The sequence below is a fragment of the Microbacterium sp. RG1 genome, assembly GCF_005347485.1.
Classification (GTDB): Bacteria; Actinomycetota; Actinomycetes; order Actinomycetales; family Microbacteriaceae; genus Microbacterium; species Microbacterium binotii_A.
Map to the genome: position 1 here is coordinate 1,192,382 of NZ_CP034121.1, position 223,871 is coordinate 1,416,252.

General features: G+C 69.9%; 227 protein-coding genes, 3 tRNA genes, 1 other RNA gene and 2 riboswitches (2 of these 233 running past the window's edge). Of the genes, 102 read left to right on the forward strand and 129 right to left on the reverse strand.

Features of this window, described 5'->3' with window-relative positions; all coding sequences use genetic code 11:
* A protein-coding gene (locus EHF32_RS05725; RefSeq protein ID WP_137417253.1) for an MFS transporter crosses the window boundary here: on the reverse strand, positions 1-790 show its 5' portion. 758 nt of this gene lie to the left of the window's left edge; the window shows 790 of its 1,548 coding nt (coding positions 1-790); its start codon is at positions 788-790; its stop codon lies beyond the left edge, outside the window.
* Between the two features lie 68 nt (positions 791-858).
* Here EHF32_RS05725 and EHF32_RS05730 point away from each other — a divergent pair, with 68 nt between their 5' ends.
* The gene (locus EHF32_RS05730) at positions 859-1,404 is read left to right on the forward strand and encodes a TetR/AcrR family transcriptional regulator (RefSeq protein ID WP_137417254.1); all 546 of its coding nucleotides are present in this window, start codon (positions 859-861) and stop codon (positions 1,402-1,404) included.
* A 261-nt stretch (positions 1,405-1,665) separates the two neighbouring features.
* Here the strand turns inward: EHF32_RS05730 and serA are convergent, their stop codons facing one another.
* From serA to EHF32_RS05780, 10 genes are all read right to left on the reverse strand, one after another.
* Positions 1,666-3,270, reverse strand: a complete 1,605-nt coding sequence (gene serA, locus EHF32_RS05735) for a phosphoglycerate dehydrogenase (protein ID WP_137417256.1) — start codon at positions 3,268-3,270, stop codon at positions 1,666-1,668.
* Between the two features lie 156 nt (positions 3,271-3,426).
* Positions 3,427-3,771, reverse strand: coding sequence for a bacitracin resistance protein (locus tag EHF32_RS05740; RefSeq protein WP_137417258.1), 345 nt, complete (start codon positions 3,769-3,771; stop codon positions 3,427-3,429).
* Entirely contained in the window at positions 3,768-4,247 is a 480-nt protein-coding gene (locus EHF32_RS05745) for a DNA polymerase III subunit gamma/tau (protein WP_137417259.1), read from the reverse strand. The genes EHF32_RS05740 and EHF32_RS05745 overlap by 4 nt, the downstream gene beginning before the upstream one ends.
* A gap of 77 nt (positions 4,248-4,324) precedes the next feature.
* Entirely contained in the window at positions 4,325-7,015 is a 2,691-nt protein-coding gene (gene adhE, locus EHF32_RS05750; RefSeq protein WP_137417261.1) for a bifunctional acetaldehyde-CoA/alcohol dehydrogenase, read from the reverse strand.
* 191 nt (positions 7,016-7,206) lie between these two features.
* The gene (ilvC, locus tag EHF32_RS05755) at positions 7,207-8,232 is read right to left on the reverse strand and encodes a ketol-acid reductoisomerase (RefSeq protein ID WP_137417264.1); all 1,026 of its coding nucleotides are present in this window, start codon (positions 8,230-8,232) and stop codon (positions 7,207-7,209) included.
* 88 nt (positions 8,233-8,320) lie between these two features.
* Positions 8,321-8,830: an acetolactate synthase small subunit gene (ilvN, locus tag EHF32_RS05760; protein WP_137417266.1), complete on the reverse strand. Its 510-nt coding sequence runs from the start codon at positions 8,828-8,830 to the stop codon at positions 8,321-8,323.
* A gap of 1 nt (position 8,831) precedes the next feature.
* Entirely contained in the window at positions 8,832-10,634 is a 1,803-nt protein-coding gene (locus tag EHF32_RS05765) for an acetolactate synthase large subunit (RefSeq protein WP_137417268.1), read from the reverse strand.
* Between the two features lie 43 nt (positions 10,635-10,677).
* Positions 10,678-12,384 (reverse strand): dihydroxy-acid dehydratase, encoded by a 1,707-nt coding sequence (ilvD, locus tag EHF32_RS05770; RefSeq protein WP_137417270.1) that lies wholly within the window; start codon positions 12,382-12,384, stop codon positions 10,678-10,680.
* Positions 12,385-12,430: 46 nt separating this feature from the next.
* Positions 12,431-13,195, reverse strand: a complete 765-nt coding sequence (otsB, locus tag EHF32_RS05775; RefSeq protein WP_137417272.1) for a trehalose-phosphatase — start codon at positions 13,193-13,195, stop codon at positions 12,431-12,433.
* Complete coding sequence (locus EHF32_RS05780) at positions 13,192-14,598, reverse strand: alpha,alpha-trehalose-phosphate synthase (UDP-forming) (protein ID WP_137417274.1); 1,407 nt, start codon at positions 14,596-14,598, stop codon at positions 13,192-13,194. The genes otsB and EHF32_RS05780 overlap by 4 nt, the downstream gene beginning before the upstream one ends.
* A gap of 114 nt (positions 14,599-14,712) precedes the next feature.
* On the opposite strand from EHF32_RS05780, the gene EHF32_RS05785 reads away from it, so the two are divergent.
* On the forward strand, positions 14,713-14,970 hold the full coding sequence (locus EHF32_RS05785; RefSeq protein ID WP_137417275.1) for a hypothetical protein: 258 nt from the start codon (positions 14,713-14,715) through the stop codon (positions 14,968-14,970).
* Between the two features lie 20 nt (positions 14,971-14,990).
* On the opposite strand, the gene EHF32_RS05790 is transcribed toward EHF32_RS05785, so the two are convergent.
* Positions 14,991-16,175: an acetyl-CoA C-acetyltransferase gene (locus tag EHF32_RS05790; protein WP_137417277.1), complete on the reverse strand. Its 1,185-nt coding sequence runs from the start codon at positions 16,173-16,175 to the stop codon at positions 14,991-14,993.
* 83 nt (positions 16,176-16,258) lie between these two features.
* Between EHF32_RS05790 and EHF32_RS05795 the strand changes: the two genes are divergently transcribed.
* Complete coding sequence (locus EHF32_RS05795) at positions 16,259-16,693, forward strand: MarR family winged helix-turn-helix transcriptional regulator (protein ID WP_137417278.1); 435 nt, start codon at positions 16,259-16,261, stop codon at positions 16,691-16,693.
* On the forward strand, positions 16,690-17,913 hold the full coding sequence (locus EHF32_RS05800) for an MFS transporter (RefSeq protein ID WP_137417280.1): 1,224 nt from the start codon (positions 16,690-16,692) through the stop codon (positions 17,911-17,913). Before EHF32_RS05795 ends, EHF32_RS05800 begins: the two co-directional genes overlap by 4 nt.
* Positions 17,914-17,979: 66 nt before the next feature.
* Here EHF32_RS05800 and EHF32_RS05805 read toward each other — a convergent pair whose 3' ends face one another.
* Positions 17,980-20,427, reverse strand: coding sequence for an MMPL family transporter (locus EHF32_RS05805; RefSeq protein ID WP_137417282.1), 2,448 nt, complete (start codon positions 20,425-20,427; stop codon positions 17,980-17,982).
* A gap of 146 nt (positions 20,428-20,573) precedes the next feature.
* On the opposite strand from EHF32_RS05805, the gene EHF32_RS05810 reads away from it, so the two are divergent.
* The gene (locus EHF32_RS05810; RefSeq protein ID WP_238343804.1) at positions 20,574-21,128 is read left to right on the forward strand and encodes a TetR/AcrR family transcriptional regulator; all 555 of its coding nucleotides are present in this window, start codon (positions 20,574-20,576) and stop codon (positions 21,126-21,128) included.
* Positions 21,129-21,175: 47 nt separating this feature from the next.
* Here EHF32_RS05810 and EHF32_RS05815 read toward each other — a convergent pair whose 3' ends face one another.
* The 3 genes from EHF32_RS05815 to EHF32_RS05825 all read right to left on the reverse strand — a co-directional run bounded on the left by EHF32_RS05815 (position 21,176) and on the right by EHF32_RS05825 (position 22,355).
* Positions 21,176-21,766 (reverse strand): hypothetical protein, encoded by a 591-nt coding sequence (locus EHF32_RS05815; protein ID WP_137417286.1) that lies wholly within the window; start codon positions 21,764-21,766, stop codon positions 21,176-21,178.
* 38 nt (positions 21,767-21,804) lie between these two features.
* Positions 21,805-22,212, reverse strand: coding sequence for a DUF1622 domain-containing protein (locus tag EHF32_RS05820; RefSeq protein WP_137417288.1), 408 nt, complete (start codon positions 22,210-22,212; stop codon positions 21,805-21,807).
* 70 nt (positions 22,213-22,282) lie between these two features.
* Positions 22,283-22,355: transfer RNA gene (locus tag EHF32_RS05825), tRNA-Lys, on the reverse strand.
* A gap of 104 nt (positions 22,356-22,459) precedes the next feature.
* Here EHF32_RS05825 and EHF32_RS05830 point away from each other — a divergent pair.
* The 4 genes from EHF32_RS05830 (at position 22,460) to EHF32_RS05845 (ending at position 25,307) form a co-directional block, all read left to right on the forward strand.
* Entirely contained in the window at positions 22,460-23,293 is an 834-nt protein-coding gene (locus tag EHF32_RS05830) for an inositol monophosphatase family protein (protein WP_137417289.1), read from the forward strand.
* Positions 23,290-23,859 carry a hypothetical protein gene (locus EHF32_RS05835; protein WP_137417291.1) on the forward strand — a complete coding sequence of 190 codons (570 nt, stop codon included), beginning with the start codon at positions 23,290-23,292 and terminating at the stop codon, positions 23,857-23,859. Before EHF32_RS05830 ends, EHF32_RS05835 begins: the two co-directional genes overlap by 4 nt.
* Before the next feature lie 89 nt (positions 23,860-23,948).
* Complete coding sequence (locus tag EHF32_RS05840; RefSeq protein WP_137417292.1) at positions 23,949-24,395, forward strand: Cpe/LpqF family protein; 447 nt, start codon at positions 23,949-23,951, stop codon at positions 24,393-24,395.
* A gap of 24 nt (positions 24,396-24,419) precedes the next feature.
* Positions 24,420-25,307, forward strand: coding sequence for a serine hydrolase (locus EHF32_RS05845; RefSeq protein ID WP_137417294.1), 888 nt, complete (start codon positions 24,420-24,422; stop codon positions 25,305-25,307).
* Here the strand turns inward: EHF32_RS05845 and EHF32_RS05850 are convergent.
* The 5 genes from EHF32_RS05850 to EHF32_RS15715 form a co-directional block, all read right to left on the reverse strand.
* A complete protein-coding gene (locus tag EHF32_RS05850; protein WP_137417296.1) occupies positions 25,298-25,558 on the reverse strand; it encodes a hypothetical protein in 261 nt (86 codons plus the stop codon). The genes EHF32_RS05845 and EHF32_RS05850 overlap by 10 nt on opposite strands.
* Positions 25,559-25,617: 59 nt before the next feature.
* Positions 25,618-25,890, reverse strand: coding sequence for a DUF7882 family protein (locus EHF32_RS05855; protein ID WP_137417298.1), 273 nt, complete (start codon positions 25,888-25,890; stop codon positions 25,618-25,620).
* A gap of 177 nt (positions 25,891-26,067) precedes the next feature.
* Entirely contained in the window at positions 26,068-26,949 is an 882-nt protein-coding gene (locus EHF32_RS05860) for an SDR family oxidoreductase (RefSeq protein ID WP_137417300.1), read from the reverse strand.
* Between the two features lie 186 nt (positions 26,950-27,135).
* Complete coding sequence (locus EHF32_RS05865; protein ID WP_137417301.1) at positions 27,136-27,486, reverse strand: DUF7882 family protein; 351 nt, start codon at positions 27,484-27,486, stop codon at positions 27,136-27,138.
* Positions 27,487-27,512: 26 nt separating this feature from the next.
* Positions 27,513-27,680, reverse strand: a complete 168-nt coding sequence (locus tag EHF32_RS15715; protein WP_161594063.1) for a hypothetical protein — start codon at positions 27,678-27,680, stop codon at positions 27,513-27,515.
* A 204-nt stretch (positions 27,681-27,884) separates the two neighbouring features.
* Between EHF32_RS15715 and EHF32_RS05870 the strand changes: the two genes are divergently transcribed.
* On the forward strand, positions 27,885-28,328 hold the full coding sequence (locus EHF32_RS05870; RefSeq protein ID WP_238343805.1) for a MarR family winged helix-turn-helix transcriptional regulator: 444 nt from the start codon (positions 27,885-27,887) through the stop codon (positions 28,326-28,328).
* Position 28,329: 1 nt separating this feature from the next.
* Here EHF32_RS05870 and EHF32_RS05875 read toward each other — a convergent pair whose 3' ends face one another.
* Positions 28,330-28,674 carry a hypothetical protein gene (locus EHF32_RS05875; RefSeq protein ID WP_137417305.1) on the reverse strand — a complete coding sequence of 115 codons (345 nt, stop codon included), beginning with the start codon at positions 28,672-28,674 and terminating at the stop codon, positions 28,330-28,332.
* Between the two features lie 143 nt (positions 28,675-28,817).
* Positions 28,818-29,021: a cold-shock protein gene (locus EHF32_RS05880; RefSeq protein WP_137417306.1), complete on the reverse strand. Its 204-nt coding sequence runs from the start codon at positions 29,019-29,021 to the stop codon at positions 28,818-28,820.
* 72 nt (positions 29,022-29,093) lie between these two features.
* Here EHF32_RS05880 and EHF32_RS05885 point away from each other — a divergent pair, with 72 nt between their 5' ends.
* A complete protein-coding gene (locus tag EHF32_RS05885; RefSeq protein ID WP_137417308.1) occupies positions 29,094-29,453 on the forward strand; it encodes a hypothetical protein in 360 nt (119 codons plus the stop codon).
* A 207-nt stretch (positions 29,454-29,660) separates the two neighbouring features.
* Positions 29,661-30,770, forward strand: a complete 1,110-nt coding sequence (locus tag EHF32_RS05890) for a fatty acid desaturase family protein (protein WP_443189866.1) — start codon at positions 29,661-29,663, stop codon at positions 30,768-30,770.
* A gap of 27 nt (positions 30,771-30,797) precedes the next feature.
* Here the strand turns inward: EHF32_RS05890 and EHF32_RS05895 are convergent, their stop codons facing one another.
* The 3 genes from EHF32_RS05895 to ssrA all read right to left on the reverse strand — a co-directional run bounded on the left by EHF32_RS05895 (position 30,798) and on the right by ssrA (position 32,828).
* Positions 30,798-31,760, reverse strand: coding sequence for an LLM class flavin-dependent oxidoreductase (locus EHF32_RS05895; RefSeq protein WP_137417312.1), 963 nt, complete (start codon positions 31,758-31,760; stop codon positions 30,798-30,800).
* Between the two features lie 143 nt (positions 31,761-31,903).
* Positions 31,904-32,263: a hypothetical protein gene (locus EHF32_RS05900; RefSeq protein ID WP_137417314.1), complete on the reverse strand. Its 360-nt coding sequence runs from the start codon at positions 32,261-32,263 to the stop codon at positions 31,904-31,906.
* Positions 32,264-32,458: 195 nt separating this feature from the next.
* Positions 32,459-32,828, reverse strand: a transfer-messenger RNA (tmRNA) gene (ssrA, locus tag EHF32_RS05905).
* Positions 32,829-32,976: 148 nt separating this feature from the next.
* On the opposite strand from ssrA, the gene EHF32_RS05910 reads away from it, so the two are divergent.
* Together EHF32_RS05910 and EHF32_RS05915 are read left to right on the forward strand one after the other, a co-directional pair.
* Positions 32,977-33,792 (forward strand): siderophore-interacting protein, encoded by an 816-nt coding sequence (locus tag EHF32_RS05910; protein ID WP_238343806.1) that lies wholly within the window; start codon positions 32,977-32,979, stop codon positions 33,790-33,792.
* Between the two features lie 20 nt (positions 33,793-33,812).
* Positions 33,813-34,460: an SIMPL domain-containing protein gene (locus tag EHF32_RS05915; RefSeq protein WP_137417316.1), complete on the forward strand. Its 648-nt coding sequence runs from the start codon at positions 33,813-33,815 to the stop codon at positions 34,458-34,460.
* On the opposite strand, the gene EHF32_RS05920 is transcribed toward EHF32_RS05915, so the two are convergent.
* From EHF32_RS05920 to prfB, 5 genes are all read right to left on the reverse strand, one after another.
* The gene (locus tag EHF32_RS05920) at positions 34,447-36,387 is read right to left on the reverse strand and encodes a sensor histidine kinase (protein ID WP_161594064.1); all 1,941 of its coding nucleotides are present in this window, start codon (positions 36,385-36,387) and stop codon (positions 34,447-34,449) included. The two genes, EHF32_RS05915 and EHF32_RS05920, sit on opposite strands and share 14 nt — an antisense overlap.
* Positions 36,388-36,495: 108 nt before the next feature.
* Entirely contained in the window at positions 36,496-36,972 is a 477-nt protein-coding gene (smpB, locus tag EHF32_RS05925; protein ID WP_137417319.1) for an SsrA-binding protein SmpB, read from the reverse strand.
* 69 nt (positions 36,973-37,041) lie between these two features.
* Complete coding sequence (gene ftsX, locus EHF32_RS05930) at positions 37,042-37,956, reverse strand: permease-like cell division protein FtsX (protein ID WP_137417320.1); 915 nt, start codon at positions 37,954-37,956, stop codon at positions 37,042-37,044.
* The gene (gene ftsE, locus EHF32_RS05935; protein WP_137417321.1) at positions 37,953-38,972 is read right to left on the reverse strand and encodes a cell division ATP-binding protein FtsE; all 1,020 of its coding nucleotides are present in this window, start codon (positions 38,970-38,972) and stop codon (positions 37,953-37,955) included. The genes ftsX and ftsE overlap by 4 nt, the downstream gene beginning before the upstream one ends.
* A 60-nt stretch (positions 38,973-39,032) precedes the next feature.
* A complete protein-coding gene (prfB, locus tag EHF32_RS05940; protein ID WP_137417322.1) occupies positions 39,033-40,142 on the reverse strand; it encodes a peptide chain release factor 2 in 1,110 nt (369 codons plus the stop codon).
* A gap of 20 nt (positions 40,143-40,162) precedes the next feature.
* Between prfB and EHF32_RS05945 the strand changes: the two genes are divergently transcribed.
* The 3 genes from EHF32_RS05945 (at position 40,163) to EHF32_RS05955 (ending at position 43,599) form a co-directional block, all read left to right on the forward strand.
* A complete protein-coding gene (locus tag EHF32_RS05945) occupies positions 40,163-41,434 on the forward strand; it encodes an MFS transporter (protein WP_137417323.1) in 1,272 nt (423 codons plus the stop codon).
* Positions 41,434-42,675 (forward strand): FAD-binding protein, encoded by a 1,242-nt coding sequence (locus EHF32_RS05950; protein ID WP_137417324.1) that lies wholly within the window; start codon positions 41,434-41,436, stop codon positions 42,673-42,675. The genes EHF32_RS05945 and EHF32_RS05950 overlap by 1 nt, the downstream gene beginning before the upstream one ends.
* A 99-nt stretch (positions 42,676-42,774) precedes the next feature.
* A complete protein-coding gene (locus tag EHF32_RS05955; RefSeq protein ID WP_137417325.1) occupies positions 42,775-43,599 on the forward strand; it encodes a formate/nitrite transporter family protein in 825 nt (274 codons plus the stop codon).
* Positions 43,600-43,612: 13 nt separating this feature from the next.
* On the opposite strand, the gene EHF32_RS05960 is transcribed toward EHF32_RS05955, so the two are convergent.
* On the reverse strand, positions 43,613-44,203 hold the full coding sequence (locus tag EHF32_RS05960; RefSeq protein ID WP_137417326.1) for a helix-turn-helix domain-containing protein: 591 nt from the start codon (positions 44,201-44,203) through the stop codon (positions 43,613-43,615).
* Positions 44,204-44,231: 28 nt separating this feature from the next.
* On the opposite strand from EHF32_RS05960, the gene EHF32_RS05965 reads away from it, so the two are divergent.
* A complete protein-coding gene (locus EHF32_RS05965; protein WP_137417327.1) occupies positions 44,232-45,761 on the forward strand; it encodes an FAD-dependent oxidoreductase in 1,530 nt (509 codons plus the stop codon).
* Positions 45,762-45,831: 70 nt separating this feature from the next.
* Here EHF32_RS05965 and EHF32_RS05970 read toward each other — a convergent pair whose 3' ends face one another.
* Together EHF32_RS05970 and EHF32_RS05975 are read right to left on the reverse strand one after the other, a co-directional pair.
* A complete protein-coding gene (locus EHF32_RS05970) occupies positions 45,832-46,575 on the reverse strand; it encodes a MerR family transcriptional regulator (protein ID WP_137417328.1) in 744 nt (247 codons plus the stop codon).
* A 6-nt stretch (positions 46,576-46,581) separates the two neighbouring features.
* Entirely contained in the window at positions 46,582-47,799 is a 1,218-nt protein-coding gene (locus tag EHF32_RS05975) for an MFS transporter (protein WP_137417329.1), read from the reverse strand.
* Positions 47,800-47,897: 98 nt separating this feature from the next.
* On the opposite strand from EHF32_RS05975, the gene EHF32_RS05980 reads away from it, so the two are divergent.
* From EHF32_RS05980 to EHF32_RS06020, 9 genes are all read left to right on the forward strand, one after another.
* Positions 47,898-48,338 carry a hypothetical protein gene (locus EHF32_RS05980; protein ID WP_137417330.1) on the forward strand — a complete coding sequence of 147 codons (441 nt, stop codon included), beginning with the start codon at positions 47,898-47,900 and terminating at the stop codon, positions 48,336-48,338.
* A 163-nt stretch (positions 48,339-48,501) separates the two neighbouring features.
* On the forward strand, positions 48,502-48,990 hold the full coding sequence (locus EHF32_RS05985) for a flavin reductase family protein (RefSeq protein ID WP_161594065.1): 489 nt from the start codon (positions 48,502-48,504) through the stop codon (positions 48,988-48,990).
* The gene (locus tag EHF32_RS05990) at positions 48,987-49,817 is read left to right on the forward strand and encodes an ABC transporter ATP-binding protein (RefSeq protein ID WP_137417332.1); all 831 of its coding nucleotides are present in this window, start codon (positions 48,987-48,989) and stop codon (positions 49,815-49,817) included. Before EHF32_RS05985 ends, EHF32_RS05990 begins: the two co-directional genes overlap by 4 nt.
* A 9-nt stretch (positions 49,818-49,826) precedes the next feature.
* Positions 49,827-50,690 carry an ABC transporter permease gene (locus EHF32_RS05995; protein ID WP_202876837.1) on the forward strand — a complete coding sequence of 288 codons (864 nt, stop codon included), beginning with the start codon at positions 49,827-49,829 and terminating at the stop codon, positions 50,688-50,690.
* Positions 50,691-50,822: 132 nt separating this feature from the next.
* Positions 50,823-51,911 carry an ABC transporter substrate-binding protein gene (locus tag EHF32_RS06000; protein ID WP_137417333.1) on the forward strand — a complete coding sequence of 363 codons (1,089 nt, stop codon included), beginning with the start codon at positions 50,823-50,825 and terminating at the stop codon, positions 51,909-51,911.
* Between the two features lie 29 nt (positions 51,912-51,940).
* Positions 51,941-53,008, forward strand: a complete 1,068-nt coding sequence (locus EHF32_RS06005) for an LLM class flavin-dependent oxidoreductase (RefSeq protein WP_137417334.1) — start codon at positions 51,941-51,943, stop codon at positions 53,006-53,008.
* Positions 53,005-53,673 (forward strand): cysteine hydrolase family protein, encoded by a 669-nt coding sequence (locus EHF32_RS06010; protein ID WP_137417335.1) that lies wholly within the window; start codon positions 53,005-53,007, stop codon positions 53,671-53,673. The genes EHF32_RS06005 and EHF32_RS06010 overlap by 4 nt, the downstream gene beginning before the upstream one ends.
* Positions 53,670-55,004, forward strand: coding sequence for an NtaA/DmoA family FMN-dependent monooxygenase (locus EHF32_RS06015; RefSeq protein WP_137417336.1), 1,335 nt, complete (start codon positions 53,670-53,672; stop codon positions 55,002-55,004). The genes EHF32_RS06010 and EHF32_RS06015 overlap by 4 nt, the downstream gene beginning before the upstream one ends.
* The gene (locus EHF32_RS06020; RefSeq protein ID WP_137417337.1) at positions 55,001-56,395 is read left to right on the forward strand and encodes an MFS transporter; all 1,395 of its coding nucleotides are present in this window, start codon (positions 55,001-55,003) and stop codon (positions 56,393-56,395) included. Before EHF32_RS06015 ends, EHF32_RS06020 begins: the two co-directional genes overlap by 4 nt.
* A gap of 6 nt (positions 56,396-56,401) precedes the next feature.
* Here EHF32_RS06020 and EHF32_RS06025 read toward each other — a convergent pair whose 3' ends face one another.
* Together EHF32_RS06025 and EHF32_RS06030 are read right to left on the reverse strand one after the other, a co-directional pair.
* Positions 56,402-57,367 (reverse strand): hypothetical protein, encoded by a 966-nt coding sequence (locus tag EHF32_RS06025; protein ID WP_137417338.1) that lies wholly within the window; start codon positions 57,365-57,367, stop codon positions 56,402-56,404.
* Positions 57,364-57,711 carry a GntR family transcriptional regulator gene (locus EHF32_RS06030; RefSeq protein ID WP_137417339.1) on the reverse strand — a complete coding sequence of 116 codons (348 nt, stop codon included), beginning with the start codon at positions 57,709-57,711 and terminating at the stop codon, positions 57,364-57,366. The genes EHF32_RS06025 and EHF32_RS06030 overlap by 4 nt, the downstream gene beginning before the upstream one ends.
* Positions 57,712-57,750: 39 nt before the next feature.
* Here EHF32_RS06030 and EHF32_RS06035 point away from each other — a divergent pair, with 39 nt between their 5' ends.
* The 3 genes from EHF32_RS06035 (at position 57,751) to EHF32_RS06045 (ending at position 59,072) form a co-directional block, all read left to right on the forward strand.
* The gene (locus tag EHF32_RS06035; protein WP_137417340.1) at positions 57,751-58,092 is read left to right on the forward strand and encodes an SdpI family protein; all 342 of its coding nucleotides are present in this window, start codon (positions 57,751-57,753) and stop codon (positions 58,090-58,092) included.
* Positions 58,089-58,610 (forward strand): cupin domain-containing protein, encoded by a 522-nt coding sequence (locus EHF32_RS06040; RefSeq protein WP_161594066.1) that lies wholly within the window; start codon positions 58,089-58,091, stop codon positions 58,608-58,610. Before EHF32_RS06035 ends, EHF32_RS06040 begins: the two co-directional genes overlap by 4 nt.
* 69 nt (positions 58,611-58,679) lie before the next feature.
* Positions 58,680-59,072 carry a hypothetical protein gene (locus tag EHF32_RS06045; protein WP_137417342.1) on the forward strand — a complete coding sequence of 131 codons (393 nt, stop codon included), beginning with the start codon at positions 58,680-58,682 and terminating at the stop codon, positions 59,070-59,072.
* A gap of 19 nt (positions 59,073-59,091) precedes the next feature.
* On the opposite strand, the gene EHF32_RS06050 is transcribed toward EHF32_RS06045, so the two are convergent.
* The 9 genes from EHF32_RS06050 to EHF32_RS06090 all read right to left on the reverse strand — a co-directional run bounded on the left by EHF32_RS06050 (position 59,092) and on the right by EHF32_RS06090 (position 68,728).
* A complete protein-coding gene (locus EHF32_RS06050) occupies positions 59,092-59,505 on the reverse strand; it encodes a pilus assembly protein TadG-related protein (protein ID WP_137417343.1) in 414 nt (137 codons plus the stop codon).
* Positions 59,502-59,948 (reverse strand): TadE family protein, encoded by a 447-nt coding sequence (locus EHF32_RS06055; RefSeq protein WP_337678155.1) that lies wholly within the window; start codon positions 59,946-59,948, stop codon positions 59,502-59,504. The genes EHF32_RS06050 and EHF32_RS06055 overlap by 4 nt, the downstream gene beginning before the upstream one ends.
* Positions 59,949-59,952: 4 nt before the next feature.
* Entirely contained in the window at positions 59,953-60,348 is a 396-nt protein-coding gene (locus EHF32_RS06060) for a TadE family protein (RefSeq protein WP_137417345.1), read from the reverse strand.
* Positions 60,349-60,351: 3 nt separating this feature from the next.
* Positions 60,352-60,546 (reverse strand): hypothetical protein, encoded by a 195-nt coding sequence (locus EHF32_RS06065; RefSeq protein ID WP_137417346.1) that lies wholly within the window; start codon positions 60,544-60,546, stop codon positions 60,352-60,354.
* A gap of 38 nt (positions 60,547-60,584) precedes the next feature.
* Entirely contained in the window at positions 60,585-61,505 is a 921-nt protein-coding gene (locus tag EHF32_RS06070) for a type II secretion system F family protein (RefSeq protein ID WP_137417347.1), read from the reverse strand.
* A complete protein-coding gene (locus EHF32_RS06075; RefSeq protein ID WP_137417348.1) occupies positions 61,502-62,362 on the reverse strand; it encodes a type II secretion system F family protein in 861 nt (286 codons plus the stop codon). Before EHF32_RS06075 ends, EHF32_RS06070 begins: the two co-directional genes overlap by 4 nt.
* Entirely contained in the window at positions 62,362-63,522 is a 1,161-nt protein-coding gene (locus EHF32_RS06080) for a CpaF family protein (protein ID WP_137417349.1), read from the reverse strand. The genes EHF32_RS06075 and EHF32_RS06080 overlap by 1 nt, the downstream gene beginning before the upstream one ends.
* A 91-nt stretch (positions 63,523-63,613) precedes the next feature.
* Positions 63,614-64,219 carry a DUF4304 domain-containing protein gene (locus tag EHF32_RS06085; RefSeq protein ID WP_137417350.1) on the reverse strand — a complete coding sequence of 202 codons (606 nt, stop codon included), beginning with the start codon at positions 64,217-64,219 and terminating at the stop codon, positions 63,614-63,616.
* Positions 64,220-64,363: 144 nt separating this feature from the next.
* A complete protein-coding gene (locus EHF32_RS06090) occupies positions 64,364-68,728 on the reverse strand; it encodes a family 43 glycosylhydrolase (RefSeq protein WP_238343807.1) in 4,365 nt (1,454 codons plus the stop codon).
* 222 nt (positions 68,729-68,950) lie between these two features.
* Here EHF32_RS06090 and EHF32_RS06095 point away from each other — a divergent pair, with 222 nt between their 5' ends.
* The 3 genes from EHF32_RS06095 (at position 68,951) to EHF32_RS06105 (ending at position 70,583) form a co-directional block, all read left to right on the forward strand.
* Positions 68,951-69,673 carry an alpha/beta hydrolase gene (locus EHF32_RS06095; RefSeq protein ID WP_137417351.1) on the forward strand — a complete coding sequence of 241 codons (723 nt, stop codon included), beginning with the start codon at positions 68,951-68,953 and terminating at the stop codon, positions 69,671-69,673.
* 76 nt (positions 69,674-69,749) lie between these two features.
* Positions 69,750-69,831 (forward strand) — tRNA-Leu (locus tag EHF32_RS06100).
* 59 nt (positions 69,832-69,890) lie between these two features.
* Positions 69,891-70,583 carry a DedA family protein gene (locus tag EHF32_RS06105; protein WP_137417352.1) on the forward strand — a complete coding sequence of 231 codons (693 nt, stop codon included), beginning with the start codon at positions 69,891-69,893 and terminating at the stop codon, positions 70,581-70,583.
* A gap of 15 nt (positions 70,584-70,598) precedes the next feature.
* Here the strand turns inward: EHF32_RS06105 and ku are convergent, their stop codons facing one another.
* Positions 70,599-71,462, reverse strand: a complete 864-nt coding sequence (ku, locus tag EHF32_RS06110) for a non-homologous end joining protein Ku (protein WP_137417353.1) — start codon at positions 71,460-71,462, stop codon at positions 70,599-70,601.
* Between the two features lie 115 nt (positions 71,463-71,577).
* Here ku and EHF32_RS06115 point away from each other — a divergent pair, with 115 nt between their 5' ends.
* On the forward strand, positions 71,578-73,953 hold the full coding sequence (locus tag EHF32_RS06115; RefSeq protein WP_137417354.1) for an ATP-dependent DNA ligase: 2,376 nt from the start codon (positions 71,578-71,580) through the stop codon (positions 73,951-73,953).
* Here EHF32_RS06115 and EHF32_RS06120 read toward each other — a convergent pair whose 3' ends face one another.
* The 4 genes from EHF32_RS06120 to murI form a co-directional block, all read right to left on the reverse strand.
* A complete protein-coding gene (locus EHF32_RS06120) occupies positions 73,954-74,868 on the reverse strand; it encodes a cation diffusion facilitator family transporter (protein WP_137417355.1) in 915 nt (304 codons plus the stop codon).
* Positions 74,869-74,947: 79 nt separating this feature from the next.
* Positions 74,948-75,544, reverse strand: a complete 597-nt coding sequence (gene rdgB, locus EHF32_RS06125) for an RdgB/HAM1 family non-canonical purine NTP pyrophosphatase (RefSeq protein WP_238343808.1) — start codon at positions 75,542-75,544, stop codon at positions 74,948-74,950.
* Positions 75,541-76,287: a ribonuclease PH gene (rph, locus tag EHF32_RS06130; protein WP_137417357.1), complete on the reverse strand. Its 747-nt coding sequence runs from the start codon at positions 76,285-76,287 to the stop codon at positions 75,541-75,543. Before rph ends, rdgB begins: the two co-directional genes overlap by 4 nt.
* 44 nt (positions 76,288-76,331) lie before the next feature.
* Complete coding sequence (murI, locus tag EHF32_RS06135) at positions 76,332-77,162, reverse strand: glutamate racemase (RefSeq protein WP_137419143.1); 831 nt, start codon at positions 77,160-77,162, stop codon at positions 76,332-76,334.
* 41 nt (positions 77,163-77,203) lie between these two features.
* Between murI and EHF32_RS06140 the strand changes: the two genes are divergently transcribed.
* Complete coding sequence (locus EHF32_RS06140) at positions 77,204-78,508, forward strand: nicotinate phosphoribosyltransferase (RefSeq protein WP_137417358.1); 1,305 nt, start codon at positions 77,204-77,206, stop codon at positions 78,506-78,508.
* A gap of 10 nt (positions 78,509-78,518) precedes the next feature.
* On the opposite strand, the gene EHF32_RS06145 is transcribed toward EHF32_RS06140, so the two are convergent.
* Genes EHF32_RS06145 through EHF32_RS06155 form a run of 3 tightly spaced genes read right to left on the reverse strand, consistent with a single transcriptional unit; the run spans position 78,519 to position 81,590 of the window.
* Positions 78,519-78,785: a DUF3039 domain-containing protein gene (locus EHF32_RS06145; protein ID WP_137417359.1), complete on the reverse strand. Its 267-nt coding sequence runs from the start codon at positions 78,783-78,785 to the stop codon at positions 78,519-78,521.
* Positions 78,786-78,825: 40 nt separating this feature from the next.
* Entirely contained in the window at positions 78,826-80,397 is a 1,572-nt protein-coding gene (locus tag EHF32_RS06150) for a hypothetical protein (RefSeq protein ID WP_137417360.1), read from the reverse strand.
* The gene (locus EHF32_RS06155) at positions 80,373-81,590 is read right to left on the reverse strand and encodes an ABC transporter ATP-binding protein (RefSeq protein WP_137417361.1); all 1,218 of its coding nucleotides are present in this window, start codon (positions 81,588-81,590) and stop codon (positions 80,373-80,375) included. Before EHF32_RS06155 ends, EHF32_RS06150 begins: the two co-directional genes overlap by 25 nt.
* Between EHF32_RS06155 and EHF32_RS06160 the strand changes: the two genes are divergently transcribed.
* From EHF32_RS06160 to EHF32_RS06170, 3 genes are read left to right on the forward strand one after another with little or no spacing between them, the layout of a single operon-like run.
* Positions 81,550-82,251 (forward strand): hypothetical protein, encoded by a 702-nt coding sequence (locus tag EHF32_RS06160; protein ID WP_137417362.1) that lies wholly within the window; start codon positions 81,550-81,552, stop codon positions 82,249-82,251. The two genes, EHF32_RS06155 and EHF32_RS06160, sit on opposite strands and share 41 nt — an antisense overlap.
* Positions 82,252-82,289: 38 nt before the next feature.
* Entirely contained in the window at positions 82,290-82,982 is a 693-nt protein-coding gene (locus EHF32_RS06165; RefSeq protein WP_137417363.1) for a phosphocholine cytidylyltransferase family protein, read from the forward strand.
* Between the two features lie 47 nt (positions 82,983-83,029).
* Positions 83,030-83,983 (forward strand): hypothetical protein, encoded by a 954-nt coding sequence (locus EHF32_RS06170; protein WP_137417364.1) that lies wholly within the window; start codon positions 83,030-83,032, stop codon positions 83,981-83,983.
* 15 nt (positions 83,984-83,998) lie between these two features.
* Here the strand turns inward: EHF32_RS06170 and EHF32_RS06175 are convergent, their stop codons facing one another.
* A complete protein-coding gene (locus tag EHF32_RS06175) occupies positions 83,999-85,282 on the reverse strand; it encodes a CDP-glycerol glycerophosphotransferase family protein (protein ID WP_137417365.1) in 1,284 nt (427 codons plus the stop codon).
* 40 nt (positions 85,283-85,322) lie between these two features.
* Between EHF32_RS06175 and EHF32_RS06180 the strand changes: the two genes are divergently transcribed.
* Complete coding sequence (locus EHF32_RS06180) at positions 85,323-86,417, forward strand: glycosyltransferase family 2 protein (RefSeq protein WP_137417366.1); 1,095 nt, start codon at positions 85,323-85,325, stop codon at positions 86,415-86,417.
* Position 86,418: 1 nt separating this feature from the next.
* Here the strand turns inward: EHF32_RS06180 and EHF32_RS06185 are convergent, their stop codons facing one another.
* The 3 genes from EHF32_RS06185 to EHF32_RS06195 are packed head-to-tail and all read right to left on the reverse strand — an operon-like array spanning position 86,419 to position 90,670.
* Positions 86,419-87,867: a CDP-glycerol glycerophosphotransferase family protein gene (locus EHF32_RS06185; RefSeq protein WP_137417367.1), complete on the reverse strand. Its 1,449-nt coding sequence runs from the start codon at positions 87,865-87,867 to the stop codon at positions 86,419-86,421.
* Positions 87,864-89,120, reverse strand: a complete 1,257-nt coding sequence (locus tag EHF32_RS06190) for a CDP-glycerol glycerophosphotransferase family protein (RefSeq protein ID WP_137417368.1) — start codon at positions 89,118-89,120, stop codon at positions 87,864-87,866. Before EHF32_RS06190 ends, EHF32_RS06185 begins: the two co-directional genes overlap by 4 nt.
* Positions 89,121-89,170: 50 nt before the next feature.
* A complete protein-coding gene (locus EHF32_RS06195) occupies positions 89,171-90,670 on the reverse strand; it encodes a S1C family serine protease (RefSeq protein ID WP_137417369.1) in 1,500 nt (499 codons plus the stop codon).
* A 98-nt stretch (positions 90,671-90,768) separates the two neighbouring features.
* Between EHF32_RS06195 and EHF32_RS06200 the strand changes: the two genes are divergently transcribed.
* Complete coding sequence (locus EHF32_RS06200) at positions 90,769-91,968, forward strand: aminotransferase class I/II-fold pyridoxal phosphate-dependent enzyme (protein WP_137417370.1); 1,200 nt, start codon at positions 90,769-90,771, stop codon at positions 91,966-91,968.
* A 1-nt stretch (position 91,969) separates the two neighbouring features.
* On the opposite strand, the gene EHF32_RS06205 is transcribed toward EHF32_RS06200, so the two are convergent.
* Positions 91,970-92,773 (reverse strand): carbon-nitrogen hydrolase family protein, encoded by an 804-nt coding sequence (locus EHF32_RS06205; protein WP_238343809.1) that lies wholly within the window; start codon positions 92,771-92,773, stop codon positions 91,970-91,972.
* Positions 92,774-92,859: 86 nt separating this feature from the next.
* Here EHF32_RS06205 and EHF32_RS06210 point away from each other — a divergent pair.
* Positions 92,860-92,933: transfer RNA gene (locus EHF32_RS06210), tRNA-Met, on the forward strand.
* 79 nt (positions 92,934-93,012) lie between these two features.
* On the opposite strand, the gene EHF32_RS06215 is transcribed toward EHF32_RS06210, so the two are convergent.
* The gene (locus tag EHF32_RS06215; protein WP_137417372.1) at positions 93,013-93,495 is read right to left on the reverse strand and encodes a MarR family winged helix-turn-helix transcriptional regulator; all 483 of its coding nucleotides are present in this window, start codon (positions 93,493-93,495) and stop codon (positions 93,013-93,015) included.
* A gap of 71 nt (positions 93,496-93,566) precedes the next feature.
* Between EHF32_RS06215 and idi the strand changes: the two genes are divergently transcribed.
* From idi to EHF32_RS06250, 7 genes are read left to right on the forward strand one after another with little or no spacing between them, the layout of a single operon-like run.
* Positions 93,567-94,121 carry an isopentenyl-diphosphate Delta-isomerase gene (gene idi, locus EHF32_RS06220; protein ID WP_137417373.1) on the forward strand — a complete coding sequence of 185 codons (555 nt, stop codon included), beginning with the start codon at positions 93,567-93,569 and terminating at the stop codon, positions 94,119-94,121.
* Complete coding sequence (locus tag EHF32_RS06225; RefSeq protein ID WP_137417374.1) at positions 94,118-95,176, forward strand: polyprenyl synthetase family protein; 1,059 nt, start codon at positions 94,118-94,120, stop codon at positions 95,174-95,176. Before idi ends, EHF32_RS06225 begins: the two co-directional genes overlap by 4 nt.
* Positions 95,173-96,045 (forward strand): phytoene/squalene synthase family protein, encoded by an 873-nt coding sequence (locus tag EHF32_RS06230; RefSeq protein WP_137417375.1) that lies wholly within the window; start codon positions 95,173-95,175, stop codon positions 96,043-96,045. Before EHF32_RS06225 ends, EHF32_RS06230 begins: the two co-directional genes overlap by 4 nt.
* On the forward strand, positions 96,042-97,595 hold the full coding sequence (gene crtI, locus EHF32_RS06235) for a phytoene desaturase family protein (RefSeq protein WP_137417376.1): 1,554 nt from the start codon (positions 96,042-96,044) through the stop codon (positions 97,593-97,595). The genes EHF32_RS06230 and crtI overlap by 4 nt, the downstream gene beginning before the upstream one ends.
* Positions 97,595-97,921, forward strand: coding sequence for a lycopene cyclase domain-containing protein (locus tag EHF32_RS06240; protein ID WP_137417377.1), 327 nt, complete (start codon positions 97,595-97,597; stop codon positions 97,919-97,921). Before crtI ends, EHF32_RS06240 begins: the two co-directional genes overlap by 1 nt.
* The gene (locus EHF32_RS06245) at positions 97,918-98,223 is read left to right on the forward strand and encodes a lycopene cyclase domain-containing protein (protein ID WP_137417378.1); all 306 of its coding nucleotides are present in this window, start codon (positions 97,918-97,920) and stop codon (positions 98,221-98,223) included. Before EHF32_RS06240 ends, EHF32_RS06245 begins: the two co-directional genes overlap by 4 nt.
* Positions 98,220-99,104 carry a prenyltransferase gene (locus EHF32_RS06250; RefSeq protein WP_137417379.1) on the forward strand — a complete coding sequence of 295 codons (885 nt, stop codon included), beginning with the start codon at positions 98,220-98,222 and terminating at the stop codon, positions 99,102-99,104. The genes EHF32_RS06245 and EHF32_RS06250 overlap by 4 nt, the downstream gene beginning before the upstream one ends.
* Positions 99,105-99,225: 121 nt before the next feature.
* On the opposite strand, the gene EHF32_RS06255 is transcribed toward EHF32_RS06250, so the two are convergent.
* Together EHF32_RS06255 and EHF32_RS06260 are read right to left on the reverse strand one after the other, a co-directional pair.
* Positions 99,226-102,126, reverse strand: coding sequence for a UPF0182 family membrane protein (locus EHF32_RS06255; RefSeq protein ID WP_137417380.1), 2,901 nt, complete (start codon positions 102,124-102,126; stop codon positions 99,226-99,228).
* Positions 102,127-102,189: 63 nt separating this feature from the next.
* A complete protein-coding gene (locus tag EHF32_RS06260; protein ID WP_443189859.1) occupies positions 102,190-103,311 on the reverse strand; it encodes a YlbL family protein in 1,122 nt (373 codons plus the stop codon).
* A gap of 123 nt (positions 103,312-103,434) precedes the next feature.
* On the opposite strand from EHF32_RS06260, the gene EHF32_RS06265 reads away from it, so the two are divergent.
* Entirely contained in the window at positions 103,435-104,790 is a 1,356-nt protein-coding gene (locus EHF32_RS06265) for a zinc-dependent metalloprotease (RefSeq protein WP_137417382.1), read from the forward strand.
* 720 nt (positions 104,791-105,510) lie between these two features.
* On the opposite strand, the gene EHF32_RS06270 is transcribed toward EHF32_RS06265, so the two are convergent.
* Both EHF32_RS06270 and nudC read right to left on the reverse strand, forming a co-directional pair.
* Positions 105,511-107,271, reverse strand: coding sequence for an ATP-dependent helicase (locus EHF32_RS06270; protein ID WP_137417383.1), 1,761 nt, complete (start codon positions 107,269-107,271; stop codon positions 105,511-105,513).
* Entirely contained in the window at positions 107,268-108,158 is an 891-nt protein-coding gene (nudC, locus tag EHF32_RS06275) for an NAD(+) diphosphatase (RefSeq protein ID WP_137417384.1), read from the reverse strand. Before nudC ends, EHF32_RS06270 begins: the two co-directional genes overlap by 4 nt.
* A gap of 63 nt (positions 108,159-108,221) precedes the next feature.
* On the opposite strand from nudC, the gene EHF32_RS06280 reads away from it, so the two are divergent.
* Positions 108,222-109,472: a phosphotransferase gene (locus EHF32_RS06280; protein WP_137417385.1), complete on the forward strand. Its 1,251-nt coding sequence runs from the start codon at positions 108,222-108,224 to the stop codon at positions 109,470-109,472.
* Between the two features lie 18 nt (positions 109,473-109,490).
* Here EHF32_RS06280 and EHF32_RS06285 read toward each other — a convergent pair whose 3' ends face one another.
* Together EHF32_RS06285 and EHF32_RS06290 are read right to left on the reverse strand one after the other, a co-directional pair.
* A complete protein-coding gene (locus EHF32_RS06285; protein WP_137417386.1) occupies positions 109,491-112,757 on the reverse strand; it encodes an ATP-dependent DNA helicase in 3,267 nt (1,088 codons plus the stop codon).
* Positions 112,754-115,885, reverse strand: a complete 3,132-nt coding sequence (locus EHF32_RS06290) for an ATP-dependent DNA helicase (RefSeq protein WP_137417387.1) — start codon at positions 115,883-115,885, stop codon at positions 112,754-112,756. The genes EHF32_RS06285 and EHF32_RS06290 overlap by 4 nt, the downstream gene beginning before the upstream one ends.
* Positions 115,886-116,034: 149 nt before the next feature.
* Here EHF32_RS06290 and EHF32_RS06295 point away from each other — a divergent pair, with 149 nt between their 5' ends.
* The 3 genes from EHF32_RS06295 to EHF32_RS06305 are packed head-to-tail and all read left to right on the forward strand — an operon-like array spanning position 116,035 to position 116,968.
* The gene (locus tag EHF32_RS06295; protein WP_137417388.1) at positions 116,035-116,259 is read left to right on the forward strand and encodes a DUF3107 domain-containing protein; all 225 of its coding nucleotides are present in this window, start codon (positions 116,035-116,037) and stop codon (positions 116,257-116,259) included.
* A 3-nt stretch (positions 116,260-116,262) separates the two neighbouring features.
* Complete coding sequence (locus tag EHF32_RS06300) at positions 116,263-116,553, forward strand: hypothetical protein (RefSeq protein ID WP_137417389.1); 291 nt, start codon at positions 116,263-116,265, stop codon at positions 116,551-116,553.
* A 4-nt stretch (positions 116,554-116,557) separates the two neighbouring features.
* The gene (locus EHF32_RS06305; RefSeq protein ID WP_137417390.1) at positions 116,558-116,968 is read left to right on the forward strand and encodes a RidA family protein; all 411 of its coding nucleotides are present in this window, start codon (positions 116,558-116,560) and stop codon (positions 116,966-116,968) included.
* 18 nt (positions 116,969-116,986) lie between these two features.
* On the opposite strand, the gene EHF32_RS06310 is transcribed toward EHF32_RS06305, so the two are convergent.
* Positions 116,987-117,703, reverse strand: coding sequence for a ferritin-like fold-containing protein (locus EHF32_RS06310; RefSeq protein WP_137417391.1), 717 nt, complete (start codon positions 117,701-117,703; stop codon positions 116,987-116,989).
* A 172-nt stretch (positions 117,704-117,875) separates the two neighbouring features.
* Between EHF32_RS06310 and EHF32_RS06315 the strand changes: the two genes are divergently transcribed.
* On the forward strand, positions 117,876-119,324 hold the full coding sequence (locus EHF32_RS06315; protein ID WP_137417392.1) for a DEAD/DEAH box helicase: 1,449 nt from the start codon (positions 117,876-117,878) through the stop codon (positions 119,322-119,324).
* 24 nt (positions 119,325-119,348) lie between these two features.
* Here EHF32_RS06315 and EHF32_RS06320 read toward each other — a convergent pair whose 3' ends face one another.
* The gene (locus EHF32_RS06320) at positions 119,349-120,218 is read right to left on the reverse strand and encodes a PHP domain-containing protein (protein WP_137417393.1); all 870 of its coding nucleotides are present in this window, start codon (positions 120,216-120,218) and stop codon (positions 119,349-119,351) included.
* 77 nt (positions 120,219-120,295) lie between these two features.
* Between EHF32_RS06320 and EHF32_RS06325 the strand changes: the two genes are divergently transcribed.
* Positions 120,296-121,306 (forward strand): endonuclease/exonuclease/phosphatase family protein, encoded by a 1,011-nt coding sequence (locus EHF32_RS06325; protein WP_137417394.1) that lies wholly within the window; start codon positions 120,296-120,298, stop codon positions 121,304-121,306.
* A gap of 33 nt (positions 121,307-121,339) precedes the next feature.
* Positions 121,340-122,749 (forward strand): aminopeptidase P family protein, encoded by a 1,410-nt coding sequence (locus EHF32_RS06330; protein ID WP_137417395.1) that lies wholly within the window; start codon positions 121,340-121,342, stop codon positions 122,747-122,749.
* 30 nt (positions 122,750-122,779) lie between these two features.
* On the opposite strand, the gene EHF32_RS06335 is transcribed toward EHF32_RS06330, so the two are convergent.
* Positions 122,780-123,406, reverse strand: a complete 627-nt coding sequence (locus EHF32_RS06335) for a general stress protein (RefSeq protein ID WP_137417396.1) — start codon at positions 123,404-123,406, stop codon at positions 122,780-122,782.
* 70 nt (positions 123,407-123,476) lie between these two features.
* Here EHF32_RS06335 and EHF32_RS06340 point away from each other — a divergent pair, with 70 nt between their 5' ends.
* The 3 genes from EHF32_RS06340 to EHF32_RS06350 are packed head-to-tail and all read left to right on the forward strand — an operon-like array spanning position 123,477 to position 126,467.
* Positions 123,477-124,727: a magnesium transporter MgtE N-terminal domain-containing protein gene (locus EHF32_RS06340; protein WP_137417397.1), complete on the forward strand. Its 1,251-nt coding sequence runs from the start codon at positions 123,477-123,479 to the stop codon at positions 124,725-124,727.
* Positions 124,727-125,326 carry a DUF1003 domain-containing protein gene (locus EHF32_RS06345; protein ID WP_137419144.1) on the forward strand — a complete coding sequence of 200 codons (600 nt, stop codon included), beginning with the start codon at positions 124,727-124,729 and terminating at the stop codon, positions 125,324-125,326. The genes EHF32_RS06340 and EHF32_RS06345 overlap by 1 nt, the downstream gene beginning before the upstream one ends.
* Positions 125,316-126,467: an Mrp/NBP35 family ATP-binding protein gene (locus EHF32_RS06350; protein ID WP_238343810.1), complete on the forward strand. Its 1,152-nt coding sequence runs from the start codon at positions 125,316-125,318 to the stop codon at positions 126,465-126,467. The genes EHF32_RS06345 and EHF32_RS06350 overlap by 11 nt, the downstream gene beginning before the upstream one ends.
* A 12-nt stretch (positions 126,468-126,479) precedes the next feature.
* Here EHF32_RS06350 and EHF32_RS06355 read toward each other — a convergent pair whose 3' ends face one another.
* A complete protein-coding gene (locus tag EHF32_RS06355) occupies positions 126,480-126,860 on the reverse strand; it encodes a Sec-independent protein translocase TatB (RefSeq protein ID WP_137417398.1) in 381 nt (126 codons plus the stop codon).
* Positions 126,861-126,931: 71 nt separating this feature from the next.
* Here EHF32_RS06355 and EHF32_RS06360 point away from each other — a divergent pair, with 71 nt between their 5' ends.
* Positions 126,932-127,570 (forward strand): O-methyltransferase, encoded by a 639-nt coding sequence (locus tag EHF32_RS06360; RefSeq protein ID WP_137417399.1) that lies wholly within the window; start codon positions 126,932-126,934, stop codon positions 127,568-127,570.
* 57 nt (positions 127,571-127,627) lie between these two features.
* On the opposite strand, the gene EHF32_RS06365 is transcribed toward EHF32_RS06360, so the two are convergent.
* The 3 genes from EHF32_RS06365 to dapE form a co-directional block, all read right to left on the reverse strand.
* Entirely contained in the window at positions 127,628-127,798 is a 171-nt protein-coding gene (locus tag EHF32_RS06365) for a DUF3117 domain-containing protein (protein WP_137417400.1), read from the reverse strand.
* Between the two features lie 392 nt (positions 127,799-128,190).
* On the reverse strand, positions 128,191-129,396 hold the full coding sequence (locus tag EHF32_RS06370) for a hypothetical protein (protein WP_137417401.1): 1,206 nt from the start codon (positions 129,394-129,396) through the stop codon (positions 128,191-128,193).
* On the reverse strand, positions 129,381-130,454 hold the full coding sequence (gene dapE / locus EHF32_RS06375; RefSeq protein WP_137417402.1) for a succinyl-diaminopimelate desuccinylase: 1,074 nt from the start codon (positions 130,452-130,454) through the stop codon (positions 129,381-129,383). The genes EHF32_RS06370 and dapE overlap by 16 nt, the downstream gene beginning before the upstream one ends.
* 43 nt (positions 130,455-130,497) lie before the next feature.
* On the opposite strand from dapE, the gene dapD reads away from it, so the two are divergent.
* Together dapD and ppk2 are read left to right on the forward strand one after the other, a co-directional pair.
* Complete coding sequence (dapD, locus tag EHF32_RS06380) at positions 130,498-131,436, forward strand: 2,3,4,5-tetrahydropyridine-2,6-dicarboxylate N-succinyltransferase (RefSeq protein ID WP_137417403.1); 939 nt, start codon at positions 130,498-130,500, stop codon at positions 131,434-131,436.
* Positions 131,433-132,233 (forward strand): polyphosphate kinase 2, encoded by an 801-nt coding sequence (ppk2, locus tag EHF32_RS06385; RefSeq protein ID WP_137417404.1) that lies wholly within the window; start codon positions 131,433-131,435, stop codon positions 132,231-132,233. Before dapD ends, ppk2 begins: the two co-directional genes overlap by 4 nt.
* A 5-nt stretch (positions 132,234-132,238) precedes the next feature.
* Here ppk2 and ddaH read toward each other — a convergent pair whose 3' ends face one another.
* The 7 genes from ddaH to EHF32_RS06420 all read right to left on the reverse strand — a co-directional run bounded on the left by ddaH (position 132,239) and on the right by EHF32_RS06420 (position 137,342).
* Entirely contained in the window at positions 132,239-133,000 is a 762-nt protein-coding gene (ddaH, locus tag EHF32_RS06390; RefSeq protein ID WP_137417405.1) for a dimethylargininase, read from the reverse strand.
* A gap of 2 nt (positions 133,001-133,002) precedes the next feature.
* The gene (locus EHF32_RS06395) at positions 133,003-134,301 is read right to left on the reverse strand and encodes a citrate synthase (RefSeq protein WP_137417406.1); all 1,299 of its coding nucleotides are present in this window, start codon (positions 134,299-134,301) and stop codon (positions 133,003-133,005) included.
* Positions 134,302-134,469: 168 nt separating this feature from the next.
* Entirely contained in the window at positions 134,470-135,582 is a 1,113-nt protein-coding gene (dapC, locus tag EHF32_RS06400; RefSeq protein ID WP_137417407.1) for a succinyldiaminopimelate transaminase, read from the reverse strand.
* A gap of 8 nt (positions 135,583-135,590) precedes the next feature.
* Positions 135,591-135,911 (reverse strand): ferredoxin, encoded by a 321-nt coding sequence (gene fdxA, locus EHF32_RS06405; protein WP_137417408.1) that lies wholly within the window; start codon positions 135,909-135,911, stop codon positions 135,591-135,593.
* A 9-nt stretch (positions 135,912-135,920) separates the two neighbouring features.
* Entirely contained in the window at positions 135,921-136,298 is a 378-nt protein-coding gene (locus EHF32_RS06410; protein ID WP_137417409.1) for a DUF6113 family protein, read from the reverse strand.
* A 34-nt stretch (positions 136,299-136,332) separates the two neighbouring features.
* A complete protein-coding gene (locus EHF32_RS06415; RefSeq protein ID WP_137417410.1) occupies positions 136,333-136,647 on the reverse strand; it encodes an AzlD domain-containing protein in 315 nt (104 codons plus the stop codon).
* On the reverse strand, positions 136,644-137,342 hold the full coding sequence (locus tag EHF32_RS06420) for an AzlC family ABC transporter permease (protein WP_137417411.1): 699 nt from the start codon (positions 137,340-137,342) through the stop codon (positions 136,644-136,646). The genes EHF32_RS06415 and EHF32_RS06420 overlap by 4 nt, the downstream gene beginning before the upstream one ends.
* 125 nt (positions 137,343-137,467) lie before the next feature.
* On the opposite strand from EHF32_RS06420, the gene EHF32_RS06425 reads away from it, so the two are divergent.
* Positions 137,468-137,956, forward strand: coding sequence for a helix-turn-helix domain-containing protein (locus EHF32_RS06425; RefSeq protein WP_443189860.1), 489 nt, complete (start codon positions 137,468-137,470; stop codon positions 137,954-137,956).
* 7 nt (positions 137,957-137,963) lie between these two features.
* Here EHF32_RS06425 and typA read toward each other — a convergent pair whose 3' ends face one another.
* The 7 genes from typA to EHF32_RS06460 form a co-directional block, all read right to left on the reverse strand.
* On the reverse strand, positions 137,964-139,877 hold the full coding sequence (typA, locus tag EHF32_RS06430; protein WP_137417413.1) for a translational GTPase TypA: 1,914 nt from the start codon (positions 139,875-139,877) through the stop codon (positions 137,964-137,966).
* Between the two features lie 76 nt (positions 139,878-139,953).
* Positions 139,954-140,394 (reverse strand): PH domain-containing protein, encoded by a 441-nt coding sequence (locus EHF32_RS06435; RefSeq protein ID WP_161594067.1) that lies wholly within the window; start codon positions 140,392-140,394, stop codon positions 139,954-139,956.
* A gap of 101 nt (positions 140,395-140,495) precedes the next feature.
* Positions 140,496-142,166 carry a dipeptide ABC transporter ATP-binding protein gene (locus tag EHF32_RS06440; protein ID WP_137417415.1) on the reverse strand — a complete coding sequence of 557 codons (1,671 nt, stop codon included), beginning with the start codon at positions 142,164-142,166 and terminating at the stop codon, positions 140,496-140,498.
* On the reverse strand, positions 142,163-143,113 hold the full coding sequence (locus EHF32_RS06445) for an ABC transporter permease (protein WP_137417416.1): 951 nt from the start codon (positions 143,111-143,113) through the stop codon (positions 142,163-142,165). Before EHF32_RS06445 ends, EHF32_RS06440 begins: the two co-directional genes overlap by 4 nt.
* Positions 143,103-144,032, reverse strand: a complete 930-nt coding sequence (locus EHF32_RS06450; protein WP_137417417.1) for an ABC transporter permease — start codon at positions 144,030-144,032, stop codon at positions 143,103-143,105. Before EHF32_RS06450 ends, EHF32_RS06445 begins: the two co-directional genes overlap by 11 nt.
* 171 nt (positions 144,033-144,203) lie before the next feature.
* Positions 144,204-145,826: a peptide ABC transporter substrate-binding protein gene (locus EHF32_RS06455; protein WP_137417418.1), complete on the reverse strand. Its 1,623-nt coding sequence runs from the start codon at positions 145,824-145,826 to the stop codon at positions 144,204-144,206.
* Positions 145,827-146,021: 195 nt separating this feature from the next.
* Positions 146,022-147,767 (reverse strand): ABC transporter substrate-binding protein, encoded by a 1,746-nt coding sequence (locus EHF32_RS06460; protein ID WP_137417419.1) that lies wholly within the window; start codon positions 147,765-147,767, stop codon positions 146,022-146,024.
* Between the two features lie 131 nt (positions 147,768-147,898).
* On the opposite strand from EHF32_RS06460, the gene EHF32_RS06465 reads away from it, so the two are divergent.
* A complete protein-coding gene (locus EHF32_RS06465) occupies positions 147,899-148,729 on the forward strand; it encodes a CPBP family intramembrane glutamic endopeptidase (RefSeq protein ID WP_137417420.1) in 831 nt (276 codons plus the stop codon).
* A gap of 106 nt (positions 148,730-148,835) precedes the next feature.
* Entirely contained in the window at positions 148,836-149,804 is a 969-nt protein-coding gene (locus tag EHF32_RS06470) for a hypothetical protein (protein WP_137417421.1), read from the forward strand.
* Between the two features lie 91 nt (positions 149,805-149,895).
* Here EHF32_RS06470 and gcvP read toward each other — a convergent pair whose 3' ends face one another.
* From gcvP to EHF32_RS06490, 4 genes are all read right to left on the reverse strand, one after another.
* Complete coding sequence (gcvP, locus tag EHF32_RS06475) at positions 149,896-152,709, reverse strand: aminomethyl-transferring glycine dehydrogenase (protein WP_238343835.1); 2,814 nt, start codon at positions 152,707-152,709, stop codon at positions 149,896-149,898.
* A 53-nt stretch (positions 152,710-152,762) separates the two neighbouring features.
* Positions 152,763-153,143: a glycine cleavage system protein GcvH gene (gene gcvH / locus EHF32_RS06480; protein WP_137417423.1), complete on the reverse strand. Its 381-nt coding sequence runs from the start codon at positions 153,141-153,143 to the stop codon at positions 152,763-152,765.
* On the reverse strand, positions 153,140-154,336 hold the full coding sequence (locus EHF32_RS06485) for an aminomethyltransferase family protein (RefSeq protein WP_137417424.1): 1,197 nt from the start codon (positions 154,334-154,336) through the stop codon (positions 153,140-153,142). Before EHF32_RS06485 ends, gcvH begins: the two co-directional genes overlap by 4 nt.
* Before the next feature lie 39 nt (positions 154,337-154,375).
* Positions 154,376-154,469: riboswitch (glycine riboswitch) on the reverse strand.
* A riboswitch (glycine riboswitch) is annotated at positions 154,470-154,564 on the reverse strand.
* A 55-nt stretch (positions 154,565-154,619) separates the two neighbouring features.
* Positions 154,620-155,804 carry a MarP family serine protease gene (locus EHF32_RS06490; RefSeq protein WP_137417425.1) on the reverse strand — a complete coding sequence of 395 codons (1,185 nt, stop codon included), beginning with the start codon at positions 155,802-155,804 and terminating at the stop codon, positions 154,620-154,622.
* A 110-nt stretch (positions 155,805-155,914) separates the two neighbouring features.
* On the opposite strand from EHF32_RS06490, the gene EHF32_RS06495 reads away from it, so the two are divergent.
* From EHF32_RS06495 to EHF32_RS06520, 6 genes are read left to right on the forward strand one after another with little or no spacing between them, the layout of a single operon-like run.
* Entirely contained in the window at positions 155,915-156,673 is a 759-nt protein-coding gene (locus EHF32_RS06495; RefSeq protein WP_137417426.1) for an NUDIX hydrolase, read from the forward strand.
* On the forward strand, positions 156,670-157,995 hold the full coding sequence (nadA, locus tag EHF32_RS06500) for a quinolinate synthase NadA (protein WP_137417427.1): 1,326 nt from the start codon (positions 156,670-156,672) through the stop codon (positions 157,993-157,995). Before EHF32_RS06495 ends, nadA begins: the two co-directional genes overlap by 4 nt.
* On the forward strand, positions 157,992-159,506 hold the full coding sequence (gene nadB / locus EHF32_RS06505) for an L-aspartate oxidase (protein WP_137417428.1): 1,515 nt from the start codon (positions 157,992-157,994) through the stop codon (positions 159,504-159,506). The genes nadA and nadB overlap by 4 nt, the downstream gene beginning before the upstream one ends.
* Positions 159,500-160,366 (forward strand): carboxylating nicotinate-nucleotide diphosphorylase, encoded by an 867-nt coding sequence (nadC, locus tag EHF32_RS06510; protein WP_137417429.1) that lies wholly within the window; start codon positions 159,500-159,502, stop codon positions 160,364-160,366. The genes nadB and nadC overlap by 7 nt, the downstream gene beginning before the upstream one ends.
* Positions 160,367-160,374: 8 nt before the next feature.
* Positions 160,375-161,511, forward strand: a complete 1,137-nt coding sequence (locus tag EHF32_RS06515; RefSeq protein WP_137417430.1) for a cysteine desulfurase family protein — start codon at positions 160,375-160,377, stop codon at positions 161,509-161,511.
* The gene (locus EHF32_RS06520; RefSeq protein WP_137417431.1) at positions 161,508-162,473 is read left to right on the forward strand and encodes a glycosyltransferase family 2 protein; all 966 of its coding nucleotides are present in this window, start codon (positions 161,508-161,510) and stop codon (positions 162,471-162,473) included. Before EHF32_RS06515 ends, EHF32_RS06520 begins: the two co-directional genes overlap by 4 nt.
* A 7-nt stretch (positions 162,474-162,480) precedes the next feature.
* Here the strand turns inward: EHF32_RS06520 and EHF32_RS06525 are convergent, their stop codons facing one another.
* Positions 162,481-164,343 (reverse strand): ABC transporter ATP-binding protein, encoded by a 1,863-nt coding sequence (locus EHF32_RS06525; protein WP_238343811.1) that lies wholly within the window; start codon positions 164,341-164,343, stop codon positions 162,481-162,483.
* Positions 164,344-164,545: 202 nt separating this feature from the next.
* Here EHF32_RS06525 and EHF32_RS06530 point away from each other — a divergent pair, with 202 nt between their 5' ends.
* Complete coding sequence (locus tag EHF32_RS06530) at positions 164,546-166,045, forward strand: MDR family MFS transporter (RefSeq protein ID WP_137417432.1); 1,500 nt, start codon at positions 164,546-164,548, stop codon at positions 166,043-166,045.
* A gap of 20 nt (positions 166,046-166,065) precedes the next feature.
* Here the strand turns inward: EHF32_RS06530 and EHF32_RS16135 are convergent, their stop codons facing one another.
* Positions 166,066-166,188 (reverse strand): hypothetical protein, encoded by a 123-nt coding sequence (locus tag EHF32_RS16135; protein WP_267955138.1) that lies wholly within the window; start codon positions 166,186-166,188, stop codon positions 166,066-166,068.
* Positions 166,189-166,608: 420 nt separating this feature from the next.
* On the opposite strand from EHF32_RS16135, the gene EHF32_RS06540 reads away from it, so the two are divergent.
* The gene (locus EHF32_RS06540) at positions 166,609-167,142 is read left to right on the forward strand and encodes a gluconokinase (RefSeq protein ID WP_137417433.1); all 534 of its coding nucleotides are present in this window, start codon (positions 166,609-166,611) and stop codon (positions 167,140-167,142) included.
* Here EHF32_RS06540 and EHF32_RS06545 read toward each other — a convergent pair.
* The 4 genes from EHF32_RS06545 to EHF32_RS06560 form a co-directional block, all read right to left on the reverse strand.
* The gene (locus tag EHF32_RS06545) at positions 167,118-167,909 is read right to left on the reverse strand and encodes an SDR family NAD(P)-dependent oxidoreductase (protein ID WP_137419147.1); all 792 of its coding nucleotides are present in this window, start codon (positions 167,907-167,909) and stop codon (positions 167,118-167,120) included. The two genes, EHF32_RS06540 and EHF32_RS06545, sit on opposite strands and share 25 nt — an antisense overlap.
* A 119-nt stretch (positions 167,910-168,028) precedes the next feature.
* On the reverse strand, positions 168,029-168,328 hold the full coding sequence (locus tag EHF32_RS06550; RefSeq protein WP_137417434.1) for a DUF6510 family protein: 300 nt from the start codon (positions 168,326-168,328) through the stop codon (positions 168,029-168,031).
* A complete protein-coding gene (locus tag EHF32_RS06555; RefSeq protein ID WP_238343812.1) occupies positions 168,328-169,050 on the reverse strand; it encodes an FAD-binding oxidoreductase in 723 nt (240 codons plus the stop codon). The genes EHF32_RS06550 and EHF32_RS06555 overlap by 1 nt, the downstream gene beginning before the upstream one ends.
* Positions 169,047-169,640 (reverse strand): sulfite oxidase-like oxidoreductase, encoded by a 594-nt coding sequence (locus EHF32_RS06560; protein ID WP_137417436.1) that lies wholly within the window; start codon positions 169,638-169,640, stop codon positions 169,047-169,049. The genes EHF32_RS06555 and EHF32_RS06560 overlap by 4 nt, the downstream gene beginning before the upstream one ends.
* A gap of 208 nt (positions 169,641-169,848) precedes the next feature.
* Between EHF32_RS06560 and EHF32_RS06565 the strand changes: the two genes are divergently transcribed.
* On the forward strand, positions 169,849-171,063 hold the full coding sequence (locus tag EHF32_RS06565; protein ID WP_137417437.1) for an MFS transporter: 1,215 nt from the start codon (positions 169,849-169,851) through the stop codon (positions 171,061-171,063).
* Entirely contained in the window at positions 171,060-171,410 is a 351-nt protein-coding gene (locus tag EHF32_RS06570) for a UBP-type zinc finger domain-containing protein (RefSeq protein WP_137417438.1), read from the forward strand. The genes EHF32_RS06565 and EHF32_RS06570 overlap by 4 nt, the downstream gene beginning before the upstream one ends.
* An 18-nt stretch (positions 171,411-171,428) precedes the next feature.
* Here EHF32_RS06570 and EHF32_RS06575 read toward each other — a convergent pair whose 3' ends face one another.
* The 3 genes from EHF32_RS06575 to EHF32_RS06585 form a co-directional block, all read right to left on the reverse strand.
* Complete coding sequence (locus tag EHF32_RS06575) at positions 171,429-172,040, reverse strand: alpha/beta fold hydrolase (protein WP_238343813.1); 612 nt, start codon at positions 172,038-172,040, stop codon at positions 171,429-171,431.
* Between the two features lie 237 nt (positions 172,041-172,277).
* A complete protein-coding gene (locus EHF32_RS06580) occupies positions 172,278-173,438 on the reverse strand; it encodes a helix-turn-helix domain-containing protein (protein ID WP_137417439.1) in 1,161 nt (386 codons plus the stop codon).
* 81 nt (positions 173,439-173,519) lie between these two features.
* The gene (locus tag EHF32_RS06585) at positions 173,520-174,374 is read right to left on the reverse strand and encodes a helix-turn-helix transcriptional regulator (protein WP_137417440.1); all 855 of its coding nucleotides are present in this window, start codon (positions 174,372-174,374) and stop codon (positions 173,520-173,522) included.
* Positions 174,375-174,564: 190 nt separating this feature from the next.
* On the opposite strand from EHF32_RS06585, the gene EHF32_RS06590 reads away from it, so the two are divergent.
* Together EHF32_RS06590 and EHF32_RS06595 are read left to right on the forward strand one after the other, a co-directional pair.
* Positions 174,565-175,614, forward strand: coding sequence for a Dyp-type peroxidase (locus EHF32_RS06590; RefSeq protein ID WP_137417441.1), 1,050 nt, complete (start codon positions 174,565-174,567; stop codon positions 175,612-175,614).
* 17 nt (positions 175,615-175,631) lie between these two features.
* A complete protein-coding gene (locus EHF32_RS06595; RefSeq protein ID WP_137417442.1) occupies positions 175,632-176,432 on the forward strand; it encodes a family 1 encapsulin nanocompartment shell protein in 801 nt (266 codons plus the stop codon).
* Between the two features lie 5 nt (positions 176,433-176,437).
* Here EHF32_RS06595 and EHF32_RS06600 read toward each other — a convergent pair whose 3' ends face one another.
* The 3 genes from EHF32_RS06600 to EHF32_RS06610 are packed head-to-tail and all read right to left on the reverse strand — an operon-like array spanning position 176,438 to position 179,316.
* Positions 176,438-177,025: a TetR/AcrR family transcriptional regulator gene (locus EHF32_RS06600; RefSeq protein WP_137417443.1), complete on the reverse strand. Its 588-nt coding sequence runs from the start codon at positions 177,023-177,025 to the stop codon at positions 176,438-176,440.
* Between the two features lie 36 nt (positions 177,026-177,061).
* Positions 177,062-178,729 (reverse strand): ABC1 kinase family protein, encoded by a 1,668-nt coding sequence (locus tag EHF32_RS06605; RefSeq protein ID WP_238343814.1) that lies wholly within the window; start codon positions 178,727-178,729, stop codon positions 177,062-177,064.
* Positions 178,730-178,770: 41 nt separating this feature from the next.
* Positions 178,771-179,316 carry a PadR family transcriptional regulator gene (locus EHF32_RS06610; RefSeq protein ID WP_137417445.1) on the reverse strand — a complete coding sequence of 182 codons (546 nt, stop codon included), beginning with the start codon at positions 179,314-179,316 and terminating at the stop codon, positions 178,771-178,773.
* A gap of 140 nt (positions 179,317-179,456) precedes the next feature.
* Here EHF32_RS06610 and EHF32_RS06615 point away from each other — a divergent pair, with 140 nt between their 5' ends.
* A complete protein-coding gene (locus tag EHF32_RS06615) occupies positions 179,457-180,098 on the forward strand; it encodes a hypothetical protein (RefSeq protein ID WP_137417446.1) in 642 nt (213 codons plus the stop codon).
* A gap of 19 nt (positions 180,099-180,117) precedes the next feature.
* Here the strand turns inward: EHF32_RS06615 and EHF32_RS06620 are convergent, their stop codons facing one another.
* A complete protein-coding gene (locus tag EHF32_RS06620; RefSeq protein ID WP_137417447.1) occupies positions 180,118-181,506 on the reverse strand; it encodes an HNH endonuclease signature motif containing protein in 1,389 nt (462 codons plus the stop codon).
* Positions 181,507-181,546: 40 nt separating this feature from the next.
* Positions 181,547-182,383 carry a helix-turn-helix transcriptional regulator gene (locus EHF32_RS06625; RefSeq protein ID WP_137417448.1) on the reverse strand — a complete coding sequence of 279 codons (837 nt, stop codon included), beginning with the start codon at positions 182,381-182,383 and terminating at the stop codon, positions 181,547-181,549.
* 140 nt (positions 182,384-182,523) lie between these two features.
* Here EHF32_RS06625 and EHF32_RS06630 point away from each other — a divergent pair, with 140 nt between their 5' ends.
* A complete protein-coding gene (locus tag EHF32_RS06630; RefSeq protein ID WP_137417449.1) occupies positions 182,524-183,468 on the forward strand; it encodes an SDR family oxidoreductase in 945 nt (314 codons plus the stop codon).
* Here the strand turns inward: EHF32_RS06630 and EHF32_RS06635 are convergent.
* Positions 183,465-183,869: a VOC family protein gene (locus EHF32_RS06635; protein WP_137417450.1), complete on the reverse strand. Its 405-nt coding sequence runs from the start codon at positions 183,867-183,869 to the stop codon at positions 183,465-183,467. The two genes, EHF32_RS06630 and EHF32_RS06635, sit on opposite strands and share 4 nt — an antisense overlap.
* Before the next feature lie 81 nt (positions 183,870-183,950).
* Here EHF32_RS06635 and EHF32_RS06640 point away from each other — a divergent pair, with 81 nt between their 5' ends.
* The gene (locus EHF32_RS06640; protein WP_137417451.1) at positions 183,951-184,295 is read left to right on the forward strand and encodes a helix-turn-helix domain-containing protein; all 345 of its coding nucleotides are present in this window, start codon (positions 183,951-183,953) and stop codon (positions 184,293-184,295) included.
* Positions 184,296-184,327: 32 nt separating this feature from the next.
* Entirely contained in the window at positions 184,328-184,876 is a 549-nt protein-coding gene (locus EHF32_RS06645) for a dihydrofolate reductase family protein (protein WP_137417452.1), read from the forward strand.
* On the opposite strand, the gene abc-f is transcribed toward EHF32_RS06645, so the two are convergent.
* The 11 genes from abc-f to EHF32_RS06700 all read right to left on the reverse strand — a co-directional run bounded on the left by abc-f (position 184,863) and on the right by EHF32_RS06700 (position 193,920).
* The gene (abc-f, locus tag EHF32_RS06650) at positions 184,863-186,503 is read right to left on the reverse strand and encodes a ribosomal protection-like ABC-F family protein (protein WP_137417453.1); all 1,641 of its coding nucleotides are present in this window, start codon (positions 186,501-186,503) and stop codon (positions 184,863-184,865) included. The genes EHF32_RS06645 and abc-f overlap by 14 nt on opposite strands.
* A 25-nt stretch (positions 186,504-186,528) precedes the next feature.
* Entirely contained in the window at positions 186,529-187,377 is an 849-nt protein-coding gene (locus EHF32_RS06655) for a transposase (RefSeq protein WP_137417454.1), read from the reverse strand.
* Positions 187,378-187,438: 61 nt separating this feature from the next.
* Entirely contained in the window at positions 187,439-188,023 is a 585-nt protein-coding gene (locus EHF32_RS06660) for a TetR/AcrR family transcriptional regulator (protein ID WP_137417455.1), read from the reverse strand.
* Positions 188,020-188,760 carry an SDR family oxidoreductase gene (locus EHF32_RS06665; protein ID WP_137417456.1) on the reverse strand — a complete coding sequence of 247 codons (741 nt, stop codon included), beginning with the start codon at positions 188,758-188,760 and terminating at the stop codon, positions 188,020-188,022. Before EHF32_RS06665 ends, EHF32_RS06660 begins: the two co-directional genes overlap by 4 nt.
* Positions 188,761-188,985: 225 nt before the next feature.
* Positions 188,986-189,651 carry an alpha/beta fold hydrolase gene (locus EHF32_RS06670; RefSeq protein ID WP_137417457.1) on the reverse strand — a complete coding sequence of 222 codons (666 nt, stop codon included), beginning with the start codon at positions 189,649-189,651 and terminating at the stop codon, positions 188,986-188,988.
* A gap of 111 nt (positions 189,652-189,762) precedes the next feature.
* Positions 189,763-190,224, reverse strand: coding sequence for an aromatic ring-opening dioxygenase LigA (locus tag EHF32_RS06675; RefSeq protein ID WP_137417458.1), 462 nt, complete (start codon positions 190,222-190,224; stop codon positions 189,763-189,765).
* A gap of 98 nt (positions 190,225-190,322) precedes the next feature.
* Positions 190,323-191,399: a hypothetical protein gene (locus EHF32_RS06680; protein WP_137417459.1), complete on the reverse strand. Its 1,077-nt coding sequence runs from the start codon at positions 191,397-191,399 to the stop codon at positions 190,323-190,325.
* Between the two features lie 24 nt (positions 191,400-191,423).
* The gene (locus tag EHF32_RS06685; protein ID WP_137417460.1) at positions 191,424-191,789 is read right to left on the reverse strand and encodes a cupin domain-containing protein; all 366 of its coding nucleotides are present in this window, start codon (positions 191,787-191,789) and stop codon (positions 191,424-191,426) included.
* Positions 191,786-192,241 (reverse strand): GNAT family N-acetyltransferase, encoded by a 456-nt coding sequence (locus EHF32_RS06690; protein ID WP_137417461.1) that lies wholly within the window; start codon positions 192,239-192,241, stop codon positions 191,786-191,788. Before EHF32_RS06690 ends, EHF32_RS06685 begins: the two co-directional genes overlap by 4 nt.
* A gap of 3 nt (positions 192,242-192,244) precedes the next feature.
* Positions 192,245-192,688, reverse strand: coding sequence for a DUF6389 family protein (locus EHF32_RS06695; protein ID WP_137417462.1), 444 nt, complete (start codon positions 192,686-192,688; stop codon positions 192,245-192,247).
* Positions 192,685-193,920, reverse strand: a complete 1,236-nt coding sequence (locus EHF32_RS06700; protein WP_137417463.1) for an FAD-dependent oxidoreductase — start codon at positions 193,918-193,920, stop codon at positions 192,685-192,687. The genes EHF32_RS06695 and EHF32_RS06700 overlap by 4 nt, the downstream gene beginning before the upstream one ends.
* Before the next feature lie 66 nt (positions 193,921-193,986).
* On the opposite strand from EHF32_RS06700, the gene EHF32_RS06705 reads away from it, so the two are divergent.
* From EHF32_RS06705 to EHF32_RS06740, 8 genes are all read left to right on the forward strand, one after another.
* Positions 193,987-194,481 (forward strand): hypothetical protein, encoded by a 495-nt coding sequence (locus EHF32_RS06705; RefSeq protein ID WP_137417464.1) that lies wholly within the window; start codon positions 193,987-193,989, stop codon positions 194,479-194,481.
* A gap of 39 nt (positions 194,482-194,520) precedes the next feature.
* A complete protein-coding gene (locus EHF32_RS06710) occupies positions 194,521-195,081 on the forward strand; it encodes a GrpB family protein (RefSeq protein WP_137417465.1) in 561 nt (186 codons plus the stop codon).
* 43 nt (positions 195,082-195,124) lie between these two features.
* Positions 195,125-195,766, forward strand: coding sequence for a response regulator (locus EHF32_RS06715; RefSeq protein ID WP_137417466.1), 642 nt, complete (start codon positions 195,125-195,127; stop codon positions 195,764-195,766).
* Between the two features lie 47 nt (positions 195,767-195,813).
* Positions 195,814-197,466 carry a hypothetical protein gene (locus tag EHF32_RS06720; protein WP_137417467.1) on the forward strand — a complete coding sequence of 551 codons (1,653 nt, stop codon included), beginning with the start codon at positions 195,814-195,816 and terminating at the stop codon, positions 197,464-197,466.
* 42 nt (positions 197,467-197,508) lie between these two features.
* Positions 197,509-198,192, forward strand: coding sequence for a GAP family protein (locus tag EHF32_RS06725; RefSeq protein ID WP_137417468.1), 684 nt, complete (start codon positions 197,509-197,511; stop codon positions 198,190-198,192).
* 17 nt (positions 198,193-198,209) lie between these two features.
* Positions 198,210-199,781, forward strand: coding sequence for a carboxylesterase/lipase family protein (locus EHF32_RS06730; protein ID WP_137417469.1), 1,572 nt, complete (start codon positions 198,210-198,212; stop codon positions 199,779-199,781).
* Between the two features lie 83 nt (positions 199,782-199,864).
* The gene (locus EHF32_RS06735; RefSeq protein WP_238343815.1) at positions 199,865-200,560 is read left to right on the forward strand and encodes an isocitrate lyase/PEP mutase family protein; all 696 of its coding nucleotides are present in this window, start codon (positions 199,865-199,867) and stop codon (positions 200,558-200,560) included.
* 234 nt (positions 200,561-200,794) lie between these two features.
* On the forward strand, positions 200,795-201,127 hold the full coding sequence (locus EHF32_RS06740; protein WP_137417470.1) for a hypothetical protein: 333 nt from the start codon (positions 200,795-200,797) through the stop codon (positions 201,125-201,127).
* A gap of 74 nt (positions 201,128-201,201) precedes the next feature.
* Here the strand turns inward: EHF32_RS06740 and EHF32_RS06745 are convergent, their stop codons facing one another.
* Positions 201,202-201,618 (reverse strand): hypothetical protein, encoded by a 417-nt coding sequence (locus tag EHF32_RS06745; protein WP_137417471.1) that lies wholly within the window; start codon positions 201,616-201,618, stop codon positions 201,202-201,204.
* Positions 201,619-201,701: 83 nt separating this feature from the next.
* Between EHF32_RS06745 and EHF32_RS06750 the strand changes: the two genes are divergently transcribed.
* Positions 201,702-202,058, forward strand: coding sequence for a hypothetical protein (locus EHF32_RS06750; RefSeq protein WP_137417472.1), 357 nt, complete (start codon positions 201,702-201,704; stop codon positions 202,056-202,058).
* Positions 202,059-202,061: 3 nt separating this feature from the next.
* Here EHF32_RS06750 and EHF32_RS06755 read toward each other — a convergent pair whose 3' ends face one another.
* The 3 genes from EHF32_RS06755 to ychF form a co-directional block, all read right to left on the reverse strand.
* Positions 202,062-202,940, reverse strand: a complete 879-nt coding sequence (locus EHF32_RS06755) for an AraC family transcriptional regulator (protein ID WP_137417473.1) — start codon at positions 202,938-202,940, stop codon at positions 202,062-202,064.
* 121 nt (positions 202,941-203,061) lie between these two features.
* Positions 203,062-203,604: a hypothetical protein gene (locus tag EHF32_RS06760; protein WP_137417474.1), complete on the reverse strand. Its 543-nt coding sequence runs from the start codon at positions 203,602-203,604 to the stop codon at positions 203,062-203,064.
* Between the two features lie 67 nt (positions 203,605-203,671).
* Complete coding sequence (ychF, locus tag EHF32_RS06765) at positions 203,672-204,745, reverse strand: redox-regulated ATPase YchF (RefSeq protein ID WP_137417475.1); 1,074 nt, start codon at positions 204,743-204,745, stop codon at positions 203,672-203,674.
* A 681-nt stretch (positions 204,746-205,426) separates the two neighbouring features.
* Between ychF and EHF32_RS06770 the strand changes: the two genes are divergently transcribed.
* From EHF32_RS06770 to EHF32_RS06780, 3 genes are all read left to right on the forward strand, one after another.
* Positions 205,427-206,014, forward strand: a complete 588-nt coding sequence (locus tag EHF32_RS06770) for an exonuclease domain-containing protein (RefSeq protein ID WP_137417476.1) — start codon at positions 205,427-205,429, stop codon at positions 206,012-206,014.
* Between the two features lie 35 nt (positions 206,015-206,049).
* Positions 206,050-207,339: a DNA recombination protein RmuC gene (locus tag EHF32_RS06775; protein WP_137417477.1), complete on the forward strand. Its 1,290-nt coding sequence runs from the start codon at positions 206,050-206,052 to the stop codon at positions 207,337-207,339.
* A 63-nt stretch (positions 207,340-207,402) separates the two neighbouring features.
* Positions 207,403-208,374 carry an oxidoreductase gene (locus EHF32_RS06780; RefSeq protein ID WP_137417478.1) on the forward strand — a complete coding sequence of 324 codons (972 nt, stop codon included), beginning with the start codon at positions 207,403-207,405 and terminating at the stop codon, positions 208,372-208,374.
* A gap of 1 nt (position 208,375) precedes the next feature.
* On the opposite strand, the gene EHF32_RS06785 is transcribed toward EHF32_RS06780, so the two are convergent.
* The 3 genes from EHF32_RS06785 to glpX form a co-directional block, all read right to left on the reverse strand.
* Positions 208,376-208,600 (reverse strand): UDP-N-acetylmuramyl pentapeptide phosphotransferase, encoded by a 225-nt coding sequence (locus EHF32_RS06785; RefSeq protein ID WP_137417479.1) that lies wholly within the window; start codon positions 208,598-208,600, stop codon positions 208,376-208,378.
* 427 nt (positions 208,601-209,027) lie between these two features.
* Positions 209,028-209,708 carry a hypothetical protein gene (locus tag EHF32_RS06790; protein ID WP_137417480.1) on the reverse strand — a complete coding sequence of 227 codons (681 nt, stop codon included), beginning with the start codon at positions 209,706-209,708 and terminating at the stop codon, positions 209,028-209,030.
* A gap of 232 nt (positions 209,709-209,940) precedes the next feature.
* Positions 209,941-210,930: a class II fructose-bisphosphatase gene (glpX, locus tag EHF32_RS06795; RefSeq protein WP_137417481.1), complete on the reverse strand. Its 990-nt coding sequence runs from the start codon at positions 210,928-210,930 to the stop codon at positions 209,941-209,943.
* 193 nt (positions 210,931-211,123) lie between these two features.
* On the opposite strand from glpX, the gene fbaA reads away from it, so the two are divergent.
* Positions 211,124-212,155 (forward strand): class II fructose-bisphosphate aldolase, encoded by a 1,032-nt coding sequence (fbaA, locus tag EHF32_RS06800; protein WP_137417482.1) that lies wholly within the window; start codon positions 211,124-211,126, stop codon positions 212,153-212,155.
* Positions 212,156-212,206: 51 nt separating this feature from the next.
* Here fbaA and EHF32_RS06805 read toward each other — a convergent pair whose 3' ends face one another.
* Positions 212,207-212,791, reverse strand: coding sequence for a TetR/AcrR family transcriptional regulator (locus tag EHF32_RS06805; protein WP_137417483.1), 585 nt, complete (start codon positions 212,789-212,791; stop codon positions 212,207-212,209).
* 92 nt (positions 212,792-212,883) lie between these two features.
* On the opposite strand from EHF32_RS06805, the gene EHF32_RS06810 reads away from it, so the two are divergent.
* Positions 212,884-213,237: a hypothetical protein gene (locus tag EHF32_RS06810; RefSeq protein WP_238343816.1), complete on the forward strand. Its 354-nt coding sequence runs from the start codon at positions 212,884-212,886 to the stop codon at positions 213,235-213,237.
* Here EHF32_RS06810 and EHF32_RS06815 read toward each other — a convergent pair.
* Genes EHF32_RS06815 through EHF32_RS06825 form a run of 3 tightly spaced genes read right to left on the reverse strand, consistent with a single transcriptional unit; the run spans position 213,138 to position 215,262 of the window.
* Positions 213,138-213,680, reverse strand: a complete 543-nt coding sequence (locus EHF32_RS06815; protein WP_137417484.1) for an MOSC domain-containing protein — start codon at positions 213,678-213,680, stop codon at positions 213,138-213,140. The two genes, EHF32_RS06810 and EHF32_RS06815, sit on opposite strands and share 100 nt — an antisense overlap.
* Positions 213,677-214,240 carry a DUF6264 family protein gene (locus EHF32_RS06820; protein WP_137417485.1) on the reverse strand — a complete coding sequence of 188 codons (564 nt, stop codon included), beginning with the start codon at positions 214,238-214,240 and terminating at the stop codon, positions 213,677-213,679. The genes EHF32_RS06815 and EHF32_RS06820 overlap by 4 nt, the downstream gene beginning before the upstream one ends.
* Positions 214,237-215,262, reverse strand: coding sequence for a 4-hydroxy-3-methylbut-2-enyl diphosphate reductase (locus EHF32_RS06825; RefSeq protein ID WP_137419148.1), 1,026 nt, complete (start codon positions 215,260-215,262; stop codon positions 214,237-214,239). The genes EHF32_RS06820 and EHF32_RS06825 overlap by 4 nt, the downstream gene beginning before the upstream one ends.
* 88 nt (positions 215,263-215,350) lie before the next feature.
* On the opposite strand from EHF32_RS06825, the gene xseA reads away from it, so the two are divergent.
* The 7 genes from xseA to EHF32_RS06860 are packed head-to-tail and all read left to right on the forward strand — an operon-like array spanning position 215,351 to position 221,737.
* Positions 215,351-216,643 carry an exodeoxyribonuclease VII large subunit gene (gene xseA / locus EHF32_RS06830; protein WP_137417486.1) on the forward strand — a complete coding sequence of 431 codons (1,293 nt, stop codon included), beginning with the start codon at positions 215,351-215,353 and terminating at the stop codon, positions 216,641-216,643.
* A 10-nt stretch (positions 216,644-216,653) separates the two neighbouring features.
* Positions 216,654-216,884, forward strand: coding sequence for an exodeoxyribonuclease VII small subunit (locus tag EHF32_RS06835; protein WP_373459535.1), 231 nt, complete (start codon positions 216,654-216,656; stop codon positions 216,882-216,884).
* Positions 216,884-217,522 carry a DUF4245 domain-containing protein gene (locus EHF32_RS06840; RefSeq protein WP_137417488.1) on the forward strand — a complete coding sequence of 213 codons (639 nt, stop codon included), beginning with the start codon at positions 216,884-216,886 and terminating at the stop codon, positions 217,520-217,522. The genes EHF32_RS06835 and EHF32_RS06840 overlap by 1 nt, the downstream gene beginning before the upstream one ends.
* A 38-nt stretch (positions 217,523-217,560) precedes the next feature.
* The gene (locus EHF32_RS06845; protein ID WP_137419149.1) at positions 217,561-218,169 is read left to right on the forward strand and encodes a carbonic anhydrase; all 609 of its coding nucleotides are present in this window, start codon (positions 217,561-217,563) and stop codon (positions 218,167-218,169) included.
* Positions 218,170-218,205: 36 nt separating this feature from the next.
* On the forward strand, positions 218,206-219,600 hold the full coding sequence (locus EHF32_RS06850; protein ID WP_137417489.1) for a class II fumarate hydratase: 1,395 nt from the start codon (positions 218,206-218,208) through the stop codon (positions 219,598-219,600).
* Between the two features lie 38 nt (positions 219,601-219,638).
* A complete protein-coding gene (locus EHF32_RS15900) occupies positions 219,639-221,084 on the forward strand; it encodes a sensor histidine kinase (protein WP_238343818.1) in 1,446 nt (481 codons plus the stop codon).
* The gene (locus EHF32_RS06860) at positions 221,081-221,737 is read left to right on the forward strand and encodes a response regulator transcription factor (protein WP_137417490.1); all 657 of its coding nucleotides are present in this window, start codon (positions 221,081-221,083) and stop codon (positions 221,735-221,737) included. Before EHF32_RS15900 ends, EHF32_RS06860 begins: the two co-directional genes overlap by 4 nt.
* A 301-nt stretch (positions 221,738-222,038) precedes the next feature.
* Here EHF32_RS06860 and EHF32_RS06865 read toward each other — a convergent pair whose 3' ends face one another.
* Together EHF32_RS06865 and EHF32_RS06870 are read right to left on the reverse strand one after the other, a co-directional pair.
* On the reverse strand, positions 222,039-223,394 hold the full coding sequence (locus EHF32_RS06865) for a PhoH family protein (RefSeq protein ID WP_137417491.1): 1,356 nt from the start codon (positions 223,392-223,394) through the stop codon (positions 222,039-222,041).
* A 188-nt stretch (positions 223,395-223,582) separates the two neighbouring features.
* On the reverse strand, positions 223,583-223,871 hold the 3' portion of the coding sequence (locus tag EHF32_RS06870) for an isoprenyl transferase (RefSeq protein ID WP_137417492.1). It continues 497 nt past the right edge of the window; the window shows 289 of its 786 coding nt (coding positions 498-786); its start codon lies beyond the right edge, outside the window; its stop codon occupies positions 223,583-223,585.

The window sequence follows — 223,871 nt, forward strand, 5'->3', positions numbered from 1 at the left end:
CGGAGCGACGCTGGCGGCGCACGAACAGCACACCGAACCCGACGCCGGCCACGAGCAGCGCGGCGACGAGCGGGCTGGGGCCGTGTGCCGCGGCTTCCTTGATCGCGTAGACGATCGGCACCATGGTCGCCATGGAGAGCACGATGCTCACCGGGTCCACGCGACCGGGGTTCGGATCACGACTCTCCGGCACCAAGATCGGTGCGAGTACCAGCAGCGGGATGAGCACGGGCACGGCCATCAGGAACACGGAGCCCCAGGCGAAGTGCTCGAGGAGGAACCCGCCCACGACAGGACCGAGCGCCGCACCCGCCGAGAACATGGCCGCCCAGACGGCGATCGCCAGCCGGCGCTGGTTGCGGTCGGTGAAGATGCTCCGCAGCAGCGACAGCGTCGAGGGCATCAGCATCGCGCCGAAGACACCCATCACGGCACGAGCGGCGATCAGCAGCTCGGCGTTGGGGGCGAAAGCGCCGAGGGCGGAGACGGCGGCGAAGCCCGTGGCACCGATCAGCAGCATCCGCCGACGTCCGAAGCGGTCGCCGAGCGTGCCCATGGTCACGAGGGAGCCCGCCAGCACGAGCGGATACACGTCGATGATCCAGAGCTGCTGCGTGCTGGTGGGCTGCAGCTGCAGGGCGATCTCCGGGAGCGCGAAGCTCAGCACGGTGTTGTCGACCGCGACCAGCAGCACGGGGAGCATGAGGACGACGAGCGCCGCCCAGCCGCGCCATCCGACGCGGCGGCCCTCGGCCTCGGCGATGGCGATGTCTTGAGTGAGTGTGTTCATGTGTTTCTATACCGTCCGGCTGGTATAGTAACAGAGATGAGACGCCCTTCGTCAGTACGATCGAGACCATGAGTCGACCCCCGCGCGCCCGTGAGCTGGTGCTCGACGCCTTCGAGAGACTCCTCGTGACCGAGGGCGAACGCTCGGCGACGATGGATGCGACGGCCCGAGCCGCCGGGGTTTCCAAAGGCGGACTGCTCTACCACTTCGGGTCGAAGGACGCCTTGGAGACCGGTCTGCTCGAACGCCTCCACGTGCTCGTCGAAGAAGACCTGGATCGCATGTCGGCGTCGGCGGAAGGTCCCGTCGCCTACTTCGTGCGCACGTCCGCGATGAGCGATGACGAGCTCGATCGGGCGCTCGTCGCCGTCTCGCGGCTCGCCCAGGGCGGGCACGCCGCCGCGGGTGCGGCATTGCGCACCATCCGTGACCGCTGGGCCGATGCGCTGCGGGCGCACGTGGCGAGCGAGGCGGCCCTGGATCTCGTGATGCTCGTGAGCGACGGTCTGTACTTCAACAACGCCCTCGAAGGCGACGGTGTCGCAGGGCCCACCCCCACGGGTGCCGCGATGGACGCCCTGGTCGAGATCGTCACCCGCGCCGCGCGCGGCTGACCCGCCCGCCGCGGCATCCGCATCCCGCCGCGGCATCCGCATCCCGCATCCGCAATTCAGGAAACATCCCTCCCACAGGATGATCCGCGCCGAATCATCCTGCTCGGTGGCGATGCCCTGCGGAAGGGATGCGGGCGCCGCGATCCCGCCGAACGAGCATCCATTCATCGAGCGAGCATCCGATCTGATGCTCATTCGGCGAAGGGATGCTCGCTCGGCGTCGAGGCTCGGGTCAGGACGGGGTGCCGCGGCGCCGCGGCGTCAGGACTCGGTGATCTCGATCTGGCGGAACAGGTCGGCCTGGATGGCGGAACCGACCTCGGCGAGCAGCTCGTCGGGCACGGGCGAATCGACCGTCAGCACGGACAGGGCCTGTCCCCCGGCCGCGCGGCGGGCGATCTGCATGCCGGCGATGTTGATGCCGGCTTCGCCGAAGCGCTGACCGTAGACGGCGACGATTCCGGGGCGATCGGTGTACTGCATCACGATGTGGTGCTTCTCGATCGGCAGCTCGAGGGCGTGGCCGTTGATGGCGACGATCTTCTCGATCTGCTTCGTGCCGGTCAGCGTGCCCGACACCGAGAGCTGCGAGCCGTCGGACAGGGCGCCCGCGACGGTGATGACGTTGCGGTACTCCTCGCTCACGCCGTCGACGATGAGCCGCACCTCGATGCCGCGCTGGTCGGCCAGGAGCGGCGCGTTGACGTAGGACACCGACTCGCTGACGATGTTCGTGAACACACCCTTGAGGGCTGCGAGCTTCAGCACGCTGACGTCGTAGTCCTTGAGCTCGCCGTGCACCTCGACGTCGATGCTCGTGACGGGCGACACCGCGAGAGCGGAGAAGATCTGGCCGAGCTTCTCGACGAGCGCGATGCCCGGGCGGACGTAGGGGTCGATGACGCCGCCCGCGACGTTGACCGCATCCGGGACGAGCTCGCCCGACAGCGCCAGCCGCACGGACTTGGCGACAGAGACGCCGGCCTTCTCCTGCGCCTCGTCGGTCGATGCGCCGAGGTGGGGGGTGACGACCACGTTCGGCAGCGACAGCAGGCGGGCGGCGTCGCTGTCGGCGGCGGGCGGCTCGCTCGAGAACACGTCGAGCCCCGCACCGGCGATCTCGCCCGAGATCAGGGCGTCGGCGAGAGCTGCCTCGTCGATCAGTCCGCCGCGGGCGACGTTCACCACGAACGCGGTCGGCTTCATGCGGCGCAGCTGCTCGGTGCTGATCATGCCCGTGGTCTCGGGCGTCTTGGGCATGTGGATGGTGATGAAGTCGCTCTGCTCGAGAAGTTCGTCGAGCGTGAGGAGCTCGACGCCCAGCTGCTGGGCACGGGCGCTCGTGACGTAGGGGTCGTAGGCGACGATACGCATGTCGAACGCCTGCAGGCGGGCGGCGATCAGCGCGCCGATGCGGCCGAGGCCGATGATGCCCACGGTCTTCTCGAAGAGCTCGGTGCCGGTGAACGAGCTCCGCTTCCAGGCGCCGGCCGAGAGGGACGCGTGCGCGGCGGGGATGCGTCGCGCCAGGCTCAGGATGTGTCCGACGGTCAGCTCCGCTGCGGAGATGATGTTCGAGGTCGGGGCGTTGACGACCATGACACCGGCGGTCGTCGCGGCCTTGATGTCGACGTTGTCGAGTCCGACACCGGCGCGGGCGATGACCTTCAGTGCCGGCGCGGCGGCGATGGCCTCCGCATCCATCCGCGTCGCCGAGCGCACGAGCACCGCGTGCGCGTCCGCGAGGGCGGGCAGCAGCGCGGCGCGGTCTGCTCCGTCGACGTGGCGCACGTCGAAATCGGGCCCGAGGGCATCGATCGTGGCGGGAGAGAGCTCTTCAGCGATGAGGACGACGGGCTTGGTCACAGCGGATGTCCTTTGACACATGCGGGACCGCGTGCAGAGCACGACGGCGCGAGGCGGGTGGAAGCGCGTCGCGGGCGGGCCGGCCGCGCACTTGTCAGCCTACTGCCCCGGCCGCGGTGCCCCCGACCGTGTGACGGGACGTTGGACCTTCGGATCTCAGGCGTTGTAGAGCGCGGGGGTGACCGACGCGTAGGCGAAGATGTCGAGCCAGAAGACGGCGACCAGGCACAGGCCGAGCAGAAGCAGGAGTGCGAACGGCCCCGCCTTGCGTCGCCAGCCCAGGGCGAAGCAGCCGGCGAACACGAGGATCGGGAACAGCACGGGCAGCAGCAGCACGAACCAGCCATACCCGGTGAGGCCGGCGTCTCCCCCGGCCTGCTGGAACAGGAACCCGAGCGCCGTCCAGAGCGCGAACGCGAAGAAGAGCGCGGCGAAGCCCGCGATCGTGGCGATGAGCCAGACCGGCAGCGCGACGCGACGCGCGGGCGTCGTGGCGCTCATGCTCCCACCCCTGTCATGAGGAACGGCCAGGGCAGCAGCACCACCGCACCGACGACCAGGGCCACGATCCGCAGCCACATGGGCCGGGAGCGTGTCAGCACCATCGTGGTCGCGAACCAGACGGCCGGCGCCGCGATCGCCAGGATCCACGCCGCAGTGTGAGCGGCGGGATTGATGAACAGCTGCGCGACGAACTGCAGGCGCGACCCGCCGATGAACCATCCGACGGCGAGCAGCAGATAGATCCCCCCGAACACGCCGAGCGTCACGAGCGCCACGTTGCTCATCGCCGCAGGCTCGGCGTCGCCGTCGTCGGAGACGGATGCGGGAGCCGCCTTCGTCTCGGCGTCCAGGCGCTTCGCTGGCGTTGCACCCACCTCCGCGGCGGATGCGCTCCTGCGGGGCGCCACCTGCGGGGCGAGCGTCGGGTCGTCGTCACCGTCCCAGCTGAGAGCGTCGTCGTCGCGCGAAACCATGCCTCGACCCTACCTCCTGGCACGGCGAAGGCCCCGGGATCACGAGGATCCCGGGGCCCGGACGCCCAGAAGGGGATTCAGGCGTCCTGCGTCGGACGGGCGGGCTCAGTCGCCGCATCCGCCGCAGCTTCGGCGTGCGCACGAGCAGCGCGCACTTCGTCGAACGAGGTGCCGTAGTAGGCGGCCTCCATGAGGGTGCGCATGTCCGCGAGCAGCGGCAGACGCGGGTTGGCCGGAGCGCACTGGTCGCCGTAGGCGGCCATGGCCAGCTCGTCGAGACGGCCGATGAAGTCGCCCTCCGCAACACCCTGCGCCTGGAACGAGCGCTCGATGCCGACGGCGTCGCGCAGCTTCTCGACGGCGCGGGCGTAGCTCTCGACGCCCTGCTCCGGGGTGTCCGCCTTCAGCCCCAGGTGCTTGGCGATCTCCTGGTAGCGCTCCGGTGCGATGTAGCGCTCGTACTTCGGCCAGCTCGTGACCTTGCTGGGAACGCGGCCGTTGTAGCGGATCGCGTGCGGCAGGTAGATCGCGTTGGTGCGGCCGTGCACGAGGTGGAACTTCGAACCGGTGACGTGGGCCATGGCGTGCACGATCCCGAGGAACGCGTTGCCGAACGCCATGCCGGCGATGGATGCGGCGTTGTGCATCTTCTCGCGGGCCTGCAGGTCTGCGGCGTCCTTCGACCCCGCGGGCGCCTGCGTGGAGCGCACGATGTTCTCGAAGATCAGCTTGATCGCGTGCAGCGCGAGACCGTCGGTGTAGTCGTTCGCGTAGACGGACACGTACGCCTCGGTCGCGTGGGTGAGGGCGTCGAAGCCCGCATCCGCCACGAGGAAGGCCGGCAGCGCCGCGGTCAGCGTCGGGTCGATGATGGCGACCGACGGGGTGAGCGCGTAGTCCGCGAGCGGGTACTTCATGCCCGTGGTCTCATCGGTGATCACCGCGAACGGCGTCATCTCGCTTCCGGTTCCCGAGGTGGTCGGCACGCAGACGAGCTTCGCCTTGGCACCGAGCTCGGGGAACTTGAAGGCGCGCTTGCGCACATCGAAGAACTTCTCCCGCATGTCGGAGAACTGCACGTCGGGGTTCTCGTACAGCAGCCACATGACCTTGGCCGCGTCCATGGGCGAACCGCCGCCGAGCGCGATGATCGTGTCGGGCTGGAACTCGCGCATCTGCGCGGCTCCGGCCTGCACGCTCGCCACGGTGGGCTCGGGCAGCACGCGGTCGATGATCTGCAGGTGCACGGGCGTCGCCCGACGGTGCAGGATGTCGACGACCCGGTCGACGAAGCCCATCTTGGTCATCGTGGCATCGGTGACGATCGTGACCCGGTCGATGTGCTTCATGTCGATCAGGTAGCGCAGCGCGTTCGGCTCGAAGTAGGTCTTCGCCGGGATCTTGAACCACTGCAGGTTGTTGTTGCGCCGACCGACGCGCTTGATGTTCAACAGATTCACCGCCGAGACGTTGTTCGAGACCGAGTTGTGACCGTAGGAGCCGCAGCCGAGGGTCAGCGACGGCATGAACGCGTTGTAGATGTCGCCGATGCCGCCGAGGGCCGACGGGGCGTTCTCGATGATGCGCACGGCCTTCACGCGGTCGGCGAAGTCGGCGATCACCGCGGGGTCGTTGCTGTGGATCGCGCCGGAGTGGCCGAGACCGTCGAAGGCGACCATCTGCTCCGCGAGGTCGATGCCCTCCTGCGGGTTGCGGGCGTGGAGCACGGCCAGCACGGGCGCGAGCTTCTCGCGCGTCAGGGGCTCGTGCGGCCCGACGCCGGAGACCTCGGCGAGGATGATCGACGTGTCCGCGGGAACCTCGAAGCCGGCCTGCTGAGCGATCCACGCGGGCGACTGCCCGACGACGGATGCGTTGAGCTTCGCGTCGGCGCAGTTGGCGCTGTCGGCGGCCACACCGAAGATGAACTCCTCCAGCAGGCGCTTCTCGGCCGGCGTCGCCATGTACGCGTGAAGCCGTGCGAACTCCGCGAGGGCCTCCTTCGCGATCGGGGCATCGAGGATGACGGCCTGCTCCGAGGCGCAGACCATGCCGTTGTCGAACGACTTCGAGATCACGATGTCGTTGACCGCGCGACCGACCTTCGCCGTGCGCTCGATGAAGGCGGGCACGTTGCCGGCGCCGACGCCGAGGGCGGGCTTGCCGCAGGAGTACGCCGCACGCACCATGGCGTTGCCGCCGGTGGCGAGGATGAGCGCGACGCCGGGGTGGTTCATGAGCTCACCCGAGGCCTCCATCGACGGCTCCTCGATCCACTGGATGCAGTCGGCGGGCGCACCCGCGGCGACGGCCGCATCGCGCACGACCGTCGCAGCGGCCACGGACGAGCGCTGGGCGGACGGATGGAATCCGAACACGATGGGATTGCGCGTCTTCAGCGCGATGAGCGACTTGAAGATCGTCGTGGACGTCGGGTTCGTCACCGGCGTGAGGGCGCACACGACGCCGACCGGGTCGGCGATCTCGGTGATACCGGTGAGCTCGTCGGTAGAGATCACACCGACCGTGCGCTGGTTGATGATCGAGTTCGTGACGTGTTCGCACGCGAACATGTTCTTCACGGCCTTGTCCTCGAACGTGCCTCGACGCGTCTCTTCGACGGCGAGCACGGCGAGGTCGGCGTGGTGGCTGAGGGCAGCGACCGACGCCTTGCGGACGATCTGGTCGATCTGCTCCTGGGTGAAGGATGCGTACGCGGCCAGAGCTTCTTGGGCCCGGTCGACGAGGGCATCGATGACGACAGACATCGGAACACTCCCACTCTGCGCGGTCATTCGCCGCGCGTCATGGGACCAGATTATGAATTGGTCAGACCACTACCCAGGGCCCAAGGTCCCACGGAAAAGACCCGGCCACCGCATCCTGTGTTCGGGATGCGATGGCCGGGCCAGGTCCGCCGCGTGGTGCACGGCGAGGTGTTCAGGCGCTCAGGCGCGGATCAACGAGCGGCAGAGCCCTCGGTGTAGTCCGAGTCCTGCTGCTGCCACGAGAAGAGCGAGCGCAGCTTCTTGCCGGTCGCCTCGATCGGGTGGCCCTGCTCCTTCTCGCGCAGCGCGAGGAACTCGGGCGCACCGGCATCCTGGTCGTCGATGAAGCGCTTGGCGAACGCGCCGGACTGGATGTCGGCGAGGACGGCCTGCATGTGCTCCTTGACCGAGGGGTCGATGACGCGCGGACCGGAGACGTAGTCGCCGTACTCGGCCGTGTCGGAGATCGACCAGCGCTGCTTGGCGATGCCGCCCTCCCACATGAGGTCGACGATGAGCTTCAGCTCGTGCAGAACCTCGAAGTAGGCGATCTCGGGCTGGTAGCCGGCCTCGGTCAGCGTCTCGAACCCGTACTGCACGAGGTGGCTCATGCCTCCGCAGAGAACGGCCTGCTCGCCGAAGAGGTCGGTCTCGGTCTCCTCGGTGAAGGTCGTCTTGATGACGCCGGCGCGCGTGCCGCCGATGGCCTTGGCGTACGAGAGCGCCGTGGCCCACGCGGTGCCGGTCTCGTCGCGCTCGACGGCGATGATGTCCGGGATGCCGCGGCCCGCGACGAACTCGCGGCGCACGGTGTGGCCGGGCGCCTTGGGGGCGACGAGGATCACGTCGACGCCCTCGGGGGTCTCGATGTAGCCGAAGCGGATGTTGAAGCCGTGCGCGAAGGCGAGGGTCTTGCCCGCGGTCAGCTTGTCCTTGATGCTGTCGGCGTAGATGGAGCGCTGATGCTGGTCGGGCGCGAGGATCATGATCAGATCCGCCCACTCGGCGGCATCGGCGACCGACTTGACCTCGAAGCCGTCCTCCTGCGCCTTGGCGGCCGACTTGGAGCCGTCCTTGAGCGCGATGACGACCTCGACGCCGGAGTCGCGCAGGTTCTGCGCGTGGGCGTGACCCTGCGAGCCGTAGCCCACGATCGCGACCTTCTTGCTCTGGATGATCGAGAGGTCGGCGTCGGCGTCGTAGAAGATCTCAGCCATGGTGTGTGTTTTCTCCTTCGTGTGTCGGTCGTTGCGTTTCGACTCGCTGCGCTCGCTCAACGACCGGTGAACGGCTTGCGAAAAGGGGTTATCCGCGCAGGACGCGCTCGGTGATGCTCTTGCCGCCGCGACCGATCGCGAGCAGCCCGGACTGCGCCATCTCCTTGACGCCGAAGGGCTCGAGAGCGCGCAGGAACGCGTCCACCTTGCCCTTGTCGCCGGTGATCTCGACCACGAGCGCGTCCGGCGCGTAGTCGACGACGGAACCGCGGAACAGGTTCACGACCTCGAGCACGTTGGAGCGGCTCGCGTTGTCGGCGCGCACCTTCACCAGCACGTGCTGGCGCTGCACGGAGGCGGCCGCATCCAGCTCGACGATCTTGATGACGTTGATCAGCTTGTTCAGCTGCTTGGTCACCTGCTCGAGCGGGAGCTGGTCGACGTCGACGACCACCGTGATGCGCGAGAGTCCGGGGATCTCGGTCACGCCGACGGCGAGCGACTCGATGTTGAAGCCGCGGCGGGCGAACAGGCCCGCCACGCGGGTCAGCAGACCCGGCTTGTCCTCGACGAGGAGGCTCAGCACGTGTGAAGTCATGTCAGTCCTCCTTGTCGAACTCGGGTGCGTGGTCGCGGGCGTACTGCACGAAGCTGTTGCTCACGCCCTGCGGGACCATGGGCCACACCATCGCGTCGGCCGACACGACGAAGTCGATCACGACGGGGCGATCGTTCGTCTCGAGGGCAAGCTGGATGGCGGCGTCGATCTCGTCCTCGCGCTCGACGCGGATCGCCAGGCAGCCGTAGGCGTCCGCGAGCTTCACGAAGTCCGGGATGCGGGCGGTGCCGTGTCCGGTGTTGAGATCGGTGTTCGAGTGGCGGCCGTCGAAGAACAGCGTCTGCCACTGGCGCACCATGCCCAGCGACGAGTTGTTGATGATCGCGACCTTGATCGGGATCTCGTTGATGACGCAAGTGGCGAGCTCCTGATTGGTCATCTGGAAGCAGCCGTCACCGTCGATCGCCCACACCACGCGGTCGGGTTCTGCGACCTTCGCACCCATCGCGGCAGGGACCCCGTAGCCCATGGTTCCGGCGCCGCCGGAGTTGAGCCAGGAGTTGGGACGCTCGTACTTGATGAACTGCGCGGCCCACATCTGGTGCTGTCCAACGCCGGCGGCGTAGATCGCCTCGGGACCGCTCAGCTCGCCGATGCGAGAGATGACCTGCTGCGGCGACAGCAGACCGTCGGTCGTGGGCGCGTAGCCCAGAGGGAACTCGTCGCGGAGGCCGTCGAGGTAGCTCCACCATTCGGTGATGTCCGGCTTCTGGTCGCCGATGGCCTGGCGGAAGGCGCCGTCCAGGTCGACGAGCACCTCCTTCAGATCGCCGACGATCGGCACATCGGCGAAGCGGATCTTCGAGATCTCGGCGGGGTCGATGTCGACGTGCACGACCTTCGCGCCCGGGGCGAACAGCGAGGCCTTGCCCGTGACGCGGTCGTCGAAGCGGGCTCCGAGCGCCACGATGAGGTCGGCCTCCTGCAGCGCGAGCACCGCGGGCACCGTGCCGTGCATGCCGGGCATGCCGAGGTTCTGCGGGTGCGAGTCCGGGAACGCGCCTCGCGCCATGAGCGTCGTCACGACCGGAGCTCCCGTCGCCTCGGCCAGCACGCGCAGTTCGTCGGACGAGTGCGAGCGGATCACGCCGCCACCGACGTACAGCACGGGCTTGCGGGCCTCGGACAGCAGCTGGGCCGCGGCCTGGATCTGCTTGCCGTGGGCCTTCGTCACCGGACGGTAGCCGGGCAGCTCGACCTTGGGCGGCCAGATGAAGGGTGCCGTCGCCTGCTGGGCGTCTTTCGTGATGTCCACGAGCACCGGGCCGGGGCGCCCTGTGCTCGCGATCTCGAAAGCGGCCGCGATCGCGCCGGGGATCTCTTCGGCCGTCTTCACCAGGAACGAGTGCTTCGTGATCGGCATCGTGATGCCCACGATGTCGGCTTCCTGGAACGCGTCCGTGCCCATCAGCGTCGAGAAGACCTGACCGGTGATGCACACGAGCGGGACGGAGTCCATGTAGGCGTCCGCGATGGCGGTGACGAGGTTCGTCGCGCCCGGACCGGACGTCGCGATGGCGACACCGGTGCGTCCGGATGCGGCGGCGTAGCCCTCGGCCGCGTGACCGGCGCCCTGCTCGTGGCGAACGAGGATGTGGCGCACGGCCTCATCGTCCATGAGCGGGTCGTAGACGGGCATGATCGCGCCGCCCGGCAGCCCGAACACGTCGGTGACGCCGACGAGTTCGAGCGAGCGGACGACGGCCTCCGCTCCCGTGATCACGGGTGCGGACTGCGCACGGGCGGGCGGCCGGGGAATGGCCGCAGAGATGTCTGAGGACATGGGAACTACCTCGGGTGGGGATGACGGGATGTCGGAGGCGAAGTCACCCGGTGACGGCGCCTTCGGCAGCCGAACGCACGAGCTTCGAGTACTTGGCCAGGACGCCACGGGTATAGCGCGGGGGAAGCGGCTCCCAGCCAGAGCGGCGGGAGCTCAGCTCGGCCTCATCGACGAGTAGGTCGAGAGAGCGAGCCGCGATATCGACCCGTATCAGATCACCATCGCGCACGAAAGCGATAGGACCTGCGTCCACCGCTTCCGGTGCTACGTGGCCGATGCACAGGCCGGTTGTGCCGCCCGAGAATCGTCCGTCCGTCAAGAGTAGTACATCTTTTCCGAGGCCGGCGCCCTTGATGGCGGCGGTCACCGCGAGCATCTCGCGCATGCCCGGGCCGCCCTTCGGGCCCTCGTACCGGATGACCACGACGTCGCCGGCGTGGATCTCCCCCGCCTCCAGCGCGTCCATCGCGGCGCGCTCGCGCTCGAACACGCGCGCGGGGCCCTCGAACACGGCGGCGTCGAAGCCGGCCGTCTTGACCACGGCACCCTCGGGCGCCAGTGAGCCGTGCAGGATCGTGATTCCGCCGGTGGCGTGGATCGGGTTGTCGAAGGTGTGGATCACGGTGCCGTCGATGGGGTCCGGATCGAGCTCGCGCAGGTTCTCGGCGAGCGTCTTGCCGGTGACGGTGAGGGCGTCGCCGTGAAGCAGCCCTTCGTCCAGCATCGCCTTCATGATGACCGGAATGCCGCCGTGGCGGTCGACGTCGTTCATGACGTACTGGCCGAACGGCTTCATGTCGGCCACGTGCGGCACCTTGTCGCCGATGCGGTTGAAGTCGTGGAGCGAGAGCTCGACATCGGCCTCGCGGGCGATGGCGAGCAGGTGCAGCACGACGTTCGTCGAGCCGCCGAGCGCCATGGCGAGGGCGATCGCGTTCTCGAACGCCTCCTTGGTGAGGATGTCGCGCGTCGTGATGCCGAGCTTGAGCAGGTTGACGACGGCCTCACCCGAGCGGTGCGCGAAGTAGTCGCGGCGGCGGTCGGCGGAGGGCGGCGCCGCGCTGCCGGGGAGGCTCAGACCGAGAGCCTCGGCGACGGAGGCCATGGTGTTGGCGGTGTACATGCCGCCGCAGGCTCCCTCGCCCGGCGCGATCGCGCACTCGATGCGCTTGAGGTCGGCCTCGCTCATCTTGCCCGCGAGGCACGCACCGACCGCCTCGAAGGAGTCGATGATGGTCACGTCCTTCTCGGTGCCGTCGCTGAGCTTGACCCAGCCGGGCGCGATCGAACCCGCGTAGAGGAAGACGCTCGAGAGGTCCAGACGCGCCGAGGCCATCAGCATGCCCGGGATGGACTTGTCGCAGCCGGCCAGCAGGACGCTGCCGTCGAGGCGCTCGGCCATCATGACGGTCTCGACGGAGTCGGCGATGACCTCGCGGCTGACGAGCGAGAAGTGCATGCCCTCGTGCCCCATCGAGATGCCGTCGGAGACGGAGATCGTGCCGAACTGCAGCGGGTATCCCCCGCCGGCGTGCACGCCCTCCTTGGCACCCTGCGCGAGCCGGTCGAGGCTGAGGTTGCAGGGGGTGATCTCGTTCCAGCTGGAGGCGATGCCGATCTGGGGCTTGTCCCAGTCCTCGTCTCCCATGCCGACGGCACGCAGCATGCCGCGGGAGGTGGTGGCTTCAATGCCGTCCGTCACAGCTCGGCTGCGCGGCTTGATGTCGATCGCTTCGTCGGGGTGGCTCACCCGTGCAGTCTATTGCGGCCGGGCGCTCGTCACGGTCGCCGAGCCGTCAACGCTGAGCGCGCAGCCCGGCCAGCCGGTCCAGGAGCGCGGCCAGCGCCGCGGGGTCTTCGACGGATACGGATGCGGCGCTGTCGCCTGCCCCGACGTGCACGCCCAGATCGCCGTCTCCGAGCGAACGCAGCGCATCCTCGTCGGTCACGTCGTCGCCGGCGAACAGCACGGCCGTCGCACCGAGACGCTCGCGCAACGCCGCGACCGCCTGGTCCTTGCCCTCGTGCCGGAACGCGAACTCGAGGATGTCGCGGCCGGTGCGCCGCCGCCAGCCCGGGGCCCGCTCGGCCATGAGGGCGTCGATCTCGCGCTGAGCCTTCAGCGCCTCGTCCGACTGGGCGAGGCGCGTGTGCAGGCCGAGCCCGAACGCCTTCGGCTCCACCCACGCCCCGTCGACGTGTGCGACGATCCGCTCGGCCTCCGGCACCAGCTCGGCCAGAAGCGCACGATCCGCGGGCTCGTCGGCGTCGCCCTCCCCCGCCCGAGCACCGGGATGCCAGGTCTCGGCGCCGTGGGAGCCCGCGAGGTGGAAGAGCGAGTCGTCGGTGTGCTCGCTGATCACACGCAGATCGGCCAGCGACCGCCCCGACACCAGCGCCACGTGGGTGCCGGGCAGCGCGGCCAGGGCGTCGAGCGCGCGACGCGCCGCAGGGATCATCCGCGCCGACATCGGCTCGTCCACGAGCGGCGAGAGCGTGCCGTCGAAGTCGAGTCCGACCAGAAGCCGCGGGGTGCGTGCGAGGTGCTCGAGATCGCTCACGCCGTGCCGCTTCCCCGGATCCCCGCGAGGGCGGCGAGGAACTCCCGCGACCAGTCCTCGACGTCGTGCTCGCGCACGCGGCGGCGCAGCGCCCGCATCCGACGCCCCTGCTCACCCGGTGTCATCTCGATCGCGCGGACGATCGTGTCCTTGAGACCCTGGATGTCGTGGGGGTTCACGAGCAGTGAGCTGCCGAGTTCATCGGCCGCTCCGGCGAACTCGCTCAGCACGAGCGCGCCGCGGTTGTCGATGCGGCTCGCGACGTACTCCTTGGCGACGAGATTCATACCGTCGCGGAGCGCCGTGACGAGCATGACGTCGGCGGCCAGGTACAGGGCCACCATCTCCTCCTTGGGGAAGGCCTGGTGGAGGTAGCGGATCGCGGTGTGGCCCATGGTGTCGTAGTCGCCGTTGATGCGTCCCACGGTGAGCTCGATCTCGTCGCGCAGCTGCTGGTAGGTCTCCACGCGCTCGCGACTCGGGCTCGCGACCTGGACGAGGGTGACGTCCTCGACGGAGAGCCGCTCGTCCTGCAGCAGTTCCCCGAAGGCCTTCATCCGGTGGCGGATGCCCTTCGTGTAATCGAGACGGTCGACACCCAGCAGAATGTGGCGCGGGTTGCCGAGCTCTTCGCGGATCTCGGCGGCGCGCGCCTGGATCTCCGGCCGCTCGGCCAGCTCGACGTAGGAGGCCACGTCGATCGAGATCGGGAACGCCTTGGCGAGCGCCATGCGCACGGAGCCGTCGGCCTGCGGGACCTTGATCCCCGTCGACTTCGTCTCGTAGCGCAGCTGGCGACGCACCGCGCGGGCGAAGTTGCCCGCATCCGCCACCCGCTGGAAGCCGATGACGTCGGCGCCGAGCAGCCCTTCAAGCACCTGACGACGCCACGGCAGCTGGGAGAACAGGCCGTATGCGGGGAACGGAATGTGATGGAAGTAACCGATCGTGAGATCGGGTCGCTGCTCCCGGAGGAACTGCGGCACGAGCTGCAGCTGGTAGTCCTGCACCCACACCGTGCCGCCCTCGGCAGCGACCTCCGCGGCCGCCTCGGCGAACCGGCGGTTGACGGCGACATACGCGTTCCACCACTCGCGGCGGTACCGGGGAGCGGCGATCACGTCGTGGTAGAGCGGCCAGATCGTGTCGTTCGAGAATCCCTCGTAGTACAGCTCGACCTCTTCGGCGCTGAGCGTGATCGGCACGAGGTGGGTGCCGTCGGCGTCGAACGGCTCGAGCTCGAGGTCGGGCTTTCCGGCCCACCCGACCCACGCGCCGTCGCTCTTTCGCATCACCGGCTCGAGCGCGGTGACCAGCCCGCCGGGGCTGCGACGCCATCCGCCGTCGGCGTCACGGTCGACGGGAAGGCGGTTGGCGACGACGACGAACTCTGCTTGCGGCACGCGAGCACTCCTGGTCTCTCGGGATGCCACTCAGGCTAACAGCGGCCTGCAGGGCCTCCAGGGGTTCGCGCAAGCCCCGAGCGACGGGGTATCCTCCCGCGATAGCGTGGCCCTATGCGCTCCTACCTCTTCGGTTCCGGTCTGTTCAGCGCCCTGCTCGGGGGCGCGACCCTCTTTCGAGGGCTGCGCAACAACGAGGAGCCCTTCACCTGGCGGACGGCGCTGGCATGGGTCAGCTGGGGCATCACGCTCGCCCTCGCGATCGGTGCGATCGTCGACACCTTCCGCGCCAAGCGCGGGCATGTGGCCGCCGGTGACTCCCCGGTCTCGGGCGACGAGACGAAGCTGCTGCGCAAGCGCCTTCGCCGCTGACGTCCCCGGCCGCGCGATCGTCAGCGCACGAGGATGAGCGCGTCGCCCTGACCGCCGCCGCCGCACAGCGCGACCGCTGCGGTGCCGGAACCGCGCCGCACGAGTTCGTGCACGGCGTGGACGACCAGGCGGTTGCCCGAGGCTCCGATCGGGTGCCCCAGTGCGATGCCGCCGCCCTGCGGGTTCACGACCTCGTCCGACACCCCGAGCTCGCGCTGAGAGCGCACGACGACCGCGGCGAAGGCTTCGTTGATCTCCACGAGATCCAGATCGGATGCAGCGAGTCCCTGCCGGTCGAGTGCGCGGGCGATGGCCCGCGCCGGCTGCGCGTGCAGCGAATTGTCGGGCCCGGCGACCTGGCCGCTCGCGCCGAGCGCCGCCAGGACCTTCCAGCCCTGCGCGTCGGCGTGGCTGCGCGTCGTGAGCACGACGGCCGATGCGCCGTCGGAGATCTGCGACGAGTTGCCGGCGGTGATGGTCCCACCCTCGGCGAAGGCCGGACGCAGCTTCGCGAGCACCTCTTCGGAGGTGTCGGCGCGGATCCCCTCGTCACGGGTGATCACGACGGGTTCCCCCCGGCGCTGTGGCACCTCGACGGGAACGATCTCGGCGTCGAAGAGGCCGGCGGCCGCCGCGTCGGCCGCGCGCCGGTGCGAACGTGCGGCGACCGCATCCTGCTCCTCGCGGGTGACCTCGTAGTCGGCGTTGCGACGCTCGGTCGACTCACCCATGCTCACGCGGTCGAATGCGTCGGTGAGTCCGTCGTAGGCCATGTGGTCGAGCACTTCGACGCTGCCGTAGGCGTACCCGTCGCGCGAACCGGTCAGCAGGTGCGGGGCACGGCTCATCGACTCCATGCCGGCGGCGACGACGACCGCGGCATCGCCGACGCGGATCATCCGGGCCGCGTCGATGACGGCGGTGAGCCCGGACAGACAGACCTTGTTCACGCCCGCCGCGTGCACGTCCCATCCGAGCCCTGCGGCGATCGCCGCCTGTCGGGCGGGATTCTGCCCGGTACCTGCCGGCAGCACCTGCCCGACGAGCACGGCATCGACGGCGGATGCGGGGATCCCGCCCTGCACCAGGGCGCCGCGGATGGCGATCCCGCCCAGCTGAGGGGCCGGGATCGATGCCAGCTGCCCCTTCAGCCTTCCCTGCGGCGTGCGGGCAGCGGCAACGATCACGATGTCGTCGGGAGTCATCCCCCCAGCCTACGGCGGTCCGGTGCCGGCGATTCGTGCCTGTTCCGCATCCACCTTACATACCTGCGGTATATACTTTGGATATGCGAAAAGCCGAAGCCATCGAGAGGATCGTCGTCGCCGCGCACGCACTCACCCGCGTCGCCGCCGTCACGACACAGAACGATGCGCCCGCCGCCCAGTGGCGCGCGCTCAGCATCCTGCAGAAGGAGGGTCCCCAGCGCGTGGGCGACCTGGCGCGGCTGAGCCGCACCACCCAGCCCGGCATGACCCGTCTGGTCGGCCAGCTCGCGGACCTCCATCTCGTGGCGCGCGAACGTGACGAAGAGGACTCCCGAGTGACGCTCGTCTCGATCACGCCCGCCGGATCGGAAGCGATGGATGCATGGCGCACGCAGCTCGGCGAGACGCTCGAGCCGCTGTTCACCGACCTCGACGACGCCGAGTGGGCGGCGCTGGACCACGCTTCCCGCATCCTGATGTCGCGCACGGACGCTTTTGCAGGAGCGGCACGATGAGCGGGGCGACGACGTCCGTCTGGCGTCAGCCCGCGCAGGTGTGGGCCGTCGCGTTCGCCTGCGTGGTGGCGTTCATGGGCATCGGCCTCGTCGATCCGATCCTCCCGGCCATCGCCGAGTCTCTCGAGGCCACCCCCGTCGAGACCGAACTCCTCTTCACGAGCTATCTGCTCGTCACGGGCCTCGCGATGCTGGTCACGAGCTGGATCTCGAGTCGCATCGGCGCGAAGGCCACGCTGCTCGCGGGCCTCGCTCTGATCGTCGTCTTCTCGCTCTTCAGCGCGCTGTCGGGCAGTGTCGACGCCATCATCGGCTTCCGCGCCGGATGGGGTCTGGGCAACGCCCTGTTCATCTCCACCGCTCTCGCCACGATCGTGGGGGCGGCCAGCGGGGGCAGTTCCGCGGCGATCGTGCTGTACGAGGCCGCCCTGGGCGTCGGCATCGCCGTCGGTCCGCTGCTGGGCGGCCTGCTCGGCGAGGTGAGCTGGCGCGGCCCCTTCTTCGGCGTCGTCGCGCTGATGGCGATCGCGTTCATCGCCGTCGCCGTGCTCCTGCGCGGCCCGAAGGAGAAGCGCTCACCCGTGCCACTGTCGGCCCCGTTCCGAGCACTCGGCAAGCCCGCCCTCGCCGTGCTGGCGGTTGCGGCTCTGTTCTACAACATCGGCTTCTTCACCCTGTTGGCCTTCTCACCCTTCCCGCTCGGATTCGGGGCGATGGGCATCGGCTTCACCTTCTTCGGGTGGGGCGTCGCCCTTGCGATCACGAGCGTGTGGGTCGCGCCGCTCCTGCTGCGCCGCTTCACCCGCTCGGGCGTCATGCTTGTCGTGCTGCCGCTGCTCGCCATCGATCTCGTCGTCGGCGGCCTCCTCGTGGCGAGCTCCGCCGCGCTGGTGACCTGCATCGTCGTGGGCGGCCTGCTTCTCGGCGTGATGAACACGGTGCTCACCGAGGCGGTCATGGAGGCCACGGATCTCCCCCGCGCGGTCGCATCGTCGGCCTACTCTGCGGTCCGCTTCCTCGGCGGGGCGGCCGCTCCCCCGCTCGCCGCGTGGCTGTGGCACACCTCGAATGCGACCGTTCCGTACCTCGTGGCCGCCGCATCGATCGTGATCGCGGCGCTGACGATCGCGCTCGGCCGCCGTGCCCTGCGTCGCATCGATGAGCGCCCGGCGGATGCGGCCGAAGAGGGGGTCGCGGTCCTCGTCGGCGACGCGGCCTGATACGAGCACACGGAAGAGGGGGTGCCCACCGGACGGTCGGCACCCCCTCTTCCGTGTCGCGACAGGTCAGTGTTGCACGGGGTGAGCGCGTTCCAGGGCCGCGCCCTCGACGTCCACATCGGGCAGGATGCGGTCGAGCCAGCGTGGCAGCCACCATGCCGCACGCCCGAACAGGTGCATGAGCGCCGGGACGATCACCATCCGCACGACGAACGCGTCGAAGAGCACACCGATCGCCATCCCGAAGCCGATCGGCCGCACCATGGCAAGGTGGCTGAAGATGAAGCCGCCGAAGACGGAGATCATGATGATCGCGGCAGCCGTCACGACCGCGCGACCTCCGCGCAGGCCGGCAACGACCGCGGCGCGTGCAGGCGCACCGTGGACGTACGCCTCGCGCATGCCCGAGACGAGGAACAACTGGTAGTCCATCGCGAGGCCGAAGAGCACACCCATGAGGATGATCGGCCCGAAGCTCAGCACCGGGCCGGGATCGTGGACGCCGAACACGTCGCTCAGCCAGCCCCACTGGTAGATGGCCGTGACCGCGCCGAGCGCCGCGAACAGCGACAGCACGTAGCCGGCGGTCGCGATGATGGGCACCAGGATCGACCGGAACACGAGCACCATGATGATCAGCGACAGACCGACCACGACGGCGAGGTAGACGGGCAACGCGTCGGCGAGCTTCTGCGATACGTCGATGTTGGCCGACGCCTGGCCCGCGACGCCGAGGTCGATGTCGCCGTCGAGCGGCGATAGGGCCCGCAGATCGTGCACGAGGGTCTCGGTCGTCTCGCTGGCGGGACCGTCCTGCGGAACCACCTGGAACGCGAAGGTTCTGCCGTCGTCCGAGACCGCGATCGGAGCGACCGCATCCACGTCGTCCTGCGCCATGAGTGTGCGGACGACGGCGGCCTGTGTCGTGACGCGGTCGGCCTCGTCCACCGCCTGCGGCGTCTCCGCCACGACGAGGAGCGGCCCGTTGATGCCAGCGCCGAAGGCCTCGGTCGCCGCCGTGTAGGCCCGGTACTGGGTCGTGTCGGTGGCCTCCGAAGATCCATCGGGAAGGCCGAGGCGCATCGAGAGGGCGGGGATCGCGATGACGAGGAGGGCGATGATCGCGACCGCCCCCGCGGCGACCACACGGCCGGTGCGCATGGGGCGAAGCCGGGCCGGTGCGTGGTCGGGATGCCCGACCTTCGCGCGCAGCCCGCGACGCAGCACGCGAAGCTTCATGAGCCCGAGCAGCGCGGGCGTGACCGTGATCGCGACGAGAACGGCCACGAACACGCACGCCGCTCCCACCACGCCCATGACGCCGAGGAATGGGACGCCGGTGACGAGAAGGGCGACGAGGGCGATGATGACGGTCGTGCCGGCGAAGACGACGGCGTTGCCGGCGGTGCCGTTGGCGAGACCGATCGACTCCCCGATCTCCATGCCCGCGAGCACCTGCTTGCGGTGGCGGTTGACGATGAACAGCGAGTAGTCGATGCCCACGGCGAGGCCGAGCATGACACCGAGGATCGGCGTCACGGAGGCCATGTCCACCACGTCGGAGAACGCGAGGGATCCGGCGAGACCGACGCCGACACCGATGAGCGAGCCGATGAGGGGCGTGATGGCGGGAAGCAGAGCCCGCATCATGATCGCCAGCACGAGCGCCGCGATGAGCACGCCGACCAGCTCGCCCACGCCGATGAGGCCGTCGGTCGACTGGGCGATCGTCGAGGAGTAGTCGATGCTGACCCCGGGGATGTCGGCGCTCTTGAGACGATCGGCGACCGCGGTCTTCGTCTCCTGCGGCAGCGAGAACATGTCCTCGGTGAAGGCCACGTTGCCGATCGCCGTCGCGCCGTCGGTCGACACGGTGCGGATCCCGGATGCGGCATCGAGCAGTTCCTGGCCCGCCTCGAGCTGCGGCTTCTGCGCCTCGAGCTGAGCGCGTGACGCGTCGAGCTGCTCCTGCCCCGCCGCGATCTGCGCCTGCTGAGCCGCGAACTGTGCCTCGGCCTGGGCGTAGACGCCCGCCGCCTGCGCCTGTGCGATGGCGGCGTCCAACTGCGCCTTGCCCGCGTCGAGCTGCTGCTGCGCCGCATCCAACTGCGTCTCGCCCTGCGCGAGCTGAGCGGCGCCGGATTCCAGCTGCGCGGCCTGGTCGGCGCGCTGCGCCTGGGTCTGGAACGGGTCGACCGTGGCCGCGACGCCATCGAGCTCGCCGACGTCCTTCAAGAGCGAGGAGATGTCGGCCTTCTGTTCGTCGGTGAACGACTGGCCGTCGGTCTGGAAGACGACGGGCGCGCTGGCCCCGGTGAGGTCGGGCAGAGCGTCGGCGAGGCGGTCGTTGACGCGCTCCGTCTCGGTGCCGGGAATGCTGAAGGAGGTGGCGAGCGTGCCGCCGAAGGCGACGAACGAGCCGGCGGCGACGCCCAGCGCGATCACCCAGGCGAGGAGGACGATCCAGGCGCGGCGCGCCGAGAAGCGCCCCAGCCGGTAGAGGAGTTGGGCCACGACGTGCCTTTCCGAAGGGGTGGTGGGATGCGGCGCGCCATCGAGCCTCGACGACAATATCCGACACGTGTTGCAAAACCATCACGTGTGGGAGAACTCCCAGCAGCGGACCGTCGCTCTGCCAAGATGGCGGGATGGATCCCCGCGTGGCGCGCACGAGAGCGAGTCTGCAGAACGCACTGCTCGCGCTCGCCCGTGAGCGTCCGCTCGATGCCATCACGGTCGCCGACATCGCCGCCGAGGCAGGGGTGAATCGCAGCAGCTTCTACCAGCACTACGCCGACAAGGATCAGCTTCTCGCCGATGCGCTGGAGGCGGCCGTCGATGACGTGTCGAGCCGGGTCATCCGTTCTGCAGACCCGCGCGACATCAGCCAGCCGCCCGCCGAGCTGACCACCTACCTGCGGCACATCGCCGACAACGCCGACCTCTACCGACTCGTGCTCGGCGAGCACGGGTCCCTCGCCGTCGCGGCGCAGTTGCGCGCGCGCGTGCAGGGCATCGTGGGCGACGCGGTGCGCCAGGGGGCACCGTCGGTGTTCGACGGGCTTCCGGTGGACGTCGTCGCGGCAAGCGTGACCGGTAGCGCCCTCGGCGTGATCACCGCCTGGCTCGCTCGCGACCCGTTGCCCCCGATCGAGACCGCGACACAGTGGCTCTGGCAAGCCCTGTTCGGCCCTCTCGAACGCCCCTCGACATGAGCCTCTCGGCTCAACGCGCAGGCCGCCGTCACGCCTGCCGCCGGCCCTCAGCCGTGGATGACGACGTAAACGTCCGGGTCGTCCTGTTGGGCGAGCCAGTCGTTCACGACGGCGGTCATCTCCTCTCGTGAACGCGAGACCCCGTCCGGCGCGGGGCCGGCCCCGTTGACCATCCAGAACGTCGTCGGCGTCTCGGCCTCGGCAGTCTCGTATGCGGTCATCTTGAAGATGAGGATGGGGCGCTTGCCCGTACCCCACGATGCGTCCGCGACGACCTTCTCCCGGGCGCGCAACGACGCCGACGTCGCGGCCGCCTGCGCGTCACTGCCCCATTCGTCGGAGAACGCGACAGCCTTCGCGTCGATATCCGCCTGTACCGCCTCCGGCAGTGGCTCTCCCCGGTCGACGACGATGAAGCTGCCGTCGGCCATGGGATACGCGCGCTGGGTGCCGCGCGTGCCGATCTCCTGCGCGGTCGTCGCATCGATGACGCTGCCCGCACCCAACGTCGGCTCGGCGGGAGCCGTCGAGGTCAGGGAGGGCGTTGCCACGGTGCTCGACGCGGGCGCCGAGCAGGCCGTCAGGCCGAACGCGACCACGAGTACCGCCGCGGCGGCGAGGCGAGAGGAGAAGCGCATGACCCGACACTATCGATCGGACGTCGCCCTCTCCGACGTCATCGGGCCGATGCGACCCGATCGCGCGCGACGGCCTCGCCGATCAGTTGACCGCCGCTGGTCAACAGCGCCCGTCGCCACGGAAGCACCCCGTCGATCTCGATCTGGATCGACATCGACAGCACCGTTCGGATGAGAACGATGAGGCCGAGGATGAGCGCATCCTCCAGGGAGGGCTTGGACGTGATCGTGCGGATGAGATCGGCGGCGACGAGCACCTCGAGACCGAGGAGGATCGCGGAGCCGAGCGTCGTGCGCAGCACCATGAATGCCGCCCGCCCGCCCTCCCGGCGCCCGAGGGAGCGTGCCGCGAGGACGACGGCGATCACCGCCCCCACGACCATCGCCGTCGCTCCGACGACTTCGAGACCCACGGCGACCGCGGTGAAAACCGGCTCGAGCTGCACGCCGCCAGCCTAGCGCCGCCCTGAAAAGCAGAAAGCCCCGGCAGATGGCGAGATCTGTCGAGGCAACCCGTGCACCCCCTGGGACTTGAACCCAGAACCCACTGATTAAGAGTCAGTTGCTCTGCCGATTGAGCTAGAGGTGCGTGATCCGGGGCGAGAAACTCACTTTCCGAACCGAGGGACAACGCTATCACCCGACGAACCGGAGCGCCAATCGGGCCGGTACCGGCCCGGTAGGCTGACGGTCATGTCCCCCACTTCGTCTTCCGGCGCGCTCGCGGGCAGCTTCTCCGACGACCTCGCGCTCGCCCTCAGAATGGCGGATGCGGCGGACGCCGTCGCCATGTCTCGCTTCGACGCCGCCGACCTCAGCATCGAGGTCAAGCCCGACGCGTCCTATGTGACCGAGGCGGACATCGCCACCGAGAAGGCGATCCGCGACATCCTCTCCGCGGAACGACCGGACGACGCGGTGCTGGGCGAGGAGTTCGGATCGGTCGGCGACAGCGCCCGCCAGTGGATCATCGATCCGATCGACGGCACGCACAACTACCTGAAGGGCATCCCGATCTGGGCGACGCTCATCGCCCTCGCGGTCGACGGCGTGCCCCGCGTCGGCGTCGTCAGCCAGCCCTCGATCGGACGCCGGTGGTGGGCGGCCGAGGGCGAGGGCGCCTGGACGAACGGCGGCGCCCGGCCGCGCCGGCTCGCTGTGTCGGACGTGGACAGCCTCGACCGCTCGAGCGTGAGCTTCCAGAGCATCGCGCAGTGGGATGACGCGGGTCATCTGGACGGCCTCATCCGGCTCTCGCGTACCGTCTGGCGCGACCGCGGGTACGGCGACGCGTGGCCGTACATGCTCCTCGCCGAGGGTCGACTCGAGATGGTCGCCGAGTTCGACGTCAAGGAGTACGACATCGCCGCTCTCGGTCCGATCATCACGGAAGCCGGCGGGCGGATGACGGCGTTCGACGGCACCGACTCCCTCTCCACCCGCTCGGTGCTGGCCACAAACGGCGCGCTCCATCAGTCCTTCCTCGACTTCTTCGCCCCTGCTACCGACTCGGAGGCCTCGGCATGACACGCCGCATCCGCTCCTCGCTCGGCGCCGCCCTGCTCGTCGCCGGCGCCCTCTCGCTCGCCGCGTGCTCGAGCCCGGCCGCTCCGGAGCCCGCCGCATCCACTCCCGCGTCGGAGCCCGATGCGTCCACGCCGACCCCCGTCGCCACCAGTGAGCCCACAGCCGGGACGATCGACGCCGCCACCTGCGAGTCACTGCTTCCGGACGACGTGATCGCGGACTTCGCGAAGGCGAAGTGGACGGCGAAGGAGGATGTGTTCCGCGTCGGCAGCCTGACTTTCCCGGAAGGCATTCAGTGCGTCTGGGGAGACTACTCGGTCGCCAGCGATCACGTGCAGGTGTTCGGTTGGGCGCCCGTGAGCGACACCGAGGCCCAGACCGCCCGGAGCGAACTTCTCGCGAGCGGCTGGACGAGCGTCGGCGACGAGTACATCACCGAGAACAAGGCCAACGTCCTCAACCCGGATTCGGACGGCTACGGCATGACGTACCAGTTCGGCGACGGATGGATGACGCTCGCCGACACCAAGCAGGGCCTGCTCCTGATCGAGCGTCCCGGTTCCTGACGAGCACTCGAGAACTCCCCCGCCAGGCGGAGGCGCTCGAGCGACACCGTGCATAGCGTGGATGGGATCCCCCACGAAAGGACCCCGCCATGCCCCGCCGGCTGAGCCCGCACTCGTCCCTCGCTCTCGTCGCCGCCGCGGCGCTCGCCCTGACGGCGTGCGCGCCCGCCGCAGAGGCGCCCAACTCTGCGTCGACGACACCCTCGTCCGTGAAGATCGCCGACACCCCCGTGGGCGCGAAGACCTCATGGATCGTCGACGTGCTCGGCGCCGACGAGGACACCACGGCCGCCGAGTGGGAGCCTCACCTCGACGCCGCCTTCACGGCCGAGGTGTCCGCAGCCGAGGTCGCCGACCTGCTCAACACGCAGATCCGGCCCGCCGCCCCCTTCATCGTCACGGCCTACCGGGGAGACGAACGCTCCGCCGTGACGACGATCAAAGGCACGATCGGTGAAGCGTTCGACATGACCGTCGCCCTCAACGACGATGACAAGATCGTCGCCTTCCTCCTCGGCCCGGCGTCCGAGCCATGAAGAGCATCAACCTCGCTCGACGAGGTGGCAGATCGCCTCGATCAGTTGCCGGGCGAGGTCGGGGTCCTGATCACTCGCGGCGACGAGGAGCTCGTCGAACGCCGCGCGGAGGATGCCGCTCCTCTCGGTTCCGTGTTCAAGCTGTTCGTGCTCCTCGCGACCACCGAGGCGGTCCGTTCGTCAGAGCTGGCGTGGGACGAGACGCTCGTGCTGACCGACCCGGATCGGAGCCTGCCGTCCGGACGCCTTCAGGATGAGCCCACCGGCTCCGAGATCTCCGTCCGCGAAGCAGCCCAGGAGATGATCGCGATCAGCGACAACACCGCGACCGATCTGCTCATCCGGCGACTCGGACGCGAGCGTGTCGAGGCCGCATTCGCCAGCGTCGGGGGCGCGGGCAACGCGCCATGGCTGACGACGAAGGGCTTCTTCACTCTCGGCTGGGGCGATGCGGCACTGGCGACCCAGTGGCGTGACGCCGATGAGGCGGGGCGTCGACGACTTCTCGACGGCATCGACGACGCTCCGCTGTCGGTGGATGCGGCGAGCGTGACCAACCCGGTCTGGAACACCGGCATCGACTGGTTCGCGAGCCCCGCGACCGTGGCAGCAGTGCATGAGGCGCTGCTCGACACGAACGACGACACCGTACGCGCCATCCTGTCGAAGAACACAGGACTCGGAGCGGATCTCGATCGCACGATTCTGCCCTATCTGGGGTTCAAGGGCGGTTCTGCGCCGGGGGTGCTCGCCGCATCGTGGTCGGGCGAGACGGCGAAGGGCGAGCGGGTCACCGTGGTGATCCAGCTACGAGGCGACGACCCCGCGGCGATCGCCGGCGTGCAGCGCGAGGTGTTCGGCCTCGGTGCGGATGCGTTGCGTCTCGCGGCGGAGAACGGCGGTCAGCGGTAGGGATTCGCTGTCTGGTCGCTCTGCGCGGCGTGCCCGGCGGCGAAGCCCTCATCCCAGGCGTCGCCGCGCCCTTCTCGCTCGCGCGACAGGGCGTCGACCTCGAGGATCCGCTGCGCGAGACGCACCCAGTGGCCCCAGTTCGCCTCGGGGGCGCCTTCGTCGCTACTTGTGAGCCGCCAGCGCTCGGGAGCCTCTGCGGTCTGCAGCGTCAGTGCTCCCGTACCGAGAGGGCGGCGGCGCGGATCGGGCATGGCGAGCTCCTTCGGGTCTGCGACGTCGACATGCTCTCACGGGGCTGGTCAGCGGGCATCTACGACGGGGTGTGTCTTGTCATCAGATCCTGCACATCCAACCCGTCGGGGCTGTTGGCATCGTCCATCAGCGCTTCGACGAGTTCACGCCTGATCTGCACGGTGCCCCGTCGAGAGTATGTGAACGAGAGCGGCACCGCCGGAGACATCCACAGGCTCCGTCGACCGCCGGTGCCGTCGGCGGTGGGCACGGTAAGCATGAAGGCTTCGCCACGACGAAGCTTGTTCATCGTCACGACGCGCAGGTGCGCGATCAGATCGTCCTCGACCACGAAGTACTCCTCGCGCCCGTACCAGAGTCGTCCCATACTGCTTCCGTACTCCCACCCGTGGCCGCCCGGTCGCGACCCTGCTTCGATGATCGGTCGCCCGAACGCACCTGTGCCGGTCGTCGTCCGCGATGCGCATGCAAGGCTCCGCAGACGAACGACCGGCACCGGTCTCGAAGTTCAGAGCGGTTTGCCGCCCGTGACCGGCAGAACGGCGGCGCTGACGTAGCGCGCCGCATCCGAGGCGAGGTACACGTAGGCTCCGGCGAGTTCGGCGGGCTGCCCGGCGCGACCCAACGGCGTATCCGTGCCGAAGGTCTCGATGCGCTCTTCGTCCCAGCCGGTGCCGGGGATCAAGGGTGTCCACACCGGCCCTGGTGCGACCGCGTTGACCCGGATCCCGCGGGGTCCGAGTTCCTCGGCCAGGGCCTTCATGAAGGCGACCTGCGCCGCCTTCGTCATGGCGTAGTCGATCAGCGACGGCGAGGGTGAGAACGCCTGCACCGAGCTCGTGACGATGATCGACGCACCCTCCTCCAGAAGGGGCACCGCAGCACGCGCTCCGGCGATCAGACCGACGAGGTTGGTGTCGAAGACCCGCTTGACGTCGTCGAGCGGGATCGTCTCGATGCTCTCGCGATCGCGCTGGTATCCGGCGTTGAGCACCAGGAGGTCGAGACCACCCAGCTGCTCGTGCGCCTGCTCCACCATCTGCGTGGCTGCGTCCGTGTGGCGGATGTCGGCGGCGAGGGCGACGCCGCGCCGTCCGGCCTCCTCGATCCATCGCACCGTCTCGGCGGCGTCGTCGGCTTCCTCCGGCAGATGGCCGATCGCGACGTCGGCGCCCTCACGGGCGAACGCGATCGCCACTGCCCGACCGATGCCGGAGTCGCCACCGGTGATGAGCGCGCGACGTCCGGTCAGCCGGCCGGTCCCGCGGTAGCTCTGCTCGCCGTGATCCGGCTGCGGATCCATGGGCGCGGTCTTTCCGGGTTGCGACTGCTCCTGCCCGGGAAATCCCTCGGATCCTTCACCCTCGCGCGGGTCGGCGGTCGTGTTCATGATCGTCCTCTCGTCGTGGTCGGATGCCTGCGGGCCATGCTGCGCGAGATGCGCGGCGACACCGAGGGCCTTGACATCCGACGGGGTGATCGCCGAGGGTCGCGCACTCTCGTCAGCGGCGACCGGCCAGAACGGCGAAGCCCCGAACCGCAGCGACGGCGGTCCGGGGCTTCGCGAGACGTAGGATCAGGCGACTGAGGCGAGCTTGCGCTCGGTGGCGCCCTTCTGGATGCCGAAGTCGTCTTTCGTGAGGTCGACGTGCATGCCCGCGCTCGACGCGGCCTGGTCAGCGAGCGTGCGCAGCGTCGCCGGGTCGAGCTGTTCGGGCTCGACGGAGTCGAAGACGAACCGCATCGGAATCGAGGGCTGCAGCCAGAGCGTCGAGCGACCCACGGGCTCACCCGGCGCGTGCACCCAGGAGAAGGTGAATGACTCGTTGCGACGCAGCTTGGTGGCCGCGACCACTTTGATGTGGCTCAACAGGCGGTCGGGAATGACGACGGCCTCCGTGTCAGCCCCGTAGTACAGCTTTCCCATGGTGTCCCTTCCCCTGAGTCGGTATGTCAGACGAGCGCGAGCGCGCCGAGCGCGACGGATGCGGAGGCGGCGACCACGCAGGACGCGACGAACGCCACCTGCGACGCCGAACGCAACCCCCGGCGCTGAAGCGGCACGAAAGTTGAGCGCCGGCGTGAGACATCGGAAGCCCACGCGGATGATGCAACAGCCATGTCTCCCCCTTGCCGATACCTGCGACGATCCGGACTTTCGTCCGCCCTCGGCCTCCATGTCGTTCTGCAGATGACGCTATCAGGTAGTTCGCGATTTTAGCTACACAGATGAGATATCCCTCATTTTAGTTACATAGCTAAATAAACGTCCAAGCCTGGCTAAGCTGTCCAGCGGTACTACCCGACCGACGGAGGACTATGCGGATGTCCAGCGAAGCCGCCTCGACCTCGAAACTCTCGCGCGCCCTGAACGCCTACTCGGCTGCCCGGAACGATGCGCTCGTCGCCGCGCGCAAAGAGCTGCGCATCAGTGAAGTCGACGCACGCGCACTTCTCTTCGTGGTCGACAATCCCGGCGTGCGCCCCTCCGCTCTTCGGGACTATCTGGGCATCACTTCCGCCGGTGTCACATCTCTCGTCGATCGTCTGGTCGAGCGCGGACTTGCACGTCGCGAGTCGGATGCCGAAGACCGTCGCGGTAACCACATCACTGCGACGGTGGATCTGACGTCCGAGCCGTGGTCGGCCCTGACCGAGTTCGACCGTCGCTTCGAACAGGCGGTGGAGACGAACCTCGCCGAACGCTCTGACGAACTCGCCGCACTGCTGAGTCGCCTCACTGAGGAGAGCGTCGCGCGGGGCGCGTGAGTCAAACGGCGACGTTGGCCATGTACGCCTTCGACTTCGTCTGCAGGAAGGTGCACAGGGCTGAGACCATGGCGAGTTCCATGGACAGACGGAATGCGCCTGCCGCATCCAACTGGAGGTCAGTGTCCCGCGCCTCGAACGTCACGACCCAGGTCGTCGAGCCCGGCTCGGCGGGCTGGATGTACGTCACGGTCTGGGCGTTCATCAGGCGTACACCCACCAGTCCGGTGTCACTGCCGAACTCGCTGTCCTGCGGGATCACCTTCACCGTTCCGGCGATCGGGTATCCGAGCTCGCGGAACTCGACGAGCCAGGACTCGAGCATCTCGAGGCTTCGAAACGGCATGGCATTCCTCCCGCGCATTCTCATGCACATCGTGCGTCATCGGGCGGACCCCGAAGCACATGCTCTCACGGATCCGAGCCGGCCGAGTGCAAGACGAAGGCCCCCGCAGCCGTGCTGCGGGGGCCTTCTGAGACGACGAATCGTCAGAGCGCGCGGATGTTCGCGGCCTGCATGCCCTTGGGGCCCTGCTCGGCGTCGAACTCGACCTTCTGGTCTTCGCGGAGCTCCTTGAAGCCGTTGCCAGCGATCGCGCTGAAGTGTGCGAAGAGATCGGCGGAGCCGTCATCGGGAGCGATGAAGCCGTAGCCCTTCTCGGAGTTGAACCATTTCACGGTGCCAGTGGCCATCGTGTCTTTCCTTCTGTTGTTTTGGCCGCCGGGGCGACCGGGTGTGCCGTTCCTATGTCTACGGAACGGACGATGTGGGACGCGGAACTTGTCCGCGTGTTCGCGAGCGTATGCGGAAAACGTCCGTGCCGCTACTACGGCGACGAAAGCGTCCTCTTGCTCCGCGAAGACACCGACGCACTCGCCGAGCGCGCTGTGCGCGACATGGACGTCGTCGATGGACTCCACGAAACCCGCGTACTCGCCGGCGATGGTCGCCACGAAGACGGCGTCGTCGGCTTGGCGCCACACAGGCGCCGTCGCGATCTCAGGACCGGTGGGGATGGGGTTAAACACAAGAACTTTCAGGACTCGCGGACACTGCACACGAGAAGGATCAGAGGCACCCGAGGTGCGGTTGCTTCGGCGGAGAAGAACATCGCTCTTCCATGAGCCGACATCTGTTACTCACCTGCTGCCCCGGTTGCGGGGTTGCTTCAGTCTAGCATCCGCCCCGGTTATGCGCATCGGCAGACGATGCACCGGCTACATACAGCTGGCGGCATGTGGCCACGGTTAGCGTGGGCCGCAGGCTTCGGCACTCGTCGGAGACTCGCACCGACGGCCGAAGCCGGCCGCCATACAGGACGGGCATCTCTTATCTCCGCCACGCTTGCATCCCCCCACGCAACACTCGGACCGATCCGCCAGACCTACGCCCGAAAAGAAGATTTCCCCCCGATCGGCCGCGCGTACAGCCAGGTCTCGGAGGTGGTGCGAGAGACAGGACTTCTGCGACGCGCCGCCTGGTTCTACACCCTCGTCGGCGTCGCACTCACCCTGTCCTTCGGTGGCGCCGTCACCGGCTTCATCCTCCTCGGCGACAGCTGGCTCCAGTTGCTGATCGCGGCGGCCCTCGGCGTGATCTTCACTCAGGTGGCTTTCCTCGGCCACGAAGCGGCACACCGTCAGATCCTCGCGACCGGTCCCGCCAACGACCGGCTCGCCCGTGTCCTCATCGGGCTCGTCGGCACCAGCTACTCGTGGTGGGACTCCAAGCACAGCCGTCACCACGCCAACCCGAACCGGGTCGGCAAAGACCCCGACATCGAGGTCGACACGATCTCGTTCCTTGACGAGGATGCGGCCGCAGCGCGCGGTCTCCGACGCCTCATCACACGCAAGCAGGGGTGGTTCTTCTTCCCGCTACTGACGCTCGAGGGGCTGAACCTGCACTTCCTGAGCGTGAAGCACCTGCTGTCGCGTGGACCGATCAAGGGTCGCGGCACCGAGCTCGCCCTGATCGGTGGACGTTTCGCGATCATCTTCGCCGCCGTCTTCCTGGCGCTCCCCGTGGGTATGGCGTTCGCCTTCCTCGGCGTCATGTTCGCCGTCTTCGGCGTGTACATGGGCGCCTCCTTCGCTCCCAACCACAAGGGCATGCCCGTGATCGCTCCCGACGCGAAGCTCGACTTCTTCTCGAAGCAGGTGCGCACTTCGCGCAACATCCGCGGCGGATGGTGGGCCACCGCCCTCATGGGCGGGCTCAACTACCAGGTCGAGCACCACCTCTTCCCGAGCATGGCGCGCCCGTACCTGGCGAAGACGCGCGAGATCGTGCGGGACTTCTGCCGTGCGAACGACGTGCCCTACACGGAGACCTCGCTCGTGCGTTCGTACGCGATCGTCATCGAGTACCTCAACCGTGTGGGCCTCGCGGCCAGCGATCCTTTCGACTGCCCTGTGACGGCGCAGTACCGACGGGTCTGAGTTCCGCCGAGCAAGAGCACCGCCCTGTCAGCGTCGATCCGGAAGAGCTTCAGCGAGGGCATGGATCGCCGCGCTCGGGTTCTCCCCCACCGGGATGAACACGACCGTGGTCGCGCCGGCGTCATGACGCCGCTGGATGCCGGCGCGCACCTCGTCGACCGTGCCCGACAGTGTCAGCTCGGCCACCCACTCCGAGGGCAGCGTCTGGGTGAACGTGTCGACGGGAAGCTCCGCCGCGCGCTGCAGTAGCTCCTCCGCGTACGGCAGAGGCAGAAGGTGGGGTCGCCAGTCGGTCTCGGCCAGGACGGCCAGAGCCGGTCGGAGGATCGCCTGCGCCGCATCCGCAGTGCCTGCCACGACCGCCAGATCGTAGGTGATCACGCGGGTCTCGACGTCGCCGATCTGCGCCAGGGCGTGAGCGATGTACTCGGGCGCGGCGGGTTCTGCGAGCACCACCCCGTCCGCGATCTCGCCGACCGCAGCGAGCGACTTCGGTCCGCGGACGCCGAGCACGAGCGGAGGAACAATCTCGGGGACCTCGCTCAGACGCAGTCCTTCCACATCGACGTACGTGCCGCGCTTCGGCCCCTCGGCACCCTCCAGGAGCGCTCGGAGGGCGACGACGTACTCGCGGAGGAACGTCAGCGGCTTCTGGGGCCACGCACCGACCGACGTCAGCCAGCCGGGCATGCCGTGACCGATACCGACGACGAGGCGCCCCGGGTACAGTTGCGCGAGCGTCGCGATCTCCATGGCCGCGAAGGCGACGTTCCGCACCGCGGCGGGCAGGATCCCCACGCCGACCGTCACACGGGAGGTCACCGCGAGCACCGATGCCGCCTGCGCAATCCCCCCTCGGTAGCCGAGGTCCTCGACCACCCAGAGCTCGTCGAAGCCTGCTTCCTCGGCGCTCCGCGCGAAGCCCAGGATCTCCGAGACGGGCAGGTCGCGAGGCAGCATGATTCCGACGTTCTTCGTCGCTGACGGCATGAATCTCTCCAGTCAGACCGCCATCACCCCAGCGGCGCGGTCCCCTCCACCCTAGGACACCGCTCAGCCGAGCATCCCGAGCTCGGAGAGGCGGCGGGCGGTCTGCGCGACCGTTTCGAATGCGCCCCAGCAAGACGTAGGGGCTACGCGCGCGAGTGATCTTTCAGCCTGAGTGCGGAGACGGTGATCGCCGTCGCCCCCATCAGCGTCGGGTACGCGCTGGCGGCGGCGAACGCGATCGCGTTGAACGGATCGAGTGCCGAACCGGTCGAAACCCATGCCAGACGTGACCAGATCGCCACCGCCACGAGGGCGAGCACGGCCGATCCGGCGGCCAGGCCCACGATCGGCCATCGCCAAGCAAGCACCGTGACGGCGACGCCGACCACTGCGAGAGAGACGAGCGACATCGGGTGGATGGAGTATCCACCGCCCCAGACCACATTCGCTGCCAGGGATGTCGCGTAAAGGATCAGCAAGGCTGCTGCGATCCCCAGGAGCACACCGCTGATGACTCTTAGCCAACGAAGTCCCTGTCGACGGGAAGGATCAATGCCCGTTGCCACCAAGGAGACACCTCCCTTACACGTGACCGCCGTGTTCGTCTTCCCGGCACAGTAGCGCTCTGCAGCATCCCCGTCGAGTGGAAGAGGCCGCCCCGAAGGACGGCCTCTCGCACTCGCGTGAGCGACAACGGTTGGTGGAGATGGGGGGAATCGAACCCCCGTCCATCGCTGTGATACGGCGGCTTCTCCGGGCGCAGTCTGTGGAGACGTTCTGCTCGGCTCCGACTTTTAGCACAGACACATAAGTCGACGAGCCCAGCCTGGGAAGAGTCCCACGCACCGTCCAGACGCCGGTACGTAGCAAGATCCCTAGATGACGCCAGGGTCCGTGGCGGGATCACACACGGTCTGACGGACTATCGGGCTCGCTTAGGCAGCGAGGGCGAAGTCAGTGCGCTTGGATTCGGCACTTATTGGTTTACAGGGAGCGTTTACGAGATAACCCTGCATCCTCGGCCCGCTTCTCGGCGATTCGCAGGCGATGTCGAAACCGATCATCCCCGTGAACCCTTCGGTGGAAGGAACCATTGTCGCTCTGTGGAGTTGTCACCTCACGGGCGGAACCCGCGAGCATTACAGACTACAACGGATGCGGCTCCCTCGCCATTCCCGCGGGCCTTCGGGCGCATCGCCCTGGATAGCATCGAAGCGTGACCCCTCCTCGCCGCCCTCCCCGTCCGCAGGTGACACTCGAGGTCGTCCGCACCACGTTGCTCACTCCCGGGATGGTGCGTGTGACCCTCGGCGGAAGCGGCTTCGATGCGTTCATGGACCGCGACGAGACCGACAAGTACGTGAAGCTCCACATCCCCCCAGCCGGCAGCGACCTCACGCCGCCGTTCGACATGGCGGAGCTGCGTGAACGCCTCCCCTTCGATCGCCTGCCGAGCGTACGCACCTACACGGTGCGCAGCGTGGATCACGTGGCGCGCACACTCGACATCGACATCGTCACCCACGGCGACACGGGCGTCGCAGGTCGCTGGGCGGCCTCGGCGCGGCCCGGGGACCTGCTCACCTTCGCGGGCCCCGGCGGCGGATTCCGTCCTGACCCCGCGGCCGACCACGTGTTTCTCGTCGGCGACGAGTCGGCCCTCCCCGCGATCGCCGCCGCGGTGGAAGCCCTGCCAGAAGGGGCGCACGCCACGGCCATCGTCGAGACGCGGTCGGGTACGCACCGCATCCCACTGCCCGGAACCGTCGACGTCACCTGGGTCGACGAAGATCACGACTCCCCCGGTTCGCTTCTGGTCGACGCCGTCCTGAGCACGACGTGGCCTTCGGGTCGCGTCCAGGTCTTCGCGCACGGCGAACGGGAGGCGATGAAGAGGCTGCGCGCGGTCTTCGCGGAACGCGGCGTCGCGCGTCACGACCTTTCACTGTCCGCCTATTGGGCGGCCGGTCGCAGCGAGGACACCTTCCAGGCCGAGAAGCGACTCCCCGTCGGGCAGATCTTTCCCGACTGAACCTCCGTAGGCTGTCCCGCATGAGCGAGGACGTCACGATCACGGTCCGCGGATCCCATGAGGAACGCATCTCCCCCGAAGAGGGCGTCGCCCGTATCGGGGTGCGCGTCGAGCACATCGACCGTGCTGAGGCGATGGCCCGGCTCGCGGCATCCGGCCAGCGGGTGCGCGATGACCTCGAACGGCGTGCGGCCTCCGACGACCTCGTGTCGTGGACCAGTTCACGCGCTCAGGTCTTCACCGATCGCCCGTGGGGACCCGACGGGTCCCGCCTGGACCCCGTCCACCACGCCTCGCTCGAGTTCCGGGCCGTGTTCGACGATGCGGATGCCCTGTCAGCGTGGATCGACGCCGCCACCACCGATCCCGCCGTCCAGTTGGACGGCATCGATTGGCGACTGACAGAAGCGACCGCGCTGGATGCACGCGACCGGGTCGCGCGTGCCGCGGTGGAGGATGCGGTCGCTCGCGCGCGCTCGTACGCCGCATCGCTCGGCCTGCACCACGTGACCGCGATCGAGGTCGCGGACGCGGGGCTCCTGTCATCCGAATCCGCGGCGGCGGGACCGATGATGATGAAATCCGTGGCCGCGGACAGCGGGATCGTGGTCCGCCCGGACGAGGTCGTCGTCGCGGTCGGGATAGAGGCCCGGTTCAGCGCTCGCTGAGAGGCTCTTCCGACAGCGGGAGTCGCAGAGTGGCGAGCGTTCCGCCTCTCTCCCCCTCCGACAGCACGATCGCGCCGCCCATTGCTCCCGCCAGCGCCTGTGCTACGGACAGACCTATCCCCGAGCCCGGTACGCCATCGCTCACCGCCTGCGGACTGCGGTAGAACCGTTCGAAGACGCGGGCCCTGTCCTGTTCGCTGATGCCGGGGCCGTGGTCTTCGATCTCGACGAGCGCGGCGTGACCGATGGGCCCCGCGGTCACGCGGATCGAGCCCTGCTCGGGCGAGAACTTGATCGCGTTGGTGAGCAGGTTCGTGACGATCTGTCCAAGCTCGGCCTCGTTGGCTCGCACCGGCAGCGACCCCTGGACGTCGCTGTCTACGCGGAGAAGGCGCTCGTCGATCCGGTAGCGCAGGTCTTCGAGGGAGTCCGTGACGATCCGCGCCAGATCCACGACGCGCGTGCCGTGCACCCCGACCGGGGGCTGCGTGATGGTCGCGGCCCGAAGGGAGTTGGACACCAGTGTCGCCAGCCGATCGGCGTTGCGGCTGATGACCTCGACGTACGCCTTCTGGTCCGGATCCGTGACGCTGTCCTCGAGCTCCTCCGCGTACCCCACGATCGCCGTGATGGGTGTGCGCAGCTCGTGGGAGACGCTGGCGACGAACGCGTCCTGCTTGTGGTTGAGCTCGCGCAGCGCCTCGCTGACATGCCGCTCACGGTCCAGCTGGCTCGCCATCGCCTGCTCGACAGCGCGCACCGGGCGCAGGTCCTCGATCGTGACGAGCAGGATGCGACCGAGCTCGGGCCGCATGATCGGATCGACCCAGAATCGTGCCGGCACCGCATCCTGACCCAGCTCGTCGCTCTCGTGCGAGCGCTCCTGATCGCCGGCGTCCCCCAGGATGCGGCGAAGGGGGGTGTCGTCGAGAACCCGCCACGCGCCGTCCGCATGCACCAGCTGCCCGTTGAAGAGTTCCGCGGCCACATCGTTCGCCTCCAGGACCCGGAGCCTGCGCGACTCCCGCACCTGTGTGACGAGGAATCCGGTGCGGGAGCGCGCGAACGCATCGCGCAGCAGCCGCAGCACAGCATCCTGCCGGTCCTCGAGTTCTCTGCGTTCCGCGCGCTGCGTCGCGATCACCAGGCAGGTGATGGCGATGGCCACCGCGTAGACCTGCAGCAGAGTGCTGGTCGGCAGCAGGCCTTCGGCGTTGGCGAACGGCCCGAATCCGGCCAGCGTCAGGCCGCTCGCCAGCGACACCGCCAGCAGCACCTGCCCGATCGCCACGAACATCGTCTGCGAGAACGCCGCCCACGCGAGCAGAGGGACCGGCAGGAACGACAGGGGCGCCGAGGCGAAAGGTCCGAACGCGACAGCGACGAGGAGGGCGATCGCCGCAGTGAGCGTGACGGCGTGCCACCACGGCCCCGGGCGCTGGCTCGAACGGTCGATGAGCACGAGCGGCACGATGAGCAGGAGCGCGGAGAGGTGGGAGGCCCCGGTTCCCACGAACCGCGCCGCGAAGTCGCCGCCGGCCGCTGCCGCCGCGCCCGCGACGACGAGCGCGAGCGCCGCCGCGGCAGCGACCGCGGTCAGGATGAAACGGCCGACGTCCCGCGTCGTCGACAACCGTGGGGCCGCACCCTTCGGGGTGAGCCCCGCCACCATGACGGCGATCTCGGCGGCGGTGCCGACCAAGCTCGCCGTGACGACGAGAGGCGGACGCCCTGCGAGAGCGGATGCGGTCGCGGTGAGCAGCGAGGCGACGAGGATGACCAGGGGCACGTAGCGTGGAGCGGCGCTCAGGGCTGCGGCGGCACCGGCGCCCGCGGCCGGCCACCACCACGACGTCGGCTGCTCCCCCGCCTGGCCGAGCGCGAACGCCGACGCGAGCACGAAGCCGAGCAGCAGAATCGCTGCCACCACGGTGCTCCGCCGCCAAGGAGGAAGCGCTGTGATGTGGAAGAGGAGGTTCGGACGGGTCATCGGGCGATGCCGCCTACGTGCGTGCGGCGCGGACCCATCGTTCGATCACTCCCCGACACGGTTGCGGAGGCGCATCGCGCGCTCGGCTTCGCGGGTGTCCTGCCGTTCTCGCAGGGTCTGGCGCTTGTCGTACTCCCGCTTGCCCTTCGCGACACCGAGTTCGACCTTCGCACGCCCATCGGAGAAGTAGAGGCGAAGGGGTACGAGCGTGTAGCCGCCGGCGGAGACCGCGTGCGACAGCTTCACGATCTCCTCCTTGTGCAGGAGGAGCTTGCGCGTGCGCTTGGCCGAATGGTTCGTCCAGTGCCCCTGGGAGTACTCGGGGATGTGGACGGCGTCGAGGAACGCCTCGCCGCCCTGGATGTAGGCGTAGCCGTCGGTCAGGTTGGCGCGCCCCTGACGCAACGACTTCACCTCGGTGCCGGTGAGCACGAGGCCGGCCTCGTACGTCTTCTCGACGGTGTAGTCGTGGCGCGCGCGGCGGTTGGTCGCGACGACCTTCTCTCCGCGTTCCCTGGGCATGCTCTCTCCTTCGTGCGACCGCACGGCGCGCGGCAGCCCATCAGTCTAGCAAGCGCAGCGCCTCACGTATCAGGCTCGCAACCACCGGCGTATGGCGAATCCGGCTGACAGCGCGGCCAACAAGACGCCGATCACGACGATGACCGGGATGACGAGGGCGAGATCGGCGTACCCCACCCACGTGGTGACGAACCCGATGCGTTGACGCAGGTACCCGTTGATACCGAACTCCACCGTCGCCCAGACGCCGACGCTCGCAAGAGCCGAACCGATCAGCGCGGCGAAGACGCCCTCGAGGATGAACGGCGTCTGGATGAACCTGTTCGAGGCGCCCACGAGGCGCATGATGCCGAGCTCCTTGCGTCGCGCGAACGCGGACAGCCGGATGGTGGTCGCGATCAGCAGCACGGCGGCCACCAGCATCAGACCCGCGATCCCGACCGCGACGTAGGTCGCGATCGTGAGGGCCGAGAACAGCGGCTCGAGGTACTGCATCTGGTCTTTGACCTCTTCGACGCCCTTGCTGCCACCGAACGCCTCCGCGATCACATCCGACTGCGACTGATCGACGAGGTTGATCGAGAACGTCGCGTTGAACTGGTCGGGCGTGACGATGTTCTCGTACTCCGAGCCCAGCTGCTGGATCGCCTTCTCGTACACCTGCTCGTTCGTCTCGAACGTGAACTCCTTGATGAGCGGCGACAGAGCGGGCCCGTTGAGTTCCGCCGTGACCTGGTCGATCTCCGCCTGGGTGGCGACGCCGTCAGAGCAGGTGCCGGCCGTGGACACGCTGGTGCACATGTAGACCGCGACCTGGGCACGATCGACCCAGAAGTCCTTCATCTTGCCGATCTGCATCTGCATGAGCACCGCCGCGCCCACGAAGGTCAGCGACACGAAGGTCACGAGCACGACGGAGATCACCATCGATGCGTTGCGACGGAGGCCGCTGAGGGCCTCCCCCATGATCAGTCCGAATCTCATCGCGTGGGTCCCACCTCGTCGTCGGACGTACCGAGGCCCAGGCGGTCGGCGAGTCCCAGTTCTGCGGGCAGGTCGGCATCGGGGCGCTTCGCACGCTCCTCCTCGGCCAGACGAGCCGCCAGTGCTTCCGCGGCCTTCGCCTCCGCCACCGCCGCCGCGTGTACCGATTCGGCACGCGCTGCCTGCTCGGTGGCGGCGACGGCCGCATCCAGCGTCACGGGCGCGATCTGACCGGTCTCTGAGATCTCGCGATGCACGTCGAGAACGGCCGTGAGGGCGGCGACAGCTGCCGCGCCCTTCTCGACCTCGGGCGCAAGGCGCGGGATGGCGGAGGTGTCGCCGTACCCGCCGTGGCGCTCGTCGCGAACGATCTCGCCGCCACGCAGTTCGATGACGCGGCGCTGCATCTGATCGACGAAGCCGGCCTCGTGCGTCGCCATGACGACCGTTGTCCCTCCGGCGTTGATGCGCGCGAGCAACTGCATGATGTCGACCGAGGTCGCGGGGTCGAGGTTTCCGGTGGGCTCGTCGGCCAGGAGGATCTGCGGCCGATTGACCAGCGCGCGCGCGATCGCGACGCGCTGCTGCTCACCACCGGACAGCTCGTGCGGCAGACGCTTCTCCTTGCCGTCGAGGCCGACGAGCGCGAGCGCCTCAGGCACCGCTTGCTGGATGAACCCGCGGGAGGACCCGATCACCTGCAGCGTGAAGGCCACGTTCTGGAAGACCGTCTTGGTCGGCAGGAGCCGGAAGTCCTGGAAGACGGCGCCGATCTGACGGCGGAAGTACGGGACCTTGCGGTTGGGCACCGAGCGCAGGTCGCGACCGAGCACGACCACACGGCCCTCGCTGGGCGAGTCTTCGCGCAGGATCAGGCGCAGACAGGACGACTTGCCGGAGCCGGACGCCCCCACAAGAAAGACGAACTCTCCGCGTTGCACCTCGAAGTCCACGCTCTGCAGCGCAGGTCGGGAGGTGCCGCGATACCGCTTGGTGACGTTCTCGAACCGGATCATGGCTGTGACAGCCTAAGCGCGCTTCTCACGGATGCCGGCCACGACACCCGGCGCGCCGGATCAGTCCTCGTCTTTGCGCTTGCGCCAGCGGATGCCGGCCGCGATGAAGCCGTCGAGGTCGCCGTCGAAGACCGTGGCGGGGTTGCCCACCTCGTGCCCGGTGCGCAGGTCCTTGACCAACTGCTGGCCGTAAAGGAAGTAGGAGCGCATCTGGTCGCCCCAGCTCGCGGTGATGGTGCCGGCGAGCTCCTTCTTCTTCGCGGCCTCCTCCTCGCGCTGCAGCAGCATGAGGCGCGTCTGCAGCACGCGCATGGCGGCGGCGCGGTTCTGGATCTGGGACTTCTCGTTCTGCATCGAGACGACGATGCCGGTGGGGATGTGGGTGATGCGCACCGCCGAGTCGGTCGTGTTGACCGACTGACCGCCCGGCCCCGACGAGCGGAAGACGTCGACGCGGATGTCGTTCTCGGGGACCTCGACCTCCTGCGCCTCCTCCATGACGGGGATGACCTCGACGGCGGCGAAGCTCGTCTGCCGCTTGTCGGCGGAGCCGAACGGGCTGATGCGGGCGAGGCGGTGCGTGCCGGCCTCGACCGACAGCGTTCCGTAGGCGTAAGGGGCGTCGACCTCGAAGGTTGCGGACTTGATGCCGGCGCCCTCGGCATAGGAGGTGTCCATGACCTTGACGGGGTACTTGTGACGCTCGGCCCAGCGCAGGTACATGCGCATGAGCATCTCGGCGAAGTCGGTGGCGTCGTCGCCGCCCGCACCGGAGCGGATGGTCACGACCGCCGAACGGGAGTCGTACTCGCCGTCGAGGAGGGTCTGCACCTCGAGCTGGCCGACGACGTCCTCGAGCTCGGCGATCTCGCGACGCGCCTCCTCCGCGGAGTCCTCGTCGTCCATCTCGTTGGCGAGCTCGACGAGCACATCGAGGTCGTCGAGGCGCTGCTCGACCTCGGTGACGCGCTTGAGCTCGGCCTGGCGGTGGCTGAGGGCGCTGGTGACCTTCTGCGCCTTCTCGACGTCGTCCCAGAGGTCGGGCGCGCCGGCCTCGTCGGAGAGCCGATCGATCTCCGCCCGGAGGGCGTCGACGTCGACGACGGCTTTGATGTCGCTGAAGGTGGAGCGGAGGGCCTGGATGTCGGCAGACGGATCGAATTCGAGCATGGCACTCCAGAGTATCGTGGATGCACGTGTCCGACCGCGTCAGCTCTCTGCTCTGGCGGTTCGCGCCGATGATCTACGGCCCGACGATCCTCTTCGCCCTCGGCGAAGGGGCGGTGATCCCCCTCATCCCGATCCTCGCGGCCGAGCGCGGAGCGGATGTCGCGGAGGCCGCGTTCATCGCCTCCTTTCTCGTCGTGGGGCAGCTCTGCGGCAACATCCCGGCGGGCTGGTCGGTGGCACGACTCGGTGAGCGCCTCACGATGGCGATCGGCGGCGTACTCGCCATCGCCGGTTCCGTGACGATGCTGCTCTCGCCGAATACGGCCGTCCTGGCCGTCGCCGTGTTCGTGATCGGGTTCTGCGCGGCCGCGTTCGGCCTCGCCCGCCACTCGTTCATGACGACGCGGGTTCCGATCGCGTTCCGGGCACGCGCCCTCTCGCTGCTTGGCGGCTCGTTCCGGTTCGGCACATTCGTCGGCCCGTTCATCGCGGCGGGCCTCCTGTTCGCCGTCGGTGACGAGCTGTCGGCGGTCTGGTTCTTCATCGTCTGCCTCGTCGCCACCGTTCTCCTTGTGCTGCTGGGACCCGACCCGGAGAAGACCGCCGAGGCTCCCGACCGGGCGCCCGCCTCCGAGGACGACAGCGGCGAGCCCGTCACCGGCTCGATCCCGGTCGACGAGCGGGCGGGCGTCTTCCGCACGATGTGGCAGCACCGGCGGGTGCTCTCCCGCCTCGGTGTCGCCGCGGCATCCCTCTCGGCCGTCCGGTCCGCGCGTCAGGTCGTGCTGCCTCTGTGGGGGCTATCTCTGGGTCTCGACGCCCCCACCATCGCCCTCGTGGTCGGCGTCTCCGGTGCGATCGACTTCGCGCTCTTCTATGCCAGCGGCCAGGTCATGGATCGGTTCGGCCGGCTCTGGGCGGCTCTACCCGCCATGATCCTCATGGGCACCGGCTTCCTCGCGCTGTCGCTCACGCATGACCTGAGCTCGGCGAACATGTGGTTCGCGATGTTCGCGGCCGTGCTCGGCGTCGGAAACGGTCTCTCCAGCGGCATCCTGCTCACGCTCGGGGCGGACGTCGCGCCGAAGAGCGAGCCCGCCGCCTTCCTCGGCTCCTGGCGCACCCTCACGGATGCGGGCGGTGCCGTCGCTCCGCTCCTGCTCACCGCCCTCACCGCCCTCACGTCGCTGTCGGTGGCGACGGGGGCGATGGGCGTGGTGGGATTGCTGGGCGCGGGGGCCTTCATCCGATGGGTGCCGCGTTTCGTACCGCGACGACGCGAGGAGAGCTGATGTCGCTGCACAACTGGGCCGGCAACCTGGCGTACGCGGGCGAGCTCGTCTCACCGACCACCCGCGAGGATGCGGTGCGCGCGGTGCGCGATGCGGATGCGGTGCGCGCGCTCGGCACCCGACACTCGTTCTCGGCGATCGCCGACACTTCCGGCATCCTGCTGTCCACGGCGTCGCTCCCTGCACGGGTGGAGATCGATCCGGCTGCCCGCATCGCGCGGGTGTCCGGCGGTCTGCGCTACGGCGATGTCGCCGAGCGTCTGCAGGCCGCGGGCTGGGCGCTCGGAAACCTCGCATCGCTGCCGCACATCTCGGTCGCCGGCGCCATCGCGACGGGCACACACGGGTCCGGTGACCGCAATCGGTCGCTCGCCGGATCCGTCGCGGGCGTTGAGCTGCTGCTCGCCGACGGCACCGTGCGGTGGTTCCGTCGCGGCGACCCCGAGTTCCCGGGTGTCGTGGTGTCGCTGGGGGCGTTCGGCGTGGTGCTGGACGTCGAGCTCGACATCCAGCCGACCTACGACCTCGCCCAGACCGTCTACGAGCGGGTGCCATGGGATGCCGCACTGGCCGATCTTGCGGCGGTGACCTCGCTCGGTCACAGCGTGAGCCTGTTCAGCACCTGGACGGATCCCGACGTGGCCGATCAGCTCTGGCTGAAGGCTCGCGTGGGAGAGGCTCCCGCACCCGCGTCCGTGTTGGGGGCCGCCCCCGCGTCCGAAGCCCGTCATCCGCTGCCGGGCGTCTCCGCAGAGAACTGCACCGTCCAGGGCGGAACGGCGGGTCCATGGCTCGAGCGTCTGCCGCACTTCCGTCTCGGCTTCACGCCGTCGCAGGGGGACGAGCTGCAGAGCGAGTACTTCGTCGACCGCCGTGACGCCCCCGCTGCCATCCGCGCGCTGCGGGAGCTGTCCCCGCGGTTTCTCCCGCTGCTCCTCGTGAACGAGGTGCGCACCATCGCCGCCGACGACCTGTGGCTCAGCGGCGCGTACGGTCGCGACTCGGTCGGCCTGCACTTCACCTGGCGGCGTGAGGAAGACGCCGTGCGCGCGGTACTCCCCCGCATCGAAGACGCTCTGGCCCCGTACGCCGCACGCCCGCACTGGGGCAAGGTGTTCACGATGGCGCCCGCCGACATCCGGGCGCGCTACCCGCGGTTCGAGGACGCGGTCGCGCTGCGGGAGCGGCTGGATCCGCGCGGCACCTTCCGCAACACGTACCTCACCGCGCTCGGATTCTGATCCGGTTTATCCACGGCTGACCGGGCGCGGCTGCCACCCGCATCCGGAGGACGATCGACGCAGGAGGCGGACGCGCCCACCATTCGCGTCCGATCGGACATGCTGACTATCGAACGCGCGCTCGTCGACGTGCAGGCACCGGTGGCGGAGCACAAAGTGCACGGCCTGCGGCATCCCGGACGCTTCCTCGCGTCGGGGATGATGGCCGGTGCGTACATCGGCGTGGGTGTGGTGCTCATGGTCAGCGCCGCGGGTCCGCTCACGGCCGCCGGAAGCGGATGGGGCAAGTTCGTCAGCGGGCTCGTTTTCGGCGTGGCGCTGACGCTGGTCGTGTTCGCGGGCGGAGAACTCGTGACCTCGTCGATGATGACACTCGCGCAGGGCACGTATCTGCGCGCCATACGCCCGGGGCCGGCCATCGGCGCACTGTTCGCCACCTTCGGCGCCAACCTCGTGGGCTCGGTCGTCTTCGGTGTGCTCGTGGCGACCTCGGGTGTGCTGCACAGCAACGCCGCCGCCGGCACGATGCTCGCCGACATGCTCACCGCGAAGGCGCACGAGGGGCCCGTGGAACTCTTCGTCCGCGGCGCGCTGTGCAATCTGCTCGTCTGCCTGGCCATCTGGATGTGCGCCCGGCTCAGCTCCGACGGCGTGAAGATCGCCGTCATCTTCTGCGCGATCCTCGCGTTCATCACCTCGGGCTTCGAACACGTCGTCGCGAACATGACGACCTACACGATCGGTCTTGCCACCGGCATGCCGGGTGCCACGTGGGGGCATTTCGGCACGAACCTGCTGTGGGTCGGGCTCGGCAACCTGTTCGGCGGCGCCGTGCTCGTGGGCCTCGTGTACTGGTTCATCGGCGGATCCCCCCGGCTCGCCGAAGCCGCAGTTCCTCAGGAGTCCGCGCTCAGCGAGCACTGAACGCGCGGCCGGGTCACACGGACTCGGAGTGCGTGTGGATGCGGTCGCCGTCGCCGTGGAAGATGCTGATCACCTGCACGGGTCTGCCGCCCGCAGCGGACATGGCATGCGGGGTGCGGGTATCGAACTCGGCCGCTTCGCCACGCACGAGCACGAGATCCTGCTCCCCCAGACGCAGTCGCAGGCGCCCGGAGAGCACGTAGAACCAGGCGAACCCGTCGTGCACGCGTTGCTCGGGCTCGGGGCCGGGGAGATACGTGATCTTGTAGGCGTTGGTCGGCGACCCCTCCGGTGCAAGCGGGAGCACGAGGTGACCCTCGCGATGGATGAGGGTGCGCCGCACCCGGGGGTCCTGGTCACGCGGCTGCAGAAGATCGTCGATGCGGATGCCGAGCTCGCGCACGAGCGGCAGCAGCAGTTCGAGGCTCGCCTGGCGCTTGCCCGACTCGAGCCGTGAGAGCGTGCTCGAGGAGAGTCCGGCGCGCGCGGCGAGGTCGTCGAGCGTCCAGCCCTTGGCGCGTCGGACGGTGCGCAGCCGCATCCCGAGCTCGTCGAGTTCGGCACGGATGGACGGGGTTGCCGTTTCTGCAAGATCGCTTGCCATAGTCGCAGAGTAGCCGTGTGATGGGCTCATGCAGAACTCCACGGATGTCCTCGTCGTCGGCGCCGGCCCCGCCGGTCTCTCCGCGGCCCTCATGCTCGTGCGCGCCCGTCGTGCCGTCACGGTCGTCGATGCCGGGTCGGGCCGCAACCGCTTCGCCGAGCACATGCACGGGGTGCTCGGCCACGAGGGGCTGGCGCCGGGCGAGCTGCGCGCGCGCGGCCGCGCCGAGGTGGAGGGATACGGAGGCCGGTTCGTCGACGGGTCGGTGTCGCACCTCGACGCCGACCAGGACGGCGTCACCGTCACGCTCGCCGACGGCACCACACACCGCGCTCGCGCGCTCATCGTGGCCACGGGACTGAGCGACGAGCTTCCCGATATCCCCGGTCTCGCCGAGCGGTGGGGCCGGACGGTGCTTCACTGCCCCTACTGCCACGGTTGGGAGGTGCGCGACCAGACGATCGGCGTGCTGACGACCTCGCCGCTCGGTGCACACCAGGCGCAACTGCTCACGCAGTGGAGCGACGACGTCGTGGTCTTCACCGCGGGCCTCGGCGAGCTCGATCCCGAGCTCCGCCACCGCTTGCTCGCCCGCGGAGTGCGGCTGGTGAGCTCGCCGGTGATCGACGTGCGAGGCGACGGTGACCGGATCGACGCGGTGCGCACCGCCGACGGGCGTGAGGTCGCCGTGTCGGCGATTTTCACCGCTGGCCGCCCCGTTCCGAATGACGGCTTCCTCGACGGCCTCGACCTCGTGCGCACGGAAGGTCCGCTGGGTGCCATGATCCAGGTCGACCGTCTCGGGCGCACAAGCCACCCTCGCATCTGGGCCGTCGGCAACGTCGTCGACCCGAGCGCCAACGTGCCGCTGTCGATGGGAACCGCATCCTTCGTCGGCGCCGGCGTGAATGCCGCACTCGTCGAAGAGGATCTCGACCGCGTGGCCGCGCCGGCCGCCTACTGGGAACATCGATACACGGGAGATGAGCGGATGTGGTCGGGCCGCGTCAATCGCGCGGTCGCCGACGTGGCGGCATCCCTGCCGTCGGGCACGGCGCTCGATCTCGGATGCGGCGAGGGAGGCGACGCCCTGTGGCTCGCAGAGCAGGGCTGGGAGGTCACGGGAGTGGACATCAGCGTCACGGCGATCGCTCGGGCCACCACGGCGGCGGCGAGCGCCGACCTCGGCGAGCGCGCGCGCTTCGTGCGGGCGGAGCTTCCCGACGGGATGCCGGAGGGCTCCTTCGATCTCGTGACGGCATCGTTCCTGCACTCCCCCGTGGCGCTGGATCGCATCGCCATCCTGCGTGCCGCCGCATCCCGCGTCGCGGTGGGCGGCCACCTGCTCGTGGTGTCGCACGCATCCGTCCCGCCGTGGTCGCACGCCGATGCGCAGCACACGGTCTTCCCCGACCTGCACGAGGAGCTCGCCGAGCTCACACGGGATAAGTCCGCGTGGGAGACCGTCATCGCCGAGACCCGCCCGCGCCCCGTCACAGCGCCCGACGGCACCGACTCCACGATCGACGACGGCGTGCTCCTTCTGCGGCGGCGGTGAGCCCGGGCGTGGCCGCTCGGGGGCCCTCCCCTTCCCTTTCCCCCATCCGCTCCCCGCGAGAGGCTCCGCGTCAGGACAGGCGGCGTTCGATCTCGCGCAGGACGCGCCGCTGCGCGGGCGTGAACTGGATGCGGACGAGGTCGTCGACCAGATCCGCCCCCGGCCCCAGGTCGACGGCGCCGCCCGCATCCGTGACCTCGGCGACGACCGGACCGAACGCCGCGACCACCGTTTCGACGAACCCGTCGATCTCGGTGGCCGGCGTGTCCGCGCCGATCTCGCTGAAGCGTGCCGAGATCTCGGCGATGAGGGGACCGAGTGCGGGGGCACTGAGGATCTCGTAGAGGCGCGTGAGGCGCGGCATCCCCTCTTCCCCGGCGAGGTGAGCGAGCAGCACGGACTGATCGCGATCCATGCTCGCCAGGCCGGCGGGGCCACCGGCCGCGGCGAGCACGGCGAGATGAGGAGCAAGTTCGGGCGGAACGTCGGGCGCCGCGTCGGTGGCGCGCAGCCGCGCGATGAGCGAGCGCTGCGCTCTGAGCCGATCGATCTGCGCCGCGAGCTCCGCGTCGAGGGTGTCGAGGAGGGCGCCCGGATCCGCCGCCTCGCCGTCGAGCAGAGCGGCCATCTCGTCGAGCGGGATGCCCACTGCCGCCAGCCGACGGATGCGGAGCACCCGCACCAGGTCGCTCACACGGTACTCGCGGTAGCCGTTGCTCCCGCGTTCGGGCTCGGGCAGGACGCCTTCCTGGTGGTAGTGCCGGAGGGCACGCACCGTGACGCCGGCGAGGCGGGCGAGTTCACCGCTGCGCACGGAGTCTCACCCCGCATCCGTGTCGGTCACGGCATCCAGGCTACGCAGTGATCTCGCGGTGAGCCCGATGACGAGCGCGATGAGCCACACGCTCGCGAGCAGCGCGGCAGCCATTTCGACGCCCGCATATTCGGTGAGCACGGCGGCGAGCACGATCCCCACGGGCGGCGCCGCCGTCAGCACCGCGTTCTGCGTACCGAGGATGCGGCCGCGCAGGGCATCTGGGATTCGCTCGATCATGAGCACGCCGATCAGGCTGTTGAACACGCCCGCGGCAAGACCCACCACCGCGGCGCCCGTGAGCACGACCCAGACCGACGGCAGGGCGCCGATCAGCGCAAACCCTGCCCCGCTCCCCAGGAGTCCCGTGAGGAACCACCCCCGACGAGACCCGCGCCGACCGACGACGGCGTACATGGCCCCGCCGACCAGCATGCCGGCGGCGAGCGCGGAGAGCACGAGGCCGAGGAGACCTGGCTCTCCCTCCAGGGTGAAGTACACCGGGAGAACGAGTGCCTGCATCGAGGCGAGCACGAAGACCGAGAGCAGGCTGAGCGAGGTCGTCGCGACGAGGAACCGACTGCCCGCGAGCACGCGCCACCCCTCTCGCACCTGCGCCCATCCGTTCCCGTGCGACGCCACTCTGTCTGAGATCGCACCGACATTCCGCGGCAGCAGCAGGGTCATGGTCGCGGCGGCGAAGGAAGTGGCCGCCGTCACCCACAGCACGCTGCTCCCGTCGAGCATCACCAGCAGCACGCCGGCGAGTGCGGGACCGAGCATGATCGCGATCGCTCCGAGCGCTTCCCGCGCGCCGATGAGCCGTTCGGCGCCCCACCGGCCGTGGCGGACGATCGCCGGAAGGAGCGTCTCGCGTGAGGTCATGCCGGGAACATCGCCGAGGGCACCGACGATCCCGAGGATCACGAACCACCCCAGGTTCAGCCCCCAGAGGAGGTCGACGACGGGGAGGGCCGCGACGGCGAGCGCCGAGATCACATCTGCGGCGATCGAGGCGGTGCGCCGGTTGACGCGGTCGATGATCACGCCTGCGAACAGTCCGGCGAGGATGGCGGGAACCGCCGTGGCTGCGGCGACGGCACCCGCGCCGAGGGCGCTGCCCGTCACCTGCAGAACGATGAGCGGCAGGGCGACGGCGGCGATCGAGTTCCCGAGCAGGGAGAGGAAAGCGGAGGCCAGGTAAGCAAGCGGAATGACGGTCATGCATCCAGTCACGACTATGACGTTGCGGCGGGGTCAAGCCGCCTGACCGCCGGTGCGCGCGTAACACGCGCGTCATCCGGACTGCCTACAGTGACCGCGTGAACGAGCGCGGACCGGCGGCACCACGCAACGAGTGGGGTCGGTTCGAGGCGGGCAGCGTCGAGCGGGCGGCTCTGGTTGCGCTCGGCGGGCGCTTCGGCGTGGAGGTGCGTCCGCGTCACCTCCGGCTCTCGGACGGCAGCCGCACCGAGATCGAGGGGGCGTCGGAGGACGGCTCGCTCGTCGTTCAGCTGGTGATCCGCACCGGCGATTTCACCTCGCAGCACCGCAACAAGCTCATGGCCGACATGTTCAAGCTCACCTGGGTGCGCACCTGTCTGACGCCGGGAGCGCGCGCCGTGCTGTGCATCGGCACCGGCGCCCTCCCGGCGTTCCGAACGGGATCCTGGCTCCGCCGGGCAGCGGCGGATGTCGGACTCGAGGTGCTCCTGTGGGATGCGGGCGAACTGCACGCATTGCCGGATGCGGCGACGCTCTGACCCGGAGCGCTGTTCACACAGCTGAAACAGGACCGTCGCCCTGCGTGAAACACCCGCCCCGTAACGTCATCGTCAGATGGACCTCCGCCGGATCGACCACTGATCGTCCACCCGGCACGCTCTCCATGATCATCGTCTGCGATTGATTCCCATGGGAGGTCTCATGTTCCGTTCCGCACCCGCGCCCGAGGTGACCGGTTCTCTGCGCGCGGCCCTCGGCCGGATGGCCACATCCGTCACCGTCGCCACGACCCGCCACGACAGCGTGGACTACGGGTTCACGGCGAACAGCTTCACGTCGGTGTCCGCCGATCCCGCGCTCGTCGCGGTCTTCCTGGCCGATACCGCTGACTCCTACGACGCGTTCCAGGCCTCCGAGGCCGTGGCGATCAACATCCTCGCGGACGGTCACGGCGATCTGGCACGCCGCTTCGCGACGAAGGGCGTCGACAAGTTCTCGACCTTCTCCGCCCACCCCGACTACCCGCACCTTCCGGTGCTCGCCGACGCGATGGCCTCACTCATCACGCGCGTCGACAGCCGCGTCACGATGGGAGACCACCTCATGCTGCTTCTCGCCGTCGAGGAGGTGTGCGTCAGCGAGCGCGCACCTCTCGTCTACCAGGACCGCACCTTCCGGAGCATCGCATGAGCGGCGTCGCGGGCATCCGCATCGACGCGGTCAACAAGACGTACGGCACGGGAGCAGGCGCACTGGTCGCGCTGGGGGACGTGAACCTGGAGATCCCCGCCGGACGCTTCGTGAGCGTGATCGGGCCGAGCGGATGCGGCAAGTCGACGCTGTTGCGCGCGATCGCAGGTCTCGAGCAGCCGAATGCCGGCACGGTGAGCGTCTTCGGCGTCTCGCCCGACGCCGCGTGCGAGGCGAAGATGGTGGGTCTCGTTCCGCAGGCGCCGGCCCTGCTGCCGTGGAAGTCGGTGCTGCAGAACGTCACGCTCCCCCAACGCGTCAACCGGGGCGGCTCGCGACGCCGCCCCGCGACCGCCGGCACGACGACGACCGCGAGCACCGAGGAGCTCACGCACATGCTGCGCGAGGTGGGTCTGGGAGATGCCCTCGACAAGCTGCCCGCACAGCTCTCCGGCGGCATGCAGCAGCGGGTGGCCATCGTGCGCGCGTTCGGCCTTCGTCCCGACGTGCTGCTGATGGATGAGCCCTTCTCGGCGCTCGACGAGTTCACCCGTGAGTCCCTGCAGGAGCACCTGCTGGATCTGTGGGACGAGTACAAGACGACGGTCGTGTTCGTGACGCACTCGGTCACCGAGGCCGTACGTCTCTCGGACACGGTGGTCGTGATGGCGCCACGCCCGGGACGCATCGTCGACGTCATCGACATCGATCTGTCCCGACCGCGTCCGGCTGCGCAGATCAACACCCCCGCGTTCCACCACTACGAAGACCTCATCCGCCGCCGGCTGCAGGACGCCTGGCGCACACCGTCGACTTCGGCAGCCTGAGGAGGAGCCATGACCGCTATGCCCTCGACCGACGCCCGCGGCGTCGAGGTCGCCGCCACGCCGGCCGCATCCCCCCGTCCGGTGCGCCGCTCGATCAAACGCGCCTGGTATCGCCCCGCCGTCTGGGCCCCCTTGACACTCATGATCGTGGCGCTGGCGCTGCTGTGGTGGTGGGGATCGGCCGAGATGCCGTTCCTGCTCCCCCCGCTCGGCGACGTCGTGACGGCGATCGTCTCCAACCCGATGTTCTACGTCACGAACGCGTGGGTGACCTTGCAGGAGTCGCTCATCGGTCTGGCCATCGCCTTCGTCGCGTCCTTCATCCTCGCCATCGCGGTCAGCGAAGTGCCCGTGCTTCGTCGCGCGATCATGCCGATCGCCGTCGTGCTGAACGTGACGCCCCTCGTGGCGATCGCCCCGGCGCTCGTGGTCGCGTTCGGATTCGGCCCGGAGCCGAAGCTCGTCGTGACCGCCCTCATCTGCTTCTTCCCCATCCTCATCAACGTGTCGATCGGGCTGCGCTCGGTGCCGGCTCCCGTGATGCAGTTCTACGAGACCATCCGGGCCTCGCGACTGGAGATGCTGTGGTTCGTGCGCATCCCCAGCTCCCTTCCCTTCCTGTTCGCGGCGCTGAAGATCGTCTTCCCACTGTCGGTCGTCGGCGCCGTGGTCGCCGAGATGTTCGCCCCCGGCGCGGCGGAAGGCCTCGGAACCGCGATCAAGCTCGCCAGCGCCAACAACAAGCTCGCGGTCGTCTACGCGTCGATCTTCGTGCTGGCTCTCATGGGTTCCGCACTGCTCGCCGTGGTCACCGCCGCGGAGCGACGCGCTCTGCACTGGCACGAATCACACGCGCCCGGCCGTAAAGGCTGACGCAAACCTCCACGCCCCTCCTGCGCCACCAGCGCCAGGGGGCTCCGCCGGCGTGCCCGAAACCGCACCACCCTGGCACCACCCGCACCATCCGACCCGCACCATCCACCGCTTATCCGGGAGAACACCGCCATGACCCGACGCCCCCTGCTGTTCGCTGCACCGCTCGCGCTCGCAGCCCTCGCCCTCGCCGGTTGCGCCGGCCCCACCGACACCGCGCCCGCAGCAGATGCCGGTTCGGCCGTCTCCGCCGAACGCTGCTCGCTCAACAAGGATGCGGGTGAGATCACGTACCTCAGCGGATACCAGTGGCAGGCGTCCGCGTCGATCCTCGAGGTGGTCGCCGCAAAGGAACTCGGCTACTTCGACGATCTGTGCCTGAACGTGTCGCTCGAGCCCGGTTCGGGCGAGACGAGCCAGAACACCCAGCTCCTGGCGGCGGGCACGGTGCAGTTCACCCCGCTCAGCCTGCAGAACCTCATCCAGGCGCAGGATGCGGGCGTCGATGTGCTCGGCATCTCGTCGTACTCCAACGAGGGCCTCGAAGTGCTGCTGACGATGCCCGACATCACCAAGCTGACCCAGCTCGAGGGGACGATCCTCGGCCACAAGGGTCAGTTGCCCCCGACGGTCGCGGCGATGCTCGACGAGGAGGGCGTCGACATGTCGACGATCGAGCAGGTGCAGGTCGGCTACGACCCCTCCGTGCTCCCCCGCGGGCAGGTCACCTCACTCACCGGCTTCATCTCCAACGAGCCGAACCTGCTCGAAGCGGCCGGGGACGAGGTCACCGTCTGGAGCCCGTACGACTACGGTGTGCCTTCCTCGCTCGGCGCGATGGCGGTGAACCCCGCGTTCGCGAGCGAGCATCCGACCGCCGTCGAGGACTTCCTCCGCGCGATCCTGCACGCCTACGCGTACTGCGCCGACAACGCCGAGGAATGCGTCGGCTACACCGCCGAGCTGAGCGGCGACGGCTACGACGCGGCGCACAACCAGCGCATCTGGGAGACGGAGGTCGCCACGGTCGCCGACACCCTTCCCGACGGTTGGGCTCTCGGCGCCATCGACACCGACAACTACGCGGCGCTCGGGAAGATGCTCGTCGACTACGACCTGCTCGAGAACCCTGCGACCGCAGACGACGCATCCTCGTACATCGACACCTCGTTCATCGAGGCGATCTACGACGGCGACGCACTCGTCTGGCCCGCGCCCTGACACCTCTCCCCGAACGACAGGAACATCCCATGAGCACGACCGAGTACGGCGTCTTCCTCCCCAACGCCGCCGGCGGCTGGCTGATCTCCGGCACCGCCCCCTATCCGCCCGCCGATTACGACTACAACAAGCAGGTCGCCGTGCTCGGCGAGCAGATCGGCCTCGATTTCGTCATGGCGATGGCCAAGTGGCGCGGATTCGGCGGCGCCACCGACCACTGGGGCGAGACGATCGAGTCGATCACGATGATGGCCGGCATCGCCGAGGCCACGAGCCGTGTGAAGATCTGGGCCACCATCCACGCGAACATGCAGAACCCCGCGTTCGCCGCCAAAGTGTTCACGACGCTGCAGCAGATCAGCCACGGTCGCGCGGGGATGAACATCGTCAACGGCTCGTACGCTGACGAGTTCGAGCAGATGGGCATCTGGGACGCCGACATGTCGCACGCCGACCGCTACCGGATGACCGAGGAGTGGACCCAGCTCGTGCTGCGGCTGTGGAGCGAGGAGTCCGTCACCCACGCGGGCGATTTCTTCACTCTTACCGATTGCCAGTCGCGGCCGCATCCGGCGACCAGGCCCGCCATCATCAGCGCGGGGCGATCCGAGAGCGGGCGCGCCTTCCAGGCGAAGTACGCCGACGGGGCGTTCCTGGGCTCGGAGAGCCTCGACGAGATGCGGGAGTTCTCCCGCGACGTGCATGCCCGCGCAGCGGAGCACGGACGTGAGGCACGGACGTACTCGATGCTGACCATCGTGCAGGACGAGACGGATGCGGCGGCCGAGGCTCGGGCGCGGCACTACGGCGAAGGACTGGACCGGGAGGCGCTGGCGAACATGCGGCGCTCGTGGGGATGGGATCCGAACCGCGCACTGTCGTGGGCCGAGGGGGCTCAGGGCACGGAGGCGTTCCAGACGCCCTACGTGACCGGATCGGCCCAGACGCTGGTGGAGCGCATCCTCCGTGTCGTCGAGACGGCGGAGCTGGACGGGCTCATGCTCATCTTCCCCGACTACCTCACCGACATGGCCGCTTTCGGCGAGTCGGTGCTGCCGGAGCTGCGCGCGCACGCGGGCACGGCGGCGACCGTATGAGCGCCTTGCGCGAGCGGCAGCTCGCGGTGCTCACCGCTGCCGAGGCCCGCCCGGCCCTGCTCGTCGTGGATGTGCAGCGCTCGTTCGGCGACCCCGAGCACCTCGCGGCGTTCGGTCTGGACGAGGCCGCGCTCGCCGGCGTCGCCGCGGCGGTGGAACGCGCCGCGACCCTCGTCGAGCACGCCCGCGCGACCGGTGTGCCGGTGGTGTGGGTCGAACTCGAGAGCGCCCCCGATGCCGTATGGCACGCGAGCTCGTGGCTGCACACCGGCGAGCCGGAGGCGCAGATCCCCGATGCGCCGTGCATCACCGGAACTCCCGGCGCCGAGTGGTATCGGGTATCGCCCGCCCCCGGGGAGGCGCGCGTCGTCAAGCGAGGCTACAGCGGCTTCGTGGCCACGGAGCTGGAGGCCGTCCTGCGCGACGCGGGCATCACCTGGGTCACGATCGCGGGGCTCACCACCGAATGCTGCGTGGCGGCGACAGCGTTCGACGCCGTCCAGCGCGACTGGCCGGTCGTCATCGCGGCCGATGCAACGGCGGCGTATGACGTCCGTCTGCATGACGCGGCGCTCGAGTCCCTCGCCCTGAACGTGGGGCTGCTCATGCCGATCGCCGAGATCGCGGGGCTGTGGACCGCGTCGCGTGAGGAGGTCACGGCATGAGCGGCATCCACACGGCCTTCGATCTGTCGTTCACGCACACGGAGGGCCGTTGGGCGCGGCCCGGGTCGTGGGTGGGCTACGACTTCCCCGATGTGCGCATGTTCCAGGAGATCGCCGTGACGGCGGAGCGCGCCGGGGTCGACCTGCTGTTCTTCGGCGACGGCAGCGGTATCCCCGACACCTGGCGCGGATCGATCGCTCCCGCCGTCGAGTGGGGCGTGCAGTGGCCCCGGCACGACATGAGCCCGATCGTCGCGGCCATGTCGACGGTGACGGACCATATCGGCTTCGGCCTGACGTACTCGTCGACCTTCATGCATCCCTTCTATGTGGCTCGGCTGCTGAACTCGCTGGATCACGTGACCGGCGGACGCATCGCATTCAACGTTGTCGCCTCCACGCGCAGTGCGGATGCGGCCAACTACGGCTTCGACGAACTCATGGAGCACGCGAAGCGGTACGAGCGCATGGACGAGTTCATCGCGGTCTGCAAGGGCCTGTGGGACTCGGTCGCACCGGACGCGATCGTGCGCGATCGCACGACGGGCCGGTTCGCCGACCCCGACAAGGTGCGCGCGATCGACCACCGCGGCGCGTTCTTCCAGGTCAAGGGTCCGCTGAGCGCGGTGCCGAGTCCGCAGGTGCATCCGGTGCTGGTGCAGGCGGGCAACTCGCCGCGCGGCATCGCCACCTCGGCCGGCTTCGCCGACGTGGTGTTCGGCTACGGCGGCTCGCTCGCAGGGCAGCAGCGGCACCGCGCCGCGCTGGATGCGGCGTTGGCGGATGCGGGTCGCGACCCCGCATCCGTCGGCATCCTCTGGGCGACGCAGGTGATCGTCGGCCGCACGCGGGCCGAAGCGGAGGAGCGGCGTCGAGAGGTGCTGTCGTTCTGGGACGAAGAGGCGGTGGGCACACACCTCTCCCACAACGCGGGCTACGACTTCTCGACGCTGCCCGCACACTTCCGTCTGGGCGATCTCGCCGAGAAGATCCGTGCCGCCCAGGCCACGCCGGGCGGACTCGTGGGCGCTCTGATGGACGAGCACGGCGAGGACCACCGGATGAGCCGGGCTGACTTCTTCGCGGCCGGCTGGCACCATGCGACGGGGATGGACCACACGCTGTGCGGATCTGCCGCCGAGATCGCGGACGCTCTGCAGGAGAACTTCGCGGCAACCGGCGAGCGCGGCGGCTACATGTTCAGCTCACCGCTGGCCGCTCCCTCGGGATACGCCGACATCGCGGAGCTGCTGCTGCCCGAGTTGCGCGCTCGGGGTGCGCTCGCGCCGCGCTACCCCGGCACGACGCTGCGGGAGAACCTCGCCTCGTGACCGCTCCCGTCGCCGTATCCGCGGCTCCGCCTCGCCCTGCGCGCACGCGTTCGCCGTGGCTGACGCTCGTGGCCATGTGTCTCGGGTTCTTCCTGATGCTCCTCGACTCGACGATCGTCGCGGTGGCCGTGCCCTCGATCGCGGCCGACTTCGAGGTGACGGATGCGGCGACGGTCTGGGTCAACAGCGGCTACCTGTTCGCCTACGCGGTGCCGCTGCTGTGCAGCGGGCGGTGGGGAGATCGTTTCGGCCCCCGACGCGTGTACATCGTCGGGTTGGGCGTGTTCGTGGCGGCATCACTGGCGTGCGGACTGGCACCGACCCTGGAGGTGCTGGTCACGGCGCGGATCGCGCAGGGCGCCGGGGCGGCGCTGATGACGCCGCAATCCCTCGCCATGATCCGTCGGGTGTTCCCCGCCGCATCCCTGCCGACCGCGCTCGGCGTCTGGAGCGCGGTCGGCGGTGTCGCGGCCGCGAGCGGTCCGCTTCTGGGCGGCGTGCTGATCGCCTGGGCGGGCTGGCCCGCGATCTTCCTCGTCAACGTTCCGCTCGGCGTCGTCGCGCTGGCGATGGTGGTGTGGTGGGCACCGCGCCTGCCCGCGGCCGGCGGCACCGTGCCGGTGGTGACGGCGGCGGCGAGCGCCCTGGGCGTCTTCGCCCTGGTGTTCGCGGTGCATGAGGCCCCACAGACAGCGGGATGGCTGACGATCGTCGTCGCAGCGGCGGGCATCGTCCTGACCGCGCTCGCGTTCGTGTTCCAGCCGCGCGACCCGCGGCGTGCACTGGTTCCTGGGCTGCTCGTGCGCAGCCGCGGGTTCGTCGCGGCGGTGTCGTCGGCGACGAGCGCGAGCTTCATCGTGGGCGCGGCGCTCATCCCCGTCATGCTCCATCTGCAGAACGAGCGCGGATTGGATGTGGGCACGGCGACCCTCGTCGTGCTCCCCCTCGGCGTGGTGTCGGCCGTGACGGCGCCGCTCGCCGGCCTCTGTGTGCGCCGGTGGGGTGCGCGACCCGTGGCCGTCACGGGGTCGGCGGCGATGGTCGTGTCCGTCTGCGCCTGTGCCGTCGCGGCTGATACCGGCGCTCCGATCAGCGTGCTCGTGCTCGCACTCGGACTCTTCGGCTTCGCGAACTCGTTCGTCTGGTCGCCGCTCGCGACCGCCGCGATGACCTCGGTGCCCGTGGAGTTCGCGGGGGCCGCATCCGGCACGTACAACGCGACCCGCCAAGTGGGCGCCGTGCTCGGCAGCGCCGTCACCGCGATGCTGCTCGCCGTCTCCGGTCCGGTCGTGGCGCTCGGCGTACTGGGCCTCTCGGGGTTCGTGGCGGTCGCCGGCGCCGCCGTCCTGCCGAAGGGTGTCGCTGCGGCGCGGGCGAGGCCCAGCGCCTGACCCGGATCACACTGAGTCCGCTCCGACCTCCTGCCCGCGCAGCGTATTCAGCAGCCTGGCGGGGTTGTCGGCATCCGCGAGACTGATCGCGAACTGCGTGCCGTCCACGCTCGTGATGACAAGCCCTGGACCGCTGCGCAGCACGAGCGCGGAGCGCCCCGGCATGATGCGGTAGCCCCATCCTCCCCACTCGCCGGGGTTCAGCTGTGCGGCTTCGGCGCGACGGATACGGTCCAGCGGGACGCGCTTGAGCGGAATGCGCAGCAGAAGCGATACGACGCGCAGGCCGCGCCAGTCCGCGCTCACGCGGATGCGGATGAAGGAGGCGAGCACCACGGTCGCGACGAGCAGGATGACCGGCGCGAGCCAGGCGGAGCCGAGCGATCCCGAGGCCGCGAGCGGGACGATGACGACGACGGCGATGGCCGCGACGACGATCGTGGCGTAGACGAAGATGTTCGCCGTGAAGGTGTGGCTCCATGCGCCGACCTCGCTCGGCGCGAGAGGCATCGTCTGCGCGCCCGGCTCCTCGGTCGCTCCTGGCCGCGGCGCCAGGGCGTAGGGAACGACCCCGTACAGGATGCAGAGCAGCAGCGGGATGATCCAGACACCGAGCACGGCGTCCTCAGCCGATCCCGCGTGCAGTGTCAGCCACGCGGGCACGAGCCAGCACGCCGCCGCGAGAGCGGCGGGCACGCCGAGCCAGAACATGCTCGCCCGCGTGGTGCGTGCGGTCAGCCGGGAAGCGGTGACGAGCACCGTTCCCGTGATCGCCGCCGCCGCAGCGACCCCGAGGACGATGACCAACACGGCGATGGTGGGGGCAGCGCCGTCGGCCGCCCCGAGATCGGACCAGTGCGTGGCGATGCGCTCGGGAAGCACCTCGCGCCACAGGAGCGCCGTGCCGGCGATCGCCAGCGCGGGCAGCGCGAGCGCGGTCAGCGCCGGCGTCCAACGAAGCCGCGCCCTCACGATGACTCCACGAGCCGCAGGATCTCCTGCGGGCTCAGTCCGATCTTGCGCGCCTCGGCGGCCAGTTGCCCGGCGAGCTCGGTGATCCGCACGAGCGTCGGGTTGGCCTCCGGACGCACCCACGCGCCGCGGCCCTGACGCATCTCGATGATGCCTTCGTCGCGCAGCCGCGCGTAGGCACGGAGGACCGTGTGCATGTTCACGCGCAGCGCGGTCGCCAGGTCGCGAGCGGCCGGAAGGCGATCCCCCGGCGCCAGCGCACCCGACACGATGCCGGCCCGCACCTGCAAGGCGATCTGGTCGGAGAGCGACAGCGAAGAAGCGTGATCGACGCGGAACAACATGTTTGCAATGTTAGTAGAACAATTGGCTAGGCTGAGGGCATGACAGGCGTGATCGTGTTCCCCGCTCTGCTCCTCGTCTCGGCCGTGCTCACCCAGCTCGCCGCGAGTGGCGTCCTGGGTAAGAACAGCCTCGCCGGCATCCGCACCCGGTCCACGCTGCGATCGCCGGCCGCCTGGACCGCTGCGCACCGCGCGGCGGCGCAGTGGGCATGGGCCGGCTTCGCCGCGAGCGCCGCGGCGGGCGCGGGCGCGCTCCTGCTCAGCGGCGTGGCAGCCGTCGTTCTCGCCGTCATCGTGGTGGTCGTGTTCATCGCGACCATCGTCGTGTCGCTGGCGGCGGCGATCCGTGCCGCTCGGGCATCTGCCATCCTCGAGGGATGACGCCCGACGCCCCCTCCCGCGCCGAGTACTGGCGACGCACGCTGCAGCTCGAGCCACTCCCCGTCGAGTCCGGGTGGTGGGCGCCGCGCTCCCGTTCCGAGCTGCCGGTCACCGAGGGTAAGGACACGCTGGCCGCGCACAACTCGATCTACTACCTGCTCGACGCCGAGCGTCCGGTCAACTACTGGCACCGGCTCGCATCCGACGACATCCACGTGCTCATCGAGGGCGGACCGGTCGAGTACCTACTCGCCACGGACGCGGGAACCATCGAACGGCACGTGCTCGGCACGAATGTAGATGCGGGTGAGCAGCCGATGGTGGTGTGCCCCGCCGGCACGACGAAGGCGCTCCGGCTCATCGATCCGCAGGGCTATGCGCTGATCGGCAGTGTCGTGACCCCGGGGTGGGCTCCGGATCGCGTCAGCTTTGTGGCGCCGGTCATCCCGGACGACCGGCACCCGTCATGGCTCGAGCCCGGCACGATCGCCGCGCTCACCTCGCCCGACGCGGTCTGAGATACCGGCGGTGTCCTCGCCGGAAGCAGAGTGCTTCGGATGTCGGATCGGACAACTAGCATCGGCTCCATGGGGATCGTGATGGCATGGCTGTTCGCGTGCGCGCCGCTCATAACAGCGATCGCAAGCCTGAAGCCGAATCGGCGTCTCTCGCTGAAGTGGGGACACTTTCGGACTGTGACATTCCTGTCGTGGTCAGCCGTCGCGCTCGGGACGGTCTCTCTTCTCATCGCCGTCGTCCGTCTGCTCCTCGGCCCCGAGTCGGCGGACTATTGGTTCTGGGGCGCCGTGTCAGTGATAGCGATCGCGGTGTTTCGACTCGCAGTCGATGTGTCGATCGCCGCACTCATGGTCAAGCCCATGCCGCGAGGTCCGGAATCACGTTCGCTGACACTCAAGACCATCGGCAAGGAAGTCGCGACGGCTTTCGGCGCCTTCTTCGGTCTCGCACCTTGGCTGTAGCGGAGCCAGCTCGGAGCATTCACCGAAGCGCCGTCCTGCTGGTGGCGGTCGCCTCGAGCGCGACGCCCTCGGGGACGAACATCGACACGAGCGGCGGATGCCAGACACCCGCCACCGTCACCTGCGCCGAGACGCCGTCGGGCGTCGTCGCCGACACCAGCGTCGCGTCACCCGAGAACGCCACCAGAGCCTCCGCCTGCTCGCGTACGCCGTCCCCGCTCAGCTCGGCCCGCGGAGCGCCGTCGACGATCGACAGCGTGAAGCCGTCCGCTCCTGCGAGGGCCGCCGCATCCGCCACCCCGTCCAGGCGCTTCTGCGCGAGATACAGGCTCGTCGCCGACACGCAGACGAAGATCGCGGCGAGCGCGAGCACGGCGTAGCCGACCACGAGAGGCAGGATGCTGCCCTCGTCGTCGTGCATGGCGCGCTTCATGGCGTCGTCCCCCAGAGGCGCGACACCTTCTGTACAGCGCTCGCCTCCACCGGAACGGATGCGAGCTGGTCGAGGCCGAGCACCGGGGGCACCAAGGGAAGGGGGACGTCCGTGCTGACGCTCAGGAGCAGCGTCGCCCCCGCGGAGGGGCACTCGACGCCGGCGGGCGCGCACTCCCAGCGCAACACGACCGCATCCGGATCGATGCCGTATTCCTCCGCCACGGCTGCCAGCACCAGGTCGGCACGGGCGGCCGCATCCTCCGCATTCGCCGCAGTGGACACCGCCCGGGCGACGTGGCGAGCCGCCGCCTCCACGCCGAGCGCCTGCGACTGGATCGCTCCGAGCGCGACGATCAGGTAAACGAGCGGTGCGAGGAGGATGAGGCCCGCCACGATGAACTCGAGCGACGCGTTGCCCTCGTCGTCGGCGAGCACCGACACAGGCTCAGTCGAAGCTCTCGTCCGGCGCATGAGCGGTCACCTCCAACGCCTCCGGCACGCCCCACAGGCCCGCGACCGGCAACGTGGCCCGCACCGTGATCTCCGTCGCGGGATAGCCGAAGCGCTGGGTCTCCGCCGCCTGGACGTCGACGGGATAGGCATCCCCCACGACCCGAGAGACGACATCTTCGGTGCGCGCGACCCCATCTGCGAGGCTCGTATCGGCGAGCGCGGCGTGATACGCGCCCTCTACCGCGGCATCGTGCACGACGTTGCGGATGTAGATGGCGAAGCCCAACTGGAGCACGGCAAGGGTCAGGAAGGTCAGGACGGCACCGACCAGCACGAACTCGACGGGGGCTGCCCCTTCGTCGTCGAGCAGCGGATGCCGGTCGGCCATCGTTCAGAACCCGCTGACGCGATCGATCGCCTGGGTGAACAGATCCGCGAGCGCGGGGCCCGCGAGCGCCCAGATCACGACGACCAGGCCCGCGGTCATCAACGTGATCAAGACCCAGCCAGGAACGTCGCCGCGTTCGTCGGCGAGGAGGTTCCCCCAGGCGGTTCTCAGGCGACGTATCGGTGATCGGTCGAACATGGTGCCCTCCTTCATGAGCACGAGTGGCCGGGCGGGGATCATGACAACCCCAGCCGCAGCAGGACGATGCCGGGGAACACAGCGATGAGCACGCTGAGCGGCAGGATGAGGAACACGAGCGGCAGCAGCATGTAGATTTCTTTGCGACCGGCCTTCTCGATGAGCACGCGCTTGGCGTCCTCGCGCGCATCGGCCGCCTGAGCCTGCAGCACCTGCGCGAGCGGTGCCCCGCGGTCGATGGCCGCGACGATCTGGTCGATGCTGCGGGAGACGGCGGGAGTGTCGATCGCCCGCCCGACGGAGGCGAGCGCGTCACTCAACGACGATCCCGTTCCGACATCCAGCACGGCACGGCGCAACTCCGTCACGATCTCGCCGGAGCCGACCGACGAGACGCGTCGGATCGCGTCGAACGCGCTCTCTCCGGCGGCGAGGCACAGCGCGAGAAACTCCAGAATGGTGGGCAGTTCCTCCGCCGCGCGCGCCGCGCGCGCCCGGACGGCCGCACCGAGACGCAGGTCGTAGCCGATCGCCCCCGCCGCGGCTCCGAGCAGAGGAAGGACGCCGACCGCGGGGGCGAAGGAGCCGGCGACGACAAGGGCGACGACCAGGACCGCCCCGGTGACGAGTCCGACGACGGCCCAGCTCAGCTGGCGCGCACGGAAGGCCGCCGCATCCATCGCCCATCCGGCACGTCGGAGCCGTACCTCGAGATCGGCCGCACCGCCCACGCGAGCACCCAGCCGGCGCACCAGCTTCTCCTCCGCGTCGCGCACGGGTGCGTGCAGCGGCGTCAGTCCGCGCGGGTCGGCGACGTCGCGCAGGTACGGTGCGATGCGGCGCCCGAGCGACACCGCACGCCACCGCGGCGTCGCCCAGAGGATCAGTGAGATCCCCGCACCCAGCGCCCCGCCGAGGAGCACCGCGAGAGCGACCTGGGTGACGCCGGCAGGGGTCATCCGAACCACCTCCGCGGCTCGGGGAGTCGGCCGACCGCCAGCATCATGCGGAATGCGAGGGCTGAGACGAGTGCGCCGACGACGATCAGCACGACTCCTTCCGGGCTCGAGTAAGCGGCGGAGCCTTCCGGTCGAAGCGCGAGCAACACGAGGATCACCCACGGTGCGACGAGCCCCAGTACCGCAGCGCCTCGCACCCACGACTGCCGAGCGTCCACTTCGGCGCGCACCGCCGCATCCGCCCGTACCGCGCTCGAGAGCGACCGCAGCACAGGCACCAGCTCGGTTCCGCCCACCTGGCGCGCCATCCGCAAGGTCTCCAGGATGCGGTCCGCCACAGGGTCAGACAGCGCCACCTTCACGCGATCGAGACTGGTCTCGAAGTGACCGGATGCGGCGAGGTCCCTTGCGAAACCCGCGAAGGCGGGTCGCAGGGGTGTGGGTGCGGAGGTCTGCAGCGAGGCGAGCGCGTCCGGCAACGCAAAGCCGGCTCGCACGGATGCGATGAGAAGGTCGCAGACGTCGGGCCAGAGTCCCCGCCGGATCTTGAGGAGCCGACGCGCTCGGCCGCGGAGCCACAGCACGGGTGCCGCCGCCCCCGCGAGCGCGGCGAGCAGGGCGAACGCCGGCACCTGTGTCAGCAGCCACGCGATCGCGGCGGCAAGGACAGTTGCTGCGGCACACGCGAGGATCAGCACACTGAGGGGCAGGTGCGCGAAACCCGCTTCCGCCAGGAGTACCGCGCCCCGAGATCTCCGCGGCGCGGGGCGGTCCGTCTTCGCACTCGCGGGCCACAGGCGAGGCGCGAGCATGAGGAGGATTCCGGCGCCGAGGAGCGCACCGAGCAAGATCGTCATCAGACCGCCTCGAACACGGGGACGACCTCGACCACACCATCGATGACATCGCCGGTCGTCTGCATCACCTCGACGACGTGCCGTGCGCCACGAGTGTCTTGGGCGCAGTGCACCACGAGGTCGATGCTGGACGCGATGGCTGGCACGACGAAGTCCCGATCGATGTTGCGTCCCGCCAGCAACGGAAGGGATGCGAGCTTGACGAGCGCGTCGCGCGCCGAGTTCGCATGGATGGTGGCGGCACCGGGCACACCGGTGTTGAGCGCGAGAAGCAGATCGAGCGCCTCCGCGTCGCGCACCTCCCCGATGATGAGGCGATCGGGCCGCATCCGGAGCGCTTCTTTCACGAGCCGTCGCAGCGTCACCTCGCCCGTTCCTTCGAGGCTCGGCTGGCGACCCTGGAGCGCCACGATGTCGTGCGCGTCGACCGCGAGCTCGAACGTCTCCTCGACCGTGATGATGCGCTGGTGCGGAGCGCACTCGGCGATCAGGGCCGCGAGCATCGTGGTCTTGCCCGCGTGGGTTGCACCGGAGACGAGGATGCTGTCGCCGTGGCGCATCGCGCGGCTCAGCCGTTCGGCCACGTGCGGCGGCAGCGTGCCCGTGGCGACGAGCTGCGCCAGCCGACGGTAGCGCGGCAGGAACTTGCGGATGTTGACCGCCCAGTGCCTGCGGGTGATGCCGCCGATCACGACGTGCAGACGACTCCCGTCGGGAAGCGACGCATCGACGAACGGCTGACTCAGATCGACACGTCGCCCCGTCGCGTGCAGCATCCGCTCGACGAGTTCACGCACCTGCGCCTCGGTGAGCACCACGCCGGTCCGCTCGGAGCGACCCTCGCGAGCCACGAACACCCGGTCGGGGGCGTTGATCCAGACCTCCTCGACCTCCGGATCGTCGAGCAGGGGCTGGAGATGCCCGTAACCGGCGACGGTCGCGAGCACACCGCGGACGGATGCGTCTTCGTCGTCGAGCGTTGCCGCGCCCCGCGCGAGAGCCGCATCGTTGTGCCGGCGTACCTCGGCCCGAGCCAGCCGCTCTCCCGCCTCGGGATCCCGCGTCGGGTCGATGCCATCCGCACGCAGACGCGCCCGCACCCGTTCGGCGAGCGTTGCCTCAGCGGGCATCGCATCGCGGAGAGCGGACGACGGTGACATGCGCAGCATCCTGAACGGGACGCGTCCCCGCGCGCTGGAGTTATCCACAGCCACCGCACAGGAACGCCCGGCGGAAGGCTGGAGCGTCGAGTCAGTCAGGCAGACTCAGCCCGTGCCGAGTCGCGACAGTCGCGAACTGCGCGCGAAGGCGAGGCCACCTCTCTTCCTCGCCGAACGTCGCCAACGCCTGCCGGTACTGTGCGGTGCGCTCAGCCTCGTTCGCGGTCACGCACCACCAGGCGAACAGGTCGACGTCGAGCCCGGCGCTCACAGCGAGCTTCGCCGCCGCAAGCGCGTCCGCGGAGCGGATGGCATCAAGGTGATCTGAGAGGATCTCCATCGCCTCGCGCAGCCGCCGCACCAGCTCATCCTGCGACCACGCTTCGAGATCGATCCACTGCGACGGCCAGTCGACGACGTCCTCGAAACGCTGACGGTACTGCGCCGTGCCCGCCGCCATCGAGGCCGGTACCGACCGGCCGATCGCCTCATCGAACGCGGGAACGTACGCCGCCACCTCGATGTAGATGCGCAGATGATCCCTACCATTGCCGTGGCTGCGTTGCAGGGCGATCTCGTGCGCCGCATCCGGCGTCTCACGCATCCAGGTGAGACGTCTCTTGCGATAGCCGCGCGGCTTGAGCACAGGCACGACCGCCTCGGCCACCAGCGCCCCCAAGCGAGCTTCCAGGTCCATGCTCTCGACACTCCCCACATGTGTTGCCCTGGCCGCAGCGTATCGCTCAGGATGGCGGTCTGCCGTGGCCGAGGGGAGACACCGGGACCGACACGATATGCCCCGAAAGGCATACCGTGTCGGCCCCGTCTATTCAGCGAGCGATCAGGCCGCCCGGCGACGCGGACGGCGCAGGAACCACGCCATTCCGCCGGCCACGATCAGCAGCGACCCCAGGAGCGCGACACCCAGGGGTCCCTGCGCTCCCGTCGCCGCGAGCTGCCCCGCCGGAACGACGGTGATCAGCTGACGAGCGATCTCCGATCCATCAGCACCGAAGACCACGATCGTGTGGATTCCGGCGGGCAGATCAGCGGGGATCTGCACGTCGAACACCACGGTGCCGGTCGAGTCGGCCGCGGGGATGCCCGCGATCCGGATGGGATCGCTGCGCAGCTCCGCCGTGACCTGCTCACCGGGAGCAAGACCCGTCACGGTCACCTTCACGATGCCGCCACGCTCGACGGTCGACGTCGAGACCGACGCACGAGGAGCAATAGGCTCCTGAGTCGGCTGCGGCGAAGCAGAACCGCTCGGCTGCGGCGACGGCGAGCCACTCGGCTCCGGCGACGGCGAGCTGCTGGGGTCGGGCGAAGCCGAGCCGCTGGGCTCGGGCGACGGCGACGGCGACTCACTCGGCTCCGGGTCGGGACCGGTGCCCGGTACCGTCCGCGGCTCCACACCGGTGAGGGTTGGAACCACCGGCTGGAACAGTCCGTCGGAGCCGATCTGGATGCGGTCGATCGTCGTCTCACGGTGCGTGCCGTCACCACCCGGGATCGCGAACCGGTGGTACGCGATGTACCACTCGTCGGTGCCCGGGACATTGATGATCGAACTGTGCCCCGTGCCGAGGATCCCCTGCGTGGTGTCCTTCTGCAGCAGGATGCCGCGGTAGGTCCACGGTCCGTCGACACTCGCCGAGGTGGCGTAGCCCACGCGATAGTTCGGTGAACCCGTGTCGTCGATCGAGTACGTCAGGTGGTACAGCCCGTCGCGGTAGTTCATGAACAGCCCCTCACGGAAGTCGGTCAGACCCGAGATCCGCTTGGTCGTGCCGGGCACGATGCTGGTCATGTCGTCCGACAGCTCGCCGTACAGCGGGCTGCCGTTGCCCCAGAACAAGTAGTACTTACCCGAGACCGGGTCGTGGAACGCGGCCGGGTCGATGGCCTGCCCGCTCGTGACGCTCTCGTCGTTGCGGATCATCGGCAGATCCTGGGCCGTGAACGGACCCTCGGGGCTGTCGGCGACCGCGACGCCGATCATCTTGCGGTTGGCGTTCGGCTCGTGACCACTGAAGTAGAAGTAGTACTTGCCGCCCTTCTCGATGATCGTCGGCGCCCACGCGTTGCCCGTCGCCCACGGCACGTTTCCGTTCGCGCCGTCGAGCGTCAGGAAGGGCTCGGTCGACCGCGTCCAGTCCACGAGGTTGGTGGACTTCCAGACGTAGAACGTGTTGCCGCCCCATCCGGGAACGCCGTCGCTCGTCGCGTAGATGTAGTACGTGTCGCCGAACACCGCGATGTTCGGGTCGGCGTACAGACCCGGCAGCACGGGGGTCTTCACCTCGACCGCCTTGAGCGTCCACACGACGTTCTCCGCACCATCCCGCGACAGCGTCACGGTCACCGGAGCGGTGAGGTTGCGCACCGAGCCGGATGCGGGCGAGGTGGTCACACCCTCCGCCGTCGCGTAGACGGGGCGGAGCTTCGTGAGGTCCGTGCCGCGGTTGACCGGGAAGGTCACCGTGCGGTTGGCCACATCCACGATCGGCGCCATCTTCAGCACCGACGGGTCAGCGAGGCTCACGCCGCCGAGCACCTCGGTGTTACCCGAACGCTCCACGACCTCGCCCGGCGAGAGCGCCCGGTTGTAGAGCACGAAGTCGCTCACCTGGCCGCGGAAGAGGTTGTCGTCGTTGTAGACCGACTTGCCAATGTAGTTGGCGAGCGTACGGCCTCCCCCGATGTCACCGGGGTCCACGGCCACGTCGTCGTTCTGGGCGACCTGCACACCGTTGAGATACAGCCGGGCGGTGTTGCCACTCAGCGTGTACACGAGGTGCACCCACTCCCCGCGCGGCAAAGCGGATGCGGATGTGGCGTTGCGCTCACCCGTCCAGTTACCCGTGGTGATGGCCCCGCGGTAGGTGTCGTTGCCGGTGGAGAACAGGTAGCCGTTGCCCTTGCCGTCGCCGCCGGTGTTGCCGAAGGAGTACAGGAAGTACGGGTTGCGCTGCGCCGCGTCGATCTTCACGCGGGTCTCGACCGTCACATCCGTGAGGCCCGCCAGCAGGTTGTCAGGCAGATCGACGTAGTCGTTCGAGCCGTCGAAGGTCAGTGCACCGTTCGAGAACGTGGCACCGCCCTGGATGGTGGCGTCGCGCCCGGCACCCGAGCGGTCGTGCAGCGTGGTGCCCGACCCGTCGGTGAAGTCGTAACGCACGACCTCGCCGTCCTCGTTCGCCGAGATCGGCTGCGGCAGGTTGGCGCGCAAAGCGGTGAGCTCCGCAGCCGTCACCGGCACCACCGTGCCGTGGCGGGGGCTGGCGGGCAGACGGTAGTTCGCCGGCACCTGCCAGTCCGGGGCGGCGATGTCGTCGGTGGCGAGCGGGATGTAACCGCGGCCGCCGTACTCGTCGACGAAGAGGTAGTACTTCTCGCCGTTCACGTCGCCCGGGTTCGCCTTGAACACCGACGGCCCCTCGACCGCACCGGTTCCGGCGTCGCGGCCGATGCACGAGTCCTCCATCGTCCAGCCCGACAGCGGCGCGCGCAGGTCGGTCGAACGCTCCTGGATGATGTCGCTGCAGCCCGTGCCGCCGGCGCCCTCATCCTTCGTGAAGCGGTGGTAGACACCATCCGCCTTGATGACCGTCGAGTCGATGCGCGACAGGCCGTCGTCCTGCCAGATCTTGGTGTCGCTGAAGGTGACGAAGTCGCGCGTGGTGGCGTACAGCATCCGGTTGTAGGTGTTGCCGGTGTGATTGACGTCGTCTTCGGCATAGAGCTTGGAGGCCCAGAAGACGACGTACTCGCCGATCGACTCGTCGTAGTAGGCCTCGGGGGCCCACGTGTTGCCGGCGGTGTCGGGCGAGACCTTCACGTGGCGCTGCTCGCTCCAGGTGATGAGGTCGTGCGACTCCCACACCTCGATGTACTTCGAGCCGGTGCGCTGCGAGCGGTCCCAGTTGCCGTCGCGGCCGATCGAGAGGTCGGTCGCGATCAAGTAGAACGTGTCGCCCTCCGGAGAGCGGATGAGGAACGGGTCGCGCAGACCCTTCTCGCCGTAGTTCGAGGCGAGCGTGTAGTTGCCGTTGTTCAGCTCGGTCCACGACAGCGCGTTGTTGCCGTTGCTGGCCGCGAAGTAGATGTTCTCGCCCTCTACAGAGTTGCCGGTGAAGTAGGCGAACGTGTACCCCTCGAACGGCGCCAGCTCGACCGCGGCGCGCACCGTCAGCGCGATGTCGCGCGTGCGGGTGGTGTTGCCCTTGGTGACGCTGGCGGTGACGGTCACCGCCTGATCGCTCGAGCCGCGGGTGACGACGCCGTCCGTCTCGACGACGCCCGGGTTCGATGACGACCACGAGACGTCGAGGCCCTTCGACGAGCCGGGGAGCGTGATGTTGCCGCGCACGTCGTCGGCGTTCGGCACGGACAGGGCGGCGAGCGCCGCATCCACGGCCTCCGACTCTCCTGGCACGGGCGGGACGTAGACCAGGTCGCCCACCTCGTTCGCGCTCAGTGCGCGGTCGTACAGCCGGAAGTCACGGACACTGCCCGCGAGCAGGCGGTCGGCGTTGTACGCGGAGCGGCCGATGTAGTTGGCCGTCGTCGTTCCCTGACCGATGTCACCCGGCTTCGTCGTCGTCTGCGTGTTGACGGCGACCTGCACGCCGTCGAGGTAGATGCGCGACGTGTCGGTCGCATCGTCCAGCGTGTAGGTGAGGGTCTTCCAGACGTCACGGGGCACATTGCTCCCGCTGTTGGGCCCCTGCTCCGTGCTCCAGTTGCCGATGCCGACGGCGGCACGGTACGGCGTCGAGGTGGCGAACAGGTAGCCGTCGCCGATGCCGTTCGTCGTGTTGCCGAAGTTCCAGAGGAAGTGGTTGCCCGTCTGCTCCGCGCGTACCAGCACCTGGGCGCTGACCGTCACCGAAGACAGCCCCCGCAGCAGGTCGTTGGGCAGCTTCACGTAGTCGTCGGAACCGTCCAGACGCACACCCTCCGCGCCGGTCAGCGTCGGTGAGCCCACATAGGCCGCGTTGCGCGCATTGCCCGACGAGTCGACCGCAACGGTGCCGCTCGTCTCATCGAGCGCGTAGTGCGCGACGAGGCCGGTCGGGGTGTCGGCGTGGGCGATCAACGGACTGACGAGTGGCGCGGCGACCAGTGCCGCGAGGACGGGGACGGCGAGCGTCCGGGATGTTCGGCGGCGCAAGGGGGCCGCCCGGTGCAACGTGGGCACGGGCTACGGTCCTTTCGGGGGCATCTTCGCTGTGACCGACGACGACGTCGGTTCTCCGAATGTTAGCGCTCACTCCGACCGTGTGTCAGCTTCGATTTCCGGGAGCGCTCCCGCCGGGTGCCGAGTTTGTCGAACGGCATTGCTCGCGGGCGAGCAAGACGGGGCGGGTGTCGCGCCGTAGCGTCGGCCGCACCATCCATCCCCGAAGCAAGGAGTTGTCCCGTGGCCACACCCACCATCGTCCTGGTGCACGGCGCGTTCGCCGACGCCGCCAGCTGGGCGCCCGTCACCCGTGAGCTGCTCGACCGCGGCTACGACGTGCGCGTTCCCCCCGTCTACAACCGCAGCCTCGGCGAGGATGCCGCATCCATCAAGGCGTTCGTCGAGACCATCGACGGCGACGTCGTGCTGGCGGGTCACTCCTACGGCGGAGCGGTCATCACCGTCGCCGGCGAGGCCGCGAACGTCGTCGCCCTCGTCTACGTCTCGGGCTACGTGCTCGAGGTCGGCGAGAGTCTCGGCCAGCTGCAGGGCGGTTTCCCCGACTCCGAGCTCGCCGCCAACCTGGTCTACACGCCGTACCCGGTGCCCGGCAGTGACGAGCCCGGCACCGACGTATCGGTCGCGATCGCCGCGTTCCCCGAGGTCTTCGCCGCCGGCGTGGACCTCGCGCGCACCCAGGTACTCGCCGTCTCGCAGCGACCGCTGTCGGCGGCGGCGTTCTCCGAGCCCGCGACCTTCGCCGCTTGGAAGACCAAGCCGGCGTGGGGCATCGTCTCCAGCGAGGACCACACGATCAATCCCGAGGTCGAGCGCTTCGGCTACACGCGTGCCGGCCTTCGCGGCATCGTGGAGCTTCCCGCCCCCCACCTCGCGATGCAGAGCCACCCGACCGAGGTGGCGGATCTCATCGAGACGGCGGTCAGCGAGGTCACCGCGTCCTGACGCGACCTGTGCGTCGCCGCCGACCCGCGGCGACGCACAGGTGATCCGAAGCGCGCTGGATAGACTGTCCCCACCCGCGGGAGTGGTGAAATTGGCAGACACGCAGGATTTAGGTTCCTGTGCTTTCGAGCGTGTGGGTTCAAGTCCCACCTTCCGCACGGGGACGGGGGCGTGCGACCCGCGCCCCGCATCCTGACATCCGATCGACGGGACGCCCGTGCACTCCATCGCCCTCATCCCCTGGCTCTCCCCCGAGACGATCATCGCGGCGGCCGGCCCCTGGGCTCTCGCCGTGGTCTGCTTCATCGTGTTCGCGGAGACAGGACTGCTCATCGGCTTCCTGCTGCCCGGCGACACGCTGCTCATCATCTCCGGATTGCTCTCGCACTCCTCGGATGTGGCACCCAATGGTGTCTTCGGCGTGAACGTCTGGGTCGTGGCCCTGCTGATCGGCCTCGCTGCCTTCGTCGGTGGCGAGGTGGGCTACCTCATCGGCCACAAGGGCGGCCCGGCAATCTTCGAGCGCAAAGAGTCGGGACTGTTCAGCAAGAAGAACGTCGAGCGCACGAACGCGTTCTTCGAACGCTTCGGCGGGCTGACCGTCATCTTCGCCCGGTTCGTGCCGATCGTGCGCACCTTCGCGCCCGTCGCCGCCGGTGTCGGCCACATGCCGTGGCGCAAGTACAGCCTGTACAACCTCATCGGCGCCATCCTCTGGGGCTTCGGGCTCACGATGATCGGATTCCTGGTCGGCTACATCCCCTGGGTCGCGCACATCGTCACCGAGTACATCGACATCATCCTCATCGGCGTCGTGGCGATCACCGCAGCCGTCACTCTCTGGCACTACTTCCGCGAGCGCGCCAAGGTCAAGAAGGAGCAGCGCGACGAGGCCGTCTCGGGCGAGTAAGCCCGCCGCATCCGGTCACGACGCCTTCGAGCTCTTCTTCCGCTTCGCCGCGGGCTTGTCGTCGCTCTTGGATGACGCGTCCTTCTTGGACGCCCGACTGCGCTCGACGCTGGCTCGCAGCGCCGCCATGAGGTCGATGACCTCGCCGCCGTCCTTCCCCTCGTCGCCCTCCTCGCCGAAGGTGGCCGAGGTGTCGACGCTCTCGCCCTTCTCGAGCTTCGCCTCGATCAGCGTGCGCAACTGCTCCTGATACTCGTCGCGGAACTCGGTGGGATCGAAGTCGGACGAGAAGCTGTCGACGAGCGCCGCCGAGAGCTCGAGCTCCTTGGCGGAGATCTTCACGTCCTCGTCGAGCGACGGGAAGGATGCCTCTCGCACCTCGTCGGCCCAGAGCAGCGTCTGCAGCACGAGCACGTCACCGCGTACGCGCAGCGCGGCCAGCCGCGTCTTCTGGCGCAGGGAGAACTGGACGATCGCGGTGCGGTCCGTCTGCTCGAGCGTGCGCCGCAGCAGCACGTACGCCTTCGGCGACGACGAGTCCGGCTCGAGGTAGTACGCCTTGTCGAGGGTGAGCAGATCGACCTGATCGCTCGGCACGAACTCGACCACCGAGATCTCGCGCGATTTCTCCGCCGGCAGCGACTCCAGGTCCTCCTTCGTGAGCACCACCGTGCGGTCGCCGTCGTCGTATGCGCGGTCGATGTCGGCGTACGGCACCACCTCGCCGTCGAGCTCACAGACACGCTGATACCGGATGCGGCCGCCGTCCGCCGCGTGCACCTGGTGCAGCGAGACGTCGTGGTCCTCGGTCGCCGAGTACACCTTCACCGGCACGTTCACGAGCCCGAACGCGACCGCGCCCTTCCATATCGACCTCATAGGCCTAGTAGACATCCGCGCAGCGCACCGCGGCTAGGGGTTGCGGGCCTGTTGCATCCGATGTGCGAGGGCGCAACGGGTGCGCGCCGGACGCACCGGACGGCAGGATGGGCGCATGTCCGCACGTGAGCAGACCGTCGACGTGGAGGGTCGCCGCATCCGCGTCAGCCATCTCGACAAGGTGCTCTATCCCGCCACCGGCACCACCAAGGCCGAGGTCATCGACTACTACGCGCGCATCGCCCCGGCGCTGCTCCCCCACCTCGATGGCCGCCCCGTGACCCGCAAACGCTGGCCGGACGGCGTGGACGCCGAGTCCTTCTTCGCGAAGAACCTCGAGCGCGGCGCGCCCGAATGGCTACGCCGTCAGAGCATCGAACACTCCACCGGCACGAAGGAGTACGTGCTCGTCGACGACGTTGCGACCCTGGTGTGGCTCGCGCAGACAGCGAGCCTCGAGTTGCACACCCCGCAGTGGCGCTTCGACGCGGACGGACTCCCCTCGCACCCCGACCGGCTCGTCCTCGACCTGGACCCCGGCGACGACATCGACCTGCCCACGGTGGCCGAGGTCGCGCGATGGGCGCGCGAGATCCTCACGGATGCGGGCCTCACGCCCTTCCCGGTCACGAGCGGCAGCAAGGGCATCCACCTGTACTGTGCGCTCCCGGCCGGCCAGACGAGCGAGGCGGCGTCCGCGCTGGCGAAGGAGCTCGCGCGGTCGCTCGAAGCGGATCACCCCGACCTCGTCGTCAGCAGCATGTCGAGGGCCCTGCGTCCAGGGAAGGTCTTCGTCGACTGGTCGCAGAACAACGGCAAGAAGACGACCATCGCGCCGTACTCCCTGCGCGGGCGGGCGCGGCCGACGGTGGCGGCGCCGCGCACCTGGGAGGAGCTGGACGACCCCGGCCTCGCGCAGCTCGATCTGACACAGGTGCTCACACGCGCCGAGACGGACGGCGATCTCCTCGCGCCGCTGCGCCCCCGACGCGGTGCCGCCGACCCGCTGCGCACCTACATCTCCAAGCGATCCGCAGACCGCACGCCCGAGCCGGTTCCCTCAGACCCCGCCGCCGACGCGGCATCCGGGGGCGCGCTCCGCTTCGTCATCCAGGAGCACCACGCCCGGCGCCTGCACTACGACCTCCGGCTCGAGCACGACGGCGTCTACGTGAGCTGGGCCGTGCCCAAGGGTGTGCCGGAGACGACGAAGCGCAATCACCTCGCGGTCATGACCGAAGACCACCCGCTCTCGTACGGCACCTTCGAGGGCAAGATCCCCGCAGGGGAATACGGCGCGGGCGAGGTGACGATCTGGGACACCGGCACCTACGAGGCGGAGAAGTGGCGACCGGACGAGGTCATCTTCACCGTCACGGGGCGGGAGGGCGGCCCCCTGGGTACCGTCCGGCTCGCTCTCATCCGCACCGACGGCGAGGGTGAGAGATCGACCTGGCTCCTGCACCGGATGAAGGACGAGGCGGTGGCGGCCGCATCCGCTGCGCCATGGCCGGACGAGCTCTCGCCGTCTCGCCTGCGCCCGATGCTCGCCGAGAACTCCACATCCGGCCTGGCGGCAGCCGCTACCCGACGATGGGGCGAGCCGTGGGCGGAGATGAAGTGGGACGGCGTGCGCGCCCTCGCGTTCTGGGACGGCGAGCGGATGCTGCTGCGCGCCCGCAGCGGAACCGACATCACCGACCGATACCCCGAACTCACCGCGGACCCCGGCCTCGGGCGCGCCGCCTGCATCCTCGACGGGGAGATCGTCGCCCTGGATGAGCGCGGACGGCCCAGCTTCCCGGTGCTGCAGTCCCGCATGCACCTCACGAAGGCGGGGGAGATCCGGCGCGAGGCGGAACGCGTCCCCGTGCACCTGCACGTGTTCGACGTGCTCGCGCTCGACGGAGAGGACCTCACCGCCCTCCCGCTGCGCGAGCGCCGCACGCACCTCGATGGCCTGGCCCGTGATCTGAATCCCCCGTGGATCGTGCCACCGGTGTTCGACGACCTGGATGCGGCGCTGGAGGCCAGCACCGCGTTCTCCCTCGAGGGCGTCATGGTGAAGAACCCGGCGTCCGTGTACCGGCCGGGGCGGCGCAGCGACCAGTGGCTGAAGATCAAGCACGTCGCCGCGCAGGAGGTGGTGATCGGCGCGATCCGGCCCGGTCGCCACGGCCGCGGCGGCATCGGGTCGCTGCTGATGGGCGTGCCTTCGCCCGAGGGGCTGCGCTATGTGGGCCGAGTGGGAACGGGCTTCAGCGAGCGGGAGCTGCGCCGACTCGACGAGGTGCTGCAGCCGTTGCGGACCGACGCTTCCCCGTTCCTCGACGTGCCGCGTGCCGACGCCTCGGACGCCCTGTGGGTGCGCCCGGAGGTCGTCGCCGAGGTCGGCTACGCCGAGGTCACGCCCGACGGCAGGCTGCGCCAGGCGCGCTGGCGTGGTCTCCGTCCCGACAAGGGCCCCGACGAGGTGCGCGACGAGGCGTGATCAGGCGTGCGCCTCGTGCTCGACGTGATCGGCGGGCTCGAGCTGGAAGGTCGAGTGCTCGACGTCGAAGTGCTTCGCGAGGCAGCCCTGCAGATCGCTGAGGATGCGGGCGGCGCCGCCCGTGGCGTACGCCTCTTCGTCCACCACGACGTGCGCCGTGAACACGGGCGCACCGCGGGTGAGCTGCCACACGTGCAGGTCGTGGACGGCGACGACACCCGGCGTGCCGAGGATGTGGGCGCGGATCGTGTCGACCTCGACCCCCTTCGGCGTCGCCTCGCTCAGCACCGAGACGACCTCGCGCAGCAGTCCGATGGCGCGCGGCACGATCATCGCCGCGATGAGCAGCGACGCGATCGCGTCGGCCGGCAGCCAGCCGGTCAGCAGGATGACGACGGCGGCGACGATCACCGCGACCGAGCCGAGCAGGTCGCCGAGCACTTCGAGATACGCACCGCGCACGTTGATGCTCGTGCGCTGCGCTGCGCCCAGCAGCCACATCGCGACGGCATTCGCGATCAGGCCGACGGCGGCGACGCCGAGCATGAGTCCGCCGGCGACCTCCGCCTCGGCCGGGTTGATGAGCCGCGTGATGGCTTCGACGCCGACCCACAGCGAGAGCCCGAGCAGGATCACGCCGTTGGCGAGAGCACCGAACACCTCGGCGCGCTGATAGCCGAACGTGCGGCGGTCGTTGGCAGGGCGCGCCGCCACGGCGCTGGCGATCAGCGCGATGACCAGGGCTGCCGCATCCGTCAGCATGTGTGCGGCGTCCGCGAGCAGCGCCAGCGACCCGGACAGGATCGCGCCGACGACCTGCACGACGAACACCGTCGAGGTGATCCCGAGCGAGATCGCGAGCAGGCGGCGGTTGCTGCCGCCGCGGACTCCGGATGCGGGCGCGTGATCGTGCATGGCACCAGGCTAGGCGCCGCGTCACGCCCTCAGCCGGTTTGCGCGCAATCGGGAACGAGAGTGATTCTCGCTCCCGCGGTCAGAGCTCGCTCAGCAGCGGTCCGAGCTCGGCGAAGGCGCGTGCGCGGTGCGACGCGGCGTTCTTCTCGGCGGCCGAGAACTGACCGACCGTGCGCTCCGTGCCGGACTGGCCGTCGGGGATGAAGATCGGGTCGTAGCCGAATCCGCCGGAGCCGTCCGCGGCGAGCGCGAGCCGGCCCGGCCAGACGCCCTCGACGACGTGCTCGGCACCGCCGGGCATGACGAGGGCGATCGTGGAGACGAACTGCGCGGTGCGGTGGGGGTCGGCGATGTCAGAGAGCTGATCGAGCAGCAGCTCGAGGTTGGCTGCGGCATCCTTGCGGTGCCCGGCCCAGTAGGCCGAGAACACGCCCGGCGCTCCCCCGAGCACGTCGGCGCAGATACCCGAGTCGTCGGCCAGCGCGGGAAGCCCGGTGTAGGCGGCTGCCGCGCGGGCCTTGATCAGCGCGTTGGCCGCGAAGGTCACGCCGTCCTCGACGGGTTCCGGCCCGTCGTAGCCGATGACGGTGAGGTCGGGGCGGGTCGCCTGCACGATGGCGCGGAACTCCTCGACCTTGTGCGGGTTGTGCGTGGCGAGCACCACGCGGTCGGTCACGCCTCGTCTCCCGCTGAGAGCGCCGCGGTCTGCGCCTGAGCGAGCTCGCCGCATCCGGCGACCGCCAGCTCCAGCAGAGCGTCGAGCTCCCGCTTGTCGAACGGCGCCCCCTCGGCGGTTCCCTGCACCTCGACGAAGAGCCCACGACCGGTCACGACGACGTTCATGTCGGTCTCGGCGCGCACGTCCTCGACGTACGCGAGGTCGAGCATCGGCTCACCGTCGATGATGCCGACGGAGACGGCGGAGACGGAGTCGAAGAGCACCTGCGCCTTCTGCCCGATGAACTTCTTGCGGCGTCCCCACTCGATCGCGTCGGCGAGGGCGACGTAGGCGCCGGTGATCGCCGCGGTGCGCGTGCCGCCGTCGGCCTGCAGCACGTCGCAGTCGATGACGATCGTGTTCTCGCCCAGCGCCTTCGTGTCGACGACCGCGCGAAGCGCCCGGCCGATCAGGCGCGAGATCTCGTGCGTGCGCCCGCCGATCTTGCCCTTGACGCTCTCGCGGTCGTTGCGATCGTTCGTGGCGCGCGGCAGCATCGCGTACTCAGCGGTGATCCAGCCCTTGCCCTTGCCGGTGAGCCAGCGCGGCACGCCGTTCGTGAACGACGCCGTGCACAGCACCTTGGTGTTGCCGAACGAGATGAGCGCGGACCCTTCGGCCTGGCTCGACCAGCCCCGCTCGATCGTCACGGGACGCAGCTGCGAGACGGTGCGCCCATCGGCGCGGGTGATGTCGGTCATCGTTCTCCTCGGGTAGGGCGGATGCGGGAAATCGGGGTGAGGCGTCAGGACGCCGTGGTGCGGGGCAGATCGATCGTGCCGGTCTGCACGAGCTGCACCTGGCGCACCTCGCGTCCCATGAGGCGGTGGGCGAGCTGGATGAAGTCGTCGGCCGACGAGCCCGTCGCCTCGTACACGTGCTGCGCCACGGCGTCGGTGCCTGCCAGCAGATCACGGGAGACGAGCTGACGGTAGACGTCCTTCGCCGTCTCGGTGTCGCTCGAGACGAGACTGGTGCCCTCACCCATGACGTAGCTGATAGCGCCCTCGAGGAACGGATAGTGCGTGCAGCCGAGCACGAGCGTGTCGACGCCCGCGTGGCGCAGGGGCGCAAGGTAGTCCTCGGCCACCCGGAGCACCTCGGCCGAGCCGGTGACGCCCGCCTCGACGAAGTCGACGAACCGCGGGCAGGCTTGCGCGAACACGGTGACGTTCGGGTTCACCTCGAGCATGTCCTGGTACGCGCCGGAACCGATCGTGCCGGTCGTGCCGATGACGCCGATGCGGCTGTTGCGGGTCGTCGCGAGCGCTGTGCGCACGGCGGGCCCGATGACCTCGACCACGGGCACGTCGTAGCGCTCGCGCGCATCCCGGAGCACCGCGGCCGACGCCGTGTTGCAGGCGATGACGAGCATCTTCACACCCTGCTCGACCAGCGTGTCGAGGATCTCGAGCGAGTACCGCCGCACATCCGCGATGGGCTTCGGACCGTAGGGCGAGCGCGCCGTGTCTCCGATGTAGAGCAATGATTCACGCGGCAGCAGCTGCGAGATCGCGCGAGCGACGGTCAGACCACCCACTCCGGAGTCGAAGATCCCGATCGGCGCGTCGTCCACCACGATCACCCAGCCTACCCGCGCTCGATAGAGTGACCGCCATGCCCGAGACGACCTCGCTGCTCACCGACCGCTACGAGCTGACCATGATCGAGGCGGCGCTGCGCGACGGCACCGCCGCCAGGCGCACGGTCTTCGAGCTGTTCGCCCGGCGCCTTGCGGGAGGGCGCCGCTTCGGCGTGGTCGCAGGAACCGGTCGCCTGCTGTCCCTGCTGCGCGATTTCCGGTTCGGCGACGACGAGCTGCGCTATCTCCGCGACCACGGCGTGGTGGATGCGGACACGATCGCGACCCTCGCGGATTTCCGCTTCACGGGGTCGATCACCGGCTACCGCGAGGGCGAGCTGTACTTCCCCGGCTCCCCGGTGCTGACCGTCGAGGGCAGCTTCCTCGAGGCGGTGATCCTCGAGACCCTGGCCCTGAGTGTGCTCAACCACGACTCCGCCGTCGCCACGGCGGCCGCGCGGATGTCGCTGGCCGCCGGCGACCGGCCTCTCGCCGAGATGGGCTCGCGGCGAGCCGGAGAGCGCTCGGCCGTCGCCGCCGCGCGAGCCGCCTACGTCGCGGGCTTCGGCGCCACGAGCAACCTGGAGGCGGGCCGCACCTGGGGCATCCCCACGATGGGCACCGCCGCCCACGCCTGGACACTGCTCCACGACCGCGAGGAGGATGCCTTCCGCGCACAGATCGCCGCCCAGGGACTCGGCACGACGCTGCTGGTCGACACCTACGACATCGAGCGGGGCGTCGAGACCGCGATACGCGTGGCGGGAACCGGGCTCGGCGGCGTGCGCATCGACTCGGGCGACCTGCCCGTGGTCGCGGCGCGCGTGCGGGCGCAGCTCGACGCGCTCGGCGCCACGGACACGCGCATCACCGTCACGAGCGACCTGGATGAGTACGCGCTGGCGGCGCTGGCCGCATCCCCCGTCGACGCCTACGGCGTCGGCACGTCCGTCGTGACGGGTTCGGGTACGCCGACCGCGGGGATGGTCTACAAGCTGGTCGCGCGTCAGGATCCCGACGGAACATGGGTGAGTGTCGCGAAGGCGTCCGCCGAGAAGACCTCGACGGGCGGCCGGAAGACGGCCTTCCGGGGGCTGCGCGGCGGAGTCGCCGAGGCGGAGCTCATCCGCATCGACGCGGCCGACTCATCCGCCGACCTCGCAGAGGCCCGGCCGTTGCAGGTACCGCTCGTCGAGCACGGCGAGATCGACGCCTCTCACGAAGGCCCTGAGGGTGTGCAGGGCGCACGGGCGCACCATCTGATGGTGCGCCGCGAACTCCCCCTCGCGGCGCACGGTCTGAGCCGGTCGGATCCGGCGATTCCCACCCGCTACCTGTGAGCGGCGCGCATCACTGCTGCAGCGACTCGTAGATCTCCTTGCACGACGGGCAGACCGGGAACTTCTCCGGATCGCGACCGGGCGTCCACTTCTTGCCGCACAGCGCGCGCACGGGCTTGCCCGTGATGGCCGATTCGAGGATCTTCTCCTTCTTCACGTAGTGCGAGAAGCGCTCGTGATCGCCGGGCTCGATGGTCTCTTCGCGGATGAGCTCTTCGAGCTCGCGGTCGAGGGTGGCGAGGCCGCCCTGGTCGGGGCTGTCGGCAGGGGTGCTCATGGTCAGCAAGTGTAGCCGCGAGGGGTGCGCGCGGCTCGGGTCACGAACTCGTGGCAGCGAACTCCATGAGCTCGCTCTCACGCCGCTCGAACACCTGTGCGCCGATGGCGAGTCCCACTCCGAGCACGACGACCCCCGTCGTCGCCCCGCCCACGAGGGCCGCGAGGCCGAAGGACTGATCGTCCGAGAGCGCCTGCCACGCCCACCAGAGCGTCGGCACGCTCACAGCCAGCGCCCCCAGCATCACGAGCGCCTGCGAGAGAATGCCGGCGGATCCCGTGCGCTGCGGCTGCTGGAAGGGGCTGTCGCCCGGACGCGATACCGCATACGGCGCCGCCGCCGAGGCGATGGAGGAGAGTCCCAGGCCGGACAGGAAGAGACTGATCGTCACGCCCGCGAGTGCCGGCAGGTGCGCCCACCGTCCATGAATGGCGACCGCGACAGGCACGGCGACGGCGAACGTCGGCACCGCGATGAGCAGGATGGGCACGAGGCGACCGACGCGGTCGGAGATGCCGCGCACGCCGGAGGCGACGTGCATCCACACCGCAGTGGAGTCGTAGGCGACGTCGTTGTGGGGCAACCAGCCGAAGAAGAGCGCGATGATGGGCACCGGCACCAGCGCCACATACTCGGCAGGCACGCCCGCGACCAGCAGCGGGATGGTGGTCAGCAGCGCCGCGACCGGAACGACGAGCACGTTCACGCCGTAGCGACGATCGCGCAGCCAGTAAGTGAGGCTGCGGGCGGCGATGGCGCCCCCGGCGGTGCTGGGCAGCACCGCGAACCATCCCATGCCGCCGCGCTCACGCGCAGCGAGCGGGCGCTCGATCGTCGTGAGCGCGCGGCGCACGATCGCGAACCACGCCCATCCGAGCAGCGCGATCGTGACGATCGCGACGATCGCGGCGAGCCAGAGCCCGCCGACATCGCCGATCGCGGCGAGGCCCGGCAACGCCCAGGCGGCACCGATCGGCGTGAACGCGAGCACGTGCGCCGCCGCATCGAGCTGACTCGGAACGGCGTCACCCCAGTCGAGCGAGGCGAAGAACACCCCGACCGGCACGAAGACGACCAAAAGGGCGAGGATGAACAGTCCGGTGAGTTCGCGCGACCGGCGCGGAAGCGTCCACATCGAGGCGAGTCCCGCAGCGACCCGGGTGAGCAGCACCGCCGTCACCACGCCCAGCAGAGGTCCGATCGCAGCCAGCGCTCCGGCGTCCTGCGAGAACCACATCACGGCGGTCGCCACGGCAACCGCCGCCAACGCCAGGACAGGTACGCTGACGACGCTCGCGAGCAGGATCGAGCCCGCGAGAGATCTTGGGTCCAGTCCGAAGGTCTGGAACCGGCGCGGGTCGAGCTGGTCCGGGCTTCCGGAGATCGGAGGCGCAAGCGCGTAACCGACCGCGACCGCGCTGCCTCCGAGAACCGTCACCACGAAGGCGGATTGCGCGGTGACCGCCTGCAGTGCGATCTGGGCGATGCAGGCGGCGACCACGCCGCCCACGACGAGAACGCTCGCGATGATCGCGCGCCAGCGCTCCGCGGCATCGCCGCGCAGTGCGCCGATCAGGAGGGCGGCCCTCAGTCGGAGAACGTGTGCAGCCATTCGAGGCCCTCCACCTCGTTCGAGCCGCCGACGAGTTCGAGGAAACGAGCCTCGAGCGTCTGCTCGCCGCGGACCTCGGCCACCGTGCCGTCCACCAGTACCTGACCGGAAACGATCACCGCCACACGATCGCACACGCGCTCGACCAGGTCCATTCCGTGGCTGGAGAGCAGAACGGTTCCGCCGTGCGACACATATGTGCCCAGGATGTCGAGAATCACCGAGCTCGAGACGGGGTCGACGGCCTCGAAGGGCTCATCGAGCACGAGCAGCCGGGGTGAGTGGATGAGGGCTGCGGCGAGCATGATCTTCTTCGTCATGCCCGCGGAGTAGTCCGAAACGGACCGGCCCAGCGCCGAGGTCAGGTCGAAGGCACGGCCCAGGTCGGAGGCGCGGCGCTCCACGGTGTTCGCATCGAGACCGCGCAGCAGCCCCGCGTACGACAGCAGCTGGCGACCGGTCAGGCGATCGAAGGTGCGAAATCGGTCCGGCAGCACGCCGATCAGCCTCTTGGCCTCACGCGACCGGGTGCGCGCGTCGACGCCCGCGACACGGATGGTGCCCGCATCCGGCTTCAGGAGCCCGGCGATCATCGAGAGCGTGGTGGTCTTGCCAGCGCCGTTCGGTCCGACGAGACCGTAGAAGGTACCGGCGGGGACGGCGAGGTCGATGCCCGCGACCGCGACCGTCGAGCCGTAGGACTTCGCGAGGCCACTCACCTCGAGCGCCAGCGGGGGCTCATCCGCCGAGGCCGCCCTCTCGGCGACATCGGCGAACAACCGTTCGGACGCCTCATCCTCCGTTGTCTCGACCACCACGGCCGCCGATGCCGGCGCCACCGCGTCGTCGGGGGTCTCGTCGTCCGCCTCTGGCACCTCTTCCACGACCTCGACGGTTGCCTCCACCTCGACGATCTCCACCGGCGCCGCGTCAGCGGGCTCGGGAGCGCGCTGCTCGGTCGCGGCGCCCGTCGCCGTGACGACGGGCACCTCGTCGAGCACCTCGGGCGATGCGGCCTCGACCGGCGCCTCATCGGGGACGATCACCTCGTCGGAAACGAGCACCTCGTCGGAAACCTGCACCTCGTCGACCGCGGTGGACCGGTCCGCATCCTGCGGGGTCGCACGCGGCGGCAGGGGCGGTTTGGGCGGGATGACGAAGTCCACCGGAACCGGCGCATCGATCGGGGCCACGGGCGGTGTCTTCGCGGCGGCCGCGCGCGGCTTCTTCGCTGCCGACGGCGCCGACTTCGCTCGGGGCGACGCGGTGCGCGGCTTGGTTGCGGTCTCGCCGGTGCGGGCGGTCGTGGTCCGCGCTGCGGGCTTCCTGGGCGCCGCCGGCTTCTTCGGCGCGGCGGGCTTCTTCGCTGCGGCGGGCTTCTTCGCCGCCGCCGGCGCCGCCGCATCCTCCGTGGTCGAGTCCGCAGGACGCGTGGCCGCCGTCGGCCGCTTCGCCGCGGGCTTCTTCGGAGCTGCGGGCGCGGCGGGTTCGTTCTCGTCGGCCGCGGCTGCTGCTGCGGCCGAGGGCGCCGGCTTCTTCGCAGCGGGCTTGCGCGCCGCTGCCGGACGGGCGGTCGTGGACCGCGGAGTACGCGGCGTCGCAGGGCGCGTGGACGCCGGTTTCTTCGCAGCCGCGGAGGCCTCCTCAGCCGAGCCGTCGTCGGGCGTGGGCGCGTCGGAACCGAAAGGAGTGGAGGTCACTTCCCCAACGTATCAATCGCCCCTGACCATCCCGTCGGTGGGATGCGGCCCTGTCATCGATTGTCACGAATCCACAACGGCGGTGGGGAGATCTGCGGGCTTCCAGGTGGCCCGGATACCATGGGCCCGGCACAAAGGAGTGTTTCGTCGGTGAACCGACCGTGAACTTCGACTCCAGGAGCGATGAATCTTATGAGACTTCAGACTGTGATCCTTGCCGCAGGCATGGGCTCGCGCCTCGGCCGCAGCCTCCCCAAGCCGCTGACCCAGCTGAGCGACGGGCGCAGCATCATGCGCCAGCAGCACGACAACATCCGTGCAGCCTTCGGCACGGACGCCAAGATCACGACGGTCGTCGGCTACCGCGCCGAGACCATCGTGGAGGCCTTCCCGGACGCGGACTACGTCTACAACGAGCGCTACGACCAGACCAACACCTCGAAGAGCCTGCTGCGCGCGCTGTCCGCGACCGGCAAGGCGGGTGTGCTCTGGATGAACGGCGACGTCGTCTTCGACCCCCGCGTGCTGGGCCGGGCCGTGGCGCTCATCGAGCGCGAGCAGTCTTTCGTCACCGTCAACACCGCGAAGGTGAGCGACGAAGAGGTCAAGTACACCGTCACGAGCGAGGGCTTCATCAAGGAGCTGTCCAAGACCGTCCGCGGCGGAATCGGCGAGGCCGTGGGAATCAACTACATCTCGCGCGCCGACAAGCGCTCCTTCATGCACCACCTTGCGCGCGTCGACGATCAGGACTACTTCGAGCGCGGTCTCGAGCTCGCCATCCAGCACGACGGCCTCCTGCTCGAGCCGATGGACATCTCCGACCTGTACGCCGTCGAGGTCGACTTCGCCGAAGACCTCGAACGCGCGAACCAGTTCGTCTGATCCGCAATCCCCCGGCACTGTTCAGCCGAGCCGCCTAGCATCGCAGGATGCCGGAGAAGGTCCACCGCATCCACAGCCTGCCGGACGAGTCGCCGTGGCAGGGAGGCATCCCGCCCGTCGGGTCGAGCGAGCACCCGTTCACGGTGCGCGCCCTCGATCGCGTGCTCGCCGTCCAGCGCCCCGTGGTGCTCGCGCACCTGCGCAGTATCCGAGTGCGCCACCCGCGCGCCACGACGCTCGAGATCGTGCGGATGCTGGAGCGCCGGTACCTCGCGGCGGTGACCACCGGCGGAGCCGCCGTCGGCGCGACGGCGGTCGTGCCCGGCATCGGCACCGGCGTCACGCTGGCGCTGAGCGGCGTGGAGACTCTCGGCTTCCTGGAGACGACGACGTTGTTCGCGCAGTCGGTGGCCGAAGTGCACGGGCTCCCGGTCGAGAACCCCGACCGGGCCCGCGCGCTCGTTCTGACGCTGCTGCTCGGCCAGGAGGGGATCGACCTCGTCACCCAGCTCGCCCGGCAGGCCGGCGGCAAGGGCCCGTCGCGCAGCACCTACTGGGGAGAGTTGATCACCACGACGCTGCCTCGCGCGGCGCTCGGTCCGCTGGTCGACCGTCTGAAGACCTCGTTCCTGCACCGTTTCGCCGCCCGCGGCGGCGCCTCGTTCGTCGGCAAGGCGCTGCCCTTCGGCGTGGGAGCTGCGGTCGGCGGCGCCGGCAACCATCTGCTCGGGCGACGTGTGATCACCACGTCTCGACGCGCGTTCGGGATGCCGCCCCTCGATCTGCCCGCGGAGCTCGAGCCTCGCCCGGGCGCCGCACCGATCGAACGGCTCGCCGGGCGGGGCCTCGCGCGCGCCGGCGGTCTCGTCGCGCAGGCCGCGGGGTCCGCGACCCGACGCACGCGCGACGCCACGAAGGCGCTCGGCTCCGTTCGCCGCAAGCAGCGGCCGTCCGACTCCCCCGTCGATCCCTCGGCCAGCGAGGACCTACCGGGTCGCTGAGCGGACGTTGCGTTCTCAGGAAGCTTCTTCGCGGCCGGCGTGAGAGTCGAGCTCGGCCTGCGCCGCGGCGTCGTCCGCGTCGCCGCCCGCTCGCGCGTGCCACTGGTCCCATTCGTCCATGAGTCGGCCGATCGCCGCGTGGAAGCGTGCCGTCGGAGCCCCCGGCGAGGTGTCGCCAAAGTACTGGTCGACCCAGTGCGCGAGGCGAGCGACCGCCTCCGGATCGCCGACCAGGCGATCGACCTCGGCCAGGATGCGGGGGGCATCGGCCGCATCCAGCCACTCGCACGCGGAGAGGTAGCCGCTCGTGTCGACCGCGGCACGCTCATCGACGGGCCGCGTGATCAGCAACGGCTTGTCGGCGGCGAGGCGGTCGTAGACCATGGCGGAGATGTCGACCACCGCGACGTCGGAGGTCGCCAGCTGCCAGCCGAGTTCCGGGCCGTCGTCGTAGACGTGCTGAGCAGCGGGGTCGGCGGCGTTCGCCGCGGCGATCGCGGCGACGATGCGTCGATGCGCGGCCAGGTACTCGTGGTCGACCACGCCGCTGCGGGGGTGCGGTCGGTAGATGAGGCGGTGGCGTGCAGAGCCGAGGACGGCTGAGGCCAGTGCCTCTCCGTGACTGACGATGGATCCGTAGAACGCGGAGGGTCGATCGCCCTCCCAGGTCGGTGCGTAGAGCACGACCGTGCGATCGTCCGGAGTGTAGGGCAGCGCCCCGGAGTAGTGGTCCGCCTGCGGTCGACCGATCGCGATCGTGCGGGCGTCGAGGTCGTAGTTCCACAGCACGCGTCCCAGACGCTCGCGAGCCGCATCCCCCGCGATCAGGGCGTAGTCATACGCCTTGAATTGATTCGTGGTCATGTACATCTTGTCGGACTCGCCGTGGTTGATGAACACGTGCCAGCGATGCCCGTAGCGGAACATCTGGAAGTTGCGCGTGTTCTGATTCACGTACAGCACGACGCGCAGTCCCTGCGCCGCCACGACCCTCTCGAGGTCGCGCACGGTCGGTACGAACGCGACGGGCAGCTCGCTCTCGGTCATGATCGCCGCCGCCGAGGTGGCGTTCCGGCTGAGCACCAGGACGGGCCAGGTCTCGGCGAGCTTCTGGAGCGGCTTGTACCACTGACGCATCTGGTAGAGGTTCACGGCGCCGTCGGCGAAGTAGACACCGACCCGGAAGCGACCGACCGGCAGCGGGGTGCGCATCGCGCGCACCTGGCGCACGGCGGAGCGGTTGTCGAGGACCTTCCGGAGAAGTCCCCGCGCCTTGCGGATGTCTGATGCCAGGCCCATCCTTCCAGCCTAACCAGCGCACGCATGGGATGATCGTCGGATGCACGTCGACGCGGGGGGCCATCGTGACGCCCCGGTTCCCAGCGCCGCGGCAGGGGTGTCCTTCGTCATGCCGGTGCTGAACGAGGCGCGATATCTGGAGCGCGCCGTGGAGAGCGTGCTCGCGCAGCAGACCCCCGGCCCCATGGAGCTCGTGCTGGCGCTGGGCCCCTCCTCGGACAGCACCGACGAGATCGCCGAGCGCCTCGCCGATGGCGATGACCGCATCCTGCTCGTGCGCAATCCGGACGCCGACATCCCGACGGGATTGAACCTGGCGATCGCCCGCAGCACGCTGGCGACCATCGTGCGCGTCGACGCCCACTCGGAGCTCGCCCCGGGCTACACGCTGAGGGCACTCGAGACGCTGGCGCGCGTCCGCGCCGCGAACGTCGGCGGGGTGATGCAGGCCGACGGCCGCACACCGTTCCAGCGCGCCGTCGCCCGCGCGTACAACTCTCCGTTCGGTCTGGGCGGCGGGGCGTATCACGGCGGACGGCGCGAGAGCGCGGCCGAGTCCGCTTACCTCGGGGTCATGCGCCGCGTCGTCGTCGACGAGGTCGGCGGATTCGACGAGTCCCTGCGCCGCGGCGAGGACTGGGAGCTGAATCTCCGCATCCGCCGGGCGGGCTACCGCGTCTGGTTCGATCCCGCACTGCGTGTGACGTACTGGCCGCGCGAGAGCTGGCAGCGACTCGTGCGGCAGTTCCGTGCCACCGGTGCGTGGCGCGGCGAGCTGGTGCGACGCTACGGCCGTCGCAACTCACTGCGCTTCTTCGCCCCGCCCCTCCTCGTGGCCAGTGTGGCCCTCGCCGCCGTGACCGGTGCACTGCAGCTCACCGGTGTCCTCTCCGGCATCGCCGCTGTCATCGCGAACGCGGTCTACCTGCCCGTGGTCGCTTACACGGTTCTCATCGTCGGCGTCGCCCTGGGGTCCGGCGGCGGAAGAGGATGGCGCGACAAGCTCTGGACGGCGGGAGTCCTCCCCTCGATGCATCTCGCCTGGGGCGCCGGGTTCATCCAGGGACTCGTGCGCGGCGCGCGCGACACCGTCGACACCTCGCGGCTCGGAACCCGCAACACGCCGCTGCCGTGAGTCAGCCGCCGATCAGACCCTGATCGAGGATGCGGGCGACGACACGCTCCGCCGCGTGGCCGTCGTCGCGCGCGTTGAAGGCGCGCTGCCATGCGTGGTACCGGTCGGCGTAGGCGGCGGTGTCCTGCGCCAGGGCCCGGGTCAACTCCTCCTGCGTGCGCACGAGCGGCCCGGGCGCGCGTTCGGTGAGATCGAAGTAGAACCCGCGCAGGCGTCCGCGGTAGTCCTCGAGGTCGGGCACGAAGAAGTACACCGGCTTCCCCGTGACGGTGAAGTCGAACATCACCGACGAATAGTCGGTCACGAGCGCGTCGGCGGCCAGCAGCAGCTGGGCGGTGTCCGGAAAGCCTGTCACATCGATGACGCGCGCACCCTCGGCGTCCCTGCCCGGCAGCAGCGTGCGGGAGTGACCACGCACCAGCACGACCGCGCCGGTGTCGGCCGCGAGCCTCTCGGCATCCAGGAAGTCCACGATCTGCTCGCGATCATCGCGCCAGGTCGGCGCGTAGAGGATGACGCGTTCGTCCCCGCCGATGCCGAGACGCGCGCGCACCGCCGCCGCATCCCCCGTACGAAGCACGTCGTTGCGCGGGTATCCCTCGACCCAGATCGGTCGGCGACCGAACGCATAGGCCCGCCGCAGGATCGATGCCGCGTACGGGCTCTGCGCCAGCAGGACGTTCCAGCGGAGCGATTCGCGCACGACTGCGACCGCACGTCGAGGATCGAAGCCGGGGCGATGAAGCGCCAGTCTCTTGAGGGGCGTGCCGTGCCAGGTCTGGACCACGTGCTGTCCCGGCCGGCGGACGTAGCGCCGACGCATCCAGTCGTTGACCACCAGCAGGCGCGAGACGGCGCGGGCCCGCCACCAGTCCGGACTCCCCTCGACGACGGGGATCGCCCCCTCGGGGACATCGACGGAGAGGTCGACGACGCTCCAGTACCGCACGAGGCCGGGCAGCCGCTCGCTGAGCACCCGGTCGATCGCGAGCGGATTGCAGCTGGCATTGCGCCCGTAGAAGCTCTCGAAGAAGACCGCCTCCTCCAGCGGCTCGTGCCCGGTCGCATAGCGGCGCTCGAGGGCGCCCTGCGCCTCGCCGGCGTCGTACGCCGGGTCGACGGGCGGTCCGATCTCGAGCTCCCACCCCGTCAGCGTCGCGCGCACCGGTCCGAGTTGCGCGAGCGCGAGGGGCTCGGGGGCGTCAGGAGCCTCCGCGGAGGCGGCAGGGTCGACGTGCACCCGGTACCGCCCGCTCGGCAGCGGGAGAACCGGCCCTCCCCAGCGCGAGGCCGCGAGCGTCAAGGTCGCGGTCCAGGTCTTGCCCCGGCCGGTCAGCGTCGCGGCCACCCGCGCACGGGCACCGATCAGCTCGACGCGTTCGGGACGCGCCCCGGCTCCCCGCAGGACGAGCGCCGGAGCGCTTCCCGTGCTCCACTCCGCCGTGGTCATGCGGTCTCCTCCCGAGGGTCGCCGCCGGTGGCAGCCATGATGGCCCGATAGACCCGTTCCGCGTTGCGGCCGTCGCGGTGCGCGTGCACCGCCGCGTCCAGACGTCTGGCACGCTCCCGTCGCACCTCGCGCGCCTCGTCGTCCGAGAGCACGGCCGCGATCTGTGCCAGGGCCCCCTCCCAGTCCACGGCGACATCCCGGCCGGCGACGTCCGCGTAGGTGCCGTAGAAGCCGCGGCGGCGGGCGTAAGCGTCGACGTCCGGCGCGAAATACACGACCGGCAGCGGCACCAGCGAAGAGTCGTACGCCAGCGACGAGTAATCGGTGACGAGCAGATCCAGACCCGGCAGCACCGGCGTGACATCGGCCAGGCGGTCGCTGCCGAGCAGGTGCACACGGCGGGAGTCCCCGGGCGGTGCGTACTCCCCCGCGCCCAACGGATGCGGGCGCACGATCAGCCGCGCACCGTGCTCGTCGAGCAGCTCGGTGATCCGTGCCCAGTCGCCGGCCGTGGGGATCGCAGGGTCGTCGTCGCCGTCGCGCCACGTCGGGGCGTACAGCACCAGCCGGTCGTCGCCGAGCGGACCCAGCGTCGCCTCGAGCTGACGGCGCGCGCTCTCTCGCCGTTCGGTCTCACTCCCCCTCGACAGCACGTCCACGCGCGGCTCCCCGACGACCGGTACGCGCGAGTCGTCGAGCGAGAACGCCGACTCGAGGCGACCGCGTACGAGGTGGGATGCGGCCGGCAGAAGACGGATACGGCGTGTGGCACTGCGGTACATGAACGCGAGCAGACGACGCACGAGACGAGAGGACGGCAGGAGAGAACTACGCAGGGTCTCCGGCGAGTCGATGCCGATGCGCTTGAGCGGGATGCCGTGCCACAGCTGCACGAGGTACGACCCCGACACGGCGTAACGGTTGACGTCGCCGAAGCCGTGCGTGACGACGACGACCTCGGCGCGCGCCGTCAGCCAGAGTCCGCGCAGCGAATCGGCGCGGACGTGCGGGATGCCGCGCGATGCCGCAGCCCGCGCCTGCGCATCGGTGCGGACCAGCCAGACGGCACGGTGACCGCGTGCCGCCACCTCGTTCCACAGCGCGAGGGCGCCGTCGGCGATTCCCGCCGCCGAGCCGAAGACCCACCTTCCGCGCGCCCGCGGCACGAGCAAGGTGAGAGCCCGCCCTGCCGCATAGAACGGAATGGCGAGGAGCTTCTTCGCATTGCCGTCGCCGAACGAGAAGGACGCCACCTCGCGAGCCTATCGCGAGGTGGCGTCCGAACCGTCGGAGCGGTGTGGGGTTACTGCAGCGTGCCCAGTGTGAGCTTCGCCGTCTCGGTCTTACCGTCGCGGACGTAGCTCAGCGTCGCGTCGGAGCCGCCCGCGGCCGCACGCACCTGGGCGGTGAGGTCGATCGCGTTGGTGACGGGAACGCCGTTGAACTCCGTGACGATGTCGCCGGAGCGAAGCCCCGCACCGGCGGCCGCGCCGCCCGAGGACACGTCCTGGATGTACGCGCCCTGGATGGTGGCGTTCTTCTGCGAAGCCGCGTCGGCGACGGTCGCACCGAGCAGTCCGTGCGTCGCGCTGCCGGACTCGATGATCTCGTTCGCGACGCGCTGAGCGATGTTGGCCGGGATGGAGAAGCCCACGCCGATGTTGCCCGACTGACCGCTCGACGAGCTGCCGCCGGAGGAGGCGATGGCGACGTTGATGCCGATCAGGTTGCCGTCGGAATCCACGAGGGCTCCACCGGAGTTACCGGGGTTGATCGCCGCATCCGTCTGGATCACGGCGATCTTGATCGTCGTGCTCGAGGACGTGGACTGCTGCTGCCCCTGGCCGAAGTCGAACTGGAACGGGCTCTCCTGCTGCCCCTGGCCGCTGTCGCCCTCGGTGGATGAATCCTCCGGGGCCGCCGAGGAGGCGATCTCGATCGAACGGTTCAAAGCGCTGACGATGCCGGTCGTGACCGTGTTGTCCAGTCCGAGCGGCGCTCCGAGTGCGATCGCCTGGTCGCCCACGTTGAGCTTGCTCGAGTCGGCGAACTCCACGGGCGTGAGGCCCGACGCATCCGTCAGCTTGATGACCGCGAGATCGTAGGTCGGGTCGGTGCCGACGACGGTCGCCTTGTAGACCTTGCCGTCGGATGTCGTCACCGAGAGCGTGGGGTCGGCCGTTGCGCCGTCCAGCGTGACGACGTGGGTGTTGGTCAGCACGTAGCCGTCCGCGGAGAGGATCACACCACTGCCCGTGCCGCCGCTGCTGCCCGCGGTGGCCGAGATCGTGACCACACTGGGCAGAACCTTGGCGGCCACGGCGGTGACGTTGTTGACCTTCTGGGTGTCGTTGACGGTCACGACGGTGGGGCTGCCGGCAGCCGTCGTCTGGGTCTGACCCCACATGCTGATGCCGGCGTAGGTTCCACCCACACCCGCGGCGCCTCCGACGAGGGCAGCGGCCACGAGGAGCCCCACGGTGCGACCGGCGGTCGACTTCTTGCGCACCGGGGCGGACGGCGTCGGGCCGCTCAGCGGAAGCGTCGGCGCGGTCTGAGCGCCGGGGCCGAACGCCTGGCCCGTCGCGGCGGTGCCGGCTGCGGGGGCGTAACCCGCGGGCGCCTTCGGGTAGGAGGCGGGGTAGGGCGGGCGCGGCGGCATGGCGGGAGCCTCGGGGGCGGCCGCGGCCGGCGGAGTCGTCGGCACGTCGGACGCGGGGGCCGGCTGCGGCGATGCGGCGGGCGCGGCGGATTCGGACACAGAGTCTTCGGATTCGGGGCGGGAGCCCTGGTTGTCACTCATGGTTGCTCCTTCTGACAGGCGATCTTCACTGTGACCGTCATCTCTGTGCTTTTCCTATGCCAGTCGTGGGACAGCCCTATGGGACTAACGTGTGCTGAATGCGAAACCAGAACGCGCCCTGGCAGCGGGTGGCCGCGGGCGCCGGACTCCTCGCCGAGGACGGCACCCCCGCCCCTACGATCTTCGCAGAGATGAGCGCACTGGCGGCCGAGACGGGCGCCATAAACCTGGGCCAGGGCTTCCCCGATGAGGATGGCCCCGCCGAACTGCTCGACATCGCCCGTGAGGCGATCGCGACGGGCGTCAACCAATACTCGCCCGGTCGCGGTACAGCGGACCTTCGCCGCGCGATCGCCGAGCACCAGGCGCGGTTCTACGGGCTGCGGGTCGATCCCGATCGCGAGGTCCTCGTCACCGCGGGGGCGACGGAGGCGCTCGCGGCGACGCTCCTCGCGCTCGTGGGCCCCGGCGACGAGGTCGTCGTCTTCGAGCCCCATTACGACGCGTACGCCGCGGATGTGGCGCTGGCCGGCGCCGCACTCGTGACCGTGCCCCTGCGCTGGCCCGACTTCCAGCCCGACCTCGATCGGCTCGCTGCCGCTGTCACGGACCGCACCCGCGTCATCCTGCTCAACGATCCCCACAATCCCACGGGTGTCGTGTTCGCCGACGATGTGCGTGCCGAGATCGTGCGGCTCGCACATCGCCACAATGCGATCATCGTGACCGACGAGGTGTACGAGCACCTGGTCTTCGATGGCCGCCGCCACGTGCCGATCGCGACGCTACCGGGCGCCGCCGAACGCACGATCTCGATCTCGTCCGCGGGCAAGACGTTCTCTGTGACGGGCTGGAAGATCGGATGGGCGACGGGGCCCGCATCCCTCATCGACGCCGTGCTGACGGTCAAACAATTCCTCACGTACGTCAACGGTGCACCGTTCCAGCCGGCTGTCGCCGCGGGGCTGCGCCTGGACGACGCCTTCTTCGCGGGCGTCGGTGCGGCGCTGCAGCGCAAGCGCGACACACTGCGCGACGGGCTCAGCGCTGCCGGGTTCGCCCCGTTCCGCGCCGGGGGGTCCTACTTCACGGTGGCGGATGCAGCGCCGCTCGGCGTGAGCGACGCCCATGAGTTCTGCCGCCGCCTCCCGGAGGCGGCCGGGGTGGTCGCGATCCCGCTGACGGCGTTCGCCGCGCGGGAGCGGCGGCGCGACTACGCGAGCCTCGTCCGCTTCGCGGCCTGCAAGCGCCCGGAGGTCATCGCGGAGGCCATGCACCGCCTGATAGCTCTGGCCTGACTCAGCGAGGGACCACGCGGTAGCGACGCAGCTGCAACGCCGGATTGACGACGCGGATGCGGGCCAGCTCGTCAAGATCGATGGGGGCGACCGCGAGCCCCTCCCCTGTGGCGAGACCGGCGAGCACGACGCCCTGCGGGTCGAGGATGACGGAGTGGCCGACGCCGATGGGTGCGGGGTGGTCCGCCGCCGCGACGAACGCCGTGCTCTCGATCGCCCGCGCCGCCAGCAGGGTCTGCCACTGTTGCTCCTTCAGGGGGCCGCGCACCCATTCCGCCGGCACGAGGATGACGTGCGCGCCGGCGTCCACGATGCGGCGCGCGGCCTCGGGGAAGCGCAGGTCGTAGCAGGTCATGATGCCGAAGACGACGCCGTCGACGGTGAAGGTCTGCGGCTCATCGAGCTCTCCGGGAGCGACCCAGTCCGACTCCTGCTGCCCGAAGGCGTCGTAGAGGTGCTGCTTGCGGTAGCTGGCGACGACACCCGAGGCGTCGACCGCGACGACGGTGTTGTGGACGCGGTCCGCATCCGCCGCCTCGACCAGACCCGCCACGAGGGTGAGGTCTTCCCGCACAGCGATCTCGCGCAGGCCCAGTACGAACGTTCCGTCGGGCCCGTGCTCCGCGTTCTCGCGCAGCGACGCGTCGAAGGGGTCGACGAAGAAGCTGCTGTACTCCGGAAGCACCAGCACGCGGGCTCCGCGAGAAGCGGCCTGCGCGGCGAGGAGACGGATCCGCTCCAGGTTGGCGGAGCGGTCGGCGATCGGCGCGAATTGCGCGACGGCGAGGGAGAGAACGGCGGGCACTCCCCCATCCTCCCAGCCCGGAGAGACCTCGGCAACCGCCTCGATTCGCGCACTGCCCGAACGCGTGCTAGTGTTATCTCTTGTGCCGCGGGGTGGAGCAGTTCGGTAGCTCGCTGGGCTCATAACCCAGAGGTCGCAGGTTCAAATCCTGTCCCCGCAACAAAAAGAAGGCCCGGATCCTCGGATCCGGGCCTTCTGCTTTACTCGGAAAGCCCCGGTCAAACCGGCTTCTGTCCTCCTCAGGCGTCGGGGTCGATGCCGACCGACATCCGTTCGAGGAAGTCGGCGATCACCGCCAGCTCCGTCGGCGAATAGTCGAACGCGACACCCCGCATCGCGTCGATGCTGTCGCGGAAGTGGTGCGTGAAGTCGGTGCGCGACTTGTCGGTCAACGAGATGAGCCTCGCCCGACGATCGACGGGATGCGGCTTGCGCACGACATGGCCCGAATCGGCGAGACGGTCCACCAGCTTCGTCGTCGAGGCGGTGGAGATCCGCAGGTGCCGTGCGATGTCGTGCGGGCTGACATCCTGTCCCCGCTGCTCGCGGATGATGAGCATGCGCAGGGCGGCGAGGTCGGTGGCGTTCATGTCCATGTCACCCTTCATGCCGCTGTACATGCGGTCCATGGCGTCGCTGAAGGCGCGCACGGCCGACAGGACGCGCCATACTGCGCGATCCTTATCACGCGACGTATCGTCGGAGTCATCGGGACTCGCCATGTGGACACCCCCTCAGGCCGTCTGTATGCTCGATCGAACTCGCTAGTAAAGCTAGCAAAATGGAAGGGCGCATGGACGAGATCGAACAGGTCATTCTTGTGGATGACGAAGGCAATCAGATCGGGACTGCGCCCAAGAGCAGTGTCCACGGTACAGACACCGCGCTGCACCTCGCCTTCTCCTGTCACGTTCTGGATGACGAAGGCCGCGTCCTCGTCACCCGTCGAGCCCTGCACAAGCGCACGTGGCCCGGGGTGTGGACGAACTCGTTCTGCGGACATCCTCGACCGGCCGAGCCTCTCCTGAACGCCGTCAAGCGACATGCCGACTCCGAGCTCGGACTGCGCCTGACGGACATCGAGCTCGCCCTTCCCCTCTTCCGATACCGCGCCACCGACGCGAGCGGGATCGTCGAGAACGAGATCTGCCCGGTCTACATCGCACGCGCCGAGAACCTGCCGCGACCCAACCCCCTCGAGGTGCTCGAGACGCAGTGGGTGCACCCGGCCGACCTCGTGACGGCTCTGGATGCCGCCGAGTGGGCGTTCAGTCCTTGGCTCGTGCTGCAGGCCCGTCAACTCGATCTGTTCGTCGCCCAGCGGCGGATACAGGCAGGGGCCCGATGATCTCCTGGTTGAGCGCGGACAACCGCGCCGGGATCGACGCGGCCGTCGATGCGGCTCTCGCCCGCATCCGTCGCCGCGCGACCGACGGCGCAGAGGCGTACGCCGCGCTCACCGCCGCCGTCACGCGCGCGGCAACCGGCGGCAAGCGCTTCCGGCCGGCGAACGTCGTGGGCGCATACCTCGCGTTCGACGGCGCGGACGAGGCGCTGCCTGCCGTCTACGAGGTCGCTGCCGCCTTCGAGCTGCTGCACGCGGCCTTCGTCGTGCACGACGACGTGATCGACCATGACGTCCAGCGTCGCGGCGTCCTGAACATCTCCGGCGAGTTCCGCACGCGCGCCACCGCCGCCGGCGCGTCCGCCGCGGGCGCCGACGACCTCGGCGACGCGGCGGCGATCCTCGGCGGCGACCTGTTGCTGTACGAAGCTACCCGCATCCTCGCGCTCATCGACGTGCCGGCGGCGACGCGGACGGCGCTCGTGGAACTGTTCGACGACGCCGTGTCGGTCTCCGCCGCCGGCGAGCTCGCCGACGTCGAGAACGCGCTCGGACTGCACGCGGCGGAGGCGGCCGCCGTGCTCACCACGGCACACGACAAGACCGCCGTCTACTCCTTCGACGCGCCGCTGCGTGCGGGCGCGTTGCTCGCCGGCGCGAGCGAACCCGAGCTCGAGGCGCTCCGCCGGGCCGGCGGCGCTCTGGGACTGGCCTTCCAGCTCGTCGACGATCTGATCGGCGCCTTCGGCACAGCCGACCAGGCCGGTCGCGATGTGGGCAGCGATCTCCGCGAGGCCAAGCGCACTCCCCTCGTCGTCCTGGCGCAGCAGGGAGCCGGCCGCGACGCGGTCGCGGAGGCTCTCGCGGTCGCACACACGGGTCCGGTGGCCGTGCTCGCCGCACAGCGCGCGCTGGATGCGACCGGCGCCCGCGAGCGCCTCGCGGTCCTCATCGACGAGACGCTCCGTTCCGCTCGAGCCGACGCCGCGACACTGTCGCCGGCGGCTCTCGGGCTCGTCGACGAGCTCGCGACCCGCATCGCGGAGAGGATGCCGTGAGCACGCGAGACCAGCCGAGCGGACTCTCCCTCTACGACCGGACGGCGGTGGCCGCCGCCGCATCCGTCATCCGCGCGTACTCCACCTCGTTCGCCCTCGCGACGGGTCTGCTCAGTCCGCGCACCCGCCCCCACATCCGCAACGTCTACGCGCTCGTCCGCGTCGCCGACGAGATCGTGGACGGGCCGGCCGGAGAGGCCGGCCTGGACCGCGATCAGCAGGAAGAGGTCCTCGACGCCTTCGAGAGGGAGACCCGCGCAGCCGTCGAGCGCGGCTTCAGCGCGAACCTCGTCGTGCACGCGTTCGCCCTGACCGCCCGCGAGTGCGGGATCGGCGAAGACCTGACGGCCCCGTTCTTCGCATCGATGCGCACGGACCTCGGCGTGCGCGAACACGACGACGTCTCTCACGACAGCTACGTCTACGGATCGGCGGAGGTGGTGGGGCTCATGTGTCTCGCTGTCTTCGAGAACGCGGGGCGCCGTTCCCCCTCCGCTCCCCCGGCCGACCTCGTCGCCGGGGCACGCGCTCTCGGACGCGCCTTCCAGGACGTCAACTTCCTTCGCGACCTGGAGCACGACGCGGGCGCCCTGGGACGTGATTACCTCGCCGTCGACGGCGTCCAGCGCACACGGGACGACGTACTCGACCGGATCGACGCCGACCTCGCCACGGCAGCCGCCACCATCCCCCTCCTGCCCGCGGACTGCCGCAGGGCCGTCACCGCCGCCCACGATCTCTTCGCCGCACTCTCCGCGCGCCTGCGCGGGGCGAGTGCCGAGGGCCGGGTGCGCGTGCCCACGTCGCAGAAGGCCGTTCTCGCCGCCCGCGCCTGGCTCGGCGCCGCACCCCTGAAGGAACGCTCATGAGTCGTACCGTCGTCATCGGAGGCGGCATCGCGGGGCTCGCCACGGCCGCGCTGCTCGCGACAGACGGGCACGACGTCACCCTGCTGGAGCGGCGCGACGAGGTAGGCGGCCGGGCGGGCTCGTGGGAGCGCGACGGCTTCCGCTTCGACACCGGCCCCAGCTGGTACCTCATGCCGGAGGTGTTCGACCACTTCTTCCGCCTGCTGGGCACGACGACCGCGGAGCAGCTCGATCTCGTCGATCTCGTCCCCGCCTACCGCGTCTACGCCGAATCCCACCTGGACGAGACGCCCGTCGACGTCGTATCGGGTCGCGAGGAGGCGACCGCGCTGTTCGAGTCGATCGAACCGGGAGCCGGTGCGCGTCTGGACGCGTACCTGGACTCGGCCGGCGAGGCGTACGACCTCGCGGTCGACCGCTTCCTGTACGACACGTACGAGTCACTCGGAAACCTGACCGACCCCGCGATCCTGCGCCGACTCGGTCACCTGACGCGGCTGCTCACTAGGCCGCTGCAGTCCCGGATCGACAAACGCTTCACCGACACCCGACTCCGCCAGATCCTGGGCTACGCCGGCGTCTTCCTGGGCGGCTCGCCCTATCAGCTGCCGAGCCTGTACCACCTCATGAGCCACCTGGATCTCGACGATCGGGTGCGCTACCCGCAGGGCGGCTTCACCGCGCTGATCGACGCCATCGCGCGCCTCGCCACCGAACGCGGTGTCGTGATCGAGACCGGTGCCGGCGTCGAGCGGATCCTCGTCGCCGACGGCGTCGCTCGCGGCGTCGTGACGGCCGACGGCCGCCGCTTCGACGCCGACGTCGTGGTCTCCAGCGCCGATCTGCATCACACCGAGACCCGCCTCGTCCCGGAGCGCTATCGCACCTACCCGGAGTCGTGGTGGACGTCGAAGACGCCCAGCTACGGCGCGCTGCTCGTGCTCCTCGGCGTGAAGGGCGAGCTTCCCGAGCTCACCCACCACACACTCCTGTTCACCGAGGACTGGCGTACGAACTTCGCCGCCATCTTCGGCGATGCGACCCGCATCCCTGACCCGGCGTCTCTCTACGTCTGCCGCCCCAGCGCCACCGACCCCTCCGTCGCGCCGGCGGGCCACGAGAACCTCTTCGTCCTGGTGCCGATCCCGGCTGACCCCGGCCTTGGGCACGGCGGCGTCGACGGGGCCGGTGACGTCGTGATCGAGCGCGCGGCGGATGCGGCCATCGACCAGATCGCCGCCTGGTGCGGCGTGCCCGACCTGCGTGAGCGCATCGTCGTGCGCCGCACGATCGCCCCCGGCGACTTCGAGACCGACCTGCACGCCTGGCGGGGCAACGCCCTCGGTCTCGCGCATCCGCTCATGCAGAGCGCGTTGTTCCGCCCCCGCAACGCCTCGGCGAAGGTGGACGGACTTTATTACGCCGGCGCTTCCGTGCTGCCGGGTATCGGCCTTCCGATGTGTCTGATCTCGGCCGAACTCGTCGTGAAGCGCCTGCGCGGCGATCGCTCCGCGGGCCCGCTCCCCGAGCCGGCGGTCGAGGCGGTGTGATGCCCGGTCTCTACCTGCTGGCGCTGCTCATCAGCATCGCCGGGGTGGGTGCCCTCGACGCGCGGTTCCGGCTGGCGCTCTGGGCGCGTCCGGGACGCACCGCGGCGGCCGTCGGCATCGGCACGGCCTTCTTCTTGCTCTGGGACGCCGTCGGCATCGTCACCGGCGTCTTCGTCAAAGGCGGCAGTCCTCTGCTCGTCGGCATCGATCTCGCGCCGCACCTCCCGGTCGAGGAGCCGGTGTTCCTCGCGTTCCTGTGCTATCTCGCGCTCGTCGTGCACTCCGCGTCCCTGCGGGTCACCAAGCGCCGGCGGGACGCGGCATGACCTACGCGCTGATCGTGCTGCCCTTCGTCCTGGTGACCGCCGTCGTGACCGCGATCAGTGCACGCCGGCCCGGCTTCGGGCGAAGGATGCGGGCCAGCGTCGTCGCCGCCATCGCGCTGTTCGCACTGACCGCGGTCTTCGATAACGTGATGATCGCCCTCGACCTGTTCACCTATCCCGCCGAGCATCTCAGCGGCATCCGGATCGGACTCGCCCCGATCGAGGACTTCTCCTACCCGCTGTGCGCAGCGTTCGGCGTTCCCGCCGTGCTCTCGCTGCTCCCGACTCGGAAGACCGAATGACAGACCTCCGCCCCGCCGGTGTGCTTCGTACGCTGTTCGTCTCGTCGCGCCCCGTGAGCTGGATCAACACGGCGTTCCCGTTCGCGGCGGCCGTGGTGATGACCACGCGTACGGTGGATCTGACGCTCATCCTCGGCACGCTGTTCTTCCTCGTCCCGTACAACCTCGCGATGTACGGCGTGAACGACGTCTTCGACTACGAGTCGGACCTGCGCAATCCACGCAAGGGCGGCGCGCACGGGGCGGTCCTCGATCGCCGGATGCACCGGATCACGCTGTGGGCGGCAGCGCTGTCGTGCCTGCCGTTCGTGGCCTACCTCGTCGCAGTCGGCTCGCCCGCATCCTGGGTCGTGCTCGCCATCAGCCTGTTCTTCGTGGTGTTCTACTCGGCGCCGCCGCTCCGTCTCAAAGAGGTGCCGTTCGCCGATTCGCTGACGAGCAGCATCCACTTCTTCTCACCCGCGGTGTACGGGCTCGTGCTCGCGGGTGCGACCTTCACTCCGGGACTCATCGCCGTCCTCGTCGCCTTCGCACTGTGGGGCGTCGCCTCCCACGCGTTCGGTGCCGTGCAGGACGTCACCGCTGACCGCGAGGCCGGCATCTCCTCGATCGCGACCGTGCGCGGCGCGCGGTGGACCGTGTGGTTCGCGCTCGGGTGCTATCTCGCGGCAGGCCTCGTGATGCTCGCGTCGGCGTGGCCGGGACCGCTCGGCGGCCTGCTCGTCATCCCGTACCTGCTCGCCCTGTGGCCCTACCGCTCGATCACCGATGAGACGTGCGAGCGCGCCACGGTCGGGTGGGGGCGGTTCCTGTGGCTCAACCAACTGGGCGGCTTCGGCACGACCCTGCTGCTCATCTGGTACGCCCTGCTCACGGCCTGACGCGCACCCCGCATCCGTTCGCCGGATCCCCCGCCCGCGGGCTCCCTCCTCCAACCCGCGAGAAGACGAGCGCGCCGGCCCCGCGGAACGCGGGACCGGCGCGCGGTCGAGCGGATGCGGGTCAGCCGCCGAGCTGGATCAGCTTGTCGACCGCGGCGGTGAGCCGGCTGTCCGCCTCGCCGTACTTGGTCCAGTCGCCGGCCTTGAGAGCGGCATCGCGGTCGAGCAGCGCCTGTCGGGCATCCTGCAGCGCAGCCTGGTAGTCCGGGCTTCCCGTGCTGCCGCCGGTCGTCCCGTCGCTGCCACCGGTCTGCTCGGGCGAGGGCGTCGTCCCCGGATCGGGCGCGACGTCCTGGTCCCCCGCGTTGGCGCCGGAGTCGCCGCCGAACAGCGCGTTGAGCGCCTCGTTCAGAGTGTCCTCGAACGCGACCTCCGTGCCGAATGCGACCAGCACCTTCTGCAACTGCGGCAGCTGTGTACCGCTGGAGGCCTGCACGAACACCGGCTGCACGTACAGCAGTCCACCGCCGACGGGCAGGGTCAGCAGGTTGCCGTTGATGACGTTCGACTGGCCCTGCTTCAGGATGTTGATCTGCGCGGAGATCCCGGGATCCGAGTTGAAGGTGTTCTGCACCTGGCCGGGACCGGGGATCGTGGCGCCGGCCGTGATCTCCAGGAGCCTCAGCTTGCCGTAGTCGGGGCTCTTCACGCCCGCCTGGCTGCCGGCATCCGAGTCCACCGAGAGGTAGCCCATCAGGACGTTGCGCGACTCCGTGCCCGTCGACTGCGGGATGAAGCTCGTGAACATCGAGTAGCTCGGCTCGTCCTGACCCGGCATCTTCATACTCAGGTAGTACGGCGGCTGGTTGACGTCGGGGTTCTGCGGGTCTGCCGGCGTGGACCAGGCGTTGTCGCGCTCGTAGAGCGACTGAGCCGTGTCGACGTGGTACTCGCCGAGCATCGCGCGCTGAACCTTGAACAGGTCGGTCGGGTAACGCACGTGACTCATGAGGTCGGCGGACATGTCCGAGACCGGCTTGATCGTCGTCGGGAAGACGTTCTGCCACGCCTGCAGCAGCGGATCGGTGTCGTCCCAGGCGTAGAGGGTGACTTTCCCGTCGTAGGCGTCGACGGTCGCCTTCACCGAGTTGCGGATGTAGTTGACGTTGTCGAGTGCGACGCGCGGAGTCGGGTTGTTCGCATCCTCGATCGCCTGCGACATGCTCGTCGCCGTCGAGTACGGGTACTGGTCGCTCGTCGTGTAGCCGTCGACGATCCACACCACGCGGCCGTCCACGACGCTCGGGTACGGGTCGGAGTCGAGCGTGAGGTACGGCGCCGCCTTCTGCACGCGCACAGCGGGGTCGCGGTCGTACAGGATCTGCGACTTCTCGTTGATCGAGTCGGAGAAGACGATCTGCTCCGACTGGAACTTCAGTGCGTAGATCAGGCGGTTGAACATGTTGCCGATGGACGGTCCGCCGTCGCCGTCGAAGGTCGTGCGGGTGTCGTTGCCGCCGTCGCTCGCCGACGGATAGTCCAGCTCGATCGGGGTCGTACCCTCGGGCGCGCCCACGATGGAGTACGCCGGAGAGTTCTCGCCGAAGTAGATCCGCGGCTCGTACTTCTCGTCGGTCAGGAACCCGGATGCGGGGATGCTGCCCTCGATGAAGACGGGGTCGCCGTCGGTCGTGCGCTCGTTACCCTTGGCGACCACGAGGCCGTAACCGTGCGTGTAGACGAGGGTGGAGTTCTGCCAGGACCCGGCGTCGCCGAGACCCGCGGTGTTCACCTCACGGACCGAGACGACGGTGTCCTGCGTCTGACCGTCGATCCTGTAGCGGTCCACGTCCAGCGGGTCCTCGAAGCGGTAGTACGGACGGTACTGCTGCAGCTGGCGCACGGTCGGCTGGATGATCGCCGGGTCCATGATGCGGATGGATGCGGTCGTCTCGGCGTCGGAGCGCAGCTGACCGGGCTCGGCGTCGGTCTTCGCGTCGTACGACGTCGTGTCGAGACCCTCGATGTTGAACGCCGTCTTGGTCGCGTCGAGGTTCCGCTCGAAGTACGGCATCTCGAGCGTGCGCTGGTTGGGCCGCACCTGGACCGTGTTGAGGATCCACGGGTACGCGACCCCCACGACGAGCGAGGTGACCACCAGCAGCGCTGTCGCGATCAGCGGATAGCGCCAACGTCCGATGATGGCCGTGACGAAGAAGAGAACGGCGACGAAGGCGGCGACGATCGAGAGGATCGTGAGGCCGGGGATCGTCGCGTTGACCGTCGTGTAGCTCGCACCCGTGATCCGGTCGCCCGCCTGCGTCAAGGTGCCGAAGCGGTCGAGGAACAGGCTCACACCCTGCAGCAGCAGGTAGAGACCCGCGATGATGGCGAGCTGGATGCGGGCGGGCTTGGAGATGCGAAGCTCGCGCTGGCCGATGCGCACCGAGCCGTAGAGGTAGGACACGAGCGCAGTGACCAGAAGTGCCACCAGCACGACGGCGGAGGCGAAACCGACCGCACCCTGGTAGAACGGCAGCGCGAAGAGGTAGAAGCCGGTGTCCATGCCGAACTGCGGGTCGGCGGTGTCGGTGTGCACGCCGCCGAGCCACAGCGCCGCGGTCTCCCACTGCGCCGAGGTCGCGAATCCTGCGAAGAATCCGAAGAAGACCGGGATTCCCCACATGGCGAGACGCCGCAGCGGCTCGACGACCTCCTGGTAGCGGTCGAGCTGGGAGCTCAGACGCACGTAGACGGGACGCAGCCGGTAGGCGAGCTGGATCGCGATCCAGATCGGGATGGCCATCCCGAGGAAACCCACCACGAACATCGCGGCGCGCCAGAGCCACTGCGTGGTCAGAACCGTCGAGTAGCCGAGCTGGTCGTACCAGAGCCAGTCGGCGTAGAGGCTCGCGAAGAGGAAGAACCCCACCGCGAGCGCCGCGATGACGGCAAGCGAGATCGCGATCACCCGCCGGGATCTGTTGACAGGGACGGGCGTCGGCGCTGCGGTCGAAGTCACCCCTTCATCCTACGAGGGGCGCACCCGGGCGGTCGCCGTGAGCCCGCTATGCACGGCGATCGGTCAGCTGCAGGTGGGAAGCGCGTCCAGGTCGGCGTCGGAGGAGATCGCGTCCAGCACGTCGACGGCGTCGTCGAGAGTCGACACCGAGAAGACGCGGAGACCGTCGGGAACATGGCCGACGACCTCGTCGCAGTTGCTCCCGGGTGCCAGGAAGTACTGGGCGCCCGCGTCGTGCGCGCCCCAGAGCTTCTGGCGGATGCCGCCGATGGGTCCCACCTCGCCGTCCGCGCTGATGGTGCCGGTGCCGGCGACCTGCGCGCCTCCGTTGAGCTCGCCCGGGGTGAGCTGATCGATCATTCCGAGCGCGAACATCATGCCCGCCGACGGCCCGCCGACGTTGTTGAGCTGCACCTGGACGTCGAAGGGGAACGTGTAGGAGACCGTGAGGGTGATGCCGATCTGCCACACGCCGGCGGCGTCGCCCGTCCCCTCCTGCGGTGTGACGGTGACGCTCTGCTGAGCGCCGCCGCGGTCGATGAGGATCTGGATGGGGGCCCCCGCACCGTCGTTGATGATGCGGCGCAGACCCTCGGCGGTCGTGACGGCCGTGCCGTTCGCCTGGAGGACGCGGTCGCCAGCCTGCAGCTGGCCGCTCGCGGGCGATCCGTCGGCGACCGCGGTGACCTGCAGCTGCGGGTTCACGTCGTAGCCGAGATGCGTGAGCGCGGCGGCGGTGGCATCCGCCTGCGAGTCCACCATCATCGCGGTGTTCTGCTCCGACCGCTGCTCGCTCGTCTGTCCGGTCGGGAAGATCTGCTCCATCGGGACGACGGCCTTGGTGGGGTCGAACCAGGCGACGGCCGCATCCAGCCAGGACAGCCGCTGCTCGGGAGAGCCGATGACCTGCACGGTCAGCAGGTCCAGCGATCCTCCCGTCGGATAGGTCTCGGCGCCGTCGATGGCGATCAAAGGCACGTCCTTGCCATCGGCGTCGGTGACCTCGCCGAGCGTGTTGTAGACGGGCCCGGGGCGCTCGATCACGTAGGGGCTCGGCAGGAAGGACATCGCCAGCAGCGCCAGCAGGGCGACGACCAACGCCCAGATGCCGACCACCACTGACCGCGGCATGGGTCGACGCGGCGGCTCGGGCGCGAGAGAGCCCGGGGTCTCGAACAATGTCACTGTGCCTCTTTCGTCGGCCGTTCGCGGCCGGCGTACGGCGAAGTCGTGCTCGCCCGGCTGTGCGATGTATCCCTGCGACTAGCGTAGAACGGGACGTTATCCCCCGGCTGAAAGGCGCCTGACGTGGCAGACGAGGACGACCGGAGCCCCGAAGACCAGTTCCAGGAGCTGCTGCGCCAGCTGTTCGGAGCCGATGGTCTCGACCCGGAGCAGCTGCGACAGCTCCAGCAGATGGGCATCGACCCCGCGATGATGCAGCAGATGATGGGCCAGATGCAGCGCGCGTTCACGAGCTCGGACGGCTCGATCGCGTGGGATGCGGCCGAACGTCAGGCTCTGCACATCGCGAACCAGAGCGACCTCGGCGTGGCCGCAGGATCCCGGAGCGACCTGGACCAGGCGTTCTCGCTCGCCACCCTGTGGCTGGGTGAGGCCACCACCATCTCCGAGCTCGCCGAGGCGCCGCGCGCTCTCACCCACGGCGCCTGGGTGGAGGCGACGATGCCGGTCTGGCGCGAGCTCGCAGAGCCGGTCGCCACGAGCATCGCCGACGCCCTCACGGCCACGCTGGCCGAGCAGGCCCCCGAGGAGATGCAGGCCATGCTCCAGGGCGCGGGACGCATGATGCGCTCGATCGGCGGCTCGCTGTTCGCGACGCAGCTGGGCCAGGTCGTCGGGCGACTGTCCATGGAGGTCGTCAGCGGCGGCGACGTGGGGCTTCCCGTCATGCCCGCCGGCGCCGCGGCGATCCTGCCGCAGAACTTCGCCGATTTCGGCCAGGGTCTGGAGATCCCCGAGGACCAGCTCGCGCTGTACGTGGCGACACGGGAGCTCGCCCACGCACGCCTCTTCCGCCATGCCCGCTGGCTTCGTCTGGACGTCATCGCACAGGTGACCGAGTTCGCCCGCGGCATCCACGTCGACACGAGTCGGCTCGAAGAGCTCGCGGAGCGATTCGATCCCAGCCAGCCCGAGGAGCTGCGTCAGGCACTCGAGAGCGGCGCCCTGCTTCCCGAGCGCACCGAGCAGCAGGATCTCGCCCTCACCCGTCTGGAGACACTCCTCGCGCTCATCGAGGGCTGGGTCGACATCGTGACGGCCGACGCCACCCACCGGTTGCCGAGCGCCGACCGCATCGCGGAGGTCGTCCGCCGCAGGCGCGCCGTCGGCGGACCCGCGGAGAAGGCGCTGGGATCGCTCGTCGGCCTCGAGCTGCGCCCGCGACGGATGCGGGAGGCCGCGGCGATGTGGCGACAGGTCACCGACGCCGTCGGTGTCGCCGGACGTGACGCCCTCTGGGACTATCCGGACCTGCTTCCGGGCGCGACCGACATCGACGACCCGACCGCGCTGATCGAGCGACTCTCCGCACGCGCGCGGGGCGAGGCTCCCGAGCGGGATGCGATGGACGAGGCGCTCGAGCAGTTGCTCGCCGAAGAGGAGGGCGGCGAGGGGCCGGAGGGTCCCCGCCCCGTCTGATCTCTCCTCCCCAGCCAGCTCCCGCGCGGGTCCGGCGATGTGGACAACGGCGGACCCGGCGCCGGCGGGAACAGAATCAGGACATGCTCCGACTCGATCCCGCCTACCCGCCGGTCTGGCGCGACGAGCGCACACTGCAGTTCGGAGACGCGGCGCGTGTCGTGATCGCCGGGGCGGAGCCGTGGCACGAGTGGCTCGTGCATGCGCTTCGCGCAGGTGTCAGCGCCAACGACGCGATGACCCTCGCCGGCTCGCTGGGGGCCGACCGAGCGGCCGTCGCGGAGATGCTGGAGCAGCTCGCGCCGGTCCTGTGCTCGGACTCCCCCCGCACCCGCGTGGGCTTCGAGGTCTCCGACGCCATCGACGGCGCCGTCGCTGTCGCGGTGATCCGACTGCTCGACACCTCAGTGGAGCTCGTCACCGATCCCGACGAGCGCTGCACCGTGGTCATGCTGGAGTCGTTCGTCGCCGACCCGGCACGCTATCGCGGACATCTCCGGGACGAGCGGCCGCATCTGCCGATCACCCTCGCGGGCGATCAGGTGCACGTGGGGCCGCTCGTCACCCCCGGCGACGGCCCCTGCCTGGCGTGCGATGCCGCGCATCGTCGCGACGAGGATGCCGCGTGGCCGGGCATCGCGGCGCAGCTCATGTCCCAGCCCGCGCCGCCCGTGGCGGCGGCGCTCGTCGGGGAGGCCGTCGCCTACGCCGCGCGTCTGCTCACCGGTCAGCTCCCGGCGTCGGCCGCCCGGCGCCGGATGACGTTCGCTGCTTCCTCGCCCCACCGGAGGTCGGTCTGGCCGGTCGCTCATCCAGCGTGCGCGTGCCGATCTCTTGCAGAAAGCGAGACGGCTGCCGTGACTGCCGCGCCGACTGCGATGCCCACGACAGCGACAGCGTACGCGCGGCCCGCGTGATACCGACGTACGCCAGCCGCCGCTCCTCGTCGATCTGCTCGAATCCCTGCGCGTAGGAGATCGGCAGCAGTCCCTCAGACAGCCCCACGAGGTGCACGTGGTCCCACTCGAGCCCCTTCGCCGCGTGCAGCGTCGCGAGCGTCACCGTCGCCAGCGAGGGCTCGTGCTGGTCTCTCGCCCTGGCCATCAGGTCGTCCGTGAACGCGCGCAGCGTGGTGTCCTCGGGCTGCTCTTCGGCGAGTGCCAGCAGCGCGGCGCGCGCTTCCCACGCGTCGCGCAGAGCCCCGCCGACGGCCGGCGGCTCGTCGGTGTAGCCGCATCCGCGGAGCACGTCGCGAACCGTGTCGCGGAATCCTCCCTGCATCGGGGCCACCGTGGCGGCGCGCAGCGCCATGACCGCCTGGCGCACCTCCGGCAGGTCGAAGAAGCGCTTGCCACCCATGACGCTGGTGGGAACGCCCGCATCCGCGAGTGCCGTCACGAGCTCCGCCGACTGCGCATGGGCCCGGTACAGGACGGCGATCTGGCGCGGATCCACGCCGTCGTCGAGCTGCGCGCGGATGCGGGCGGCCACACCCGCAGCCTCGTGGGCGTCGTCGTCGAAACGGGTCACCGTGGGCACGGGAGAATCTGCGCCCCGGTCGGTGACCAGCTGCAGCGCGCCGGGACGGCCGCGCATGAGCGCGTTGGCCACCCGAAGCACGGGCTGGTCGCTGCGGTAGTTGTGCTCGAGGGTGAAGCTGCGCGCGTCGGGGTGGTGCCGGGGGAAGTCCAGGAGGTAGTCGGCGCGGGCGCCGGCGAAGGAGTAGATGGTCTGGCTCGCATCGCCCACGACGCACAGGTCGCGCCGCTCGCCGAGCCACAGCTCGAGGAGTCGGTTCTGTAGCGGCGACACGTCCTGGAACTCGTCCACCGTGAAGTGGCGGTACTGCTCACGCACCGACTGGGCGACGCGCGGCTCCGCTTCGATCATGCCCGCGCAGGCGAGCAGCACGTCCTCGAAGTCGAGCTGGTGACGCTCGTCCTTCAGCTTCTCGTAGGCGGCGTGCAGATCGCGGATCTGCCCGGTGTCGAGCGTGCCGATCGTGACGGGGCGCGTGCTGCCGATCTCGTCGATCCGGCGCATGGCGACCTTCCGCTGCTCGATGTGGGCGGCGACGTCACGCAGGGTCGCGGTGTCGAGGTGCAGGCGCTGCTGCTCCGCCGCCTGCGCGAGAAGGCGCACCTTGTTGTCGATGATGCGCGGGGCAGGCGTGCCCGCCACCTGCGGCCAGAAGTAGTTCAGCTGGGAGAGGGCGGCGGCGTGGAAGGTGCGCGCGGCGACGCCCACGATCCCGAGCGCGCGCAGGCGCCCGCGCATCTCGCCCGCCGCCTTCGCCGTGAAGGTCAGAGCCATCACCCGGCCCGGTGAGTACGTTCCACTGTCGACGCCGTAGGCGATGCGCCGCGTGATGACGCGGGTCTTGCCCGTGCCCGCTCCGGCCAGCACCCGCACCGGGCCCCGCACCGCCATCACCGCGGCGTGCTGCTGCTCGTCGAGCCCGGCCAGGATGTCGACGCTCATGCGCGCTCCTCGTACCAGTCGCGGATCAGCCGCCAGGAGATGGACGCGGAACCGGGCAGCACGACCTCTCCCCTGCCCTCGAGCGCCGCGCCGATCTCCTCTCGCGTGAACCAGCGCACCTCGACGATCTCGTCGCCGTCGGGGCGCGCCGCGGCGGCGACTCGCGCCGCGGCGTGGAAGCCGAGCATCAACGACCGCGGGTATGGCCAGGCCTGGGATCCGCGATACCGCACTCCGACGAGCTCCACCCCCGCCTCCTCCGCGACCTCGCGGGCCACCGCGTCCTCCAGCGACTCACCCGCTTCGGCGAATCCGGCGAAGCAGGAGTACCTTCCCGCAGGCCAGGCGGCGTTGCTGCCCAGAAGCAAGCGATCCGGGTCGTCGGCGTCGTGCACCGCCACGATGATCGCGGGGTCCGTACGCGGGAAATGCTCTCGCCCGCAGTGCGGGCAGTGTCGGGCCCAGCCCGCCTGCCGCAGTTCGGTGCGTGTACCGCAGAACGGGCAGTACCCCTGTTCGCGCAGCCAGCTGCCCAGCGCGACGACGGTCGTCGCCGCATCCGATTCCGCTTCCGGGAGCAGGCCGCCGATCTCCCGCAACCGGGCGAACGGCTCGGCTACGGTCTCGGTCACCGCCGCGAGAACGCCGCGTCCGTCGACGGTGCGCCCGAGGAAGGCCCACTCGGATGCGGTGACGCCGGCCGCCGGGACCAGGCGCAGACGAGGGTGCTCGGCGCTGCCGGAGATCGACACGAGGTCGCCCGCCACGGCCACGGCGAAGGTCGTCGGATCGGCACGCAGTCTGTCGACCAGCTCCGGATCGTGCCGCTCGTCCGCGGCGCGCCGGAGCGGGAACACAGCCTGTGCACCGGTGTCGGAAACGCTCACCGATACCTCCTCGACGGGCGTGGCGACCGGCTCGGGCCGGGGGTGGACGCCTACCCTGAGTGCATGCCACGCTCACCTCTCACTCTAGCCGCGTCGGTGACGGCGGCTCTCCCGGAGGCCGTCGTCGTGAGCGCGGGGCGACTGGGCAGCACGGACGAGGCAGGCACCGCCGCGGCGCTGGTGGATCTCGCCGACGGCCGGCGCGTCGTGGTACGCGTGGCGGGCGACGACGAAGCGGGGCGCACGGCCCGCGCCGATGCCCGCGTCCTGTCGTCGCTGAGCGCCGGGGTGCGCAGTCTGCTTCCGTTCCAGGCACCCACGGTGCTCGGCGAGACCTCGATGGGACCGGACCAGGTCATCGTCACGGACTACCTGGCCGGCTACCGCGTCGACGCCGCGGACCTGCCGCCGGGGCCGGGGTTCACCGGACTCGTCGGCCGAGCGATCGCGGCCGTGCACGATCTCCCGATCACGGTGATCCGCGCCGAGGGCTACCCGGTGCGCTCCGCGCAGCAGGTGCGCGCCGACGCACGGCGTCTCGTCGAGCGTGCGGACGACACGGGTCGCCTCGTACCCGAGCTCCGCGAGCGCTGGCTGAGCCTCCTCGACGACGACGCCGCGTGGCGCTACGAGCCCACGGTCGTGCTGGACGGGCTCGACGTCTCGTCCTTCGTCTTCGACGACGTCGACGGCACACCCGAGGTCGTCGCCCTTCTGGACTGGCAGGGCCTGTCGATCGGGGATCCCGCCGTGGATCTGAGGTGGCTGGGATCCGCGCCGGAATCGGTCGAGGGCGTCCACGAGGGGTACACAGCGGCCTCGCATCGTTCGCCGGATCCCGCTCTGAAGACACGGGCGCGGTTGTTCGCCGAGCTCGAGTTCGCGAAGTGGCTGGTGCACGGCGTGGACCAGGGCGACGAGTTCGTCGTCGAGGACGCCACGAAGCTGCTGACATCGCTCGCCGACGCGACGGCGGGCACCGAACTCGTCCGGACCGGTTCCGCCGATGTCGACGACGCCATCGCGCTTCTCGGGCGGGTGCCGGAGACCGAGCCCGCCGGCGGACAGACCTCGATGCAGACCGACGCCTATGACCCGGTCGAGTTGGGCGCGTACCTCGCCGAGGAGGACGATCGCTCGAGCCCGGCCTCCGCGGAGGGCATGCCGACGCTTCCGGTGGACCTGTCCGAATGGACGGCCAGACCGCAGCCGGCGCACGAGGAGACGGCCGACACCGCGGACGACGACGAGGAGAGCCGCGAAGAGACCGCGCGGGCGTCCCGGGAGGCACTGCGCCGCTGGACCGAGGGCTGAGCAGGCCGGGAGGCCGGCTCAGTCGCGGATGACGAGGTCGTCTGCGACGTAGTAGAGCGCGACGTCGATCTGCTCGACCGGCACGCCGTGCCTGGCGTGATAGGCCTGGCGGTACAGCTCGAGCTGTACGAGACGCTCCCGGCGCTCGGACTCCGAGCGCGGAGCACGACCTGTCTTCCAGTCGACGATCTCGATGCGATCGCCCCTGCGGTACACGGCGTCCAGCTTGCACACCACGACATGGGGCCGGTCGTCGATGCCGATGTAGCGGAAGTCGATCTCCGTCTCGACCTCGATCGGCTGCAGCGTCGCCCATTCGCTCGCCTCGAAGATCTCGACGAGACGCTCGAAGTCCGCGTCGTCGCCGCTCTGCTCGACATCGGCCGACCACAGCGGGTCGTCGAGTGAGACGGAGGCACTCACTCCGGAACGACGCTCCACCCACGCGTGGAACCGCGTTCCGAGCGAGGTCTGTCGATAAGGCCGCTCCGGCATGGGGCGCTCGAGCGCCGCGACGGCGGCGTCGTAATCGGTGACGAAGTCCTTGTACGCGGATGCCGGGATGCGCACCGGGGCGCCGGACCGGGCCGGCCGCAGACGTTCGGTGCGCTCGGCGAGCAGCAGGGCGAGCTCGTCGTCCGCATCGCCGGGATCCGCGCGCGCGGCCTCCACTGCGGCGGCGGCGTCCGTGACCCGCGACCTGCGCGACCCCAGGGCGTCGAGCGGCCAGTGCAGCGTGCGAGCCGCATCCGCCAGCGGGTTCTCTCCCGGATCGATGCGGGGATCGTCCTGCTCGAGGGCCTGCGCGATCTCGATCGTGAACCGGCTCAGCTCCCGTGGCTTCGTCGTTCCCGCCCAAGGCGATCCGCTCAGCAGCAGGTGGTCGCGGGCACGCGTGACGGCCACGTACGCGAGACGCCGATCCTCTTCGAGTGCGCGGTCCCGGTGGGCGTCGACGAACGCCGTGCGGCGATCGCGCAGCTGCTGCTGACTCTCGGCGCCCTGCCACGGATACTGCGGCAGCCACGCGGAGTCCCCCCGGAAGACGTAGGGCAGGACCCCCGCGCCGAGCCAGCCCCGCGTCTCCTTCGGCGTGGAGGGCAGCTCGCCCTCGACGAGCCGGACGACGGCGACCGCGTCCCACTCCAGCCCCTTCGAGCCGTGGATGGTCAGCAGCTGCACCACGTCCGACTCCGGTGGATCGGTCCTCGGCGCCAGGTCGTCGCTGCGCTCAGCGTGCTCGAGCCAGGCCAGCAGGCTCGTCAGAGAGCCGTGTTCGTCGGCTGCGAGGAATGCGTTGACCTCGTCGACGAACGCCCGCACCTGGGCGGCAGCCGTGCGCGCCGGCCCGCGGCTTTCGTTGGCGGCGAGTTCGATGTCCAGCCGCAGCTCCACCTCGATCGCCCGCACAAGCTCCGTCAGGGGCAGGGTCGCCGCCACCTGCCGGAGCCCGGCGAACACCGCCGCCGCCTCCCGCAGTCGATCCCGCGCGGCAGGGGTGAACGTCTGGAACCAGGCGTGGTCCGGGCGGAGTCTCGTGAACAGATCGAGGGCGTCGATGAGCGACCCGGTCTCGCTGCGTGCGCTCTGACGCAGCCGCGCCAGCAGGTCCGGCTCGCTCTCGCCGCCGGCCTGCGCACGCACCTGGCGCCGGGCGAGATCGTTCAGCGCGGCCAGATCGGCCAGCCCGATCGCCCATCGCGGACCGCTCAGCAGACGAATGAGGGCGGAGCCCTGCGTCGGATCGCTGACGACGCGCAGGACGCTGACGATGTCGACGATCTCGGGCGTGCTCAGCAGTCCGCCGAGGCCGAGAACGCGATGCGGGATGCCGTGACGTGCCAGCGCCTCGGCGAATCGCGGCATGTGCTTCTTGGCACGGAAGAGCACGGCGCCCGTCGTCGAGCGCCCCTCGGCACCGCGCGCGCGGATGACCTCGGCGAACCAGCGCGCGACCGCATCCGCCTCGCTCTCGAGGTCGGGCTCCGTCACGATCTCGACCCGCCCGTCGTCGGCGGCGGGTCTCGCGCGCAGGGTGCCCACTGCAACGGCGCTGCGTTCGGCGAGCGGAGCCAGCACGGCGGTGGCCGCGCGGAGCACTGCCGGAGCGTTTCGCCAGCTCGTGAGCAGGTCGAATCGAGCGCACGTGTCGCGGGCCGAGAACGCCGCGGCGAAACCCGCCAGGTTGCCGGCGCTCGCACCGCGCCATCCGTAGATCGCCTGGTGAGGGTCTCCGACCGCCATCACCGCAGAATCCGCGAACAGGGTCGAGAGCAGCAGACTCTGCACCACCGAGGTGTCCTGATACTCGTCCAACAGCACGACGCGGTACTGGTCGCGCAGCTCTTCGACCAGTCGCGGATCGCCTCGCACGATCTCGTAGGCCCCGGCCACCTGATCCGCGAAGTCGATCACCCCGGTCCGGCGCTTGTTCTGGTCGTACTCACGGGCGAGGCGTGCGTACAGCGAGAGCTTGCCGACCGCGGCGACGTCGTCCAGCACGTCCTTGTAGACCGTGGTGCGCGCGTTCTCCGACGGGATGTCGACGACGCGCGCGAACGTCTCGGGGAATCGCTCGAGGTGGTCGAGATCGACGAGGTTGTCGACGGCGTCGCGCGCGATGCGCAGCGCACGATCGACGAGGGTCCGCAGCGACTCCTCCGTCGCCTCGAGCTCCGGGTCGTCCGAGGCGAGCACCGTGCGGCGCATCAGCAGCCAGGCGGCGGAGTCGGACAGCACGACGGCTTCCGCGTCGCGCCCGATGCGGGCCGCGTGTTCGCGGACGATGCCGTCGGCGAAGCTGTTGTACGTCGAGACCGTGGGCCGGTCGAGCAGATCGTCGGCGCCGTCGGCGGGCACCGCGTCGACGACGCGCTCCTCGGCGAGACGGTCCAGAAGTCTGCGTCGATCGTCGTCGGATCCGCCCGAACGCTCGATCTCACCGAAACCCGCCAACTCGCCGCGACGGTGGAGATCCTCGAGGCTGCCGAGAAGTCCGCGCCGCTCGAACTCCGCGAGACGCGCCAGGCGACGCTGAATGCGCTCAGCGAGCTCTCCCGCCGCTTTGCGCGTGAAAGTGAGCCCCAGGATCTGGTCGCGGCGGACGAGACCGTTCGCCACGAGCCACACGACGCGGCCGGCCATCGTCTCGGTCTTGCCGCTGCCGGCTCCCGCGACCACGAGCGCCGGTTCCAGATCGGACTCGATCACCGCCGCCTGCTCGGCCGTGGGCGGGAACTGCCCGAGCGCGGCGGCGATCGCCGCCGCGCTGATGAGCCCGGTCACGGAGCACTCACCGGTGCGACCGTGTGGATGCGGCACACGCCGTGCGAGAAGTCGTCGCGGCAGTGCGTCTCATAGTGCGCCTCGAAGGAGCGCGCACCCATCACGGTCGCCGCCGCGTTCAGTCGGCCGAGGAAGGCGGCACGCGCCGCATCGTCGAGGGGAGGCTGCGTGGGCGTCGCGAAGATCGCGCGGGACGACGTGGGCTGCAGAACCAGCAGCTTCGCTCCCGCACTGTCGCGCCCCTGCGCGTCGGGCACCATGCCCGCATCCACCGCGACCTGGTAGGCCGCCAGCTGCGCATTCTCGGCCACTTTCGCGTCCGTGCTCGCAACGGATCGCCCGGTCTTGAGATCGACGATCTCCACGCGCCCGTCGGGCAGGAGCTCGACGCGGTCGATGGTTCCCGACAGCACCATGGGCTGCGCCTCGTCACCCGCCGGATGCGGCAGCGACACCTCGAACCTCGACTCGGCTCCCAGCAGTCTCCCGCCGCGCGCCTCGAAGTCCCGGAGGTAGGCCGAGAGCCGCCGGACCAGGTCGCGCGCGCGGTCTCGCTCGACGCGCTCGCGCCACGGCGCATCGAACTCCAGCTCGTCCCAGCGCTCTTCGACCGCTCGCCAGAGAGAGTCCTCGTCCGGTCCTGCGGTCTCCATCGCGTAGTGCAGGAGCGTCCCGAGACCGGCCGTCGTCTCGGTGCGCGCACCGCCGAGGTCCGCGATGACCCAGTCCAGCTGACAGGTCTCCAGCGCTTCGAGTCGAGAGGGCGAGAGTCGCACGGATGTCTCGACGGCGTCGTGCAGCGGCCCGTGGGACGTGGCGGGAGCCATGCCGTACCACTGCGCGGGGGCGGCGCCTGCGACACGCGCATCGGCCAGATGAACGAGCTGCCCGGCCGCGTGCGAGCGCGCCGCGGGCGCGGTCGTCGTGGTCAGGGTCCGCCGGTGGGCTGCCACGAGCCCTCGGAGCGAGAGCGGATGCCGGGTGGGCGCCGGCTGGGCGTCGGGCAGCAGTTCCAGGAGCGGGCTCGGCACGGATGCGTCGTCCGAGACCGCGGTCACCACCACACGGCTGCGTGCGCGGGACAGCGCCCGGGCGAACAGACGCAACTCGTCGTGCAGCACCTCTCGGCGCCGATCACGGGTGCTCGGCGCGTCCGCGCCGTTGCGCGCCTCCGCCAGCCGCCATGCCTGCAGAAGGGTGCCGCGCAGACGCGTGTTGGGCCAGACGCCCTCCTGCATGCCGGCGATCACGACCGTGTCGAACTCGGCACCCAGCGCCGCCGCAGGGGTGAGCACCTGCACCCGATCCCTGCGACTCGGCGGGGCGAAGAGGTCTTCGGCCACGTCGCTGTCGAGGACACCCCGCACGAACACCATCGGGTCACGGGGACCGCCCTCCTCGGCACGCTCGCCGAAGCGTTTGGCGGCTTGGAAGAGCGCCACGACCGCATCCAGGTCACGGTCGGCCTGCTCGGCCAGCGGACCCGATCCGCGGGCGAGCGTCGACCACGCGGCTTCCAGTCCGCTGCGCGACCACGCGGTCCACAGCAGCTCGTGCGCGGTGGCACCGCGCCCGAGACCGTCCCGCAGCTGCGCGAGCGTCGCGGCGATCGTCGCGGCACGCGATCCCTCCCGTGTGCCGAGCGCCTCCAGACGCGCGGGCTCTCGCAGCGCCTCGGCGAGCAGGTGCGCGACAGGCCTCGTGCCTGCCACGAGCACCTCGGCCCGACGCAGCGCCGCTCGGAGTCTGCGGAGGTCGACGGGGTCGAATCCCGCGGACAGGAGCGTCTCGGCCGGATCGACCTCCTCGGCCGCCGCGCGGACGACCGTGAGCAGACGCCTGACGCTCCCCCGGGTCCCCAACGGCTCGACGAGACCAGGCGCGCGGGCAGGCACCTCCCGCGCCCCGAGCTCTGCCTCGAGCGCGGCGACCTGCCGCGAGTCGTGGGCGATCACGGCGCAGTCGGCCCACGCCACCCCGTCGCGCAGATGCCTTTCCCGCAGTACACGAGCGATGAGGTCGTGCTCCTCGGGTGCGGAGCGCGCGAGATACACCCGGAGGCTCTCATCGGCGGGAGCCCCTTGCGGCGCCCGCCGGTGGGCGACGACGCCCGCGGCGCCGATCCTGCTCGTGACCCGCCGCACGGCATCCGTCTGCAGAGCGGTGCCGCGATGGGTTCGCTCCAGGACCACGGTGCGTCCGAGGGATGCGGCCAGACGCGCGAAGTGCTCGGGACGCGCACCGCGGAAGGCGCCGGAACCGATGTCGGGATCGCCGAAGGCGGTGACCGCGATCCCTCGAGCGTTCAGCGCCGCCAGCAGCGCGACGGCACCCGGGGTGAGTTCCTGCGCGTCGTCGACCAGCACGGCGCGCAGGCGCCGCACCACAGCAAGCGCCGGATCCGCCGCCTCGAGCCGGCCGAGCAGCGACACGGCCTCGGCGACGAGCCCCGCCGCATCACGGTGCGAGGAGCGCAGATGGCCGCGGGCGTCGTCGTACTCGACGAGGAACGAACTGAGCGCCCCCCAGACCGGCACGCCTTCGGATGCGGCCAGCGCGGCGAGCTCCGGCGCCTCGATGCCCCACGTCGTGCATTCGGCGAGGAACGCCCGCAGCTCACTGCGGAAGGCGCGCGATGAGCGCACCGCGGCGCCGAAACCGTCCGGCCAGCGGGATGCGGCCCCGTCTTGTTCGTCGAGCTCATCGCCGCGCAGCAGATCGTGCACGATCTGGTCATCGTCCGCTCCCGTGAGAAGACGCGGCGCCGGGCGGTCGCGGCGCACCTCGTGCGCGCGCACGATCTCGAACGCGAGAGAGGCGACCGATCGGGCGGGCGCGCCCGATCGCGCACCCGTCATCGCCAGCGAGAGGCGGTCGCGCAGTGCGGTGGCGCTCTGGCGCGTCGAAGTGAGGACCAACACCTCGTCAGGGTCGAGCCCTCGGGCCGTGAGCTGCGCCACACGCGCGATCAGCAGGGTGGTCTTGCCTGATCCCGGTGCCCCGACGACCACGAGCGACCGGTCCGGGTCCGCGTCCAGCACCGCCCGCTGCGAGGCATCCCAATCGGGCGCCTCGAACACCGGCTCGGCGTCGGCCGCGGCGCTCGCGGAAGCGGAGAGAAGAGGCATCGGCAAAACGGTAACGCGCCCCGGCGACACGAGCCCGAAGCGACGCGTTCGCCCACAGCGTGCACCGCCGGCTGCCGCGCCGGGCGTCGGCATTCTGCGGTGCCGTAGAGTCGGAACGTCCCCGAAGACAGACGAGAGAGGCGACATCCGTGGAGATCCGCATCGGCATCGCGAACACCGGCCGCGAGCTCAACTTCGAGACCGACCAGGCCGCCGACGACGTGAAGAAGTCGCTCGCCGACGCGCTCGGCTCGGGCGCTCCGTTCGTGTCGTTCGCCGACACCAAGGGCAACTCCTACATCGTCCCTGCCGCGAGCCTGGCCTACGTCGAGCTCGGCACCGAAGAGGCCCGTCGGGTCGGCTTCGTCGCCTGAGCGATGGAGATCCTGCTCGCGCTGATCTACGGCGCAGCCGTGGGTACCGCGGCGCATTTCGCCCTCCGCGGTCGTGAGCTGCGCGGCGTCGCGCTCGCACCGATGGTCGGCGCCTTCGTCAGCGGCGCCGCATGGCTCGCGCTGACGTGGGCCGGCTCGACCACGGCCGAGCCGTGGCTGTGGCTGGCTGCGCTCGTGGCCGCACCGGTCGTCGTCGTCCCCGTTCTCGTGGTCATGAACCGCACCCGTTCGGCGCACGACGCGCGAGAGCGCCAGCGCCTGCACATCGGCTGAACCGATGGGCGCTTCCGCCGTCCGTTTGATCCGCGCGGAGCAGCTGAGCGACGTGGCCGAGTACGCCTACGCGGCCACCGCTCCCGCCGGCACCCGCTTCATCTTCCTGGCGGGAGCATGCCCGCTCGCCGACGACGGTTCCACCGTCGCGATCGGCGATTACGCCGGGCAGGCGTCTCGATGCGTCGAGACGCTCACCGAGGCCCTCGCGGCCGCCGGTGCCGGACTGCGCGACGTCGTCAGCACCCGGGTGCTGGTCGCTTCCGCACGCCAGAGCGACCTCGTCGCGGCGTGGGAGGTCGTCCGTGACGCGTTCGGGGATCACGATGCGCCCAGCACCCTGATGGGCGTGACGGTTCTCGGCTACGACGACCAGCTCGTCGAGATCGAGGCGATCGCCGCCGTCGCGGACTGAGATCGGCCGCGTCGCCCCTCAGGACGACAGGCCGAGCGACTCCATCCGGCGCGCGTGCGCCGCCATGAGCTCGGTGAACACCGGCTCGACCGTCTCCTGCATCGCCGTCGGGTTCTCGGTGCCCTTCAGTGCCGCGCGCGCGATCAGCAGCGTGTCGCCCACGAGCCGGCGTCCCCACAGCGCGAGCAGCGACGGCCACTCCTCGCTCTCGCCGAGGGTGTCGAGCAGGATGTCGACGAGTGCGCTGCGGGCATCGTCCGCCTCCAGCGCGCGGGCGACCCGCAGCCCCGTCTCGCCGTAACTCGCAGAGAGGGCGAGGTAGAAGTCGTCGAGCATGCCCGCGGTCAGATGCACCGAGAGCATCGTTTCCGGCCACCGCACGCCGTGCACCTCGGCACGGAACGCGTCGAGCGGCTCACGGAAGGGCAGCATGAGCGCGGTCGGGTCTTCATCGCGATCCCGGATGACGGCGACGAGCTCCTCGTGCTTCCGCAGTGCGGCGCCCGCTGCGCGCGAGATCGCCTCTTTGCGGGCGAGCTCGGGCGTCAGCGCGATGAGCTCGGTGAGCGTCTCGAAGAAGCCGAGCTGCAGGTAAGCGGCCTGTCCGAGGAAGGTGTCGATGTCGGGGGCGAGCTCGGCGAAGTCGACACGGGTGATGCCGTCGTACTCCCCCCGCGAGCGCAGGCGCAGCGTGCGACCCGCAGGCCTCGGACGACGTCGGAACCAATCCCACACACGACCAGCCTAGAAGGTTCCTCGCCCGCGCGCCGGAGCGCCCGGCGGAGGCGAGGGCGTGCTCCGGTATCCTGGTGGGGTCCCGGCATCGGATCGGGACCTGCGCGCCTGGGGCTGACAAGGGCGCGGACATCCGGCGCTCCCCGCGCCCACAACCAGACAGGTGCATATTGTGACGACCTTCGCCGAGCTCGGCGTCGACCAGGACATCGTCGACGTTCTCGCCGCCCGCGGCATCGCCGACGCGTTCCCCATCCAGGAGCAGACCATTCCGCTCTCCCTGCCCGGGCAGGACATCATCGGCCAGGCCAAGACCGGTACCGGCAAGACCTTCGGCTTCGGCATCCCCGTCGTGCAGCGCCTCGGCGCCTCGCCGGAGCCCGGCGTGAAGGCTCTCATCGTCGTCCCCACCCGCGAACTCGCGGTGCAGGTCTACGAAGACATGGATCTGCTGACCTCGGGCCGCAGCACCAGTGTCGTCGCCATCTACGGCGGCAAGGCCTACGAAGGTCAGATCGACCAGCTGAAGGCCGGCGCGCAGATCGTCGTCGGCACGCCGGGCCGACTCATCGACCTCGCGAACCAGCGCCTGCTCGATCTCTCCCACGCGACCGAGGTCGTGCTGGACGAGGCCGACAAGATGCTCGATCTCGGCTTCCTGCCCGACATCGACAAGATCTTCTCCAAGGTGCCCGCGGTGCGCCACACGCAGTTGTTCTCCGCCACCATGCCGGGGCCGATCGTCGCGCTCGCGCGACGCTTCATGTCCAACCCGATCCACATCCGCGCCAATGATCCCGATGAGGGTCTGACGCAGGCGAACATCCGCCACCTGGTGTACCGCGCCCACAGCCTGGACAAGGACGAGATCATCGCCCGCATCCTGCAGGCCGAAGGCCGCGGCAAGACCGTCGTGTTCACGCGCACCAAGCGCGCGGCGCAGCGCCTGGTCGACGAGCTCAACGACCGCGGCTTCAACGCCGGCGCGGTCCACGGCGACATGAGCCAGGAGTCGCGCGAGCGGTCCATGGCGGCCTTCAAGGCGGGCAAGAAGGATGTCCTCATCGCGACGGATGTGGCCGCGCGCGGCATCGACGTCGACGACGTCACGCACGTGATCAACCACACGATCCCCGACGACGAGAAGACCTACCTCCACCGTGCGGGTCGCACCGGCCGCGCCGGCCGCACCGGCATCGCGGTGACTTTCGTCGACTGGGAGGACCTGCACAAGTGGGCCCTCATCAACCGCGCACTCGAGTTCGGACAGCCCGAGCCCGTCGAGACCTATTCGTCGAGCCCGCACCTGTTCGCGGACCTCGACATCCCCGAGGGGACCAAGGGGCGCCTGCGCAAGGCCCCCGCCACGGCCACCGTCACGACCGTGTCCGGTGACGCGCCCGCCGCAGACGGTGCGCCGCGCACGCGCCGCCGCCGTCGCACGGGAGCGAACCCGGACGCATCCGCCGCGCCCGCCGCATCCGGATCCGAGGCACCGCGCACGGATGGCGGAGGCACTCACGACGGCGGCGGCGCCGAGCACCACGACGGGAAGCCCGCGGCACGACGTCGCCGGCGTCGGCGCGGTCCTCGCCCCGACGCATCGACCCCCTCGGCCTGAGACCTCGCGGCGCGCCGGTTCCCCTCAGGGGCGGATCGGCGCGCTGCCGCGTGCGCGCGCGATGATGCGGGCGAGCATCTCGGCCGACGTGGTGTTCTCGCCCGGCCGGTTCGGCTTGCCCGCGCCGTGATAATCGCTCGAACCGGTGACGATGAGGCCGTTCTCCGCCGCGACCCGGCGCAGGACGGCCTTGCCGTCCGCCGTGTTCTCCCGGTGCTCGATCTCGAAGCCGCCCAGTCCGTGGGCGATGAGCTCGTCGATGACGGGCATCGGCAGCATCCGGTCGCGACCATGAGGCGTCGGGTGGGCGATGATCGGCACGCCGCCCGCGGCGACCACGAGATCGACGGCGGTGAGCGGATCGGGCGCGTAGTGCGGTTCGTAGTAACCCTCGCGCGGGTGGAGCACGCCGTCGAACGCGGCACCGCGGTCGGCGACGATGCCACGCGCGACGAGAGCATCCGCAATATGCGGGCGCCCCACCGTCGCGTCGGCACCGGTCTGGGCGAGCACGTCCGCCCAGGTGAGGTCGTAGTCGCGCGCGAGGCTGGCGACGATGCGCTCCGCGCGGCCGACGCGGTCGTCCCGGATGCGGGCGAGCTCGGCCGTCAGGGCCGTGTCCGTGGGGTCGAACAGGTAGGCGAGGACGTGGACGCTGCGCCAACCCTGACGCGCGCTCATCTCCATCCCCGGCAGGAACGTCATGCCCAGGCGCACGGCTTCGTCGGCCGCCTCGTCCCAGCCCGCGGTCGTGTCGTGATCGGTGAGCGACACCGTGGCCAGTCCCGCCGCACGCGCCTGTCGCATGACCTCGGCGGGAGACTCCGTGCCGTCCGAGCGGGTGGAGTGCAGATGCAGGTCGGCGGGCGTCGATACGCGGCCGTCAGCACTCATCCCCCGAGCGTACCGCGCACCCGGACGGCGCCTGCTGCGTGCGGCCGACGCTCAGGTCGGCTGCCTAGGCTCGGAGGGTGTCACGTCTGCTGGGAATCCTGCTGAGCCTGCTCTGCGCGATCGCGGCCGCCGTGCTCACCTGGCCGGAGTTCTTCCGCCTCTCGCGGACCTTTCCGCTGACGCAGATCGTATCGTTCCGCTCGCTCGTCGCGCTGGCGTTCGCCGCTCTCGCCGTCGTCGCACTGCTGCTGTCGGTCGCACGCCCGGTGCGTCGCGTCGCACTGCCGATCGCTCTCGTCGCGATCCTCGCCGTCGGAGCCAACGCGACGATCATCGTCTCGCGCGGCACGGGCACCACGGCGCTGCCCGCGAAGACCGAGAACAGCATCCGGGTCATGACCTGGAACACCGCCGGCGATGCCACCTCGCCGCAGACGATCGCGCAGACCGCCATCGCCATGGGCGCTGACATCGTGAGCCTTCCCGAGACCACGATCGAGACCGGCGCCGAGGTCGCGGTCGCGATGCGGGATCTCGGCAGTCCCATGTGGGCGCACCACACCGAGTACGGCACCGACGGGTGGGCGGCGGATTCGACGACGCTGCTCATCAGCCCGTCGCTCGGAACCTACTCGGTCATCGCCTCCTCTCAAGAGGGCACCAGCACGGTGCCCAGCGCCGTCGCGATGCCGACCGACGGCGACGGTCCCACGGTCGTCGCCGCCCACGCGGTCGCGCCCCGCGAGGACCAGATGGAGCAGTGGCGCCACGATCTGCAGTGGCTCGCCGACCAGTGTGCGGGCGGGGACGTCATCATGGCGGGCGACTTCAACGCCACCCTCGATCACATGGCCGGCCTCGGGACCGATGGCGGAACACTCGGCGCCTGCCGGGATGCGGCGTCGCAGACGGGCAACGGCTCGGTCGGCACGTGGCCGACCGATCTCCCCGCCCTGGCGGGCGCACCGATCGACCACGTGCTCGCCACGCCGCAGTGGACCCCCACCGGCTCTGTCGTGCTGAGCGGGATGGACGACGCGGGCAGCGACCATCGCCCGCTCGTCGTGCAGTACGAGCGCACCGACTGAGCGAGCCGCCGAGGAGGGTGGGAGACTGGAGCCATGTCGGAATCCACGGACACCTCACCCGCGACCACTGAAGAGCCGGTCGTCTCGAACCGCAAGCAGCCCTTCCCCCAGGGATTCCTGTCGACGATCTCGACCGGCTGGGCGGAGCGGGCGGAGACGATCGCTCCGCCGCGCGTCGAAGCGGCTTATGCCGCCGCACGCCGCGTCGCCCTGTCCGCACTGTTCCCGGGCTCGCGCCTCGTGGTCCCCGCCGGCGAGCTGAAGCAGCGCAGCAACGACACCGACTACCCGTTCCGTGCGCACTCCGCCTTCGCCCACCTGACCGGATGGGGCGCGGACAGCGAGCCGGGCTCCGTGCTCGTCTTCGAACCCCGCGGCGACGACGGCCACGACGTCATGCTCTACTTCCGCGAGCGCGCCGACCGCACCACGAGCGAGTTCTACGCCGATGCGAGTGTCGGGGAGTTCTGGATCGGGCCGCGCCCCTCGCTGGCGCAGGTCGCGGCGGATCTCGCCATCGCGACGGCTCATCTCGACGCGTTCGTGGCGAGCGACGCGGACCGCGTGGTGGACGAGGACGCCGAGCTCAGCCGCATCGTGTCGGAGCTGCGCCTCATCAAGGACGAGCACGAGATCGCCCAGCTGCAGCTGGCGGTGGACGTCACCGGTGCAGGCTTCGACGACATCGTCCGAGAGCTCCCCCGCATCGTCACGCATCCTCGCGGCGAGCGCGTCGTGGAGGGTGTCTTCCATCAGCGGGCTCGCAGCGACGGCAACTGGGAGGGCTACGACACGATCGCGGCGTCCGGCGCCCACGCCTGCTACCTGCACTGGACCCGCAACGACGGCCGCGTCCTCCCGGGAGATCTCATCCTGATCGACGCGGGTGTCGAGGTGGACAGCCTCTACACCGCCGACATCACCCGCACGCTGCCGGTCAACGGGCACTTCACCGAGGTCCAGCGCCGTGTGTACGAAACGGTGCGCGAGGCGGCCGACGTCGCCTTCGCCGCTGCTCGTCCCGGCGTGAAGTTCCGTGAGATCCACGAGGCGGCCATGTCGGTCATCGCCGCGCGCGTCGCAGAATGGGGCCTCATCCCGGTCACGGCGCAGGAGGCGCTGGACGCCGATCGGGGCGGGCAGCACCGGCGATACATGGTGCACGGCACGAGCCACCACCTGGGCCTCGACGTGCACGACTGCGCGCAGGCACGCCGTGACATGTACTACGAGGGAGAACTGGCTCCCGGAATGGTGTTCACGATCGAGCCGGGCCTGTACTTTCAGGCCGACGATCTCACCGTCCCCGAGGAGCTGCGCGGCATCGGCGTGCGCATCGAGGACGACATCCTCATGACGGCCGAGGGTCCCGTCAACCTGTCCGCGGGCATCCCCCGCACCGCGGACGAGATCGAGGCGTGGATCGCGCGCCTGTCGAGCTGAGGGACGCGGGCGGGGCCGGATGCGTCGCGCTCAGGCGCGTTCCTCGTCCTGCCCCGGCTGCGGCTCTGCCGGCGCGGGCCGCTCCGCCGGGGCAGCCTGCGGCGGCTGCGCGCCCGGCGCGATCCGCTCGCCGTAGCGAGGCGGGGTGTCGAGTCGCTGCGGAGCCGCAGCCGGCCGCGTCGCGGTCGGGGCGGTGCCGAGCGCGACACGAGCCTTGTGCACGCTGGCCGGCGCGACCTTGACCTCGTAGTGGTCCGCGACGACCTGCATGACGGAGGCGTAATCGCGTCGGCGGCGCACGATCGAGAACATCAGGATGTTCAGCAACATCCCGAGCGCGATGCCGACCAGCAGCACGCCGACGAAAGCCTGGATCGGAGCGGCGGGCGAGCCGAGCACGAAGATGAACGAGAAGAGCACACCCAGCATGAGGCCGTTGATCGCACCCGACCTGGCGGCGGTCGCGTAGCCCAGTCGGCCCGTGATGCGCTCGATGGAGCGTAGGCCTGCGCCCACGATCGCGATCTCCTTGGCCGGCACCTCGGCCGCGATGAGAGCGGACACGGCCTTCTGCGCCCCCTCGTACTGCGTGAACGAGGCGACGGTCTCGCCCGTCTCGGCGGAGCCTTGCGAGAACGGTGCACCCTGGTTGCTCATCGCCCCATCTTCCCACGCCGTGCCGCAACGCTCCCGGCTCGCTCGTCGAGGCCGGGGCTAGGCTGGTCGAGTGAGCACACAGCGGGTTTTCGTCGCGCGTCTGGCCGGATGCGCGGTCTTCGATCCCGCCGGCGACCGCCTCGGACGCGTGCGCGACGTCGTCGTGATCTACCGCCCCGACGATGCTCCCCGCGTCATCGGACTGGTCATCGAGATCCCCGGCAGGCGCCATGTGTTCGTCTCGATCGGCCGCGTCACCTCGATCGACACCGGCCAGGTGATCACGACCGGTCTCATCAACGTGCGCCGTTTCCAGCAGCGCGGCGGCGAGGTGCGAGTTCTGGCGGAGCTCGTGGGTCGCAAGGTGTCGCTGCGCGACGGCTCCGGCCAGGCCGTCATCGAGGACGTCGCGATCGAGCGCAACCGCCTCGGCGAATGGGACGTGTCGCAGCTCTTCCTGCGCAAGCCCAAGACGAGCCCGTCGCCCTTCGCGAAGGGTGCCACGACCTTCGCCTCGTGGCACGACGTCAACGACGGTCAGACGCGCGGCGAAGCGCAGTCCGCCGAGCGGTTGGTCGCCAGTTACGCAGAACTCAAGGCCGCCGACCTGGCCAACACCCTGCTGGATCTTCCCGAGGACCGTCTCCTCGAGGTCGCGGAGGAGCTTCCCGACGACCGTCTCGCCGACGCTCTGGAAGAGATGCCGGAAGAGGAGCAGGTGCACATCCTCGAGGCCCTGGGCGACGAGCGCGCCGCCGACATCCTCGATGCGATGGAACCCGACGACGCCGCCGACGTGCTCGCTCAACTGCCGGCCGAGCAGCGCGAGGAGCTGCTCGAGCTCATGGAGCCCGATGAGGCGGAGGACGTGCGCGCCCTCCTGCAGTACGGGCCCGACACCGCGGGTGGACTGATGACACCCGAGCCGATCGTGCTGTCGGCCGACAACACGATCGCAGAGGCGCTCGCACTCATCCGCCGCCACGAGACCCACCCGGCCCTCGCCGCCGCCGTCTTCGTGACGCTGCCCCCCTACGAGACCCCGACGGGTCGGCTGCTCGGCACGGTGCACTTCCAGCGGATGCTGCGCTATCCCCCGCATGAGCGCCTCGGCGCGCTGCTCGATGATTCGCTCGAGCCCGTGCCCGCCACTGCCTCCGCAGCCGTCGTCGCCCGTCTGCTGGCGACGTACAACCTCGTCTCGGTACCCGTCGTCGACTCCGCTCAACGTCTCGTCGGCGCCGTGAGCGTCGACGACGTGCTCGACTACCTGCTTCCGGAGGACTGGCGCACGGGAGACTCGGAAGGACGGCCGCAATGATGGCTCGGTCCCCTCGCAAAGGGGCGCTGGACGCACCTCGCGGCCGGGGCGGCATGCTGTCGCGCTCACCGCAGCCCTCTCGTGATCGCTTCGGCCGCTTCACCGAGGTCATCGCCCGCGGCATGGGGACGCCGTGGTTCCTGGTGGGCCTGAGTGCGTTCTGTGCCGCCTGGCTCGCCTGGAACACCATCCTGCCGCCGGAGCTGCGTTTCGACTCATCGGACAACGGATTCACGGCGCTGACGCTCGTGCTGTCGCTGCAGGCGTCCTATGCGGCCCCGCTGATCCTGCTCGCACAGAACCGGCAGGACGACCGCGACCGGGTGCAGATCGAGCAGGACCGCCAGCGCGCGGAGCGCAACCTCGCCGACACCGAGTACCTCGCTCGCGAGATCGTCGCGCTGCGGATGGCGCTGACGGACGTCTCGAGCGAGTCGGTCACGCGTGAGGTGTTGCGCGACGAACTGCGGGCGCTTCTGGAGGATCTGCAGGCACACGGCGCCGGCGAGGAGCCGGAGCAGGTGCGGGCCGAGCGCGAGGAGAAGCGCCGTCGGGCCGAACGCCGCGAGAAAGCGGAGCGCGAAGCCCGTGAACTCTGAGACCGACCGCGTCGCCCGGGTGCGGGAAGCGGTCGGCGCCGTCACCGATCCCGAACTGAGACGCAGCCTCGCCGACCTCGACATGCTCCGCGAGGTGACGGATGCCGCCGACGGCGGTGTGCGCGTCGCGGTAGCGCTCACGATCGTCGGCTGCCCCGCATCCGATCGCATCGAACGCGACGTGCGCGCAGCCGCCGCGCGCGTCGTCGGAGACGCGCCGGTCGAGGTCGCCCTGGGTGTCATGAGCCCGGAGGAGCGGGAGGCGCTCACGACGCGCCTGCGCGGCGGTCGCCAACGAGGCAATCCCTTCACAGCCGAGTCTCTGACGCGGGTGGTCGCGGTCACGAGCGGCAAGGGCGGCGTCGGCAAGTCGACGATCACCGCCAACCTCGCCGTCGCGCTGGCGGAACGCGGGCGACGGGTGGGCATCGTGGATGCCGACGTGCACGGCTTCTCGATACCGGCCCTGCTCGGACTCGTCGACGCCGACGGCGCGAGTGTGCGACCGACCCGGATCGACGACCTCATCGTCCCGCCGGTCGCCTTCGACGTGAAGGTCGTCTCGATCGGGATGTTCCTGCCCGAAGGCGCCGCCCGCAGCGCCGTCGCGTGGCGCGGTCCCATGCTTCACCGCACGATCCAGCAGTTCCTCACCGAGGTGTACTTCGGCGACCTGGACGTTCTGCTCATCGACATGCCCCCCGGCACGGGCGACATCGCCATCTCGATAGGACAGCTGCTCCCGCACGCCGACGTCCTCGTCGTCACGACACCGCAGGCGGCGGCCTCCGACGTGGCGGCGCGCAGCGCGCTCGTGGCGAGACAGACTGGTCAGAGCGTCCTGGGAGTCGTCGAGAACATGACCGCGATGACGCTGCCCGACGGCACGACGTTCGATCTGTTCGGGTCCGGCGGCGGTGATCACATCGCACAGGAGCTGAGCACCGATGCCGAGACGGTCGAGGTCATCGCCCGCGTGCCGCTGAGCCCGGCGCTGCGCCGCGGCGGGGATACCGGCGAGCCGGTCGTGCGAAGCGCCCCGGAGGATGCGGCTTCGCTCGCGATCCAGCAGATCGCCGCCCGCGTCCTCCGATCGGGACGATCGCTCTCCGGTAGACCGCTGCCCGTCACCCCGCGCTGAGCGCGAGAAGCGTCAGGTCGCCTCGTCGTCGAACGGGGGCCGCTCCCCCGACTCCAGATCGAAGCTCTCCGCCGCGCGGGTCGTCGACACGGTCATGGCCGCCGCGGCGCCGGCCGCACGCACGGTCGCCGTCGGCGGATCGTCGAGCAGCGCCTCGCGGATGATGCGTCGCGGGTCGTACTGACGCGGGTCGAGCTTGCGCCAGTCCACCTCGTCGAACTCGGGACCCATCTCGTCCTTCACGCGACTGCGCGCACCGCGCAGGAACTCGCGGGAGCGGTTCGTGAACCGCGCGAGGGCCTCGGCGTAGCGGGGCAGACGTTCGGGCCCGATGAGGAAGGCGGCGATCACGGCGATCACCAGCAGCTTCTCGATCGTGAGCCCGAACACCATGCCTTCAGATTACCGCCGCGCCTGACCGCCGCCGCCCACCGGCGCCCGTAGGCTTGCCGAGGAGGAACACCATGGCCGGACACGACGCGAGCGACCGCTTCGCTCGCGAGGCGACCGTCGAACCCGACGCGATCGCCCGCGCACGCACGCACGCCCTCGAACTGGGTGCGGATCCGGTGAGCCCCCCGATCGGTGCGCAGCTCGCACTGCTCGCCCAGGTCTCACGCGCCCTCAACATCGTCGAGATCGGCACGGGTGCGGGCGTGTCAGGGCTGTGGCTCATGCACGGGGCACCGCGGGCCATCCTCACGACCATCGACAAAGAGCCCGAGCACCTGCAGGCCGCCCGTCGAGCGTTCTCAGACGCGCGTATCGCGCCGGCTCGCGCCCGATTCATCACCGGCCGCGCCTCCGACGTCCTGCCGCGGATGAACGAAGCCTCTTACGACATCGTGCTCGTCGACGCGGATGCGGACGGCGTGATCGAATACGTGGAACACGGCCTGCGTCTCGTGCGTCCGGGCGGGCTCGTGCTCGTGCCCCGCATCCTCGCCGGCGGCGCCGTCGCCGACCCCGTGCGTCGCGATCCCGTGACGACCGCCTACCGGTCGCTCATCCAGGAGACGCAGTCCTCGCCCGCGGTCATCGGCGCGTTGTCGATCGTCGGCGAGGGTCTCCTCCAGCTCACGACGATCGACGAGAACCACTGATACGCCACTGCGGTCGGTCCCGAAGGACCGACCGCAGTGAAGCAGGAAGTGAACAGCTCAGGCGCCGACGACCCCCGCGAGCACGTCGTGCAGTTCCTTGGCCTCGGCGTCGTTGACCGACACCACAAGACGCCCGCCGCCCTCGAGCGGAACACGAACGATGATCAGGCGCCCCTCCTTCACAGCCTCCATCGGCCCGTCTCCGGTTCTCGGCTTCATGGCTGCCATCGTGGCTCCTCTTCGTCAATGGTGAGTTCCCAGTTTATCGTGCGTGAGAGCGCGCCCGACGCTTGTCCTCAGGGGATCTGCCAGAGCGTGTTCTCTGCAACACGGAGCGCGATGTGCCCCGCCACCGCTCTCACCGCTGTCCCCTATCGAGATTCGCGGAGTCTATGGATAGCCGCGTAGGTGCACACTCCCCCACCCAGCAGGCTACCGACAAGACCGGGCACCGCCGACCAGTAGAGCTCGCCGGCAACGAAGAACGTGACCAGGGCGGCCACCCCGCACAGAACGGCCATCAGCCCGACGCAGAGGACGACGGTCCATAGTGCCCTGCGGGGCACGGGCTTGCGCGTCTCACTCATGTCGCCGAGCATAACGAGCCGTCGCCCGCTCACTCAGGGGATCTGCCAGAGCGTGTTCCCGAGCGCGTACATGTTGTAGATCCACCACCACTGCCCGGCCAGCCCGGCGACCAGCACGCCGATGCGCCAGGCCGGACGGCGCCCGACCGCGACGGCGCCCCACAGGGGCGAGAGCGGGACGAGCAGCCGGAAGGTGCTCGACTGCGGGAAGAAGACGGCGAGCAGGTAGAGCAGGTAGCTCGCTGACCACAACCGCATCTCCATCCCGAGCCGGCGCACTCCCGGCGCGAACAGCAGGACGGCGCCCACCGCCAGCACGATCACCGCCAGCAGCGCGAACCCGAGCCACAGCGGCCACCCCCACAGCCGCGCCCAGAAGGCGGTTCCCGCGAGGAAGCCGTCGAACGGGAAGAAGTGCGCGGCCGCATCCGGGATCCAGTTGCGTCGCCACGCGAGCTCCGTCGCCAGGTAGGCGCCCGGGTCGCCCGTGGCGACCGCCGCGATCACCTGCCACGAGAAACCCACGACGCTCGCCAGGGCGGCGAGGGCGACCAGGTGCACGACCTCGCGCGCGGGAAGCGGATCCGCGCGCCTGCGCAGCCAGCGCCAGACACCGACGAGCCCGAGCGTGAGAGCGAAGGCGAGGACGCCGGGGCGCGTGAACCCCATGAGAGGGATGAGCAGGTACAGCCAGACGTAACGGCGCCGGAGCAGGGCGTCCAGCGCCAGCATCAGCCACAGGAGGAACAGCGCTTCCGCGTACGCGATCTGGAAGAGCGCGGCCAGCGGCCCCGCCACGAAGAAGACGACCGCCCAGGTCGACGTCGAGCGGTCCAGCCGACGGCGCATCAGGCGATAGAACGCGAGCGCCGCGAAGTAGCCGGCGATGAGCGCGACGAGAGGACCCGCTACGGGCCATCCGCCGACGAAGAGACCCACACCCTGCGACAGCCACGGGTACAGCGGCAGGAAGGCCCACGCGTTCTCGGCGACCTGGCCCGCCTCGGTCAACGGCAGCGGCGAGGGGTACCCGTTGGCGGCGACGACCCAGTACCACTGCGCGTCCCAGCCCATGAGCAGCTTGCCGATGCCGGGATCGACGCCGAACCGGGATGCCGGGGTCGACAAGGCGGAGGCGAGGGCGAAGAAGCCCAGCGTCACCAGACGGGCGGCGACGTAGATCAGACCGATCCGCGCGGCGACCGGCCAGCGGCCGACGCGCGTCAGGTGCTCAGCCACGTGCGCAGTCCGCGCTCGACGTCCTCGATCTGCGCGATCGGCACGCGCTCCTGGTCGTGGTGGGCCAGACTCGGGTTCCCCGGGCCGTAGTTCACCGCGGGCACACCCAGCGCCGAGAAGCGCGCCACATCCGTCCATCCGTACTTCGGATGCGGTTGGGCACCGACCGCGCGCACGAACTCCTGGGCGAGGGGAGCGTCCAGACCGGGCCGGGCGCCCGCGGACGAGTCCGTCAGCTCGACCTCGAAGCCCGCGAGCACGTCGCGCACGTGGGCCTCCGCCTCGGCCACCGACCTGCTCGGCGCGAAGCGGTAGTTGATCTCGACCTCGCAGAGATCGGGGATGACGTTACCTGCCACGCCACCCGTCACGCGCACGGCGTTGAGACCCTCGCGGTAGGCGAGTCCCTCCACGTCGATCGTCGCCGGCTCGTAAGCGGCGAGGCGGGTGAGGATCGGAGCAGCGGCGTGGATCGCGTTCTCCCCCACCCAGGCGCGAGCGCTGTGGGCCCGGACGCCGTGCGTGCGCGCCACGACGCGCAGCGTCCCGTTGCAGCCTCCCTCGACCTGGCCGTTCGAGGGCTCGCCCAGAATCGCGAAGTCGGCCTCGAAGAGGTCCGGGCGCAGGCTCGCCACACGGCCGAGCCCGTTGAGGGAGGCCTCCACCTCTTCGTGGTCGTACCACATCCAGGTGATGTCGACGCGGGGATCGGTGAGCTCGGCGGCGAGCTTCAGCTGAACCGCGACGCCCGCCTTCATGTCGACTGTGCCGCGCCCCCAGAGGGTCGGTTCGCCCTCGTCGTCGATCAGGCGGGTCGGGAGATTGTCGTTCAGCGGAACCGTGTCGATGTGCCCGGCGATCACGACACGCTGCGGTCTGCCGAGACGGGTACGGGCGATGATGGTGTCGCCGTCGCGGAAGACCTCGAGGTGCGGCAGGGGCGCGAGGGCGGCGGCGATGGAGTCCGCCAGCGTCGCCTCATCGCCGGAGACGCTCGGGATGTCGCAGATCGCCTGCGTGAGCTCGACGGCGGACGCGGACAGATCCAGCACGGGCATGAGCTCAGTCTATCGAGGCTCCTCGGGCCGATAACCTGAGGAGATGAGCATGAAGCGCACGGTGTGGGGCACGGGTCTGTCGACGACGAGTGAGGACGGCACCGTTCTCGACGCGTGGTTCCCGACAGTGGCGGCCGAGGCGCAGGCCGGCTCGACCGCCGAGTTCGCGGAGTTCGCCGGCGCAGACGCCCGCCGTCAGGTCACGGTCGCTCCCGTCGAGCTGACGATCGATGTGGATGCGGCTCCCGCATCCACGGTCGACGCCTATCTGCGTCTGCATGCCCTCTCCCACCGTGTGGTGGCGCCGAACGAGATCAACCTCGAGGGCATCTTCGGGCACCTGCCGATCGTCGCGTGGACGACCGCGGGGCCGATGCTTCCCGCCGACGCGGAGCGCCTGCGCCCGGCGCTGACCCGCGCCGGCATCCAGGTGCACAGCCTCGACAAGTTCCCGCGGCTTCTCGACTACGTCACCCCGCCCGGGGTGCGCATCGCCGATGCCTCGCGCGTGCGCCTCGGCGCCTACCTCTCCCCCGGCACCACGGTCATGCACGAAGGATTCGTCAACTTCAACGCCGGCACCCTGGGCGCCTCCATGGTCGAGGGTCGCATCTCCCAGGGCGTCGTCGTCGGTGACGGCAGCGACATCGGAGGCGGGGCGTCGATCATGGGCACCCTCTCGGGCGGTGGCACCCACCGGGTCTCCATCGGGTCTCGCACGCTCCTCGGCGCGAACGCGGGCATCGGCATCTCCCTCGGCGACGACTGCGTCGTGGAGGCCGGCCTCTACGTCACCGCCGGATCGAAGATCGTCCTCGCCGACGAGCAGCCGCGCGCCGACGGCACACGGCCCGTCGTGAAGGGCGCGGAGTTGTCCGGACGCGACGGCATCCTGTTCCGCAGGAACTCGGTGACCGGGGCGATCGAGGCCGTGCGACGCGCGGGCGTGGGAGTCACCCTCAACGAGGCGCTGCACGCATGAGCGCGGCGCGGCTGCCGAAGAAGCTCTACGAGCGCGAGCTCGCTCGTCTGCAGGCTCAGCTCGTCGACATGCAGGCATGGGTGCAGGCGACCGGGGCGCGCGTCGTGGTGATCTTCGAGGGCCGCGACGCTGCGGGCAAGGGCTCGACGATCAAGCGGGTGTCGGAGTACCTGAACCCCCGCGTCAGTCGCATCGTGGCTCTGCCGACGCCCACGGATCGCGAGAAGTCGCAGTGGTACTTCCAGCGCTATGTCCCCCACCTGCCTGCGGCGGGCGAGATCGTGCTGATGGACCGCTCCTGGTACAACCGGGCCGGCGTCGAGCGGGTCATGGGCTACTGCACGGATGCGGAGTACCAGAGGTTCCTGCGCCAGGCGCCGCTGTTCGAACGGATGCTGGTCGAAGACGGCATCCTGCTGCTCAAGTATTGGTTCAGCGTGTCCGACGTCGAGCAGGAGGCGCGTTTCCGCTCGCGGGCGAGCGACCCGATGAGGCGCTGGAAGCTGAGCCCGAACGACGTGTTGTCCATCACCAAGTGGGAGGACTACTCCCGGGCGAAGGACGCGATGCTCGTGCACACCGACATCCCCGAGGCGCGCTGGTACGAGGTGGACAACGAGGACAAACGTCGTGGTCGGATCAACATGATCCATCACCTGCTCGAGCAGATCCCCTGGCAGCCGATCCCGCACGAAACCGTGGAGATCCCGGAGCGACCCGCCTCACGCGGATACGAGCGTCCGCCGCGCAGCCTGGACGCGATGGTCCCCGACTACGCCGCCACGTTGGAGCGCTGACGGCGTCAGTCGCGCAGCCGCACCGACAGACAGGTGACGCAGCCCTCGAGCTTCTCGAACTCGGTCACCGGGGTCGTGATGACCTCCAGGCCCCTCTCCCGGAAGAGGGCAGCGGATGCCGGGGCGTCCGCCGACATGAGCACGGTGTTCTCGTCGAGCACCACCACAGCCGTGCCGTGCTCCTCGGGAACCGCGAGGAACGCCGGGAACGCGTCGGGGTCATCCACCAGCGGCGGGTAGCCGATGACGGTGCCGTCCGGAAGCGCGGTCACTGCCGACTTCAGGTGCAGGACCCGCGTCACGGGAACACCCTGCACGTCCCACCCTCGAGGTGCGAGCAGTGCGCGCAGCTGCACCACGGCGTCCTCGGTCGTGCGCGCCGACAGGCCCACGTACGCGGTGCGGCCGATCTTCAGAACATCGCCGCCGTCGAGTGTCGCCGGGGCGACGATCTCCGCCGTCGGCAGTCCGGTCCGCGCGGTCGCGGCTTCGATCGTCGGGCGCTCACCCCGGCGCGAGTCGGCTCCGGCGCGGCAGAGGACGGCCAGATCGCCGAACACGACCACGGCATCCTCGACGAACACGCCGTCCGCCTGCTCGTCCGCCTCGGCGACCGGCACGATCTCCCAGCCGCGAGCGCGGAACACGTCCACGTACGCCTCCCACTGCTCGCGCGCGAGCGTGGGATCCACCGGGACTCGCTCGAGGTGCGTGAGCTCCCCCTCGGCCAGCCGCGAAGACGGCGGCCGCACGAGAAGCCGCGGCATCGTCAGCCCACGCCCGGGTAGTTGCGCTCGGGGGCCCCCACGTACAGCTGCTGGGGGCGGCCGATCTTGGTCTGCGGGTCCTGGTTCATCTCGCGCCAGTGCGCGAGCCACCCCGGAAGGCGACCGATCGCGAACAGCACGGTGAACATCCGGGTCGGGAAGCCCATGGCCTTGTAGATGACGCCGGTGTAGAAGTCGACGTTCGGGTATAGCCGGCGGGAGATGAAGTAGTCGTCGCGCAGGGCGATCTCCTCCAGCTCCTTCGCGAGATCCAGCAGCGGGTCACTGACGCCGAGCTCGGCGAGCACCTCGTCGGCGGACTCCTTGACGAGCTTCGCGCGCGGGTCGTAGTTCTTGTACACGCGGTGTCCGAAGCCCATGAGCTTCACGCCGTCTTCCTTGTTCTTGACCCGCTCGACGAAGCGCTGCACGCTCTCGCCGGAGTCACGGATGCGGCCCAGCATGTCGAGCACGGCCTCGTTCGCACCGCCGTGAAGCGGCCCGGAGAGGGCGTTGATACCCGCCGAGACCGAGGAGAAGATGTTCGCCCCGGTGGATCCCACCAGACGCACCGTCGACGTCGAGGCGTTCTGCTCGTGGTCCTCGTGCAGGATCAGCAGGCGCTCGAGCGCCCGCGACATCACGGGGCTGATCTGGTACTGCTCGCTGAGCACGCCGAAGTTGAGCTTCAGGAAGTTGTCGACGAAGCTGAGCGAGTTGTCGGGATACAGGAAGGCCTGGCCGACGCTCTTCTTGTGCGCGTAAGCCGCGATCACAGGAAGCTTCGCGAGCATCCGGATGGTGTTGAGCTCGACGAACTCGGGGTTGTGCGGATCCGACTGGTTCTCGTAGTAGGTCGAGAGCGCCGCCGTGGCGGCCGACAGCACGGACATGGGATGCGCGGTGTGCGGCAGCGCCGAGAAGAAGCGCTTCAGATCCTCGTGCAGCAGCGTGTGACGCCGGATGCGGTTGTCGAAGTCCTCGAGCTCGCTCGCGCTGGGCAGCTCGCCGTAGATGAGGAGCCAGGCGACCTCGAGGTACGTCGAGTTCTTCGCGAGCTGCTCGATCGGGTACCCGCGGTAGCGGAGGATGCCCTCGTCGCCGTCGATGAAGGTGACCGCGGACTTGGTCGCCGCGGTGTTCACGAACCCGTAGTCGAGGGTCGTGTGTCCGGTCTGACGCGTCAGCGACGACACATCGATGCTGGGCGCACCGTCCGTGCCCGTCAGCACAGGCAGCTCCGCGGTGTGCTCTGCGACGGTCAGACGTGCGGTCTTCTGCTGCGAGCCGGCTTCGGTCACGGCGCCTCCTTGCGATGGATCGTCGGCGAAAGGTGGGGATCCTCGGTCGCCCGGTGGCGACCCGCCCGGGCACGCTACGTGTCGGCGCGCCCCTGCGATTACAGCCTAGCCGTGGCAGCGGCCTACGGTGACTGGCGCCAAAGGAACGTGCGATCCGTAGGAGAAAAGCTACGAACTTGCGGCGTGCAGGCGCGCCGCCGCCGCCGCGATCCGCTCATCCGTCGCCGTGAGGGACAGTCGGATGTGGTGCGGATGGTGCGGTCCGTAGAAGTGTCCGGGGCCGGCCAGGATGCCGAGACCCGCGAGGGCGGCCATGCTCTCCCACGCATCCTCGCCGCGCGTCGCCCAGAGATAGAGTCCGGCTTCGCTGCGGTCGACGCGGAAACCTGCGGCCTCCACGGCCGGCTTGAGCACCGCCCGCCGGGCACCGTAGCGCTCCTTCTGCGCGACGACATGGGCGTCGTCACCGAGCGCGGCCACCATCGCGGCCTGCACGGGGGCCGGCAGCATGAGCCCCAGGTGCTTGCGCGCCGTCAGCAGCCGTGCGACCAGGGCGGGATCCCCCGCGAGGAAGGCGGCACGATAGCCGGCGAGATTGGACTGCTTGCTCAGCGAGTAGACCGACAGCACGCCGGACAGATCGCCGGCGACCACGGCGGGATCCAGGACCGAGGGCACGGGGGCATCCGCCCACGGCGCTTCCCATCCCAGCTCGGCGTAGCACTCGTCCGACACGAGCACCGCGCCGAGCTCTCGGGCCCGCTCGCGGGCCCGACGCAGCTCGACGACGCTCCACACCCGTCCGTCCGGGTTGCCGGGAGAGTTGATCCAGACGAGCTTCGTGCCCTCCGGCCACGAGGCCGGGTCGTCTGCGGCCACCGCCGTCGCCCCGACCAGGCGTGCTCCGACCTCGTAGGTCGGATACGCGGCGACCGGATGCACGACGGTGTCTCCCACGCCGAGCCCGAGCAGCAGCGGAAGCAGGGCCACCAGCTCTTTCGAACCGACGGTCGGCAGCACGTGCGAGATGGTGAGATCCGCGACGCCGCGGCGGCGCGCGTACCAGTCGACGATCGCCTCGCGCAGCGGGGGCGTACCCACCGTCTGCGGATAGGCATGCGCGTCGGTCGCGGCCGCGAGGGCGGCCTCGACGACCGCCGGGGTGCGGTCGACAGGAGAGCCGATCGAGAGATCGACGATGCCGTCGGGATGACGGCGCGCGGCCTCGGCGTACGGCGCGACGGCGTCCCAGGGATAGTCGGCGAGGTCGGCGACGCTCATCTAGGCGTTCACTCGCCCTGGGGCGGCAGCTCGGCGATGACCGGGTGGTCCTTGTGGATCACGCCGACCTTGGCGGCACCACCGGGCGAGCCGATGTCGTCGAAGAACTCGACATTCGCCTTGTAGTAGTCCTGCCACTCTTCCGGCAGGTCGTCCTCGTAGTAGATGGCTTCCACGGGGCAGGCCGGCTCGCAGGCGCCGCAGTCCACGCACTCGTCGGGGTGGATGTAGAGCGAGCGATCGCCCTCATAGATGCAGTCGACGGGGCATTCGTCGATGCAGGCACGATCCTTGACATCGACGCACGGAAGGGCGATCACATACGTCACGGGACCAGTCTAGTTCGCCTCGACTGCCCGTCGGGGCGCGCGCGGCCACGCCACGACGACCGCTGCCACCAGCGGGACGGCGCCCATCCAGATCAGCGCGAGCGTCTCGTGCGCCACGGTGAACAACACCGACCCGCCCGTCGACGGCTGGGCGAACACGTACGTGATGACCATGACGCCCAGCGCTGCCGCGAGGGTCGCCCACCTGTCCCCCGTCAGCAGCCGCACGGCGATCAGCAGCGCACCGGCCCCGATCACCCCGAGCAGGAGTCCGATCGGCGCCGGTCCGATGAATGCCGCATGCGCGAAGGATCCGGCGGCGCCGTAGACGACCCCGACGACGAGTGCGATCGCCCAGGCGGCGATACGAGATGCAAGCGAGCCCACCCCGGGATCCTAGTCGTCGGGGATGGGAGTCGTCTCAGGCCGCCCAGCCAACCAGACGAAGCAGCGCCGCGACGGCGGCGGCCGCGACCACGACGACGAGGAACGGGGCGCGGAGCGCGAGGAGGCCGGCGGCGACCAGGAGCGCGGGCAGGCGAGCATCGAGCACGATCGCCTGTCCCGCTCCGAGTGCCTGCACGGCGACCAGCGCACCCAGCAGGGCGACGGTCAGCAGATCCGCGATACGGGCGGGCCTCGGTGCTTCGACGAAGCGCGTCGGGATGGCGTATCCCACGGCCTTGAGGGCGAGGCAGATCACCGCGGCGAGAACGACCGCGTTCCACAACGTCACGACGCCGCCTTCGCCCCGGAGCGATCGCCCCACCCGACGACGACCGCCACGAGGGCGGCGATCAGCACGGGAACACCCGGCATGAGCGCGGGCGTGAGGACCGTCGCGACCACGGCCGCGGCGATGCCGACGGCGATGGCCTGTCTGCCCACCAGGCGCGGCCACAGCAGCGCGAGGAAGGCCGCGGCGGCCGCGGCATCCAGTCCGTACGCGCGCGGGTCCCCCAGGACGTCGCCCAGGAGCGCACCCGCCAGCGTCGAGATGTTCCAGCCGACGTAGATGCCGACGCCCGTGACCCAGAATCCGAGAGCGCGGGCACGCGCATCCGTCTGCGCGAGCGAGACGGCGGTCGATTCATCGATCGTGAACCCGGCAGCGGCCATCTTGCGCCACATTCCGTCGAACTGCGGCGACAGCCGCATGCCGTACGCGACGTTACGCACCCCGAGGAGCGCCGCGGAGGCGATCGCCGCGGGCGCGGCAGCGATCCCTCCGGCGGCGATGACACCGACGAAGGCGAACTGCGATCCGCCGGTGAACATGAGCAGGCTCAGGACGCACGTCTGCCAGACATCGAGGCCGGCAGCGACCGAGAGGGCGCCGAAGGAGATGCCGTACGCACTCGTCGCCAGGGCGACCGCAAGACCCTGGCGCACCGCGCGGCGGCCGGGGTCGGGCAGGCTCTCCACATCCATCACCACATGATGTCCGTCGGGGAGAACGTTCGTCAAACCGAACGCTCGTACGTCATACTGAACAAATGGAGAGCATCGGTCCACGCATCGCACGGTCGCTCCGCCGCGAACGGGAACGCGCGGGGATGAGTATCTCCGAACTGGCCCGCCGGGCCGAAGTGGGAAAGGCCACGATCTCGCAACTCGAGTCAGGCGCCGGCAACCCCAGCGTGGAGACGCTCTGGGCGATCGCGACGGCTCTGGGCGTGCCGTTCGCGGTCTTCGTCGAAGAGCCCGACGACGGACTGCGCCTCATCCGTGCGGGGGCGGGCGACGGCATCCGCGCGGCGGACTCGCCCTACAGCGCCCTGTTGCTCGCGGCGGGCTCGCCGAACTCGCGCAGCGACCTCTACCTGCTTCGCGCGGAGCCGGGCGAACCGCGTCGGTCGCGGCCGCACACGCTCGGCACCGTCGAGCACGTCGTGCTGATCACCGGACGCGCGGCCGCAGGGCCGGCGGACTCCCCCGTCGAACTCTCGCCGGGCGACTACCTCCGGTATCGCGGGGATGCGCCTCACGTCTTCGAGGCGCTCACCCGCGATACCAGTGCGGTTCTCGTCTCCGAGGTCCGCTGAGTCCGACTCAGGCGTTTGCGTCCTGGCGCTTCAGACGGGATGCGGCACGGCCGCGCTCGGTCGCGTCGAGCACGACCTTGCGGATGCGCACCTTCTCGGGGGTGACCTCGACGCATTCGTCGTCGCGGGCGAACTCGAGCGACTCCTCGAGGGTCAGCACACGCGGCGGCGTCATCGACTCGAAGGAGTCGGAGGTCGACGAACGCATGTTCGTGAGCTTCTTCTCCTTGGTGATGTTGACGTCCATGTCGTCGGCGCGCGAGTTCTCGCCGATGACCATGCCCTCGTAGACCTCCTCGGTCGGCTGGACGAAGAAGCTCATCCGCTCCTGCAGCGCGATCATGGCGAACGGGGTGACGACACCCTGGCGGTCGGCGACGATCGAGCCGTTCTGACGCGTCGTGATGGAGCCGGCCCAGTCGTCGTAGCCGTGGGAGATCGCGTTCGCGATACCCGTGCCGCGCGTGATGGTCAGGAACTCGCTGCGGAAGCCGATGAGGCCGCGCGAGGGGACGACGAACTCCATGCGGACCCATCCGGTGCCGTGGTTCGTCATGTTGTCCATGCGGCCCTTGCGAGCTGCCATGAGCTGCGTGATCGCGCCGAGGTGCTCCTCGGGAGCGTCGATCGTGAGGTGCTCGAACGGCTCCTTCAGTTTGCCGTCCTCGCCGCGCTTCGTGACGACCTGGGGCTTGCCGACGGTGAGCTCGAAGCCCTCACGACGCATGTTCTCGACGAGGATCGCCAGCGCCAGCTCACCGCGGCCCTGGACCTCCCAGGCGTCGGGGCGGCCGATGTCGACGACCTTGAGCGAGACGTTACCGATGAGCTCCCGGTCGAGGCGGTCCTTCACCATGCGCGCCGTGAGCTTGTGGCCCTTGACCTTGCCCATGAGCGGCGAGGTGTTCGTACCGATCGTCATCGAGATCGCCGGGTCGTCGACCGTGATGGCCGGCAGCGGGCGGACATCCTCGGGGTCGGCGATCGTCTCACCGATCGTGATGTCCTCGAATCCGGCGATGGCGACGATGTCACCGGGGCCGGCGGACTCGGCCGGGAAGCGCTCGAGCGCCTTGGTCTTGAGCAGCTCCGTCACGCGCGCGTTGGAGTGCGAACCGTCGTGGCGGACCCACGCGACGGTCTGACCCTTCTTGAGGGTGCCGTTGAAGACGCGCAGGAGAGCCAGGCGGCCGAGGAACGGGCTGGAGTCGAGGTTGGTCACCCACGCCTGCAGCGGTGCCTCGTCGTCGTAGGACGGCGCCGGCACGTGTTCGAGGATCGCCTCGAACAGCGGCTCGAGGTCTTCGTTGTCGGGCAGCGACCCGTTCTCGGGGCGCGTGCGCGACGCGGCGCCGGCGCGGCCGGAGGCGTAGACCACGGGAACGTCCAGCAGCGCGTCGACGTCGAGGTCGGGAACGTCGTCCTGGAGATCGGAGGCCAGACCCAGCAGGAGGTCGTGAGCCTCCTCCTCGACCTCGGCGATGCGTGCGTCGGGGCGGTCGGTCTTGTTCACGAGCAGGATGACCGGCAGCTTCGCCTCGAGCGCCTTGCGCAGCACGAAGCGAGTCTGGGGAAGCGGCCCCTCGGAGGCGTCGACGAGCAGCACGACACCGTCCACCATCGACAGGCCGCGCTCCACCTCGCCGCCGAAGTCGGCGTGACCCGGGGTGTCGATCACGTTGATCGTGATCGGGCTGTCGGTGTGGATGCCGTTGTACGTGATCGCCGTGTTCTTGGCGAGGATCGTGATGCCCTTCTCACGCTCCAGGTCGTTGGAGTCCATCGCGCGCTCTTCGACGTGCGCGTGTTCACCGAACGAGCCCGTCTGACGGAGCATGGCATCGACGAGAGTCGTCTTGCCGTGGTCGACGTGGGCGACGATCGCGACGTTACGCAGATCGGAGCGGAGGGCGCGCGCCATACAGGTTTCCTTGCAGTGAGGGAGGGTGACCCGGGACTCCGGGCCCTTCAGTCTACCGCAGGCGACTGTGAGACGGTCAGCCGGCCCCGACGACCGCGACGGCGATGCCCGCCCAGACCACCAGCGCGATGAGCGCCACGAGCGCCGGGAGGTCCCACATCCGCCGTACCGGGGCGGGCACGGCGGTGGGCTCGAGGGCCGAATGCCAGTCGTCGATGATGCGCTCGGCGTCTTGCGAGCCGGCCGCGGGCCGGTCGTCGCTCGGAGAACGGCGCGCGCCGCTGCGGGCGGAGACCGGTCCCCCGTAGCAGGTGAGCGTGCGCCCCTCGGTCGTCTCGATGACGAGCTGGTAGCGCATGCGGATGTCGGCGATCGCGGAGAAGGGGATGCGGGTGATGCGCAGGAAGTTCTGCACGCGCAGACCGTCGGCGGAGCTGGTCACGCTGGACGCGAAGACGCCGACGTAGATCCCCCACAGCGCAAGCAGGATCCACGGGGCGAGCAGCAGCGCGCTCACGAGCCCGGCGCGGATCAGCGCGTCGCCGAGGAGGAAGGCGGCGGCGACCGCCGAGATGATGATCCCGACGGTCGCCGACGTCGACCGGTAGACGGTGCGGTTCAGTTGCCGCCTCCGAGGGGAATGGTCGCGCCGGGGATGGCATCCAGCAGGCGGCGGGTGTACTCCTCGGCCGGGTTGGCGAAGATCTCGTCGACCGTGCCCTGCTCCACGATGCGCCCCTTCTCCATCACCGCGACCATGTCGGCGGCCACACGCACGACGGCGAGGTCGTGGGTGATGAAGAGGTAGGTCAGCTCGAGCTCGGACTGCAGCTCGGCGAGCAGCTGCAAGATCTGATCCTGCACCAGCACGTCGAGGGCCGAGACCGCCTCATCCAGCACGACGATGTCGGGCTTGAGTGCGAGCGCGCGGGCGATGGCCACGCGCTGACGCTGACCACCGGAGAGCTCGTTCGGGTAACGGGTCGCCAGCTCCTGCGGGAGCGAGACCTGGTCGAGCAGCTCACGCACGCGCTCACGACGGGAGGCGCCGTCGCCGACCTTGTGGATCTCCATCGGCTCCGCGATCGTGTTGCCGATGTTGCGGAGCGGATCGAGCGAGCCGTACGGGTCCTGGAACACCGGCTGCATCCGACGACGAAGCGCGAAGGCCTGCCGATTGGAGAGGCTCGCGATGTTGGTGCCGTCGATCTCGATGGACCCCGCGGTGGGATCCTCGAGCTTCAGCACCATCTTCGCGACCGTGGACTTGCCCGATCCGGACTCGCCGACCAGGGCCAGCGTCTTGCCGCGCGGGATCTCGAACGAGACACCGTCGACAGCACGGAAGGCTTCGCTGCGGAAGCCGCCCTGGCGGATCTTGTACTCCTTGGTCAGGTCGGTCACGCGGATCGCGGGAGCGAGACCCTCGATGTCGTCGGTCGTCTCGATGCCCCGACTCTCCGCACGCGCCTGGATGCGCTGCGAGGCGAGCGAGGGAGCCGCCGCCACGAGGCGCTGCGTGTAGGGATGCAACGGGTTCTGGAGGATCTCACGGCTCGGGCCGGACTCGACGATCTCACCGTTCTGCATGACGATGATCTTTTCGGCGCGCTCGGCCGCAAGACCCAGGTCGTGCGTGATCAGCAGCACCGAGGTGCCCTTCTCCCGCGTGAGCTTCGCCATGTGGTCGAGGATGACGCGCTGGACCGTGACGTCCAGTGCGGACGTCGGCTCGTCGGCGATCAGCAGCTTCGGGTCGGCCGCGAGGCCGATGCCGATGAGCGCGCGCTGGCGCATACCGCCCGAGAACTGGTGGGGGTACTGGTGCAGGCGCTTGGCCGCATCAGCGAGTCCGGCCTGCTGCAGCACCTCGATCGCCCGCTGGGTGACCTCCTTGCGGCCGGTGGCGATACCGTTCGCACGGATCGCCTCCTTGACCTGGAAGCCGATCGACCACACCGGGTTGAGGTTCGACATCGGGTCCTGCGGCACGTAGCCGATCTCCCGACCGCGCAGGCGCTCCATCTGGGTGCGGCTGAGGCCGGTCAACTCACGCCCGTCGAGCGTGATGCTGCCCTGCGTGACGTGTCCGGTTCCGGGGAGCAGGTTGACGACCGCGGAGGCGGTGGTGGACTTGCCCGAACCGGACTCGCCGACGATCGCGACCGTCTCGCCGGGGAACACGTCGAGGTTCACACCGTGGAGCACCTCTCGGCTGCCCGACTGGGTGTCGAAGGCGACGCGGAGGTTGCGGATGCTGAGCAACGGGGTTGCGGCGCTCTCGCTCATCGGCGGGCCCTCGCTCTCGGGTCGAGGGCGTCGCGGATCAGCTCGCCCAGGAGGATGAACGCGAGGACGGTGAGCGTCAGCGCGATCGACGGGTAGATGAGCGCCATCGGAGCGATGCGCAACGACTGCTGCGCCTCGGAGATGTCACGGCCCCACGACATGACGTCGGAGCCGAGGCCGACACCCAGGAACGCCAGCGTCGCCTCGGCGACGATGGCCGCCGCCAGGCTGAGGGTCGAGATGACCAGCAGCGGCGCGATCGCGTTGGGTACGACGTGCGAGAGCATCGTGCGGAATCGCGACTGCCCGAGAGCCCGCGATGCGGTCACGAAGTCCGCCTGCCTGACGCGCAACACCTCGGCGCGCACGACGCGGGCGGTCGAAGCCCACGAGAATCCACCGATCGCGATGGCGAGGGTGAACACGTTGCGGAAGTCGGAGAACACGCTCATCACGACGACGGCGGCCAGGATGTAGGGGATCGAGAAGAAGATGTCGCCGACGCGGGAGAGCAGCGAGTCGAGCCATCCGCCGTAGAAGCCGGCCAGCGCGCCCATGATCAGACCGATCGAGGATCCGATGAGGGTCGACAGCAGACCGACCGAGAGCGACGTGCGGGATCCCCACACGATGCGCGCATAGATGTCGCACCCCTGGAACGTGAACCCCAGCGGGTGACCCGCGGCCGGGCCGCCGTTGCTGTTGGACAGCTGGCAGTCGTCATTGGGCGGCGTCTGGGTGAACAGCGTCGGCCACACGGCCATCAAGAGGATGAAGGCGACGACGGCGAGCGAGATCCAGAAGGTGGGGCGCTTGCGCAGGTCGCGCCACGCATCCCGCCAGAGGCTGGAGGGCTTCTCGTCGGCGATGCGGACGGCGTCGACCGTCAGCGACGCGTCCTTGACCTCGGCGACGTAATGCGTCGGCAGTTCGGAGTTACTTGACATAGCGGATCCTCGGGTCGAGCAGACCGTAGAGCAGGTCGATCACCAGGTTGACGAGAACGTAGATGATCACGAAGACGGTGACGAACGACACGATCGTCGGACCCTCGTGGCGCAACGTCGCCTGGAAGAGCGTGTTGCCGACGCCGGGGACGTTGAAGATCGCCTCGGTGACGGTGGCACCCACCAGCAGGACACCGAAGTTGGTGGCCGAGTTGGTGATGACCGGGATGAGCGAGTTGCGCAGCACGTGCACGGGGATGACGCGTCGACGCGGCAGGCCCTTGCTGTACGCCGTACGCACCCAGTCCTGGTTCAGCGTGTCGATGACCGAGCCGCGCATGAGTCGCATGCTCGTGGCGTAGAGGCTGAACCCCAGCACCAGTGCCGGCAGCCACAGGTCGCCCCAGTTGTTGTTCCCACCGACCGTCGGCTTGAACCAGCCGAACTGCAGGGCGAGGAAGTACTGCGCGAGGAAGGCGAGGACGAAGATCGGCATCGCGACGAACAGCAGCGAGATGACGAGTGCGACGTTGTCGAAGATCTTGCCCTTACGCAGGGCCGACACCGTGCCGATGATGATGGCGAGCGAGAACTCGATGCCGATGGCCATCACCGCGAGACGACCGGTCACCGGCAGCGTTCGGGCGAGGACGTCATTGACCGATTGGCCCGAGAACGTGTTGCCCAGGTCTCCCTGGAAGATGCCGGTGATGTAGTAGAAGTACTGCACGATGAACGGTTCGTTCAGGTGGTACTGCGCCTCGAGTGCGTCGATGACCGACTGGCTCGGCGTCTTGTCGCCGAACAGAGCCAGGATCGGGTTTCCCGGCATCGCGAAGACGAGGAAATAGATGAGCAGTGTGGATCCCAGGAACACCGGGATCACCTGCAGGATGCGTCTGAGGATGTAAGCGAGCATCCTCTCTCCCTCCGAGAAAGTGGCCGAGGAGTATCCTCGCACGATCGGTGCAAGAACCCCCCGCCCGACGAGAGACCGGCGCCCGCGTGGTGACGCGGACGCAGGTCTCTGGACAGGCCGCGAGGCGGTGACGGGATCGTCACCGCCTCGCGGTCGCGATCAGAAGAGCTATCAGCCCTTCGTGATCTGGTAGTACAGCGGAACCGAGTTCCAGCCGAACACGACGTTCTGAACCGTGTCAGCGTACCCGCCGTTCACGTTCGAGTACCACAGCGGGATGGCGGGGAGGTCCTTGAGCAGGATCTCCTGAGCCTTCTCGTAGTCGGCCGTGGCCGCGTCGACGCTGTCAGCAGCCGCGCCGGAGGCGAGCAGCTTGTCGAACTCGGGGTTCGAGTAGTCACCGTCGTTCGAGGATGCGCCCGTGCCGTACAGCGGAGCGAGGAAGTTGTACAGACCCGGGTAGTCGGCCTGCCAACCGGTGCGGAACGCGGTGGTGATCGTGCGGTTGGTCACCTCGGTGCGCAGCGAAGCGAAGTCGACGAACGGAGCGCCGGACGCATCGATGCCGAGCGTGTTCTTGATCGAGTTCGTGGTCGCGTCGACCCAGGCCTGGTGGCCGCCGTCGGAGTTGTACGCGATCTGGAACGTGCCGCTCCAGGGCGAGATCTTGTCGGCCTCGGCCCACAGCTCCTTCGCCTTGTCCTGGTTGTACTTGAGGACGTCGGCGCCCTCGAGCGAGTCGGACCATCCACCGATGACCGGCGACGAGAAGTCGCTGGCCGGCGTACGCGTGCCGTTGAAGATGGTCTTCGTGATCGCGTCGCGGTCGATCGCGAGCGAGAGCGCCTCACGACGCAGCTGACCCTCTTCGCCCGAGAAGTGCGCGAGGCTCTCCGGGATCGTGAACGACTGGAAGATCGCGGCGGGCTGGTTGACCGCGCGCTCGCCCAGGTCGGACTCGAAGGTCGCCTGTGCGCTGGTGGGGATCGCGTCGAGGACGTCGAGGTTGCCCGACTGGAGGTCGGCGTAGGCGCCGTCCAGGTTGGCGTAGAAGACGATGTCCAGGCCACCGTTCTTGGCCTCGCGGCCACCGGTGTAGGCGTCGTTCTTCACGAGGTTGATCTCGACGTCGTGCTGCCACGCGCCCTCGCTGGCCAGCTTGTAGGGGCCGTTGCCGATCGGGTTCTCACCGAAGGCGGTCGGGTCCTCGAAGGCGACCTCGGGAAGCGGGTAGTACGCCGAGTAGCCCAGGCGCTGCACGAAGTCGGCGGCGACGGGGTTGGAGAGCTTGATCGTGAAGGTCGTGTCGTCGACCTTGGTCAGACCGGTGAGCTCGGAGTCGGTCTCCTCGCTGTAGCCCTCGATGTCGGAGAACCAGGAAGCGTTCTTCTGGGCGTTCGACTTCAGAGCGCCGTAGTTCCAGGCCTTGATGAAGCTGTCGGCGGTGACGGCCTCGTCGTTGCTGAACTTCTGGCCCTCCTTGAGCTTCACCGTGATGGTGTTGGCGTCGTCGACGGTGATCGAGTCGGCGACATCGTTGACGATGTTGCCTTCGCCGTCGTAGTAGGCCAGGCCTGCGTAGATCGAGTCGACGATCTTGCCGCCGCCGGTCTCGTTCGTGTTGGCCGGGAAGAGCGGGTTCTCCGGCTCCGAACCGTTGACCTTGATGATGGCACCGGCGTCGCCACCGGTAGAGGTCGGCTCGTCCGAGCCGCCACTCGCGCAGCCGGCCAGGGCGAGAGCCCCGATACCGGCCAGCGCCACGCTCGCGAGAGCGATCTTGCTGCGCTTCACTGTTCCTCCTGGAAAAGGGATGATGCAGGCACGACGAGCTGTGAAAGCATCGTGCCGCGGATACCGAAACACTAAGCACGACCCACTGCTTGGTCAAAACGACCGCGCGAATAGTTACACACCCTTAACGAACCCCCTCGTGAACCGAGCAGATTGCTCAAGCCCGCCCACGACAGCAGGCCGCGCGGGCCGGAACTATTCCCCGCTCGACCTCGGGGCATCGGCCGAGGGCTGCCACGTCGCGAAGAAGGAGAGGATGCGGTCGCTCGGCGCCTCGGCCGGAGGCCCCGCGAGCGCGTCGGACCACACCGTGAGCTGCGGTACGGCGAACAGCGGTAGCGCCCACGCCTCATCGGACACGGCCTCGTCCAGTCGGGACAGAAGCGCGTCGCGCTGCGTTCGGTCCAGGGCGGAGGACGCGTCGACGACCAGCGCGTCGATCTCCTCGTCGCTCCAGCCGTACACGTTCTGCGCCGCCGCTGTGTGGAACACCGTCGCCTGCGCGACGATTGCCGCGGGGTCGGGACTCCAGGCGAACAGGGCGGCGTCGTATGCGTCCGGCTGGTCCCTCAGCACACGCATCCAGTCGGACGAGGCGACATCGACGAGGGTGACGCCCGCCTGGGATGCGGACTCGGACATGAGGGCGAACTCCGCGGCCCGGCGCGCATCGCCCGCCGGGTAGAGCACACGAACGGTCAGTCCGGCCGCATCCGTCGATTGCGGGGCCGCACCTTCGGGTGTCGACGAGGGCGACGCGGAGAGCCGTGGCCCCGTCGCCTCGACCATGCCCTGGCGCAGGGGCTCATCGGCGAGCAGGGGGTGGACGAGGTCGTCCAGCATCTGCTCTCGCGGAACCGTGGTCAGGAACGCGGTGCGGGCGCGGTGCGCGCGATCCGCATCCCCGCCGTAGGACGCGGGGTCGAACACTCCCCCGCCCGCCGTCTGCAGATCCAGGTGGTCGAAGGCATCCCCCGCTGACACGCGGGAGCCTCCTGCAGCGGCCGCCGCGTCGACGAGGTCCTCGTCCGCCGCCGCCGCGGCCAGATCGGCCTCGCCGCCGGCAACGGCGGCGACGCGTTCGGCCGGGTCCTGGATCGCGCGCACCCGCACCCGCTCGACGCGCGCGGCGCTGGGACGATCGGCTGCGGTGAGATCGATCGACCGGCCGTCGTCGGCGATGCGCGCGATGTCGTAGGCACCGGCCGTGATGTGCGCCCCGTCCGGGACGTCGCCGTCGAGACGGAAGTCCTCACGGAACGCGCGCGACACGGGTGCGAGCCAGTCCAGATCGCCGGTGTCGACGGCATCCGTGAACGCGGCCTTCGCCGCCGCCGCATCCGCGTAACGCCCCGGGTAGGCGAGATCCACCAGCACGTGAGCGGCGACGGGCGGCGCGTCGAAGGCGATCTGCCAGTCCGAGTAGGGCGTGTCGTAGACGAGGGTCAGGCTGCGCCCGTCGTCACCGATCTCGGGCACCTGCGACACGAGGTCGAGGCCCTGGCCGGCTCCGGCGCCCGCATCCCAGCGTGTCTCGCCCGCGGCGTCCGTGCGGTGCGTCGTACGAGCCGCCCACGTGAGCAACAGGTCCGCGGCATCGACCGGCGCGCCGTCGGACCAGGTGGCCGAGCCGCCCATCGTGTACCGGATGGTGAGCGGATCGCGCGTGAGAACACGGACGGTGCCGAAGCTCTCGTTCGGCGAGCGGGTGCCGTCGGCCTCCCGTTGCCAGAAGCTGCCCGACGTCAGCGCTGAGAGGTCGCGGTCGGCAGCGGTGTCCTGCCCCAGCACGAACGGGTTGAGAGAGGTGACGGGCGCGGCCGTGGCAACGGTCAGGGACGAGCCCGGCAGGACGCGGTTCTCCTCTGCCGAGCAACCGACCACCGTGCCCGCCAGCAGTCCGAGCAGAGCCAGGGTGGTCACAAGCGCACGACGCCGCATCGGTCCTCCTTCTCCGCGGCGGCCGGGATGCCGCGCGCGGTCGTGTGCGTAAGCCGCACACACCCTATGCGCGCAATCTGAGCGCTTTCGAAAGCGGGACCGGCCCGCATCCGCTATGCCAAGCTGAACGGATGACGACCCTGCCCGCGCGCGAACCGTTCTGGCGCACCGTGAGGGTCTTCGATCCGCCGCGCGCGACGGGGTCCGCCCGCTCACGCGTGCGGTGGGAGATCTGGCTCGTGCTGGCCGTGACCGTCGGCAAGTCCGCGCTGTACTCGGTGCTCTCCTTCATCCGCACCCTGCAGCGCTCGCTGCAGGAGAACCAGGCCATCTCGTCGCAGCAGACCCAGCTCAACCCGGCGCGCGACGCCGAAGCGCTGTGGGACGCGCTGTACCAGCTGCTCGACATCTTCTTCTCGCTCGCGCTGGTCGCGCTCGTCGTCTACCTCCTCTGGGAACCGGGCACCAACGCGCTGCGACGGATCGGCCTCGACTTCCGCCGGTTCGGCGGCGATCTCGGACTCGGTGTCGCGTTGATCGCGATCATCGGCATCCCCGGGATCGCGCTCTACGTGGCCGGGCGCCTCGCGGGCATCACCGTCGGCGTCGTCGCCTCCCCCCTGGATGCGGCCTGGTACACCGTGCCGCTCTTGCTGCTCTCGGCTGCGCGCGCCGGGCTCACCGAGGAGGTCATCTTCCTCGGCTACCTCTTCGATCGCCTGCGCCGTCTCGGATGGGGCTGGTGGTCCATCATCCTGGCGACAGCGGCGTTGCGCGGGGCCTACCACGCCTACCAGGGCATGGGTTCGGTGGTCGGCAACTTCGCGATGGGCGTCGTGTTCGGCTGGTGCTACCGGCGCTGGGGCCGGGTGATGCCCCTCGTCATCGCGCACACCCTCATCGATGTGTTCGCCTTCGTGGGGTACCCCCTCGTGGCGTCCCTCTGGCCCGGGATCTTCTAGCGGTTGCACCGGGACCGGGCCTGCACAACCGCTCGAGGCCGGGGTGTTGCACACGGATGCGGGACCCGGCGCACGCGGTAACGACCGCCGCGCGCAGCGTGGAGCGATGACCCAGCCCATTCCCCTACGCACCGGCGCCCAGCTGCTCCCCTCTCCCGCGCCGTTGCTGCGCGCGCACGACATGCATCGCCCCGACCTCGCGCTCCGCCGCGGCGACATCGTGCGCGTGCACCGCGGGGTGTACGCCCCGACGCTCGCGTGGAGCGCGCTCGCTCCCTGGGGTCGCTATCTCGCCCGCGTGCACGCCGTGGCGCTGCAGATGCCGGATGCGGTCTTCGCACTCGAGTCGGCGGCGGCGCTGCGCGGTATCCCGCTCGTCGGTGAGGCGGCCGACGTGCACATCCTTCGTCCCGCGGACGGTACATCACGGCAAGCGGAGCGGGTCCGCATCCACACGCGCCGGGGCGGCGTCGAGATCACGGACGAGGGCGGCATCCTCACGACGGGTCCCATCGAGACCGTCGTCGCGTTCGCACGGGTTCGCAATCCCGCGCTCGCCCTCAACGTCGCCGATGCCACGCTGCGCGCACATCCGGACCTGACGCCGGAGGTCCTCGTGGCTCATAACGAGCTCGCATCCTCCAGCCGTGGCCGTCGACTGGCCCGATGGGCGCTGCATCGCGCGGATCCGCGCGCCGAGACGACGCTCGAGTCGCTGAGCCGGGCAGCCATCGAGTGGCTGGGCTTCGCGGCACCCGAACTGCAGTGGCTGGTGCACGGTGGTGGTGGCGTCGCCGACCGCGCCGACTTCGCCTGGCCGGACATCGGAGCCGTCGGAGAAGCCGACGGCCTCCTCAAGTACGACGAACGCTTCGGCGACCCGGTGCGCGCGCTGCACGACGAGAAGCGGCGAGAGAACCGCATCCGTCGCCGGGTCCGCGGCTTCGCGCGGTGGGGATGGGCCGATGTCCGCGAGCCCGAACGTCTCGGTGCGATCCTGGATGCGGCCGGCGTCCGCCGCGAGCGCACACCCGACGCGCTCGCCCTGCATGCCCTCGCCCGCACCCTGCGCTGAGCGCAACGCCCCCTCGCCGCTGTGCCCCTCCGTGCCCTGCCCACCCCTCCGCGAGGAGGAAGGGCACCCGGGTCGGGCGAGGGCACCCGGGTCAGGCGAAAGCCTCCGGGGGCGGGCAGGCGCACACGAGGTTGCGGTCGCCGTAGGCGTTGTCGATACGACGCACGGGCGGCCAGTACTTCGTGCGAACGAGCGAGGGAACGGGGTACACCGCCTCCTCACGCGAGTACGGATGTGTCCACTCGCCGCCGATGACCGACTGCGCGGTGTGCGGGGCGCCCACGAGCGGGTTGTCCGCTGCCGGCCAGCGCCCGGCGCCGACCTGCTCCGCCTCGGCGGCGATCTGGATCATCGCCTCGATGAAGCGCTCGATCTCCGCGAGGTCCTCCGACTCGGTGGGCTCGACCATGAGCGTGCCCGCGACGGGGAACGACATCGTCGGCGCGTGGAAGCCGTAGTCGATGAGCCGCTTCGCGACGTCGTCGACCGTGATCCCCGTGCGCTCGCGGAGGGGACGGAGATCCAGGATGCACTCGTGGGCGACCAGCCCGGCCTCGCCGGCGTACAGCACCGGGAAGTGCGCCTTCAGGCGGTGGGCGATGTAGTTCGCCGACAGCACGGCGGCACCGGTCGCCTCGCCCAGACCCGCGGCTCCCATCATCCGCACGTAGGCCCACGAGATCGGCAGGATGGATGCGGAACCGTACGGCGCGGCCGACACGGGACCGCCCTCGAACACGAAGCCGCCCGCGTGGTCGGCGCGCTGGGCGAGCGGGTGCGACGGGAGATAGGGGGCGAGGTGCGCCTTGGCGGCGACGGGTCCGACGCCCGGGCCTCCTCCGCCGTGCGGGATCGCGAACGTCTTGTGCAGGTTGAGGTGCGACACATCGCCGCCCAGGTCGCCAAAACGGGCGAAACCGAGGAGCGCGTTGAGGTTCGCGCCGTCGATGTACACCTGTCCGCCCGCGTCGTGCACGGCCTGCGTGATGGCGAGCACCTCGTGCTCATACACGCCGTGCGTGGATGGATAGGTGATCATGAGCGCGCCCAGTTCGTCCGCGTGCTGCGCGATCTTGGTGTGCAGGTCGTCGAGGTCGACGTTGCCTGCCTCGTCGCACGCGACCACGACGACCCGCATCCCCGCGAGCACGGCGGATGCGGCGTTCGTGCCGTGCGCGGACGACGGGATGAGGCACACGGTGCGCTCCGCGTCGTCGTTCGCGAGGTGGTAGCCGCGGATCGCGAGCAGCCCCGCGAGCTCCCCCTGGGAGCCGGCGTTGGGCTGCAGCGACACCGCGTCGTAGCCGGTGACCTCGGCGAGCCAGGTCTCCAGCTGCTCGATCAGCGCGAGCGTCCCCCGCACGTCGGCCTCCGGCGCGAAGGGATGCACGCGCGAGAACTCGGGCCACGACACCGCCGCCATCTCGGTGGCGGCGTTCAGCTTCATGGTGCACGAGCCCAGCGGGATCATGCCGCGATCGAGCGCGTAGTCGCGGTCGGCCAGCGTCTTCAGGTAGCGCATCATCGCGGTCTCCGAGCGGTGCGCGTGGAAGACCGGATGCGTGAGGAACTCGTCCCGGCGGTGGAGGTCGGGCACGACGCCGGCCAGGGGCACCGCCCCCTCGACGTCGATGACGGTCTCGTCGGGCAGCCCGAACGCGGCCGCCACCGCGGCGAGGTCGGCGGCCGTGGTCGTCTCGTCGACCGAGATCCCCACCGTCGCCTCGTCCGCGAAGAAGAGTTGGTACCCGCGGCGACGGGCCCGCTCGATGACGCGCTGAGCCGTGCCGGGGACGACGACGCGGAGTGTGTCGAAGAATGCGTCGTGCACGACCTCGAGGCCGCCTGCGCGCAGCGTCTCGGCGAGTGCCTGCGTTTTCCGGGCCACGTCGGTCGCGATCGCGCGCAGCCCCTCGGGGCCGTGGTAGACGGCGTACATCGCAGCCATCACGGCCAGCAGCACCTGCGCGGTGCAGATGTTGGATGTGGCCTTCTCCCGTCGGATGTGCTGCTCACGCGTCTGCAGCGCGAGGCGGTAGGCGGGGTGGCCCGCCGCATCCTGCGAGACGCCGACGAGGCGTCCGGGAAGCTGACGCTCGAGTCCCGCGCGCACGGCGAGGTACCCGGCGTGCGGTCCGCCGAAGCCGAGCGGGACGCCGAAACGCTGGGTGGTCCCCGCGGCGATGTCGGCGCCGAACGAGCCCGGCGAACGCAGGAGTGTGAGCGCGAGAAGGTCGGCCGCGACCACCACGAGACCGCCCTGCGCCTGGACGGAGGCGACGAGCTCGGTCGGATCCCACACGCGACCGCCGGCTCCCGGGTACTGCACGAAGGCGCCGAACACGGCGTCGGATGCGGCGGCCGGCTCCCAGGTGCGGGTGTCGATCTCGCGGATCTCGATGCCGACGGCGGCGGCGCGGTGATGCAGCAGCGCCTTGGTCTGCGGAAGCGCATCCGCGTCGACCAGGAAGACGTCAGACGCGGACTTCGAGGCGCGGCGCGCGACCAGCATCCCCTCCACGACCGCGGTCGCCTCATCCAGCATTGACGCGCCGGCGGTGGCGAGGCCGGTGAGGTCGGTCACCATCGTCTGGAAGTTGATCAGCGCTTCGAGCCGGCCCTGCGAGATCTCCGGCTGGTAGGGCGTGTACGCGGTGTACCAGGACGGATTCTCGAAGACGTTGCGAGCGATGACCGCCGGCGTGAACGTGTCGTAGTAGCCGAGGCCGATCATCGCGCGTGCCGGCCGGTTCGCATCGGCGAGCGCGCGGAGCTCGGCCAGCGCCTGCGCCTCCGTGGCCGCGTCCGGGATGCTGCTGCCGGCGCGCGGGACCGCGTGGACGGATGCGGGAACCGCCGTCTTCACCAGCGCGTCGACGCTGGCGAAACCCAGCGCGTCGAGCATGTGCCGCTGCGCGCCAGCATCCGTGCCGATGTGGCGTGCGGTGAAGGGAACGCTCACGCGGCGCCCTCGATGAGCGCCTCGTATCCGGCGCGGTCGAGCAGGGGTGCGCTCTCGCCGTCGAGCTCGATGCGCACGAGCCACGCCCCGTAGGGATCCGCGTTGACGAGCGAGGGGTCGGAGTCGACCTCGCCGTTGACCTGGATGACGCGTCCACTGAGAGGGGCGTAGAGCTCTCCGACCGACTTCGTCGACTCGATCTCGCCGCAGACCTGCCCGGCGACCACGGGCGCGTCGATCGCGGGAAGGTCGACGAAGACGACGTCGCCGAGCTGTTCGGCGGCGTAGTCGGTGATGCCGAAGGTGGCGACGCCGCCTTCGATCAGCACCCACTCGTGCTCTGCGGTGTAGGACAGCGTGGTGGGATCGACGGTCATTTCTTCCTCCGGTAGAAGGGCGGTTCGGTCACGGTCGCGGGGATTCGCGTGCCGCGTACATCGATGAACAGGTCTGTGCCGATGAGGCTCCGGTCGCCGTCGACGTAGGCGAGCGCGATCGGGTGTCCGAGGGTGGGGCTGAGCGCGCCGCTCGTGATCTCGCCGACCACGCCGCCTTCGGCATCGAGGACCCGATAGCCCGCGCGCCCCGCGCGCTTTCCCTCGGAGACGAGGGCGACCAGAACACGCGCGTCGGGTGCGGGCTCAGTGGCCCCCTTGCCGATGAAGGCGTCCTTGTCGGCGGCGACGACGCGACCGAGGCCCGCCTGGGCGGGCCGCACATCGCGGCTCAGTTCGTGCCCGTACAGCGGCATCCCCGCTTCGAGGCGGAGGGTGTCGCGCGCGGCGAGGCCCGCGGGAAGCAGGCCGAACGGCTCACCCGCTTGCAGAAGGGCGTCCCACAGCTCTCCCGCCGCGCTCGCGCGCACGAGCAGTTCGACGCCGTCCTCGCCCGTGTAGCCGGTGCGGAGGATCAGCACGGCCTGCCCCGCGAAGTCCGCCGCGCGCACGCTGTAGTAGCCGAGGTCGTCGAAGCTCCACGGCGTCGGCGCATCGCCCTGGCGACGCGCGGGTTCGGCGAGTTCCAGGCCCGGCAGCGCCTCGAGCACCGCGATGGCCGCCGGGCCTTGCAGCGCCAGCAGCGCCGAGTCGTCCGACGCGTCCTCGACGGTGACGTGCACGCCCGCGACGAATCCGAACGATCCGTCGGCGCCCACCGCGGGAGCCGGCGGTGTGAAGGATGCGCGCGCGTCGGCGAGCGCCTCGGCCACCGCATCGTGGTTGCCGGCGTTGGCGATCACGATGAACCAGTCGTCGGCGAGACGGTAGACGATGACGTCATCGACGATGCCGCCGTCTTCCGCGAGCACGAGCGAGTACTTCGCCTTCCCGAGCCGCATCGTCGAGTGCCGCGCGGCGAGCGCGTAGTCGAGGAACGCCCCGGCGTGCGCTCCCGTCACGAGGAACTCCGCCATGTGGGAGATGTCGAAGAGCCCCGCGGCTTCGCGTACGGCACGGTGCTCGGCGAGATCGGACGCGTAGCGGACGGGCATGAGCCATCCGCCGAAGTCCGTGAAGGCGGCTCCGGCCGCCTCGTGGCGGTCTCGGAGCGGGGTGGAGCGTGGATCGGTCATGAGTTCTCCCGGGTGGATGCGGGTAGGCGAGGGCCTGAGAACTCCCCCTCTGTCATGGGCCTGAGAGTTTCGAACACGCGGAGCGCGATCTTTCACCGTCGGCGGATCCGCGAGGATCGCTTTTCAGAGTCGCCCGACCGGGGCGGTACGCATACCTGAGAGATTGGCGGGGAGGCTTGCTCCTTCGGTGCTCGGACAAGATCTCCGAGGCTCTCCCGCACCGGTCGTGGGGCCGATATTCACGTTGTCGGGCCAGCATAGCCCGACGCGCCCGCGCGGGCGATTAAGGCACGCAGGCGCCGGAGCCGACGGCATCCGTCAGGGTGGGCGCAGCCTGCACGAGCGGGGCGAGCTCTGCCGCAGTCGACGCGTAGCCGACCTCGGAGCCGTCGTCGGCGCGCGCGAAGACGATACCCACGACCTCGCCCGCGGCGTTGAGCAGCGGTCCGCCGGAGTTGCCGGGGCGGACCGTCGCCGCCAGGGCGTAGACCTCGCGCTGATCGCGTCCCTGGTCGTAGATGTCGGGCACCGAGACCACTCCGACGGTCTGCACCGTGGCGCTGCCCATCGTGAACGGGCCGCCGTACGGGTAGCCCTGCACCACGGCCGCGGCGCCCGGGCCGAGATCGGTGCCCAACGGCAACGCCGCCGCGTCCAGGTCGTCCACCGCGATGAGGGCGAGGTCCGCCGTGGCGTCGACGTACACGACGCGTCCCTCACGCGCGGCGCGCCCCGGCAGCTCCACCATCGGACGCTCGACGCCGGCGATCACGTGGGCGTTGGTCACGACGCGATCCGGCGCCACGACGAAGCCGCTCCCGGTGAGGTTGCGTCCGCAGGAGTACGCCGTCCCGGCGATGCGCGCCACGGACTGCGCAGCCGCACTCAGTGCCGGGTCGTCGAGGTCGACGGGCGGCGCCACCTCGGCGGGTGCGGTCAGTTCTCCGAACAGCGCCCCCAACTGCGGGAGTCCGTCGTCGAGGACGCTCGCTCGCACCTGCGCCAACGCTTCGTCGACGGGGCGAGGAGTGAGCGTGTCGATCGTGCGCAGCACACCGGAGGACGCGAGCGCCGAGGACACGAACGGGATGCCGAGGGCTGCGACGCTCTGTCCGACGAGGGAGAGCACGAGGGCCGCGACGACCGTCATCGCCCCGGCACCCAGGACCCGATCGATCCCCCGCAGGCGGATGCGGGCGGCTCCCCGGCGCAACGCCCGGCCGAGCGCTGCGCCGAGCGACGCCCCGAGGACGAGCAGCCCCACGGCGACACCCAGCGCCGCCCAGCCGCGCCAGGCGGCGTCCGGGACCCAGCGGGACACGACCGGCACGAGCCACCAGGCGGCGACCGCGCCGAGCACGAGCCCGGCGATCGTCCCGGCGCTCGCCAGGAGTCCTCGCCGCCACCCCTGGATCAGCACGATCACCAGCACCACGACCAGCAGGATGTCGATCACGATCGGCGGCATGCGGTCAGCGTATGCGGCCGCGCTGACAGGGTGCCGCGAGCGCCGGGTGACGGCGACGGATTTTGCTTCTGGTCGCGATGACATTAAGATCGTCCCGAGTTAAGGTCACCATGACACGAACTAACCCCTCTCCCGACACCGCCGACGCCGAGTCCACCGAGACGCGCGTGGCGGTCTCCACCGTGATCTTCAGCCTGCGGCGCGACGGCGACGACGATCCGCGTCTCGTCCTCCCCCTCGTCAAGCGCACCCGCGATCCGCACGAAGGATTGTGGGCGCTGCCGGGCGGTTGGCTGGACGCCGCGGAGAACCTCGATGAGGCGGCTTCTCGCACGCTCGCCGAGACGACCGGTCTCAGCGCGAGCTACCTCGAGCAGCTCTACGCGTTCGGCGACATCGACCGATCCCCCAGTCGCGTCGTCTCGATCGTCTACTGGGCGCTGCTGCGCTCCGACGAGGTCGATGCGCAGAGCGCCGCGCACGAGGCCGCGGGAGACGCACCCGAGAACGTCGACTGGTTCACGGCGACCGATCTTCCGCCCCTCGCCTTCGACCACAACGCGATCGTCGACTACGCCCTGTGGCGGCTGCGCAACAAGGTCGGCTACAGCCGCATCGCGCACGGTCTGCTCCCGGACGCCTTCACCCTCGCGGATCTGCGCGAGGTCAACGAGGCGATCCTGGACCGCAAGCTCGACCCCGCCAACTTCCGCCGGCAGGTCGAGAACAGCAACACCTTGATCCCCACCGAGTCGTTCCGCACCGGAAGTCACCGGCCGGCACGGCTGTACCGCTACAACCAGGACGTCGAGCTGGCCGATCGCGGCCCGCTCGGCCGCCCGCGAAGTCACGAATCGAGCACGACATGAGCACGACGCTGACCATCCAGCCGCGTCCCATCGATCCGTCCGTCGATCACGAGATCCAGGCGATCGTCTCGGGCGCCGGGTCGGGGTCCACCTGCAACACCGACCTCGCGGCGGGCCCGTGGGACTTCGACGCGCGCCCCGGATACGGACCCGGCGCCTCGATGGGCGATGTGATCCCCACCGGCTCCCCGCGTCAGGGCATGCTGCCTGCGGCCTACCGCGACGCGAGCGACGACGAGCTCGACGCCCGCATCCGCCGCGCGAAGCAGACGCTCGGCGAACGCGTGGTCGTGCTCGGCCACTTCTACCAGCGCGAGGAGGTCGTGCGCCACGCCGACTACGTGGGCGATTCGTTCCAGCTCGCCAACGCCGCGCTCGAGCACCCGAACGCCGAGGCGATCGTCTTCTGCGGCGTGCACTTCATGGCCGAGACCGCCGACCTCCTCTCGCAGCCCGAGCAGGCCGTCATCCTTCCCAACCTGGCCGCCGGGTGCTCCATGGCCGATATGGCCGACATCGACCAGGTCGAGGAATGCTGGGAGCAGCTGGAGGAGCTTTACGGCGACATGGACGCCCCCGACGCCGATGGCCTCGTGCCGGTCGTGCCGGTGACCTATATGAACTCGTCCGCGGCGATCAAGGGTTTCGTCGGACGCCACGGTGGCATCGTCTGCACCTCTTCCAACGCGCGCACCGTGCTCGAGTGGGCCTTCGCGCGGGGCCGCCGGGTGCTGTTCTTCCCCGACCAGCACCTCGGACGCAACACCGCGAAGGCCATGGGCGTGCCGCTCGAGCAGATGCCGATGTGGAACCCGACGAAGCCGCTCGGCGGCAGCGACGAGCAGACGCTCACCGATTCCCGCGTCATCCTCTGGCACGGCTTCTGCTCGGTGCACCGCCGCTTCACGGTCGACCAGATCGACAAGGCGCGCGCAGAGCACCCGGGCGTCCGCGTGATCGTGCACCCGGAGTGCCCGATGGCCGTCGTGGACGCGGCCGACGAGGCAGGCTCCACCGACTACATCCGCAAGGCGATCGCGGCCGCGACCGAGCCCACGACCTTCGCGATCGGCACCGAGATCAACCTGGTGCAGCGCCTCGCCGCGCAGTACCCGCAGCACGAGATCTTCTGCCTCGACCCGGTGGTCTGCCCGTGCTCGACCATGTACCGCATCCACCCCGGCTACCTCGCCTGGGTTCTGGAGGGCCTCGTCGCCGGTGAGACGCTCAACCGGATCACCGTGCCCGCCTCCGTCGCCGACCCGGCTCGTGTCGCCCTCGAGCGGATGCTGGCCGCCAAGCCCTCCGGCAGCGCCGCATGAGAGCGGTCGTCGTCGGCAGCGGCATCGCCGGGCTCACGGCAGCGCTCGCCGCGGCCGAGGGCGGAGCCGAGGTCACGCTCATCACGAAGGCCGCGGCGGATGCGGGCAGCACCGCGCACGCGCAGGGCGGGATCGCCGCCGTCACGGCGACGAGCGACTCCCCCGGCGCCCACTTCGACGACACACTGACCGCCGGCGCGGGCCTGAACGATCCGGCCGCGGTGCGGGTGCTCGTCGAAGCCGGTGGCGAGACGATCCGCGCCCTGCTGGCAGCGGGCGTTCCGTTCGACCGCGACCGTGCCGGTGAGCTGCGACGGGGCCTGGAGGCCGCGCACTCGGCGCCCCGCGTGCTGCACGCGGGCGGCGACGCGACGGGGGCGGCAATCGAGGCCGCCCTGCTCGCCCGACTCGCCGACAACGCCGTGAGCGTGCGTGAGCACACGTTCCTGGCCGACCTCGTCCTCGAGGCAGGAAAGGTCTCGGGCGTCGATGTGGTCGACGCGTCCGGGAAGCGCGAGCGGATCGACGCGGACGCCGTCGTGCTGGCCACGGGCGGCGTGGGCCAGCTTTACGCCCACACCACCAACCCCTCGGTCGCGACCGGCGACGGCATCGCCGCCGCGATCCGCGCGGGCGCCGCCGTCGCCGATCTGGAGTTCGTGCAGTTCCACCCCACCGCCTTCGACGGCGAGGACTCGTTCCTCGTCTCCGAGGCCGTCCGAGGAGAGGGCGCCGTGCTGCGCGATGCGGCCGGCCGACGCTTCGCGTTCGATGCGCACCCGGACGGCGAGCTCGCGCCCCGCGACGTGGTCGCTCGCGCGATCGCCCGACAGTCCGCCTCCCAGCCGGGCATCCCCGTCGTGCTGGATGCGACGGGTCTCGGCGGGGCTGAGGCCCTCGCCGCCCGCTTCCCCACGATCGACAGCGCGCTGAGAGCACGCGGGATCGACTGGTCGACGACGCCCGTACCGGTCACCCCGGCCGCGCACTATCTGATGGGCGGGGTCCTCACCGATCTCGACGGGCGCACCAGCGTCCCCGGGCTCTTCGCCGTCGGCGAGACGGCGCGCACCGGCGTCCACGGCGCGAACCGCCTGGCATCCAACTCGCTGCTGGAGGGCGCCGTGTTCGGCGCGCGGGCGGCGGCTGCCCTGCTCGCCGATCCCGTGAGAGCGGCCGACGTCCCGGCCGCAGAGCCGGCGGCGGCTGCCGAGCCCGCGAGCGACGCGCCCGGGTTCAGCCGGATGGGCCTGCAGCAGTTGCTCTGGGATCACGCGGGACTGGAGCGCGACGAGACGGGCCTGGCTCACGCCGCATCCGTCATCGCCGCGTGGCGCCGCGACGCGCCCGCCGCCGGGACCGTGGCCGCGCAGGAGGACGCGAACCTCCTGCTGGTCGCCGAGCACCTCGTGGCCGCGGCGCGCCGTCGTACCGTCTCGGTCGGCGCCCACTTCCGTCGCGACGGCGCGCCCTTCGCCGCCGCCATCGCCCAGGAGGCCGAGGCATGCTGACATCCGCCACCATCGACCGGGTCGTGTCCGCGGCCCTCGACGAGGACGCCCCCTGGGGCGATGTGACGAGCGAGACACTCATCCCCGCGGATGCGGTCGCCACCGCATCCCTCGTCGCCCGCGAGAGCGGCGTGTTCTCCGGCGGCGCCGTGTTCGCCGCCGCGTTCCGCCTGGTCGATCCCCGGACGCGGGTCGACCTGCTCGTCGCCGACGGCGACGGATTCGATGCCGGTGCGACGCTGGCCACCGTCACCGGCCCCGCTCGTTCGGTGCTCACGGCCGAGCGGGTGGGACTCAACTTCGTCCAGCGAATGTCGGGCATCGCGAGCCTCACGGCTGTCTACGTCGCCGAAGTCGCCCACACCGGTGCGCGCATCGCCGACACCCGCAAGACCACGCCGGGACTTCGCGCCTTCGAACGCCACGCGGTCGTCAGCGGCGGCGGCCACAACCACCGGTTCAGCCTGTCCGACGCGGTGATGGCCAAGGACAACCACCTCGCCGTCCTCGCCGCCTCCGGCGTCCCCGTCACGCAGGCGCTGCAGGAGGCACTGGCACGCCTCCCGCACACGACGCACGTCGAGGTCGAGGTCGACCGTCTCGACCAGATCGACGACGTCCTCGCCGCGGGTGTCGGCACCATCATGCTCGACAACTTCTCGATCGAGGACCTCCGACGAGGCGTCGAGCAGATCGCCGGTCGCGCCATCGTGGACGCCTCCGGCGGCGTCACGCTCGAGACCGTGCGTCGGATCGCGGAGACGGGTGTCGACGTGATCTCCGTCGGTGCGCTGACGCACGCGGCCCGGGGGCTCGACCTCGGTCTCGACATCGATCTGCGCCTGGCCGACCCGGTGTGAGCGGAGCCATGTACCTCGACAATGCCGCCACGACGCCCGTGCGCCGCGAGGTGATCGAGGCGATGCTGCCGTACTTGCGAGGCGCGTTCGGCAATCCGTCGAGCCACCACGAAGTCGGCGAGCAGGCGGCGTCTGCGCTCGCCGACGCCCGGGCGCGAGTGGCGGCCGTGCTGGGCGTGCGCACGGGCGACGTGATCTTCACCTCCGGCGGCACGGAGGGCAACAATCTCGCCGTCAAGGGGATCGCTCTGGGCGCGATGCTCGCCCGGGGCCGTCGCCACGTCGTGACGACGGGGATCGAGCACGAGTCGATCCTCGAGTCGGTCGCCGCCCTCCAGCGCCTCCACGGTTTCGAGGCGACGGTCTTGGACGTCGACGACACCGGTCGGGTGTCTCCGGATGCGGTCGCCGCCACCCTCCGCGAGGACACCGCGCTCGTCACCCTCGGCTACGCGAACAACGAGACCGGCACCGTGCAGGATGTGCACGCCATCGCCGCCGTCGCGACCGCGGCCCGGGTGCCCTTGCACCTCGATGCGGTGCAGGCGGCGGGCTGGCTGCCGTTGTCCGGCACGGGGGCCGACGCGATCACCATCGCCGGCCACAAGCTCGGCGCCCCGAAGGGGATCGGTGCCACGGCCATCCGCGGCCGCATCCCGGTCGAGCCGATCCTCCACGGCGGCGGACAGGAGCGCGGTCGCCGCAGCGGCACCGAGGACGTCGCCGGGGCGGTGGGCCTGGCCACCGCGCTCGAACTCGCCGAAGCGGAGCGCGCCGCATCCGCCGCCCGCGTCGGAGCCGCGCGCGACGCGTTCGTGGCCGCGGTGCTCGCGGCCGTGCCGTCCGCCGCGCTGACCGGCCACCCCATCGAGCGGCTGCCCGCCACGGCGAGCTTCACCTTCGCGGGCACCAGCGGCGAGGCCGTGCTGCTCGAGCTCGAACGGCGCGGCATCGTCTCCTCCAGCGGATCGGCGTGCGCGGCCGGCAGCGACGAGCCCTCCCACGTGCTCGTGGCGATGGGCATCGCGCCGGAGGTGGCGCAGACCGCCGTGCGATTCACCTTCCCCCACGACCTGACGGTCGATCTCGGTCCGGTCGCTGCGGCGGTGGCCGCATCGGTCGCAGCGGTACGATCGGCGACGTGAATCAGCGCCCCCTCGTCACGGTCGTCGTCCCCGGCTACCAGGTCGAGCCGTGGGCGCAGGCCGCCCTCGATTCGCTGCGCGCGCAGACGTTGTCGGACTGGACCGCGGTGCTCGTCGACGACGCATCATCCGATCGCACCGGCGACCTGTTCGACGCGGCCGCCGCATCCGATCCGCGCTTCCGTGTGGTGAGGCTCGCACGACGCGTCGGGCTCGGGGCCGCCCGCAACACGGCTCTGGATCTGGTCGACACGCCCTACGTGGCCTTCCTGGACGCCGACGACGTCATGCTCCCCACGGCTCTCGAGCGTTTCGTCGCCACTCTCGATGGCAGCGGCAGCGATTTCGTGGTGGGCGCGTATGTCCGTCTACGTCCGGACGGGTCGGGCGGTTACGCCGCCGGCGACGTGCAGCCGTGGGTCAGCCGCGCGACGGCCCCCGCGCGGACGGCGACGACCCTCGAGGAGCACCCGGAGGTGACGGCCAACGTCGTCGCATGGTCGAAGCTGAGCCGCACCGAGTTCTGGCAGCGCAGCGGCCTGCGCTTTCCCGAGGGACGGCTCTACGAGGACCAAGTGGTGGCCCAGCAGATGTACGCGAGGGCACGGCGGTTCGACGTGTTGTCGGACGTCGTCGTGCACTGGCGGGAGCGTGCGGACGGCTCCTCGATCACGCAGCACGAGGAACGGCTCGACGTGCTGCGCGACTGTCTCGACGCGATGAGCGAGGGGATGCGGGTGCTCGAGGGCACCGGGCACACGGCCGCCGCTCGGGCGCGTGCGGGGCAGCTGCTGCGCATGGACATCCCGCGGCTCGCGCGAGTGGCGGCCACGCATCCGGACGACGAGTACCGCCGACTGATCGGCGCCTTCGCCCGGTCGGTCTCCGAGCGGCAGGACGTGGCGACCGCCGTCGTCCCCGACGACGCGCAGCCGCTGATCTCCGCAGCCCTGCTCTGGTGAGCGGTGCTCAGACGGTGAGCTGCTCGGCCGCGAGCGTGGCGTAGAGCCCCTGCGCCGCGACGAGCTCGGCGTGCGTGCCGCGCTCGACGATGCGACCGTCGTCGACGACGAGGATCACGTCGGCGGCGACCACGGTCGACAGCCGGTGCGCGACGGTGATCGTGGTCCGGCCGCGGGCCGCCGTGTCCAGCGCCTGCTGCACGACGCGCTCACTGCGCGTGTCCAACGCCGACGTCGCCTCGTCCAGCAGCAGCACGGGCGGGTCCTTCAGCAGCACGCGCGCGATCGCGATGCGCTGCTTCTCGCCTCCGGAGAGCCGGTAGCCCCGCTCGCCCACGACGGTGTCGTAGCCCTTTTCGAAACCCGTGATGACGTGGTGCACGTTGGCGGCCTCGCAGGCGGCGGCGAGCTCCTCATCCGTCGCATCGGGCTTCGCGTACCGCAGGTTGTCGGCGATCGTCGCGTGGAACAGGTACGTCTCCTGCGAGACGATGCCGATGCGATCGATGATGGATGCCGAGGTCAGAGCGCGCACATCGGCGCCCGCGAACAGCACCGCGCCGTCGTCCACGTCATAGAAGCGCGGGATGAGCGAGAGCACCGTGGACTTCCCGGCCCCGCTCGGTCCGACCAGCGCCACGTGCTGCCCGGGATCCGCGACGAAGGACACCGCGTCCAGCAGCGGGCGCGCGGAGGCGGCCGACTCCGGGTAGCGGAAGGTGACATCGCGCAGCTCCACGCGCCCGACCGGGCCCGGAGCCTCGGAGACGTCGATCGCATCGGGAGCATCGCGGACGGCGGGTCGCAGATCAAGGTACTCGAAGATGCGCGCGAACACGGCGGCGGAGGTCTGCACGTCGAGGGCGACGCGCATCAGGCCCATGAGCGGCTGGAGGAGGCGTGCCTGCACGGTGGTGAACGCCACGATCGTGCCGGCGGAGATGCCCGCATCGGTCCCGCCCGACATGAACAGGCCCGCCACCAGGTAGATGACGGCGGGAACGCTGGCCATGATGACGCCGACGAGCGCGAAGAACCCCTGGCCGCTCATCGCCTGGCGCACCTGCAGCCGGATCTGGATGCGGTTCTGCGCTCCGTAGCGCGCCGACTCGCTGCCCTGGCGGTTGAACGACTTCGCCAGCAGGATCCCCGAGACGCTCAGGCTCTCCTGCGTGATCGCCGACAGCTCCGACAGGGACTCCTGCGTCTGTCCCGCGATGCGCGCGCGCACCTGGCCGACGCGGCGTTGGATCAGCGCCAGGATCGGCATCAGGAAGACGGCGATGAGGGTGAGTCGCACATCGATCAGGACCATGGCCACGAGGGACGCGACGACGGTGACCGTGTTGCCGAGCACACTCGTGACGGTGTTGGTCAGAACGCCCGACACGGCGCCCACGTCGTTCTGCAGCCTGGACTGGATCACCCCGGTCTTGGTGCGCGTGAAGAAGCCGAGCTCCATGGACTGCAGATGATCGAACAGACGCACACGCAGATCACCGGTGACGTTGTTGCCGACCGTCGAGGTGAACCAGGTCTGCGCGACCTGCAGTCCGCCCGAAGCGAGAAAGAGCACCACCATGATCGCGACGAGGCGCACGAGAAGTCCCATGTCCACGCCGGACCCGTCCGCGGGGAACAACGCGTCGTCGAACACCCGCTCCACGATGAGTGCCGGCACGACGGCGACCGCGGCACCGGCGACCACGAGCAGCGCCGTGACGATCAGGCGCGCGCGATAGGGCCGGAACAGCGCGGCGATCCGGCGGCCGAGGTGAGGGATGCGGGGAGCCTCGGCATTGCGCAGGCGCTGGGCGGCCGCATCCACTCCGCGAAACCCCGGCGGATGCGACGGGCCGGCCATACTCATGCGCTCAGCCTAGATCGCCCCCGCCTGCCCGGATCCGAACCGGTAGTCTTGTCCGACGCGCGTCGGTGCCGGTCGCGGGCAACGAACACGCCCGACCGGATTTCGCCGCCTCGGGAATGCTCCGCCCGCTCGCCGCGTTGTCAGATTCGCTCGCCACTTCCGGCGGCCGTCCCCATCCCTTTTCGCTTCCGAGGAGACGACCATGCACGCCGAATCCGTCCAGACCGGTTCCGTGGCCACCACGACCGACCCCGCACCCGCCGTCCGCTCCGGCGAGAACCGCATCATCTGGCTGCTGCTCGTGGCCGCTTTCGTCGCGATCCTCAACGAGACGACGATGGGCGTGGCGATCCCCCACCTCATCACCGACCTCGGCATCACCGCCGTGCTCGCGCAGTGGTTGACGACCGCCTTCATGCTCACGATGGCCGTCGTGATCCCGATCACCGGCTTCCTCCTGCAGCGGCTGACGACTCGTGCCGTGTTCATGACGGCGATGTCGCTGTTCTCGTTCGGCACCCTGATCGCCGTGCTCGCCCCGGGCTTCGAGGTGCTCCTCGTCGCACGCGTCGTGCAGGCGTCCGGCACCGCGATCATGATGCCGTTGCTCATGACCACGCTCATGACGATCGTCGCCCCCGCGGCGCGCGGTCGGATGATGGGGCGCGTGAGCATCGTGATGGCCCTCGCGCCGGCGATCGGTCCGACCATGTCGGGCTTCGTGCTGGAGAACCTCGGCTGGCGCTGGATCTTCGCGATCGTGCTGCCGATCGCCCTCGTCTCGCTCGCCATCGGAGCGCGGTGGATCTCGAACGTCGGCACCCAGACGCACGCGCGCATCGATGTGCTGTCGGTCGTGCTCTCGGCCTTCGGCTTCGGCGGCGTCGTGTTCGGCCTCAGCCAGATCGGCGGCGGCTCGCACGGCGGCTCGGCGGATTCGGCCGCGACCGCCTCGTCGACGACGCTCATCATCTCGCTGGTCGTCGGCGTGCTGGCGCTTGGGGCGTTCGTGTGGCGCCAGTTCGTCCTGCAGCGTGAGGACCGTGCGCTGCTGGATCTGCGCGTGTTCCGCTTCACGAACTTCACCATCTCGGTGGCGCACTTCGCGGTGCTGTCGCTCGCCTTCTTCGGCACCATCACCGTGCTCCCGCTGTTCGCGCAGAACGGGATGAACCTCAGCCCGCTCGTCACGGGTTTGATCGTGCTGCCCGGCTCACTCGCGATGGGCCTCGCGGGCCCGCTCATCGGCCGTATCTACGACCGCTGGGGCACCCGCGTGCTGCTGCTGCCCGGATCGATCCTGACCGTGTCGCTGCTCTGGGTGTTCACGACGCTGTCGGAGACGACCCCGATCTGGGAGCTCGTGGTCACGCAGACGCTGCTCTCGGTGGGTCTCGCCATGTCGTTCACGCCCCTGTTCACCGCGTCGCTCGGTTCACTGGCGCCGCGCTTCTACTCGTACGGCAGCGCCATCGTCAGCACGGTTCAGCAGGTGGCGGGTGCGGCCGGTATCGCCGTCATGATCACGATCATGAACGCGGGGTTCGTCGCCAACGAGGCATCCGGTGACGCTGCCGCGTGGGCGGCGGGTGCGCGCAGCGCCTTCATGTTCGCCGCGATCGTGGCGATCCCGACCATCATCGGCGCGCTGCTCATCCGCAAGCCCGCCGATTCGATCGACGCTCCGCCCGCGGGGCACTGACGCAGGCGAGTCCGTGAGGGTCAGTCGATGCTGCAGGAGCCGCCGCCGCAGCAGCCGAAGGACTCCTCCGGGCTCGGCTGGCCGTTCTCATCCTCGGCGGGACGGACGTTCAGCAGCTGGATCGGCGAGGGCTTCGTGGACATGACGACCATGCTACGTCCGCTCGGCGCCCCTGTCGCCCCCGTGATGGCGTGAACACCGCTCTCGCATCGTGGTGCCTCAGCCGCCACCGGGGCGCCGTCTGCACGAGACCCCGCGGCCACGCCGGTCTGCACAACCGGTCCGGCACGTCGCGGATGTGGTCGGACCGGGAGGCGGACGCGCCGTTGTGCTCCGGCTCAGGGGCGCCGGCCACTCCCGCACCGCGCCTTGCCGATGGATTTCCGCACGGCGCGGCTCTCTGCGGGGCCTGCTGGGGCTTCGTCCCGCTCGACGACGGCGTACTCGCGCCGCACGACGCCTTCCGCGGCGCCGCCGATTCAGCTGAGGCCGACCGGCGCGGCGTGTGGTTCAACGCCCACGGCTGGTGAGGGGCTCTCCGCGGCGGCCATAGGCTCGAGCGTATGAGCGAAGCAGGACGGATGCGGATCGTCGTCATGGGCGTCTCGGGCGCAGGGAAGTCGACGGTCGCTCTCGCCCTGGCCGCGCGTCTCGGCGGCGTCTACCTCGACGCCGACGATCTGCACGACGATGCGGCGCGGGCCAAGATGGCCGCGGGTGTGCCGCTGACCGACGAGGATCGCGCACCGTGGCTCGGACGCGTCGGTCTCGCCTTCGGCACGGCGGGCGAGAAGGGTCCCGTCGTCATCGCCTGCTCGGCGCTGCGCCGCCGGTATCGCGATCTGATCCGCGCCGAGGCCACGGCGCCGATCTTCTTCGCCGCACTGGAACTCGACGAGGCCACCCTCGGGAAGCGGATGGCGGCACGCACCGATCACTTCATGCCGGTCGCCCTGCTCGCCTCGCAGCTCGACACGCTCGAGCCGCTCGAGACCGACGAGTGGGGTGTGACGGTCTCGACGCGCGACAGCGTACCGGAGGTGGTCGCGCGGATCGTCGCGGCCCTTCCCGCTCAGGGGACGATCGAGTCCACGTAGCCGCCGTCGACGCGCACCGCCGCGCCGGTCGTCGCCGATGCGAGCGGCGAGGCGAGGTAGACGACCATGTTGGCGATCTCGCTCGGCTCGATGAGCCGCCCCAGCAGCGACTGCGGCCGCGCCGTACGCATGAACTCGCGCTGCGCGTCGTCCCACGGCAGGTCCCGCCCGACGACCTGCGCCACGAACTCCTCCACGCCGGGAGTGTGCGTGGGTCCGGCGATGACGGCGTTCACCGTGACGCCCGTTCCCGCGGCCGCCTTGGCGAATCCGCGTGAGGCTCCGAGCACCGCGGTCTTCGAGGTGCCGTAGTGGATCATCTCGGCGGGGATGACGACGGCCGAATCGCTCGCGATGTTCAGCACGCGACCCCAGCCCCGCCGGATCATCTGCGGCAGCAGCTCGCGCGTCAGGCGCACCCCGGAGAGCACATTCGTCTCGAAGAAGCGCCGCCACGCGGCGTCGTCGATCTCCAGCGCCTCGGCGGCCTCGAAGATCCCCAGGTTGTTCACGAGCACATCGACGCGTCCTGCCTCCGCCACCAGTGTCGCCGCCCCGGCTTCATCGGCGGCGTCGGCCACGATGCCGCGCGCCGCGTCTTCGACCTGCGCATTGATCTCGGCCACGGCGCGGGCGACGGAGTCCTCGCTGCGACCGTTCACGATGACCTCCGCGCCCGCCTCGGCCAAGCGCAGCGCGATCGCGAAGCCGATCCCCGCCGACGACGCGGTCACCAGCGCCGTCTTGCCCGTCAGGTCGATGGACACCATTCCGGTTCGTTCGAGTCGCATGCTCTCTCCCTCGTCTCGGCCGTCGTTCGGCGTCGGATGCGGGCGACGCTACCCGCCGTCTCCGACGCCTGTCCCCGACAGGAGTCGAGCAACGCTCAGACGGTGGACGTGGTGGAGATGGATCCCCCGGCGGCGCGCACCTCGATGCCGCCGTCGCGGCGGAGGATGGTCGCGAAGGTGCGTGTGCAGCCCCGGCAGCGCACGATGGCGGCCGCCGCATCCATCTCCACGGACCATTCGGCGAGGGCGGCACTGCGACCGCAATGACCGCAGGTCAGCACGAGGAGGGCGGGGTCGAGACCGGCGAAGGCGTCCAGCATGCCGGCGAGCGCGTTGCCGTCGACGCGCTGGGCGACGCGGCGCGGGTCGGGGCGGACGTGCGGCGTGCTGTCCATCAGGATCCTCCGAACCTCTCTGTCTTCACGCGCGCGGGGTCGTGTCCCGCCGCGACCATCGCATCGGCGGCCGCCTCGACGAAGCTCGTCGGGCCGCAGATGAACGTCAGCGGATGCTGCGCCGGCATCCACGTGGCCTGCGCGATGCGCTCGGTATCGAGCCGGCCGACGCGTCCGGGCCATCCCGTGGGCGCCTGGCGGGTGTAGGCCCAGGTCACATCCGGGCCGGCCGCACCCAGCCGTTCGACCTCGTCCCGGTACAACGCGTCGGCCGCCGTGCGCACCGAGTACAGGAGCCGGAACGGCGCGCCCGCGCCGGACGCTGCCCGCGCGCGCGCCATCGCGAGCAGCGGCACGATGCCCGAGCCGCCCGCGATGAGCTGCACGGGTGACGGGTCGGTGTCATCCCACACGAAGTAGGCCCCGAGGGGCCCCTTCACCTCGAGCGCGTCGCCCGGCTCGGCGACACGGACGAGGTAGGGCGACACCTCCCCCTCGGGGATCTCGTCGACCGCGATCTCGACGCTCTCCCCCGGTCCGAAGGAGGCGATCGAGTACGAGCGCTCCGCCTGGTAGCCGTCGGGCGCCGTGAGACGGATGTCGAGATGCTGTCCCGGGGCATTGCCCGGCCACCCGGGAACGGCCAGCGTCAGCACGCGGCCGTGCGCGGTGTCGGGGACGGCCGCGGCGACCCGCGCGGCGAGCCAGTCGCTGGTTCTCACCAGTAGCGTTCCTCTGTCCACGGGTCGCCGTGCAGGTTGTAGCCGTTCTGCTCCCAGAATCCCGGGTCGTCGTGCTTCTGCATGCTGATCCCGCGCACCCATTTGGCGCTCTTCCAGAAGTACAGGTGCGGTACCAGCAGACGCGCAGGGCCACCGTGCTCGGGATCGAGGGGCTTGCCGTCGAACGAGTAGGCGATCCATGCCTTCCCGCCGCGCAGGTCGGCCATGGGTACGTTCGTCGTGTAGCCGCCGTACGAGTGGGCCATGGCGTACTCGTACGAGGTGTCGATGCCGGCGAACAGCGTGTCGATCGAGACGCCGCGCCATGTCGTGTCGAGCTTGGACCACCGCGTCACACAGTGGATGTCGGTGTGGACCTCCTCGGCCGGCAGCGCGAGGAACTCGGACCAGCTCCAGGAGGTGACCGCACCCGACTCGGTGCGGATCGAGAACGACCACTCGCTCTCCGGGACGCGCGGGGTGGGCCCCGCCGACAGGACGGGGAAGTCTGCCGTGAGGTACTGACCGGGTGGGAGTCTCGGGTCGGACTCCCGCCGCCGCCCGCCGAATCCGCGTGTGAACTCCGCCATGACCGTCTCCGTCTCGTCGTTGGCTCAGGCTAGCGCCGCCGCCCGCGGCGCAAAACCCTCTTCGCCCATCGAAGTCTGCCCGGTTCCGCCGACGCCGCACGGCACCCGTGTCGAGGCGATGCTCGACACGGGTCGCACCCCGCGTGTCCGCCCGGCCCTAGCCTGTGAGGGATGTGGCCGTGCACGCGGGCGGCCGGGGAGGCGGAGCATGTCGCAGGTACGCAGCACCGGTCGGAAGGTGTCCCACGGGGCCGGGTTCTGGATCGTGGCGATCGCTTTCCTGCTGGTGATGGCGTACTCGACCGTGCCGACCCCGCTGTATCCGCTGTATCAGGAGCTCGATCACTTCCCCGTGTCGATCGTCACGGTGATCTTCGCGGCGTACGCCGTCGGCGTCGTCTTCAGCCTCTTCTTCCTCGGGCATATCAGCGACTGGACCGGTCGGCGACGGATGCTCGTGATCGCCGTGCTCGTGTCCGCGGTCTCTGCGGTCATGTTCCTCGCCGTCATGAGCGTGCCGGGCCTGATCGCCGCCCGACTGGTCAACGGTGTCAGCGTCGGGATCCTCACCGCCACGGCGACAGCCCACCTCGGGGAGCTGCGCCAGGCGGCCCGACCCGACGAGAACGCGATCGTCGCGGCATCCGTCGCGGGGGCCGCCAATATCGGCGGCCTCGCACTGGGGCCGCTCATCGGCGGGTTGTTCGCCGAGTTCCTGCCGGATCCGCTCGTGCTCCCCCACGCGGTCTTCCTGGTGGTGCTGCTGCTCGCGGCGGTCGCTCTGCTCGCCGTCCCCGAGACCGTGGCGGCGCCGGAGCCGCGCCCCGCGTACCGCCCCCAGCGCCTGGCGGCGCCGCCCGCATCCCGCCGGATCTTCATCGCCGCGGGTTTCGGCGCCTTCGCCGGCTTCGCTCTGTTCGGCCTGTTCACTTCCCTTGCCCCGACCTTCCTCGCCGGAACCTTCGATCAGCACGATCACCTCGTCGCCGGCGCGACGACGTTCTCTGTGTTCGGTGCGGCGGCCGCGGCGCAGGTGCTGCTCGCCCGCGTGCCCGTGCGCGTGCAGCTGGGGATCGCCCGGCTGGCGTGCGCGGTGGGACTCGTGCTGGTCGCCGCGGGCGCCGTCCTGCCGAATCTGGCACTCTTCCTGGTCGGCGGCGTCGTGTCGGGCGTGGGCGTAGGCCTGTTGTTCAAGGCGTCGATCGCAACCGCGTCGGCCCTGGCGGATCCGTCACGCCGCGGCGAGACGCTCGCGCTCATCTTCCTGATCGCCTACTGCGGACTGGCGCTTCCGGTTCTCGCCGTCGGCGTCTTCCTGACCTTCGTCGACCAGACGGTGGTCCTCCTGATCTTCGCAGCGCTGGTCTTCATCGCCACGGTGGTGGCTGCCACGATGATGCGAGCGAGAAAGGCACAGGCATGAACGATTCGACTCAGATCAGAGCTGATGTGCCGCCCAGCGGCACGGGATGCGTCGAGTGCGAGCAGACGGACAGCTGGTGGCTGCATCTGCGCCGTTGCGCCGCCTGCGGCCACGTGGGGTGCTGTGACGATTCTCTCGGCAAGCACGCCACGGCCCACTGGCGCGCCACCGGGCATCGCATCATCCAGAGCTTCGAGCCTGGCGAGGAGTGGTTCTGGGACTACGAATCCGAGACGATGGCGACCGGTCCCGAGCTCGCGCCCGCGCATTCCCATCCCATGTCGCAGCCCGCGCCCGGCCCCGCCGATCGGGTACCCGCCGACTGGCAGTCGCTGCTGCGGGACTGATCGGCCCGCGCACCGTGTTCAGGTGAGGTTCGCCGCCACACGCACGATGAGAGCGGCGATCTCCGCCGGATGCGTGTGCATGAGCAGGTGCGAGCCCTCGAGTTCGAGGATCTGGCGAGCCCCCGCGCGCTCGTGCGCCCAGCGCAGAGCGTCGGGGTTGACCACCCGGTCGGCCAGGCCGATCACACCCCACGCCGGAGTCGACCGCCACGCCGCTGCCTGAGCCCGCTCGCTGAGGACCGCGGCATCGAGCGGACGCTGGGTCACGGCGAGCACGTCGGCTTCGTCGTCGGGCAGGCCCGCGGCGGCGAGGAAGGCGAACTCTTTCTCGTCCACCGAGATGTCACGGCGCGTGCCGTCGCCGAGCTCGGGGTAGGCGACCTCGCGGAAGAACTCGACCGCAGGCGCCACGGGGAAACGCGCGTGGATCTCCGCCGCGCTTTCGCCCTCATCCAGCACGTACCCGCTCACGAAGACCACAGCCGCGACGTTCTCACTGCGGCCTGCCACTCCGACCACCGTTGCGCCGTAGGAGTGGCCGACGAGCACGACGGGACCGGGGATGCGGGAGACGAACGCGCTGACGTAGTCGGCATCGTCAGCCAGGCTGCGGTTGGAGATGGCGGGCACCCGCACCTCGAAGCCGGCGCCCTGGAGCCGCAACGCGACGGGGCGACCAGCTCGCCCCGTCCGCGAATGCGCCGTGCACCAGCACGACCGTCGGCATCTGGGCCACCACGATCACCTCGTCTCGCATCTGATGGCTTCGACGCTAGACGTGCACGGGTCGCGAGAGCTGCGACCGGGTGTCCCCTCTTGTCTCGACGACTGTCGTAGCGTCCGAGGTTCGGACCACCGCGCCTGCCGTCAGATCCTCCCCGAGTGCTCCCAGTAAGCGGCGAGTTTCAGCGCGAGATGCAGCGTGCTGCGCGACAGGCCGTCGTCGAGCGCCTGGCGCACCGGCTCCGGCATGTTCTCGAGCCGGTAGTAGAGCGTTGTGCGGTGGATGTGCAGCACATCGCAGACCTCTCGCACGCGGCCCGCACCGTCGAGGAACGCCTCGATCGTCTGCCGACGCAGCGGGTCGGTGTCGTTCAGCAGCACGTGCGCCGCCGGCGAGAATCGGGCGAGCCGGCTCGGGTCGGCGATGATGTCGGAGATCAGCAACCAGGGTCCGATCTCCTCCGCCGCGGCCCGTCCTCCCAGCGAGGGAAGCACCTCCGCGACCGCCGCGGCGGCGATCGCCCGATCGGCGACCTCGCGCAGGTCGTTGTCCTCGCGCGTGAGGCTGGCGGAGCCGATGGCGCGAAGGAGCACGTCCGCCGCGGCCGTCTCGGCGGCGATCGCCGCATCCGTCGCGTCGGTGTCGGACGCGTGCCCGAGAAAGAGCAGCGAGGCGCCGTCCTCCCCCAAGAACGTGAGGCGCACCCCGGGAAGGCTCTCCAGCGCCCGCCCGAGCGCCGCCCTCTGCACCACGCCGGTGTCGTAGCCGACCGCGACCGCGCGCACGACGCTGCCGGGTCCCCGTTCCACGCCGTAGGAACGTACCGCCGCCGTCAGGGCATCCCGGCGGGCGAGCACGTCCGCAGCGAGCAGATCGCGCATGACGGCGGTGCGTACCGACACCGTCGCCGTGCGCGAGTGGGTGATCAACAGGTCGCGTGAGACCGCGACGGCCGCGTCGATCGCGCGGTAGTCGTGCTCGCTGAGGGCAGGCATCCCTCCCGTGATGAGCCACAGGACGCCCACCGGTTCGTCGTCGGCCCAGATCGGGATGGCGAGCCGTTCCCGGGCGCTGAAGCGCGTCAGGTCGATCGTGAGCGGTCGGCGTGACTGCAGCAGGCGCAGGCTCTCCAGATACGCCCGCTCCTGCGGGGCGGTCTGGCGGCGAAGAAGGGCTCGCGCGCGGACCTCGTCGATCTCGTCGCCCTGCGCGGATGCCGCGACCGGACGGTAGGCGAGGTCGTTGATGACAACCGAGCGTCCGAGGGTCTCCGCCAGCTCGTCGACGACGTCTTGGAGGTTCATCGCGGAGAGCCCGCTTGGACAGGGGAAGACGCGGGGGGATACGTCATGGGTGCTCCTTCGTGAGGATCGACACCCGGAACGCTACCGAGGGGGTTGCAGGGGTTGGGAGGCCCCGGTAGTACCACTTTCCGCCGCAGTCAACCGCTCGACGAGCCGTGAGAAGACGGTGGCCGCCAGTGACTGCGGCGGCGCCGCCATGACGGTCATGATGTAGCCCGGAAGGGAGCGCACGCTGAAGTTCTGGATCTCGACGTCGAGGGTCCCGAGACCTTCGACGATGATCGAGATCTGCGCGTCCTCCGGCCCCGACACGTCGTGACGTTCCCAGATGCGCACGAAGTCCTCGTCCTGTGAGAGCTCCTCGATGATCTCCTTCAAGCGGGGCGAATCCGGGTCCGCGTCGCGGCGGAGGGTGGCGACGGCCGCCCTGGTCATCGACTCCCACTGATCGAGCGTGCGTTTCATCCGATCGTTGAAGAGGTTGATGACGACGTTCTGCCCGGCCGCCAGTCCGCCGAACCCGAACGCTGCGGCGAGCGGATTGGCCACGACGACGTCGCGGTGACGGTCCGACATGTACGCGGGTGTGTGCGTCCACTGCGCCAGCACGCGAGCGATCTGGGCCGCGACCGCCGCGTCCTCCGGCGCCGGCAGAGCAGGCGCGCCTGCGGCGAGGCGTCCGAGGTACGCGCGGGACTCCGCATCCAGCCCCAGGACGCCCGCGAGCGCGCGCAGCACCTGGTCGGAGGGGCGAGCACCGCGCCCCTGTTCGAGGCGGAGGTAGTACTCCGCGCTGATGCCGGCGAGCTGGGCGACCTCGTCGCGACGCAGCCCGGGTACACGCCGGCCGGGGGCGCGCTCCAGGCCCACCTCTTCGGGTTGGCGCACGTTGCGACGGGCGCGCAGATAGTCGCCCAGTGCGCGTTCTCGTTCCATGGATCTTCCTCCCCGCAGAGAAGAATGTACGTGATGGAGCGGGCGCTCCACATCCCCGGGGCGACTCCGCCGCCGACGGGGATCTCGCCGTGTGTCGGGCGGACGTTCGTCGGGAGTCGGAGCGCTCCCACGCCGCGCGACGCCATACTGACGATGACGGTGCTCCCCTGGGCCGTCGGAAGGGAACCCGATGGCAGAGAACGTGCGCCGCGCCGATCCCTCCTCGTTCGTCCCGGGAGCCGTGCAGCAGTTCGGCTCGCCGCTGTCGACGCATGCCGTGTTCCTGGTGCTGCGTGTGACTGGCGGAGCAGAGGCTCTCGAGCGCGTGCGCGGAGTCCTCGCGGACCTCTCGGGCTCGATCAAGGCGGTCGCCTTCCGGGACCCCTCTGCGACGCTCACCTGCACCGTGGGCATCGGGAGCGAGATCTGGCCGCGGCTTGTGGGCACACCGCGTCCCTCGCAGCTTCGACCGTTCGCGCCGATCGTCGGCGAGGCGCACACGGCACCGGCGACGGCGGGCGACCTGCTCTTCCACATCCGCGCCGATCGCGCCGACATCTGCTTCGAGTTCGAGCGGCAACTCATGGATGCGCTCGGCGACACCGTGACGACCGAGGACGAGACGGCCTGTTTCCGATACTTCGACCGACGGGATGTGCTCGGATTCGTCGACGGCACGGCCAACCCGGTCGGCGAGGACATCGCCGACACCGTGCTCGTCGGTGACGAGGATCCCGCCCACGCCGGCGGCACGTACATCGTGACGCAGAAGTACCTGCATCCCCTCTCCGCCTGGCGCGCGCTGCCGACCGAGGCGCAGGAGGCGATCATGGGGCGGTCGAAGGCGGACAACATCGAGCTCGACGATGCGACCACCGGCCAGAAGGCGCACAAGACGCTGGCGACCATCGTCGACGACGAGGGCGTCGAGCACGACATCCTCCGCGACAACATGCCGTTCGGTCGCCCCGGCGCCGCCGAGTTCGGCACCTACTTCATCGGATGCTGTCGCGATCTCTGGGTGATCCAGCGGATGCTCGAGCGCATGTTCATCGGCGACCCGCCCGGACTGCACGACCGATTGCTCGACTTCTCCTCCGCGGTGACAGGCAGCGTGTTCTTCGCGCCGCGTCCCGACGTGCTGGACGGACTCGACGACCCGACGCAGTCGACCCCCGCCACACCTCAGCCCCCCGCGCCCGCCGCGGACTCTTCGCTCGGCATCGGCGGGCGCTTCTGACGATCGGAAGGACTCTCATGGATCACCTCTATCGCGGCCTCGCGCCCATCACCGACGCGACCTGGGACACGCTGGACGATGAGGCGCGCACCCGACTGCAGCCGGCCCTCGGCGCCCGGCGGCTGGTCGATTTCGTGGGCCCACTCGGCTGGCAACACTCCGCGACCACCCTGGGCCGCGTCGGCACGGGCTTCTCGACGCCGTTCGCGGGCGTCACCGGCCGTACCCGCCAGGTTCTACCGCTCGCGGAACTGCGCGCGGACTTCGCGCTGTCGCGCAGCGAACTCGACGACGACGCCCGCGGCGCGGTCGACACGGACCTGACTCCCCTGGATGAGGCGGCCGTCGCGCTCGCGAGCGCGGAGAACGCCGCGGTCTTCCACGGCTGGGACGCCGCCGGATTCGTCGGCATCATCCCGTCGTCACCGCATGCGCCGCTGAGCGGCGCCGGAGAGCCGGCCCGGCTCGCTCCCCTGGTGGCCGATGCGATCGCCACACTGTCGGGCGCCGGAGTCGGTGGCCCGTACGGCCTCGCCGTCGACACCGCGACGTGGACCGAGATCTCCGGCGGGAGTGACGCGGGTGGCGCCGTGCTGCAGCGTCACCTGGAACGCATCCTCGGCGGTCCGGTGACCTGGACGCCAGGCATCACAGGTGCGGTCGTGGTGAGCCTGCGCGGCGGCGACTTCATCCTGGAGTCCGGTCAGGACATCTCACTCGGATACACGGCGCACAGCCGCGACGCGGTGGAGCTGTACCTGATCGAGAGCCTGAGCTTCCGCGTCGCGACGCCCGAGGCGGCGATCGCGATCCGCTGATCCGATCAGGCGGCGAGCACTCCCGACGCGGCGAGCGCCACCTGCTCGCTCATGCGAGCGAGCTCCCCCTCGTCGCGGCCGATGCGCCAGAGCTGGATGAGTGACTGGGACAGCGCGACGACGTTGGCCGCCGCGGCGAGCACGTCCTCGTCGGATCGGTCGCGACCGGCCGCCTCTGCCAGAGCATCGGCCATGCGCTGCTCCATCTGGGTGAGCGTGCCGGCCACGATCCGCGCGATCTCCTCGTCGGACCCGAACTCGGCGATCGTGTTCAGCATGAGACAGCCGCGACGGTCGGGGTGTGCCGCACAATCGGCGCGCACGGCGGCGAGGTAGGAACGGACGGTGTCCGCCACGTCCCGCCCCGGAGCGAGGGCGGCGTCGATGAAGTCGAGGCGGCCGGCACAGTAACGCCGGAAGATCACCAGGAACAACGCCCACTTGCTGCCGTACGCCTGGTAGAGACTGCCGTTGGCCACCCCGGTCGCGGCCGAGAGATCGGTCAGAGCGGACCCCCGATAGCCGTTGACCCAGAACTGTTCGGTGACCGCATCGAGGAAGAGCTCTTCGTCGAAAGATCGGGCGCGGGGCATGGCCACCACCGTATCGTGCGTCCGGCGGTGGTCGGTTCAGCGCCTGCCGAACCAACCGGCCAGCACGGCGTGTCCGAGCGGCAGCAGCGAGAGCAGCATGAGGACCGAGCCGAGCACCTCGTCGGATGGACGCAGGAGGACGCCCGCGATGAGGGTGCCGGAGAAGATCACGCCGCTCACCGCCCGCGTCGCCAGCTTCTCGGTTCGCGCGAAGCGTCGTTCGAGACGCGAGAAGTCGACCGTGAGGCGTCCCTCCTCGAGACGCGTGATGAGTGCGTCCGCGCGCCGCGGCAGTCCGGCGGTGATGGCGGCGACCGATGCCACCTCGCCCAGCATGTCGCGCATCAGGTTGCCGCTCTCGGCCCGCAGGAGTTCGGATGCGTAGGGTTCGACCGCATCCCACACGTTGAACTTCGGGTCGAGCGTGCTGCACACCCCCGACGTGATCGACATCGAGCGGATGATGAGCAGGAAGTTCTCGGGCAATTGGAACGGCATCTCCCGGGTGACGTCGCCGAACTGCTCGGCGAACTCCCGGAACTCGCGCGGATCGACATCGCGGAGCTCCGCGAACCCCATGCCGCCGAATCGCGCGAACAGGGTGCTCATGGCGCGTTCGAGCTCCACGGTGTCCGCGTCGGGCAAGAGCACGCCGACTCGGCCGATCCCCTCCACCAGGCGCTTGCTGTCGCGCGCGGCGACGGCGATCAGGAGACCGCGGAGTCCGTCGCGCAGGGTGTCGGGCACCTCCCCCATCATCCCGAAGTCGATGAACGTCAGCCGGAAACCCCCTTCCACGGCGGCGTCCGGTGTGACGAAGACGTTGCCGGGGTGGGGGTCGGCGTGGAAGAACCCGCGACGGAACAGCTGGTCGAACATGACGCGGGCGAACAGGGTCGCCACCGCTGCCGGATCGATGCCCGCCGCGCGGAGGGCGTCCGCATCCGAGATCTTGATGGCGGTGACGTCCGCCAGCGTGAGCACCCGGCGCGTGACGCGCTCCCACACCACGACGGGGGCGTCGACGCGCGGATCCTCGGCGACGTCGGCGGCGAAGCGCTCCGCCCACGCCGCTTCGTGGAGGTAGTCGGTCTCGGCGAGGCTGGTGGCAGCGAACTCCTCGACCAGCGCCGGCGCGTCGACACGCGCCGACACGACGCGGATGCGGCGCAGCCAGCCGCCCACGCGGCGAAGCGCAGCGAGGTCGACCGCCACGATGTCGTCGATGCCGGGACGCTGCACCTTCACCACGACCTCGGCGAACCCGACGTCTTGCGCGAGGGTGTCGTGCAGGCGCGCACGATGCGCCTGTCCGAGGGAGGCTGCGGCGACGGGTGCCGGTTCGAAGCGCGCGTACGCGCGTTCGAGCGGCATCCCCAGCTCCGCCTCTGCGGCGGCGCGGATCGCCGCGAACGGGAGAGGGGGTACCTCGTCCTGCAGGCCCTCGAGCTCCTTCGTGATCTCGGGAGGCAGCACGTCGAGGCGGGAGGACAGGAACTGTCCGACCTTGATCATGAGGCCGCCGAGCTCGAGCGCGAGTGCGTGGAACCGACGAGCCAGCCGCGTCATCCGCTGCGGCTGCCGTCTCATCGCGAGACGCGTCAGGCCCAGGCGTGGCAGGACGAGTTCGAACCACCACACCTGGACGAGGGCGCGCGCGGCGAAGCGGATGATCCGGTTGTAGCGTGCCCGAGTATCGGTCACGACCGGGTCCGCTCCGCCGTCACCTGCCGGCGGCACCGGGTTCAGTCCTCGGCGAGGATCGCGTACAGGCGTCGACGCGTCTCGCCGAGCGCGTCGACCGCCGCCTGCACCTGCTCCGGCGACCCGGTGCGGGCGACCTGAGCGACGACCTGTGCGAGCTCCATGCCGGCCTTCGGCAGCGCCGTCATGCGCCCGCTGTCGCGCATGCCCGGCGCCTCCCAGGGAGCGTCGGACTCGGCGGCCTCCTCCGCCTCGGCGGCACCCGCTTCGGTGAGCGAATACGTCTTGCGCCCGCCCGCTTCCTCGGCGACGATCAGCCCCTCGTCGGCCAGCAGCTGCAGCGTCGGATACACGGAGCCGGCGCTGGGCTTCCACGCACCGCCGCTGCGCTCGGCGATCTCACTGATGATCTGGTAGCCGTGCATCGGCTGCTCTGCGAGGAGAAGCAGGACGGCGGCGCGGACATCGCCGCGGCCGACCCGGAAGCCGACGCGCTTGTCGACCGAGGACCGCATCTGCTCCATGGCGTCCCAGAGACTTCCCGGCAGCCCGCCACCGAATCCTGCACCCGCGAATGGATTGCTCATCGTGACCTCCTCAGATCGTGAACGATATTTCACGATATATCGTTCACGGCAGGGATGTCGCTGTCCTCAGAAGACTCCCAGTGAGACACAAGCCGCCGATTCCCGTTCTACGCGGTGAGCGTCCGGCTAGCGTGGACGACATGAGACGCTCGCTCGCCGTCCTCTCGCTCGCCGCTGCCGCAGCACTGCTCGCCGCCTGCACCGCCACCGCTCCGACCGCCGCACCCGCTCCGAGCGAGACGACGACGGCGACCGCGCCATCCCCCTCGGACAACCGGCTCATCGTCGGCATCCAGGCCGTCGCCTACGCCCACGACGGCGACACCACCGTCGTCTCGTACACCGAGTCGCAGCAGCTGCAGGACCTCCTGCGCTCGATCAGCGATCAGGATCCGAAGCAGGCGACGGTCGATGGCCCTCCCGGATACGACATGCAGATGACGCGCTACGACTACGGCGGGATCTCCCTCCTGTCGGGCTCTGACGGCCGAGCCAGCATCACGGTCGAGACCGCGACCTTCCACGGCGTCCCCGTGACGACGCAGGAGGGCATCGCGGTCGGCTCGACGCGAGCGGACGCGGTGGATGCGGGAGCCCGCGACGGCTACGACCAGAACGGCGACGGCGTCGCGGACTGGCTCGATCTCGGTTCCGTGGAGATCACCGGGACTCAGTCGCTGGTCAACCCCGGATCCGTCGGCATCCAGTTCGTGATGCTCGGCCTCGACGGCGATACGGTGCGCGAGCTCCAGGCACCCGCCAACGACTTCTCGGATCTCTGATCCGCGCGAGCCGAACCGCTCAGAACGGCGGTGCCTCGCCCTCGGGCGCGCCGGACACCCTCCCCACGGATGCGGGGACGAAGCGGGGTGTTCGTCGTTCCGGTTCGACGCGGTAGCGACGACCTCCCGGTGATGTCCAGATGATCACGCCGTCGGGGTGTTGTCGTGTCTGCCAGCCACCGTGGTGCTTGACGGTGTGGTGCCCCTTGCACAGCGGGGTGAGGTTGTCGGCGCGCGTCTCGCCGCCGTGCTCCCACGCCACGGTGTGATCGATCTCGCAGCGAGCGGCGGCCATTCGGCATCCAGGCGCGGTGCAGCGTCCTGCCCGCCACCGCACGAGGCGTTGCAGGTCAGCGGGCGGGCGATACCGCGTGCGCCCCACGGACAGCACGACGCCGGTCTCCGGGTGGGTGAGCACTCGCATCCAGCCGTCCGCGGCTCCGCAGAGGGTTCGCGCGGTGCGGATCGGGATGGGCCCGACGCCGTCGAGCTCGGCCGGCGCGCTCACCGCGGCGTCGTCGTCGAGCAACGACAGCACCGGCACGGTGACGGCGACCGTGGCGCGCACGCCGCGCACCGCCTCGGGATGATCGCTCACCTCTCCGTCGGCCAGCAGGTCGCCGAGCAGATCGGCACGCACCTGATCGAGCGTTCGCGAGGCGAGCGCCCCGTCGATCTCCTCGATCTCGTCACCGACGCTGGTCTCGGCGAGATCGCCGCCGGCGATCTCCGCCCGCTCGGCTGCCAGGAGAGCAGTGCCCATCGCGGTGAGCCGGTGGAAGATCGCCCGAGCCTCGACCGCCGGCAGGTAAGCGGACAGCCACGCCATGCCGTCGCTGTCCGCATCGACCGAGACGCGCCGCATCCGTGCCGCGTCGTCATGGCGCTGCTCGAGCGAAACCGCCCTCGCGCGGTCGACGAGCGCGCGGACCGCCGAGCGGAAGTGCCCGACCGGCATCCGCTCGGCGAGTTCGAGCGCGAGTGTCGCGAGCTCACCGCGCAGCGGCCCCTCTGCCGCATCCACCGCGTCGACCAGGATGCGGGCGTGCTGCTCGGTGATCGCGCCGCGCCCCAGTGCATCGAGCACGCGGTCGTAACGCTCGGTGAGTGCGACCGCCTGCGACACCAATCGCTCGGCCGTCGACTCGGTCACGCGCAGCGCCTGCGAGATCTCGAGCCGGAACGAGCGCTCGGCGATGCCACGGTCTCCCCCGCGCGAGGCCGACTCGACGAGTGCCGCCGACCGCGCCTCGGCGATCGCGACCGCCCGCTGGGCGGCGAACGACGACACGAGCGATGCCATGCCCACGACCTGGTCGATCAGATCGGGCTCATCGAAGCCGGACGGCGGCGCCTCCCACGACCGCGCGATGCGGCGGTCGTCGTCGAAGGTGTCGTCCTCGTCCATACCTTCACGCTAGGCGGGACCTCCGACATCGCGTCCCGACTCAGACCCCCGCGCCGATGACGGACAGAAGCCGCAGCTTCTCCGCGCTCTCCGACCCCGGCGCAGCCGTGTATACGAGGAGGGAGTGCGACTGCGCCGGGTCCAGCAAGGTCTGACATTCGAGCTCCAGCGGCCCGAGCTCGTGATGAACGAAGCGCTTCGTCGATCGCGGGCGCACCCCGACCTCGCCCCGCGACCAGACGTCGCGGAACTCCGGGCTCCGCCCAGCGAGCTCGGTCACCATCCGCGACGCACGGGAGTCAGGACCGCGACGGGCCACGATCTCGCGCAGTCCAGAGGCCCACAGCCGAGAGAGGAACTCGTGTTCATCGGGGTCGTAGAGCCGGCGGGCCGACGGATCGGTGAACCAGCGGTAGCCGATGCTGCGGGCCGAGCCCGCCAGCGATGCCGTGTCTCCGGTGAGGGCGACACCGAGCGGCGTCTGGCGCAGGGTCTCGCCGAGCTCCGTGACGATCTCGGCCGGTGTGTCGGTGAGCCGATCGAGGATCCGCAGCATGCCGGGACTGACGTGTTCGCCCGAGACACCGGCGACCGGAGGGTGGTGGCCCGCCAGGAGGAAGAGGTGGTCGCGCTCGGCGAGCGTGAGGTGCAGACCCTGCGCGATCGCGGCCACCATCTGCGCCGACGGATGCGGACCCGTCGCCCGCTCGAGGCGCGCGTAGTAGTCGGTCGACATGTGGCAGAGCGCTGCGACCTCTTCCCGGCGGAGCCCGGCGGTACGCCTGCGGCTCCCGCGAGCGAGCCCCACGTCGTCGGGCTGCAATGCCTCGCGCCGTCGCCTGAGGAAGGCGGCGAGCGCCTCGCGATCGATCTCCATGCGCCCTTCCTACCGTGATGCGCAGCTCGCAGCCACGGACCGTCGGTCCACCCCAGGCGTATGCGAGACGTGGATCGAGGGGTCCTGGATGACGCCCACGGTGGGCGCGATGCTCGGATCACCCCGACCGAGGAGCCCCCATGACCCCCACCGTCCCCCATCTCGACGTTCCCGACCTCACGGGCAGGCGCGCCCTCGTGACCGGCGGCAGCGACGGCATCGGCCTGCGCATCGCCGCCCGCCTCGCTCGCGCCGGTGCCGAGATCGTGCTGCCCGTCCGCAATCGCACCAAAGGGGATGCGGCCGCCGCCCGCATCCGCTCCGACGCGCCGCGCGCCCGCGTGACCCTGCACGACCTGGATCTGGCGTCGCTCGCATCGGTGTCCGCGCTCGGCGAGGAGCTCCGAGCCGAGGGTGCGCCGTTGCACCTTTTGATCAACAACGCCGGTCTCATGTCGCCACCCTCGCGGCAGCTCACCGCGGATGGATTCGAAGCGCAGTGGGGCACCAACCACCTCGGTCACGTCGCCCTGGTCGCGGAACTGCTGCCGCTGCTGCGCGAAGGACGGGCGCGGGTCGTATCGCAGATCAGCGTCGCCGCGGCGAGCGGCCGCATCCGCTGGGACGATCTGAACGCAGAGCGCAGCTACGACGCGATGACCTCGTACCGACAGTCGAAGATCGCGCTGGGATTGTTCGCCCGCGAACTGCAGCGGCGGAGCGTCACCCACGACTGGGGCATCGTGAGCGTCCTGTCGCACCCCGGTGTCGCGCCGACGAGCCTGCTGGCCGCCCGGCCCGAACTGGAACGCGACGCCGACACGGGCGGCGTGCGCCTGATCCGGTGGCTGTCCGCTCGCGGACTCTTCGTGGGGACCCCGGAGTCGGCCGCGCTCCCCGCCCTGTTGGCGGCGACCTCCCCGGATGTCGTCGGCGGTCACCTCTTCAGCCCGTCGGGTCCGGGACGTGTCGGCGGCGCGCCGGCCGAGCAGCGCCTCTATCGCCCGCTCCGTGACGACGACGACGCCCGACGCGTCTGGGCCGTGTCTCAGGAGCTCACCGGAGCGATGTTCCCGACCGGCTAGACCGCACCGCCGGACGGGTTGTGCATGAACTCGATGCGGATGCCGTTCGCATCTTCGAGGAACGACGCGTAGTACTGCTGGGTGAACCGCGGGTACTCCTTCGGAGCCCGCACCGGTGTCCAGCCCGCCGCGACGGCGATCCCGTGCAGACGCTCGACCTCGTCGCGCGAGTCGACGGCGAAGGCCAGGTGCTGCCACCCGACGCGGCCGTGCACGTGAGGGCCGGAACCGGTCTCGCGCGGAGGCATGAGGATGAGTTCGGTCTCACCGTCGCGCCACCAGGAGACCGACGTGTCGGCATCGGCCCGCGTGTAGCCGAGTGCGGCCATGATCGGATCGAACTGCACGGTCGCGCTCGGGACGTCCTCGACGGTGATTCCCAGGTGATCGAAGATCGGCATGCGTCGATCGTCGCAGCATCCACCGACACGGCACACGAGGACCTGCTGCGACAATGGATCGTCGGCGATCGGAAGGCCCCTATGAAGCTCGAACACCTGGTGCGGTTCGTCGCTCTCGCCGAGCATCTGCACTTCCCACGCGCGGCGCAGGCGCTGGGGATCCCGCTGCCGGCGCTCTACAGCGCCGTCGACAAGCTTGAGGAGGAGGTCGGCCAGCCGCTCGTCATCCGCGAGGCCCCCACCCGCCTCACCCCCGCCGGCACGCTCCTGCTGGAGGAGGCGCGCTCTCGCATCGCCGACGCGCCCGCCGCGGCGACACGGCCGAAGGCCTCCGGCGGCGGGAAGGCGAAGGCCTCGAAGGGGAAGGGCCGCGCCCCCATCGTGAAAGGCCAGCCCAAGCCCTACAAGAAGCGTCAGGGGCGCTAGCCGCGCGCGCCCGACCGTCCTACCCTGACGCCATGGGTCTGCTCCGCTACTCGATCAACGTCACGCTCGACGGGTGCGTCGATCATCGCTCCGCGATCCCGGATGAGGAGCTTCACCGGCGCGCGGCGGAGTACATCGCGCGGGCGGACGTCCTGCTGTTCGGTCGTGTGACGTACGAGATGATGCAGGATGCGTGGCGACCGCCCGCATCCGACGCGCTTCCCGACTGGATGAAGCCGTTCGGACGCACGATCGACGCCGCCCGCAAGTACGTCGTGTCGAGCACGTTGGAGCAGGTCGATTGGAACGCCGAGCTCGTGCGCGGCGACCTGACCACCGCCGTGCAGGAGTTGAAGCGGGATGCGGACATCGCGACGGGCGGCGTGATGCTCCCCACCGCGCTCGCCGCGGCGGGCCTCATCGACGAGTACGAGTTCGTCGTGCACCCGCGTGTCGCCGGTCACGGCCCGAGACTCTTCGACGGACTGACGACGCCGCTGGATCTGCAGCTCACCGAGCGGATCGAGTACGGCTCGGGTGCCGTGGCGTCGCGGTACGTCTCCCGCGCTACAGCTCGGTGAGCTTCCCGGCCTCGACGCGCCAGTTGCGGTCGGTGTCGACGGCGGCGAGCATGCGGCGGTCGTGCGTCACGAGCAGGAGTGTCCCCTCGTAGGACTCCAGCGCCTGCTCGAGCTGCTCGATCGCGGGAAGATCAAGATGGTTCGTCGGCTCGTCGAGCACGAGCAGGTTCACGCCCCGCGCCTGCAGCAGCGCCATTCCGGCGCGCGTGCGCTCGCCCGGCGAGAGCTCGTCCACAGCCCGAGTGACGTGGTCGGCCTTCAGACCGAACTTCGCGAGCAGCGTGCGCACCTCGGCGGCGGCCATCGCCGGCACCAGGTCGCCGAAGGCCTCGGCGAGCGGTCGGGCGCCGGACAGGAGCGCCCGGGCCTGATCGATCTCGCCGATCTGCACGTTGGCACCGAGGGCGGCGCGCCCCGCATCCGGCACCTGACGACCGAGCAGTCCTCGCAGGAGCGTCGACTTGCCGGCGCCGTTGGGTCCGGTGATGCCGATGCGCTCACCCGCATTGACCTGGAGCGAGATCGGGCCGAGAACGAAGTCACCCTGGTGGAACTCCGCGTCCGACAGGGTCGCGACGACCGTGCTGGATCGCGGCGCCGAACCGATCGTGAACTCGAGCTGCCACTCCTTGCGCGGCTCCTCGACCTCCTCCAGTCGGGCGATGCGGCTCTCCATCTGGCGCACCTTCTGCGCCTGCTTCTCGCTCGACTCCATCGACGCCTTGCGTTTGATCTTGTCGTTGTCGGGCGCCTTCTTCATGGCGTTGCGCACACCCTGGCTGGACCACTCCCGCTGCGTACGGGCACGCGCGACGAGGTCCGCCTTCTTGTCGGCGAACTCGTCGTACTTCTCGCGCGCATGCCGACGCACCGTCGCCCGTTCCTCGAGGTAGGCGTCGTAACCGCCCCCGTAGAGCCGGTTCGTGTTCTGCGCGAGATCGAGCTCGAGCACCCGCGTCACACAGCGCGCGAGGAACTCCCGGTCGTGGCTGACGAGCACGACGCCACCACGCAGCCCCCGCACGAACGTCTCGAGCCGCTCGAGGCCGTCGAGGTCGAGATCGTTGGTCGGCTCGTCCAGCAGCACGATGTCGAAGCGGCTGAGCAGCAGAGCCGCGAGACCGACGCGCGCCGCCTGGCCGCCCGAGAGCGAGGTCATGAGCGCGTCGGCGTCGAGCTGGAGCCCGAGGTCCGCGAGCACCGCCGGTACGCGCTCCTCGAGGTCGGCCGCGCCGCTCGCGAGCCAACGCTCGAGGGCCGTGGCGTACGCGTCGTCCGCTCCGACGGCATCCGGGTCGGCGAGGGCGGCGGCGGCCGCATCCATCTGCTCCGTCGCCTGGGCGCAGCCCGTGCGGCGCGCGATGCACGCCGACACGGTCTCGCCCGCCACGCGCTCGTGCTCCTGCGGCAGCCAGCCGACGAAGGCATCCGCGGGTGCGAGCGAGACGCTGCCGCCCTGCGGCTGGTCGACGCCCGCCAGCAGGCGCAGGAGAGTCGATTTGCCGGCGCCGTTGGCGCCCACCACGCCGACGACATCGCCGGGGGCGACGGTCAGCTCGACGCCCTCGAACAGGGTGCGATGGCCGTAGCCGCCGGCGAGCTGATGGGCGACGAGCGTTGCGGTCATCCTTCGATTCTCCCAGGCGGAGGCGTCACTCCGGCACCGCGTCGCGGGCGCGCTGGGCCTTCTCCGCGGTGGCCTTCGCGGCGGATGCGGTCTCCCGCAGCCGATCCTCGCGACGGGCGAGCTCGGCATCCGCTGCGTCCGCGTCCGACCGGAGTCGCTCGAGCTGCGTGCGCACCTCGGCGATCCGCTCGTGGACCAGATCGGCGTGCTCGCGCGCCTTCCGCTCGGCGGCCTCGGCGGCTGACCGCTCCCGTTCCGCGGCCGTGGCGGCACGCTCCGCATCCCGCACCGCGCGTTCCGCGGCTTTGCGCGCACGACGCACGGCGAGCTCGTCCGGATCGGGTGAGGGGCGCTCGACCGTAGCGCCGGGAGGCGAGCCCGCCACGATGTCGGCCGCGTCGAGGTCGTCGAGCGCGCCGGCATCCAACGGCTTGCGCAGGCGGCCCGTGAGCACGGCCGCGGCGGCACGCGCATCCATGACGGCCGCGTTGATCGTCTGTGCGACGGCCTCGCGTGCGGAGTCGGCGAGCGGATACCCCGCCTCCGCGGCGAGGGTGACAGCGCGTTTCGCGAGAGAGGCCACAAGCTGCCGGCGTTGTGTGCCGAGCCGGCGGAGCTCGCCCGCGTCCAGATCGTCCTGCGCCTCGCGGAGCGCGGCGGCGAGTTCGACCGCCTCGGCCAGCTGCCCGTCGGCGACGAGAAGGTTCACGGCCCACGCGGCGACGACGGGCTTGCGCAGGGCCTTGATCCGTGCGGCGTCGGCGGCCTCCGCTCTCGCCGCCTGCTCGTCACGGGCGGCGGTGAACGCATCGGGCGGTAGTCGGTACAGCGCCGCGGCGACCTCGTCGACGGAGCTCCCGGATGCGGCGACCATGCGCCCATTCTGCCGCGGGCTCCGGCGCGCACGGGGTTGTTGCCTGGCGCGACGGCCGGGGTCACGTGCGGACGGGCCACCATCCGGGCATCAGACGCAGCACGCGGGACGCGGCGGCGTCCGCATCCGTGTCGTCTTCCTGCGTCCAGACGTCGAGGATGCCCACGAGGGCGCCGGCGATGAAGGCCGCGGCCTCGTCCTGGTCGCGCGCGATACGCGGCGCTCCAACGACGCCGGATGCGGCGAAGTGCTCGAGAGCGAGATGCACCCGGTAGACCAGCCGCGCGCCGATCGCCGCGCGGAATGCACCGCGGGCGGATGAGGCGAACAGGGCCCGGTAGACGGGACGCTGTTCCGCCAGCATCTCCAGCAGGCGGCGCATGGCCACCAGGTACTCCCCCGCCGTCTCGACGGGATCGTCGCTCTCCGGGCTCACGGCGGCAAGCGCGTCGAGGTCCGCGCTGAAGGTGGCGACGGCGAAACGGTCGACGTCCTTGGCGTGCTTGTAGAACGTGGTGCGGTGCACGCCGGCCTCACGGCAGAGCTCGGAGACCGAGATCGTGTCGAGAGGCCGGTGTGCGAGCAAGCGCACGAGCGCCGCACGCAGGGCGGCGCTCGTGCGGGCTTGCCGAGGATCGATCGTCACGCCTCGTAGTGTGCCAGCCCCGCGGTCTCTCCACCGTCGGCGACGAACTCGGCGCCGGTCGAGAAGCTCGACTCGTCGCTCGCCAGGAACAGCACGAGGTTCGACAGCTCGATGGGCTCGCCGACGCGGTGCAGCGCGACGTGGTTCTGCGCCGTGTCGAGACCGTCGGTCATCGGCGTGCGGATGACACCGGGGTGGATGGAGTTCACCCGGATGTTGTAGCGACCGAGATCGAGCGCCGCGTTCTTCGTGAGCCCGCGCACGCCGAACTTCGCGGCGTTGTAGCCGGGCAGCGCCTCGTACCCCTGGAGTCCGGCCGTCGACGACACGTTGATGATCGAGCCAGCGCCGCTGCGCTTGAGCGCCTCGATCGCCGCCTTGATCCCGTAGAACACACCGGTGAGGTTGATCGCGATGATCTGATCCCACTGCGCGAGCTCGTAGGTCTCGATGGATCCGAAGGTCGCGATGCCCGCATTGTTGACGACGACGTCGAGACGACCGAACGCGCTCTCGGCGAGGGCGACGGCCGCCTCCCAGTCCTCATACTTCGTGACGTCCAGATGCACGTAGCGTGCGGCATCGCCGAGATCTGCGACCAGAGCCTCGCCCTCCGCATCCAGCAGGTCACCGATGACCACCTGCGCGCCTTCCTGCACGAGCAGCCGTGCGTGCGAGGCTCCCATGCCTCGAGCGCCTCCGCTGATCAGCGCCACCTTTCCACTGACACGTCCCATGTGGAACTCCTTTCGACATACTTACGCTACATCTGTCGATTAGTCGCGGGGCCGGATGGCCCGAACTCCTGCAGAACCGGATGCGGCCGCCACCGCGGCGCGGCACACGCACGGATTGCAGGAGTTCGGCCGCGGGACGACCCTGCTCTCGGGACGGGGAGGGTGGGAACGACGAAGGGCCGGGCGTCCGCAGACGCGCCGGCCCTTCGTCGAAGGATGCGGGGGTCAGTCCCAGTCGAGGTAGTCCTCGATCGCCCACGACACGGCACCGGTGTGGGTCGCCGGGAAGAGGTGCTTGCCGCCGTCGACGTTCACGACGCTCACCAGCTCGGGTGCCGAGGCGCGCAGGTCTTCGCCGTTCGACGGGGGCGTGATGCGGTCGTCCGCGCCCTGCACCACGAGCACCGGAACGCCGTCCGCCAGCGCGGGGAGCTCACCGAGCGCCTCGCGGGCGGCGCGCTGCAGGCCGTCGACCTCGGCATCGCGAAGCTCCTCCGGGGCGTCGGAGAGGTCGAGCTCGTCGGAGCCGGCCGCCCCCTCGACCCCGAGCAGCAGGACGCCGTTCACGCGGTCGTGGTGGTCGATCGCGACGAGGCGCGCGACGGTGCCGCCGAAGGCGTGTCCGCCGATCCACGCGTGGTCGATACCGAGGTGATCGAGCACGTCGACGACGTCCTGTGCGAGCTCATGCAGCGAGACGGCCGCATCCGTGGGGCGACGCGTGCCGATGCGGACGACGCGGAAGTCCTCCTGTGCGACGGAGTGCCCGAGGGCCTCGAGGTAGCCGATGTTCAGGCCCTGCGCCGGCAGCAGGACCAGGCCGGGGCCGTCGCCCTCGACCGCGAACGGGATGGCGCGGCCGTCGGGCTCGAAGATCTGGGTGTCCGTCATGCGGAAGTCCTCTCGCGGAAGGCGGGATCGAGACGGCGATCGGGAACCGGGGCACCACGTGCCAGAGCGGTGATCGCCTCGGAGAATTTACCAGCCGCGAATGCGGTCGCCTCAGCGCCCGGCGCGCCGAAGCTGCCCGCCGACCACCACGAGCAGGGCGCCCATGCCCGCGGCGAAGGCTGCCACGCCGTAGGCGAGCACGGATGTGAACAGCGAGGTGCGCAGGGCGGATGCGGTAGACAGGGCGGCGCTCTGCTTGCGCAGGTCCGCCTCCTCCTGGCTCCCCTTCTCGACCTTCTGCAGGGCCGCGCTGACGTCGGCGTAGGTGCGACCACCGGCACCGCGCTCCGCGTTGCCCTTGATGACCTGCGCCTCGATGTAGGCGCTGACCGGGCCCTGCACGGGCGCTCCGGCGAGCGCGGGCGCGTTCGCCGGCACGGTGATCTTCTCGGCGCGCAGCTGGCTCGTGACCGTGGCCCACGCCGCGGCGCCCACGGCGGCGAAGAGCGTGCCGGCGGCGACGGCGAAGCCGCCTGCGCGACGGACGGAGGAGAGGTCGGAGCGCGTGCTCATGCGGGTCCTTTCGACGGAGAGGGTCGTGTGCATCATCCCAGGCGGATGGATGTGGCGTGCGTGCCGTGGCCGTGTGATTCGGCAGGTCGGCTCACGGCCTAGGAGAACCACCCGGTAATCAGATCATGGACGAGATTGGCGAACCCGAAGACGGCTAATGCAGCGCCGAGGACCCACCACCAGTCCTCCTTCACCGACAGTCGGCGTCCCTGCCGCGCAACGCCGAGGACGCTTCCCGGCCCCATGAGGATCCCGCCCGAGACGTCGGTCGAGCGCTGTCGGCGATCGTCCCGCCAGCGCTCCCACCGCAGCAACCGCTCCGAGAGGGCGTCCACGGTGGCCAGGAGCCGTTCCCACATCGCCGAATCGAGTGTCGCCAGTTGGCCCGGGAAGTAGAGGAACAGGTAGTCGTCGACGAGTTCGACATCGAGGCGTGCGGCCTCGTCGACGAAGACCGCCATCGTGTCGGGCGAGAAGAGATACAGCGCATCCCTCTCATATCCTTCCGGGCAGTAGAGGGTGAAGTAGCGGTCGAAGTCGCCTTCGAGCGACAATCGCTGGTTCTTCGCGAAGGCGATGGGCAGCCTCGGCCGACCGATCGTGTTGTTGCCGTGCGCGTCGAGCACGATATGCGGCAACGCGACGGGAAGCCGCATCGCTGCATAACCCCATCGATAGGTGGTCGTGCTTCTCCCCGAGCCCGTCGTGCACGTGTGATTCCCGATCTCCAGCGCATACCCCTCGCGCCGCCGAAGGATGTCGGTGACGAACGCGGATGACTGACCCGGGCGTGTGAAGATCATCCCCGGCAGGGGTGGGGCCGGCGAGTACGGCTGATAGGTGAACCCGTTGGCGATCGCGAAGCCGTTCAGTCGGTACGGACGGACGCCCGATCGGCGCCGGATCGCCTGCACGAGCAGTACGACGCCGATCACCGGCGGTATCGCGAGCGGGAAGAGGATCGCGATCAGCGCCCAGTCCCCGTTGGCGAAGAACGTCCCGTCGATGATCACCATCCACATCGCCAGCAGTGCCAGCGGGAAGACGATGAGAACCACGACCCGCGCGAGGATGCCGGCCAACCGTGGACGAACGGCTGATGGAAGCAAGCGCCGGTAGTCCCGGAGCCGTCGGCGATCGATCCGGGCGGTCAACGGGGCGGTGTCGACGGTCACGCGCGCCATCCTAGGATCACCGCGTCAGGGCGCATCGACCGGGCGGCGATCCCCCCGCGTCGACGGTGCGCTCACGACCAGGAATCGCACGTCGGTCGGCCCCGGGTTCGCGAAGCGATGCGCCACGCCGGCCGGAACCTCGACGCCCTCGCCCGCCGAGAACTCGACCACTCCATTCGCTGTGTGCAGCTCCGCGCGACCCTCGAGGACGTAGAAGAACTGCCGCGCGGTGTCGTGGACGTGCCACTGCTCCCCCGCCCCCGCCGGCACCCGTTCTTCGATGACCGACAGGTCGGGCCCGTCGACGAGGCGCCATCCCTCGGACACCTCGCCCCAGATGTAGTGCGCGGCACTCCGGCGGCTGGTCGGCGTGAGCTCCTCCCCCGTCATGAGGCGCCGATGACCATGAGCCGGTCGGGGTCGGGGAACGGTGCGAAGCCCACGCGGGCGTAGAGCTCGTGCGCGTCGAGGGTCGAGAGCATGAGGCGTTTCAGACCGAGCGGGCGCGTCGCATCGACCACCGCTGCGGCCAACGCCTTCCCCAGCCCGAGTCCGCGCACCTCGGGTGCGACGTACACGTCGCACAGCCATCCGAAGGTGACTCCGTCGGTCACCACGCGGGCGTAGCCCACCTGAGCACCCGCAGGGTCGTAGACACCGAAGTTGACGGATGCGGCCGCCGCGCGCTGCACCACATCGAACGAGCGTCCCAGCGCCCAGAACGCGTCGGTCGACAGCCACCGGTGCACGCGCTCCAGGTCGATGCGCTCGCGGTCGGTGTCGATCTCGTATGCGCCCGCCAAGGGGATGCGGACGCGAGGGATGAGGGCGTCGATCGTCATCGGTCAGCTCCTCGCTCGGCGCGGTTCCAACGGGATGCTGTCGGTTCCGCCGTCGGGCGAGGCGACCTCCCAGCGGACGCGCGCAGGCTCCGCGGGGATGAGCGGGGCGAGCCACTCGGCGGCCAGCTCCACGAGCACCTCTTCGAGGTCGTCGAACGTCCACGCGTCCGGCCGCTCGGGCACATCGGGCTCCCACCCCGTCTCGCCCCAGACGACGTCGAACACGCCGCGCTCGTCGTCGAAGCGCCGATCGAGAGCGAAGTGATCCGGCCCGTCGAAGCGGGCCATGATCGTGAAGGGGCCCTCCGCATCCTGCTCGAGGAACACCTCGATCACGATGTCGTGGCGGCTCTCGGTCGCATCGGCCATCCGCTGCAACACGTCGGCCGCGCGCTCGGACTCGGCCGCGAGCAGTGGGCGCAGCCGGGAACGGTACTCGTCAGTCACGCAGCCAGCGTAGGACGATCACCTGACTCGATGCGCTCGGGCCGGAACCCGTAGCCGACCAGACGCGGGAGCAGACGCCGCGCGATCGGGATCGCGACCCGCAGCACGATCCGCTCCGAGCGCGTCGGCGGATTGTGCAGGATGCGGGCGCGCGGGCGTCCGATCGCGCGGTGCACGACCTGCTGGATCCGCTGCATCGCGCGAGTGGGCAAGGCTCTGCGACGCTGCAGCGCGGCACATGCCCGGTCGATGGCGGCGGGCCCGTCGCCGAGTGCGGGAACGAGAAGGCGCGCGGCGGCGACCGCATCCTGGATCGCATAGTTGATGCCGACGCCGAACGCGGGCGACATGGCGTGTGCCGCATCACCGATGAACAGCAGGCCGGGCTGCCACCAGCGCCGCAGATGGTTGATCTCGACCGAGAGCAGTTTGACGTCGTCGAAGGAGGCGACGGCACCCAGCTCGGACGCGATCGGTGGCGCGGCCCGTGCCACCCGCATCCGGAACGCATCGATGCCGTCCTCGCGGATCGCACCGAACGTGCCCTTGCCGACCACGAGCCCGCACTGGAAGTACCCCGGCCGCGGAATCGTGATGAGCATGCCGCTGCCGGAGAGCCACGCGAGCGTGTCGGGTACGCGTGTCGCAGGTTCGGGCACGCGGAACCACAGCACGTCGATACCGACGCCCGTCACTGCCGGCACCACACCGACGGCCTCGCGCAGAGTCGAGCCGCGTCCGTCGGCGGCGACCACGAGCGCCGCATCGACGCGGAGGGTGCCGGCGTCTGTCGTGGCCTGCACGCCGCTCACGCGCGAGCCGGCGCGTAGGACGTCCGTGACGTCGGCGCCCATCACCAGCGTGAAGCTCGGCTCGCTGCGGGCGGCATCGGCGAGGAGGTCGAGCAGATCCCATTGCGGCATGAGCGTCAGGATGCGGTTCGCACCGCGCAGGGTGCGGAAGTCGATCGCGTGCACCCGCACGCCGTTCACCACGGCGTCGAGGGCGTCGAGCGGGCGGTGTTCGATGGCGTCGAAGCTCTCGCGCAGTCCGAGCGCGTCGATGATGTCGAGCGTCGAGGGATGCACGGTGTCACCGCGGAAGTCGCGGAAGAAGTCGGCGTGCTTCTCCAGCACGACGACCTCGACACCGGCTCGGGCGAGGAGCAGCCCGAGCATGATGCCTGCCGGACCTCCCCCGGCGATGCAGACCTGGGTGCGGAGGGTGCGCATCTGCCCAGTGTCACGGATGCGGGGGCGTGAGGCCAGGGTCAGGTGACGCGTTGCTATGTTCGGACCGTGAGCGCATCACCCACGAGACCGTCGCCGCGAACGAACGCCGCACCGATGGCGTTCACGTTCCGCGAGTTCGCGCGAGGGGCCTGCATGGCGTGGCTGTGGTTCCTCCTGCTCTCGACGCTCGCATCGGCGGCGATGTTGTACTCGGGTGCGCTGATCGCGCTCATCTACGCAGTGCCGTGGTCGCTCGCCGCGCTCCTCGTCGGTTCACCCCTGGCGTACGGTCTGGGATGGATGCTGCGCACCGCCGCCTCGGTGCCCCTTCACCTCGTTGCTTTCACCGTCTTCGGCGCGGTGATCGGCATCGGTACCACCACCGTCGCCTTCACGGCGCCCTGGTCCGATCTTTCGGGCGATGGGATGAACGCGGTGTCTGCACCCGCCGTGGCGATGTGGATCGCGGCAACGATCGCCGTTCCGCTCGGGTGGCGCTTCACGTCGAAGCGCGCGCTGCGCGGCGACGCCGCGGAGCTCGGTGCCGTCTCCCGCGCATAGATCCCACGCGGTGCGGCCTGCGACGCGCGATGATGAAGCATGCCCGCTCGCCGCCGTCCCGACGTCACCTCCCTCGAACTGGTCGGCGGACCGGAAGCGGTGACCGTCGGCATCCGCGACTACGACCCGAGCTGGCCCCTTGCGTTCGCGGAGCATCGCGACCGCATCCGTCTGGCACTCGCCGACCAGCACGTCGAGATCACGCACATCGGCTCGACGTCCGTGCCGGGTCTCGCCGCGAAGCCCATCATCGATGTCCTCGTCACCGTCGAGGACATCACCGCGGAAGAGGACTACCTCGACGCGCTTCTGGCGGCCGGGTACGAGCTGCGCGTGCGGGAGCCCGGTCACCGCCTGGTGCGCACACCGGAGCGGGACGTTCACGTGCACGTCTACGAGCAGCACGCCCGCGCCGTGGACGAGTACCTCCTGCTGCGTGACCGGCTGCGAACGGATGCGGCCGATCGTGCGCTCTACGAGCGGATCAAGCGCGAGCTCATGCAGCGCACGTGGGACGACATGAACGCCTACGCGGACGCGAAGACCGCCGTCATTGAGGCGATCAAGGAGCGCGCCCGGGCGGGACGGGCCCGGGCGTGAGACCGGCGCCGGCGATCGAACATCGATCACCTATGGTGTGGATGTGACCGGCAGATGGGTGCGACGCGTGCTCGTCGTCGAGGACCAGGCCGCCATGCGACTCCTCGTCTGCGAGACGCTGAACCAGCACGGGTTCGAGACCCGCGGAGCCGAGAGCGCGGCCGAGGCGACACGCCTGTTCGCCGAGTTCGATCCCGACGTGCTCCTCGCCGACATCGACCTCGGTTCCCGCCCGTCCGGCGCCGAACTGGCAGCCGGGCTCGTGGCGCTCGCGCCCCACCTCGGAGTCGTCTTCCTCAGCAGCTATCCGCGCGCCGCGGCGGGCGCGACCGCGATGGGCGTGTCGGGAGCGGTGTTCGTCTCCAAGCTCGCTCTCGCCTCCACCGCCGAGCTCGTCGACGCCGTCGAGGCGGTCATGTCGACCCAATCTCCCGTCGGTCCCGCGAGCCGCGACGGCGAGGACTCGCTGAGCAGGCTGACCCGGCATCAACTCGAGACGCTCTCGATGGTGGCGCGCGGCTGGTCCAACGACGAGATCGCCGCCCGATCGCAGACATCCGTACGCGCGGTCGAGCGATCGATCAGCCGCATCTTCGAGCGTCTCGGTCTGACCGGCGACCCGGCGCTGAGCCCGAGGGTCGCCGCCGCCGCCCTCTACGTCGCCGCGTTCGGCCCCGTGCGGTGAACCGCCTCGCCCGCGCCGCGCGGGACGCGCTCCATTCCGGACGCTTCGTGTCGCGCTGGACCTTCCTCGTCGCGGGCCTGCTGTCCGTCACCGTGATGAGCCCCGCCCCCACGTCCGTCGACATCGCGGCCCTCGGCGCCACGTTGGCTTCGACCGCCGCGTTCCTCGCCGGCCTCGCCGCTACCGCCCTCGGCGAGCGCCGTGTTGCCCGCCGCTGGCGCCCCTGGATCGTGACGGCCGGCGTTCTGGCTTCCGCGCTCCTTCGTCCTCTCGCCTCCGACACCGTCGCCGATGTGCTCGGTGCCTCCGCGCCGGCCGCCTGGCAGCTGCCCTTCCGCGTGCTGACGAACGCGACGGTCTGGATGGCCTCGCTGACGACCATCGCCATCCTGACCACGCATGTCACCCGGCTGCGACAGACCAACGCCCGCCTGCTCTCGGTACAGCACGCGCTCACGCACGCCCGAGAGGATGCCGTTGCCTTCGAGAGCGCGGCCCGAGACCTCGTGCAGGCGGCGAGCCACGAGCTGAGAGGCGAACTCCGCGCGCTGGCTGCCGAGCAGTCCGGCACCGCCTCGTTGCGCGCGTTCAGCGACGACAGCGTGCGGCGGTGGAGCCGGCGCCTGGCCGATCTCGCCACCACACCCGCGGAGCCCGTCGTCGCCGTGCCGATCGAGCGCGTGCGGATGCGACCCGCGCTGCGACTGCCTCCCCCCGGCATCGTGGCCGTCATCTACGCCCTCTGCGTCTTGCCGTACGCACTGCGCACAGTGCCGGCACTGCAGGTGATGGTCGGTGTGGCGGTGCTCGCCGCAGGCGCCGTCCTCGCCGACGGTGTGCCGCGTCTGCGCGCCCTCCGCCGGCGCCGCATCCCGGTCTTCTTCGCCGTCGGGGCGGTCGTGGGACTCGGTCTGGGCACGCTGGCATGGGCGCAGGGGATCCCGCTCGCACTGTCGGCCGTACCCGTTCTGGCCTATCCCACCCTCGCCGCGGCGTGCGCGCTCTGCGCCGGCACGGCGTCCGCGCTCAGGGTCGAGGAGCGGCGTCTGACCGCGACCGTGCGCGTCTCGCAGCGGGTCGGACGCGTGGGGACGTCAGCCGCACGCGCGGCCCTGGAGGACGCGGCGCGCGAGCTGCACCGTGACGCGCAGGGTGCGTGTGTGCGCGCGCTCGCCGCACCGGATCGCTGGACACCGACCACGCTTCGCGACGTGCGCGACGAGCTCGATCCTCTGCTCGCCGGGCTCCCCTCGGTCTTCGGCCGCCCGCGCGATGGAGCATCCGTCCAGTCGCTGGTCGACCTCGTCGAGACGTGGCGCCCCGTCGTCGACGTCCGCATGCGGATGAGCAGGGATGCGCGGACGGCTCTCGAGGCATCGGCGGCTGCGCGCGACGATGTGTTCGAGATCGTCGCGGAGGGGTTGCTGAACGCCGTCAAGCACAGCGTTCCCGCCGCGGCCACGATCGATCTGGACGTCGTCGCGACGGGCGCGGGCCCGCGCCTGCGGGTGCAGGTGCGCTCGCCCGGAAGCCTGCCGCCGGGAGCGACGCTGCGCGGGTCGTCGGCAGCTCGCGGGCGCGGCGCACGGTTGCGAGCCGATGGGTCGGGGGCGCTCCTGGAGGCGGTGATCGATGTCGGCGCGGCCTCCCCAGTCGTGTCCACCGAACATCCGCCTCACGCGCAGACATCCGCGTCGTAACGTCTGCAGTCGCCGGCCCGCGGCACGCAGATGGAGCATCCGATGAACACGCACGACCTTCCCTCGCTGATCCCTGCCGCTGTGGGCCTGATGATCTCGCCGCTTCCGATCGTGGCGATCGTGGCGATCCTGCTGTCGGCCCGCGGGAGAGTCGCCTCTCTCGCGTACACCGGCGCGTTCCTGGCCATCACTCTCGCGTTCACGGCACTGGGTGCCGCGACGACCGCCGGAGCGTCGTCGTCGGGCGGATCGGCGGCCTCGAAGATCGTCGTACTCGTGCTGACGATCCTGTTGACCGTCGGATTCACCGTCTTGGCCGTCACCAGCTGGCTGTCGCGGCCGCGAGGCGGAGCCGCGCCGCGCACGCCGGGCTGGCTCTCGGCGATCGATTCGATCACCCCCGCACGCGCCGGCGGGCTCGGCCTGCTGATGGCCGTGACCAATTCGAAGAACATCCCACTCGAGTTGAAGGCCGGGGCGACCATCGGGGCCGCGCACCTGCCGGTCCTGGCGGCCATCGGCCTGTGTATCGCCTTCGCCGTGGCCGGCTCACTCGCTCTCATCATCCCGACGCTGCTCGCCACCAGCGGATCCGCCACCGTCGCCAAGGGTCTGGAGCGGCTGAAGAGCGAGATGATCGCGCACAACGCCGTGATCATGACGGTGCTGTTCGCGGTCCTCGCCGCGAACGAGGCCGCTCACCTCGTCCACCAGCTGTTCTCCTGACCCGGAAAGGAACGAACATGTCCCACCCCAACGACATCTCTCCCGCCGGCACTCGACTCGCCCACGCGCCCGCCGGTTCGTTCCGCGGACTCGAGCTCGGCCCGGTTCTGTCGTGGCGCGGCATCCGCTTCGCCGAGCCGCCCACGGGCGACGCCCGCTGGCGCGATCCGGTTGCGGCGAAGCCCGTCGCGGACGAGACGGACGCGACGCGCTACGGTCCGGTCTGCCCGCAGAGCGTGAACCCCGCCGTCCCGCTCGGCGAAGACGCCGTCATGGACGAGGACTGCCTCCGACTCAACGTGTGGGCACCCGCATCCGAGAGCGAGCGCGCGCGTCCTGTCATGGTGTGGGTGCACGGCGGCGCGTACACGTTCGGGGCCTCCAGTCAGCCCCTGTTCGACGCGACCTCGCTCGTGACGCACGGCGACGTCGTGGTGGTCACGGTCAACTATCGCCTCGGTGCTTTCGGCTTCCTCGATCTCGCTTCGCTGCTCCCCGAGCAGGGTTTCGATCGCAACCTCGCGCTGAAGGACGTGCTGCTCGCCCTCGAATGGGTGCAGCAGAACATCCGCGCCTTCGGCGGAGACCCCGACCGCGTGACCGTCTTCGGCGAGTCCGCCGGCGGCGGGCTCGTGACCACGCTGCTGGCCACACCCTCCGCGCGCGGGCTGTTCCACCGCGCCATCGCCGAGTCCTCCCCCGCATCCAGCGTCTACGGCGCCGAGCGCGCCCGGGCGGTCGCCGCGCGTTTCACCGCAGCACTGCGTATCGATGAGACGCAGCCGGATGCGGCGGAAGCGCTGCGTGCCGCAACGCCGCAGCAGATCGTCGACGCGGGCATGGAGGTCTACGCGCAGGTGCCCGACGCCGACCCCGGCGTGCTCGCCTTCGCACCGGTCATCGACGGCGACCTCCTGCCGGAGGCACCCGCCGTCGTGCTGCGCGAGGGCCGTGGACTTGCCGTTCCCCTGCTCATCGGGACGAACAAGGACGAGGCGTCCCTGTTCAAGTTCATGAAGTCGCCGCTGATCCCCATCACCGACGAACGCCTGCGCGACATGTTCGGCGACATGGCCGCGGACAATCCCGCGCTCGAGCTGCCGACGTTCGATGACGTGCGCACGGCGTACGAGCACGCGCGGCAGCGCGCGATCGGGCTCGGAATCGCCCGGGACATCGGGTTCCGCATGCCGAGCGTGTGGATCGCGGAGGGGCATTCGCGGGTGGCGGATGTCTGGCTGTACCGCTTCGACCACGCGGCCCCCTTCCTCCGCCTGATCGGACTCGGAGCGACGCACGCCACCGAGCTGCCGTACCTCTGGGGCAAACTGACGAGCGGACCGAAGGACCCGACGTTCCGCCTCGGCGGCCGCAGGGTGGCCGAGAGCATCTCGGCTCGCATGCAACAGCGATGGACCGCCTTCGCGCACGGAGAGTCACCGGATGCGGACGGCTCGGCCCCCTGGGAGACATATTCGATCGAGCAGGGGCGCAGCACGATGGTGATCGACCACCAGGATCGTCTGGTGCCGGATCTGGACGCGTCACTGCGAGCCGCGTGGGGCGACGAGGTGCTGACCTTCCACTGATCGGGATGCGCCAGGGTGGCGTGTCGACGGTGAGGGCCGGGAATCCGCCAGACGGCAACGGCTCGATCGCGTTGGCTGAAGGGGTGAACAACGACACCGCCGCCTTCCGTGCCCTCTGCCTCGACTCGCCGCATCCACTCGTCCTCGTCAATGCGTGGGATGCGGCGAGCGCACGGATCATGGAGGCTGCCGGCGCACCTGCGATCGCCACCACCAGCGCCGGGGTGGCGTGGTCACTCGGCCGACCCGACGGCGATGCCCTCACCCGCGCCGAAGCCGTAGGTGCCGTAACGCGCATCGTCGACGCCGTCTGCGTGCCGGTCTCGGCAGATATCGAGGGCGGATATCCCGATTCTTCACACGGCGTCGCGCGCACGATCGACGCCGTGCTCGACGCGGGCGCGGCCGGGATCAACATCGAGGACGGCACGTTGTCACCGACCGAGTTCGCGGCCCGTGTCGCCGACGCGCGGCGGACAGCCGATCGTGCGGGCGTAGCGCTGTTCATCAATGCCCGGACGGATGTCTTCCTTCACGGCGGGCGGAGCACGGCCGCTCTCACCGGGGAGGCAATCGAACGCGGACGACGCTATGTCGAAGCCGGTGCCGACGGCGTCTTCGTTCCAGGCGCGGCGGAGACGGAGATCGCCGCGCTCTCGTCCGGCATCCCGGCTCCCCTCAACGTCCTGGGAGGACCGGGGGCGTCGATGACAGCGGCGCTCGGGAGTCTCGGCGCGGCGCGAGTGAGCCTGGGGTCGAGTGTCGCCCAGGCTGCGTAGGCACTGGCGCGGCGCGTTGCGGCAGAGGCATTGACGGCGGGCACATATGCAGCTCTCGTGGACAACGTGGACTACGGAGAGCTCAACGCTTTGATGCGGCGCGCGTGACGGCGAGCAGTCCTCTTCTCTCCACGGATCACCCGCCGGCGATCGTTCTGTCTGCCCTTCGGGTTACGATCGCGGCAACGGCGCGGTTCTGCAGGTCCGCGCCCATGCAGAACGCGAGGATCCCCGGTGCCCTTCAGAAGCAAAGCGACGCTCGAGACCTGGCTCGAAGAGTTTCATGGTTCGCGCGAGGCGGGATATCTCATCCGGGTCGCGGTCCAAGACGGATCCGAGGGTGGTGACACCGGACTCGTTCTCGTGCCGCTGCGCAACGCGCGCATCTCGATCTACATGGAGCCGATCGAGGTCGGCGATGCGCGCTGGCGCGTGACGCTCGAGCCGCAGACGGAAATGACCGTGCTCACGAGCTTCGAGTTGCAGCACCTCGCCGCGGAGTTGTCGGTCGCCGCCGAACTCTGCGCATTCCTCGAGGCCAAGTCCGTGGGGCACGTCGAGGACTGACGCTCACGGGTGCCCTGCGGATCGAGCTGTCCCCCGATCGGCGAGGACGCCGTCTGCCTCGCGGAAGTCCGCGCTTACTCTGCGGTCGACGCGACGTAGACGTTGTGCGAGATCGCAGCGAACCCCTCCGGGGCGGGTTGCCCGTCGGGGACGACCACGAACCGCTGCGGACCGCGTCCCGAGAGCGTCATCTGCCCGCCTGCTCCCGCGCATCCTGTCACCCAGGCATCAACGTCCGCAGAGAAGAGAATGCAGACCTCCCCGGCCCTCCTCCCCCACCCCAGCCACACGTCGGTCCCCTCGTGCTCGCCAACCCACCTCATTGAGTCGAGATCGAAATGCGCCAGCGCATCCTTGGTCACCATGGCCGGTAGCGCCCGCGTCTCGGTGCTCTCCAGATCGGTGTAGCCGGCCGTATTCGTGCAACCGGCGAGCGCCAGTGCTGCTGCGGCGACCGCGAGCGGTGGGACGAGTCTTCGTCGAGGCGTCATGCCCCCACTCTGGCAGGCGACTGGCCGCCGAATCCACCCCTCCCCGACAGGCTCCGGACGCCACCCCTGGGTAGCCTAGGGCCATGGATGTGAGCTGCGACGTCTGCGAGACCGCGCTCGTGCACAACGACGGAAGGCCTCCGCACGACATCGCCATCCAGCCCACGAGTGACGAGCTGGAACGTCGCGTCAACGACGGCCGGATGCGCTTCATCCGCGGTGACGTACCCCTCGCGGACATGCTCCCGCTGGCGGAATCCGATCTGAAGTTCACGATCGTCAGCTACCTCGAGTGCCTGGCGTGCGGCCGAACCTGGTTCTGGGGGCTCTGCATCCGTGGAGCTCCGATCTACCGGCCCGTCGATGCGGATGCGCCGTTGCGGGAGCGGTGGGAAGAGGTGCCGCCCCGCGAACGGTGGGCTAAGGACGCCACATCCTGAGAGCTAGACGGCCGGCGTCATCCGTTCGACCGGGAGCCACAGCTCACAGGTCGCCGTGCGGAAGTCCTCGCTGCGTTCGAGCACCGCGACGATCGACGGGCCGGGGCACAGTTGCCATGGGTTCGACGGGAACCAGTCGGTCGCGGATGCGGCATACGCCTCCTGCAGGGCATCCGGGTGCGGGCCGGAGGTTCGGAACACGACCCAGGTTCCCGCATCCGCCTCGATGACGTCGAGGTCGGCGGGAGCATCCGCATCGGCGGCGAGCGCGACACCGTGCAGGTAGGTCAGCTCGCTTCCCTCGGAGTAGTCGGGGTCGACGTCCGCGCTGACCTGCAGGAGACCCGCCGGCTCGGCGCTGCTGAGCGCCTTGAGGCGCACGTGCTCTTCGACAGGCAGCGACGCGATGTGCGCCTGGATGTGTGGATTGACGCCTTCGTGGATCAGCGGCACGCGGGCGGCGTGTCCGGCGAGGCGGAAGGCGGGGCGTTCGATGAGTCGGGCGTCCATGGCGGAGCTCCCTTCGACGGTCAGGCGGAACCTGAGGATGGATTGCGGGCGAAGGGGCCCACCGTCGCGGCGGACGTCGCCGTGGCTCACGCCGTGCACCGCACGGAACGCTCTGCCGAAAGCCTCGACGGACCCGTACCCGAAGCGCACGGCGATCGTGAGTAGATCGTCACCGTCGATCACGTCGGCGGCTGCCACCGTCATCCGTCGGCGTCGCACATACTCCGACACCGGCATCCCCGCGAGCGTCGAGAACATCCGACGCACGTGGTAGCCCGTGACTCCCGCGGATGCGGCGAGCGAATCGACGTCGATCTCGTCGCCCAGTCGGCGTTCGATCTCGTCGACCAGGCGATTGAGCACTTCGATCATGGCGGCTCCCTTCGCGATCCACTCTCGCCGGGCGCGAACGTGCGCGCCCGATCGTTCCGGATCGATTCTGTCGTCCCGGGTTCGCGGAGTGGGCACGCCCGGGCGTGGAGCGAGACGAACGTTAGGCGGAGGTGGGACCGCGGAACGCATCCACGATGACCTGGGGGTCGACGTCGATGCTGCCGACGGCGATCGAGCGCTTACGCCGCTTGCCCGCATCCTGCCGGGTGAACTCGATGCGCGAGGCGTGCAGGCCGGATGCCGGGATGAGAGTGACGCTCGTTGCCTCGCGGGGCCATTCCTCGGCCCGGATGCGGGGTGCCAGCGCGGAAGGACGCACGATGGCCGGAAAGAGCACAGTCCAGGGGGTGATCGTCACTGCGATCTTCGACAGACGCGGTTGCCGACGAAGCTGCCGCGACCCCAGCGCGCCGAGCGCGACGGGAATCGAGACGAGCAGAATCGAGACGAGGATGAAGGGCAATGCGTTTCCGTCCACGGCAGTCGATGCGGCGATGAGCGGCACCAGCGTGATGATCCCCCACAGGACGCTGAGCGCCACCAGCGCGGCACCCTGCTTGCGCACGAGCTTGCGCAGCGTTTGTTCGACGGCAGCTCGCGCCGTGTCGTCGTAGCGCACGACCAGCGTCGCGTCGGGTGTCACCGCCGCTCCGCCCCGAGCCCTCCGGACACGGCAATCCGCTGCTTCTCGGTCCCGGCCGTCGACCTGCTCAGTTGTTGAAACGGAACTCCACCACGTCGCCGTCCTGCATGACGTACTCCTTGCCCTCGAGTCGCGCCTTGCCCTTCGCCCGCGCCTCGACGACCGAGCCCGTCGCGACGAGGTCGTCGAACGAAATGACCTCGGCCTTGATGAAGCCCTTCTCGAAGTCGGTGTGGATGACGCCGGCAGCCTGCGGGGCCTTCCAACCCTTGCCGATCGTCCAAGCACGCGCCTCCTTCGGGCCCGCGGTCAGGTAGGTCTGCAGGCCCAGCGTGTCGAAGCCGATACGCGCGAGCTGGTCCAGTCCTGACTCGTCCTGACCGGTCGAGGCGAGCAGCTCAGCCGCTTCCTCGGGGTCGAGATCGATCAGCTCGGACTCGATCTTCGCGTCGAGGAACACCGCCTGCGCGGGCGCGACCAACGCGGCGAGCTCCGCCTTGCGATCCGCATCCGTGAGCACGTCCTCATCCACGTTGAAGACGAAGATGAACGGCTTCGCGGTCAGCAGGCCGAGCTCCTTGATGGGAGCCAGATCGATGCCGGATGCCGACAGCAGCTGCCCGCGCTCGAGCGCGTCCTTCGCAGCCTGCGCCGTCTCGAGCACGATCGGCTCGAGCTTCTTGCCGCGCACTTCCTTCTCGTAGCGCGTGATCGCGCGCTCGAGGGTGTCGAGATCGGCGAGCTGCAGCTCCGCGTTGATTGTCTCCATGTCGTTCTTCGGGTCGACATTGCCGTCGACGTGCACGACGTCGGAGTCGGCGAATCCGCGAACGACCTGCGCGATCGCGTCAGCCTCACGGATGTTGGCGAGGAACTTGTTACCGAGCCCCTCCCCCTCGCTCGCACCACGCACGATGCCCGCGATGTCGACGAACGACACGGCGGCCGGCAGGATGCGCTCGCTGCCGAAGATCTCGGCGAGCTTGTCGAGGCGCGCATCGGGCAGGTTGACGACACCCACGTTCGGCTCGATCGTCGCGAACGGGTAGTTCGCCGCGAGCACCTGATTCTTGGTCAGGGCGTTGAACAGGGTGGACTTGCCGACATTCGGCAGCCCGACGATTCCGATGGTAAGAGCCACGGGCATCAAGTCTAGGCGCCCCACGGCTCGGCACCCGCCGGGCCCATGGCGGGGCGGTCTGCCGTGGCTGCCCACTCGCACCTCCCCGCCGCATCCGCCGGTCGGTGGCAGCCGCATCCGCCGGTCCGCCCCAGCGCGCCCCGCACGAGCCAGCCCGCCGCATCCGCCGGTCGGTGGCAGCCGCATCCGGTGGTCGGCCGCGGCCGCATCCGCCGGTCGGAGAATCGGCCGAATGTCGGAGGATGCGGCGCGAAACCTCCGACAGGACGCCGAATCTCCGACGCCCGTGCACACCGAAGGCGGCCACCGCTCCGAGGCCAGCACCCACCCCCGCATACACGCCGGGCTCACACGCCACACGCCCCACGCCCCACGCCCCACGCCCCACGCGCAGGCTCGCCGCACCCACTGCCCAGACTCGCGGCATCCGCCGGTCGGAGGCGGACGCAACCGCCGGTCGGAGAATCGCGCGAATGTCGGAGGATGCGGCGCGAAACCTCCGACGGAATGCCGAATCTCCGACGTCCGCGCACCGGAGGCGGCTACAACCCCGCAGCCAGCCCCGAACCCAGGCCACCCCAGCACCCGCACCCACCCCGCCCGCGCAACCCTGCCTCCCCGGATGCCCCGTCCCCGGCGCGCCTCACCGCGCACCACACCCATCCGGGTGAGGGTGAGGGCGTGTCACTGGATTTCACCGCGATCGACTTCGAGACGGCGAACTCCTCCAGTGCCTCGGCGTGCGCGGTGGGTCTGGCCCGCGTCCGCGGCGGGCGCATCGTCGCGACCGCCGGTTGGCTGATCCGCCCGCCTGAGGGCCACGACCGCTTCTTCGAGCTGAACATCGGCATCCACGGCATCCGCCCGGAGCACGTCGTGGACGCGAAGGGCTGGAGTGAGCAGCTCGATGACATCGCTGCCTTCGCCGGCGCGGACGTGCTCGTCGCGCACAACGCCGGGTTCGACATGGCGGTGCTGCGGCGCGCGTGCGCCGCGACCGGCGACATCTGCCCGCCCTACCGCTACGCCTGCAGCCTGCAGCTCGCGCGCCGCACCTACGACCTGCCCAGCTACCGGCTGCCGATCGTCGCGGCCGAGGCGGGCTTCTCGGAGTTCCGCCACCACGACGCGACAGCGGATGCGGCCGCCTCCGCCGCCATCATGATCGATGCCGCGCGGCGCTGGAACGCGCCCGACATCGACGCCCTCGCAGAGGCAGCCCGCATCCGGATCTGCGAGATCGACACGGCGGTCGCCGCGGCCGCCTGACCGGCGATGTCCGCGGCTCCGGGCATGCTGTGCTCATGGACCCCGTGATCCTCCTCGTCGCCGCATTGTGCCTCGCCGCCGGCATCGCGCTCGGCTGGTTCGCCGCGCACTCCCGCGCCTCCGGGCAGCAGGGTGCGCTGTCGGCCCGCGCCGCGGCCGCAGAGTCCGCCGCCGCGGCCGCGCGCGCCGAGCTCGAGCGGCAGGGCGGACTGTACCGCGAGTTCGTGGAGCGCCAGCGCGCCGAACAGCGCGAGCGCGACGACCGCGATCGGCGTGAGAACGCCGTGGTCGCCGCCCTCGCCCCGGTCCGCGACACCCTCGCCCAGGTGCGGACCAAGGTCGACGACCTCGAACGGGAGCGCCACGCCCAATACGGAGTTCTGGCCGAGCAGCTGCGTCGCGCGCAGGAGACCGACGACCTGCTGCGTGACACGACCGCGTCGCTCTCCTCCGCTCTGCGCTCGACGAGCACCCGCGGTGTGTGGGGCGAGGTGCAGCTGCGTCGCGTCGTCGAGGCGGCGGGACTCACCCGTCACGTCGACTTCGACGTGCAGTCCTCGATCAGCTCGGATGCGGGTTCGGGTCGCCCCGACATGATCGTGCGGCTGCCGGGCGGCAAGGCCATCGCCGTCGACGCCAAGGTGCCCCTCGACGCGTTCATCGAGGCGCAGGCGATCGCCGACACCGCTCAGGGCGAGGATGCGATGCGCCGCCGCGCGCTCCGCGACAAGCATGTGAAGGCCCTTCGCGCTCACATCGACGCGCTCGCGAAGAAGCAGTACTGGGCAGGGATCGAATCGAGCCCCGAGTTCGTCATCTGTTTCGTGCCGAACGAGGCGCTGCTGGCGACGGCGCTCGACGAGGACCCCGCCCTGCTCGACTACGCCTTCCGGCAGCGCGTGGCGCTCGCCTCCCCCGTGAACCTCTGGGCGGTGCTCCGCACGGTCGCCTACACGTGGACGCAGGAGGCCGTCTCCGACGACGCCCGCGAGCTCTTCACGTTGGGCACGCAGCTCTACGAGCGCCTCGGCGGACTCACCAAGCACATCGACGACCTGCGTCGCGGCATCGAACGCACGGTCGACGGCTACAACCGATTCGTCGGTTCACTCGAGAGCCGCGTGCTCGTGACCGCGCGACGCTTCCCCGGCATCGACGAGACCAAGCTGGATGCGGTCGCCGCACCCGCCGCGCTCGAGTCGACGCCGCGTCGGCTGAGCGCCCCCGAGTTCACCGCCGCTCTCGATGAGGTGCGCCGGGCTGCATCCGACGACGCGGACAGGGCCGCCGCGGCCGACGAGCAGTTGCCGGCGTCCTCCGCCTGACACGCGTGTTCGCCCGTCGCGGATACGCCTGCGCCGACGCGCGTTCCCGACGACGATGAGCCTATGAAGCTCCTTGTTCTCGGTGGCACCGCATGGCTGGGATGGACGACGGCCGCATCCGGGGTCACCGCCGGCCATGACGTCACCTGCGCCGCCCGCGGCACGAACGTCCCGGACGGGGCGCGGCACGTCCGCGTCGACCGAGACGACCCCGACGGACTCGTGCCACTCGCCGACACCCGGTGGGATGCGGTGATCGACGTCTCGCGCCAGCCGGGGCAGGTGCGGCGCGCCACACGCGGGCTGCGTACCGACCGGTACGTCTTCGTCTCGACCTGCAACGTCTACGCGAGCCAGGCGGAGATCGGCGCGGACGAGTCGGCGACGCTGCTCGACCCTCTCGACGCCGATGTGATGACCGAGCCCGGGGATTACGGGCGCGCCAAGGTCGCCTGCGAGGATGCGGTGCGCGAGGTCTTCGGCACCGACCGATCGGCCATCGTTCGCTCCGGCCTCATCGGCGGACCGGGCGACCCGACCGGACGAAGCACGTACTGGCCGCGCCGCTTCGCCGAGCCGTCGAACCCCGAGGGTGTCGTGCTAGCACCGGACGCACCCGGCTTGCCCACTGCGCTGATCGACGTGCGCGACCTCGCCGCGTGGCTCGTGCGTCTTGCGGCGGGCGCCGGGTCGGGTGCCTTCAATGCGCAGGGTGTGCCGCATCCGCTCCCCGCGCACCTCGATGCGGCGAGGGCCGCAGCCGGAAACCGCAGCGAGACGGTGACCGCCGCGGAGGACTGGCTCGCGACACAGGGTGTCAACGAGTGGTCAGGGCCGCGGTCGCTGCCGCTCTGGCTGCGTGACCAGACCTGGTACGGGATGAATGCACGGTCGACGGAGCGCGCCGTGGCGGCCGGACTAGAGCGTCGTCCGCTGGAGTCGACCCTCGCCGATGTGCTCGGCGGGCCGGTGGTGTCGGGAGCGGGGCTCACCGACGAGGAGGAGCGCGCGCTGCTCGCGCAGCTGCGGCAGTAGGTCAGGCGCCGCCGGGCACGAAGCTCAGCAGCAGGAGCACGACGGCGGACACGCCGACGAACGCGCCGATCGCCCACCACGGGCTCGGCTGGTGACCCTCTTCACGGCGGACGCGGAAGAGCACATCGGGGCGACGGGCGGGGTCGGGGTTGTTGACCGCCACGGCATCGGCGACGACGGCGAGCGCTCCGGTGTGCGGATGCGCGTTCTCCTGGGCTGCGGACATCGTTCGTCCCTTCGTCTCGGTGCAGAGATCGACATCGACGTTGATACGACGTCGTTCATTCTGCCACCTGCCGATGTAGCCGCCCCGGAGGCTTGCGCTCCTCCCCCGCATCCGTGTCTCACTCGTGCACGCCACACGCCCCCAAACCGTGCACAACTGCGACACGAACCCCACCCCGGCCCCCCAACGCATCCATGTCTCACTAGTGCACGCCACACACCTTCAAACCCTGCACAACTGAGACACGGCCCCCACCCCAGCCCCCCAACGCATCCGCGTCTCACTCGTACACGCCGCACACCCCCAAACCGTGCACAACTGAGACACGAACCCGGAACAACCGAACAAGAGGGGGTACTGCGCACCCCTGCGCCGGGCAGGTCCCACTTGTTGCAGTTATCGGCCCACTGCCGCGCCGCGGCGGAGATCAGCCGGGCCGCAGTGCCTGCTCCGCGCGATGCACCGCCTCGACGCCTCCGACATCGAGAACGTCGCGGTGTTCCGGATGCTGCCGGTAGAACTCCACGAGCGAAGCGACGAGGTTCGGGTCGGAACCGAGGCTGAGGGCGGGCGCCGTGATCAGCGGCGCACCGCCCGCGCGCAGCAGCGAGAGCTTGGCTGCGGGGGCCGCAACGACCGACACCTGGGCAAGCTCTTCCCATGACCAGTCCAGCGCGCCGCATCCGCGGATGCCCGTCACACCGCGAGACGTGAGCGTCAGCCCCGCGAGGACGCGCAGTCGCACAATCCGCATGACGAGCACCGCAATCCCGATCATGCCGAGGATGTAGGGCCCGCTGCGTGTCAGGCGCGACCCCCACGGCTCAGGCAGGCCGTTCAGGTCGATGAAGAGCTGCGCGCCGGCTGGAAGCAACAGCGACACGGCGATGAAGAGCACCGGGACGGTTCCCACCCGCAGGGGGACGAAGCGTAGGTATCCCGGTCGATCGTCGATGGTCAGCGCACGCGACACGACGCCCCGGAACGTGATGAGCAACGCGATCCCGATCACCATCAGCATGACTGCCAAGGCACCGAAGAGGATGCGCCGGCTCAGCTCGTCACTGACCGCGGCGATGAGACCGACGACGACGGAGGTCACCACCACGCCCCATGCGAGCGGACGCGGGTTGCGCCCACGCGGAAACACGGGCACTTCCCCGCCGAGGAGCGGGAGCCGAGGGGTCATCCGCCGAGTAGCCATCGACCCATCATCCCGTCCGCCGAAAGCGTGTCCCACTTTCTGCACAGATCAGCCCCTGAACTTGCCGAAAGTGGGACATGCCCTGCGGGCCCACCGCCCGAGAGGCTCACCAGCCGAGAGGCTCAGTCCTCGAGGATCACAGCCACTTCGAGGTGAGGTGCTCGCTCGAGATGCGGCGGAGGGTACCGGAGGCACCGCGCAGCACGACGCTCTCGGTGTAGATGTGCTCGCCCTCGCGACGCACACCGGCGACGAGCTGGCCGTCGGTCACGCCCGTGGCGACGAAGATCGTGTTCTTGCCTTTGACGAGATCCTCGGCCTCGTACACGGTGCCGTCGACTTTGAGCCCCGCGTCGATGCCGCGCTGCTTCTCCTCGTCGTTGCGCGGCGCGAGACGACCCTGGATGTGGCCGCCGAGCGCCTTGATCGCGCAGGCGGTGACGATGCCCTCAGGGCTCCCGCCGATCCCGACGCACATGTCGGTGCGGGCGTTGTGCCGGGCGGCGTTGATACCGCCGGCCACGTCGCCGTCGCTCATCAGGCGGGTTCCTGCGCCGGCCTCACGGATCTCCTCGATGAGCTTGTCGTGGCGCGGACGGTGCAGCACCGAGACGACGATCTCGTCGACCGGCTTGCCGAGCGCCTTCGCGAGCAGACGGATGTTCTCGCCGATCGGAAGGCGGATGTCGACGACGCCGACGCCCGCGGGGCCGGTGACGAGCTTGTCCATGTAGAAGACGCTGGATGCGTCGAGCATGGCGCCGTGATCGGCGACCGCGATGACGGACAGCGCGTTGTTGCGCCCGGCGGCGGTCAGCGAGGTGCCGTCGATCGGGTCGACCGCGATGTCGCACTTCGGCCCGCGCCCCGTACCGACGTGCTCGCCGTTGAAGAGCATGGGCGCGTTGTCCTTCTCGCCCTCGCCGATGACGATCACGCCGTCGAAGTTCACAGTGGTGAGGAAGGCTCGCATCGCGTCGACCGCCGCTCCGTCGGCCACCTCTTTCTGGCCGCGCCCGATGAAGGGAACGGAGCGGATGGCCGCGGCCTCTGTCGCGCGCACGAGCTCGAGCGCGAGGTTCCGGTCGGGGTGCAGCGGACTCATGTCGGCAGTAAGGCTCACCATGCGGCCCAGCCTAAGCAGGATCCCGCAGAGCGGACGCGACTTTCGGCTCTGAAGACGCGAAGAATTCGACGTTCTTTCAGCAGGAGGAAATCCACCGCCCCCGCGGTGATATTCCTGGCGCCCCCAGCACCCGGTCGCCCGCATCCCCTTCGATAGAGTGACGGGTAACCACTGCACACAGCAAGGAGCGGACATGCCCGTCGCAACACCCGATCAGTATGCCGAGATGCTCGACCGCGCGAAGGCGGGCGGCTTCGCGTACCCGGCCATCAACGCGGCGAGCTCGCAGTCGATCAACGCGATCCTGCAGGGCCTCACGGAAGCCGGTTCCGACGGCATCATCCAGGTCACCACCGGCGGCGCCGACTACTTCGCCGGCCACACCGTGAAGGGCCGCGCGACCGGCGCGATCGCCTTCGCGAAGTTCGCCACCGAGGTCGCCAAGAACTACCCGATCACGGTCGCCCTCCACACCGACCACTGCCCCAAGCCCGCCCTCGAGGACTTCGTGCTGCCGCTGATCGCCGCATCCGAAGAAGAGGTCAAGGCCGGCCGCAACCCGCTCTTCCAGTCGCACATGTGGGACGGCTCGGCCGTTCCCCTCGACGAGAACATCGCGATCGCCAAGGAGCTCCTGCCCCGTATCAAGGCGATCAACGCGATCCTCGAGGTCGAGATCGGCGTCGTCGGCGGCGAAGAGGACGGCGTGAAGCACGAGGGCTCGAACGAGGCGCTCTACACGACCACGGCGGATGTGGCCAAGGCCGTCGAGGCTCTCGGTCTCGGCGACGCGGGCCGCTGGATCGCGGCTCTCACCTTCGGCAACGTGCACGGCGTCTACAAGCCCGGCAACGTGAAGCTGCGCCCGGAGCTCCTCGGTGAGATCCAGGAAGGGATCGCCGCGCAGTTCGGCACCGGCCCGAAGCCCCTCGACCTGGTCTTCCACGGCGGCAGCGGCTCGACCCCCGAAGAGATCGCCCTCGCGGTCGCGAACGGCGTCGTGAAGATGAACATCGACACCGACACCCAGTACGCGTTCACCCGCTCGGTCGCGGGCTTCATGTTCTCGAACTACGACGGAGTCCTGAAGGTCGACGGCGAGGTGGGCAACAAGAAGGCCTACGACCCGCGTGCCTGGGGCAAGGTCGCAGAGTCCGCCATGGCCGCCCGCGTCGTCGAGGCGACGCAGCAGCTCGGCTCCGCCGGCAAGTCGCTCGGCGCCTGACCCGATGTACTCACCGCGAATGCCCCGGCTCTGGCCGGGGCATTCCGCGTTTCAGGATGCGGCGCGCTCCACCGCGGCGGCCGCCTCGCACTCGGCGAGCCGCCGCACGGCGTCACGGCGGTCCCCGAAGCGATCCGCGGTGAACATCTCGGCGAGTTGCGGGAAGACCGCCCATCCGTCGGTGAGCGTGACCACGGTCAGCAGCAGCTGCCCCGCATCCGCCTTGGAGACGCCGGGAAGCGCCCGCTGGACCGCGGCGACCTTCGATCTGCAGTGTTGCTCACGGATGGCGCGATCCGGCACGTCTCCCCCGCGCACCAGACCCTCCCAGGCCATCAACCGGCCGATCTCGGGCTTGCGCACGATCCGGTCGAATAGGCCGGCAGCGTACTCGCCGATGGCCTGTGGGCCTTCGCCCTCGAGCGGCACCTCTTCGAACACCTCGGACAGCTCGTGGACGATCACCGCCTCGAAGAGAGCATCCTTGTTGCCGAAGTACGAGTAGATCCGCTCCTTGTTGACCCCGGCCGTCTCCGCGATGCGGTCGATCCGCGCACCGGCCGGCCCGTGGGCCGCGAACTCCGCCGTTGCCGCGGTGAGCAGCCGGCGTCGTGTGCGTTCGGTGTCCCAAGCCATGCCGTCAACCTTAGCCCGCAACTCCAACCGTTCAGTTGCAAAAGTCGGCGAACGCGTTTACATTCATCCCCAAACGAACAGTTGGAGATGTGATGACCGAACCGAGCGCCACCCCTCGTCCCCCGATGCCCAACGCCCACGTCCGCGCCGTGCTGACCTGGATCGCGATCTTCCCGCTCGTGACGATCGGGATGCTGGCACTCTCGCCGTTCACAGAGAGCTGGCACCCGGTGCTGCGCTCGCTGGTGCTCACGCTGATCGTCGTGCCGCTGGCCAGCTACCTCGTCATGCCGTGGCTGCTGCGCACTCACGGGCGAATCGCCATGACACGAGCGGCGCGGCGCGCTCAGACGCCGTCGAGCAGCCCCGGGGCTCCTTCGGGCCGCGAGAGCACGACGATCTCGTCGCCCGCGGAGATCGCGCCCGACTTCACCACGCGGAAGTAGGGGCCGAGCCGCCGTTCGTCGGCGAAGCGCTTGACCCACCCGCGCGCTTCCGGGCCGCCGAGGCGGCGGGCGAAGGTCTGGCAGGGGTTGCGGTGGCGGGTGACCTCGAGCTCGAGCGTGTCGCCGATGCGCCACCGCTCCCCGATCACGACCGCGTTGACGTCGATGCCCTCGGTGCGCAGGTTCTCGCCGAACCACCCGGGCGCCAACTCGCGTCCGAGCTCGCTCTCCCAGAACGCCGCGTCCTCCTGCGCGTAGGCGTAGACGGCCTGATCGAGTCCGCCGTGGTGCTTGCGGTTGGCCTGAACGTCGCCGCGCACCCCGTACGGGCCGACGCGCACGGCGCCGTCGAGCGGGCGCTTGTCGATCGCGGTGACGCCGATCGTGCCCGCATCCGGGATCAGCGCATGAACAGCGCAGACGGCGACGACGCGCGCGGTCATGTCGCGCTCGGGGTCGGCAGGGGCGTGATGCCGCTCAACTGCTGCATGAGACCGGGGTCCGACATCAGCGGCACGACCAGGAGCACGCTCGCCAGGAGGGTGAAGACCACGCCGCCCACGAGCGGGATCCAGAAGCTCAGGCGTCCGGCCCGCAGATTCCACACCGAGACGGCGGCGGTCGCGAACCATCCGACCGCGAGCAGGATGGCGGCGGCCGCTCCCCAGGCGCGGGCGCTGGCCGCATCCGTCAGTCCCCCGTCGACGCCGAACTGGGTCAGCAGCTGCGTGAGCAGCTCGTTGGGGTCGACGAAGCCGGGGATCGAGCGCAGCACCTCGAACAGGCCGAGGGCGAGCAGCGCGATCGTGGCGACGCGGTCCATGGCCCGGGGGTTTCGCGCCACGGGGCCCGCGGCAGGAGTCGGGGCGGGGGCGGGCGGGGCCGCATCCGGAGCCTTGCCCGCGTCGAGGTCGAACGTCGCGTCGGGCTGACGGATGCGGGCGCGCTGCTCTTCGGGCGTCGCGTACTCGCCGTACTGGGGGCGGGGGCGCTCGTCGCTCATGCGCGCCCCCGTCCGCCGCGGGCGCGGGTATCCGTCGCGCCGGATGCATCGCGGCGCAGCTCCTTGGGAAGCGAGAAGATGAGGTCCTCCTCGGCGGTGCGCACCTCGGCGACGTCGGCGTAGCCGGCACCGGCGAGCACGTCGAGCACCTCTTGGACGAGCACCTCGGGCACCGAGGCACCGCTGGTGACACCGACCGTGGCGACGCCGTCGAGCCACTCCTGGCGCACCTCCTCCGCGTAGTCGACGCGGTAGGCGGCTTTGGCCCCGTGCTCGAGGGCGACCTCGACGAGGCGCACGCTGTTGGACGAGTTCGCGGAGCCGACCACGATCACCAGGTCCGCGTCGCGCGCGACCTTCTTGATCGCGACCTGGCGGTTCTGCGTGGCGTAGCAGATGTCGTCGGATGGCGGGTCCTGCAGGTTCGGGAACCGCTCGCGCAGGCGGCGCACGGTCTCCATGGTCTCGTCGACCGAGAGGGTCGTCTGCGACAGCCACACGACCTTGTCGGGGTCGCGCACCTCGACGGTGTCGGCGTCGGCGGGCGAGTTCACGATCGTGACGTGCTCGGGCGCTTCACCTGCGGTGCCCTCGACCTCCTCGTGTCCGAGGTGGCCGATGAGCAGGATCTCGAAATCGTCCCGCGCGAAGCGCACGGCCTCGCGGTGCACCTTGGTCACGAGGGGGCAGGTCGCATCGATCGCCTGCAGACCTCGGTCGGCGGCAGCCGAGACGACGGCGGGCGAGACGCCGTGGGCACTGAAGACGACGTGGGCACCGGTGGGCACCTCGTCGACCTCCTCGACGAAGATCGCGCCCTTGGCCTCGAGCTCGGTCACGACGTGCACGTTGTGCACGATCTGCTTGCGCACGTAGACGGGCGCGCCGTAGCGCTCGAGCGCCTTCTCCACGGCGATGACCGCGCGGTCGACGCCGGCGCAGTACCCGCGGGGGGCCGCCAGCAGCACTCTCTTGCGTCCGACGACCGGGATATCCTGAAGCCGGCCGCTGCGCGCCGGCATCCGGGGGGTGGGAAGGTGCACGGCGGGTGAGCTCACGCCCGTGATTCTACGGGCGCGTGCTGGGCGGAGGCCGAGCGACGGAGGATGCATGACGAGGTTCGCACCGGATGCGGCGCCCGAGGCCCCGCACGGTGATGACGTCCACCCCCGTGACGCCACCCGCGACGCGCCCACATCCGTCGCCCGGTTCAACGAGACGATCCGGGCGTTCATCTCCTCGTGGGGCTCGGTATGGGTCGAGGGCGAGATCACGTCGTGGAACGTGCGCGGCGGCAACGTCTACGGCAGGCTGAAAGACCTCACCGGCGACGCGAGCGTGTCGTTCCGCATCTGGTCGTCGACGCTGCAGCGCCTGCCCGACGACCTCAAGGTGGGCGATCGCGTCGTCGCGAGCGTCAAGTCCGACTACTTCGTGCGCACGGGCGACTTCAGCGTGCTGGTGTCAGCGATGCGGCACACCGGCATCGGCGATCAGCTCGCCGCCATCGAGCAGCTGCGCGCGAAGCTGCGCGCCGAGGGACTCTTCTCGGCCGAGCGCAAGCGGCCTCTCCCGTTCCTGCCGCACCTGGTCGGGCTCATCACGGGCGAGCGATCGGATGCGGAGAAAGACGTGCACCGCAACGCCGAGCTGCGCTGGCCGCAGGTGAGCTTCCGCACCGCGTACGCCGCTGTGCAGGGCGACCGGTGCGTGCCCGAGACGATCGCCGCACTGCAGAAGCTGGATGCCGACCCCGAGGTCGACGTGATCATCATCGCCCGCGGCGGCGGCGACCCGCAGCACCTGCTGGGCTTCAGCGACGAACGGCTGCTGCGGGCGGTCGCCGCGGCCACGACGCCGGTCGTCTCGGCGATCGGCCACGAGAACGACCACCCCCTGCTCGACGACGTCGCCGACCTCCGGGCCTCCACGCCGACGGATGCCGCCAAACGCGTCGTGCCGGATGTGGGCGAGCAGCGCACCCTCGTGCGCCAGCTGCGGGCGCGCCTGGGCTCGCGCCTCAGCATGCGCGTCTCGCACGACATCGCGCAGCTCGAGCAGTTGCGCTCGCGCCCGGTGCTGCGAGACCCCGACGCGCTGCTCGAGCGGCGCGCGCACGAGGTAGAGCTGCTCGCGGCCCGCGGACGCGACACGATCGACCGCTCGCACACCCATGCGGCGCGCCAGACGGCCGAGCTGCGCGCGTCCCTGCGCGCCCTCTCTCCCGGCGCCACCCTCGCCCGCGGCTACGCGATCGCCCACGTCGCCGGCGGCGTGATCGTGCGGGATGCGGCGCAGGCGCCCGAGGGCACCGAGCTGACCGTCACGGTCGCCCGCGGCTCGTTCGCGGCCAGCTCCGGCGGCGAGGTGCCGGAGACGTCTGCGACGGCGACGGACGCCTAGGATGGAAGCCATGTCCGCGCCCGAGGAGACCGCTCCCGAGATCGCGTCGTTGTCGTTCGAGCAGGCGCGCGACGAGCTCGTGCGCGTCGTCGCCGAGCTCGAGCAGGGCTCGCCCACCCTCGAGCAGTCGCTCTCGCTGTGGGAGCGCGGCGAGGCGCTCGCGGCGCGGTGCGAGGAGTGGCTGCTGGGCGCCAAGCGTCGACTGGATGCGGCGCGCTCCGGCGCCGAGGGCGAACTCTGATGGCCCGAGGTCCCCGCGTCGTCGCCGAGCTCGGCCGCCCCGAGACTCCCGACGAGACCGCCGCCCGCAAGGCGGAGTCCTCACGTATCTATCGCTCGAGCCAGACGTTCCGCAACCTCATCGCGGCGCTGCTCGCGACCCTCGGCGTCGTGATCGTGATCATCTTCGCGGTGCCGCGCGGCAACCCCGCGCCCGCGCCCGCGCTGAACGTCGCCGAGATCGCCGACGGCTTCGCGGACGCCTACGGGCGCCCCGTCATCTCCCCCGATGTGCCGGAGAACTGGCGCGTGAACCAGGCGCAGCTCGAGGGCAACAGCGTCCCGGCCTTCACGATCGTCTACGTTCCCGATGCCGAGAGCTACATCAACATCGCGCAGGCCTTCGACGCGGATGCGGGGTGGGTGGCCCGCACCCTCAACGGCGCCGCCCCGACCGGCACCGAGACGATCGACGGCATCGAGTGGCAGCGCTACGAGATCTCCGACGCGCGCTCCGCCGGAGGCGTGTCGTACGCTCTCGCGACCCCTGCGGGACCCGACCAGATCCTTGTGTACGGCACGGCCACGCCCGACACCGCGGCGCAGTTGGCCACGACCGTCACCGACACCATCCTTCAGCTGCGCGAGGAGACACCGTGACCGACACCCACCCCACCCCCGCTCAGGTCTGGGCCGAGATGCTCGAGGGCAACGCCCGCTTCGTCTCCGGCACGCCGCGCCACCCGCGACAGGACGTCGAGCGCCGCCACGAACTCGCGTCGGGGCAGCGCCCGCGCGCGGCTCTGTTCGGCTGCTCCGACTCGCGTCTGGCCGCTGAGATCATCTTCGACGAGGGGCTGGGCGACCTGTTCGTCGTGCGCAACGCCGGTCAGGTCATCTCCGACTCGGTCGTCGGCAGCCTCGAGTACGCGGTCGAGGTGCTCGGCACCCCGCTCATCGTCGTGCTCGGCCACGACGAGTGCGGTGCTGTCCGCGCCGCCATCGACAGCACCTCGCCCGACGCGCCCGCGCTGCCGCCGCGCATCTGGCGCCAGGTCGCACCCATCGTGCCGGCCGTGCGTCGTGTGCAGGTCGCCGAGGGCACGAACGCCGCGACGGTCGACGCCGAGCACGTGGGACGCGAGCACCTGCGCGACACCGTGACCGAGCTGCTGCACTCGTCGGAGCTCATCAGCGCCGCCGTGGCCGACGGCTCGCTCGCGATCGTCGGCGTGAACTACCGCCTCGCGAAGGGCGTCGCCGAGCCCGACTTCATCGTCGGCGCCGCGACCGAGTCCGCCGCCTGATCACCCATCGTCCGCACACCGTCAGAGGAGACACCCGTGGCTGAGACCGAATACCGCATCGAACACGACACGATGGGCGAGGTCCGCGTTCCCGCATCCGCTCTCTACAGCGCGCAGACCCAGCGCGCCGTCGAGAACTTCCCGATCTCGGGCGACGCACTGGCGCCGGCTCAGATCGTTGCGCTCGCGCGGATCAAGAAGGCCGCCGCTCTCGCGAACAAGCAGCTCGGCACCCTCGACGCGCAGATCGCCGACGCGATCGCGCGTGCCGCGGACCAGATCATCGCCGGCGAGCACGCCGACCAGTTCCCGATCGACGTCTACCAGACCGGCAGCGGCACGTCGTCGAACATGAACATGAACGAGGTGCTCGCCACGCTGGCGACGCGCGACCTCGGCTCGACGGTTCACCCGAACGACCACGTCAACGCCTCGCAGTCCTCGAACGACGTCTTCCCTACCTCGGTGCACATCGCGGTGACGCAGGAGATCATCGACGCCCTGATCCCCGCCCTCGACCACCTCGCTGTCGCTCTGGAAGAGAAGGCGGAAGCCTGGAGCGACGTCGTCAAGTCGGGCCGTACGCACCTCATGGATGCGACGCCCGTCACCCTCGGCCAGGAGTTCGGCGGCTACGCCCGCCAGATCCGCCTCGGCATCGAGCGCGTGCAGGCGACGATCCCCCGCGTCGCCGAGGTTCCGCTGGGCGGCACCGCGGTCGGCACCGGCATCAACACCCCGCTCGGCTTCCCGCAGAAGGTCATCGAGCTCATCGTGGCCGAGACCGAGCTGCCCATCACCGAGGCCAAGGACCACTTCGAGGCGCAGGCGAACCGCGACGGGCTCGTCGAGGCCTCCGGAGCCCTCCGCACCATCGCGGTCTCGCTCACCAAGATCAACAACGACCTGCGCTGGATGGGCTCCGGCCCGAACACGGGTCTCGGCGAGCTGCACATCCCCGACCTGCAGCCCGGCTCCTCGATCATGCCCGGCAAGGTCAACCCGGTCGTTCCCGAGGCCACGCTCATGGTGTGCGCACGGGTCATCGGCAACGACGCCACGATCGCGTGGGCCGGCGCATCCGGCTCGTTCGAGCTGAACGTCGCGATCCCGGTGATGGGCACCGCGCTGCTCGAGTCGATCCGCCTGCTCGCCAACTCCGTGCGCGTGCTGGCCGACAAGACGATCCGCGGCCTCGAGGTCAACCGCGAGCGCGCGGCGGCCTACGCGGGCATGTCGCCCTCGATCGTCACGCCGCTGAACAAGCTCATCGGCTACGAGGCCGCGGCCAAGATCGCCAAGCATGCCGTCGCGGAGGGCATCACGGTCCGCGAGGCCGTCATCGCCCTCGGGTACGTGGAGCGGGGCGAGCTCACCGCGGCGCAGCTCGACGAGAAGCTCGATCTGCTCTCGATGACCCACCCGGGCTGAGCTACACGCGAAACCGCCCGACGGGACATAATCGGAAGGTGAAGCAGACGCCGAGAATGCTCTCGGCGCGCGTGAAGACTCTGGGGGCGATCCTCCTTGTGGCGTGCGTCGGGTTGATCGTCGCGGGCGGAGTCTCTTTCTGGATCCAGCGGGCGCGTCTCGTCGACGACGTGGACGACCGTCTGATCGAGAAGGTGCAGGCCCTGCGGGCCGTGGGCGATGCCCCGTCCCCCGGCATCTACCTCACGCGCACCGTGACCGGCTTCCTGCCCTCGCAGACGGAGGGCGTCGTCGGCGTCGTCAACGGTGAGATCGTGGTGTCCCCCTCGGCGGGAAACCTCTTCCGCGCGATCGAAGACCCCGCCGTCGTCGCGGCGGCGACGGAAGCGGCCACCGGCAGCGACATCGTGCTGGGCACCGTGTCGACCGACCAGGGCGAAGTGCGTTACGTCGCGCTGCCGGTGCAGATCGGCGGCGAGACGGGCATCTACCTGCGCGGCGTCGACATGGAAGCAGAGATGGCGCCGTTCCAGGCGTCGATCGTGACGTACGTCATCGCCGCGGTGGTCGTCATGGCCGCGCTCGGCTTCGCGAGCTGGTTCTTCACCGGCCGGCTGCTCTCGCCTCTGCGCCAGCTGCGCGAAGCGGCGGATGCGGTGACGCTCGACGATCTCGGCACGCGCGTTCCCGAGGAGGGCGACCACGAGATCGCCGACCTCTCGCGCACCATGAACTCCATGCTCGACCGCCTCGAGGCCTCCGTCAGCAGCCAACGGCAGCTGCTCGACGACATCCGGCACGAGCTGAAGACGCCCATCACGATCGTGCGCGGCCACCTCGAGATGATGAACGTCGACGATCGCGAGGATGTCATCGGCATCCGCGACATGGGGATCTCCGAGCTCGATCGGATGACGCGTCTCGTCGACGACATCGACCTGCTGTCGTCGGCTCAGGGTGATCAGTTCGAGATGCGCCCCGTGGACCTCGGAACACTGACCGAGCGCGTCGGCGAGCTCGTCTCCGCCATCTCGGGCCACCCTTTCTCTCTCGCCCGGAGCGCGCGCGGCGTGGTGGTCGCGGACGCCGACCGGCTCACCCAGGCCTGGTTGCAGCTCGCCGACAACGCCGCGAAATACACGCCGGCAGGGAGCCCCATCGAGGTCGGCAGCGACGTCGTCGAGGGCGAGGCACGGCTGTGGGTCCGCGATCACGGTGCGGGCATCCCCCCGGCGGCCCGGCGCCGTATCTTCCAGCGGTTCGCCCGCGTCGACGCGAACCGCTCCGTCGAAGGCTCGGGTCTGGGTCTGGCCATCGTCGAGGCGATCGCGCAGGCCCACGGCGGCTCCGTCGATGTGACCGACACTCCCGGCGGCGGCGCCACCTTCACGGTGCGCGTACCGACCAGCGGCCATCCGTCCACTCTGGTCCCGACGCCCGTGCGCGCCGGCGACGTCGTTCTGCAGCGAGAGGCAACCACATGACCTTGATCCTGATCGCGGAGGATGAACCCCGCATCTCCGCTTTCGTGAAGCGGGGACTGGAGTCCGCGGGATTCGCCACCGAGGTGGTCGAGGACGGTGATGACGCTCTCGAGCGTGCGCTCTCGGGTGAGATCGATCTCCTGCTGCTGGATGTGGGGCTGCCGGGCATGGACGGTTTCGAGGTGCTCCGGCACCTGCGCGGTCAGGGCTCGCACCTGCCGGTCATCATGCTGACCGCCCGCAGCAGCACCCGTGACACGGTCGACGGCCTCAACGCCGGCGCGAACGACTACGTACCGAAGCCGTTCAAGTTCGACGAGCTCCTCGCGCGCGTGCGCTCGCGCCTGCGTGAGAACGTCGCGACCGGCAGCATCGCGATCGTCCACGGCGACGTCATCCTCGACGTCCTCTCGCGGCGCGCGAGCGTCGAGGGCCGCGAGATCGACCTCTCGGCGCGGGAGTTCGCCCTCGCCGAGCAGTTCCTGCGCCACCCCGGTCAGGTGCTCAGCCGCGAGCAGCTGCTGAGCCGGGTCTGGGGGCTCGACTTCGACCCGGGCTCCAACGTGGTCGACGTGTACGTGCGCTACCTGCGCGCCAAGTTCGGTCACGAGCGCATCGTCACGGTGCGCGGCGCGGGCTACCGCTGGGAGTGAGCGCCCCGCATCCGCACCGGCCCGACGGCCGGTGACCTCGCGCGCCCGGGCATGAGGAAGGCCCCCGGCGCTGGGGGACGCCGGGGGCCACAGAGAGACCACGGGACCCGAACCCGTGATGCCCGCCACCTCACCGGGGGGGAATCGGTGGCGGATTGCTTCTCCAGTTTTTCTTCGCCGTCAGAGTCTGGGGGAACTCATTCCAGCGGTGAATGACAGTGTCGCGTCATCCGTGTTCTCCATCATCCGCTGCTGCCGTGAGAGCACAAGGAGGATCGGGTGAGAAAGCTCTCATGCGGCGTCACGAGAGTTCCCCCGCCTCCAGGAGGTCGGTCACGAGGGCCGCGATCGCGGAGCGCTCCGAGCGCGTCAAGGTGACGTGCCCGAACAGCCCGTGTCCCTTGAGCGTCTCGATCACCGAGGCGATGCCGTCATGGCGTCCGACCCGCAGGTTGTCGCGCTGGGCGACGTCGTGGGTGAGCACGACGCGGGAGTTCTGGCCGATGCGGCTGAGCACCGTCAGCAGCACGTTGCGCTCGAGCGACTGCGCCTCGTCCACGATCACGAACGCGTCGTGCAGGGAGCGGCCCCGGATGTGGGTCAGCGGCAGCACCTCGAGAATGCCACGCGCGACGACCTCTTCCAGCACGTTCGAGCTCACGACGGACCCGAGCGTGTCGAAGACCGCCTGACCCCAGGGGTTCATCTTCTCCTGCGCGTCGCCGGGGAGGTAGCCGAGCTCTTGGCCGCCGACCGCGAACAGCGGACGGAACACGATGATCTTGCGCTGCTGCTGACGCTCCAGCACCGCCTCGAGCGCCGCGCACAGGGCGAGCGCCGACTTGCCCGTGCCGGCGCGCCCGCCGAGCGAGACGATGCCCACATCCGGGTCCGACAGCAGGTCGATCGCGATGCGCTGCTCCGCGGAGCGGCCGTGCAGACCGAACACGTCGCGGTCGCCGCGCACGAGCCGGAACTCGCCGTCACCGGTGACGCGGCCGAGGGCGGAGCCGCGCTCGGAGTGCACGATGAGGCCTGTGTTGACGGGAAGACCCCGCACGTCGTCGCTGAAGGCGACGTCGCTCTCGTACAGGTCGCTCATCTCGTCGCCCGAGACGCTGATGTCGGCGATGCCGGTCCAGCCCGAGTCCGCGGCCTGCTCGGCGAGGTACTCCTCCGCGAGGATGCCGAGCGAGGCGGCCTTGACGCGCATCGGGAGGTCCTTGGAGACCACCGTCACGTCGTGCCCCTCCTGCTGGAGGTGCATGGCCACGGCGAGGATGCGGGTGTCGTTGTCGCCGAGCCGCATGCCGCTCGGGAGCACCGACGGGTCGGTGTTGGTCAGTTCGACCCGGAGCGATCCGCCGGCGCCGACGGGGACGGGGAAGTCGAGGCGACCGTGCTCGACGCGAAGCTCATCGAGGTGCCGCAGCGCCTGGCGCGCGAAGTAACCCAGCTCCGGATCATGTCTCTTGGCCTCCAGTTCGGTGATGACGACGACGGGGATCACGACCGAGTGCTCCGCGAAGCGGAAGAACGCTCGGGGATCGCTCAGAAGCACCGAGGTGTCCAAAACATAAGAGCGCAGGTCAGTTTCCTGATCTGCGCTCTGCTGGACGGTCGCCCGCTGCTGCTGGTGTGGTGCTCGTGTGGTCACAACCCACTCCCCTTCCGGGCCCGTGGCCCGGGGTCTCTCGAGTCGACCGGTGGGTAGCGAGTCGCTTCCTGAGGCCGACCCGAACGGGCGCCGTGCCCGTTGTGATGACCGTACGACGCGCGCGGGTGCGATTGCCAGAGCGGATGCGGGTGTGTCGCGTTACGTCTTCGTTAACGAGCTCGCGGCACTCACTTGCCGAAGCGGCGGTCGCGGCGCGCGTAGTCGCGGATGGCGCGCAGCAGATCGACCTCGCGGAGGTCGGGACCCAGCGCCTCCACGAAGTAGAACTCGCTGTGGGCCGACTGCCAGAGCAGGAAGTCGCTGAGGCGCTGCTCGCCCGAGGTGCGGATGACGAGGTCGGGGTCGGGCTGGCCGCCCGTGTAGAGGTGCTCGCCGATCTGCTCGGGCGTGAGGCTCTCGGCGAGCTCTTCCAGCGAGCCGCCGGTGTGGTCGTACTGCGTGATGATGCTGCGCACC

Bases quoted from the DNA above. Each gene is read 5' to 3' on its own strand.
- EHF32_RS06580 (WP_137417439.1), bottom strand. From the start codon at position 173,438: ATGAACCTCCAAGACGTCGTCGACGAGCTGGCGGAGACCCTCGGACGC.
- EHF32_RS06560 (WP_137417436.1), bottom strand. From the start codon at position 169,640: ATGGCGGAGTTCACACGCGGATTCGGCGGGCGGCGGCGGGAGTCCGAC.
- EHF32_RS06490 (WP_137417425.1), bottom strand. From the start codon at position 155,804: ATGCCGCCGATCGTGATCGACATCCTGCTGGTCGTGGTGCTGGTGATC.
- EHF32_RS06425 (WP_443189860.1), top strand. From the start codon at position 137,468: ATGAGTATCTCCGAACTGGCCCGCCGGGCCGAAGTGGGAAAGGCCACG.
- EHF32_RS05790 (WP_137417277.1), bottom strand. From the start codon at position 16,175: ATGACTCCCGACGACATCGTGATCGTTGCCGCTGCCCGCACGCCGCAG.
- EHF32_RS06815 (WP_137417484.1), bottom strand. From the start codon at position 213,680: ATGACCGCGCGCGTCGTCGCCGTCTGCGCTGTTCATGCGCTGATCCCG.
- EHF32_RS06300 (WP_137417389.1), top strand. From the start codon at position 116,263: ATGGAGATCCTGCTCGCGCTGATCTACGGCGCAGCCGTGGGTACCGCG.
- EHF32_RS06595 (WP_137417442.1), top strand. From the start codon at position 175,632: ATGGATCACCTCTATCGCGGCCTCGCGCCCATCACCGACGCGACCTGG.
- EHF32_RS05960 (WP_137417326.1), bottom strand. From the start codon at position 44,203: ATGGCAAGCGATCTTGCAGAAACGGCAACCCCGTCCATCCGTGCCGAA.
- EHF32_RS06005 (WP_137417334.1), top strand. From the start codon at position 51,941: ATGAGCACGACCGAGTACGGCGTCTTCCTCCCCAACGCCGCCGGCGGC.
- EHF32_RS05985 (WP_161594065.1), top strand. From the start codon at position 48,502: ATGTTCCGTTCCGCACCCGCGCCCGAGGTGACCGGTTCTCTGCGCGCG.
- crtI (WP_137417376.1), top strand. From the start codon at position 96,042: ATGAGTCGTACCGTCGTCATCGGAGGCGGCATCGCGGGGCTCGCCACG.
- EHF32_RS06345 (WP_137419144.1), top strand. From the start codon at position 124,727: ATGGCTCGGTCCCCTCGCAAAGGGGCGCTGGACGCACCTCGCGGCCGG.
- adhE (WP_137417261.1), bottom strand. From the start codon at position 7,015: ATGTCTGTCGTCATCGATGCCCTCGTCGACCGGGCCCAAGAAGCTCTG.
- EHF32_RS05990 (WP_137417332.1), top strand. From the start codon at position 48,987: ATGAGCGGCGTCGCGGGCATCCGCATCGACGCGGTCAACAAGACGTAC.
- EHF32_RS06160 (WP_137417362.1), top strand. From the start codon at position 81,550: ATGACGAAGTCCACCGGAACCGGCGCATCGATCGGGGCCACGGGCGGT.
- EHF32_RS06000 (WP_137417333.1), top strand. From the start codon at position 50,823: ATGACCCGACGCCCCCTGCTGTTCGCTGCACCGCTCGCGCTCGCAGCC.
- EHF32_RS06700 (WP_137417463.1), bottom strand. From the start codon at position 193,920: ATGCGCACCCTCCGCACCCAGGTCTGCATCGCCGGGGGAGGTCCGGCA.
- EHF32_RS06655 (WP_137417454.1), bottom strand. From the start codon at position 187,377: ATGGTCGCCGCATCCGGGAGCTCCGTCGACGAGGTCGCCGCGGCGCTG.
- EHF32_RS06360 (WP_137417399.1), top strand. From the start codon at position 126,932: ATGGCCGGACACGACGCGAGCGACCGCTTCGCTCGCGAGGCGACCGTC.
- EHF32_RS06645 (WP_137417452.1), top strand. From the start codon at position 184,328: ATGGGTCTGCTCCGCTACTCGATCAACGTCACGCTCGACGGGTGCGTC.
- nadA (WP_137417427.1), top strand. From the start codon at position 156,670: ATGAGCACGACGCTGACCATCCAGCCGCGTCCCATCGATCCGTCCGTC.
- EHF32_RS06145 (WP_137417359.1), bottom strand. From the start codon at position 78,785: ATGAGCACCCCTGCCGACAGCCCCGACCAGGGCGGCCTCGCCACCCTC.
- ku (WP_137417353.1), bottom strand. From the start codon at position 71,462: ATGAGGTCGATATGGAAGGGCGCGGTCGCGTTCGGGCTCGTGAACGTG.
- EHF32_RS06440 (WP_137417415.1), bottom strand. From the start codon at position 142,166: ATGAGCGAGAGCGCCGCAACCCCGTTGCTCAGCATCCGCAACCTCCGC.
- EHF32_RS06040 (WP_161594066.1), top strand. From the start codon at position 58,089: ATGACGCCCGACGCCCCCTCCCGCGCCGAGTACTGGCGACGCACGCTG.
- EHF32_RS05875 (WP_137417305.1), bottom strand. From the start codon at position 28,674: ATGCCGTTTCGAAGCCTCGAGATGCTCGAGTCCTGGCTCGTCGAGTTC.
- EHF32_RS06570 (WP_137417438.1), top strand. From the start codon at position 171,060: ATGAACGATTCGACTCAGATCAGAGCTGATGTGCCGCCCAGCGGCACG.
- EHF32_RS06780 (WP_137417478.1), top strand. From the start codon at position 207,403: ATGAAGCTCCTTGTTCTCGGTGGCACCGCATGGCTGGGATGGACGACG.
- rph (WP_137417357.1), bottom strand. From the start codon at position 76,287: ATGACCGACATCACCCGCGCCGATGGGCGCACCGTCTCGCAGCTGCGT.
- EHF32_RS06690 (WP_137417461.1), bottom strand. From the start codon at position 192,241: ATGACGATCGACGCCCTCATCCCTCGCGTCCGCATCCCCTTGGCGGGC.
- EHF32_RS06610 (WP_137417445.1), bottom strand. From the start codon at position 179,316: ATGAGCAATCCATTCGCGGGTGCAGGATTCGGTGGCGGGCTGCCGGGA.
- EHF32_RS06175 (WP_137417365.1), bottom strand. From the start codon at position 85,282: ATGGGCCTGGCATCAGACATCCGCAAGGCGCGGGGACTTCTCCGGAAG.
- EHF32_RS06755 (WP_137417473.1), bottom strand. From the start codon at position 202,940: ATGATCGAAGTGCTCAATCGCCTGGTCGACGAGATCGAACGCCGACTG.
- EHF32_RS06150 (WP_137417360.1), bottom strand. From the start codon at position 80,397: ATGGCTGCACACGTTCTCCGACTGAGGGCCGCCCTCCTGATCGGCGCA.
- EHF32_RS06195 (WP_137417369.1), bottom strand. From the start codon at position 90,670: ATGAGTGACAACCAGGGCTCCCGCCCCGAATCCGAAGACTCTGTGTCC.
- EHF32_RS06665 (WP_137417456.1), bottom strand. From the start codon at position 188,760: ATGGGACGTGTCAGTGGAAAGGTGGCGCTGATCAGCGGAGGCGCTCGA.
- EHF32_RS05850 (WP_137417296.1), bottom strand. From the start codon at position 25,558: ATGCCCGATCCGCGCCGCCGCCCTCTCGGTACGGGAGCACTGACGCTG.
- dapD (WP_137417403.1), top strand. From the start codon at position 130,498: ATGAGCATGAAGCGCACGGTGTGGGGCACGGGTCTGTCGACGACGAGT.
- EHF32_RS06860 (WP_137417490.1), top strand. From the start codon at position 221,081: ATGACCTTGATCCTGATCGCGGAGGATGAACCCCGCATCTCCGCTTTC.
- EHF32_RS06420 (WP_137417411.1), bottom strand. From the start codon at position 137,342: ATGGATGTGGAGAGCCTGCCCGACCCCGGCCGCCGCGCGGTGCGCCAG.
- EHF32_RS05945 (WP_137417323.1), top strand. From the start codon at position 40,163: ATGCACGTGTCCGACCGCGTCAGCTCTCTGCTCTGGCGGTTCGCGCCG.
- EHF32_RS06495 (WP_137417426.1), top strand. From the start codon at position 155,915: ATGACACGAACTAACCCCTCTCCCGACACCGCCGACGCCGAGTCCACC.
- EHF32_RS05830 (WP_137417289.1), top strand. From the start codon at position 22,460: ATGTCCCCCACTTCGTCTTCCGGCGCGCTCGCGGGCAGCTTCTCCGAC.
- EHF32_RS05730 (WP_137417254.1), top strand. From the start codon at position 859: ATGAGTCGACCCCCGCGCGCCCGTGAGCTGGTGCTCGACGCCTTCGAG.
- EHF32_RS06565 (WP_137417437.1), top strand. From the start codon at position 169,849: ATGTCGCAGGTACGCAGCACCGGTCGGAAGGTGTCCCACGGGGCCGGG.
- EHF32_RS05995 (WP_202876837.1), top strand. From the start codon at position 49,827: ATGACCGCTATGCCCTCGACCGACGCCCGCGGCGTCGAGGTCGCCGCC.
- EHF32_RS05765 (WP_137417268.1), bottom strand. From the start codon at position 10,634: ATGTCCTCAGACATCTCTGCGGCCATTCCCCGGCCGCCCGCCCGTGCG.
- idi (WP_137417373.1), top strand. From the start codon at position 93,567: ATGGACGAGATCGAACAGGTCATTCTTGTGGATGACGAAGGCAATCAG.
- EHF32_RS06485 (WP_137417424.1), bottom strand. From the start codon at position 154,336: ATGACCGATCCACGCTCCACCCCGCTCCGAGACCGCCACGAGGCGGCC.
- nadC (WP_137417429.1), top strand. From the start codon at position 159,500: ATGCTGACATCCGCCACCATCGACCGGGTCGTGTCCGCGGCCCTCGAC.
- EHF32_RS06305 (WP_137417390.1), top strand. From the start codon at position 116,558: ATGGGCGCTTCCGCCGTCCGTTTGATCCGCGCGGAGCAGCTGAGCGAC.
- ftsE (WP_137417321.1), bottom strand. From the start codon at position 38,972: ATGATCCGGTTCGAGAACGTCACCAAGCGGTATCGCGGCACCTCCCGA.
- EHF32_RS06460 (WP_137417419.1), bottom strand. From the start codon at position 147,767: ATGCGGCGTCGTGCGCTTGTGACCACCCTGGCTCTGCTCGGACTGCTG.
- ftsX (WP_137417320.1), bottom strand. From the start codon at position 37,956: ATGAGATTCGGACTGATCATGGGGGAGGCCCTCAGCGGCCTCCGTCGC.
- EHF32_RS06640 (WP_137417451.1), top strand. From the start codon at position 183,951: ATGAAGCTCGAACACCTGGTGCGGTTCGTCGCTCTCGCCGAGCATCTG.
- abc-f (WP_137417453.1), bottom strand. From the start codon at position 186,503: ATGACCGCAACGCTCGTCGCCCATCAGCTCGCCGGCGGCTACGGCCAT.
- fbaA (WP_137417482.1), top strand. From the start codon at position 211,124: ATGCCCGTCGCAACACCCGATCAGTATGCCGAGATGCTCGACCGCGCG.
- EHF32_RS06050 (WP_137417343.1), bottom strand. From the start codon at position 59,505: ATGAAGCGCGCCATGCACGACGACGAGGGCAGCATCCTGCCTCTCGTG.
- EHF32_RS06060 (WP_137417345.1), bottom strand. From the start codon at position 60,348: ATGGCCGACCGGCATCCGCTGCTCGACGACGAAGGGGCAGCCCCCGTC.
- EHF32_RS05840 (WP_137417292.1), top strand. From the start codon at position 23,949: ATGCCCCGCCGGCTGAGCCCGCACTCGTCCCTCGCTCTCGTCGCCGCC.
- EHF32_RS06070 (WP_137417347.1), bottom strand. From the start codon at position 61,505: ATGACCCCTGCCGGCGTCACCCAGGTCGCTCTCGCGGTGCTCCTCGGC.
- EHF32_RS05965 (WP_137417327.1), top strand. From the start codon at position 44,232: ATGCAGAACTCCACGGATGTCCTCGTCGTCGGCGCCGGCCCCGCCGGT.
- EHF32_RS06010 (WP_137417335.1), top strand. From the start codon at position 53,005: ATGAGCGCCTTGCGCGAGCGGCAGCTCGCGGTGCTCACCGCTGCCGAG.
- EHF32_RS06365 (WP_137417400.1), bottom strand. From the start codon at position 127,798: ATGGCAGCCATGAAGCCGAGAACCGGAGACGGGCCGATGGAGGCTGTG.
- prfB (WP_137417322.1), bottom strand. From the start codon at position 40,142: ATGCTCGAATTCGATCCGTCTGCCGACATCCAGGCCCTCCGCTCCACC.
- ddaH (WP_137417405.1), bottom strand. From the start codon at position 133,000: ATGCCGCGGCTTCTCGTGCGGCCGCCGTCTTCGCGGCTGGCCGAGGGG.
- smpB (WP_137417319.1), bottom strand. From the start codon at position 36,972: ATGCCCAGGGAACGCGGAGAGAAGGTCGTCGCGACCAACCGCCGCGCG.
- EHF32_RS06450 (WP_137417417.1), bottom strand. From the start codon at position 144,032: ATGCTCGCTTACATCCTCAGACGCATCCTGCAGGTGATCCCGGTGTTC.
- EHF32_RS05800 (WP_137417280.1), top strand. From the start codon at position 16,690: ATGAGCGGGGCGACGACGTCCGTCTGGCGTCAGCCCGCGCAGGTGTGG.
- EHF32_RS16135 (WP_267955138.1), bottom strand. From the start codon at position 166,188: ATGTCCACGAAGCCCTCGCCGATCCAGCTGCTGAACGTCCGTCCCGCC.
- EHF32_RS06585 (WP_137417440.1), bottom strand. From the start codon at position 174,374: ATGGAACGAGAACGCGCACTGGGCGACTATCTGCGCGCCCGTCGCAAC.
- nadB (WP_137417428.1), top strand. From the start codon at position 157,992: ATGAGAGCGGTCGTCGTCGGCAGCGGCATCGCCGGGCTCACGGCAGCG.
- EHF32_RS15715 (WP_161594063.1), bottom strand. From the start codon at position 27,680: ATGGCTGTTGCATCATCCGCGTGGGCTTCCGATGTCTCACGCCGGCGC.
- EHF32_RS06540 (WP_137417433.1), top strand. From the start codon at position 166,609: ATGAGCGAAGCAGGACGGATGCGGATCGTCGTCATGGGCGTCTCGGGC.
- EHF32_RS06165 (WP_137417363.1), top strand. From the start codon at position 82,290: ATGAGACTTCAGACTGTGATCCTTGCCGCAGGCATGGGCTCGCGCCTC.
- EHF32_RS06525 (WP_238343811.1), bottom strand. From the start codon at position 164,343: ATGAGTATGGCCGGCCCGTCGCATCCGCCGGGGTTTCGCGGAGTGGAT.
- EHF32_RS06045 (WP_137417342.1), top strand. From the start codon at position 58,680: ATGGGGATCGTGATGGCATGGCTGTTCGCGTGCGCGCCGCTCATAACA.
- EHF32_RS06810 (WP_238343816.1), top strand. From the start codon at position 212,884: ATGACCGAACCGAGCGCCACCCCTCGTCCCCCGATGCCCAACGCCCAC.
- EHF32_RS06590 (WP_137417441.1), top strand. From the start codon at position 174,565: ATGGCAGAGAACGTGCGCCGCGCCGATCCCTCCTCGTTCGTCCCGGGA.
- EHF32_RS05815 (WP_137417286.1), bottom strand. From the start codon at position 21,766: ATGCGCTTCTCCTCTCGCCTCGCCGCCGCGGCGGTACTCGTGGTCGCG.
- EHF32_RS06550 (WP_137417434.1), bottom strand. From the start codon at position 168,328: ATGGACAGCACGCCGCACGTCCGCCCCGACCCGCGCCGCGTCGCCCAG.
- EHF32_RS06015 (WP_137417336.1), top strand. From the start codon at position 53,670: ATGAGCGGCATCCACACGGCCTTCGATCTGTCGTTCACGCACACGGAG.
- EHF32_RS06635 (WP_137417450.1), bottom strand. From the start codon at position 183,869: ATGCCGATCTTCGATCACCTGGGAATCACCGTCGAGGACGTCCCGAGC.
- EHF32_RS06805 (WP_137417483.1), bottom strand. From the start codon at position 212,791: ATGGCTTGGGACACCGAACGCACACGACGCCGGCTGCTCACCGCGGCA.
- EHF32_RS06600 (WP_137417443.1), bottom strand. From the start codon at position 177,025: ATGCCCCGCGCCCGATCTTTCGACGAAGAGCTCTTCCTCGATGCGGTC.
- EHF32_RS06445 (WP_137417416.1), bottom strand. From the start codon at position 143,113: ATGTCAAGTAACTCCGAACTGCCGACGCATTACGTCGCCGAGGTCAAG.
- EHF32_RS06615 (WP_137417446.1), top strand. From the start codon at position 179,457: ATGAGACGCTCGCTCGCCGTCCTCTCGCTCGCCGCTGCCGCAGCACTG.
- ilvC (WP_137417264.1), bottom strand. From the start codon at position 8,232: ATGGCTGAGATCTTCTACGACGCCGACGCCGACCTCTCGATCATCCAG.
- EHF32_RS06245 (WP_137417378.1), top strand. From the start codon at position 97,918: ATGACCTACGCGCTGATCGTGCTGCCCTTCGTCCTGGTGACCGCCGTC.
- EHF32_RS06845 (WP_137419149.1), top strand. From the start codon at position 217,561: ATGCTCGAGGGCAACGCCCGCTTCGTCTCCGGCACGCCGCGCCACCCG.
- gcvP (WP_238343835.1), bottom strand. From the start codon at position 152,709: ATGCTCGACGCGCTGGGTTTCGCCAGCGTCGACGCGCTGGTGAAGACG.
- EHF32_RS06685 (WP_137417460.1), bottom strand. From the start codon at position 191,789: ATGACGGGGGAGGAGCTCACGCCGACCAGCCGCCGGAGTGCCGCGCAC.
- ilvN (WP_137417266.1), bottom strand. From the start codon at position 8,830: ATGACTTCACACGTGCTGAGCCTCCTCGTCGAGGACAAGCCGGGTCTG.
- EHF32_RS06170 (WP_137417364.1), top strand. From the start codon at position 83,030: ATGCCGGAGAAGGTCCACCGCATCCACAGCCTGCCGGACGAGTCGCCG.
- glpX (WP_137417481.1), bottom strand. From the start codon at position 210,930: ATGGTGAGCCTTACTGCCGACATGAGTCCGCTGCACCCCGACCGGAAC.
- EHF32_RS05785 (WP_137417275.1), top strand. From the start codon at position 14,713: ATGCGCTCCTACCTCTTCGGTTCCGGTCTGTTCAGCGCCCTGCTCGGG.
- EHF32_RS06080 (WP_137417349.1), bottom strand. From the start codon at position 63,522: ATGTCACCGTCGTCCGCTCTCCGCGATGCGATGCCCGCTGAGGCAACG.
- EHF32_RS06515 (WP_137417430.1), top strand. From the start codon at position 160,375: ATGTACCTCGACAATGCCGCCACGACGCCCGTGCGCCGCGAGGTGATC.
- EHF32_RS06120 (WP_137417355.1), bottom strand. From the start codon at position 74,868: ATGCACGATCACGCGCCCGCATCCGGAGTCCGCGGCGGCAGCAACCGC.
- EHF32_RS06030 (WP_137417339.1), bottom strand. From the start codon at position 57,711: ATGTTGTTCCGCGTCGATCACGCTTCTTCGCTGTCGCTCTCCGACCAG.
- EHF32_RS06250 (WP_137417379.1), top strand. From the start codon at position 98,220: ATGACAGACCTCCGCCCCGCCGGTGTGCTTCGTACGCTGTTCGTCTCG.
- EHF32_RS05955 (WP_137417325.1), top strand. From the start codon at position 42,775: ATGCTGACTATCGAACGCGCGCTCGTCGACGTGCAGGCACCGGTGGCG.
- EHF32_RS06675 (WP_137417458.1), bottom strand. From the start codon at position 190,224: ATGAGCACGCGCTCCGACCTCTCCTCCGTCCGTCGCGCAGGCGGCTTC.
- EHF32_RS06835 (WP_373459535.1), top strand. From the start codon at position 216,654: ATGTCCGCGCCCGAGGAGACCGCTCCCGAGATCGCGTCGTTGTCGTTC.
- EHF32_RS06825 (WP_137419148.1), bottom strand. From the start codon at position 215,262: ATGCCGGCGCGCAGCGGCCGGCTTCAGGATATCCCGGTCGTCGGACGC.
- EHF32_RS06750 (WP_137417472.1), top strand. From the start codon at position 201,702: ATGGATGTGAGCTGCGACGTCTGCGAGACCGCGCTCGTGCACAACGAC.
- EHF32_RS06225 (WP_137417374.1), top strand. From the start codon at position 94,118: ATGATCTCCTGGTTGAGCGCGGACAACCGCGCCGGGATCGACGCGGCC.
- EHF32_RS06355 (WP_137417398.1), bottom strand. From the start codon at position 126,860: ATGGTGTTCGGGCTCACGATCGAGAAGCTGCTGGTGATCGCCGTGATC.
- EHF32_RS06270 (WP_137417383.1), bottom strand. From the start codon at position 107,271: ATGAGCGTCGACATCCTGGCCGGGCTCGACGAGCAGCAGCACGCCGCG.
- typA (WP_137417413.1), bottom strand. From the start codon at position 139,877: ATGGCGCGCGCCCTCCGCTCCGATCTGCGTAACGTCGCGATCGTCGCC.
- EHF32_RS06085 (WP_137417350.1), bottom strand. From the start codon at position 64,219: ATGGACCTGGAAGCTCGCTTGGGGGCGCTGGTGGCCGAGGCGGTCGTG.
- EHF32_RS06745 (WP_137417471.1), bottom strand. From the start codon at position 201,618: ATGACGCCTCGACGAAGACTCGTCCCACCGCTCGCGGTCGCCGCAGCA.
- EHF32_RS06670 (WP_137417457.1), bottom strand. From the start codon at position 189,651: ATGACGGACACCCAGATCTTCGAGCCCGACGGCCGCGCCATCCCGTTC.
- dapE (WP_137417402.1), bottom strand. From the start codon at position 130,454: ATGCCCGTGCTGGATCTGTCCGCGTCCGCCGTCGAGCTCACGCAGGCG.
- EHF32_RS06785 (WP_137417479.1), bottom strand. From the start codon at position 208,600: ATGTCCGCAGCCCAGGAGAACGCGCATCCGCACACCGGAGCGCTCGCC.
- EHF32_RS06115 (WP_137417354.1), top strand. From the start codon at position 71,578: ATGTCCGCACGTGAGCAGACCGTCGACGTGGAGGGTCGCCGCATCCGC.
- EHF32_RS06065 (WP_137417346.1), bottom strand. From the start codon at position 60,546: ATGTTCGACCGATCACCGATACGTCGCCTGAGAACCGCCTGGGGGAAC.
- EHF32_RS06465 (WP_137417420.1), top strand. From the start codon at position 147,899: ATGACGACCCTGCCCGCGCGCGAACCGTTCTGGCGCACCGTGAGGGTC.
- EHF32_RS06470 (WP_137417421.1), top strand. From the start codon at position 148,836: ATGACCCAGCCCATTCCCCTACGCACCGGCGCCCAGCTGCTCCCCTCT.
- EHF32_RS05835 (WP_137417291.1), top strand. From the start codon at position 23,290: ATGACACGCCGCATCCGCTCCTCGCTCGGCGCCGCCCTGCTCGTCGCC.
- EHF32_RS06840 (WP_137417488.1), top strand. From the start codon at position 216,884: ATGGCCCGAGGTCCCCGCGTCGTCGCCGAGCTCGGCCGCCCCGAGACT.
- EHF32_RS06620 (WP_137417447.1), bottom strand. From the start codon at position 181,506: ATGGACGAGGACGACACCTTCGACGACGACCGCCGCATCGCGCGGTCG.
- EHF32_RS06215 (WP_137417372.1), bottom strand. From the start codon at position 93,495: ATGGCGAGTCCCGATGACTCCGACGATACGTCGCGTGATAAGGATCGC.
- dapC (WP_137417407.1), bottom strand. From the start codon at position 135,582: ATGAGCGTCGCCGACCTCGCCGACTATCCCTGGGACGCCGTCGCGCCG.
- EHF32_RS06240 (WP_137417377.1), top strand. From the start codon at position 97,595: ATGCCCGGTCTCTACCTGCTGGCGCTGCTCATCAGCATCGCCGGGGTG.
- EHF32_RS06185 (WP_137417367.1), bottom strand. From the start codon at position 87,867: ATGACCACGGCGGAGTGGAGCACGGGAAGCGCTCCGGCGCTCGTCCTG.
- EHF32_RS06280 (WP_137417385.1), top strand. From the start codon at position 108,222: ATGCCACGCTCACCTCTCACTCTAGCCGCGTCGGTGACGGCGGCTCTC.
- EHF32_RS06330 (WP_137417395.1), top strand. From the start codon at position 121,340: ATGTCGGAATCCACGGACACCTCACCCGCGACCACTGAAGAGCCGGTC.
- EHF32_RS05740 (WP_137417258.1), bottom strand. From the start codon at position 3,771: ATGAGCGCCACGACGCCCGCGCGTCGCGTCGCGCTGCCGGTCTGGCTC.
- EHF32_RS06320 (WP_137417393.1), bottom strand. From the start codon at position 120,218: ATGAGTGCTGACGGCCGCGTATCGACGCCCGCCGACCTGCATCTGCAC.
- EHF32_RS06625 (WP_137417448.1), bottom strand. From the start codon at position 182,383: ATGGAGATCGATCGCGAGGCGCTCGCCGCCTTCCTCAGGCGACGGCGC.
- EHF32_RS05950 (WP_137417324.1), top strand. From the start codon at position 41,434: ATGTCGCTGCACAACTGGGCCGGCAACCTGGCGTACGCGGGCGAGCTC.
- EHF32_RS06710 (WP_137417465.1), top strand. From the start codon at position 194,521: ATGCCCGCTCGCCGCCGTCCCGACGTCACCTCCCTCGAACTGGTCGGC.
- EHF32_RS05795 (WP_137417278.1), top strand. From the start codon at position 16,259: ATGCGAAAAGCCGAAGCCATCGAGAGGATCGTCGTCGCCGCGCACGCA.
- EHF32_RS06725 (WP_137417468.1), top strand. From the start codon at position 197,509: ATGAACACGCACGACCTTCCCTCGCTGATCCCTGCCGCTGTGGGCCTG.
- EHF32_RS05975 (WP_137417329.1), bottom strand. From the start codon at position 47,799: ATGACCGTCATTCCGCTTGCTTACCTGGCCTCCGCTTTCCTCTCCCTG.
- xseA (WP_137417486.1), top strand. From the start codon at position 215,351: ATGACGAGGTTCGCACCGGATGCGGCGCCCGAGGCCCCGCACGGTGAT.
- EHF32_RS05870 (WP_238343805.1), top strand. From the start codon at position 27,885: ATGTCCAGCGAAGCCGCCTCGACCTCGAAACTCTCGCGCGCCCTGAAC.
- EHF32_RS05895 (WP_137417312.1), bottom strand. From the start codon at position 31,760: ATGCCGTCAGCGACGAAGAACGTCGGAATCATGCTGCCTCGCGACCTG.
- EHF32_RS06335 (WP_137417396.1), bottom strand. From the start codon at position 123,406: ATGAGCAACCAGGGTGCACCGTTCTCGCAAGGCTCCGCCGAGACGGGC.
- EHF32_RS06290 (WP_137417387.1), bottom strand. From the start codon at position 115,885: ATGCCTCTTCTCTCCGCTTCCGCGAGCGCCGCGGCCGACGCCGAGCCG.
- EHF32_RS05865 (WP_137417301.1), bottom strand. From the start codon at position 27,486: ATGGGAAAGCTGTACTACGGGGCTGACACGGAGGCCGTCGTCATTCCC.
- EHF32_RS06530 (WP_137417432.1), top strand. From the start codon at position 164,546: ATGCACGCCGAATCCGTCCAGACCGGTTCCGTGGCCACCACGACCGAC.
- EHF32_RS06820 (WP_137417485.1), bottom strand. From the start codon at position 214,240: ATGAGCGACGAGCGCCCCCGCCCCCAGTACGGCGAGTACGCGACGCCC.
- EHF32_RS05885 (WP_137417308.1), top strand. From the start codon at position 29,094: ATGTGGGACGCGGAACTTGTCCGCGTGTTCGCGAGCGTATGCGGAAAA.
- EHF32_RS06075 (WP_137417348.1), bottom strand. From the start codon at position 62,362: ATGACGATCTTGCTCGGTGCGCTCCTCGGCGCCGGAATCCTCCTCATG.
- EHF32_RS06035 (WP_137417340.1), top strand. From the start codon at position 57,751: ATGACAGGCGTGATCGTGTTCCCCGCTCTGCTCCTCGTCTCGGCCGTG.
- gcvH (WP_137417423.1), bottom strand. From the start codon at position 153,143: ATGACCGTCGATCCCACCACGCTGTCCTACACCGCAGAGCACGAGTGG.
- EHF32_RS06200 (WP_137417370.1), top strand. From the start codon at position 90,769: ATGCGAAACCAGAACGCGCCCTGGCAGCGGGTGGCCGCGGGCGCCGGA.
- EHF32_RS05745 (WP_137417259.1), bottom strand. From the start codon at position 4,247: ATGGTTTCGCGCGACGACGACGCTCTCAGCTGGGACGGTGACGACGAC.
- ppk2 (WP_137417404.1), top strand. From the start codon at position 131,433: ATGAGCGCGGCGCGGCTGCCGAAGAAGCTCTACGAGCGCGAGCTCGCT.
- EHF32_RS06730 (WP_137417469.1), top strand. From the start codon at position 198,210: ATGTCCCACCCCAACGACATCTCTCCCGCCGGCACTCGACTCGCCCAC.
- EHF32_RS06630 (WP_137417449.1), top strand. From the start codon at position 182,524: ATGACCCCCACCGTCCCCCATCTCGACGTTCCCGACCTCACGGGCAGG.
- EHF32_RS06140 (WP_137417358.1), top strand. From the start codon at position 77,204: ATGCCCGAGACGACCTCGCTGCTCACCGACCGCTACGAGCTGACCATG.
- EHF32_RS05880 (WP_137417306.1), bottom strand. From the start codon at position 29,021: ATGGCCACTGGCACCGTGAAATGGTTCAACTCCGAGAAGGGCTACGGC.
- EHF32_RS05915 (WP_137417316.1), top strand. From the start codon at position 33,813: ATGAGCGAGGACGTCACGATCACGGTCCGCGGATCCCATGAGGAACGC.
- EHF32_RS06180 (WP_137417366.1), top strand. From the start codon at position 85,323: ATGCACGTCGACGCGGGGGGCCATCGTGACGCCCCGGTTCCCAGCGCC.
- EHF32_RS05860 (WP_137417300.1), bottom strand. From the start codon at position 26,949: ATGAACACGACCGCCGACCCGCGCGAGGGTGAAGGATCCGAGGGATTT.
- EHF32_RS06775 (WP_137417477.1), top strand. From the start codon at position 206,050: ATGGACCCCGTGATCCTCCTCGTCGCCGCATTGTGCCTCGCCGCCGGC.